164 protein-coding genes, 1 tRNA gene and 2 pseudogenes (2 of these 167 only partly in view) are annotated in these 230,686 nt (G+C 72.5%); 94 read left to right on the plus strand and 73 right to left on the minus strand.

Annotated features, from left to right (window positions below; translation table 11 throughout):
* Positions 1-197, plus strand: partial view of a DNA polymerase III subunit alpha gene (gene dnaE / locus WMF43_RS10885; RefSeq protein ID WP_437679535.1) — the end only. Its footprint begins 3,103 nt before the window's first position; only the last 197 of its 3,300 coding nucleotides appear in the window; the start codon falls outside the window, past its left edge; the stop codon is at positions 195-197.
* Here dnaE and WMF43_RS10890 read toward each other — a convergent pair.
* From WMF43_RS10890 to smc, 3 genes are all read right to left on the minus strand, one after another.
* Entirely contained in the window at positions 175-1,854 is a 1,680-nt protein-coding gene (locus tag WMF43_RS10890; RefSeq protein ID WP_437679537.1) for an ATP-binding protein, read from the minus strand. The two genes, dnaE and WMF43_RS10890, sit on opposite strands and share 23 nt — an antisense overlap.
* 162 nt (positions 1,855-2,016) lie before the next feature.
* On the minus strand, positions 2,017-2,580 hold the full coding sequence (locus WMF43_RS10895) for a hypothetical protein (protein WP_437679539.1): 564 nt from the start codon (positions 2,578-2,580) through the stop codon (positions 2,017-2,019).
* Positions 2,577-6,182 (minus strand): chromosome segregation protein SMC, encoded by a 3,606-nt coding sequence (smc, locus tag WMF43_RS10900; protein WP_437679540.1) that lies wholly within the window; start codon positions 6,180-6,182, stop codon positions 2,577-2,579. Before smc ends, WMF43_RS10895 begins: the two co-directional genes overlap by 4 nt.
* Positions 6,183-6,468: 286 nt before the next feature.
* Between smc and WMF43_RS10905 the strand changes: the two genes are divergently transcribed.
* From WMF43_RS10905 to WMF43_RS10915, 3 genes are all read left to right on the plus strand, one after another.
* On the plus strand, positions 6,469-6,816 hold the full coding sequence (locus tag WMF43_RS10905) for an FmdB family zinc ribbon protein (RefSeq protein ID WP_437679542.1): 348 nt from the start codon (positions 6,469-6,471) through the stop codon (positions 6,814-6,816).
* A 184-nt stretch (positions 6,817-7,000) separates the two neighbouring features.
* Complete coding sequence (locus tag WMF43_RS10910; RefSeq protein ID WP_437679544.1) at positions 7,001-8,095, plus strand: bifunctional chorismate mutase/prephenate dehydratase; 1,095 nt, start codon at positions 7,001-7,003, stop codon at positions 8,093-8,095.
* Complete coding sequence (locus WMF43_RS10915) at positions 8,092-9,135, plus strand: hypothetical protein (RefSeq protein WP_437679546.1); 1,044 nt, start codon at positions 8,092-8,094, stop codon at positions 9,133-9,135. Before WMF43_RS10910 ends, WMF43_RS10915 begins: the two co-directional genes overlap by 4 nt.
* Positions 9,136-9,186: 51 nt before the next feature.
* On the opposite strand, the gene hrpB is transcribed toward WMF43_RS10915, so the two are convergent.
* Positions 9,187-11,895 carry an ATP-dependent helicase HrpB gene (gene hrpB / locus WMF43_RS10920; protein WP_437679548.1) on the minus strand — a complete coding sequence of 903 codons (2,709 nt, stop codon included), beginning with the start codon at positions 11,893-11,895 and terminating at the stop codon, positions 9,187-9,189.
* Between the two features lie 86 nt (positions 11,896-11,981).
* Between hrpB and WMF43_RS10925 the strand changes: the two genes are divergently transcribed.
* Positions 11,982-13,565, plus strand: a complete 1,584-nt coding sequence (locus WMF43_RS10925) for an amidase (protein ID WP_437679550.1) — start codon at positions 11,982-11,984, stop codon at positions 13,563-13,565.
* A gap of 158 nt (positions 13,566-13,723) precedes the next feature.
* Here the strand turns inward: WMF43_RS10925 and WMF43_RS10930 are convergent.
* From WMF43_RS10930 to rpsU, 3 genes are all read right to left on the minus strand, one after another.
* A tRNA-Pro gene (locus WMF43_RS10930) sits at positions 13,724-13,798 on the minus strand.
* Positions 13,799-13,986: 188 nt separating this feature from the next.
* Complete coding sequence (locus WMF43_RS10935; RefSeq protein WP_437679551.1) at positions 13,987-15,117, minus strand: glycosyltransferase family 4 protein; 1,131 nt, start codon at positions 15,115-15,117, stop codon at positions 13,987-13,989.
* Positions 15,118-15,325: 208 nt separating this feature from the next.
* A complete protein-coding gene (gene rpsU / locus WMF43_RS10940) occupies positions 15,326-15,550 on the minus strand; it encodes a 30S ribosomal protein S21 (protein ID WP_012234386.1) in 225 nt (74 codons plus the stop codon).
* Between the two features lie 411 nt (positions 15,551-15,961).
* Between rpsU and WMF43_RS10945 the strand changes: the two genes are divergently transcribed.
* From WMF43_RS10945 to rpiA, 7 genes are all read left to right on the plus strand, one after another.
* Positions 15,962-16,489 (plus strand): Fur family transcriptional regulator, encoded by a 528-nt coding sequence (locus tag WMF43_RS10945; protein ID WP_437679552.1) that lies wholly within the window; start codon positions 15,962-15,964, stop codon positions 16,487-16,489.
* An 80-nt stretch (positions 16,490-16,569) separates the two neighbouring features.
* On the plus strand, positions 16,570-16,998 hold the full coding sequence (locus WMF43_RS10950; protein WP_437679554.1) for a rubrerythrin family protein: 429 nt from the start codon (positions 16,570-16,572) through the stop codon (positions 16,996-16,998).
* A gap of 167 nt (positions 16,999-17,165) precedes the next feature.
* Positions 17,166-18,563: a hypothetical protein gene (locus WMF43_RS10955; protein ID WP_437679556.1), complete on the plus strand. Its 1,398-nt coding sequence runs from the start codon at positions 17,166-17,168 to the stop codon at positions 18,561-18,563.
* 20 nt (positions 18,564-18,583) lie between these two features.
* Positions 18,584-19,159, plus strand: coding sequence for a DUF3501 family protein (locus tag WMF43_RS10960; protein WP_437679558.1), 576 nt, complete (start codon positions 18,584-18,586; stop codon positions 19,157-19,159).
* 5 nt (positions 19,160-19,164) lie between these two features.
* Positions 19,165-19,608 (plus strand): acyl-CoA thioesterase, encoded by a 444-nt coding sequence (locus tag WMF43_RS10965; protein ID WP_437679560.1) that lies wholly within the window; start codon positions 19,165-19,167, stop codon positions 19,606-19,608.
* A complete protein-coding gene (locus WMF43_RS10970) occupies positions 19,605-20,369 on the plus strand; it encodes a phospholipase D-like domain-containing protein (protein WP_437679562.1) in 765 nt (254 codons plus the stop codon). Before WMF43_RS10965 ends, WMF43_RS10970 begins: the two co-directional genes overlap by 4 nt.
* A 26-nt stretch (positions 20,370-20,395) precedes the next feature.
* Positions 20,396-21,094, plus strand: coding sequence for a ribose-5-phosphate isomerase RpiA (gene rpiA / locus WMF43_RS10975; RefSeq protein WP_437679564.1), 699 nt, complete (start codon positions 20,396-20,398; stop codon positions 21,092-21,094).
* 34 nt (positions 21,095-21,128) lie between these two features.
* On the opposite strand, the gene argH is transcribed toward rpiA, so the two are convergent.
* Both argH and WMF43_RS10985 read right to left on the minus strand, forming a co-directional pair.
* Entirely contained in the window at positions 21,129-22,421 is a 1,293-nt protein-coding gene (argH, locus tag WMF43_RS10980) for an argininosuccinate lyase (RefSeq protein ID WP_437679566.1), read from the minus strand.
* Positions 22,422-23,387: a hypothetical protein gene (locus WMF43_RS10985; protein ID WP_437679567.1), complete on the minus strand. Its 966-nt coding sequence runs from the start codon at positions 23,385-23,387 to the stop codon at positions 22,422-22,424.
* Between the two features lie 206 nt (positions 23,388-23,593).
* On the opposite strand from WMF43_RS10985, the gene fni reads away from it, so the two are divergent.
* From fni to WMF43_RS11000, 3 genes are all read left to right on the plus strand, one after another.
* Positions 23,594-24,673, plus strand: a complete 1,080-nt coding sequence (gene fni / locus WMF43_RS10990; RefSeq protein ID WP_437679569.1) for a type 2 isopentenyl-diphosphate Delta-isomerase — start codon at positions 23,594-23,596, stop codon at positions 24,671-24,673.
* A gap of 261 nt (positions 24,674-24,934) precedes the next feature.
* Positions 24,935-25,780 (plus strand): GAF domain-containing protein, encoded by an 846-nt coding sequence (locus WMF43_RS10995; protein ID WP_437679570.1) that lies wholly within the window; start codon positions 24,935-24,937, stop codon positions 25,778-25,780.
* Positions 25,781-25,782: 2 nt separating this feature from the next.
* Positions 25,783-26,160 (plus strand): response regulator, encoded by a 378-nt coding sequence (locus WMF43_RS11000; RefSeq protein ID WP_012234398.1) that lies wholly within the window; start codon positions 25,783-25,785, stop codon positions 26,158-26,160.
* 148 nt (positions 26,161-26,308) lie between these two features.
* Here the strand turns inward: WMF43_RS11000 and WMF43_RS11005 are convergent, their stop codons facing one another.
* Positions 26,309-27,241 carry a diguanylate cyclase gene (locus WMF43_RS11005; RefSeq protein WP_437679572.1) on the minus strand — a complete coding sequence of 311 codons (933 nt, stop codon included), beginning with the start codon at positions 27,239-27,241 and terminating at the stop codon, positions 26,309-26,311.
* A gap of 199 nt (positions 27,242-27,440) precedes the next feature.
* Complete coding sequence (locus tag WMF43_RS11010; protein ID WP_437679574.1) at positions 27,441-28,181, minus strand: metallophosphoesterase family protein; 741 nt, start codon at positions 28,179-28,181, stop codon at positions 27,441-27,443.
* 125 nt (positions 28,182-28,306) lie between these two features.
* Here WMF43_RS11010 and WMF43_RS11015 point away from each other — a divergent pair, with 125 nt between their 5' ends.
* From WMF43_RS11015 to WMF43_RS11025, 3 genes are all read left to right on the plus strand, one after another.
* Positions 28,307-31,495 (plus strand): bifunctional [glutamate--ammonia ligase]-adenylyl-L-tyrosine phosphorylase/[glutamate--ammonia-ligase] adenylyltransferase, encoded by a 3,189-nt coding sequence (locus WMF43_RS11015; RefSeq protein ID WP_437679575.1) that lies wholly within the window; start codon positions 28,307-28,309, stop codon positions 31,493-31,495.
* 143 nt (positions 31,496-31,638) lie between these two features.
* Complete coding sequence (locus WMF43_RS11020; RefSeq protein WP_437679576.1) at positions 31,639-32,205, plus strand: hypothetical protein; 567 nt, start codon at positions 31,639-31,641, stop codon at positions 32,203-32,205.
* A 395-nt stretch (positions 32,206-32,600) separates the two neighbouring features.
* Entirely contained in the window at positions 32,601-34,040 is a 1,440-nt protein-coding gene (locus WMF43_RS11025) for a carboxypeptidase-like regulatory domain-containing protein (RefSeq protein ID WP_437683986.1), read from the plus strand.
* Between the two features lie 974 nt (positions 34,041-35,014).
* Here the strand turns inward: WMF43_RS11025 and WMF43_RS11030 are convergent.
* The 3 genes from WMF43_RS11030 to WMF43_RS11040 all read right to left on the minus strand — a co-directional run bounded on the left by WMF43_RS11030 (position 35,015) and on the right by WMF43_RS11040 (position 37,531).
* Positions 35,015-35,728 carry a hypothetical protein gene (locus WMF43_RS11030; protein WP_437679578.1) on the minus strand — a complete coding sequence of 238 codons (714 nt, stop codon included), beginning with the start codon at positions 35,726-35,728 and terminating at the stop codon, positions 35,015-35,017.
* A gap of 158 nt (positions 35,729-35,886) precedes the next feature.
* The gene (locus WMF43_RS11035) at positions 35,887-36,063 is read right to left on the minus strand and encodes a hypothetical protein (protein WP_437679580.1); all 177 of its coding nucleotides are present in this window, start codon (positions 36,061-36,063) and stop codon (positions 35,887-35,889) included.
* Between the two features lie 40 nt (positions 36,064-36,103).
* Positions 36,104-37,531, minus strand: a complete 1,428-nt coding sequence (locus WMF43_RS11040) for a hypothetical protein (RefSeq protein WP_437679581.1) — start codon at positions 37,529-37,531, stop codon at positions 36,104-36,106.
* A 185-nt stretch (positions 37,532-37,716) separates the two neighbouring features.
* On the opposite strand from WMF43_RS11040, the gene WMF43_RS11045 reads away from it, so the two are divergent.
* The 15 genes from WMF43_RS11045 (at position 37,717) to WMF43_RS11115 (ending at position 55,394) form a co-directional block, all read left to right on the plus strand.
* Positions 37,717-38,826 (plus strand): DUF444 family protein, encoded by a 1,110-nt coding sequence (locus WMF43_RS11045; protein ID WP_437679583.1) that lies wholly within the window; start codon positions 37,717-37,719, stop codon positions 38,824-38,826.
* 6 nt (positions 38,827-38,832) lie between these two features.
* Positions 38,833-40,395: a SpoVR family protein gene (locus WMF43_RS11050; protein ID WP_437679585.1), complete on the plus strand. Its 1,563-nt coding sequence runs from the start codon at positions 38,833-38,835 to the stop codon at positions 40,393-40,395.
* Between the two features lie 14 nt (positions 40,396-40,409).
* Positions 40,410-41,627, plus strand: coding sequence for a tetratricopeptide repeat protein (locus tag WMF43_RS11055; protein ID WP_437679587.1), 1,218 nt, complete (start codon positions 40,410-40,412; stop codon positions 41,625-41,627).
* 943 nt (positions 41,628-42,570) lie between these two features.
* Positions 42,571-43,128, plus strand: coding sequence for a hypothetical protein (locus WMF43_RS11060; protein ID WP_437679588.1), 558 nt, complete (start codon positions 42,571-42,573; stop codon positions 43,126-43,128).
* Entirely contained in the window at positions 43,125-44,366 is a 1,242-nt protein-coding gene (locus WMF43_RS11065; protein WP_104978609.1) for a class I SAM-dependent methyltransferase, read from the plus strand. The genes WMF43_RS11060 and WMF43_RS11065 overlap by 4 nt, the downstream gene beginning before the upstream one ends.
* 72 nt (positions 44,367-44,438) lie before the next feature.
* Positions 44,439-46,820: a SpoIIE family protein phosphatase gene (locus tag WMF43_RS11070; protein WP_437679590.1), complete on the plus strand. Its 2,382-nt coding sequence runs from the start codon at positions 44,439-44,441 to the stop codon at positions 46,818-46,820.
* A 75-nt stretch (positions 46,821-46,895) separates the two neighbouring features.
* Positions 46,896-47,762 (plus strand): slr1658 superfamily regulator, encoded by an 867-nt coding sequence (locus WMF43_RS11075; RefSeq protein ID WP_437679591.1) that lies wholly within the window; start codon positions 46,896-46,898, stop codon positions 47,760-47,762.
* 48 nt (positions 47,763-47,810) lie between these two features.
* Positions 47,811-48,800 (plus strand): PP2C family protein-serine/threonine phosphatase, encoded by a 990-nt coding sequence (locus WMF43_RS11080; protein ID WP_437679592.1) that lies wholly within the window; start codon positions 47,811-47,813, stop codon positions 48,798-48,800.
* Positions 48,800-49,291 (plus strand): ATP-binding protein, encoded by a 492-nt coding sequence (locus tag WMF43_RS11085; protein ID WP_233561296.1) that lies wholly within the window; start codon positions 48,800-48,802, stop codon positions 49,289-49,291. The genes WMF43_RS11080 and WMF43_RS11085 overlap by 1 nt, the downstream gene beginning before the upstream one ends.
* Before the next feature lie 34 nt (positions 49,292-49,325).
* The gene (locus WMF43_RS11090) at positions 49,326-49,736 is read left to right on the plus strand and encodes a hypothetical protein (protein ID WP_020734190.1); all 411 of its coding nucleotides are present in this window, start codon (positions 49,326-49,328) and stop codon (positions 49,734-49,736) included.
* Positions 49,737-49,769: 33 nt separating this feature from the next.
* Complete coding sequence (locus WMF43_RS11095) at positions 49,770-51,179, plus strand: STAS domain-containing protein (RefSeq protein ID WP_437679593.1); 1,410 nt, start codon at positions 49,770-49,772, stop codon at positions 51,177-51,179.
* Between the two features lie 367 nt (positions 51,180-51,546).
* On the plus strand, positions 51,547-52,053 hold the full coding sequence (locus WMF43_RS11100; RefSeq protein ID WP_437679594.1) for a MarR family winged helix-turn-helix transcriptional regulator: 507 nt from the start codon (positions 51,547-51,549) through the stop codon (positions 52,051-52,053).
* A gap of 16 nt (positions 52,054-52,069) precedes the next feature.
* Positions 52,070-53,002 carry a 3-keto-5-aminohexanoate cleavage protein gene (locus WMF43_RS11105; RefSeq protein ID WP_437679595.1) on the plus strand — a complete coding sequence of 311 codons (933 nt, stop codon included), beginning with the start codon at positions 52,070-52,072 and terminating at the stop codon, positions 53,000-53,002.
* Positions 53,002-53,781, plus strand: coding sequence for an enoyl-CoA hydratase/isomerase family protein (locus WMF43_RS11110; RefSeq protein ID WP_437683987.1), 780 nt, complete (start codon positions 53,002-53,004; stop codon positions 53,779-53,781). The genes WMF43_RS11105 and WMF43_RS11110 overlap by 1 nt, the downstream gene beginning before the upstream one ends.
* A gap of 50 nt (positions 53,782-53,831) precedes the next feature.
* On the plus strand, positions 53,832-55,394 hold the full coding sequence (locus WMF43_RS11115) for an acyl-CoA carboxylase subunit beta (protein ID WP_437683989.1): 1,563 nt from the start codon (positions 53,832-53,834) through the stop codon (positions 55,392-55,394).
* Positions 55,395-55,459: 65 nt separating this feature from the next.
* Here the strand turns inward: WMF43_RS11115 and WMF43_RS11120 are convergent, their stop codons facing one another.
* Complete coding sequence (locus WMF43_RS11120; protein ID WP_437679597.1) at positions 55,460-56,965, minus strand: hypothetical protein; 1,506 nt, start codon at positions 56,963-56,965, stop codon at positions 55,460-55,462.
* Positions 56,966-57,087: 122 nt separating this feature from the next.
* Here WMF43_RS11120 and WMF43_RS11125 point away from each other — a divergent pair, with 122 nt between their 5' ends.
* Both WMF43_RS11125 and WMF43_RS11130 read left to right on the plus strand, forming a co-directional pair.
* Complete coding sequence (locus WMF43_RS11125; protein WP_437679599.1) at positions 57,088-57,786, plus strand: thiamine phosphate synthase; 699 nt, start codon at positions 57,088-57,090, stop codon at positions 57,784-57,786.
* The gene (locus WMF43_RS11130; protein WP_437679600.1) at positions 57,786-58,391 is read left to right on the plus strand and encodes a hypothetical protein; all 606 of its coding nucleotides are present in this window, start codon (positions 57,786-57,788) and stop codon (positions 58,389-58,391) included. The genes WMF43_RS11125 and WMF43_RS11130 overlap by 1 nt, the downstream gene beginning before the upstream one ends.
* Positions 58,392-58,433: 42 nt before the next feature.
* Here the strand turns inward: WMF43_RS11130 and WMF43_RS11135 are convergent, their stop codons facing one another.
* Positions 58,434-59,447 carry an ATP-binding protein gene (locus WMF43_RS11135; RefSeq protein ID WP_437679602.1) on the minus strand — a complete coding sequence of 338 codons (1,014 nt, stop codon included), beginning with the start codon at positions 59,445-59,447 and terminating at the stop codon, positions 58,434-58,436.
* Between the two features lie 161 nt (positions 59,448-59,608).
* Positions 59,609-60,562, minus strand: a complete 954-nt coding sequence (locus WMF43_RS11140) for a DUF4351 domain-containing protein (protein ID WP_437679604.1) — start codon at positions 60,560-60,562, stop codon at positions 59,609-59,611.
* Between the two features lie 119 nt (positions 60,563-60,681).
* On the opposite strand from WMF43_RS11140, the gene WMF43_RS11145 reads away from it, so the two are divergent.
* Both WMF43_RS11145 and WMF43_RS11150 read left to right on the plus strand, forming a co-directional pair.
* Entirely contained in the window at positions 60,682-61,710 is a 1,029-nt protein-coding gene (locus tag WMF43_RS11145; protein ID WP_437679605.1) for an NAD-dependent epimerase/dehydratase family protein, read from the plus strand.
* A gap of 60 nt (positions 61,711-61,770) precedes the next feature.
* Entirely contained in the window at positions 61,771-63,279 is a 1,509-nt protein-coding gene (locus tag WMF43_RS11150; protein WP_437679607.1) for a phenylacetate--CoA ligase family protein, read from the plus strand.
* A gap of 19 nt (positions 63,280-63,298) precedes the next feature.
* Here WMF43_RS11150 and WMF43_RS11155 read toward each other — a convergent pair whose 3' ends face one another.
* Positions 63,299-65,890: an SUMF1/EgtB/PvdO family nonheme iron enzyme gene (locus tag WMF43_RS11155; protein WP_437679610.1), complete on the minus strand. Its 2,592-nt coding sequence runs from the start codon at positions 65,888-65,890 to the stop codon at positions 63,299-63,301.
* Positions 65,891-66,011: 121 nt separating this feature from the next.
* Positions 66,012-67,403: a YecA family protein gene (locus WMF43_RS11160; RefSeq protein WP_437679612.1), complete on the minus strand. Its 1,392-nt coding sequence runs from the start codon at positions 67,401-67,403 to the stop codon at positions 66,012-66,014.
* A gap of 359 nt (positions 67,404-67,762) precedes the next feature.
* Here WMF43_RS11160 and WMF43_RS11165 point away from each other — a divergent pair, with 359 nt between their 5' ends.
* Positions 67,763-68,644, plus strand: coding sequence for an NAD-dependent epimerase/dehydratase family protein (locus tag WMF43_RS11165; RefSeq protein ID WP_437679614.1), 882 nt, complete (start codon positions 67,763-67,765; stop codon positions 68,642-68,644).
* Positions 68,645-68,754: 110 nt separating this feature from the next.
* Positions 68,755-70,845, plus strand: coding sequence for a CotH kinase family protein (locus tag WMF43_RS11170; protein ID WP_437679616.1), 2,091 nt, complete (start codon positions 68,755-68,757; stop codon positions 70,843-70,845).
* 6 nt (positions 70,846-70,851) lie between these two features.
* Here WMF43_RS11170 and WMF43_RS11175 read toward each other — a convergent pair whose 3' ends face one another.
* The 3 genes from WMF43_RS11175 to obgE all read right to left on the minus strand — a co-directional run bounded on the left by WMF43_RS11175 (position 70,852) and on the right by obgE (position 75,853).
* Complete coding sequence (locus WMF43_RS11175) at positions 70,852-72,588, minus strand: hypothetical protein (RefSeq protein WP_437679618.1); 1,737 nt, start codon at positions 72,586-72,588, stop codon at positions 70,852-70,854.
* 275 nt (positions 72,589-72,863) lie between these two features.
* On the minus strand, positions 72,864-74,639 hold the full coding sequence (locus tag WMF43_RS11180) for a glycosyl hydrolase family 28-related protein (RefSeq protein WP_437679620.1): 1,776 nt from the start codon (positions 74,637-74,639) through the stop codon (positions 72,864-72,866).
* Between the two features lie 191 nt (positions 74,640-74,830).
* Entirely contained in the window at positions 74,831-75,853 is a 1,023-nt protein-coding gene (obgE, locus tag WMF43_RS11185; protein WP_437679622.1) for a GTPase ObgE, read from the minus strand.
* Positions 75,854-75,957: 104 nt separating this feature from the next.
* On the opposite strand from obgE, the gene WMF43_RS11190 reads away from it, so the two are divergent.
* Positions 75,958-77,469: an ATP-binding protein gene (locus WMF43_RS11190; protein ID WP_437679624.1), complete on the plus strand. Its 1,512-nt coding sequence runs from the start codon at positions 75,958-75,960 to the stop codon at positions 77,467-77,469.
* Positions 77,470-77,739: 270 nt separating this feature from the next.
* Here the strand turns inward: WMF43_RS11190 and WMF43_RS11195 are convergent, their stop codons facing one another.
* The gene (locus WMF43_RS11195; RefSeq protein ID WP_437679626.1) at positions 77,740-78,144 is read right to left on the minus strand and encodes a hypothetical protein; all 405 of its coding nucleotides are present in this window, start codon (positions 78,142-78,144) and stop codon (positions 77,740-77,742) included.
* A 956-nt stretch (positions 78,145-79,100) separates the two neighbouring features.
* Between WMF43_RS11195 and WMF43_RS11200 the strand changes: the two genes are divergently transcribed.
* Entirely contained in the window at positions 79,101-80,099 is a 999-nt protein-coding gene (locus WMF43_RS11200) for a diacylglycerol/lipid kinase family protein (protein WP_437679628.1), read from the plus strand.
* A 295-nt stretch (positions 80,100-80,394) separates the two neighbouring features.
* Here the strand turns inward: WMF43_RS11200 and WMF43_RS11205 are convergent, their stop codons facing one another.
* Both WMF43_RS11205 and WMF43_RS11210 read right to left on the minus strand, forming a co-directional pair.
* Positions 80,395-81,708, minus strand: coding sequence for an inositol-3-phosphate synthase (locus WMF43_RS11205; RefSeq protein WP_437679629.1), 1,314 nt, complete (start codon positions 81,706-81,708; stop codon positions 80,395-80,397).
* A gap of 228 nt (positions 81,709-81,936) precedes the next feature.
* On the minus strand, positions 81,937-83,226 hold the full coding sequence (locus WMF43_RS11210) for a hypothetical protein (protein WP_437679631.1): 1,290 nt from the start codon (positions 83,224-83,226) through the stop codon (positions 81,937-81,939).
* A 107-nt stretch (positions 83,227-83,333) separates the two neighbouring features.
* On the opposite strand from WMF43_RS11210, the gene WMF43_RS11215 reads away from it, so the two are divergent.
* Positions 83,334-84,632 carry a PQQ-dependent sugar dehydrogenase gene (locus tag WMF43_RS11215; protein WP_437679633.1) on the plus strand — a complete coding sequence of 433 codons (1,299 nt, stop codon included), beginning with the start codon at positions 83,334-83,336 and terminating at the stop codon, positions 84,630-84,632.
* 846 nt (positions 84,633-85,478) lie between these two features.
* Here the strand turns inward: WMF43_RS11215 and WMF43_RS11220 are convergent.
* The gene (locus tag WMF43_RS11220) at positions 85,479-86,480 is read right to left on the minus strand and encodes an LLM class flavin-dependent oxidoreductase (RefSeq protein ID WP_437679635.1); all 1,002 of its coding nucleotides are present in this window, start codon (positions 86,478-86,480) and stop codon (positions 85,479-85,481) included.
* Between the two features lie 113 nt (positions 86,481-86,593).
* Between WMF43_RS11220 and WMF43_RS11225 the strand changes: the two genes are divergently transcribed.
* From WMF43_RS11225 to WMF43_RS11275, 11 genes are all read left to right on the plus strand, one after another.
* Entirely contained in the window at positions 86,594-87,235 is a 642-nt protein-coding gene (locus WMF43_RS11225; RefSeq protein ID WP_437679637.1) for a Uma2 family endonuclease, read from the plus strand.
* A gap of 32 nt (positions 87,236-87,267) precedes the next feature.
* Positions 87,268-89,997 carry a HEAT repeat domain-containing protein gene (locus WMF43_RS11230; RefSeq protein WP_437679639.1) on the plus strand — a complete coding sequence of 910 codons (2,730 nt, stop codon included), beginning with the start codon at positions 87,268-87,270 and terminating at the stop codon, positions 89,995-89,997.
* A 138-nt stretch (positions 89,998-90,135) separates the two neighbouring features.
* A complete protein-coding gene (locus WMF43_RS11235; RefSeq protein WP_437679640.1) occupies positions 90,136-90,357 on the plus strand; it encodes a hypothetical protein in 222 nt (73 codons plus the stop codon).
* Positions 90,354-90,962 (plus strand): nucleotidyl transferase AbiEii/AbiGii toxin family protein, encoded by a 609-nt coding sequence (locus WMF43_RS11240; RefSeq protein ID WP_437683990.1) that lies wholly within the window; start codon positions 90,354-90,356, stop codon positions 90,960-90,962. The genes WMF43_RS11235 and WMF43_RS11240 overlap by 4 nt, the downstream gene beginning before the upstream one ends.
* A 132-nt stretch (positions 90,963-91,094) precedes the next feature.
* A complete protein-coding gene (locus tag WMF43_RS11245; protein WP_437679642.1) occupies positions 91,095-92,852 on the plus strand; it encodes a hypothetical protein in 1,758 nt (585 codons plus the stop codon).
* 149 nt (positions 92,853-93,001) lie between these two features.
* The gene (locus tag WMF43_RS11250; protein WP_437679643.1) at positions 93,002-93,289 is read left to right on the plus strand and encodes a TerB family tellurite resistance protein; all 288 of its coding nucleotides are present in this window, start codon (positions 93,002-93,004) and stop codon (positions 93,287-93,289) included.
* Positions 93,290-93,440: 151 nt separating this feature from the next.
* A complete protein-coding gene (gene purE, locus WMF43_RS11255; RefSeq protein WP_437683992.1) occupies positions 93,441-93,902 on the plus strand; it encodes a 5-(carboxyamino)imidazole ribonucleotide mutase in 462 nt (153 codons plus the stop codon).
* Positions 93,903-93,912: 10 nt separating this feature from the next.
* Complete coding sequence (purK, locus tag WMF43_RS11260) at positions 93,913-95,112, plus strand: 5-(carboxyamino)imidazole ribonucleotide synthase (protein WP_437679645.1); 1,200 nt, start codon at positions 93,913-93,915, stop codon at positions 95,110-95,112.
* A gap of 124 nt (positions 95,113-95,236) precedes the next feature.
* The gene (locus tag WMF43_RS11265; protein ID WP_437679647.1) at positions 95,237-95,950 is read left to right on the plus strand and encodes a hypothetical protein; all 714 of its coding nucleotides are present in this window, start codon (positions 95,237-95,239) and stop codon (positions 95,948-95,950) included.
* The gene (locus WMF43_RS11270; protein ID WP_437679648.1) at positions 95,947-97,014 is read left to right on the plus strand and encodes a hypothetical protein; all 1,068 of its coding nucleotides are present in this window, start codon (positions 95,947-95,949) and stop codon (positions 97,012-97,014) included. Before WMF43_RS11265 ends, WMF43_RS11270 begins: the two co-directional genes overlap by 4 nt.
* Positions 97,015-97,070: 56 nt before the next feature.
* Positions 97,071-98,048 (plus strand): hypothetical protein, encoded by a 978-nt coding sequence (locus tag WMF43_RS11275; protein ID WP_437679650.1) that lies wholly within the window; start codon positions 97,071-97,073, stop codon positions 98,046-98,048.
* Between the two features lie 38 nt (positions 98,049-98,086).
* On the opposite strand, the gene WMF43_RS11280 is transcribed toward WMF43_RS11275, so the two are convergent.
* The 3 genes from WMF43_RS11280 to WMF43_RS11290 all read right to left on the minus strand — a co-directional run bounded on the left by WMF43_RS11280 (position 98,087) and on the right by WMF43_RS11290 (position 101,686).
* Positions 98,087-99,466 carry a cytochrome P450 gene (locus WMF43_RS11280; RefSeq protein WP_437679651.1) on the minus strand — a complete coding sequence of 460 codons (1,380 nt, stop codon included), beginning with the start codon at positions 99,464-99,466 and terminating at the stop codon, positions 98,087-98,089.
* A 151-nt stretch (positions 99,467-99,617) separates the two neighbouring features.
* The gene (locus WMF43_RS11285; RefSeq protein ID WP_437679653.1) at positions 99,618-100,889 is read right to left on the minus strand and encodes a glycosyltransferase; all 1,272 of its coding nucleotides are present in this window, start codon (positions 100,887-100,889) and stop codon (positions 99,618-99,620) included.
* An 8-nt stretch (positions 100,890-100,897) separates the two neighbouring features.
* A complete protein-coding gene (locus WMF43_RS11290; RefSeq protein ID WP_437679655.1) occupies positions 100,898-101,686 on the minus strand; it encodes an OmpA family protein in 789 nt (262 codons plus the stop codon).
* A 173-nt stretch (positions 101,687-101,859) separates the two neighbouring features.
* On the opposite strand from WMF43_RS11290, the gene WMF43_RS11295 reads away from it, so the two are divergent.
* The 4 genes from WMF43_RS11295 to WMF43_RS11310 all read left to right on the plus strand — a co-directional run bounded on the left by WMF43_RS11295 (position 101,860) and on the right by WMF43_RS11310 (position 110,600).
* Entirely contained in the window at positions 101,860-103,272 is a 1,413-nt protein-coding gene (locus WMF43_RS11295) for an L-serine ammonia-lyase (RefSeq protein WP_437679656.1), read from the plus strand.
* 696 nt (positions 103,273-103,968) lie between these two features.
* Positions 103,969-104,958 carry an alpha/beta fold hydrolase gene (locus tag WMF43_RS11300; RefSeq protein WP_437679658.1) on the plus strand — a complete coding sequence of 330 codons (990 nt, stop codon included), beginning with the start codon at positions 103,969-103,971 and terminating at the stop codon, positions 104,956-104,958.
* Between the two features lie 168 nt (positions 104,959-105,126).
* Entirely contained in the window at positions 105,127-109,221 is a 4,095-nt protein-coding gene (locus WMF43_RS11305; RefSeq protein WP_437679660.1) for a TOMM system kinase/cyclase fusion protein, read from the plus strand.
* A gap of 527 nt (positions 109,222-109,748) precedes the next feature.
* Positions 109,749-110,600 (plus strand): SAM-dependent methyltransferase, encoded by an 852-nt coding sequence (locus tag WMF43_RS11310; protein ID WP_437679662.1) that lies wholly within the window; start codon positions 109,749-109,751, stop codon positions 110,598-110,600.
* A gap of 22 nt (positions 110,601-110,622) precedes the next feature.
* Here the strand turns inward: WMF43_RS11310 and WMF43_RS11315 are convergent, their stop codons facing one another.
* Both WMF43_RS11315 and WMF43_RS11320 read right to left on the minus strand, forming a co-directional pair.
* Positions 110,623-111,783: an amidohydrolase family protein gene (locus WMF43_RS11315; RefSeq protein WP_437679664.1), complete on the minus strand. Its 1,161-nt coding sequence runs from the start codon at positions 111,781-111,783 to the stop codon at positions 110,623-110,625.
* A gap of 34 nt (positions 111,784-111,817) precedes the next feature.
* Entirely contained in the window at positions 111,818-114,067 is a 2,250-nt protein-coding gene (locus tag WMF43_RS11320) for a TOMM precursor leader peptide-binding protein (protein ID WP_437679665.1), read from the minus strand.
* Between the two features lie 272 nt (positions 114,068-114,339).
* On the opposite strand from WMF43_RS11320, the gene WMF43_RS11325 reads away from it, so the two are divergent.
* From WMF43_RS11325 to WMF43_RS11380, 12 genes are all read left to right on the plus strand, one after another.
* The gene (locus WMF43_RS11325; RefSeq protein WP_437679666.1) at positions 114,340-115,800 is read left to right on the plus strand and encodes a hypothetical protein; all 1,461 of its coding nucleotides are present in this window, start codon (positions 114,340-114,342) and stop codon (positions 115,798-115,800) included.
* Positions 115,801-117,201, plus strand: coding sequence for a hypothetical protein (locus WMF43_RS11330; protein WP_437679668.1), 1,401 nt, complete (start codon positions 115,801-115,803; stop codon positions 117,199-117,201). It begins immediately after the preceding gene.
* The gene (locus WMF43_RS11335; protein ID WP_437679670.1) at positions 117,198-118,940 is read left to right on the plus strand and encodes a CHAT domain-containing protein; all 1,743 of its coding nucleotides are present in this window, start codon (positions 117,198-117,200) and stop codon (positions 118,938-118,940) included. The genes WMF43_RS11330 and WMF43_RS11335 overlap by 4 nt, the downstream gene beginning before the upstream one ends.
* Positions 118,941-118,958: 18 nt before the next feature.
* On the plus strand, positions 118,959-119,759 hold the full coding sequence (locus WMF43_RS11340) for a hypothetical protein (RefSeq protein ID WP_437679672.1): 801 nt from the start codon (positions 118,959-118,961) through the stop codon (positions 119,757-119,759).
* Positions 119,760-119,834: 75 nt separating this feature from the next.
* Positions 119,835-123,950 carry a TOMM system kinase/cyclase fusion protein gene (locus WMF43_RS11345; RefSeq protein WP_437679673.1) on the plus strand — a complete coding sequence of 1,372 codons (4,116 nt, stop codon included), beginning with the start codon at positions 119,835-119,837 and terminating at the stop codon, positions 123,948-123,950.
* A 200-nt stretch (positions 123,951-124,150) separates the two neighbouring features.
* Positions 124,151-125,074, plus strand: coding sequence for a Rieske 2Fe-2S domain-containing protein (locus WMF43_RS11350; protein WP_437679675.1), 924 nt, complete (start codon positions 124,151-124,153; stop codon positions 125,072-125,074).
* Between the two features lie 249 nt (positions 125,075-125,323).
* Positions 125,324-125,890, plus strand: a complete 567-nt coding sequence (locus tag WMF43_RS11355) for a hypothetical protein (protein WP_437679677.1) — start codon at positions 125,324-125,326, stop codon at positions 125,888-125,890.
* Between the two features lie 74 nt (positions 125,891-125,964).
* The gene (locus WMF43_RS11360) at positions 125,965-127,395 is read left to right on the plus strand and encodes a DUF692 domain-containing protein (protein WP_437679679.1); all 1,431 of its coding nucleotides are present in this window, start codon (positions 125,965-125,967) and stop codon (positions 127,393-127,395) included.
* Positions 127,396-127,398: 3 nt separating this feature from the next.
* Positions 127,399-128,145: a nucleotidyltransferase domain-containing protein gene (locus WMF43_RS11365; RefSeq protein WP_437679681.1), complete on the plus strand. Its 747-nt coding sequence runs from the start codon at positions 127,399-127,401 to the stop codon at positions 128,143-128,145.
* On the plus strand, positions 128,142-129,209 hold the full coding sequence (locus WMF43_RS11370; RefSeq protein ID WP_437679683.1) for a hypothetical protein: 1,068 nt from the start codon (positions 128,142-128,144) through the stop codon (positions 129,207-129,209). The genes WMF43_RS11365 and WMF43_RS11370 overlap by 4 nt, the downstream gene beginning before the upstream one ends.
* Complete coding sequence (locus WMF43_RS11375) at positions 129,193-130,677, plus strand: hypothetical protein (RefSeq protein WP_437679685.1); 1,485 nt, start codon at positions 129,193-129,195, stop codon at positions 130,675-130,677. The genes WMF43_RS11370 and WMF43_RS11375 overlap by 17 nt, the downstream gene beginning before the upstream one ends.
* A gap of 108 nt (positions 130,678-130,785) precedes the next feature.
* On the plus strand, positions 130,786-131,811 hold the full coding sequence (locus tag WMF43_RS11380; RefSeq protein ID WP_437679687.1) for a TauD/TfdA family dioxygenase: 1,026 nt from the start codon (positions 130,786-130,788) through the stop codon (positions 131,809-131,811).
* On the opposite strand, the gene WMF43_RS11385 is transcribed toward WMF43_RS11380, so the two are convergent.
* On the minus strand, positions 131,697-132,689 hold the full coding sequence (locus WMF43_RS11385; protein ID WP_437679689.1) for a LysR family transcriptional regulator: 993 nt from the start codon (positions 132,687-132,689) through the stop codon (positions 131,697-131,699). The genes WMF43_RS11380 and WMF43_RS11385 overlap by 115 nt on opposite strands.
* 107 nt (positions 132,690-132,796) lie before the next feature.
* On the opposite strand from WMF43_RS11385, the gene WMF43_RS11390 reads away from it, so the two are divergent.
* Both WMF43_RS11390 and WMF43_RS11395 read left to right on the plus strand, forming a co-directional pair.
* Entirely contained in the window at positions 132,797-133,528 is a 732-nt protein-coding gene (locus tag WMF43_RS11390) for an SDR family NAD(P)-dependent oxidoreductase (protein WP_437679691.1), read from the plus strand.
* The gene (locus WMF43_RS11395; protein ID WP_437679693.1) at positions 133,518-133,835 is read left to right on the plus strand and encodes a DUF1330 domain-containing protein; all 318 of its coding nucleotides are present in this window, start codon (positions 133,518-133,520) and stop codon (positions 133,833-133,835) included. Before WMF43_RS11390 ends, WMF43_RS11395 begins: the two co-directional genes overlap by 11 nt.
* A 133-nt stretch (positions 133,836-133,968) precedes the next feature.
* Here the strand turns inward: WMF43_RS11395 and WMF43_RS11400 are convergent, their stop codons facing one another.
* Positions 133,969-134,445, minus strand: coding sequence for a hypothetical protein (locus WMF43_RS11400; protein ID WP_437679695.1), 477 nt, complete (start codon positions 134,443-134,445; stop codon positions 133,969-133,971).
* Between the two features lie 339 nt (positions 134,446-134,784).
* Here WMF43_RS11400 and WMF43_RS11405 point away from each other — a divergent pair, with 339 nt between their 5' ends.
* The 3 genes and pseudogenes from WMF43_RS11405 (at position 134,785) to WMF43_RS11415 (ending at position 136,965) form a co-directional block, all read left to right on the plus strand.
* Positions 134,785-135,396, plus strand: coding sequence for a hypothetical protein (locus WMF43_RS11405; protein WP_437679696.1), 612 nt, complete (start codon positions 134,785-134,787; stop codon positions 135,394-135,396).
* A 390-nt stretch (positions 135,397-135,786) separates the two neighbouring features.
* Positions 135,787-135,879, plus strand: a pseudogene (locus WMF43_RS11410) (hypothetical protein); the annotation flags it as partial.
* 12 nt (positions 135,880-135,891) lie between these two features.
* Positions 135,892-136,965, plus strand: coding sequence for a PAS domain-containing protein (locus tag WMF43_RS11415; RefSeq protein WP_437683994.1), 1,074 nt, complete (start codon positions 135,892-135,894; stop codon positions 136,963-136,965).
* Between the two features lie 86 nt (positions 136,966-137,051).
* Here WMF43_RS11415 and WMF43_RS11420 read toward each other — a convergent pair whose 3' ends face one another.
* From WMF43_RS11420 to WMF43_RS11460, 9 genes are all read right to left on the minus strand, one after another.
* Positions 137,052-137,786 carry a hypothetical protein gene (locus WMF43_RS11420; protein ID WP_437679698.1) on the minus strand — a complete coding sequence of 245 codons (735 nt, stop codon included), beginning with the start codon at positions 137,784-137,786 and terminating at the stop codon, positions 137,052-137,054.
* A gap of 421 nt (positions 137,787-138,207) precedes the next feature.
* A complete protein-coding gene (locus tag WMF43_RS11425; protein WP_437679700.1) occupies positions 138,208-139,713 on the minus strand; it encodes a reverse transcriptase family protein in 1,506 nt (501 codons plus the stop codon).
* Between the two features lie 422 nt (positions 139,714-140,135).
* A complete protein-coding gene (locus WMF43_RS11430) occupies positions 140,136-142,031 on the minus strand; it encodes an SWIM zinc finger family protein (RefSeq protein WP_437679702.1) in 1,896 nt (631 codons plus the stop codon).
* Positions 142,028-148,768, minus strand: coding sequence for a HEAT repeat domain-containing protein (locus WMF43_RS11435; protein ID WP_437679704.1), 6,741 nt, complete (start codon positions 148,766-148,768; stop codon positions 142,028-142,030). Before WMF43_RS11435 ends, WMF43_RS11430 begins: the two co-directional genes overlap by 4 nt.
* Positions 148,765-151,593: a hypothetical protein gene (locus tag WMF43_RS11440; RefSeq protein ID WP_437679706.1), complete on the minus strand. Its 2,829-nt coding sequence runs from the start codon at positions 151,591-151,593 to the stop codon at positions 148,765-148,767. The genes WMF43_RS11435 and WMF43_RS11440 overlap by 4 nt, the downstream gene beginning before the upstream one ends.
* A 154-nt stretch (positions 151,594-151,747) precedes the next feature.
* Positions 151,748-152,662 (minus strand): WGR domain-containing protein, encoded by a 915-nt coding sequence (locus tag WMF43_RS11445; protein ID WP_437679708.1) that lies wholly within the window; start codon positions 152,660-152,662, stop codon positions 151,748-151,750.
* Between the two features lie 110 nt (positions 152,663-152,772).
* Positions 152,773-153,069 (minus strand): DUF2288 domain-containing protein, encoded by a 297-nt coding sequence (locus WMF43_RS11450; RefSeq protein ID WP_437679710.1) that lies wholly within the window; start codon positions 153,067-153,069, stop codon positions 152,773-152,775.
* 251 nt (positions 153,070-153,320) lie between these two features.
* On the minus strand, positions 153,321-154,319 hold the full coding sequence (locus tag WMF43_RS11455) for an alpha/beta hydrolase (protein ID WP_437679712.1): 999 nt from the start codon (positions 154,317-154,319) through the stop codon (positions 153,321-153,323).
* Between the two features lie 692 nt (positions 154,320-155,011).
* Positions 155,012-157,654 carry a TonB family protein gene (locus tag WMF43_RS11460; RefSeq protein WP_437679713.1) on the minus strand — a complete coding sequence of 881 codons (2,643 nt, stop codon included), beginning with the start codon at positions 157,652-157,654 and terminating at the stop codon, positions 155,012-155,014.
* Positions 157,655-157,801: 147 nt separating this feature from the next.
* Between WMF43_RS11460 and WMF43_RS11465 the strand changes: the two genes are divergently transcribed.
* Positions 157,802-158,854, plus strand: a complete 1,053-nt coding sequence (locus WMF43_RS11465; RefSeq protein ID WP_437679714.1) for a DNA/RNA non-specific endonuclease — start codon at positions 157,802-157,804, stop codon at positions 158,852-158,854.
* 7 nt (positions 158,855-158,861) lie between these two features.
* On the opposite strand, the gene WMF43_RS11470 is transcribed toward WMF43_RS11465, so the two are convergent.
* Both WMF43_RS11470 and WMF43_RS11475 read right to left on the minus strand, forming a co-directional pair.
* Positions 158,862-159,272, minus strand: a complete 411-nt coding sequence (locus WMF43_RS11470; protein WP_437679716.1) for a nuclease A inhibitor family protein — start codon at positions 159,270-159,272, stop codon at positions 158,862-158,864.
* Positions 159,273-159,334: 62 nt separating this feature from the next.
* The gene (locus WMF43_RS11475; protein WP_437679718.1) at positions 159,335-162,958 is read right to left on the minus strand and encodes a glycoside hydrolase family 97 catalytic domain-containing protein; all 3,624 of its coding nucleotides are present in this window, start codon (positions 162,956-162,958) and stop codon (positions 159,335-159,337) included.
* A 424-nt stretch (positions 162,959-163,382) separates the two neighbouring features.
* Between WMF43_RS11475 and fbaA the strand changes: the two genes are divergently transcribed.
* Both fbaA and WMF43_RS11485 read left to right on the plus strand, forming a co-directional pair.
* On the plus strand, positions 163,383-164,456 hold the full coding sequence (fbaA, locus tag WMF43_RS11480; RefSeq protein WP_437679720.1) for a class II fructose-bisphosphate aldolase: 1,074 nt from the start codon (positions 163,383-163,385) through the stop codon (positions 164,454-164,456).
* Positions 164,457-164,927: 471 nt separating this feature from the next.
* Positions 164,928-165,149, plus strand: coding sequence for a hypothetical protein (locus tag WMF43_RS11485; RefSeq protein ID WP_437679722.1), 222 nt, complete (start codon positions 164,928-164,930; stop codon positions 165,147-165,149).
* Positions 165,150-165,183: 34 nt separating this feature from the next.
* On the opposite strand, the gene WMF43_RS11490 is transcribed toward WMF43_RS11485, so the two are convergent.
* The 9 genes and pseudogenes from WMF43_RS11490 to WMF43_RS11530 all read right to left on the minus strand — a co-directional run bounded on the left by WMF43_RS11490 (position 165,184) and on the right by WMF43_RS11530 (position 179,143).
* A complete protein-coding gene (locus WMF43_RS11490) occupies positions 165,184-167,787 on the minus strand; it encodes a hypothetical protein (RefSeq protein WP_437679723.1) in 2,604 nt (867 codons plus the stop codon).
* A 248-nt stretch (positions 167,788-168,035) separates the two neighbouring features.
* Positions 168,036-171,059 carry a caspase family protein gene (locus tag WMF43_RS11495; protein ID WP_437683995.1) on the minus strand — a complete coding sequence of 1,008 codons (3,024 nt, stop codon included), beginning with the start codon at positions 171,057-171,059 and terminating at the stop codon, positions 168,036-168,038.
* Positions 171,060-171,281: 222 nt separating this feature from the next.
* Positions 171,282-171,482: pseudogene (locus tag WMF43_RS11500) on the minus strand (hypothetical protein); the annotation flags it as partial.
* On the minus strand, positions 171,479-172,105 hold the full coding sequence (locus WMF43_RS11505) for a hypothetical protein (RefSeq protein WP_437679724.1): 627 nt from the start codon (positions 172,103-172,105) through the stop codon (positions 171,479-171,481). The gene WMF43_RS11505 and the pseudogene WMF43_RS11500, both read right to left, overlap by 4 nt.
* Positions 172,102-174,291 carry an SUMF1/EgtB/PvdO family nonheme iron enzyme gene (locus WMF43_RS11510; RefSeq protein WP_437679726.1) on the minus strand — a complete coding sequence of 730 codons (2,190 nt, stop codon included), beginning with the start codon at positions 174,289-174,291 and terminating at the stop codon, positions 172,102-172,104. Before WMF43_RS11510 ends, WMF43_RS11505 begins: the two co-directional genes overlap by 4 nt.
* Before the next feature lie 302 nt (positions 174,292-174,593).
* A complete protein-coding gene (locus WMF43_RS11515) occupies positions 174,594-175,538 on the minus strand; it encodes an HTTM domain-containing protein (protein ID WP_437679728.1) in 945 nt (314 codons plus the stop codon).
* Entirely contained in the window at positions 175,535-176,095 is a 561-nt protein-coding gene (locus tag WMF43_RS11520) for a hypothetical protein (protein ID WP_437679729.1), read from the minus strand. Before WMF43_RS11520 ends, WMF43_RS11515 begins: the two co-directional genes overlap by 4 nt.
* The gene (locus tag WMF43_RS11525) at positions 176,092-178,533 is read right to left on the minus strand and encodes a hypothetical protein (RefSeq protein ID WP_437679731.1); all 2,442 of its coding nucleotides are present in this window, start codon (positions 178,531-178,533) and stop codon (positions 176,092-176,094) included. Before WMF43_RS11525 ends, WMF43_RS11520 begins: the two co-directional genes overlap by 4 nt.
* 223 nt (positions 178,534-178,756) lie before the next feature.
* Positions 178,757-179,143, minus strand: a complete 387-nt coding sequence (locus tag WMF43_RS11530) for a GxxExxY protein (protein WP_437679733.1) — start codon at positions 179,141-179,143, stop codon at positions 178,757-178,759.
* A 512-nt stretch (positions 179,144-179,655) separates the two neighbouring features.
* On the opposite strand from WMF43_RS11530, the gene WMF43_RS11535 reads away from it, so the two are divergent.
* Entirely contained in the window at positions 179,656-181,236 is a 1,581-nt protein-coding gene (locus WMF43_RS11535; RefSeq protein ID WP_437679735.1) for a hypothetical protein, read from the plus strand.
* 12 nt (positions 181,237-181,248) lie between these two features.
* Here the strand turns inward: WMF43_RS11535 and WMF43_RS11540 are convergent, their stop codons facing one another.
* The 3 genes from WMF43_RS11540 to WMF43_RS11550 all read right to left on the minus strand — a co-directional run bounded on the left by WMF43_RS11540 (position 181,249) and on the right by WMF43_RS11550 (position 186,906).
* Entirely contained in the window at positions 181,249-182,877 is a 1,629-nt protein-coding gene (locus tag WMF43_RS11540) for a response regulator (RefSeq protein WP_437679737.1), read from the minus strand.
* Positions 182,878-182,955: 78 nt separating this feature from the next.
* On the minus strand, positions 182,956-185,775 hold the full coding sequence (locus WMF43_RS11545) for an ATP-binding protein (protein ID WP_437679739.1): 2,820 nt from the start codon (positions 185,773-185,775) through the stop codon (positions 182,956-182,958).
* 108 nt (positions 185,776-185,883) lie between these two features.
* Positions 185,884-186,906, minus strand: coding sequence for an ABC transporter substrate-binding protein (locus tag WMF43_RS11550; RefSeq protein ID WP_437679741.1), 1,023 nt, complete (start codon positions 186,904-186,906; stop codon positions 185,884-185,886).
* Between the two features lie 557 nt (positions 186,907-187,463).
* On the opposite strand from WMF43_RS11550, the gene WMF43_RS11555 reads away from it, so the two are divergent.
* A complete protein-coding gene (locus WMF43_RS11555; RefSeq protein ID WP_437679743.1) occupies positions 187,464-190,265 on the plus strand; it encodes a hypothetical protein in 2,802 nt (933 codons plus the stop codon).
* Positions 190,266-190,391: 126 nt separating this feature from the next.
* Positions 190,392-192,218, plus strand: coding sequence for a hypothetical protein (locus WMF43_RS11560; RefSeq protein ID WP_437679744.1), 1,827 nt, complete (start codon positions 190,392-190,394; stop codon positions 192,216-192,218).
* A gap of 60 nt (positions 192,219-192,278) precedes the next feature.
* Here the strand turns inward: WMF43_RS11560 and WMF43_RS11565 are convergent, their stop codons facing one another.
* The 3 genes from WMF43_RS11565 to WMF43_RS11575 form a co-directional block, all read right to left on the minus strand.
* Positions 192,279-194,090 carry a sialidase family protein gene (locus WMF43_RS11565; protein ID WP_437679746.1) on the minus strand — a complete coding sequence of 604 codons (1,812 nt, stop codon included), beginning with the start codon at positions 194,088-194,090 and terminating at the stop codon, positions 192,279-192,281.
* A 469-nt stretch (positions 194,091-194,559) separates the two neighbouring features.
* A complete protein-coding gene (locus WMF43_RS11570; RefSeq protein ID WP_437679748.1) occupies positions 194,560-195,126 on the minus strand; it encodes a hypothetical protein in 567 nt (188 codons plus the stop codon).
* 86 nt (positions 195,127-195,212) lie between these two features.
* The gene (locus tag WMF43_RS11575) at positions 195,213-195,836 is read right to left on the minus strand and encodes an RNA 2'-phosphotransferase (RefSeq protein ID WP_437679750.1); all 624 of its coding nucleotides are present in this window, start codon (positions 195,834-195,836) and stop codon (positions 195,213-195,215) included.
* 218 nt (positions 195,837-196,054) lie between these two features.
* Here WMF43_RS11575 and WMF43_RS11580 point away from each other — a divergent pair, with 218 nt between their 5' ends.
* Positions 196,055-196,933: a LysR family transcriptional regulator gene (locus WMF43_RS11580; RefSeq protein WP_437679752.1), complete on the plus strand. Its 879-nt coding sequence runs from the start codon at positions 196,055-196,057 to the stop codon at positions 196,931-196,933.
* A 28-nt stretch (positions 196,934-196,961) separates the two neighbouring features.
* On the opposite strand, the gene WMF43_RS11585 is transcribed toward WMF43_RS11580, so the two are convergent.
* Positions 196,962-197,927, minus strand: a complete 966-nt coding sequence (locus WMF43_RS11585; RefSeq protein ID WP_437679754.1) for a hypothetical protein — start codon at positions 197,925-197,927, stop codon at positions 196,962-196,964.
* Positions 197,928-198,425: 498 nt separating this feature from the next.
* Between WMF43_RS11585 and WMF43_RS11590 the strand changes: the two genes are divergently transcribed.
* The 3 genes from WMF43_RS11590 to WMF43_RS11600 all read left to right on the plus strand — a co-directional run bounded on the left by WMF43_RS11590 (position 198,426) and on the right by WMF43_RS11600 (position 201,660).
* Positions 198,426-199,157 (plus strand): hypothetical protein, encoded by a 732-nt coding sequence (locus tag WMF43_RS11590; RefSeq protein ID WP_437679756.1) that lies wholly within the window; start codon positions 198,426-198,428, stop codon positions 199,155-199,157.
* Between the two features lie 72 nt (positions 199,158-199,229).
* The gene (locus WMF43_RS11595; protein ID WP_437679758.1) at positions 199,230-200,651 is read left to right on the plus strand and encodes a hypothetical protein; all 1,422 of its coding nucleotides are present in this window, start codon (positions 199,230-199,232) and stop codon (positions 200,649-200,651) included.
* Positions 200,652-200,964: 313 nt separating this feature from the next.
* Complete coding sequence (locus WMF43_RS11600) at positions 200,965-201,660, plus strand: response regulator transcription factor (RefSeq protein ID WP_437679760.1); 696 nt, start codon at positions 200,965-200,967, stop codon at positions 201,658-201,660.
* 68 nt (positions 201,661-201,728) lie between these two features.
* Here WMF43_RS11600 and WMF43_RS11605 read toward each other — a convergent pair whose 3' ends face one another.
* On the minus strand, positions 201,729-203,018 hold the full coding sequence (locus tag WMF43_RS11605) for a serine hydrolase domain-containing protein (RefSeq protein ID WP_437679762.1): 1,290 nt from the start codon (positions 203,016-203,018) through the stop codon (positions 201,729-201,731).
* 59 nt (positions 203,019-203,077) lie between these two features.
* On the opposite strand from WMF43_RS11605, the gene WMF43_RS11610 reads away from it, so the two are divergent.
* Together WMF43_RS11610 and WMF43_RS11615 are read left to right on the plus strand one after the other, a co-directional pair.
* Positions 203,078-203,704: a TetR/AcrR family transcriptional regulator gene (locus WMF43_RS11610; RefSeq protein ID WP_437679764.1), complete on the plus strand. Its 627-nt coding sequence runs from the start codon at positions 203,078-203,080 to the stop codon at positions 203,702-203,704.
* A gap of 278 nt (positions 203,705-203,982) precedes the next feature.
* The gene (locus tag WMF43_RS11615; RefSeq protein WP_437679766.1) at positions 203,983-204,783 is read left to right on the plus strand and encodes a class I SAM-dependent methyltransferase; all 801 of its coding nucleotides are present in this window, start codon (positions 203,983-203,985) and stop codon (positions 204,781-204,783) included.
* A 79-nt stretch (positions 204,784-204,862) separates the two neighbouring features.
* On the opposite strand, the gene WMF43_RS11620 is transcribed toward WMF43_RS11615, so the two are convergent.
* On the minus strand, positions 204,863-205,831 hold the full coding sequence (locus tag WMF43_RS11620) for a D-2-hydroxyacid dehydrogenase (RefSeq protein WP_437679767.1): 969 nt from the start codon (positions 205,829-205,831) through the stop codon (positions 204,863-204,865).
* 286 nt (positions 205,832-206,117) lie between these two features.
* Between WMF43_RS11620 and WMF43_RS11625 the strand changes: the two genes are divergently transcribed.
* Together WMF43_RS11625 and WMF43_RS11630 are read left to right on the plus strand one after the other, a co-directional pair.
* Positions 206,118-208,067: a GNAT family N-acetyltransferase gene (locus tag WMF43_RS11625; protein ID WP_437679769.1), complete on the plus strand. Its 1,950-nt coding sequence runs from the start codon at positions 206,118-206,120 to the stop codon at positions 208,065-208,067.
* Positions 208,068-208,245: 178 nt separating this feature from the next.
* On the plus strand, positions 208,246-208,638 hold the full coding sequence (locus WMF43_RS11630; protein WP_437679770.1) for a DUF4156 domain-containing protein: 393 nt from the start codon (positions 208,246-208,248) through the stop codon (positions 208,636-208,638).
* A gap of 39 nt (positions 208,639-208,677) precedes the next feature.
* Here the strand turns inward: WMF43_RS11630 and WMF43_RS11635 are convergent, their stop codons facing one another.
* A complete protein-coding gene (locus tag WMF43_RS11635; RefSeq protein WP_437679772.1) occupies positions 208,678-209,478 on the minus strand; it encodes a sulfite exporter TauE/SafE family protein in 801 nt (266 codons plus the stop codon).
* Between the two features lie 192 nt (positions 209,479-209,670).
* Here WMF43_RS11635 and WMF43_RS11640 point away from each other — a divergent pair, with 192 nt between their 5' ends.
* Both WMF43_RS11640 and WMF43_RS11645 read left to right on the plus strand, forming a co-directional pair.
* A complete protein-coding gene (locus WMF43_RS11640) occupies positions 209,671-211,791 on the plus strand; it encodes a hypothetical protein (RefSeq protein ID WP_437679774.1) in 2,121 nt (706 codons plus the stop codon).
* Positions 211,792-211,897: 106 nt separating this feature from the next.
* The gene (locus tag WMF43_RS11645; RefSeq protein ID WP_437679776.1) at positions 211,898-213,682 is read left to right on the plus strand and encodes an ABC transporter ATP-binding protein; all 1,785 of its coding nucleotides are present in this window, start codon (positions 211,898-211,900) and stop codon (positions 213,680-213,682) included.
* Here the strand turns inward: WMF43_RS11645 and WMF43_RS11650 are convergent.
* From WMF43_RS11650 to WMF43_RS11680, 7 genes are all read right to left on the minus strand, one after another.
* The gene (locus WMF43_RS11650) at positions 213,663-214,679 is read right to left on the minus strand and encodes a S41 family peptidase (RefSeq protein WP_437679777.1); all 1,017 of its coding nucleotides are present in this window, start codon (positions 214,677-214,679) and stop codon (positions 213,663-213,665) included. The genes WMF43_RS11645 and WMF43_RS11650 overlap by 20 nt on opposite strands.
* Before the next feature lie 12 nt (positions 214,680-214,691).
* On the minus strand, positions 214,692-215,372 hold the full coding sequence (locus tag WMF43_RS11655) for a DUF3540 domain-containing protein (protein ID WP_437679779.1): 681 nt from the start codon (positions 215,370-215,372) through the stop codon (positions 214,692-214,694).
* A gap of 10 nt (positions 215,373-215,382) precedes the next feature.
* Positions 215,383-217,119, minus strand: a complete 1,737-nt coding sequence (locus tag WMF43_RS11660; RefSeq protein ID WP_437679781.1) for a pentapeptide repeat-containing protein — start codon at positions 217,117-217,119, stop codon at positions 215,383-215,385.
* On the minus strand, positions 217,116-219,548 hold the full coding sequence (locus tag WMF43_RS11665) for a DUF2169 family type VI secretion system accessory protein (RefSeq protein ID WP_437679783.1): 2,433 nt from the start codon (positions 219,546-219,548) through the stop codon (positions 217,116-217,118). The genes WMF43_RS11660 and WMF43_RS11665 overlap by 4 nt, the downstream gene beginning before the upstream one ends.
* Positions 219,549-219,572: 24 nt before the next feature.
* Positions 219,573-220,709 carry a hypothetical protein gene (locus tag WMF43_RS11670; protein WP_437679785.1) on the minus strand — a complete coding sequence of 379 codons (1,137 nt, stop codon included), beginning with the start codon at positions 220,707-220,709 and terminating at the stop codon, positions 219,573-219,575.
* 41 nt (positions 220,710-220,750) lie between these two features.
* Positions 220,751-222,004, minus strand: coding sequence for a hypothetical protein (locus WMF43_RS11675; protein WP_437679786.1), 1,254 nt, complete (start codon positions 222,002-222,004; stop codon positions 220,751-220,753).
* 185 nt (positions 222,005-222,189) lie between these two features.
* Positions 222,190-223,302, minus strand: coding sequence for a DUF4419 domain-containing protein (locus WMF43_RS11680; protein WP_437679788.1), 1,113 nt, complete (start codon positions 223,300-223,302; stop codon positions 222,190-222,192).
* 311 nt (positions 223,303-223,613) lie between these two features.
* Between WMF43_RS11680 and WMF43_RS11685 the strand changes: the two genes are divergently transcribed.
* Both WMF43_RS11685 and WMF43_RS11690 read left to right on the plus strand, forming a co-directional pair.
* Entirely contained in the window at positions 223,614-224,354 is a 741-nt protein-coding gene (locus WMF43_RS11685) for a Bax inhibitor-1/YccA family protein (protein ID WP_437679790.1), read from the plus strand.
* A 166-nt stretch (positions 224,355-224,520) separates the two neighbouring features.
* Positions 224,521-224,925 (plus strand): cupredoxin domain-containing protein, encoded by a 405-nt coding sequence (locus WMF43_RS11690; protein ID WP_437679792.1) that lies wholly within the window; start codon positions 224,521-224,523, stop codon positions 224,923-224,925.
* Between the two features lie 27 nt (positions 224,926-224,952).
* On the opposite strand, the gene WMF43_RS11695 is transcribed toward WMF43_RS11690, so the two are convergent.
* The gene (locus tag WMF43_RS11695; RefSeq protein ID WP_437679794.1) at positions 224,953-225,435 is read right to left on the minus strand and encodes a hypothetical protein; all 483 of its coding nucleotides are present in this window, start codon (positions 225,433-225,435) and stop codon (positions 224,953-224,955) included.
* A 460-nt stretch (positions 225,436-225,895) separates the two neighbouring features.
* Here WMF43_RS11695 and rplC point away from each other — a divergent pair, with 460 nt between their 5' ends.
* Positions 225,896-226,594 (plus strand): 50S ribosomal protein L3, encoded by a 699-nt coding sequence (gene rplC, locus WMF43_RS11700; protein ID WP_437679796.1) that lies wholly within the window; start codon positions 225,896-225,898, stop codon positions 226,592-226,594.
* 82 nt (positions 226,595-226,676) lie between these two features.
* Entirely contained in the window at positions 226,677-227,294 is a 618-nt protein-coding gene (locus WMF43_RS11705) for an SAM-dependent methyltransferase (RefSeq protein ID WP_437679798.1), read from the plus strand.
* Positions 227,295-227,343: 49 nt separating this feature from the next.
* On the opposite strand, the gene WMF43_RS11710 is transcribed toward WMF43_RS11705, so the two are convergent.
* Complete coding sequence (locus WMF43_RS11710) at positions 227,344-228,276, minus strand: type II toxin-antitoxin system HipA family toxin (protein WP_437679799.1); 933 nt, start codon at positions 228,274-228,276, stop codon at positions 227,344-227,346.
* A 4-nt stretch (positions 228,277-228,280) separates the two neighbouring features.
* On the minus strand, positions 228,281-230,686 hold the 3' portion of the coding sequence (locus WMF43_RS11715) for a HipA N-terminal domain-containing protein (protein WP_437679801.1). 2,109 nt of this gene lie beyond the right edge of the window; the window shows 2,406 of its 4,515 coding nt (coding positions 2,110-4,515); its start codon lies beyond the right edge, outside the window — the gene reads right to left on this strand; its stop codon occupies positions 228,281-228,283.

The raw sequence follows: 230,686 nt of genomic DNA on the forward strand, positions 1-230,686 counted from the left end.
CCGGCGTGGTCAACGTGATCGTCCAGAAGCAGGTGTTCGCGGACCACTACCAGGTGGCGCGGCACGCTGCGCTCATGCTCGTCACGGGGCGGGTGGAGCGGCAGGGCGAGGTGGTCCACGTCCTCGCGCGCGAGCTCGAGCGGCTGGAGCTCCCGAGCGGGGAAGAGGTGTCGCTCAAGTCGCGCGACTATCACTGAGCGGCGAGGCGACGACCTCGTCGATCAGCGAGAGCAGCGTGCCCGCGTCGAACGGCTTGAGGAGCAGCCGGGCGCTGACCTGAGCGAGGAACGCCTTGCTGCGCTCGGTGAAGGCGCCGCCGGTCAGGAACACGATCCGGCGCTGCTGGTCGGGCGCGTGCTCGCCGAGCGACGCGTAGAAGTCCATCCCCGTCATGTCGGGCATCATCAGGTCGCACAGGATGGCGTCGTAGCGCTCCCCGGCGCGGATGCGGGCGAGCGCGTCGCGCGCGCTCGCCGTCGCGATCGTCTCGTGCCGCGGCTCGAGCGTCCCGGCGATGGCCCGCGCGAGCAGCGGCTCATCGTCGATGACGAGGATCCGCCGCCGCGGCGCCGCCGGCTCGGCCGCGGCGGGCTTGCTGCTCGCGTGGAGCCAGCGCGGCGCGCCCTCCGCCGCGGCCGGCGTGCGCCGGTCGCCGGCGCTCGCCGCGGGCAGGACGACGCGGAAGGTGCTCCCCGCGCCGGGGCGGCTCTCCACCTCGATCCGGCCGCCCAGCGCCGCGACGATGGACTGGCTGATCGAGAGGCCCAGCCCGAGCCCTTCGCCCTCCTCCTTGCTCGTGTAGAACGGGTCGAAGATCCGACCGAGCGCCTCCTTCGCGATCCCCGTCCCGGTGTCGCGCACCTCGACCACGACCCAGCCCGCGGCGTCGCAGCGCGCCCTCAGCTCGATCTCGTTCTGCTCGGCGCGCCCCTCGGGGATAGCCTGCGCGGCGTTCACGATGAGGTTCAGGAAGACCTGCGCGAGCCGCGGCTCGTTCGCCTCGACGGGCGGCACCTCCTGGAAGCTCCGGGCGACGCGCGCGCGGTGCCGGATCTCGTTCATCGCCATGTGGACGCACGAGTCGAGCACCCGCCTGACGTCGACCGGGCCGCGGTGGTCGTCCCCGGCGCGCGAGAACGTGTGGAGGTCGCGCACGATGAGCCGCACCCGCTCCGCGCCCTCGCGGGCGTCTTCCAGGAGCGCCAGCACCTCGGAGAGCTCGCTCGATGACCCCCGGCCGTCGCCGTGGGAGCGCGGCCACGGGCCGCCGCTCCGCCGGTCGCTCGCGCCGCTCCGCCGGTCGATCGCGCCGACGCGCCGCATGGCCGCGTCGATGTTCGTGATGACGAAGGCGAGCGGGTTGTTGATCTCGTGGGCGACGCCGGCCGCGAGCGTGCCGACGCTCGCCATGCGGCCGGCGAGCACGAGCCGGGCCTGCGCCTGCGCGAGCGCCTGCCGCGAGGCGGCGTCGCGCGCGGCGCGCTGTCGGATCACCGCGAGCCGCGCCGCCGCGGCCGCGGCCGCGCCGTCGCCGCGCACGAGCAGGAAGTCGCCCGCGCCCGCCGCGAGGATGCCCTCGACGTCCTCCTCGCGCTCCGTGATCGCGAGGAGGAGCACCACGTCCCCGCCGGGCTGCGCCCGCGCCCGCATGCAGAACGCCGCCGCGCCGGCCGGGTCGCTCCAGTCCACGGCGAGCGCCGGCGGCGGCTCGCGCCGGCAGCGATCGAGCGCGCGCTCGGGATCGCGGACGACCTCGACGTCCGGCACATGGCGCCGAAGCAGCGCTTCGAATCGATCGCTCGCCGCGGCGCGCCCGCGGAGAAGCAGGATGGCGGCCGGCTCCGCGCAGCCCATCGACGTCCTCTCAACGTGTCGTTCGCGGACCTCTTACCGCATCTCCTCCCCGGCGTGCAGGCATGGTGATCCTCTGGCCCGGCCTGCCCCGCGGGCGCCGCTGCGCCGCCGGCCTCTTCAGGTCCGGTCGCCCTCGTCGGGGCTCGCCGCCGCGCCGGTCGCTCAGCGAGGGCTCGCGGTCGCGTCGTCGTCCGGATCGCCGTCGTCGGCGACCCGCGACGCGCCCGCCGTGAGCGGCGGGTACAGGCTCTCGACGAACGCCGCGGAGAGCCGCTCGGCGACGCGCGCGTCCAGGTGCGCCATCACCTCGCGCAGCCGGTCGATCTCGGCCGAGAGCGCCTCCTTGAGCGGCCGGCGCTGGGTCGCTTCCATCGCGGCGAGCTCCGAGAGGGCCGCCTCGAGGTGGGCGCGCGCGGCCCCCTCCGCGCCGGACGTCAGGACCAGGTGCTCCGCCACGCGCACGCGCCCGCGGTAGCGTACCCGCGTCCGCTCGAGGAAGTCCCGGTAGGGCTTCACGGCCCCGCTGAGCGCCTGCACCGCCGCCGCGAGCGCGCGCGCCTCCGCGCGGAGCGCCTCGCGATCGGCGTCGGCGAGCGCCGGGTTGTGCTCGACGTGCGCCTCGAGCGTGGCCAGCACCTCGCGGGCCCAGCGGAGGTGCCGCAGCCCCGAGGCCTCGCGGGCCAGGAGCCGGTCGGGCGCCGCCCCCGTGGCCGCCCGGGCGCTCACGCCACCGCCGCCGCCGGCGCGGCCTCGCGCTCGGAGCGCTTCGCCGTCTCGTTGATCCGCACGCTCACGAGCTTCGAGACGCCCGGCTCCTGCATCGTGACGCCGTAGAGCACGTCGACCGACTGCATCGTGCGCTTGATGTGCGTGATCAGGATGAACTGCGAGTGGCTCGTCATGCTCCGGATGGCCTCGTTGTAGCGGGCCACGTTCGCCTCATCGAGCGGCGCGTCGACCTCGTCGAGGATGCAGAACGGCGACGGCTTGAATTGGAAGATCGCGAAGATCAGCGACACGGCGGTGAGCGCCTTCTCGCCGCCGCTCATGAGCTCGATGTTCCCGAGCTTCTTGCCCGGCGGCTGCGCCAGGATCTCGATCCCCGTCTCGAGCATGTCGTCGGGGTTCGTCAGCCTGAGCTCCGCCTGGCCGCCGCGGAACATCTTGGGGAACAGCGTCTTGAAGCGCGCGTTGATGCCGTCGTACGTCGTCTTGAAGAGCCGCTTCGACTCGCGGTTCATCTGGGCGATCGCCTTCTCGAGGTCGTCGAGCGCCTTCTCGAGGTCGGCCTTCTGGCCCGAGTAGTACGTGTACCGCTCCTCGGCCTCGGCGTGCTCGCGCACGGCGTCGAGGTTGACCGGGCCCATGCGGTCGAGCAGCTCGGTGAGCTCCTGGATCCGCGCGCGGTGCGACGCGTCGACCGGCGGCCGCTTGTGGTAGTCGCCGACCACGCGGGCGAGCTCCAGCCCCCGGAAGCGCTCGCGCACCCCCTCGATGAGGTGGTCGTGCTCGACCCGGAGTCGCTCCAGCGCGAGCTCGTGCTTGCGGAGCCGCTCCGAGACGTCGGCGAGCTCCTGGCGCAGCCCGCGCAGGTCGGCCTCGCGCGCCGCGTGCGCCTGCCGCGCCTCGTCGAGCGCGCGCCGCGCCTCGGTCAGCGCGGCCTGCGCCGCGTGCGCCTCGGCGACGGCGCGCACCAGCGCCTCGCGCCCGAGGACGATCGTCGCCGCCGCCTTCCCCGCGGCCGCCGCGCTCTCCGTCCGCTCCTGGTCGAGCCGGGCGATGCGCCCGCCGAGCTCGGTGCACGACCGCGTGAGCCGCTCGACCGTGCCCCGCGCCGCCGCGGCGCGCTCCCGCACGCGCGCGAGCTTCACCTTGCGCTCGGTCACCACCGACTGCTGCCCGAGCACCCGCTCGCGCCACTCCGCCGCGACCTGCTCGGCGTGCTCGAGGCCGGCCGACGCCGCGTCGCGCGCGGCGCGCCCGGCCTCGAGCTTGTCCCGCGCGGCCTGCTGCTCGCTGCCGCCGGCGTCGAGGTTGTCGGCGAGGTCCTCGAGCTCGCCGCGCACCACGCCCTCGCGCTTCTGCGCCGCGGCGAGCTGCTCCTCCGCGCGGCGCAGGTCCTTCTCGGCCGTCACGAGCGCGAGCTCGCCCTCGTGCGCCTCGCTGCGCGCCCGCTCCAGCGCCGTCCCGACCTCGGTGATCCGCAGGCGGAGCTTCTGCTGCGCCTCGAGCAGCGCGGTCACCTCCTCCGATTTCGTCGCGACGAACTCGTGCAGCGCGCGCATCTCGCGCTTCTGCTCGATCATGCCGGCCGCGACCGCGTCGCCCGAGCCGCCGCTCACCACGCCGTCCTCGCGGACGACGGTGCCGTCGAGCGCCACGAGGGCGCAGCCCGCGCCCTCCGCCGCGAGCCGCGCCGCGACCGCCGCGGACTCGACGACCACCGCGTCCCCGACGAGCGCCCGCGCGAGCGCCTCGTCCTCTGGCGCGAACACGAGCCGGTCGACGAGCGGCCCGAGCACCCCCTCGCCGCGCGGCGGCCGCCGCGCCGCGCCGGCCACGAACGGCGGCCGCGCCGCGATCACGCTCGCCCGCCCGCGGTTGTTCTTGGACAGGTCCGCGAGCAGCGCGATCCCGCGCTCGACGTCGCTCACGACCGCGCATTGCAGCCGGTCGCCGAGCAGCCCCGCGAACGCCGCGGTCAGCTCCGCCGGCGCCTCGATCCGGTCGGCGACGAGCCCGAGCAGCGCCGGGTCCTTCGTCTTGAGGAGGTTCTTCACCCCGGCGCCGACGCCCTCCAGCCGCGCGTGCAGCTCCTCGAGGGCGCGGAGCCGGTTGCGCCGCTGCCCGAGCTCGTTCTTCGCGTGCTCGACGGCGCGGTCGCTCGCGACGGCCTGCTCCCGGAGCGCCTTCATCTCGACGTCGAGCCGCGACCGCTCCTCCGCCGAGAGCCGCTTGCCCTCCGCGAGCTCCGCCACGTTCCGCTGCAGCGACGAGCGCCGCCGGTCGAGGTCCTCCGCCTCGTACATCAGCCGCCCGAGCTCGTCCTCGTGCTTCGCCCGCCGCTGGCTCATCTCCGCCATGCGCCGGTCGAACCCGGCGAGCGACGCCTCGGCGGCCGCGACGGCCGCGGTGGCCTCGGCGGCGCGCCGGCGCAGCGCGGCGACCTCGTGCTCGGCGGTGCGCTCGCCGTGCCGCAGCTCCTCGAGCCGCTCGTGCTGCTCGAGGGCGAGCTCGCTCTCGCGCGCCTCCTCTTCCTCGACGCCGGCGAGCTGCGCCTCGAGCTGCGCCTTCTCGGTCGTGAGCTCCTCGACCGTCTTCTCGAGCTCGCCCTGCTCCTTGGCCGCGGTGACGAGCCGCTCGTCGAGGTGCCGCAGCCGGTCGCGCGCCCGCGCGATCTCGGCCTCGTGGGTGCGCACCTGGTTGTCGGCCGCGAACGCCTCGTTCTGCGCCTTCTCGGCCCGCTCCTCGCACGCGAGGGCCTCGAGCCGGGTGACCTCGATCTCGGCCTCGCGCGCCGCGAGCGCCGCCCGCGCCGCCTGCTCCCTCTCGGCGAGCTCGGCCCGCCCGATCGACTCGTGCTGCGTGAGCACCGTGATCTCGAGGAGCTTGTGCGAGGCCTCGTGCAGCACGAGGTCCTCGAGCTCCTTGCGGTAGCTCACGTACCGCTCGGCCTTCGCCGCCTGGCGCTTCAGGGACGCGAGGTTGCGCTGGATCTCGGAGACGATGTCCCCCACGCGGAGCAGGTTCTGCCGCGTCTGGTCCATCTTCTGCTCGGCCTGCTTCTTCCTCGCCTTGTACTTCGTGATGCCGGCGGCCTCCTCGATGAGCATCCTCCGGTCCTCGGGGCGCGCCGAGACGATGAGCCCGATCTTGCCCTGCTCGACGATGGAGTAGGCCTTCGTGCCGACGCCGGTGCCGAGGAAGAGATCGGTCACGTCCTTGAGCCGGACCTGGGTCTTGTTGATGAGGTACTCGCTCGTCCCGTCGCGGAAGAGCCGGCGCGTCACCGCGATCTCGGCGTAATCCCGGTACTCGAGCGGGAGCTGCGACGCCGCCGTCGGGTCGCTGTTCTCGAAGGTGAGCGTCACCTCGGCCATCCCGTGCTGGGCGCGGGTCTCGGAGCCGTTGAAGATGACGTCCGACATCGACTTACCGCGCAGGTGCTTCGCGCTCTGCTCGCCGATGGCCCACCGGATCGCGTCGACGATGTTCGACTTGCCACAGCCGTTCGGCCCGACGATGCCCACCACGTCCGTATCGAAATGGACCACCGTCCGATCGACGAACGACTTGAACCCGCTGATCTCGAGCTTCCGAATGCGCATGACGTCCTCGGACCGGCCAGACGGACTAAACGTAGCGTCACAGCACGCCACGTACCGTCACACCTGGTATCCCCCGGGGTCTACGTGCGCTGTCACCGCGCGGCAAGACAGGAAACCGGTGTCTTGTCCGAGCATTACGGACCGGGTCTTGCGTCGTCTGCACCACCGAAGACGACGTCGCGGGCTGCGGGGGCGACGTCGCGAACACATCGTGCGCGTCTGGCAGCCGCCTTGACAGGTGGCTAACGTGGCCATATCCCTCGCGTTGTTCGAGGAGTAGAACGCCATGCCCACGTACGAGTACGCTTGCACATCCTGCGCGCATGAATGGGAAGCCGAGCAGTCCATCAAGGAGGCACCGCTTTCGGAGTGCCCGTCGTGCAGGAACGCGACGGCGCGGCGGCAGATCTCGCGCGGGACGGGGTTCATCCTGAAGGGCGGTGGCTGGTACTCCGACCTGTACGCCTCGGGCTCGAACAAGCCGCCCGCGAAGTCGGACAGCGGCTCGGGCAGCGGCGGATCCGAGGGCAAGGGCTCGGCGGACAGCGGCTCGACCAGCTCGGGTAGCTCCTCGCCGGCCGGGGGCAGCACCAAGAGCGACGGCGGCGCGTCGTCTGCGACCGCGGCGGCCTGACTGAAGCCCGCGCCGCCCGGCGGCTTGCCCGAGGGAGAGCTCGGCGCTGCCCGGCGCGATCCGCGCACATCGACGGGGGCGTCCGGCGGCGCAGCGCCGCGGAGCCCCGGTCGCGGCGGGCTTGCCCGTGCGCCGGCCGTGCTGCGTGTCCACCTGTGCCAGGGGCGGTGCTAGGGTGGCCGGGATGGATGAGAGAAAGCGACTTGAGGAGCTCCGCCGGCAGCTCATGGAGCTGGATCAAGAACTCCTGCGAAGCATCGAGCGCCGGGCCCGCATCGCGCATGATCTGGCCAAGCTGAGGACGGGGACGGCGCGGTTCGCGCCGACGGCCGACGCGGTCCACATGCAAGCGCTCGAGCGCGCCGCGACGCCGCCGTTCCCGCAGCGCGCCGTTCGACCGATCTTCGTCGCCATCGACGCCGCCTCGCGCGCCTACGAGGTCGCGCCCCGGGTCGCGTTCCTGGGCGCCGAGGGCGACTTCTGCTGGACCGCGGCGCACGATCACTTCGGCGTCGGCGGCGAGTTCGTCCGCGTCGAGAGCCCGTCCGCGGCCATCGAGGAGGTGGCGCGCTCGCGCGTGGACTTCGCCGTGGTCCCGTACGAGTCGCTCAAGGAGGGGCCGATCTTCCCGACGATCCAGGCGATCGCCGGCGCCGATCTCAAGGTGGTCGGCGAGCGGCAGCTGGTGCAGGCGCTCGACCTCGTGAACCGGACCGGCAACGTCGCGGACGTCGAGCGGGTCTACACCTCGCCGCAAGATCACGTTGCGTGCGTGAGTTACCTCGAGATCCAGCACCCGCGCGCGCTGGTGCTCGACGTGCGCAGCCCGCAGGCCGCCTGGGATCTCGCGGCCGAGGGCGACGGCAGCGCCGCCATCGTTCCCCGCGGCTTCCGCGGCGCCGAGGAGCTCCGCGTCGCCCGCGAGAACGTCGGCGACGAGGGGGAGATCCGGATCCGCTACGCGGTCCTGTCGCGCCTGCCCGCGCCGCGCTCGGGCCACGACGCCACGGCGCTCCTCTTCAGCGTCCACGATCGGCCCGGCGCGCTCCACGACATCCTCCAGCACTTCAAGGAGCGCAGCTGCAACCTCCGACGGGTCCACTCCCGCCCCATCCCCGGCGAGGGCTGGGACTACGTGTTCTACGTGGAGGTCAGCGGCCACACGACCGATCGCGCGCTCGTCGCGGCGCTCGAGGGCGTAAAGCGCGAGATCAAGATGCTGAAGATCATCGGCTCCTTCCCCCTGGAGCGCCCCGACCCGCAGCACGAGCGCGCTTGAGACTGAGGACGACGATGCGCACGCCGCAGCACCCCCGGAGCGCCGCCGCGCTGCGCCGCGCGGCGGCCGTGGTCGCGCTCGCCGCGCTCGCCGTGCCCCCGCTCGCCGGCTGCGGCGGCGCGGACGACAGCCTCGCGCTGGTCGGCGGAGGGAAGATCGACGCGACGGCGGTCGACCGGGATCCCCTGGCCGTGCTGCCGAGCGGGGTGGTGATGCTCGGCTACCTCGACGCGGCGGCGCTGTTCGCGTCGAACCTGGGCGGCGAGGTCAACCAGCTCGTCACGGGCCTGCTCCCGCTGGGGCCCGAGTCGAACTTCGTGCCGGCGCGCGACGTCGTGAAGGTCTACGGCGGCGTGTACGCGATGCAGGGCGCGGACTTCTTCGCGGTCGTGCAGGGCAACTTCGACGTCGAGGCGATCCGCCGCGCCGCCGACGCGCGGACCGCCACCGCCTCGGGCGCGCCGCTCGTGAAGACGCCCTACGCGGGCGCCGACATCTTCACGGCCGGCAACGTCGGCTTCGTCGTGCTCACGCCCCACACGATCCTCACCGGCAACGAGACCGGCCTCCGTCGGGCCCTCGACCGGCTCCGCTCCGCCGACAAGCTGGAGCGCGCCGTGCCCTCGTGGATGATCGATCTCATCAGCACTAAGAACGCTTCGTTCGCCATGGCCGGCGACCTCTCGAGCCAGCCCGCCGTCGCGTCCGCGGCCGGACAGGTGCCGTTCCTCTCGGGCCTCCGCTACGTGCGCGTGATCGGCAACTTCCAGGCGCCGGGCGTGAACTTCGCCGGCGCGCTCACATACACGGATCCGCAGAGCGCGGCGAACGGCGCCGTCGCGCTCCGCGACTTCGAGCGGATCGCCAAGATCGCGACCCTGCTCTCGTCGTGGGGCTTCGGCTACGGCTCGGTCCCGCCGATGCAGGTCGCGCAGCGCGAGAACGACGTCGCGTTCACGGTGCCCCTCGGCGAGGGCATCGTGCGCATGCTCCTCCGTTCCGCCGCGGAGACGGCGCGGACCCTGACGTACGGGCGCTGATCCACGCGCGCGCCGATCCGGGCGCGCGCACATGGATCCGCGCGCGCGGCGTCACGCGTTACGGGGCGGCGGGCGCGCGGGCGGCGCGGCGTGGGCGGGGTCGTCCGGCCACGCGTGCTTCGGGTATCGGCGGCGGAGCTCCTTGGCGAGCGCGGGGTAGTGGCGCGCCCAGAACCCCGACAGGTCGGTCGTGACCTGCACCGGGCGCTGGTTCGGCGCGCACAGGTGCAGCACCACGGGCACCCGCCCGCCGGCGACCCGCGGCCCCTCCGCCATGCCGAAGAAGTCCTGCAGGCGCGACGCGAGCGACGGCGGCGCGCCGGCCGTGTACTCGAGGCGCGCCCGCCGGCCGCCGGGCAGCACGATCGACTCGGGGGCGAGCTCGGCGAGCGCCCGCGCCTTCGCGGGGCTCAGCGAGGCCTGCACGGCGCCCGCCAGGTCCGCGTCGCGGAGCTCGGCGAAGCTCCTCCGCCCCTCGCAGAGCGCCTCGAGCGCGGCGAGCACCGCGTCCTCCCCCACGTCGGGCAGCTCGGCGTCAGGGCAGTGCGCGCGCACGAACGCGACCCGCGCGAGCCAGCGATCGAGCGCGTCGCCCTTCGCGAACGCCCGCCACCCCTTCGCCTTCGCCTGCGCGGCGAGCTCCCGCGCCGCCGCGCTGGAGAGCGGCCCGCCCGCGTCGAGGGGCGGCCGCGCCTCGTCCAGCACGAGCGCGTCGTACGAGAGGCGGCGCACGACCTCGACGCGCTCCGCGGCGGCGTTCCACGTCGCCTCCGTCGTGTCTCGGATCGCATCGGTGAAGAGATCGAGCAGCCAGTCGGCCTCGATCGCGCTCGCCGACCGGACGACCGTGCGCGCCGCGCGCCCCTCGCTGCGCTCCTCGATGTCGACCGCGACCACGAGGTCGACCTCGTCGACCGTGCTCGCCTCGGAGAGCGCGGCCGTGCCGCCCGCGGCGAGCACGACCTCCCGCCCGCTCCGCCCCGACGCGTTCGCAGGGCGGCGGAGCCGCCCCACGCGGTCGGGGTACCCGGTGAGGATCGCGATGCGCTGCGCGACCTCGCGCGCCTCCGCCGTCTCCGGCGGCGCCGCGAGCCGGTGGTCGGCGAGCCGCGCGAGCTGCTTGCGCGTGCGCTCCACGGAGAGCGCGCGCGCCGGGTCGACGCCCAGCCACCGCAGCCGATCCGCCGCGAAGCGCGCGCGATCCGCCTCCTCGAAGGTCTGGAGCGCGGCGAGCAGGTCGGCGCTGTGCCGCGCGTCGCCCCGCCGGCCGTGCGCCTCCCGGGGGCCCGCGGGCGCGCCGAGATCGCGCTCGGCGGCGAGCGCGGCGAGGGTGCACCCGTCGTCGGCGATCCCGCGCCGCTCGGCCTCCACGATCATCCGCGCCTGCCGCGGGTGCGCCGGGAAGCGCAGCATCCGCCGCCCCGTCTTCGTCACGCGCCGCCCCTCGTCGAGCGCGCCGAGCCGCACGAGCAGCGCCTCGGCCGCGGCGAGCGCGGCGGGCGGCGGCGCCTCGATCCACCCGAACCCCTCGAGATCCGCGACGCCCGCGGCGCAGAGCTCGAGCACCGTCTCCGCGAGATCGAGCCGCCGGATCTCGGGGGCCTCGTGCTCCGGCCGCGCGGCGAGGTCCCCGCGCGTGTAGAGCCGGAGGCAGCGGCCGGGCCGCGTCCGGCCGGCGCGCCCCGCGCGTTGCGCGGCGGAGGCGCGGGCGATCGGCGCGACGCGGAGCGTCGGCAGCCCCGACCAGGGCGCGTGCGCGGCCACGCGCGCGAGCCCGCTGTCGACGACCGCCACGACGCCGTCGATGGTCACCGAGGTCTCGGCGACGTTGGTCGAGAGGATGATCTTGCGGCGGTCCGCGGGGCGCACCGCGCGATCCTGCTCCGCGGCCGAGAGCGATCCGTGGAGGGGCAGGAGCAGGAGGTCCGCGCTCTTCGCGAGGGCCGCGCACGCGTCCGTTGACCGCCTGATCTCCGCGGATCCCGGCAGGAACACGAGCACGTCGCCGTCGAGGCCCTCGTCGAGGAGCTGCCGCACCGACGAGGCGACCAGGCTCTCGAGCGTGCGGTCGCCCCAGTGCGCGGGCGCGCGGCGATCGCCGGCGTGGGCCGGCGCGCTCACCCGGGCGCTCGGCAGGTGCTCGATCGCGACGTCGAACATCCGCCCCTCGGCGCGCACGATCGGCGCCGCAGCGGCCTCGGCCTCCGGCGCGCCGCCGCCCGGCGCGGGGGCGGTCGGCGCGCCCGCCCCGCCGAGGAACGCCGCGATCGGCCCGGCGTCGAGCGTCGCGGACATCACGACGATCCGGAGATCGGGCCGCGCGCCGCGCTGGAGACGGCGGAGCAGCGCGAGCGCGACGTCGCCGGCGAGGTGCCGCTCGTGGAACTCGTCGAGCACGACGGCGCTGACGCCGCGGAGCTCGCGATCGACGAGGAGCCGCCGCGTGAGCACGCCCTCGGTCACGAAGCGGATCCGCGTCGCCGGGCCGGCGGCCTCCTCGAAGCGCATCGTGTAGCCCACGGTCTCGCCGACGCGCTCGCCGAGCTCCTCGGCCACGCGCCGCGCCGACAGGCGCGCGGCGAGCCGCCGCGGCTCTAGCACCAGGATCTCGCCGCGCTCGGCGAACCCCGCGTCGAGCAGCGCGCGCGGCACGCGCGTCGTCTTGCCCGCCCCTGGCGGCGCCTCGAGCACCACGCTCGGGCGCGCGCGCAGGGCGGCGCAGAGGTCGGGGAGGATCGGATCGATCGGGAGCGGCTGCATGGCGTGTGACCTCGGCGCTCGCGGGCGCGGGGCGCCTCAGCCTAGCAACGCTTCCGGCGCGGCGGCCTGTGGTACTCGTCGGATCCATGAGCGCCTCGACCGATCCCACCCGGCTCTCCGCGACCGTGCTCTCCTCGCTGCTGGCCGCGCGCGCGATCAGCGCCGAGGAGGCCGCGCGGGCGCACCTCGCGCGCATCGACGCGCTCGACCCGAAGATCCGCGCCTTTACCCAGGTATTCCGCGACGAGGCGCTCGCGACCGCCCGCGGCCTCGACGACGAGCGCCGCCGCGGGGAGGTCCGCGGTCCGCTCCACGGTCTCCCGGTCACCGTCAAGGAGTCGCTCGACATGGCCGGCATGGCCTCCACGCTCGGGGTCGCGTCCCGCCGGGGCCACCGGGCGGCCAGCGACGCGGGCGTGACGGCGCTGCTCCGGCGCGCAGGCGCCGTGATCCTGGGGCGCACGAACGTGTCGCAGCTGCTCCTCTACCACGAGGCGCGCAACCCCCTCTTCGGCCAGACGGCGAGCCCGTGGAGCCTCGAGCACAGCCCGGGCGGCTCGTCCGGCGGCGAGGCCGCCGCGATCGCCGCGGGCATGTCGCCGCTCGGGATCGGCACGGACATCGGCGGCAGCATCCGCATCCCCGCGCATTTCAGCGGCATCGCCGGCTTCAAGCCCACGCTGGATCGGTGGACCAACCAGGGGAGCAACTCGGCGCTGCTCGGACAGGAAGCGATCCGCGCGCAGGTCGGTCCGATGGCGAGGAGCGCCCGCGACCTCGCGCTCGTCATGGCCGAGCTCGATCCCGCGGCCATGGCCGAGCTCGACGTGCGCGTGCCGCCGTTCCCCCTCACCGAGCCGGCGGGCGTCGAGGTGGCGCGGCTGCGCGTGGGGTTCTACTGCGACGACGGCGTCGTCCCCTCGTCCACCGCCGTGGCCCGCGCGGTCGTGAAGGCGGCGTCGGCCCTGCGCGCGCGGGGCGCCACGGTCGTGCCGTTCACGCCGCCCGGGATCCCCGACGCGATCTACGGGTACTTCGCGGCGCTCTCCGCGGACGGCGGCGCGACGGCGCTGTCGATCACGGGGAGCGGCGGCGGCGCGGAGCTCGACGTCGCGCTCCGGTCGCTCCGCACGCTGGCGACGCTCCCGCCGATCGCGCGCCGCGCCGCCGCGCGCGTCGCCGGGCTCGCGGGCGAGCGGAGGCTCCAGCGCCTGATCGAGGTCACCGGGCCGAAGTCCGTCGCCGAGCTCTGGGGCATCACGCACGCCCTCCGCAGCGCGCGCGCCGCGATCGCGTCCGCCATGCGCGCCGCGTCGCTCGACGTGCTGCTCTGCCCTCCGTACGCGACGCCCGCGCTGCCGCACGCCGCGTCGCGCGACTTCGCCCTCGCGGGCAGCGCGGCGATGCTCTGGAACCTCGCCCAGTTCCCGGCGGGCGTCGTGCCGGTGACCCGCGTGCGCGCCGAGGAGGCGCGCCGCGCGCGGCCGCGCGACCGCCTGGAGCGGCGCGCCGCGGAGGTCGACGCGATGAGCGAAGGGCTGCCCGTCGGCGTGCAGGTGGTCGGCTACCCGTTCACCGATCACGTGGTGCTGGCCGCGATGATCGCCATCGAGGACGAGCTCGCCAGCGAGCCGGATCGGCCGGTCACGCCGGTCGATCCGCCCGCGTGACGCGCGACGCGACGAGCGCCTGAAGCGCGGCGACACCCGGACCGATCTGCGCATCTGCGCCGTCGTCGCCCGGCGCTCGCGCCGTCGGCGCGCGGCGACGCGTGATCAGACCCCACAAAGCCGAAAGGTCCGCCGGAGAACCTTCTCCGCCGGACCAGTCGGGGCGAGTGGATTCGAACCACCGACCCCTTGACCCCCAGTCAAGTGCGCTAACCAGGCTGCGCTACGCCCCGAGCCACTCCGCCGCCACGTTTCGGTGCGGAGCGAGGGCGCACCGTAGTCGAAGCCTCGGGAATTGCAAGGGCATCGCGACATGCATCGCGGATGTCGTTCCTGACCTGCATCTGCGGAGCAGCAAGCCCGGGGTGGGCGCCCCGTCCGGAGCACCCGGCGAGGAGGCCGCGATCTCAGGGCAGCGGCGTCAGGGCAGCGGCGGGCCGGCGTGCTCCAGGCTGCGCGACGGGATCGTCTGGAGCGCAGCGGCGAGGCTCTCGACCGTGCCGGCCGCGACGAGGATCCCGCGATCGTCCCTGGCCCACGCGCCGACGTCGCCCGCGTCGCACGCGACGACGGGCACGCCGAGCGCGCGCGCCTCGCGGATCACCGTGGGGGCGGCCTCGTGCGAGGAGGGGTGCAGCAGCACGTCCGCCGCGCCGATCCAGGCGAGCGCCTCGCGCCGCGGGAGCGCGCCGGTGAAGCGCACCGCCGCGGCGACCCCGCCGCCCGCGCCCGGCGAGGCGCCCGCGGCGAGGTCGCCGCGGCGCGCGAGGCGCTCGAGCGCGCCGCGCTCCGGGCCGTCGCCGATCACGACGAGACGCAGCCCGACGCCCGCCGCGCGCGCCGCCTCGATCGCGAGCGCGACGCGCTTCGTCGGGACGAGCCGGCACGCCACGACGACGAGGCGATCGCCGGGGCCCTCCACGAGCTCGCGCCGGAGCGAGGCCGCGCGCTCCGCGACGGGAGGCAGCTCGATCGCGGGCGGCTCGACGTGAGACGCGCCGGCGAGCGCGCGCGCCTGCTCGGGCGCGAGCGAGCGCGCGAGGGCGTCGCGGAGCGCGCTCGCGGCGAAGACGAACCGCGCGCCGCGCCGGAGGAGCGCGCCCACGACGGCCGCGCGCGCCGCGTGCGGCGCGCGGAGCAAGAGCCGCACGTCGGCGCCGTGCGCGCGGACCTCGAGCGGCGTGCGCGTGCCGGCGAGCAGGAGCGGCCACGCGCACGGGAGGATCCAGTGCGCCACCGCGCGGTCGACGGGGCCCACCTCGCGCAGGCGCGCGAGCACGGAGGCCGCGAACGGGAGCGCGGAGAGCAGGCGATGGGGAGCCTCCCGCGCGCGCGACGCCGCGCCCGGCCACGCGAACAGCGCCCCCCCGCCCGCCCGGTGGACGACGAGGCCGCCGTCCCGCGACGGCGGATCGACGATCGAGCCGCCGGCTGCGATGACGTGGACCTCCGCCCCGCCGCGCGCGAGCGCCCGCGCCGACGACCGCACGAAGTGGCCGGAAGGATCCTCGTCATCGGCGGGATAGGACGTCGTGACCACGACGACGCGCATGGGGACCTCGGGGATCAAACACGCGCCGCGCGCGCTGCGGTCGGGCCGCACGGAGGCGCAGCCAGGGTCACGCCGCGCCGTCGAGGTGTCTGTGATAGCAAAAAGGCCAAGGCGCAAAGCACACCGCGGATGCCTCGCCGAGCATCCGCCGTGTTCTCTGTGTCTTGGCCGTTGCGCTCGTGAAGAGCGATGTCGCGTCGGACAGCGTCTAGGCGACCATGTCCATCTTCGACCGCTTCCGGCGGCGGCGCGCGGCCTCCGAGGCCTTCTTCCGCCGCTTCACGGACGGCTTCATGTAGTGCCGACGCCGCTTCAGCTCGCGGAGGATCCCCTCGGCGGCCATCTTCCTCTTGAGGTGTTTGATGGCGCGCTCGATACCCTTGTCGCCCACGGCGACCTCGAGCGGTTTGCACTGGATGGCGTCGGTCGGCATGTCTGGAAGCGTCCTCTTGATCGGATGAAATCTGGCCCAGTCGGAGGGCGGGAAATGCACGCCAGCGGGGGGCCGGCAGCGCGGGGCGCGCACTATGGCAGAGCCCCTCGGGCCTCGCAAGAGCCATCCGGGGTGGGGTCGGGGCGGCCCCTCGGGGGCTGCGGGCTGCGTTCCGTCTGCACGCTCGCCGCGATCTCCACGCTGCCCGACGCTCGTCGCCACACGTCGCCGCGCCGCCTCGCTCGTCTCGATTGTTAGGACTTGCAATTGAGAAACTTTCTAATTATGCATCCACCCATGGTCGCCGCCTCGCGAACGCCTCCTGCGAAGAGGTCCTCGCCCCGCGGGGCGAGGGGGCGTGCGGCCGGCCTCGAGCGGGGAGGGGTCGGGGAGGACGCCCGGATCGCGTCGATGCTGGCGTGCGTGAGGGCCTCGGGGCTCAAGCTGACGCCGCAGCGCATGGCGATCGTGCGCGAGCTCGCGGCCGATCCGACGCACCCGACGGCGCAGGAGCTGTTCGAGCGGCTGCGGCCGGCGCTGCCGACGATGAGCTTCGCCACGGTCTACAACACGCTGGACGCGCTCGCGTCGGCGGGCCTCTGCGCCGCGCTGTCGCTGTCGCCGGGCGCGGCCCGCTTCGATCCGAACATGGCGGCGCACCACCACGCGGTGTGCGACCGCTGCGGGCTCGTGCGCGACGTGCCGTGCGAGCCGAGCGAGTCGCCCGGCGGGCCGTCCACGGAGCCGATCCGCGCGCCGCTCGCGGCCGCGCCCGGCTTCGAGGTCCGCGCCGTCGAGCGCATTTACCGGGGGATCTGCGCCGCCTGCGCGAAGGGCGGCCAGGGCGAAGGGCGCGCGCCCGCGCGGGCTCGAGAGGCCGGCCGCGCCGCGGAAGGGCGCGCGGGGGCCCGCGCCGCGCGGCGCCCCGAACGTGTCTAGCGGAGCCCCCGCGCAGCGGAGCTGACCTGCGCGGGGCACCAGGGTCTCATCCCAGCCGTTCAACGAAGGAGAACGAAACGATGGCAAACAAGCAGCTGACGGGCACGAAGACGCACCAGAACCTGAAGGACGCCTTCGCCGGGGAGTCGCAGGCAAACCGCCGCTACCTGTACTTCGCCAAGGTCGCGGACGTCGAAGGCCGCCCGGACGTCGCGGGCCTCTTCAAGGACACGGCCGACGGCGAGACGGGCCACGCGCACGGCCACCTCGACTACCTCAAGGCGGCGGGCGACCCGGCCACCGGGCTGCCGATCGGCAACACGGAGAAGAACCTGAAGGCCGCCGTCGCCGGCGAGACCCACGAGTACGAGACGATGTACCCGGGGTTCGCCAAGGAGGCCCGCGAGGAGGGCTTCGACGACATCGCGGAGTGGTTCGAGACGCTCGCGAAGGCCGAGAAGTCGCACGCGGGCCGCTTCCAGAAGGCGCTCCAGTCGCTCGACTTCTGATCTCGCGCGATGACCGCGCGCGCGGGCGCCCCTGGATCGACCGAGCCGCCGGCGGCTCGACCCGGGGCGCTGGCGCGGCGGCAGCGCGCGCTGCCGGCTGGCAGAGGCCCCGCGGCGAGCCGCCCTTTCGCCCCGAATCCCATGACGATGTGGAGAGGAACCGACCAGTGAGCGTCATCCGGCGTGCACCAGACCGTCCACCGGCGACATCGCCGCACGACGAGCGATACTTCAACCCCCGCGATCTCGAGGCGGAGCTCAAGCGGACGTTCCAGATCTGCCACGAGTGCCGCATGTGCGTGGGCTACTGCGGGTCGTTCCCCGAGCTCTTCGCCCGCGTCGACAGGGACATCGAGTCCGGCGTCGCCGAGGGCGCCGAGGCCCTCACGTACGAGGACTTCAAGGCGGTCGGCGACGAGTGCTGGCAGTGCAAGCTCTGCTACATCAAGTGCCCTTACACCGCGGACGAGAACGCTTACGAGCTGCTCGATTACCCGCGGGTGCTCGCGCGCGAGCGCGCCGTGCGCGCGCAGCGGGAGGGCATCCCGCTGGTGGACAGGATCCTCGGCGAGCCGCAGCTCGTCGGTCAGCTCGGGTCCGGCCCCGCCGCGCCGCTCGCGAACCTGGTGCAGGCGAACCGGCTTTTGCGCAAGGTGCAGGAGAAGGTGACCGGGATCTCGTCGGAGTTCCCGCTGCCCGAGATGGCCCGCAAGCCGTTCTCGTCCTGGTTCTCGGAGCACGGCCCCGCGGCGGACGCCGGCAAGCAGGGCTCCGTGGTGCTCTTCGCGACCTGCTACGGCGAGTACAACACCCCCGGGGTCCCCGAGGCCGCGGTGCGCGTGCTCGAGCACAACGGCTACGCGGTGCACGTCCCCGGCTGCGCGACGCCGGACGCGGCGCCCGACGCGCCCGAGGGCGCGCTGACGTGCTGCGGGATGCCGAACCTCGACGGCGGCGACGTCGACGCCGTCATCGCGAAGGTGAAGCACAACGTCGCGCTGCTGATCCCGCACGTCCGCAAGGGGCGGAAGATCGTCGTGGTCGGCCCGACGTGCGGCTACACGATGAAGAAGGAGTGGCCGGAGTACGTGCCGACGCCGGAGGCGCGCGAGGTCGCGGCCGCGACGCTCGACATGATGGAGTTCCTCGTCCAGCTCGGGCGTGAGAAGCGGCTGAACCGCGAGTTCAAGAAGGGGCTCGGCACCATCGCGTACCACGCCGCGTGCCACCTGCGCGCGCAGAAGATCGGCTTCCCCGGCGCCCGCGTGCTCGGCGTCGTCCCCGACACCGAGGTGCGCGTCGTCGAGCAGTGCTCGGCGGTGGACGGCACGTGGGGCATGAAGGCGGCCCACTACGAGACCGGCCGCAAGTACGCGTCGAAGCTCGTGCGCGGCGTCGCGGACGTGGACGTGATCGTCAGCGACTGCACGCTCGCCGGCCTCAGGATGGTCAAGGAGAACGGCGCGAAGGTGCTGCACCCGGTCGAGGCGCTCGCCTACGCGTACGGGATCGGCCCGGCGTCGTACCTGGCGCCGAGCCGTGAAGGCACCGTGAAGGAGCCGTAAGCAGCCCCAGAGGAGGATCCATGCGTCCCATCGATCGCAACGAGGTGCTCGGGATCGGCGAGTACGAGACGATCCGAGAGCGGTTCCGCAGCCGCGTCATCGAGGAGAAGCGGCCCCGCCGCGTGCGGATCGGCGACCACCTGACCGCGGTGTTCGAGAACCGCGACTCGGTGCTGTTCCAGATCCAGGAGATGCTCCGCACCGAGCGGATCACGAGCGAGAGCGGCGTCCTCCACGAGATCGAGACGTACAACGAGCTCATCCCGGGCGAGGGGCAGCTCAGCCTGACGCTCTTCGTGGAGATCCCGGACCGCTCGCTGCGCGACAAGATGCTCGTCGAGCTCGCCGGGCTCGAGGACGCGGTGTCGATCGAGGTCGACGGCGTCGCCGCGCGGGCCGCTGGCAAGCGCGAGGGCGCCGTGGAGGGGCGCACGACGGCGGTGCACTACCTCAAGGTGGACCTCGCGGGGGCCGCGCAGGCGGCGATCAAGGCGAGGCGGGCGGCGGCGTCGATCGTCGTCGCGCACCCGCGTTACAGCGTGAAGGCGCCGCTCGGGAAGGCGACGCTGGACAAGCTCGCGCAGGATCTCGCCTAACCGCGATGGTTTCCCTCGATCGGCCGATCAAGTTCGAGGAGGTCGACGCCGCGAACCTCGTGTTCTTCGCGCGCTACCTCGCGTACGCGCACGAGGCGATGGAGCGGTTCTTCGCGCCGCTCGAGGGGGGCTACGCGGGGCTCATCCTCGCGCGGCGGATCGGGCTGCCGGCGGTGCGGGTCGAGGCCGACTACGCGGCGCCGGTGCGCTACGGCGAGACGCTCCGGATCGAGACGTCGGTGGCCCGCATCGGCCGGAGGAGCGCCACGCTGCGGTACCGGATGTTCCGCGCGCACGACGGCGTGCTGGCCGCGGAGCTCCGGCACACGGTGGTGACCACCGATCTCGTGAAGACCGCCTCGGTCCCGATGCCGGAGGACGTGCGCGCCCTGCTCACCGCCCACCTCGATCCCGATCCCGCGCCGGCCGGCGCCGGTCCGCAGGGGTGAGCTCCGCGAAGCGGCCGCCGCGGGCGCGGGCGCCCAGCCGCGCCGGCGAGGCGGCGCCGCAGCGCGCCGGCGAGGCGGCGCCGCAGCGCGCCGGCGAGGCGGCGCCGCAGCGCGCCGGCGGGGCGGCGCCGCAGCGCGCCGGCGGGGCGGCGCCGCAGCGCGCCGGCGGGGCGGCGCCGCAGGCCGCGCTCAAGCGGCGGGTCGACCTGACGCTCCTCCGCGACCGGGCGCACTACGACGCGCTCGTGATGGGCGCCGTCGCGAAGGCGCGCGTCTCCGTGTGGATCGCGACGGCCAACGTGAAGGAGCTGCGCGTCGAGGCGCCGATCGGGTCGCGGGCGCGGGCGCGCGGCCGGTACATGTCGTTCCTCGATCTGCTCGACGGCCTCGCCGCGCGCGGGGTCGAGCTGCGCCTGCTGCACGCCGGCGTGCCGTCGCGGGCCTTCCGCGCCGAGCTCCGCCGCCGGCCGCGGCCGCCCCTCGAGATGCGGCGCTGCCCGCGGGTCCACCTGAAGATGATCGCCGTGGACGGCGCGCTCCTCTACCTCGGCTCGGCGAACCTCACCGGCGCCGGGCTCGGGGCGAAAGGCGAGGGGCGGCGCAACTTCGAGGCGGGCGTGCTCACCGACGACGATCTCCTGCTCGACGAGATGCAGGCGACGTTCGAGGCGATCTGGACCGGCGCCGAGTGCAAGCGGTGCCGGCTCCGGCCGCTGTGCCCGGGGCCGCTCGACCAGCTCGACAAAATCCCGTTGCGCTGACGGCCCCGATGGCCGATGAGCAGCGCATGAGCACCGCGGGACCGGACCCCTCCGACCTCGACCGAATCGCCGTCGCCGCGCTCGCGCGCGTGGAGGACGGCATGTTGCTCGGGCTCGGCACCGGGCGCGCGGCCGAGGCCTTCATCCGCCGCCTCGGGGAGCGCGTCCGCCGCGGCCTCCAGATCCGGGGCGTCGCCACCTCGGAGCGCTCGGCGGCGCTCGCCCGTCGCGAGAACATCCCGGTGGTGGCGTTCGAGGAGGTCGAGCGCCTCGACATCGCCGTCGACGGCGCCGACGAGGTCACCCCCGATCTCGACCTGATCAAGGGGCTCGGCGGCGCGCTCCTCCGCGAGCGCGTGGTGGCCTACGAGGCTGCGCAGTTCATCATCCTCGTGACCCCGGAGAAGCTCGTCGAGAAGCTCTGCTCCCGCGCGCCGATCCCGGTCGAGGTGGTCCCCTTCGCGAGCACGTCGGCCGCGCGCCACCTGACCGCGCTCGGGGGCAGACCCGCCGTCCGCAAGAACACGGACGGCTTCCCCTTCCAGACCGACAACCACAACTGGATCCTCGACACCGCGTTCGACCCGATCGACGCGCCCGCCGCGCTCGACGCGCGCATCCGCAAGATCCCCGGCGTCGTCGACACGGGCGTGTTCCTCGGCATGGCCACCCTCGTCCTGGTGGCGGATCCCGGCGCGGTCCGGGAGCTCCACCGGCAACGCTAACGACGACCGCCGCCCGGCGAGCTCCCGCCCCGTACTACCGTGCGTTCCGCTCCAGCCTGCGCGCGAGCTCGTCCAGCGCGAGGTTGCCCGGCGCGCCGAGCGACACGCGCGCGCGCAAGCTCGCCGCCGCGTCTCCCGCCGGCAGCACCGCGATCTCCGCCGCGACCTTGCGGTAAGCCTCCCGGAACGGGACGCCCTGCACCGCGAGCTCGACGGCGCGATCCGTCGCGAAGCACTCCGGCGTGATCGCCTGGGCCATGCGCTCGCGGTCGAACGCGAGCCCCTCGACGAGCCGCGGCAAGAGGCGCGAGGTCGCGAGCGCCTCGTCGAGGCCGCGCATCGTGGGCCCCTTCGTGAGCTGCAGATCGCGGTGGTAGCCGGACGGGAGCGCCACGAGCGCCTGCACCTCGGCGAGCGCGCCCTGCACGACGGAGCACGACGCGCGCATGAGCTCGACGACGTCGGGGTTGCGCTTCTGCGGCATGATCGACGAGCCGGTGGTGAACGCCTCCGGGAGGCGGATGAACCCGAGCTCGCTCATCGCGAACAGGCTGAGATCCCACGCCAGCCGGCGGCTCACGGCGACGACCTGCCACGCGGCGGCGAGGATCTGCGCCTCGATGATGCCCCGCGACGTCTGCGAGGCGAGCGGGTTCAAGGCCACGCCGGAGAACCCGAGCTCGCGCGCCACGCCGACGCGATCGAGCGGCAGGTTCACGCCGAAGCCGGCGGCGCCGCCGAGCGGGCAGCGGTCGACGAGCGCGCGCGTCGCGCGGACGACGTCGACCGCGTCCGCCAGCCCCTCGACGAACGAGGCGGCCCAGTAGCCGACCGAGGACGGCACCGCCCGCTGGAGGTGCGTGTAGCCGGGCATCGGCGTGTCCGCCTCGCGCCGGGCGAGATCGAGCATCGCGCGGGCGCCCGCCGTCGCGCGCTCGGCGAGCTCGTCCAGGGCGTCGCGCTCGTAGAGGCGCGTCGCGACGAGCACCTGATCGTTGCGGCTCCGGCCGGTGTGCACCTTCTTGCCCGCGTCGCCGATGCGCGCGACCAGCGCGGCCTCGATCGCGCTGTGACCGTCCTCGTCGTCCTCGGTGAGCCGCAGCTCGCCGGCCTCGTTCTGCGCCGAGAGCACCTCGAGCTCGCGGACGAGCGCGTCCCGCTCCGCCTCGCTGAGCACGCCGATCCGCGCGAGCCCGCGGACGTGCGCGATCGTCGCCCGCAGATCGTAGGCGAGCAGGCGCTGGTCGAGCTGCCAGTCGTCGCGCGAGGTGTACCGCAGCATCTGGGCGTCCGTCGCGCCCCCTTTGTCCCACAGTCGTGTGCTCATTCAGGTCTCCAGGCTCTCGTCCACGAGGGCGCGGATCTCGGCGAGCTTCTTCGCCTTGCCCTCATCCATCGCCCGCGCCTTCGCCGCGCCGGCGCCGAGCGCGATCGAGCGCTCGAGCTCCCGCAGATCGTCGTCCGCGGTCCGCGCCGGCCGGCTCTTGCCCAGGCCGAGCGCGCGGGCGAGCCAGCTCCTCGACGCGCCGATCGCGTAGTCGTCCGCGGCGATCCGCTCGGGCGCGGCGCGCAGCATGCGGACGAGCGCCAGGTTGGAGCTCGCCCAGACGGTCGACTCGTCGAAGTGGGCGCGCGGCGTCACGTCGAGGTGCCGCGCGGCGGTCCGGTCGGGCACGCCGTGCAGCCGGCAGTAGATCGCGAGCGCGAGCGCGAGCTCGTCGACCGGCATCTTCGTCGCCGAGTGGACCTGCACGCCGCCGCAGCCCTTCGCGTACAGGTACGAGCCGTTCGTCACGAGGACGCCGAAGCCGAGCAGCACGGCGGCGAGATCCACGGCGGGCTCGCGATCCCGGGGCAAGAGCGCGTCGAAGGCGCAGGACTCGGCGAGGAACATGAACGAGACGGCGCGCACGAACGCGGTCGTGAGCACCGTCGGGTTGCGGACCTCGCCCGCGGAGACGGCGACCCGGTAGCCGCCGTCGCCGAGCCGCGCGACCCGCTCGAGCTTCGCGTCGAGGGCCACCCCGCCGCACGCGCCGCTCGAGCAGCTCACGGTGCGGGCCTCGCCCTCCGGGGTGACCACCGCGAGCTCCACCTGGAGGTCCTGGAGCCCGGCGTGCTCCTGGACCCGCGTCATCAGGGCGGCCACCGTGTTCGCCGAGCCGTCGAACGGATCGGGGAAGAACTCGGCCGTCGGCTGCACCAGCCCGTGGACAGGCTCGGCGCTGTGCTGGAGCAGCGCGGCCGTCGTGCGCAGGATCCAGCGGATCTGAGGTTCGTCCGGGAGGTCCATGGGCCTACTTTACGCCACGGCGCCGCGCCGGTCGCGCAGGAGCTTCGCGCCGGCGGCGCGCTCCGCCACAGCCGAGGGGTCCCGAACGCCGTCCGGTCGGCGCCCGGGCGGTGGGCGGGTCGGCGTCGGGTGGCGATTTTGGCGATTTTTTGTCCATGCCACTTCCTTTTCGACGCCGGTCGACGACCGCGTAAAGTTGTGCCCCCATGACAGAAGAAGCGAAGGACATCGCCGAGAGGAAAGCCGACCACATCGAGCTCTGCGCGACAGGTGACGTCGGATTCCGGACCAAGACGACGCTTCTTGAACAGGTCGAGCTGATTCACGACGCGCTGCCGGAGCTCTCCCTCGACGCGGTGGACACGTCGGTGCTGGTGCTCGGGAAGCGGCTCCGCGCGCCCCTGCTCATCGCGGCGATGACCGGGGGCACGGAGCGGGCGCAGTCGATCAACCGGGAGCTGTCGCGCATCGCGGAGGAGCGCGGGTACGGCTTCGGCCTCGGGAGCCAGCGGGCGATGCTGAACGGCGACGCCTCGGCCACCTACGAGGTCCGCGAGCACGCCCCGACGACCCTGCTGCTCGGGAACATCGGCGCGGTGCAGGCGCGATCGCTGTCCACCGAGGCCGTCGCCGAGCTCGTGGCCCAGGTCGGCGCGGACGCGCTGTGCGTGCACATGAACCCCGCGATGGAGCTGGTCCAGCCGGGCGGCGATCGCGACTTCACCGGCGCGCTCGACGCGATCAGCCGCCTGGCGAACGGCCTCAGCGTGCCGGTCGTCGCCAAGGAGACGGGCTGCGGGATCGGCCCGGGCACGGCCTACCGCCTGATCCGGGCGGGCGTGCGCAACCTGGATGTCTCCGGCTCTGGCGGCACGTCCTGGGTCGCCGTCGAGACGGAGCGCGCCAACGGCGCGGCCCGCTCCCTCGGCGAGTCGCTGCGCGACTGGGGTGTCCCGACGGCCGCCTCGGTGCTCATCGCGCGCACCATCCGTCCTCGCTTCAAGACGATCATCGCGACCGGCGGCATCACGAGTGGTCTTGACATCGCCCGGGCGCTCGCGCTCGGCGCGCACGCGGCCGGGATCGCACGCCCGGTGCTGCAGGCGTTCATCTCGGGGGGGAGGGACGCCGCGGTGCGGTACCTCGAGAACGTCGAGGCGGAGCTCCGGGCCGTGATGCTGCTCGTCGGGGCCCGCGACGTCGCCTCGCTCCGGAAGACGCCTGTGCTGCTCGGGCGGGACCTGCGCCGGTGGACCAAGCTGATGAAGCAGATGGAGAAGGCGTAACCGTGGAGCGGGGGGCATGCGGGTCGGGGAGGCGGGCTTTCGGCCTCCGAGGTAGGGCGTTCGGATCCAGTCCGGCGTCCTCGGCGGCGCGGGCGGGGGTCGATGGGGGGGCCAGTGCGGGGGCCGGTGGGGGCGGCGGCGCGCGCTCCTCGCGGGAAGCCTCGGGGGTCGGTCGACGCGCGGCGCTGGCCCGCGCTCGACGCTTCCGTCCGGTCAGCCCCGCATGATACGGTCCGAAGCTCTGGAGAACCCCGGGATAAAATGACGGAGAAAAAAGGGCGTCCGAGCGATCGTCCCCCCGAGGACCTGAAGAAGGAGCGCGATGCCTTCATTCAGCAGTTCTTCCGCAAGGGGGCGCAGCTGACCGAGGAGCTCCTCCGGGAGAACGAGCGCCTTCGCGACAAGATCACCGAGCTCGAGGCGGAGAACGGCAAGCTCCGGGCGCACCTCGCGAGCGACTCGGCGATCCGCGACCTGCTCCGCAAGATCGAGGAGCTCGAGCAGGAGAAGCGCGATCTCGTGACCCAGTCGGTGCGGATGGTGGCGGCCTCGGACCGCTTCAACAGCCGCTACTCGGAGGCGGAGGGGGAGCTCGCGAACCTCGCGAACCTGTACGTCGCGCTGTCCCAGCTGCACGCGGCGCGCAACGTGCGCAGCGTCCTCCGCAACCTGAAGGAGCTCCTGGCGCAGTTCCTCGGGGCGGGCGCCTTCTCCGTGTACCTGGCGTCTCCTGATGGTAAGGAGCTCGTCTCGATCGCGAGCGAAGGTGTGGCCGTCGACGAGATCGCGCGGATGCCGGTGACCGAAGGGGTCATCGGCCAGGCATTCTCGAAGGGGGAAATCTTCTTCGATGAGACCAAGGACGTCTCCAAAGGGAGCATCGAGGATCCGGCGGCCGTGATCCCGCTCGACTTCAACGGGCGCACGATCGGTGTGATCGCGATCTTCAGCACGCTCCCGCAAAAGACGGAGTTCGTGAACGTGGACACCGAGCTGTTCAAGCTCCTCGGGGCCCAGGCCGCCCCCGCCCTCATCAACGCGCGGCTCTTCACCGACGCCGGCCGGAAGGTGCCCGGCGTCCAGGCATTCCTGGACCTGGAGGACTGATCATGGCCGAGTACTCGTGTCTGATCGTGGAAGACTCGCCCATGATGCGGCAGCTCTTGGTCTTCGCGCTCGCGCGCGTGAAGAACCTCCGCGTCACCGAGGCGGACGACGGCGTCGACGGCCTCCGCAAGCTCGCCTCGACGAAGTACGACGTCATCATCACCGACATCAACATGCCGATCATGGACGGGCTCAAGCTCGTCAAGCGCGTGCGCACGGATCCGGTCCACAAGGACACCCCGATCATCATCATCACCACCGAGGGGTCCCAGGAAGACCGCCAGCGCGCGCTGCAGCTCGGCGCGAACGCGTACATCACGAAGCCCATCCAGGCGCCGCAGGTCATCGCCAAGGTCAAGGAGCTCCTCAAGATCGACTGAGGCGGCGGGCGGCGCGCGGGCCCCGCGGCTCGCGCGCCCCGCTCGGGCGAGCCGCGCTCGAGCGCCGCAGCTCGTCCGCACGCGCGCGCCGCGCCCGGCGGGGAGCCTGGAGGCGCGTCTGCCGCCGCGCGCGCGACGCCGCGCGCAGCTACCGCTTCGGCCCGTACTTCAGGAGCACGCGGTTCCTGCCGGTGCGCTTCGCCTCGTACAGCGCCTCGTCCGCCGCGGCGATGAGCTGCAGCCCGTTCTCCACGGGGATCTCGGGGTGCGCCGCGACGCCGACGCTGACCGTGGTCGGCACGCGGACGCCCTCGTGCTCGAAGACCGACCCCTCGATGAGGAGCCGCAGCCGCTCGCCGAGGATGCCCGCGTTCTCGAGCCCCACCCCGCGGCACAGGATGCCGAACTCCTCGCCGCCGTAACGGGCGAACACGTCCTCCGTGCGCACCGTGTTGCTCGCGATCTTGGCGATCCGCGCGAGGACGTAGTCGCCGGCGAGGTGCCCGAAGGTGTCGTTGATCTTCTTGAAGTGATCGACATCGAACATGAGGAGCGACAGGGGCGCGTTGTGCCGCCGCGCATAGGAGACCTCGGTCTCGATCCGATCCAGGAAGTACTTCTTGTTGAACGCCTTCGTGAGCGCGTCGCGCAGCGCCGCGTCGTACATCTGCTGCTGGAACGACTCGTCCAGGTGATCGTGGTAGGTGAACTTGAGGATCGTCGTCGAGCCGAGGCGGATCTTGTCGCCGTCGTGCAGCGGGACGCGCTTCACGTGCTCGCCGTTCACCATCGTGCCGTTCGAGCTGTCGAGATCCTCGATCAGCACCTGGCTGTCCATCTGGAGCAGCCGCGCGTGGCGCCGCGAGATGCCGTCGTCGTTCAGCCGGATCGTCGCCCCGGACGCCCGGCCGATCACGATCTCCGCGCCGTCGACGCGGTACATCTCGCCGACGTTGGAGCCGGCGAGCACGATGAGGTAGGCGCGATCCTTCGGCGAACGCGCCGGGAGCTCCTTCTGCAGTTCCCCCACGTTGGCCACCCGCGTGGCCTCGAAGTCATCGTCGGGGAGGCGGCTTCCCATGCTCCCTGACGATGATCCTAAATCCTTGAAATAGGTTCAAGCGCGAGGGCACCGGGTCGAGGAGGTTCCTGCGCTGGTAGGGGGCGTGACAAGCGTTGTGCGCGTCGCGGGCGGTTTGGCTTGCGTCGCGCGTCGTGTTCACGTCACGCAGCCCTCGCCAGGCCGGCCTCGCCAGGCCGGCCTCGCCGGGCCGGGCTCGTCAGGCCGCCCTGCCGAGCGGCACCACGAGCTGCTCGACCTGGAGCTCGCCCGCCCGGAGCTCGATGAACGTCGCGTCGGCGTGCCCGGCCCCGTACGACGCCGCGATCGACCCGCCCCGCGAGAGCTCGCCCGGCGCGCGCCCGGCGACGCGCACCCGATCGGCGGCCGCCCCGCTGAGGACCGAGCAGGGCGCCTCGCCCACCGAGCCGACGTTGATGATGCGCACGCCGCCCACCATGCGATCGAACGGGACGTGAGAGCCGCCACAGATCACGACGTCCGCCGGATCGTCGCCGAGCAGCGAGAGCACCTCCTCGTCGGTCATGTCGTGGGAGATCGGCTCCATCGGATCCGCGGGGGAGCCGTGGACCAGGACGAGCTCGCCGCCGTCCTCGAGCGGGAGGCGGAACGTGGGGGCGAGCCGCGCCAGCCGGGCAAGGATCAGCTCGCCGAGCTCGGTGCGCGTCTCGGCCAGACGATCGAGCCGCGCCCGCTCGTGCTGGCTCCGCGGCCTGACCTTGTCGATGTCCAGCGTCGCCAGGGCGCGATCCGATACGCCCTGTACACACACCGCCTTGGCCTGCGTCAGCCGGCGCCAGGTCTCGAGCGGCTTCGGGCCGGGAAAGCAGAGATCTCCGGCGACGAGGAGCTGGGTGTAGCCTCGACGCTCGGCGGTGGCCAGGACCGCCGCGAGCGCGTCGGCGTGGCCGTGGATATCCGAAACGCAGAGGAGTCGCACCCGGCGAGCATAGGATCGGGGAGCGGCTCCGCCAAGGCGCGAGGTGAGCCTCCGTCACGATAAACCGGCGGTCGGACGCTGCGGAACCGTCGTTCGTGGTCCCGGGGTCTTGCTAGCCTCCCGCCATGCAACAGGTCACGAGGCTCCTGGACATCGCGCGCGCGATCGACCCGCAACGCGTGGAGGACCGCGCCGAGCGGCTCTCGGCTCGCCTGCGCCCCGGGACGATGGCCTTCGCCGTCGCGGCGCTCCTCACGGCCGCCTACCCCGCGATCGGCGCGGCGATCGAGGCGAACCCGGACATCGCGGAGCGGCTGGCGGCGGAGGGCCACCAGACGGCGCGCGACCGCGCCACGTACCTCGCGCGGATCCGGGGCCGCGCCGGCGACCTCTCGGACGCGGACCGCGTGCGCCGGGAGCTCCGGCGCGTGGCGCGCGAGGAGCGGATCCGCATCGCGCTGCGCGAGCTGCTCCCGCCCTCGGCGGGCGGCGCGGACGTCGACGTCACCTCGCGCGAGCTCACCGAGCTCGCCGAGGCGACGATCGAGGTCGCGCTCGCGGAGGCCGTCGCCGCGGTGACCGCGCGGTTCGGGGAGCCGCGCACGGCGACGGGCGCGCGGTCGAAGTTCGTCGTCCTCGGGATGGGGAAGCTCGGCGGCGAGGAGCTCAACGCGGGCTCCGACGTGGACCTCATCTACCTCTACGACACCGACGACGGGCACGTCGGCCCCCTCGGCGACCGCGCCGTCTCGGTCACCCTGCACGATTTCTGGGCCCGCGTCGCGCGCCGGCTCACCTCGACGCTCGAGGAGGTCACCGAGGACGGCTTCGTCTGGCGCGTGGACCTCCGCCTCCGCCCCGAGGGGCGGAGCGGCCCGCTCGTCAACTCGCTCGCCGCGGCCGAGCGTTACTACGAGTCGTTCGGCCGCCTCTGGGAGCGCGCCGCCCTGCTCCGCGCCCGCGAGATCGCCGGCGATCTCGATTTCGGCGCGGAGGCGCTCTCCGTGCTCGGCCCGTTCGTGTGGCGGCGCCAGGTGGATCCGCAGCTCGCGGCCGACATGATCGACCTCGTCGAGCGCGCCCGCACGGAGCTCTCCCACGACGCCTCGCGCGATCTGAAGCTCGGGCCGGGGGGCATCCGCGAGGCCGAGTTCTTCGTGCAATCGCTGCAGCTCATCTGGGGAGGGCGCGAGCCGCGGGCGCGCGCGAAGGGCATGCTCGACGGCCTGCGGCGGCTGCGCGCGCTCGGGTACGTGACGGACCGGGAGGGGCGGGAGCTCGTGGGCGGCTACCTCGCGCTGCGCCGCGCGGAGCACGCGGTCCAGTCGGCCTCCGGGGTGCAGACGCACCTGCTGCCCGACGGCGGGGCCGAGCTCGATCGCCTCGCCCGCGCGCTGCGCTTCGACGACGCCGCCGCGTTCCTCGCCGACCTCGAGCAGCACCGGAGCCGGATCAAGGCCCGGCTGGCGTCGCTCCTGCCGAAGGGGAGCGCCCGCCCGTCGCGGTGGACCGAGGCGATGGCCGCGCTCGATCACGGCGATCGCGAGGCCTTCGCCGAGGCGCTCGCGAAGCAGGCCGTGCTGCTGCTCTGCGGCGCCGGCGCCGCGGAGGACGCGCTCGCCGGCGGCGCCGCGGCGGACGAGGGCGCCGCGGCCGAGCTCGCCGCGTCGCCCGGCGCGCCGCCCCAGCCGGGCGCGCAGGCCGCGCTGGCCGCGCGCTTCCGCGACGTCGCCGACGATCTGTTCGAGCTCTCGCGCCACCCGGACGGGCTGCTCGGCGCGCGCAGCCGCGAGGCGTCCTCGACGCTCGCCGAGACGCTGCTCGCGGCGGTCGTCGACGCCGCCGATCCGGAGCAGGCCGCGCGCTTCCTCCGGCGGTGCTTCACCCGCATCCGGCACTCGTCCGTCTACGCGCGCATGCTCGGCGAAGATCCGCGCGCGCTCCGCCGGCTCATCGAGGCGCTCGGGTCGAGCGCGTTCATCGGCGACGCCATGGTCCGGTACCCCGAGCTCGTCGACGTGGTGCTGTTCGCGCGCGGCGCGCCGGGCGCCGACGTGATCAGGCGCGCCATCCAGGAGAGCCTCAGCGAGGCCGCGCCGGACGAGGATCCCGAGGAGGCGCTCATGTCGGCGCTCCGGCGCGCGAAGGCGCGCGTCACCATCGAGGTCGGCCTCGCCGATCTGAGCGGCGAGGTCGGCACGCGCGAGGCGACGAACGCGCTCTCGGATCTGGCCGACGCGTCGCTCGAGGCGGCGACGCGCTTCGCGCTGGGGACGCCGGCGGGGGAGCCCGTGCGGGGGCTCGCCGTGATCGCGATGGGCAAGCTCGGCGGCCGCGAGATCGGCTACGGCTCGGATCTCGACGTGTTCTTCCTGTTCGATCCGGCGCGCGCGCCGTCCGGCGACGTCGGGCCGGGCTCGGATCCCGCCACGTACTACGCGCGGCGCGCCCGGCAGATCATCCGGCTCATCTCGATGTCGCACGCGTCCGGCCCCGGCTACGAGCTCGACACGCGCCTGCGCCCGTCGGGCAGCCAGGGGCTGCTCGTGACCTCCATCGACGGGTTCGCCCGGTACCACGGCGTCCGCCGGGCGGGCGGGGCGTCGCCGGCGTCCGCGGAGCCGGAGACGCCGCCCGGGGCGCGGCACCCGCACGCCGCGATCTGGGAGCGGCTCGCGCTGATCCGCGCCCGCGCGGCGGCGGGGGATCCGGAGCTCGGGGCGGAGGCGATCGCGATCGCGCACGAGGCCGCGTACCTCCAGGCGGACGACTTCGATCGCGTCGGCGACGAGATCCACCGCCTCCGGCTGCGCATGGAGCGCGAGCTCTCGCACGAGCGCCGCGGGCGGCGCGACTTCAAGCTCGGGCGGGGCGGCCTCGCGGACATCGAGTTCTCGGTGCAGTTCCTCCAGATGCGTCACGGCGTCGATCCGCGCGTGCGGACCACCGAGACGCTCGCGGCGATCGACGCGCTCGCCGCGGCCGGGTACCTGTCGGCCGAGCACGCCGAGGCGTTCCGGGACGGCCACGCGTTTCTGCGCAAGATCGAGCAGCGGATCCGCATCGTGCACGCGGACGCGTCGCAGCTGCTCGAGGAGAACGCGCCCGGCGTCCCGCTCCTGGCGCGGCGGACGGGCATCCGCGCCCGCACCGCGGCCGAGGCCGCGCGGGAGCTGCTCGCGCGCTACGGCGAGATCACCGGGCGCGTCCGCAAGGCGTACGACGCCATCGTCGGGCGCGGGAAGGAGGAAGGCGCGAGCGCGGACCCGGGCGGCGAGGCGAGGCCGGCGAGCGCGCCGGGAGACAACCGCTGATCGGAGGGCGCTCGGACGGCGATGGGACGGCGATCCAAGGGCAACCCGACGGGTGACCGGACGCCGACGCCGCGCCGGCGGCGGCATCGACATGCGCGCTGACGGTTGGCCGTTGACCCTCGCCGGGCGCGATGGAAAGCCTTGTGCGACTCGCGATGACGACGATCACGACCACCCCGAGCGAGCAGCGCGCCGAGGCGCCTGCCGCGCGCCGTTGCCTCCCCCAGGCGCTCTCCCTCGACAGCCTCATCGGCGCGCACCCCGACGCGCTGAGGCAGATGTACCAGGCCGGGAAACCGGCGGATCCCGCGGAGCTCGGCGACGCGCCGCGCGGGCGGCTCCTCGCCCTGCAGCCGACGGCCGGGGTTCACCTCGCGACGCGCCCGCTGATCCGGGCGCTCGCGGCGGGCTGGATGCCCTGGAAGGGCAACGAGTTCGACCACGGGGGGAACTCCGGCACGAACCTGGTCCTGGGAAGCAAGGTGTGCCGCTTCAAGGCGCAGCGCCTGCCCTCGGAGATCGACGGCGCGCCGACGCTGGCGCTGACCTACGGGGAGAAGGCGTTCGGCAATCCCTGGCCCGTCAGCGCCCTCAAGGACGAGCTGCGCGCCGTGGGGCCCGGGTTCGCCATCGGACCGATGCTCATGAAGTGGCAGGAACGGTGGCACCTCGTGCTCTGGTTCGGGCTGGCGCGCGTGCACCCCGGCTGAGCCCCGGGGAACCGCCAAGCCCCGCCGAACCCGGCGCCCAGATCCCTCGCGGCGCGGCGGCCCAGAGCGCCGCTCCGGAGCGGCGCGTCCATGATGGATCGTCCACGCGCCGGACATCGTGGCCCCGTGTCGCACACCCCGAGCGCATGACATGAAGGGCGGCTGTCGAGAGGGTTGATACCGTCGCGCCTGCCCTGCGCGCAGTCGTTAGATCCGGGGATCAGGACATACCCGAATCTACCATCGCTTCATCCCTGGTCTTCACGGGACGTGCTTTCCGATTTCCACGCCCTCGCCTACGATAGAGATTGGGTGGCGGCAGGATTCCTTCGCCCGCGCCCGGGAGGCTCGGAATGTTGACTTGGTCGGGCAAGGCGGGAGTCTTGGTGGCTGTGATGGCCATGGTGCCGGGCGTCATGGCCGGCTGCTCCTGCGGGGACACGGGAGGTACGGGCGGCAGCGGGGGCGCGGCGTCCGGCGGCGCGGGGCCTGTCGGCGGGGGGTCCACCACGGGCGACGGCCTCGGCGGCGGTGATCTGCTGCCGCCTGGCGACGGCGGCGGCGGGGCGGGCGGCGAGGGGGGGTGCAAGGGCCTCGAGTGCCAGCAGGTCGCGTGCGAGGGCGACGCGAAGACCACGGTGAGCGGCACGGTCTACGACCCCTCGGGGAAGCTGCCCCTCTACAACGTGATCGTCTACGTCCCCAATGCGCCGCTCGATCCCATCACCGACGGCGCGACCTGCGAGCAGTGCAGCGCGACGCTCTCGGGATCGCCGCTCGTGACGGCGCTGACCGACACCCACGGGCGGTTCGTCCTGGAGAACGTGCCGGTCGGCGACGACATCCCGGTCGTCGTCCAGGTGGGCAAATGGCGGCGCGAGATCACCCTCCCCGCCGTGGAGGCGTGCAAGGACAACGAGACGGACGCCGGGACCATCCGGCTGCCGAAGAACCAGCAGGAGGGGCACATCCCGAAGATCGCCCTGACGACGGGCGGCGCCGATCCGCTCGAGTGCCTGTTGCGCAAGCTCGGGATCGAGGACAGCGAGTTCACCCCGGAGACCGGGGCAGGGCGGATCAACCTGTTCGCCGGCCGCGGCGACCCGGGTCACCCCGTGACGACGAACTATACGGGCACCCTGAACGGGGGTGTCGACTTCACGCCCGCCACGAACCTCTGGGGGACCGTCGAGAGCCTGCAGAAATACGATATGGTGATCCTGGCCTGCGAGGGCGACCCCCACGCCGAGGACAAGCCCGAGACCGCGCGCCAGGCCCTGTTCGACTACACGTCGCTCGGCGGGCGCGTGTTCGCGTCCCACTGGCACAACTACTGGCTGAAGCGAGGGCCCGATCCGTTCCCGGATACCGCCATCTGGGACAACATCCAGGAGGACCCGGAGAGCCCGCTCACGGCGAGCGTGGACATGAGGTTCCCGAAGGGCCAGGCGCTCGCGGACTGGCTGTTCAACGTCGGGGCGTCGACCACGCACGGGGAGATCGTGATCAACGGCGCTCAGCACACGGTCAACGGGGTGAACGAGGCGATCGCGACCCAGTGGATCTACTACCAGCAGCCCGAGCCCGCCGGGGTCCAGTACTTCACGTTCAACACGCCGATCGGCGTCGAGGAGGAGGCGCAGTGCGGCCGCCTCGTGTTCACGGATATCCATGTCTCCGCGGGGGACGTCACGGGGCAGCCGTTCCCGCTGGGCTGCACCACCGCCGACCTGACGCCGCAGGAAAAGGCGCTCCTCTTCATGCTGTTCGACCTCTCCGCCTGCATCGTTCCGGACGACGAGGTGCCGCCGGTCCCCGATCCTGTCATCAACTGAGGCGCCTCGAACACGCCCGCGCGGCCGGCGCCGCCGCGCGGGCGCCGGCGCCCTTTCGCCTCGCGCCGGGCGTCGTCAGGACAGCCCTTAGCAGGTCTCCAGAACATCCTGTTCCTGGTCGTCGCAGGCCGACCTCGCTGCGCGCGGGGCACGCGCCGCGCGCGCAGCGGGGCTCCGGCGCCTGGCCCGCGAAGAGCGACGATGGAGCGCAGGCTGCGCCGCGCTCGGCGCAATGCCACCTCCTGGCGCTGCGCGAACGCGATCGCGCAGAGGAGACAACAATGACAAGAGGCTGTCGCGGTGGGAAGCAGCACGCAGATACGGAATGTCATCCATGCGTGGTCCGGCGATCCTGCTAGGATGAAGCTCGACCGCAGTGCGGCGCCACATCCCCGAGCCTGGGTCGTTGGCTCTGGCCTCGTCCGAAGGAGCGTGCCTACGATGGTCCAGCATCGCCCTACGCCAGAGGCCGCACGCCGGGCCGTCGAGCGCCGGTCTGGCGACGGTGGCGTCGCGCTCCGGTCGATCGGGGGATCGCAGGACACGCGGCGCGTGGCTGCGTCTCCGCGGCAGAGCAGGATGGGGGAGGCGTGCGGCGTGGCGGAGGGCGACGGAGCTCAGATCGGCATCGTCCCGCCGTCGTCGCGCCGCCACTTCACGGGCCGGCGCGGCGACGCTGGCTGCCCCGTCTGCGCGCGGCGAGCGCGGTCGAGGCGGTACGGCCTCGCTGCGATGTCGTGCCACTGTCTGACCGCCACGTGGGTGGTGCTCACGGTCGGTGAGCCCTTGCGCCCGGCGCTCTGATCGCGCCCCGCCGCGCCGCGCCGCGCGCGGCGCGGCGTGCTGGACGGCGCGGGGCGCTGCGGGGCGGACGCCGCGCCGCGGCGGCGCTTCGCCGCGGGCCATCGCCCTCAGGAAAGGATCGGGAGAAGGGATGGGCAGGGCGCGCAGCGCGGCGCGCCCTTCGCGACGGCTCAGCTGGCGGCCGCACGCCTTCCGGCGGTCGCGCGCTTCTGGCCTGCTCTCTGGGCGCGGGGCCGCGCCGCCCTCGTCGTCCGCGCCGGCGCGCGCCCGGCGGTCGCGCGCTGCTTCGGTGCGCGCCCGGCGGTCGCGCGCTGCTTCGGCGCGCGCCCGGCCGCCGCGCGCTGCGGCGCCGCTCCCTTCGCGCCCGCCGCCTTCTTCCGCGCGGCTGCCGGTCCGGCCTTGCCCCGCGCGCGCCCCGCCGCCCCGCCCGTGGCAGCCCTCTTCCGCGCGACCGCCGGCTTCCTCGCCGTGGCGGCTCGCCGCCGGCTCGTCGGACCGGCGGCCGTCTTCCTCGTGCCGCTGCCCGTCTTCTTCGCGTTCGTGCTCGTGGCGCCCGCGCCCGCCTTGGCGCGCCGCGGGGTGCCCGGCCGCGCCGCGGAGCCCGCGGTTGCCTTGCGTGTGCCCTTCTTGCCCTGGGTCGCCCGCTGCCGCTGGCCCGCGGCCTTCTTCGCGCCGCCGGCTGCGCCGGCTGCAGCCCTGGTCTTCCTGACCGAGGCCGCCTTGCCCCGCTCCGACTCGCCCGTCGACCCTGCGGACGCGGCCTGTCCGCGCGCGACTGGCGCTCTCGGCCTCGACGTAATCCCGACCCGCTTTCTCTGCCCGGACGTATCCTTTGCTGTCTCGCCTCTCGGCATGGCGCCCTCCCCTTCGAGCTCTCTCGACATGAGCTCGCTCGTGGCCTCATGGTGCCACAGCCTTTCCTCTTTCCCGGTCGGAAAGTCGGCGGGAGAGACCGGAATCGAAATCAGGCTCTTCTGTAGTCCACCCCGGCGCGAGCGCCTATTGCGCGTCGGGTCCGCGGCACATCCACCGGCAAATCGCCTCAAAAACCCCAGTCGAAGCCGACGCGGGCGCCGCCCTCGAGGTGCCGCTGGCGGGGCTGCCGCGAGGTCTCGAGCACGTGCTCCAGCGCGACCCCGAGGCCGGCCCACGGCAGGATGTTCCGCACCCGCAGGGCGGAGGCGCCGACGAGCGCTCCGCTGCGCAGCCCCGGGCTCACGCGGAGGTCGACCCTCCCCAGGGCGCGATCGCCTCGCCCGTCAGAAGCAGGTGCCGCCGCCGCAGCTCCTGCCCACGCAGAGCAGCAGCTGGAACGTCTCGGGGCTGCCGATGCAGCGGAACCCGCAGACGGCGGGGCCGCTGCCCTCGTCGAGGCAGCCGAAGAAGCACGCCACGTCCTCGGCGCAGGAGGGGTTGATGAAGCACTGGTTGAGCTGCGCGCAGCACGTCTCGGCCACGCAGCCCCCGCACGCCGTGCCGTCGGAGGGGCACGCCGTGCCGCCGCAGAGGCCGTTCGTGCAGCTCTCGTTGCAGCATTCGCCGGAGTCCGCGCACGGCGCGCCCTCGGGCCTGCACTCGGTCGTGCAGCCCGCGCTCGGGTCGCACGCGCCGCTGCAGCAGCTCTCCGCCGACGAGCAGCTCGATCCGTTCGGCAGGCAGTCGACGCAGGCGCCCTCGAAGCAGAGCCCGCTGCAGCACGACGCGCCCGACGCGCAGCCGCCGCCGACCGGCGTGCACGGCGTCCGGCAGACGCCGTCCTCGCACGCGTCGCTGCAGCACGCGTCGTCGCCCGCGCAGGCGGCGCCGTCGCGCGCGCACTCGCCGCAGGTCAGCCCGCAGATCGCGGTGACCTCGCCGACGCAGATCTCGTCCCAGCTGGAGGTGCAGCAGAACGGATCGGCGCGGCAGATCTCCGCCGCGCAGCCGCCGCAGATCTCGCCGAGCGGCGGGCCGATCTCGCACGGCTCGTGCGAGCAGGCCGCGCCCCCGCAGATGCCGCCCTCGCACACGCCGGAGCAGCACGCGTCGGCCGTGGCGCACGCGGCCCCGTCCGGGCTGCACCCGCCGCACACGCCCGCGTTGCAGCGCCCGCTGCAGCACTCGCCGCCGGCGTCGCAGGAGAACCCGTCCGGCGCGCACGCCTCGGCGCAGGCGCCCGCGACGCACGCGCCGCTGCAGCACCGCGCGCCCTCGTCGCAGAGCGAGCCGTTCGGGATGCAGGGCGTCTCGCACACGCCGCCCACGCACTGCAGCGAACAGCACTGCTCCGAGAAGGTGCACGGGGTCCCGGCGGCGAAGCAGCGCTCGCCGCAGGAGCCCGCCGTGCAGACGCCCGTGCAGCACTGGTCCGCCCGCTGGCACGGCGCCCCGTCGAGGAAGCAGCCCTGCCCGCAGACGCCGTCGCTGCAGAGCCCCGAGCAGCAGCCGCGCGGGGCGGCGCACGGCGCGCCGTCCAGCGCGCAGCTGCCGCCGCCGCAGATCCCCTGCGCGCACGCCGCGCTGCAGCAGTCGGCCCCGCTCTCGCAGGGGAACCCGTCCGCGCGGCACACCGGCGCGTCCGGCGGGGCGTCGGGGGCGCCCCCCGCGCCCGCGAGCTCGGGCAGGCCGAGGAGCTGCTCGCGGGAGCCGCAACCGAGCGCGTGGAGGCCGAGGGCGGCGAAGAGGACGGCGGCGGCTCGGACAAGCACGGCGCGCAGGGTATCACGGGCGCAGTCCCAGACGGGCGGGCCTGACGGCCGCGAGGGCGCCGGGGACGAGCCGGGGAGACGGCCGGGAGCCCGCGGCGCGGCGGACGGCGCGCGCCGGCACCGTCCGCCGCGCCGGCTCGCCGAACGTGCGGACCGGAGGCCGCTTCCGATGCTACACTTGCCCGGTGTCGTTGAAGATCGACCAGGATCACGGGCGCTTCCGTCAGATCGTTCGCGGCCGCATCCGCGAGAACCTGCGCAAGTACATCTCGCAGGGCGAGCTCATCGGGCGAAAGGGGAAGGATCTCGTCTCGATTCCGATTCCGCAGATCGACATCCCGCGCTTCCGCTTCGGGGACAAGCAGCGCGGCGGCGTCGGCCAGGGCGACGGCAACCCCGGCGACCCGGTGGGGGGCTCGGACGACAAGCAGCCCGGCGAGGGGAAGGCCGGCAGCGGCGAGGGGGATCACCTCCTCGAGGTCGACGTCACGCTCGAGGAGCTCGCCGGCATCCTCGGCGAGGAGCTCGAGCTTCCCGACATCCAGGACAAGGGCAAGAGCAAGATCTCGAACGCCCACGACCGCTACTCCGGCATCCGCCGGGTCGGCCCGGAGTCGCTGCGCCACTTCAAGCGCACCTACCGCGAGGCGCTGAAGCGGATGATCTCGAGCGGGACGTTCCGCCCGACCGCGCCCGTCGTCGTCCCCATCCCGGACGACAAGCGCTACCGCTCGTGGAAGACGATCACCGAGCCCGTCGCGAACGCGGTCATCATCTACATGATGGACGTCTCCGGCTCGATGGGCGACGAGCAGAAGGAGATCGTGCGCATCGAGTCGTTCTGGATCGACGCGTGGCTGACCCGCCAGTACAAGGGCCTCGAGTCGCGCTTCATCATCCACGACGCGATCGCCCGCGAGGTCGACCGGGACACGTTCTTCCACACGCGCGAGTCCGGCGGCACGATGATCTCGAGCGCCTACAAGCTCTGCTCGCAGATCATCGACAACGACTACCCGCCGGACGAGTGGAACATCTACCCGTTCCACTTCTCCGACGGCGACAACTGGTCGATGGACGACACGCTCTCGTGCGTGGACGTGCTGAAGACCCAGATCCTGCCGCGGGTCAACATGTTCGCCTACGGGCAGGTGGAGAGCCCGTACGGCTCGGGCCAGTTCATCAAGGACCTGAAGGAGCACTTCTCCCAGGACGAACGGGTCGTGGTGAGCGAGATCAGGGACAAGGACGCCATCGTGGGCAGCATCAAGGATTTCCTGGGGAAGGGGAAGTAGAGCGGCATGAGCAAGTTCGCGCTGAACACCGCGCTGCCCCGTTACCTCCGCACCGAGAAGGATCGCATCGAGAAGATCGCCCGGGACTACGGGCTCGACTTCTTCCCGGTCATCTTCGAGATGCTGACGTACGACCAGATGAACGAGATCGCCGCGTACGGCGGCTTCCCGAGCCGCTACCCGCACTGGCGGTTCGGCATGGAGTACGAGCAGCTCTCGAAGAGCTACGAGTATGGCCTCTCGAAGATCTACGAGATGGTCATCAACAACAACCCCTCGTACGCCTACCTGCTCGAGGGCAACTCGCTCACGGACCAGAAGCTCGTGATGGCGCACGTGTACGCGCACGTCGACTTCTTCAAGAACAACTTCTGCTTCCGGTCCACCGACCTCGACCAGCGCGGCCCGATCGTCGACCCCGTCCGGCGGAGCGAGGGGTACGACCCGGACCGCAAGTGGATCGACAAGATGGCGAACCACGGCGCGCGCGTGTCGCGCCACATCGAGCGCCACGGGATCAACAAGGTCGAGGCGTTCGTCGACCACTGCCTCTCGCTCGAGAACCTGATCGACCCGTGGGCCCCGTTCACCGGCCGCCCCGCGCCCAAGGAGGAAGAGGAGCCCACGGAGGAGCCGATGGACACCTACAAGCTCCGGGCCAAGGAGTACATGGACTCCTTCATCAACCCGGAGGAGATCCTCGAGGCGCAGCGGAAGAAGCGGCAGGAGCAGAAGAAGCCCGAGCGCAAGGTCCCGGAGCGGCCCGAGCGCGACGTGCTCAAGTTCCTGCTCGACCACGCGCCGCTCGACCGGTGGGAGCGCGACGTGCTCGACGTCATCCGCGAGGAGGCCTACTACTTCGTGCCCCAGCGCCAGACGAAGATCATGAACGAGGGGTGGGCCTCGTACTGGCACTCCAAGATGATGACCGAGAAGGTCCTCGATGCCTCGGAGATCATCGACTACGCCGAGAACAACGCCGGCGTCATGGCGACGGCGCCGGGGCGCTTCAACCCGTACAAGGTGGGCGTCGAGCTTTACCGGTACATCGAGGATCGGTGGAACAAGGGCCGCTTCGGCCGCGAGTGGGAGGAGTGCACCGACCTCGACGCGAAGCGCACCTGGGACATGCGCCTCGGCCTGGGCAGGGAGAAGATCTTCCAGGTGCGCGCGCTCTACAACGACGTCACGTTCATCGACGAGTTCCTGACGCCGGAGTTCGTGATCGACCAGAAGATGTACACGTTCGGCTTCTCCGGCCGGAACGACCGGTTCGAGATCGAGAGCCGCGAGTTCAAGGAGGTGAAGGAGAAGCTCCTCTTCCAGCTCACGAACTTCGGCGATCCGTACATCCGCGTCGTCGACGCCAACTACGGCAACCGCGGCGAGCTCCTGCTCGAGCACGTGCACGGGGGCTTCGACCTGCGCGCCGACTACGCGCGCGAGACGCTCGTGGCCCTCGTCCGGTGCTGGAAGCGGCCGGTCGGCGTGGCGACGAAGATGGATAACAAGCCGGTGCTGCTCCGCTACGACGGCAAGGAGCACGCGATGACCCCGTACAAGCTGTGAGCGGCGGCGCGCCGATGCGCCGGATCGCGGGCCTGCTCGCGCTGGCCGGCTGCGCGGCCGCGCCGGCGCCGCCGGGCACGCCCGCGGACGTGCCCGCGCCCGCGCGGTCCGCCACCGCTGCCACAGCAGCGCCGCCCGCGTCGGCGCCGCCGGCGCCGGCGCCGGCCGGAGCGAACGCGGCGCCGGCCCTGTCGGCGTCGGCCGCGCCGGGCGCGCCGGCCGGATCGGGCGTCCCGCTCGACGCGCCGTCCACCAGCGAGGCGGCCGCGGCGAGCCCTCCGCCGAAGGTCGCGCGCGGCACCGGCACGCCCGCGGACCGGAAGCTCGAGGAGGGCGACGCCGCGTACGCGCAAGGCGACTTCGCCGCCGCGGAGAAGGCCTATCGCGCGGCCGCGCAGCTCGACCGGAAGGACGCGGCGGCGATCGTCGGCGCCCAGCGCGCCGCGATCGCGAGGGCGGGAGTCTCGTCCGAGTATGGCGGCGCCCCGAACGACAGGACGCTGCTCGCCGCGATTCCGGAGCTCCGGCGCGCCGTGAAGCTCGATCCGGGCTACGCGCCAGCGCACCTGGAGCTCGGGCGCGCGCTGCTCGTGCTCGGCCGCGCGGACGCGGCGCTCGGCGAGATCGCGCGGGCCGCCGAGCTCGCGCCCGCGGACGCCGAGGCCCGATCCGCGCTCGGCGTCGCGCACCTCGCGCTCGGCAACTTGCAGGACGCCGTCCGCGAGCTCACCCGGTCCGCCGAGCTCGCCCCGGGCGACGCCGAGCGGCAGGCGAACCTCGGGACAGCGCTCCTCGCGGCGGGCAAGACGGCGGACGCGATCCGCGCCTACGAGCGCGCGGCGAGGCTCTCGCCGGCCGACGCGCGCCTGCAAAACGATCTCGGGACGGCCCTGCTCGCCGCGAACGATCCGGCGCGGGCAGTCCCGCACCTCGAGGCCGCCGTCGCCCGCGATCCCGCGCGCGCCACCTACCGATCCAACCTCGGGTATGCGCACCACCTCCGCGGCGACCTGCAGAGGGCGATCGCCCTCTACCGCGAGGCGCTGAAGCTCGACGACCGGCTCGGCAGCGCCTGGATCAACCTGGGCAATGCGCTGGCGCAGTCGGGGCAGCTCAAGGAGGCGCGCGCCGCGTACGAGAAGGCGCGCGCCGTGGATCCCACGGATCCGCGCGTGAAGGCCGTGATGGACGAGCTCGACGCCATCGAGCGGCGCGGCGCCGCGCCGCGGTGAACAGCCGCGCACGCGCGCGCCGGGGCGGCGCGTGTCAAGCGCAATCGTTGCCGGCGCGGCGCAGAGGCCCCGCGCGCACCCGCGCCCTGGCCGCACGGCGGAAGAGGGCGAGTTGGCGAGCCAAGCGAGATCACGAAGCGCGGGGCGAACGCGGCGTCTTGGCGTGCGGGGGCTCGGCGCGCAGGGGCTCGGCGCGCGGCGTCTCCGACGCACGCGCTCGCTCGACGCCGCGACGCCGCGACGCCGCGACGCCGCGACGCATCGCGCCCGCGTTACCGCCGTTACGTCGCCGTGAAAACCACGCGCGCGAGAGGGCCACTCGTCCCGGCCCTCGCCGGCGCCGCGTGGGTAGCCCCACCGACCTCCGCACAGTTCCGTAGCGACTCGCGACCACACTCCATGCGTCGCCGCGCGGGGCGCGGGGGCCGCGGGCAAGAAAGTGTTGACAGGAGCGACGCGCTTTCGATTACCTCTCTCTGAGACTCCTCTCGACGCTTCGCTGGCTGCACTCACCACCTGCCAAGGTCCGTGGTCGATGCGGGAAGCAACAAATTCACGTCGCGGCCGCCGGACCGATGTGCGCCCTTCGGGGGGCGAGTGGATCAGCAGGCGTCGTCAGGGTGGATCTCCGACACGAGGAGAAAGACCGGCGAACGCGCCGCACTCGGGCCGATCCGCCGGGCCCCGGCCGCCCGAGCGTGTGAGGAGAGCACCTTTCTCCACCTACACAAACTACCAGCAGAGGTGTAATTGTAACCTGAGTCACAATTTTGGCGCGAATTTGTAGCAATCCGGGTGCCTTCAAGGCAGTCCTGGCTACCGGCGGTGCGCGGTCGAGTTTACAGCGGCGACGGCGAACAGGGGCGCGACGCCCTCGACGCGGCACCCACACTCCAGGTAATCTGCGTCGTGCCTCCTCTCGCAAACCAACCCCGAGGCCTTGATGTCCGTTTCGAAGCCGACCGATGTAGCCCCGACGCTGCGACCACCGCCGGTCATGGCGCCGATCGGCATGATCATCTCAGCCAACTTCTCGGTCACCGGCTTCAGCAGACGCTGGAGCCACTGCCACCAGATGGCAAACTTCCTCGCGAGGTATGCCAGCGCCAACGAGGACGACCCTGAGCGCTACGCGACGCTCCTCTCGACCTTCTTCAACGAGCTGCTCGAAGCTATCTATCGCAATCACGCCCCGTCGGGCAACATCAACATCACCTTTCAGAGAAACAACGGGCGCATCAGCGTGACAGCTGAGGTCCCCGCCAACGACGAGAGCGTTCAGTTCTACAAGCACGCGGTCCAGCTGCTGAATCAGCCCGATCCCATGACCTGGTACCGGGAGCAGCTCGAGCACGACGTGCCCGACAACGACATCACCACGCTAGGCCTGCTAGAGCTCGCCGTAGTCTACGGCTCAACGCTGAGTTTCACTGAACCCAAGAACGGGAACTCGCTGACCCTGAACATCGAGTTGCCGTTTACTGAGGTAGATGAACAATGAGCGCTTCAATCTACCCTGAGACCGTCGTCCCGCCTTCGTCCTCGTCGGGGAGCCTCCCGTCGTGGCGATCCTCGGTGACGTTCAACATGCGGGTCGACCAGAACGACCAGGAGGTCGCCCTCGCGGGGATGCTGCGGCCCTTCGTGGGCGACCAGATGCGGGCGATCCGGGGCACGCTGGAGACGGCGGCGAAGAACGCGACAGGCGAGCTTTGCCTCGATTTCAAGCGCCTCAAGTACATGAACAACGTCGCCTTCCTCGAGATCAACCGGTTCGTCCGGTGGGCCGTGGAGGCGCGCCCGAACCTCAAGATCCGGCTGATCATCTCGAGCGTCATCCCGTGGGCGATCCGCAAGTTCCAGGTGATCGCCGAGCTGTACCCGAACGTCTCCGTCGTCATCTACGACAAGGCGTTCTATCCGCTCCAGCAGGTCATCGAGGACGACGACTTCATCGTCGTCCTGCTCACCCAGGCGAAGATCATCTGGGAGCACGAGCGGCTGATCCTCGAGCGCCACGGGCTCCAGCCGGGGATGCGGATCGCGGACATCGGGTGCGGCCTCGGGGAGTTCGCGCTCAAGCTGCAGGCTGACTTCAAGCCCGAGTACATCGTGGGCGTCGACCACTCCAGGCCGATGCTCCGGTACGCCCAGAAGGTGGTGAAGAGCCTCGGCCTCGACAACGTGGAGTACCAGTACGGGGACGCCGCGGCGCTCCTCCTGCCCGACAACTCCTACGATTTCGTGTCCTGCCGGCTGTCGCTCCAGGTCTTCGATCAGCCGAAGCGCATCCTCCACGAGCTGTTCCGCATCTGCAAGCCGGGCGGGCGGATCTACGTGACCAACGAGATGATGTCCTGCATCGCCGGGTACCCCCAGCAGGAGGCCATCCGCTGGACGTACGACGAGATCATCACGATGGGCCGCAAGCTGGGGATGGACATGGACATCGGCTTCAAGACCCGGGAGATGCTCGTCGACAGCGACCTCGAGGACATCAAGGTCGATCTCGTCAACATCAGCAACATGAACACCGACCGCCACGATTTCGCCAAGGTGGTCGAGAGCTGGTCGTACGTCATCAACCAGATGGCTCAGAGGACGGAGGCCGACGCCGAGACGCAGGAGCGGCTCAGGCTCGGCCACGCGGCGCACGTCGAGGCGATCCTCAGCGAGCGCGGCTACGCGTCGTGGCCCATCTACGCGGGCTCCGGGCGCAAGCCGCTCCGATGCATGTGACGAGAGATCCGTGGCGAGTGAAGCCAGGCGAGCGGGCGAGGCCGGCAGTACTGGTTGAAGGAGATGCGTGACGTGGCATCCTCTGATAAAGAACGAACACCGGCGGGCCCGCGGGGCATCTTCGCGAGGCTGACCAAGTTCAATACCAAGTTCCTCCTGGTGACCGGCCTCAGCGTGCTCATCGGCGCGCTGCTGAACATGATCGTCGCCCGCCAGGGCATCCATCGCCTGAGCGAGAAGTCGACGCGCGAGATCGAGTCCGGCCTGAACGTGGCCACGCGCGAGTACCTCACCAACCACATCGAGGACAAGGCTCAGCACACGAACTTCCAGCTGAACCACGCGTACTCGGATCTCGAGATCTTCGCCGACATCGTCCAGCAGGCGTCCGACATGGGGCAGAGCATCGAGCCGATGCTCGACGTCGCCGGCGGGCTGCCCGCCCTGCACGACAAGCTCATCTACAACCCGAAGGGCAACTGGTTCCAGAACGGCCCCGACGAGCCCGCCGCGGTCACGGTCTGGGGGTACATGGGCGACCGCGGGGCGGTCCTGCCCGACGTGCAGCGCTCGGTCGACCGGTCGGCGTGGCTCGACCTGCTCATGCCGTCGTTCGCGAAGTACGGCGCGTCGAAGCTGCAGCTCTACTACGTGGGGCCGCGCGAGCAGCCGTTCGCGAGGATGGTGCCTTACACGGACACCGGCGGCGCCTGCGACAAGAAGTACCCGGGGCACAACGAGAAGATCTGGTACGACTTCTTCTTCCCTGGCCTCGTGGACAGCTGGCTCGAGTGGATCAAGACGCCGGACGGCCTGAAGCAGCTCAAGACCCAGATCACCGTCCTCCCGCCGTACGAGGACGCGGCGGGCGGCGGCATGGTCATGACCGTCTTCCACCCGATCTGGAGCAAGGACCGGAAGGCCTTCGCCGGCTCGGTGGGCATCGACCTGACCCTCGCGCAGCTCATCGAGTCGATCAAGGACGTGAAGCTCGCGCAGACCGGCTTCGCCTTCCTCGCGCAGTCGGACGGCAACGTGCTGGCGGTCAACGATCCCGGCGCGGTGACCCTCGGCCTCCAGGCGAGCTCCGACAAGGCCGAGGCGGGCGTCGGCCTGCTGACGCGGCGCCTCAAGGACAGCAAGGAGCCCCAGATCGCGGGCCTCACGCCGCCCACGGCCGACCAGATCGACTACCACGAGGTCACGATCAACGGCCAGCAGCACATCGTCGTGCTGGAGCGCCTCTCGGCGCTGAACAGCTGGGCCGGCTCCACGATCGCGACGGAGCACTGGACCCTCGGCTTCGTCGTTCCGAAGGCCGAGATGTACGCCTCGCTCATCGCGGCGCAGGAGGCCATCGAGCAGAGCCGGACGAGCATCGTGACGACGCAGATCCTGATCACGATGGCCTCGTTCCTCGTGCTCATGCTCGGCGTCTACCTGGTCTCCCGCAAGATGACGGGCGAGCTCGTCGCGCTCTCGACGGGCGCGACGCGGATGCGGGAGGGCGACTACGGCGTCCGGATCCAGGTGAACTCCGCCGACGAGATCGGCCAGCTTGGCGTCGCCTTCAACGAGATGGCGAGCGAGATCCAGGCCTACACGAACAACCTCGAGGAGCTCGTCGGCGAGCGGACGCGCGCGCTCGAGAAGGCGAACGAGGAGATCAGCGAGCTGAACGCGAAGCTCGCGCAGGAGAACATCCGCCTCGGCGCCGAGCTGAACGTCGCGCGCCAGCTCCAGCTCATGGTGCTCCCCGCGCCGGCCGAGCTCCAGGAGATCCCGGGCCTCGACATCGCGGGCTACATGGCCCCCGCCGACGAGGTCGGCGGCGACTACTACGACGTGCTGCGGAGCGACGGCATGGTCAAGATCGGCATCGGCGACGTGACGGGCCACGGGCTCGAGAGCGGCGTCTTGATGCTGATGGTCCAGACCGCCGTGCGGACCCTGCTCGCCGCCAACGAGCGCGATCCCAAGAAGTTCCTGAACATCGTCAACAAGGTCATCTACCAGAACATCCAGCGCATCCGCTCGGACAAGAACCTGTCCCTGACCCTCCTCGACTACAGCGACGGCGACGGCAAGCTGCACCTCACGGGCCAGCACGAGGACCTGATCATCGTCCGCAAGGACGGGACCCTCGACCGCGTGGAGACCATGGGGCTCGGGCTGCCGATCGGCATCGACCTCGACATCAGCGACTTCATCGGCAGCATCGAGGTGCAGCTGGAGCCGGGGGACGTCGTGACGCTGTTCAGCGACGGCATCACGGAGGCGGAGGACTCGTCAGAGGAACAATACGGCATCGACCGGCTCTGTCAGGTGATTTCGCGGAGTCATGAGAAGACCTCGAAGGAGATAAAAGACGCTATCATCGAGGATGTCTTGGCGCACGTTGGCTACAACAAGATCCATGATGACATTACAGTGCTTGTCATTAAGAGGGTGTGAGCAAGGGGGAGACTGGGCATTACCATGAGCGAAATCATCGGCGTCTACTCTTTAGACGATTCGTTCAGCGAGCACATGTCGCTGACGTTGTACCCCGACTCGTTCGCGGTGAGATGGAGCCTGTGCAACCTGACGGCGAATTTCATGGCCGAGTACTTCGGCGAGCTCTTTCCGGAGATAGACGGCGAGGACAGGCTCATCAGTCGAGATGAGGTCTCTGGTGCCATCGGATACGTCCTGAACGAGCTCGTCGAGAACGCCGTGAAGTTCAACCAGCACGGCGATATCACGGTGACCGTCGGTATCGGGCGTGAGGACCTGGTGTGCCTCGTCAGCAACCAGATCACGAACGCCGCCGTCCCCTCGCTGCGCGAGAAGCTCCTGGAGCTCACGCAGGAGGACCCCGGGGAGCTCCTGCGCAGGCAGGCCGAGGCGAACGCCGAGGACGCAGAGAACGCCGGGTCGGGGCTCGGGTACCTGATCATCATGAACGATTACGGTGTCAGTCTTGGGTGGAAGCTGGATCCGATCTCGGTCAACAGCTTCAGCATCAAGACGATGGCCAGAATTCCTATTTTGAATGAAAGGTCGAGAATGGAAATCAAAGGCGGCAACTACCGGGTTTGGTACGATCCTTCCGAGGTGGTGGTGTACCTGGAGGGGATCCTTCGTCTTGGCGGCACGACCGAGTACGCCCCCATCGAGGAGCTGCTCGACAAGGTCCTCGCCACGAACCCGCCGACGATCACGCTCGACGTACGCGCGCTGAACTTCCTGAACAGCTCGGGGATCAACGTCCTCTACAAGTTCGCGATCGCCACCCGGAAGAAGGGCGAGCTCCAGCTCATCGTCCGCGGGTCGAAGTCCATCCCGTGGCAGGGGAAGTCGCTGCCCAACCTCAAGAAGTTCAATCAGAACTTCGAGATGATACTCTGTGATTGAGCTCGGATGGGATCCTCCGTCCAACCCGATTCGCGTCCAGGTCGATCCATGACTTCACCCAAGGACATCAGCTCGATGCACTCCAGAGGCTTCATACAGAAGCAGAGTAATCTGGATGCCATCAGGGCGATCGTGAAGGATCGGCAGGCGTGGAACACGCTGCTGCGCGAGGAGGGGAACTTCACCGACTTCATGGAACGCTGCAGCGCGCTTTTGGAGTACGTCGACAAGCTGAAGCTGGATTTCGACGATCTCTCCCTGGTGCACGAGGCGATCCTGGAGCACGCGACCAGCATTGAAAACGAGCTCGAAGGGTACAACCGGGCCATCGACGACGACCTCGCGGTGGCGCGGCAGGTGCAGCGCGCGCTGCTTCCGGAGGCGAGCGGAGCCATCGCCTCGGCGTTCGACATGGCCATCTTCCACAAGCAGCTGGCGCAGGTGGGAGGGGACTATTACGACTTCTTCTATCTCCCCGGGGAGCGCCACGCGATCGGGGTTTACGATATCTCGGGTCACGGAGTATCGTCGGCGCTCATCATGGCGTTCCTGAAGGCCCAGTTCGCCCACGCCACCAAGCGGCTCGACAGCCCGGGCGCGATCGTGGACTGGGTGAACCGGAGCGCCTACTCGTTCCTGCGAGAGGTCCGCCGGTACGCGACGGTGAACTTCGTCATGTTCACGGACCGGTTCCTTCGCTACGTCTCGGGCGGAGGCTACGGGCTCCTGGTTCGCCGCGGGACGCCTCGCTCGTTCAACCGGGTGAGCAACTTCATCGGTCTGCGCATCAAGCCGTTTCACGAGTTCGAGCTGCCGTTCGAGGAGGATGACGTCCTCGCCTTGTACACAGACGGGATGTTCGAGGCGCAGGACGCGAGCGGGGAGATATATTCCGTGCAACGTCTCAACGAAATCGTCGTCAAGCACAGCGAGGAGCCGGTGCAGGTAATCCTCGATCGATGCATCGAGGACTACACGCGGTTCCGAGTGGCGGACGCCGACGACATCACACTGATCATCCTGCGAAGGTGCGCCTGATGAAGCCCGAGAAGAATCATTCGCAGACGTCGGTCGGTGCATCGATATACATATCTCCGATCGATCACATCACGGGCGACGTGGCCGGCCTGCTTGCGAACTTTTTGGACGCGCTGCTGGTAAGGTTCTATCCGAGGCGGATCTGCCAGAAGGTCAACGTGGTCGTCACGGAGCTGGTCACCAACGTGATCCAGCACGGGACCGAGCGCGAGAGCGAGGTGCGGCTGGATCTGAGCATCGATCCGGACCGGCTGCTCATCAAGGTCTCGAACCGCGTTACCCCGGAGGAGTACCGAACCGTCAAGGCCGTATTCGACGAGATCTTCGCCGCGGAGGACCCGAGGGAGCTCTTCGCCAGGACAGTGCGCGAGCGGCGCAACGACCGGCGCAGAGGAGGCCTCGGCCTCATCCGGCTGACCGCCGAGAACAAGTTCCATCTCTCGACGCAGTACGTCGATGGAATCCTCGTCGTCCAGGCAACTTTCCCTTGAAAAGGCTGCGTATGTTTTCCACGAAAGGTCGCGTATGAAGGCTCTCAGCTATGGAGAAATCACGGATGGCGGGCTGAGCGTCTTTCAGTCGGTCGCCCGGCTCGATGACGACAACCGCCTCGTCCTGACCTTCGAGGGCGCTATCCGGATCGACAACCCGTACCGGTACCTGTCCAGCTACCTCGACGAGCTGGCGCGGGTCCTGCCGCAGCACCCCATCACGTCCACGGTGATGGATTTCGTGAAGATGCGGTTCTGCAACTCGAACGGCTTCTACGTCATCATGGACATCGTGGACGCGGTGTACAACCTCGTGCCCGGTCGGGTGACCGTGAGGCGGATCCTCGACGACGACTGGCAGCACGAGACCCTGCCGATCCTCCTCAACCTGAACGAGGAGCACGTGGCCGCGAGGACGACGTTCGAGGATGTCAAAGAACCTTAGCCGTGGGGTGGGGGCGCGGTAGGGCGAGCGGCGATGGAGGCACCTGCGAACGAAGCGGACCTGCTGCGGTTCTTCGCTGTCTGTCCCGATCCGCTGTGCGTGTTGCGGATCGACGGATCGTTCCTCCGGGTGAGCGACGCGTGGGAGCGCACGCTCGGGCTGGGGGCGGGGGATCTGATCGGGCGGAACCTCCTCGATCTGGTTCATCAGGACGACGTGGCGTCGACGCGGGAGCAGCTGGAGCGGCTCCGGCAGGGGTCGGTCACCCTCGGGCTGGAGAACCGGTGCAGGAGCAGGAGCGGCCTCTACGTCTGGCTGTCCTGGTCGCTGCTCTCGGTGCCGGACGAGGGGCTCGTCTACGCGTGGGCGCGCAACGTGGGCAAGCAGAAGCGCCTGGAGCGGGCGCTGATGCAGCGGATCGAGACGAAGATGCTCGTCGCGTCGATCTCGGCCCATTTCGTCAACGTGAAGCTCGTGGACATCGACCGGGGCTTCCAGGCGGCGCTGGCGGAGCTCGGGAGGGCGCTGCGCGCCGACAGGACGACGCTGTTCCTGCTCTCGGAGGACGGGCAGCGGTTTTTGAACACGCACGAGTGGTGCGCGGAGGGCGTCCCGTCGCTGCGCGCGGAGCGGGCGACCGTCACGCGGGACGCGTATCCGTGGCTCGTCGAGCGGCTGTTCCGGCTGGAGCTCGTGGACGTGCCGCGCGTCGCCGATCTGCCGGATGAGGCCGAGAGCGAGCGGCGGGCGTTCACGGAGCTCGGGATCACGTCGCTCATCAGGATGCCGGCGGCGTACGCGGGGCGGCTGATCGGGGTCGTGGGGCTCGACGCGGTGCGGGCGCACCGCGCGTGGGACAAGAGCGTCCGGGCGCTCTTGCAGGTGGTGGGCGAGATGTTCGCGATCACGCTGGAGCGCATGCGCGCCGAGGAGTCGCTGCGCGACGTGATCGATCAGAAAGAGTCGCTGCGCGAGGTGGTCGAGCGGCAGGAGAGCGCGATCGAGACGCTGTCGACGCCGATCATCCAGGTCTGGGACAGCGTGCTCGTGCTGCCGCTCGTGGGCAGCATCGACCGCCGCCGGGCCTCCGAGATCACCGAGAAGCTGCTGCACACGATCGTCGAGACGAAGTCGCACTACGCGATCGTCGAGGTGACGGGGGTCGAAGAGGTCGACTCGGCGACGGCGCAGCACCTCATCAGCATGCTGCAGACGATCGAGCTGCTCGGGGCGCAAGGGGTCGTGGCCGGGGTGCAGCCGCAGGTGGCGCAGACGGCGTCGTCGCTCGGGATCGATCTCTCGTCGGTGCAGGTGCACCGGGACCTGCAGGAGGCGCTCCGGTGGTGCATCCGGGAGCTGCGGGCGAAGAGCGGGCGGGGGGCGCGGCGGCGCGGACAGGGGAGCGGGCGCGGGCGCGGACGTGGACGCGGGCGGGGGGAGTAGGCAGGGCGGAGATCCGAGGGGGCGGCCCCCGGAGGGTGTGCTCGTCGCGGGGCGCGGGCAGGGCTGAACTCGCCTGGGACGTTGTGTCCCCTCCGTGCTGCGCACTCCGGAGACACAACGTCAATTGGGGCTCAAACAACAGCCCTGCCCGCGCCCCGCGACGAGCACACCCTCCGGGGGCCTGCGGTCCGCCCGGGGCTTGGACGACGCACGACGAGCACAACGTTGAGGGGCGGTCCGCCCGGGGCTTGGACGACGCACGACGAGCACAACGTTGAGGGGCGGTTCGTCCGGGGCGCAGACGGGCCTTATCACGAAGGGACCGGTGCGGCGGCCTTGACGCCTGCTTCGGGAGCGAATATTTCGTATGCGAAGCATCGTGAGCGTGAACCCGCCGCCGGAGAGACCGGAGATCGACGCGATCGTGGAGATGATCATCTATCTCTACACGGAGTCCCGGCGGCTCACGAAAGGGATGGCGAGCGGGTTCGGGCTCACCGGGCCGCAGCTCACGATCCTCAAGCTGCTGGAGTCGTTTCAGGATCTGTCGCTGTCCACGCTGTCGGAGCGGATCCGGGCGCAGAACAGCACGGTGACCGGGATCGTCGACCGGATGGAAAGGGAAGGGCTCGTCCGGCGCGAACGGTCGAAGAGCGACCGGCGGGTCGTGCACATCCGGCTCAGCGACAAAGGGGCGCGGCTCGCGCGCGAGATCCAGGTGGAGCCGATGGAGATCTTCAGGAGCGCGCTGCTCAGCTTGAGCCCGACCGACCTGCGCGACCTGCTCCGGATCCTCACGAAGCTGCAGAAGCAAGTGCTGCTGCGGGTCGGGCAGGGCGGGGCGAAGAAGGGCGAGGGCTGCGACGGCGCGTAACAGGGAGGCAGGGGGCATGAGAGACAAGCCGACGTTCACCGGGGAACCGAGGAATCCGAACGAGCGCGATCCCGACGTCTGCGTCGTGACCTGCGCGCTCTCCGGCGTGCTCGCCGGGCGCAAGCAGTGCCCCGCGATCCCCTACTCGCCCGTCGAGATCGCCGAGGAGGCGAGGCGGGCGTACGAGGCAGGGGCCGCGGCGGTGCACATCCACGCGCGCAACGACGACGGGTCGCCGACGTTCTCGCCGGCGGTGTTCGCCAGGATCAAAGAAGAGGTGCAGAAGCGCTGCCCGGTGCTCCTCAACTTCTCGACGGGGACCATCCTCGAGGACGTAAACGAGCAGTGCACGTACATCCGCGAGAGCCGGCCGGACATCGCCGCCCTCAACATGGGCACCATGAACTACTCGAAGTACTCGCGCGCCAGGAAGAGCTTCGACTTCGATATGGTGTTTCCCAACACCTACGCGAAGATTGGCAAGCTGCTGGGCGCGATGAACGAGGCCGGCGTGAAGCCCGAGCTCGAGTGCTTCGACACCGGGCACACCCAGGGGGTGTGGCCGCTCATCGACATGGGGCTACTCAAGCCGCCGCTCCAGTTCTCGTTCATCGTCAACGTGCTCGGCGGCATCCCGGCGCACGTTGAGTCGCTCCAGCTCCAGACCAGGATCATGCCGCCAGGATCGGAGTGGGAGGTGATCGGGATCAGCCACGGGCAGTGGAGGATGCTGGCGGCGGCGCTCGTGCTCGGCGGCAACGTGCGGTGCGGGCTCGAGGACCACTTCTACCTGCCGAGCGGGGAGATGGCGCGCAGCAACGGCGAGCTCTGCGAGGTCGCGGTGCGCATGGTGCGCGACGTGGGGCGGCGGCCGGCGACGGTCGAGGAGGCGCGGCAGATCCTCGGGCTGCGGAAGGAAGACGCGACGGCGGCAGGGGCGGCGCCGTGATGGAGCGCGCGTACACCGTCATCCAGGCGGCGGCCGAGGGGGGGATCCTCCGGCTCACGCTGAACAACCCCTGGCGCAAGAACGCGATCGGGCCGGCGATGGTGAACGAGCTGCTCCACGCCCTCGAGGCGGGGATGGCCGACGAGGCGGTGCGGTGCGTGGTGCTGACCGGCGCGGGGGACGCGTTCTGCGCGGGCGGGGACTTCGCGCAGATGTCGGGCGACGGGGCGCCGCAGGCCGAGGGGAAGGGCGACTACGCGGACCTCCTGCTCGCCCTCGCGAACGCGAGGAAGCCGATCGTGGCGCGGGTGAACGGGCACGCGCTGGGCGGCGGGCTCGGGCTCGTCGCGGCGTCGCACTTCGCGATCGGGGCGCGCGGCGCGAAGCTCGGGACGCCCGAGATCAACGTGGGCCTGTTCCCGATGATGATCATGGCGGTGCTGCAGCGGCACGTGAGCCGCCGCAAGCTCCTGGAGATGATGCTCTTCGGGCAGCGCCTCGACGCGGACGAGGCGGCGCAGTGCGGGCTCTTGAGCAGGGCGGTCGAGCCGGACGCCCTCGACGCCGCCGTCGGGGAGGTGACGTCCACCGTGCTGTCCAAGAGCCCGATCGCGATCCGGCTCGGGCTGGAGGCGTTCGCGGCGCAGGACGATCTCGACCTCGAGGCGGCGCTGCCGCTCCTGCGCGAGCGGCTCGCGGGGTGCCTCGCGACGGACGACGCGCGCGAGGGGCTCATGGCCTTCCTGGAGAAGCGGCCGCCGCGCTGGTCGGGCAAGTAGAGGGCCGCGCGGCCGAGGGGTCTTGTCGCAGGATGAGGTGACCCGTGAACATGCGAGAGCTCGTGAAGGATCTCGAGGCGCGCCGGGAGCAGGCGCGGCGGATGGGCGGCGAGGAGCGGGTGGCGAAGCAGCACGCCCGCGGGAAGATGACGGCGCGGGAGCGGCTCGCCGCGTTCTTCGACGACGGCGTCCACCTCGAGGTCGGCATGCACGGCACGCAGATGGGGCTCGCGGCCGGGCCGGACGGGAAGGACCGGCCGCCCGCCGACGCGGTGGTGTGCGCGTTCGGCAAGGTCGACGGGCGGATGGTGTGCGCGGCGGCGTACGACTTCACGGTGAAGGGCGGGAGCATCGGGCAGACGGGCGAGGAGAAGGTGACGCGGCTGCGGCAGATGGCGCTGCGCGGCCGGTGGCCGATGGTGTGGTTCATCGACTCGGGCGGGGCGCGCATCGATCCCGGCTCCATGCACCCGGACAGCATCTCGCTGTTCGCGGGCTCGGGGCACCTGTTCCGCGAGCAGGTGCACATGAGCGGCGTCGTGCCGCAGGTCGCCGCGATGGTGGGGCCGGGCGCCGCGGGCACGGCGTACATCCCGGGGCTCGCGGACTTCGTGCCGATGGTGAAGGACATCGGCTCGATGGCGCTCGGCGGGCCGCCGCTCGTGCGCGCGATGACGGGCGAGGACATCTCGGAGCAGGAGCTCGGCGGGAGCAAGGTGCACACCGCGAAGAGCGGCGTCGGCGACCTGGAGTGCGCGGACGACGCCGCGTGCATCGCCGCGGTGAAGCGGTACCTGTCGTTCTTCCCGTCGAGCTGCGACGACGACCCGCCGCGGCGCGAGGTCACGGATCCGATCGAGCGGCGGGAGGAGTCGCTGCTCGATCTGCTGCCGGAGAACCCGCGGCGCGCGTACGACATGTACAAGCTGATCGGCGCGATCGTCGATCACGGCGAGTGGCTCGATCTGAAGCCGCGGTGGGCGCGCTCGATCATCACCTGCCTCGCGCGCGTCGGCGGGGCGCCCGTCGGCATCGTGGCGAACCAGCCGAGCCACATGGGCGGCATCCTCGACGTGGACGCGTCGGACAAGGCCGCGCGCTTCATGCAGATCTGCGACGCGTTCAACATCCCGCTCGTGTTCCTGCAGGACGTGCCAGGGTTCATGATCGGCTCGAAGGTGGAGCACGAGGGGATCATCCGCCACGGGGCGAAGATGCTGCACGTGATGGCCGCGGCCACGGTGCCCAAGATCACGGTGGTCGTGCGCAAGGCGTACGGCGCGGGCTACTACGTGATGTGCGGGCGCGCGTACGAGCCGGACCTCATCGTCGGGTGGCCGACCGCGGAGATCAGCGTGATGGGCCCGGAGGGGATGCTCGGGATCGCGGCGAAGAAGATGTTCGGGGACACCCCGCCGCCGCCCGAGGTGAAGCAGGGGATCGTCGAGGCGCTCCAGAAGAACATCGACGTGATGAAGGTGGCCGGGTGGGGGCTCATCGACGACGTGATCGATCCGCGGGATACGCGGAAGGTGATCGCGTGGGGGCTGGAGCTCGCGCGGAAGAAGCGGGTGGAGCGGCCGGAGAAGAAGCGGGGGATCATCCCCGTCTAGTTTCGTGCCTCATAAGGCTGGCCAGGGATCCCGAGAGATTTCAACGCAAAGGCGCAAACCAGAATTTACTCGTCGCCGCCGTGCTCCTCCGGCTTCGCCTCCTCCGGCTTCGGCGTCGGCACCGCCCGCGGCGCGGCGGCATAGAACGGCTCCGGGGCGCTCTTCACGCGGAGGAGCGTGGGGTTCTTGGCGGTGACGATGGCGGTGTAGGCGTCCACGTTGGCCGAGGCGCCCGTCTCGTTCGCGTGCAGCGTGGCCGTCACCTCGTAGAGGCCCTCCCGGGTGAACGCGTTGTCCGGGCAAACCTCGTTCAGGAGGACCGCCATGTCGGACGTCGCGCCGGCCTTCAGCGTCCTGTACATGTCGCGCGGGATCGCGTCGGTCGGCGGGGACGCATCACAGACGGTCGTGCCGTTCGGGCCGGCGACGTGGAACTCGAGCATCCGCGGGCGGAGGGCGACCGTCATCGGCCGCTTGCCGGCGTTCCTCGCGGTCACCCGCACGAGGACAGAGCGATGGCTCGCCGCGTCGGACCAGGGACCCGCCGTCAGCTCCAAGCGAGGGGCGTTGGCGTCCACGATCGGCTCGCTCGACGAGCCCGTGGCGCGGCTGTCGCCAGAAGGCGCAGGGGACGCGGCAGCCGAGGGAGCCGGCGTGCCCGCGGAGGCCGGAGGAGCCTTGTCGGCCGCCGTCGCAGGCGGCTTGTCGGCCGTGGGCGGGGGCGCCTTGTCGGCCGCCGCCTGAGATCCCTTGTCGGCCGCAGGCGACGGCTCCGCGCCGCCTCCCGGATTGCTGTCGCTCGCCGAATCGTCGCTCTTCGGCGGCAGGCCGTAACTCAGCACGATGGTCGGCGCCGAGAGCCCGGGCGCCGGGGCGAACGCGAGCGGATCGTCGGTCGACTCCGCGGCGAACGGCCCGGTGGGCGGCTTTCTCGACCACTTGGGCGGCGGCTCCCAGCCGTACCAGGTCTTCACCACGGCGCCGCCGGTGAGCGCGGCCTCGTCCTTGCCAAAGCAGAGCAGGCGCGGGTCGAAATGCTCCATGAACGACTGCCCCGGCGCCAGCAGGAGCGCGCGCCGCTCGGGGAAGCCGCTCGGCTTGAGCCCGGCGGGCACGGCGCAGCGGGTCTTCTTCTTCGTGCGTTTGCTCCCCGTCTCGATCTCGAAGCGCAGCAGCCGGATGTCCGCGGGGATGCGCATCGGGCGCTGCCCTTCGTTGTCGATCCGCAACGTCCAGGGACCCAGCGGAGACGGCGCGATGATCCAGACGCGCGCCGGCGCGGGCGGCAGGGGCGGAGGCTCGGGCGCCTTCGCCTTCTTCGCACCCGCCCGGGGCGCGGCGACCTGGGCCCCCGTGCGCGAGGAGGCAGCGCCGGCCGTGGGCTTCTCGGCCGCAGGCGCGGAGCCCGACTTCTCGGTCGCCGGCGCGGAGCCCGACCTCTCGACCGCCGCCGCAGGCGTCGGCTGCGCGAGCGCGGGGCGCGGCGCGAGCCCCAGAGCGGTCAACACGGCCGGCGCGGCCGACGTGGCCGACGTGAACAGACAGGCGATCCGGACGAGACGTGTGCGCATGGAGGATCCGTTCGGGAGCGAACGCTTCCGCTTTCTTTCTGGGGGCGTCAACCTTAGCGTAGCCAGCGAGCCTGGGCGCCCTTGGAGCGCCGAGGCGCTTCCCCATCGCTTGCAGCGTGGTCATGCGCGGTCTGTACGCCATCGTCGACACCGACTCGCTCGCGCGCCGCGGGCTCGATCCGACAGCCTTCGCCGAGGCGATCCTCGACGCGCGCCCCGCCGCCATCCAGCTGCGCGACAAGCGGGGCGGGGCGGCGCGGACGCTCTCGCTCCTCCGCGCCATCCAGCCGCTCGCGGCGCGCGCGGGCGTGCCGCTGTTCGCGAACGACCGGGCCGATCTCGCCGTGCTCGCGCGCTGCGACGGCGTGCACGTCGGCCAGGACGATCTCCCCGTGCGGGCGGTGCGCAGGCTGGCGGAGGCCGCCGGCGCCTCGCTGCGCGTCGGGCTCTCCACCCACACGCGCGCGCAGCTGGAGGCCGCGCTGCAGGAGCCGCTCGATTACGTCGCCATCGGGCCGATCTTCGCGACCTCCAGCAAGGAGCGCCCGGACGCCGTCGTCGGCCTCGACGCGCTCGCGTCCCTGAGCGCCCTGGTCGAGCAGACCCGGCCGGGCCTGCCGGTCGTGGCGATCGGCGGCATCTCGCTGGAGCGGGCGAGGGAGGTGGGCGCGCGCTGCTCCGCCGCGGCGATCATCGCCGCGCTGCTGCCGGAGCAGGGCGGCCCGCGCGCCCTCGACGAGGTGAACGCGCGGGCGCGGGCGCTGAAGGAGGCCCTCGCGCCGGCCGCCGCGCCCGCGGCGCCGCCCGGAGGGGGCGGGTGATGAGCCTGACGCTGCTCGCGGCGGCGGCCGCGGCGCTGGCCGCCACCGCGGGGTACATCGCGGCGCGCCGCGAGAAGGAGGCCCTCGACGGGGACGGCGGCGCAGAGGCGCGGGACCCGGCCGGAGGGCCGCCGCAGGAGTCGTTGTGGGACGAGCTGCCGCTCGCGCTCGGCGACGTCGTCATGGCCGGGATCGAGGAGCGATGGCTCTCGGGCGCGATCGTCGCGCGCGAGCGCGGCGAGATCGTCGCCGTGGTGTTCCTCGCGCCCGAGGCGGCCGCGCAGGGCGCCGTCGTGGCCTTCCCCGCGCCGCGGCGCGAGATCCTGTGGCTCGCGCCGGCGGCGATCGACTCGCCGGAGGAGCCCCCGGCGACGCTGGAGATCGCCGGCATGACCCTGCGGCGGCGGGCGCGGCTGCCGGCGGCGCTCGAGCGCCTCGGGAAGGGCGCGCCGCCGCTCGGCGACGCCGGGATCTTCGCCCTCTACGACGGAGGCGGGAGCGACGCGGCCGTGGTGATCGCGAGCGAGGGGCGCGTCCACGCCTGGGCCGGCCGGCGCGTCGAGGACGGGGCCTACGATCGGCTCGGCGGCGGCGGGGAAGGCTGACCCGGGCGGGCGCCGCCTCGCGGGGGCGCCCGCGGGCGCGCGTCAGCCGGTGATGCCGCGCAGCTCGGCGATGAGCGAGGCCATCGCGAGGCTCGGCGAGGCGTTGCGCTCGAGGTGCGCCACGGCGCGGGACACCGCGGCGTAGCGCTTCGCCGAGACGCTGGCGCGCCGCAGATCCGCCGCGCCCGCCGCGCCGGAGGAGACCGCGGCGCGGGCCTCGCGGGCGAGCGCGGCGTTCAGGGCGCGGAGGTCGTCCTTGAGGGCGCCCTTGTCGCGGTCCACCGACTCCGCGAACGCGACGGCGGGCCCGAGATCCCGGGCGGCCGCGGCCGCGAGGACGCTCTTCACGAAGGCGTCGCGCGAGGCGGTCTGCTCCTCGTCGGCGAGCTCGAGCGCCGCGGAGGCGCTGCCGGCGGCGAGCTCCACCGCGAGGTCGTGCCGCTCCTCCGGCACGCCGCGCGCGCGGAGGACGCCGCGGACGATCGGCTCCGAGAGCGGGGCGAAGCGCACGGGCAGCGTGCGCGATCGGATCGTGTTGAGCAGGCGATCGCCGCGCGAGGTGAGCAGGATGAAGTGGGTGCCCGGGCGCGGCTCCTCGAGCGTCTTGAGGAACGCGTTCGCGGCGCCGACGCTGAGGTCCTCGGCGTCGCGGACGATGAACACCCGCGCGCGCCCCTCGTGGGGCGGGTAGGCGGCGTGGGCGAGCACGATGGCGCGGACCTGGTCGACCGAGATCTCGGTGAGCTCGTCGCGGTTCCTGCCGATGACCGCGGCGGGGTAGAAGTTCTTCGCGACGATCGCGACGTCGGGGTGGAGCGGCGACGCCGGGCGCCCGGCGGAGCGCGCGGCCGCGCGCCGGCAGGCGTCGCAGCGGCCGCAGCCGAGCGGGTCGCCCGCGGTGCACACGAGCGCCTGCGAGAGCGCGACCGCCGCGAGCTCCTTGCCGACGCCCGGCGGGCCCTCGAAGCGGTAGGCGTGGTGCACGCGGCCCGTCTGGAGCGCGCGCACGAGCGTGCCGACCGCGGTGTCCTGGCCGAGGATGTGGGAGAACGGCACGGGCCGATCTCTAGCACGACCGGGGCGCGACCTGAGCGGGCGCGTGGCCCCTCCCAGGCCGCCGGGCGACGGCGCCTTCGAGCCCGGGCGGTGCCGGGGCGGCGTCTCCTTCTGATTGCCGTGCGCGTGAGGACGTCCGCCGGCGCGGCGCAGTCGCCCTCTCAGCTGGCCTCGTCGAGCACCTCGGCGAGCGTCTTCGCGGAGAGCACCCGCTCGCCCCAGCGCTCGAGCTCCGCTACGTCGGCTGCCTCGACGCGGGCGACGACGGCCGCCGGAAGCTCGCCGAAGCGGGCGCGAAGCTGCCGCAGCAGCAGGGTTCGCTCCCCCTCCTTGAGCCCTGCCTTGCGCCCTTCCTGGAGCCCTTCCTGGAGCCCTTCCTTGATCGCGTCATTGCGCAGCTTCTGCTGGTACTCCTGAAACCACGCCTGGATCTCCGCGCTCACGTCGTCTTCCTCTTCCTCGCTCTTCGCCGGCCCACCGGTCCCGAGCCGGAAGTGTACCAGGAGCGGCGTCGCCACGCTCCTCTCCCACGCGTCGTCCGGCAGGGCCGACAGGTCGGCCAGCGCCTCGCGCATGAGGCGGCCTGAGCCAAGGAGGCGCAGCAGCAGCGTCTCGCGCGTCCGGGGCAGCTCGGCCAGCACGACGATGCGCATCGCGAGCTCCGGCACCGCTTGGTAGACGCCCGGGCGAACGGGCTTGCACCCGTAGCCTTCGAGCGCCGTCTCGGGCCGGCCCGGACTGATAATGACGAGCGCGGGGAAGGGGACGGGCTGCGGGGGCGGTGCCTCAGGATCGGCATCCGACGACGGGACGCCCGCCGCGGCGCGGGCGCGGCGCTCGAGCTCATGGTGCCAGGTGAGCTGCTTGCGCAGGCAGTGCCGGATCTCCCGGCGGCCCGGCGTCTTGTGGAAGGGCTCGAAGAGGCTGGGCTCTGCGGAGAGCTCCCCGAGCAGGCCCATCTGGGCGCGCTCGGCGTCGCGCGCCGGGTCCGGGACGCTGTACACGTCGATCTTCTGCGTCGCGGCCAGGACCTCGACCTCGGTCTCCGAGGTTGAGGCGCGGCTCAGCGCGTCGCGCAGGACGTTCTTCGCGAACTGATCGGAGCGGTTGTACATCCGTGCGCCACCCCTACCCCGCCGAGGCGACGTGGTCCACTGGTGAGCATGGAGCCTGTCCGCCCCGCGCGGCGCGATCCGGCGTCATCGCCGCCGCCGGCGGTGGTAGGTTGCCCCGCATGCGCGTCCTCGTGCTCGGCGGCTCCCGCTTCATGGGGCACTTCCTGGTCTATCGCCTGCTCGCGGCAGGGCACCACGTCACCCTCCTGAACCGCGGCGTGACGCCCGACTCGTTCGGCGATCGCGTGGCGCGGGTCCGCTGCGACCGCGCGGCCGGCGACGTCGCGCAGGCGCTCGGCAGCCAGGAGTTCGACGCCGCGGTGGACTTCACCGCGTACACGGCCGAGGACGGCCGCGCGGCCGTCCGGGCGCTCGGCGGCGGGCGCGTCGGCCATTACGTCATGATCAGCACCGGGTCGGTGTACCTCGTGCGCGAGGGGTGCCCGCGGCCGTCGCGCGAGCGCGACTACGACGGCCCGCTGCTGCCGGAGCCCGCGGGAGACGAGGACCGCGCGGCGTGGGCCTACGGCATGAACAAACGCCGCTGCGAGGAGGTGCTCGCGGCCGCGTGGCGGGAAGCGCGATTCCCCGCGACCGTGCTGCGCATCCCGATGGTGAACGGGGAACGCGACCCCCACCGCCGGCTCGAGCGGTACGTCGCGCGTGTGCTCGATGGCGGCCCGCTGCTCGTCCCGGACGGCGGGAAGCATCCGGTGCGGCACGTGTACAGCGGCGATGTCGTGAGGGCGATCGTGAAGCTGTTCCTCGTTCCGTCGACCTTCGGCGAGGCGTACAACCTCTGCATGGAGGAGACGCCGACGCTCTCCGAGCTCCTTGCGCTCGTCGCCGAGCTGCTCGGCGCGCCGGCGCGCCTCGAGCCGATCTCCTCGGCCGCGCTCCGGGTCCGTGACATCGACCCCGCGGTGATGTCGCCGTTCAGCGACACTTGGATGTCGATGCTCGATCCCGCGAAGGCTTCGGCGGAGCTCGGCTTCCGGCACACGCCGCTCCGGCGCTGGCTCGAGACGGTGATCACGTCGCTGGTCGCCCACCCGCCTTCGGAGCCTCCGCCGGGCTACGAGCGCCGCGCCGAGGAGCTCGCCCTGGCGGCGGCGCTCTCCGGGGAGCCGGGGGTGGGCAGCATCTGAGCAGCGTGCGAGCAGCGTGCGAGCAGCGTACGAATATTTCCGAGGAGGGGAGATCTCGCGATGCAGGATATGCAACCCGGGCGGGTCTTGGCGGCCATCGACGCCTTCCTGAACACGCCGCTCGACGCGGCGCTGTCGCAGCACCTTGAGGCCGATCCGGCCGAGCGGGCGCGCTCGTTGTTCCACGAGGTCGCCGCGACGGTCCCGGCGTACCGCCGTTTCCTCGCGGAGCACGGCGTCGATCCGGCGGCCGTCCGGACGCCCGCCGACTTCGCGGCGCTCCCGGCGATCACGAAGCAGAACTACGTGCTCCGGCACCCGATCGCCGACCTCTGCCGCGGCGGGCGCGTCGCGCCCTGCGACATGATCGCGGTCTCCTCGGGCTCGACCGGGAAGCCGACGTTCTGGCCGCGCTCCGTCACCGACGAGCTCCCGGTGGCCCGGCGGTTCGAGCAGGTGTTCCACGACAGCTTCCGGGCCGACGAGCGCCGCACGCTCGCGGTCGTGTGCTTCGCGCTCGGCTCGTGGGTCGGCGGGATGTACACCGCCGCGTGCTGCCGCCACCTGGCGGCCAAGGGGTATCCGATCACGGTGGTCACCCCGGGCAACAACAAGGACGAGATCTTCCGCGTCGTCCTCGACCTGGGCCCCGCGTTCGATCAGGTCGTCCTGCTGGGATACCCGCCCTTCCTGAAAGACGTCATCGACACGGGGCGGACCCGGGGCGTCGACTGGGAGCCGCTCCGGATCAAGCTCGTGATGGCCGGAGAGGTGTTCAGCGAGGAGTGGCGCAGCCTGGTCGGCGAGCGCGTCGGGTCGACGTCGCCCTGCTACGACTCGGCCTCGCTCTACGGGACGGCCGACGCCGGCGTGCTGGGCAATGAGACGCCGCTCAGCATCGCGATCCGCAGGTTCCTCGCGGGGAGGCCGGACGCCGCGCGCGCCCTCTTCGGGCAGGACCGGCTCCCCACGCTCGTGCAGTACGACCCGGCCGTGCGGTTCTTCGAGCAGCGCGACGGGATGCTCCTCTTCACGGGGGAGAACGGCGTCCCGCTGATCCGGTATGCGATCCTCGACAGCGGCGGCGTGTACACCCACGCGGACATGATGGCGGCGCTCGCCGGCTTCGGGTTCGATCCGCGGCGGGAACTCGATGGCGAGCGAGGCGACCGGGAGCTGCCGTTCGTTTATGTGTTCGGGCGCTCGGATTTCACGGTGTCGTATTTCGGGGCGAACATCTATCCGGAGAACGTGGTCGTCGGCATCGAGCAGCCCGGCGTGAAGGAGTGGGTGACGGGCAAGTTCGTGCTGGAGGTCCGCGAGGGCGCGGACAGGGATGTGTTCCTTTCGGTGGTGGTCGAGCTCGCGCCAGGGGAGGCGGAGAGCGAGGCGCGGCGCGAGGCGGCGGCGCGGTCGATCGAGGAGCACCTCGTCCGGCTGAACAGCGAGTTCAGGAACTACGTGCCGGCGGGGAAGCGCGCGCCGCGGGTGACATTGAGGGCGGCGGGGGATCCGGAGTACTTCCCGCTCGGGGTGAAGCACCGGTATACGCGGAAGCCGGCGGGGTGAGGGCGGCCGACGTCGAGGATTATCTCTGGCGGCGAGCCGGACCCGCGCAGCGGAAGCCGATCTGTTCGTTTTGGTACATCGGCCTGTTGCCGATCCGGCTGGCCGCGCGCAGCCACTTGGGCCTGTCGACAAACGCGCCGCCGCGCACCACCCGAGCGCCGTCGTCCGCATGCCGAGCCACTCTCTCCTGAGACGCCTCGGGAGATGTTATCTTATCAAGGCCGCGGTACTCGTCCCACACCCACTCGTAGACATTCCCGTGCATATCGTAAAGATTCCACGGGTTGGGCTTCTTCCGGCCGACCGAGGCCGCCCGGCCTCCACTGTTCTCTGCATACCAAGCGAAATCCCCTAGATGGTGCTCGTCGTCGCCGAAGAAGTAACGGGTGGTTGTCCCAGCGCGACACGCATATTCCCATTCCGTTTCCTGTGGCAGCCGGAAGCCGTTTGCTTCGTGTATCCGGACCACATTGTCGCGGTTCAGCGTGTAGTAGGGCTGCCTGCCCGCCAGCCTGGAGAACGCATTGCAAAACTCTATCGCGTCTACCCACGTGACGTTGGTGACCGGTCGATCCGCCCATCCCTCCGGGACGGCTCTCCCTAGCACCGCCGCGTACTGGCCCACGGTGACGGGCGTGGCGGCTAGAACGAACGCCGCAACTTCCACGTGGTGCTGGGGCCGTTCCTTCTCGTGGGAGTCCGGATCCTCGTTCGAACTGCCCATCAAGAACTCCCCGCCGGGGATGTCCACCCACGGCAAGAGCGCCTCGAAGAAGTCGCTTCGGTACATCACCTCGCGGGGGTGGAACCCGTCGGAATCCTCTACGACGATGCAGTGAAAGCTGCCACGCTCTTCCAGGAGCTCCTCGGCCGCCCCGGGGACTGGGTGTTGAGGCCACATCAGCCCCCAGATTCCAGTCACGAGTGCCTGCTTGTCGCGTTTTGCGTCATTCGGGATCTCCATAACGGTCCACTGCGCGAGCATCACCGGGCCTTGGGTGCGCCTCGCACGCGGCTCCAAAATAGCTTGTTCAATCGCGTGGCGAACCGGGCCGCCCCTCTCCAGGTCGATTTGCACTGCCCGATCGAGCACGCTATCGGGCTGTTCAATTACGCTGACTGACCGCACGACCCGTAGCGTCTCGTGCCGCGTCCTCCCTTCACCCGCCGCGGCGATCCTTAGCGCCTCGCAAAATGCCGCCACATCCGGGAATCGCTCCGAGGCCTCGAACTCAATCGCTCGCTCAAGCACCTTCCGCACCGCGTCGCTGCACGGCAGCCGCTCGATCACCCGCCCCGGATATCGCATCATGATCGGCGGCAGCTCCGCCCCGTGCAGGCAGAACACCGCCGTCATCCCGAGCCCGTACACGTCCGCGCGCGCGTCGGCGTCCTGCGGGCGGTGCATGAGCTCCGGCGCCGCATAGAGGAACGTCCCCAGCGCGCCGCTCTTCGTGCCGCCCGTCGTGTCGCGCGCCCACACCAGATCGAAATCCGTGAGCCGAGGGGTACCCTCCCCATCGAGCAGGATGTTCGCCGGCTTCACGTCCCGGTGCACGAGGCCTCGCTCATGCGCGAACGAGAGCGCCTCTCCAGCGCGGAGGAGCGTCGGGACGACCCGCTCCGCCGGCAGCCGCTTCCCAATCACCGCGCTGTAGACGTCCTCGCCCTCGACGAGCTCCATCACGAAGTAGTGCCAGCCGCTGTCCTCGCCCTTCGGCTCCAGGATGCGCACCACGCCAGGGTGATCGAGCGCCGCCATCGCGCGCGCGCCCCGGAAAAACCGCTCCCGCCGACCCTCGTCGCCCGCGAGGTTCGGGTGCAGCACCTTGATCGCCACTGGCTGGTCCGCCTGCGCCGCGTCGAGCGCGCGCCACACGGTCGCGAACCCCCCGCGGCCGATCCGCTCCAGCAAGAGGTACCGGCCGTCGCTGAGCTCCTCGCCGACGTGCAGCTGACCGCCCTCCCGGCGCCTGCGCCGGAGGTCGAGGATCTCCCCGTCCACCTCCGCGGTGCTCGCGCCGGCGGCCTTCAGCTTGATCCGCCGCTTCTGCGCTGCAGCGATCTGCTTGTCGATCGCGCGGATCGCCTCCTCCGCCTCGCGCAGCGTCGCGGCGAGCGCGTCGGCTGGCGCCGCGTCGGCCGGCGCCGCGCCTGGCCTCACGCTCGCGGCGACCTCCTCCACCGCGGCGCGGATGCCCTGGACGACGTCCCTCCAGGCTTCATCCGGATTGGCCCAGCTCGTCACCGCGTTGCCGTCGCGTGGCAGCGATTCGAGCCCCGCGAGGGCGGTGCCCTCCCGGTCGCACGCGCGCACCAGGATAGGCACGACGCGCGCCGCCCCGCTGAGGTGCCGCTCCAGCGCCCGCCCGAGCTCGCGATCGTAGCAGCTGTCCGAGGCGAGGAACGCCTCGCTCACCAGGAGGAGCACCACCTCGGCGGCGGATAAAGCCGCCGCGGTCGACTCCTCTCGCGCCGCGCCCGCGCCGATGCGGCCGCGATGCCAGGTGCTCACGAGGCCCTGCCGCTTGAGGGCAGCGAGGTGCGCCTCGAGCGCGTCGAGGTGCGACCGATCCGCGGGGGCGTAGGAGATGAAGACGTTGACGGCCATGCGCTGAGAGCGTCGCTGCGGCGGCGAGCACGCTGCGTCTCGGCCGCCCGCTCCGCGCCGACCAGGCTACCAGACGCGGCGCTGAGGCTCGACCCCGCAGCCGGTCCACGGAGGGCTCACCTCAGCGCAGCGCGTTCTTCCCGCAGCACCGCTTGTACTTCTCGCCGCTCCCGCACGGGCAAGGGCCCTTGCGGGACGGTCCTTCCCGGCGGGGCGCCTGGATCTTCGGGTGATAGTGCTCGCGGAGCGGCGCGAGCAGCCGCATCGTGTCCTCCGGCGACCAGCGGGCATGGACGAGGCGGATGAACTCGCGCGGAAGGAAGAGCTGCTCCGGCTCGGCGCGCGCCGTCCAGGGGATGAAGAGCATCATCAGGGCCATCACCTCCGCATCGTCGACGAACGACTGCCGGGTGTTCACCGGAAGGGCCATCGCGAGCGCCTCGGGCACATCTTCCTCGCGCTCGAAGCGCAGCGGGTCGCCCGCGGCGAGCCCGCGCGTGAGCGAGACGGCCATCCGCGCCCCGAGGCTCCGCTGCGCGGTGGCCGCTGATTCGGGCTCGTCGAGCGCCGCCTCGGCGGTGCTCTGGAAGAGGGTGAGGAGCGACTCCGGGAAATGGACCCCGGAGAGATCCCGCGGTGCCGACAGCACCTTCCGCACCTCGGCGCGGAGCCTGGCATGACCCGCGCCGAGCGCGATCAGGCTCCCGACGCTGGTTGCGAGCCGGAGCTGCGACGCGGCCTCCTCGAACGCCGTCTTGCAGGCGCGCAGCTGCGCCTTGCCGACCTTCGCGACGCCCCAGAAGCCGCGCAGGGCGAGGGCGACGCTCCCCTGGCGCGAGGCGCCCCACGCGAGGCAGGAGCTCGAGAGATCGAGCTGCTCCGGGAGCGACCCGAGGAGCGCGCGGCCGTCCATGAACGCGAGGACCGCGAGGTGCCCGATGGCCCAGAACAGGTCCCAGTAGCGGCGGAGCACGGGCGCCAGCGCTCGCTTCGGGTGCTCGATGCGGAGGAGCGCGCCGCGCAGCTCGTCGAGCTCGGTCACCGAACCGAAGAAGGCGCGCAGGAACTCGAAGCCGAAGAGCGGCTGGAAGGCCGAGATGCCCACGAACTCCTCGCGCGACAGCGCCGGGCCGGCGTGGAAGATGCGGTCGACGAGCTGCCCCGTGTGCCCCTTGGGCCCGGCGAGCGCGCTCGCCGCGGCCATGCGCGCGCGCAGATCCGCGACCTTCTCGGTGAGCCCGTCGAGCTGCCCGCGGGTGATGACCGGAAGGTCGCCCGCGCGCATCCCGGCGCCCAGGCAGGTCACGAAGCGACCTTCGCGCGTGACGACGAGGAACGGCCCGAGCGTGGGATCGTCGAGCGAGATCGCGGCCCGCTCCGCGCCGTCGGGGAGCCTGGCGCAGCGGAGGAGGTACTGGACAAGGCCGTGATCGCGGTAGAGCGTGAGCGCGAGCTCGACGTGCGGGAGCGAGACGCGATCGAGCCTGGACAGGAAGTGGTGCTGATGTCCCACGGTCGTGGGCGGATCCTAGCGGACGATCGTCCGCGGCGGCGCCGGCGCTCACCGACCAGCGGCCAGGTCGTTGCAACGCTTGCTGCAAGCGTTGCGACGGCGACTCGGAGGCCGGGTCGGCGATTTCAACGCTTGAACGCTCCGACTCGGCGCGCGAGCGGCCGCTTTCAACGAGTGATAGCGCTCGCTGGGATCCCCGGAACCCCGTTGCATGTCTTGAAAGTGCCCGCTCGGCTCTCGAGCGGCCGCTTTCAAGGCTTGAGAGCTCCCCCTCGGACGCGAGCACCGAGCTTCCATGGGCGGGACCCGCGCGCGAGGCTGCGTGGCGGCTGCTCTTGCTGGTAGAAGGCGCAGAGACCATGAACGACCTTCCTCCCCCGCTCGTCGTCCTCGGCTGCGGCTTCACCGGCGCGGTGGTCGCCGGCCTGCGCAAGGCCTCCGGCGGCCGCGTCATCGCCACCACGCGCTCCCCCGAGCGCGCGGCCGAGCTCGCGCAGGCCGGCGTCGAGGCGCACGTCCTCCCCGCGCTCACCGCGGAGGCCGTCGAGCGGCTCGGGCCGGACGGCGCCGACGTGCTCGTCGCCTTCCCGCCGGACGGCGCCACCGACGCCGCCGTTGCGCCGTCGCTCCGCCGCGCGCGCGCGATCACCTACGTCTCGTCGACCGCCGTGTACGGCGACGCGACCGGGCGCATCGACGAGGCGACGCCCACCTCCGCCGCGAACCCCCGCGCCGCGGCGCGCCTCGCGGCCGAGGCGGTGTACCGCGAGCGCGGCGCCGTGACGCTGCGCGCGGCGGGCATCTACGGCCCCGGCCGCGGGCTGCACCTGCGGCTGCTCCGCGGCGACTTCCGCATGACCGGCGAGGGCGATCAGCAGGGCAGGAACGTCGTCTCGCGCATCCACGTCGAGGACCTCGCGCGCCTCGCGCTCGCCGCGCTGGATCGCGCGGCGCCCGGCGAGGACTTCGTGGTCGCGGACGACGCGCCCGTGCCGCAGATCGAGGTCGTCCGCTGGCTGTGCGCGCGGCTCGGCCTGGCGCTGCCGGCGGGCGCGCCGCGGGAGGCGCTGCACGAGACGCTCCGCCACGACCGCGCCGTGGACAACGCGAAGATCAAGCGCGCCCTCGGCATGGCGCTGCTCTACCCGAGCTACCGCGAGGGGTTCGAGGCGTGCCTCGCGGTCGAGGCCGCGACGCCGGCGCTCGCCAGCGCCGCGCGACCGCCGCACGGCGGCGGCTGAGGGAGCTCCTCGCCCTCGCGCCCGGGCACGATCTGCACGCCCGCGGCGACGCGACCGCCGTCGACGCATGGGATGACCACGATTAGCCTCGCGGTCGTAAAGGAGCGGTCATGAAACTGAACCTTAAATCTTGGACATGGCTCGCGCTGACGGCGGCGGCGCTGGGCGCGGGCTGCGGGGATGACGCGGGCGCGGGCGGCGGCGCCGGCTCGGGCGGCTCGGGTGGCGCTGGCGGCGTCGGCGGGGCCGGCGGAGAAGGCGGCGCGAGCGACGGCGGGGGCGGCGCGAGCGACGGCGGCGGCGGCACGAGCGACGGCGGCGGCGGCGGGCAGGTCGCGACGCCGCCGTGCGAGCCGCCCGACCCCGCGCTCGCCGATCGCGACGCGGACGAGCTGTACGCGGCGGACGAGGTCCCGCGCTTCGACTTCCACCTTCCGGAAGAGCGCTGGGCCGACCTCAAGAAGAACGCCCGCGACGAGGAGTACGTGGAGGCCGAGGCCTGTTACAAGGGCAAGAGCCTGGGGGTGGTGGGCCTGCGCTTCAAGGGCGGCTACGGCACGCTGCAGTTGTGCTTCGACGCGCAGGGGAACCTCACCTGCCCGAAGCTCAGCATGAAGGTGAAATTCGACGAGTACGTCGACGGGCAGCGCTTCTACACGCAGCGACGCCTGAACTTCCACTCCATGGTCTGGGACCCCACGAGGCTCCACGAGCGGATCGCTTATGGCCTCTACCGGGAGATGGGCGTGGCCGCCCCGAGGAGCGCGTGGGCCACGCTGCACGTGAACGGCGAGTCGCAGGGGCTCTTCTCGATGGTCGAGGAGGTCGACGGCCGCTTCCTCGAAGACCACTTTCCCGACGGGCCGGACGGGGACCTCTACAAGGAAGCGTGGCCGCGCTCGAGCGACGCCAGCACCTACGCGGACCACATCGAGACGAACGAACAGGAGGCCACCCACGAGCGCATCGCCGCGTTCGCGGCGGACCTCGCGTCCGCCGAGGGCGCCGAGGGCGCCGAGGGCCTCGCCGCGCTGTCGACGTGGGCCGACGTCGGGCACCTGCAGCGCTACATGGCCGTCGACGAGGCGATCGCGAACTGGGACGGCGTCACGACCTTCTACGTCAGCCCCGAGGGCGACGCCTACAACCACAACTTCTACCTCTACGACGAGCCCTCCTCGGGCAAGTTCCACCTCATCCCGTGGGACATGGACCAGACCCTCGGCCCGAGCACCTACTTCGGCCAGGTGCCGCGCTGGAACGAGGCGCCGGCGGCCTGCCCCGTCGAGGTCCCGGTGTTCATGGGCGCCGAGCGGGTGATGGTGCCGGGCTGCGACCCGCTGTTCCGCGCCTTGAGCCAGGATCCGGAGGGCTACCTGGCCGCGCTCCAGGAGCTGCTCGACGGCCCGTTCAGCGAAGGGCGGATCGAGGCGCAGGTGGACGAGCACGCCGCGCTGATCCGCGCCGCCGTCGCGGAGGACCCGGCCGGGCCCGGGCTCGACGCGTGGGAGTCCTCGGTCGAGCGCCTCCGGAACGAGCTGCCGATCCTGCGCGAGCGGCTGGGGCGCTTCGCCAGCAACACGCCCCTCGTGCCCTTCTCGTTCACCGCCGCGGGGATCAACGACTTCGAGGCCGCGGACACGCTCGAGCTGTACGTCGGGACGCTGCTCGCCACCAACAACGCGTCCGGCGCCGTGCAGGGCCTGGACCAGGAAGATCCGCTGAGCGGCGCGCAGAGCCTGCTGCTCCGCTTCGACTTCCGCGACGAGGCGTACGCCTGGGGGCATTACGTGTACTTCACGGTGCCCCTCGCCGAGGGCCAGGTCGACGCGACGCCGCTCGAAGGCGTCCGCTTCCGGGCGCGCGCCGACGGGGCGCGCACGTTGCGCTTCGACGTCGAGAGCCCCGCGCAGAGCGAGGGGATCTCGGGCATCCGCTACGGGTGGGACGTGCGCCTCGGCGCCGAGCCGCAGCTCGTCGAGCTCAGGTTCGCGGACATCGCGCTCCCCGACTGGGCCATCGACGAGGGGCGTGACCCCGGCGACGACGTGAACGACGTGCTGCGGTCGATCATCGGCCTCGCCTTCGGCCCGCAGGTCAAGGGCGTCGACGGGAGGGGCTTCCTCCGCGGCGCCGTCGACTCGGGCTTCGTCGAGATCGACGACGTCGAGCTCTTCGGCCCGACGTCCGACACCCCCTGAGCGCCCTCACCACCGGGCGCGGGCCGCGGCCCGCGATCCCGACCGGCGGCCGACCTTGCGGCGCAGCCACAGGCCGGCGGCGAGGAGGAAGGTCGCGAAGCCGCCCGCGGAGGGGGCGTCGGCGCCGAGCCGGCAGCCGCAGCCCGAGGACTCCCCGGCGCCGCCGTCGCCCGAGCCGGAGGGGGGCGCCCCGCCCGCGCCCGCCCCGCCCGCCCCGCCCGCGCCCGTCGCGGGCGCGCCGGCGCCGGACGACGCGACGCTGTCGAGCGTCGGACCCTCGCCGCCCGTGCCGCCGACGGGCGGGGGCGCCGCGACGCACATGCCGGCCTCGCACAGCTCGCCCTCGGGGCACACGACGCCATCACACGCGTCGACGCACGTTCCGGCCCGGCACACCGTGCCTTCAGCGCACGTGACCTCGGCGCACTCGGCCTCGACGCACCGGCCGCTGTCCTCCATGCAGCGATCGCCTGACGGGCACCCGCGGCAGTTGCACTGGATCACGCAGGCGCCGCCCTCGCAGACCTCGCCGGCGTCACACGTGACGTTCTGGCACGGGTCGAGACAGCGCCCGTTCCGGCAGACCTGATCCTGCGGGCACACCACGCCGTCGCAGGCCGCGCTGCACTCGCCGCCGTGGCACACCTCGCCGGCGTCGCACACCACGCCCACGCAGGCCGCCTCGACGCACAGGCCGTCGTCGCAGACGAGCCCCTCCTGGCACAGGAACTCCCCGGAGCCGCAGCGGTCGACGCAGAGGCCCCGGCTGCACACCTGGTTGTCCGGGCACGGGGCGCCCTCGTCGACCTCGCCGTTGCAGTCGTTGTCGACGCCGTCGCACTGCTCCGGCTGGCTGCCCGGCTCGACGAACGGCTTGCAGATGGTCTCGCCGTGCGCGTCGCAGTCGGTCATGCCGAGCAGGCACGCGCCGATGTTCCCGTCGACCTCGCACGGCTGGCCGGCCTCGGGGCAGGTGATGCCGGAGAAGCGGAACAGGAAGTCCTCGTAGTCGAGATCGTTGCCGTTGATCCCCGCGGCGCCGGCCGCGTTCCGGAAGTCGAGGTCCTCGAACCCCAGGTAGAACGTGTTGGAGAGCTCGTTCGAGCGATAGATGAGGTCCGAGTACCAGGGCCCCGGGGTCTCGCACGCCGAGCACTGCACGTTGAACCGGTGCTCGGTGTAGTGGTACTGCGTCGCATTTCCGGTGCCGGTGCCGTTCGGGTTGGGGATCAGCACGAAGCCGATCAGGCCGCCCGCGTACGCGGGGTTCTCCCGGATCGAGACGGCCGACAGCTCGCGCATCGCGGCGGACGGCAGAGAGCTCGAGAACGGAAAGAGGATCTGGATGTCGCTCTCCGGCGTCGGCGTGTTGAGGTTGGCGCCGCGGTCGACGGAGACGTACTTCGGCGGGTCGTCGCTGGCGCGGCTGTCATCGACGTTGTACCAGCCGACGGCGAAGTTGGCGGTGCCCCCCTTGGTGATGTACTTGCCGCTGAACTCGCAGAGCGGCGAGAACTGCTGGGGCTCCACCGCGGCGTCGTCCACGACGTCGATCATCTCGTTGATGCCGTCGTTGTCCGCGGAGCCGTTGAGCAGGGCGCTGAGCCGCTCGATGACCACGGGGACGACGGTGCCGTTCGGTTGCACGATGTCGGCGCGCGCGGCCCCGCTCGCCCCGAGCGCCACGAGAGCGGCCAGACACCCGGCCAGAGCAGACGGTTTGCTGAAAGTCGACCAGCGCATCGGGCTTCCTCTCCTCGCAAGACGGTGTCGAGCCAAAGGGAAGATTGGATGCGAACCGGGCATTCTTGTCCAGGCAAAGCGGGCGCTCCTCCGGCGTCGCGCGCGCCGCCTGGGGGCGGACAGCGCACGTGAGAACACCCAGTGACCTGGGTGCGGCGATGACTCGTGAGGACAGTGTGCGAAATGCGAGGCGACGCCCCACCCCGGGAGCGCCAGGCGACGCCCGCCGTCGAGCGGGCGATCGCGTCAGGCGAGCGCGACCACGCGGCCGCTCACTAGGGGGCAGCGCACGCCGCCACGGTCGGCGCGCTCGTGCCGTGCGTCTGGACGCCCGAGATGCAGTTGTCCTCCGGCGAGAAGGACACCTGCGATCCGGCCGGACCCGTCAGCCAGGAGCGCTCCTCGATCGACTTCGATTGACCGCCGCGCGAGGGGTCGCACCGCGCGATCGTGCCGCCGTGGATCTGGACGTCGGTGGCCTCGATCAGGACGGCGGGGTTCTGGCTGGCGGGGAGGCGCAGATGGTTGTTGAAGACGATCGGGTCCTCCACCGTCAGGTCGTCGACCCGGAGCGAGGTCGCGGGCAGCGTCGTCTTCGAGGTCAGGTACATGCCGTAGTACCCGTTGCCCCAGGACCAGATATCCTGAAGATGGATGTCGGTGCCGGCCTGGACGTTCACACCGTAGCTCCCGTTGTATGCGGTCCTGATCCGCTCGAGCTGGATCGCCGACGGGCGAAGGTCCTCGACGGGGCTCCCCAGCACGATGCCGGCGCCGCCGTTGTGGTGGAAGTAGCTGTCCTGGACCAGCACGTTCGAAGGCACCGGGCTCGGGATCCCGGCAGCCGGGGGCGGCTGGGTGAAGATGTACAGGCCGTGTCCGCCGTTGCCCGTGCCCCCGCTGGCGGGGTGGATCAGGCTGTGGTGGACCTCGCAATTCCGCACCGTCACGTTGGCGGTGACGATCTTGATCGCGCCGGCCCCGACCGGGCCGTTGATGTTCTTGATCTCGCAGTTCTCGACGAGGATCGGGGGCGTGTCGTGGTACCCGGCGACGCTGGACAGGTAAATGCCCCCCTTCGGCACGCCGTCCACGATCACGTTCCGGATCACCCCGCCGGATCCCAAGGAGAAGCCGATGCCGTCGAGGTTGGACGGCTTGCAGGAGGCGGGCTGAGGGCTCAGGGGCGTGTACCGCATGATGATGTTCTCCACCTCGCAGTCCGAGCAGGCGTTGAGGTGGATGCCGGAGTTGGCGCGGACGCGCGGCCCTTCCGTGAGCTGGATCTGGAAGTTTCGGATCCAGAGGCCCCACGTCGCGCTGCCGACGACGCTCCCGTTGGGCCTCGTGGTCTCGCTGACCTGGATTGCTCCGGGGAACTGCTCCGGGTTGCAGGGGATGGCGACCAGCGTCGCGGTGTCGGGGTCGCCGGGCGCGGCGCTCGGAGAGAGCTCCGGGCCCTCCAGGGTGATGGCGTCGTAGTGGGGCCGCAGCGGGCTGCGCAGCACGTAACGCCCGGCGGGGAAGAACACGGTGCGCCGGGTGTCCGCGAGCGACGCTGCGCACTCGATGGCCTGCGCGATGCCCGGGCTGTCGTCGACGTTGCTCTGGTCGACAGAGGGATCGGCCGAGAAGGGCGATCCCGTCGGCCTCGCCAGGTACGGCAGGACGTTGACCACGCCGCCCGGCTCGAGGGACTCCGGCTTGCAGCAAGAGGCCCCGTCGCATGCATTCAGGTCCTCATGCAGCACCTTGGTGCCCGGGCACTTGTTGTTGACGCAGCTCGGTCCCGTGCAGAGCGGCGAGGCCGCGGGGTAGGGGAGGCAGCTGACGCCGGTGTCCTCGTCCTGCCAGTAGGGAGACTCGCCGGGCGCGTCGAGGCTGCAGAGATCCGGGTACTCGGCGCTCTCCCCTGCGGGAGGGTGATAACCCCACACCGCGCCGGCGCCGGGCGGGTCGGCCGCGGCGAGCGCGGGGGCGAGCGTGATCGCGGGGGCGAGGGCGCACAGGAGCCCGCGCCTCGCCGTCCGAAGCAAGCGTTTCGATACCATCGAGTCCACCCTTCCTCCAGGACGCCCTGTCGACGGCGTCTCCGTGAGGAGGAAGCAATATTCCCCGGGCGGGCGGGGGCACGTTAGATCCTTGTTAGATCTGCGCTGGATCCGCGGCAGAGCCGGTGCGCCGCGCGGGCTCTCGGCTCGCGCGCGCGAGCGCGTGGACCAGCGTCAGGCCGCGCGCGGGCTCACGGCGCCGGCTTGCGCGCGAGCGCGGCGAGCTCGCGGACGAGCTCGGGCACGCCCTCGCCCGTCGCGGCGCTGACGAGGTGGAGCTTCACCTTCGCCTTCGCGAACCGCGCCTTGAGCTTCGGGTACGCCTCGCGCACCTCGGTCAGATCGGCCTTGGTCAGGGCGACGATCTCGGGGCGCTCCGCGATCTCCGGGCTGAACTTCTTGAGCTCCTTGCGGAGCGCCCGGTAGTCGGCGAGCGGCTCGCGGCCCTCGCCGGGGTCGAGCGTCACGAGGTGGAGCAGCGCCCGCGTGCGCTCCACGTGCTTCAGGAACTGGATGCCGAGCCCGACCCCCTCGCTCGCGCCCGGGATCAGCCCCGGGATGTCGGCGATGACGAAGCTCGACCCGCCGGAGCGCGTCCCGCCCCCGATCTCGACCATGCCGAGGATCGGGGTGAGCGTGGTGAACGGGTAGTCGCCGATCTTCGGGCGGGCCGCCGAGACCGCGGCGACGAACGTGCTCTTGCCGGCGTTCGGGAAGCCGAGCAGGCCGACGTCGGCGAGCACCTTCAGCTCGAGGCGGAGCTCGCGGGCCTCGCCGGGCTCCCCCGGCTCGGCGCGCCGGGGCGCCCGGTCGTGCGGCGACTTGAAGTGCAGGTTGCCGCGGCCCCCTTTGCCGCCGCGCGCGACCACGACCCGCTGGCCGTGCTCGGTCACGTCGGCGAGCAGCTCCCCGCTCTCGGCGTCGAAGATCTGCGTGCCCACCGGGATCTTCTCGACCCGGTCGGCGCCGGCGCGCCCGTGGCAGTCGCTCCCCATGCCGTGCTCGCCCCGGTCCGCCTCGAGCGTGCGCGCGTAGGTGAAGTCGAGTAGCGTGGACAGGCCTTCGTCGCCGACGAAGACGACGTCCCCGCCGCGGCCGCCGTCGCCGCCCGCGGGGCCGCCGAACGGGATGTACTTCTCGCGCCGGAATGCGATCGCCCCGTTGCCGCCATCCCCGGCGATGACCTTCAGACGGCACTGATCGACGAATCGCATGGTGCCCGCTCTTAGCATAAAACTCGGGAAAGACCCCTACGCGGTAGGCCGCTGCGCGCTCCGGGCCGCCCCTGCCTGACCGCTCCCCCCCAGGAGGAACCCAGGTGCGCGCGCGAATCCTCATCGTGGACGACAACACGAGCCTGGCCGGCAACCTCCGCGACGTCCTGGAGGGGGCGCGCGAGCTCGACGTGGAGGTCGCCCTCGCGCCGACCGGCAAGCAGGGCCTCGCGGCGGCCCGCCGCGACGGCTTCGACGTGGCGGTCGTCGACGTCAAGCTCCCGGACGCGAGCGGCCTCGAGCTGATCGCCCCGCTCCGCGCGGCCGCCCCTCACGGCGAGATCGTCCTCGTGACCGGCTTCGCCACGGTCGACACCGCGATGGCCGCGCTCCGCGCCGGCGCGTTCGCCTTCATCCTGAAGTCCTTCCGCCCCGAGGAGCTCATCTCCACGGTGGCGCAGGCGATCGAGAAGATCTCGCTGAAGCGGGAGCGGGAGGAGCTCGAGCGCCGGTACCGGGCGATCATCGACGCGGCGGACGTGCTCATCCTCGGCCTGAACGCCGAGGGTCGGGTGGCCCTCTTCAACCCGCGCCTGTCCGCGCTCACCGGCGTGGGCTGCGACGCCGCGGTCGGCATGCCGTTCTGCGAGTCGCTGGTCGACGAGTCCGAGCAGCGCCGTTTCAACCAGTCGTTCCAGGGGGTCGTCGAGGGCGACGCCGCCGCCGAGGTCGAGGTCGGGGTGCGGGATGCCGTCGGCGCGATCCGCCGGGTGCGCTGGCACCTGTCCGGCGTCCGCAGCCGCGGCCGCTCCGGCCGCACCGACCTCGTCTACGGCATCGGCATCGACGTGACCGAGCGCCGCGCCCTCGAGCGCCGCGCCGCCGACGCCGAGGCCCTGAACGCCATGGCCCCCCTCGCCCTCGGCCTCGCCCACGAGATCAGGAACCCCCTGAACGCCGCCGTGCTCGAGCTCCACCTGCTCAGCCGCAGCATCGACCGTCTCTCCGACGAGGCGATCCGCGAGCCGATGAAGCGCCGCGTCGGCATCGTCGAGGCCGAGATCGCCCGTCTGGGCCGTCTCCTCGGCGAGTTCCTGGAGCTCGCCCGCCCCCGCGCCCCGCACCGCGAGCCCGTCGACCTGGCCCGGGTTGTCCGCGACGTGCTCGATCTGGAGGAGGAGGCGCTCGCGAGCCACCGCGTCGAGGTCGTCCGCGATCTCTCCGACGACTGCTTCGCCCTCGGCGACGTCGAGAAGCTCAAGCAGGTCGTCCTGAACCTGGTGGTAAACGCCCTGGACGTAATGCCCGAAGGTGGTGTTTTGCGCGCCAGCGCTTCCGGCGACGCGCAGGAGGTCTGGCTTTCGATCGGCGACACCGGCCCGGGCATCGCCCCCACCATCCTCGCCGAGATTTTCGACCCCTTCTTCACCACGAAGGCCGCCGGCACCGGCTTAGGCCTCGCGATCGTCCGCAAGATCGTCGATCAACATGCTGGCCGGGTCGAGGTGAACACCCGTGCCGGCGAGGGCACGACCGTCCGCGTCCGTCTCCCCCGTTTCACCGCCGAGCCCGTCTCCCGCCCGGTCTCTTCCCCCCCGCGCTCCGCCACCCACTAGATCGCTCGCCGCCCGCGAGGTCCTCCTCACCGCAGCCGCCGCGAGGTCCTCCTCACCGCAGCCGCCGCGAGGTCCTCCCCGCCGCAGCCGCCGCGAGGTCCTCCTCACCGCAGCCGCCGCGAGGTCCTCCCCGCCGCTGCCGTAGCGGCGGTCACCCGCACAGGAGACGGGCCCAGATCGGCGTTTTCGGCGCGCAGGCGTACTCCAGTACGCCGAGCACCGAAAACGCCGAGGTGGGCCCGTATCCGCAGCGGGTGACCGTCGCTACCGTTAGCCGACGATGCGCATGGGGGGTTTTAGCGGCAGCGGCGGCTTGGAGCCGGGGGCCGACGGGACCGAGGGCGCGGGCTTCGGCATCGTCTCCCCCTCGAGGGCGGCGAGCGCCAGGAACAGCCGGTCCATGCCGTAGTCGAGCGCCACCTCGCGCTGGAAGACGTGCGCGATCTTGATGAGCCGCAGCGACGTCTGCTTGCCGAGGTCGATCTCGCGCTCGAGGAACGCCTCGAACGAGCCGTACCCCTTCGCCTGATACAGCTCCTGCTGCTGGATCTCGGCGAGCACCACCCCGATATCGAAGAACCCCTTGTCGAGCCGCTTGCGGAGCGTGCGGATCTTCTGGGTCTGGTTGTGGAGCTCGGCGATCTTGGCCTTGATCTCCTCCGCGCCCGTCGGCACGCGGATGGTCGCCCGCGCGCTCCCGGGCGGCGCCGGCTCGGCGGCCCGTGCCCGCGCCTCGGCCGCGTGCTTCGCCGCGTGCCGCGCAGCCCAGGGCGCGGCGCCGCGGAGACCGAGCTTACGCTTCGAAGCGCTTGACGAGGATTTCGATTCTTCCTTGATTACCGGATTCACGGGTTTCGCAAGCTGAGCTTCTGCGCCCCCTTTGGCGCTCGAAGAGGCCTTCTTCTTCGTGCCCGTCGCCTTTTCGGAGCTGCCCTGCTTCGTGATCTTCGGCATGTCGCTGCGTCCCCCGCTGGGTACGAGATCGTCGCGGCCCCTCGCCACAAGCGCGCGCCGCGCGCGCAGGAAAAGCTCCCGCGCGGCTGTCAAGACCTATTGGTTAGACAGGTCGTCGCCTTACCAAAAAATCGCCCGCCCCGTCCACTAAGTTTCGGGGAGGCTCCTCGCTTTCCCGGTGTGAGCATGACCCAAGATCGACCGGAGAGCCAAAACCGGAGAGCATCACACGCTGTCGTGCTGCTCGAAAAGTGGCTCGCCGGCCGCGCGGCGCGTGGTTTTTTCCCGCGCTGCGGTGCGGCGCGTCCCCTCGCCGCAGCGCCACCGCGTGGGTGCGCCGCCGCGCCGCCGCGCCGCCGCGCTGCCGCGCCCGGCGCGGAGCACGGTCCCGGCGCGGGTCGTGGCGGCGCGGGGCGGCGCTGGCGTGCCGCCGGCGTCGTGTGTTCGTCGCGGCGTCGTCCCGCCGCGGTGACCTGCCTGTGAGCCGCCGCCCATCACGTGCGCGCCCCGCGCGCGGCCCTCCAAGAGCCAGGGCCGGTCGTGGTAGATCGCGGTCCATGACCTCCCCCCCCGCCGGTCGCGACCCGGGCGATGGTTCCCGCCAGGCCGGCTCCGCTGATGCGCCGCGTCGTCCCAGTGAGTTTCCGCGCGGCTCGGCGAGCAGCCGGATTGCCGTGGTGGTGAACGGCAACGCCAAGAGCGTGACGGCGGAGGTGATCGAGACGCTCGATCAGATCCTGGACACCGGGGATCTGTTCGTCTCGCGGCGGGTCGAGGAGAGCGAGGGCATCGCGCGCATCCTGGTGGATCGGGGCTACGGCACGATCCTCACGGGCGGCGGGGACGGGACGTTCACGGTGGTGGTGACGTCGGTGGTGAACGAGGCGAAGCGGCGGGGGGTGCCGCCGCCGCGGTTCGGGCTGCTCCGCCTGGGGACGGGCAACTCGCTGGCGTGGGTGCTCGGCGCGTCCGGGGGCGCGGGCGCGAAGCCGGGGCTGGCGGCGGACCTCCAGCGCCTGCGCGCCGACGCCGGGAGCCGGAACCTGCGGCTGGTGGAGGCGGAGGACATCCTGTCGCCGTTCTGCGGCTTCGGGATCGATGCGGTGATGCTCCGCGACTACAACGCGGTGAAGGCGGCGCTCGGGCGCGGCCCGCTGAAGCGGCTCGCGCCGGGGCCGGTGGCGTACGCGGTCGCCGCGACGACGCGGACGATCCCGAGCTACCTCGTGCGGCGCACGCCGCACTGCCGGATCATCAACGAGGGCAACGACGCGATCCGCGTCGGCGAGAAGGGGGCGATCCTCGGGGCGCCCATCAAGAAGGGCGGCGTGATCTACGAGGGGCCGGCGAAGATCGCGGCGCTGTCGACGATCCCCTACTACGGCTTCGGCTTCCGGATGTTTCCCTACGCGGACGACCGCCAGGACCGGATGCAGCTGCGCGTGTCGATGATCTCGCCGCTCACGTTCGTGCGGCACTTCTCGAGCATCTGGAGCGGCGATTTCGGCGACCTGGAGACGGTGTTCGACTACTTCGTCGACGAGGTCACGATCGAGATGGACCCGGCGACGAGCTTCCAGATCGGCGGCGACGTGCGCGGGGATCGCTCGCGGGTGCGGGTGCGGCTGACGGAGCCGATCAAGATCGTGGATTTCTACGCGCCGCCGCGGGGGTAGGCGGCGAGGCCCGAGGGCGGTCGACGGGAGGGGCCGCGGCGGGTGTTGAACATCGCCGCGGTCCGGCTCAGCCGACCCGCACGTACGCCCGCTTGCCGTCGAACGCCGCGGCCACGAGGTGGATCGGCAGCGCCCCGCGCTCGCACAGCTCGGTCGCGTACTCCCGCTCCTGGATCTGCTGCAGGGCGGCGGCGAGCGCCGCGTCGGGGGTCTCTCCCTCCTCGGCGTCGACGGTCTTCAGCTCCAGCGCCTACGAGGCATCCTCCCTGCTTCCGAGGGCGGACTGCCCGCTGGATCAATCGTAATACTCGCTCCCCAGGTGGGTGATGAGGTCCTCTCCCATCAGCCACCGCATCGTGTTCTTGAGCTTCATCGACTGGATGAAGAGATCGTGCTCCGGGTACAGCCCGGGCGCGGTCATCGGGCTCTTCCAGTAGAAGCTCAGCCACTCCTGCGTCCCGCGCAGCCCGGCGCGCTGCGCGAGATCGAGCAGGAGCGCGAGGTCGAGCACGATCGGCGCTGCGAGGATGGAGTCGCGGCACAGGAAGTTGACCTTCAGCTGCATGGGATAGCCGAGCCACCCGACGAGATCGATGTTGTCCCAGCCCTCCTTGGCGTCGCCGCGAGGGGGGTAGTACTCGATCCGCACCTTGTGGAAGAGCTTGCCATAGAGCTCTCCGTAGGCGTGCGGCTCCAGGATGTGCTCGAGCACCCCGAGCTTCGAGACCTCCTTCGACCGGAACGACCCCGGGTCGTCGAGCACCTCGCCGTCGCGGTTGCCGAGGATGTTCGTCGAGAACCACCCCGCGACGCCGAGCATCCTCGCCTTGAGGCCCGGCGCGATCACGGTCTTCATCAGCGTCTGGCCGGTCTTGGAGTCCTTGCCGGCGATCGGCACCTCCTGCCTCCTGGCGAGCTCCTGCGCGGCCGGGAAATCGACCGTCAGGTTCGGCGCGCCGTTCGCGAACGGGATCCGCTCCTTGAGGCAGGCCCACGCGTAGATCTGGGAGCTCGAGATCGCCGGGTGGTCCTCGGCGAGGCCCGCCTCGAAGCGCGCGATCGAGCCGTGGACCTCCGCGGGCTCGACGTAGGCCTCCGTCGAGCCGCACCAGACGGCGACGCCGCGGGCCGCGCCGCTGTCGCGGAGGAAGGCGCGGACGTCGGCGCGGACCTGCTCGACCATGTCGGCCTTGCTCGCGCCCTTCTTCACGTGCGTGCCGTGCAGCCGCCGCACGTACTCCGGGTAGAACACCGCGGTCATCGGCCGGATCCGCTCGAGCTCCTCGCGGACGGCGTCGAGGTGCCGGCGCTCGAGCACGTCCGCGTGCCGCGCCGACTCGTACGCGCTGTCGGGGAAGATGTCCCACGCGCCGAACGCCAGCTGATCGAGCGGCGCGAGCGGCAGGAAATCCTTGATCCGGGGCGTGCGGCCCTCGGTCCGCTTGCCGAGCCGGATCGTGCCGAGCTGCGTGAGTGATCCGATCGGCGCCGCGAGCCCGCGCCTCGCGAGCAGGGTGCCCGCGATCGTGGTCGTGGCGACGGCGCCCAGGCCCGGCAGCAAGATCGCGAGCTTCCCGTCTGCCTTCTTGATCTCCTTCGGCTGCTTCACGTGACGTCCCCCCCGGGTCGTGGACGCTCGCCGGGCAAGGCGGAGCATCCGCCCGGTGCCGTGGCCCGGCGCGCGCGATCCGGCCGCGGTCGCGCGGCGACGCGGCTGCCCGGAGCATGGAGCCGGGCGTGCGCGTGCACCACGGCCCGGCGAGCGCGCGAGGGCGATTCCTGCGCGGTCCCTTCGCCGGCGTCCGGCGCGCCCGCCCGCACGGCGCCTGGGACGGCGTCAGGGCGCGGCGCGCGGGTAGCCGGCGGCGGGGGTCATCCCCTCGATCCAGGCGCGGATCACGGCGACGGCCTCCTCGTCGACGCGGCGGGTCGCGAGCGGCGGCATCTGCTCGGGCGGCGCGCCGGGCGGGTCGCGCCGCGACATGGCGTAGAGCACGGCGCTGCGGTCGGGATCGAGGGGCCTTATCCGGTAATAACGCGCCTCGGGCGGCGCGCCGGAGGGGCGGAGCTTCGCGGGCTGGTTGATCGCGGTCTGGTAGACGCGCGCGCCGCGCACGCCGGCGACCTGGCCCGGAGGATCGACGTTGAGGCGCATCTCGAAGTGCGTCGCGACGCCGAGCGGGTGATGGCATGAGACGCCGCAGTTGACGTGGAGCAGCCCGAGCGCGCGCCGCTCCGTCGCCGTTCCGGGCACGTCGAGCGCGGCCGCGCCGGGGAGCGGGCCGCCGGCGCCGGCCGCGAGCAGGCCGAGATCGGCGAGCGCGGCGTAGGTCAGGCCGCTGGCCTCCGGGGCGGCGAGCAGGATCGCCTCGAAGCCGAGCGGGTTGTCGGTCTTGCCCGCGTGGCAGCGGATGCAGTCGACCTGCGCGGGGATCGCGTAGCCGGGCACGCCCGGCACCTCTGGGACGCCGGCCTTCACCTGCAGCGCGCGCGCGCCGTCCTCGGACCAGGCGTAGGTGGCGCGCGTCCAGCGATCCTCCGCGGTCTTCCACAGGAGCCTCGTCTCGATCCGCCGGCTCTCCCCGGCGACGGGCATCCGGAACTCCTTCCACAGCTTGGTGCCGACGGGGAAGATCCAGTCGTTCATCCGGGAGACATCGATGGTCGAGCCCGGAGGGAGGTAGATCCAGCGCGTCTTCTCGGCGCCGTCGCTCCAGAGCTCGAAGGCCGGCTTGAACTCGCGGACGCCCGCCGCGAGCGAGCGCGCGCCGGTGTCGCTGTAAAGGCCAGTGCAGCGGAGGTCGAGCGGGTCCTCGTCGCCGTCCTTGCAGGGCGGCCCGTCCTGCGGCGCCGGCGCCACGCCGGCGTGGCCGTCCGTCGCGGCGCCGGCGCGGCCGTCCGTCGCGGCGCCGGCGCGGCCGTCCGTCGCGGCGCCGCGCGCGGTCGCGTCGGCCGCACCGGCGGGGCCGAGCCGGTCGGGAGAGGGGAGGGGATCGACCCCGGGCGCGCCGCCGGGGCCGCAGCCGCCGCAGCCCGCGAACAGCAGCGACGCGAGGACGGCTTGCCAGGTGCGGCCGCTCATGATGGAGAGGAGGAGAAAGAGGTGCCCGCTTGTTCGAGAGACCATGGCCTCGGCGTGTTGTGGGGCGCGCTGCCGGCGCGACGACGAGAGCGTGCCATTGGACCGCCTGCTGCCTCCTGCTCGCGGGCAGTGTAGCGGCTTGCGAGAAGCGCGTGCAGGTCGCGGGGCCGCCCGAGGGGCCTCGCGAGGGCGGCCCCGGCCAGGCCGCGGCCGCGAGCGCGGCGCCGCCGGTCCAGGCCGGCGCGGCGAGCCCTGGGCCGGCGCCCGCTGCACCGGAGGGCGCGCCCGCGGCACAGGCTGCGCCCGCGCCGGAGGCCGCGCCCGCGGCGGGGGGCGCCCGTGCGACGGGGGGCGCGACGCGGGCGGATCTCGCTCGCCCCGCGCAATGCAGCGGCGTTCCGCCGCTGAAGCTCACGCTCGTCGCGAGCGGGTTCGACCAGCCGACGTTCGTCGCGTCGCCGCCCGGCGACCCGGCGCGCCTCGTGGTGGTGGAGAAGACAGGCACCCTCCGGCTCATCAAGGAGGGCACCATCCAGCCGGCGCCGTTCCTCGACGTGCGATCGCGCGTGTTCCAGCCGACGCCCAACTCGGAAGGCGGCTTGCTCGGGCTCGCGTTCCACCCCGATTACGCGAAGAACGGGCGGTTCTGGATCCATTACTCGTCGGTTCCGCGCGGCAACGTCGTGATCGAGGAGTGGAGGCGCGGAGCGCAGGGCGGCGACGCCGCGCATCCCGAGCCGGTCCGCACCCTCGTCGACGTGAAGCACGGCGCCTGGAACCACGTGGGCGGGATGCTCGCGTTCGGAAGGGACGGCTATCTTTACGCCGCGATCGGCGACTCCGCGCGCTCGCCGAGCCCCGCGGCCGATCTCACCTCGAAGCTCGGCAAGATCCTCCGCATCGACGTCGATGATCCGAGGAAGGCGCCGGCGGGCAACATGGGCGGCGTCGAGCCGCTCATCTGGGATTACGGGCTCCGGAACCCGTGGCGGTTCAGCTTCGACCGGCTCACCGGGGATCTCTATATCGGCGATGTCGGCCAGAAGGCCTGGGAGGAGATCCTGGTGGAGCCCCCTGGCCAGGGCAGGAACGATTACGGCTGGGAGGCGATGGAGGGCTCCCACTGTTATCCTCCGGGCGCGGCGTGCAAGCCGCGCGGCGTCCTCCCCGCGGTCGAGCACCCGCGGAGCGAGGCGGGCTCGATCATCGGCGGCTACGTGTACCGCGGCGCGAAGATCCCGTGTCTGCGCGGCCGTTATGTGTACGGCGATTATGTGACGGGCCGCTTCTTTTCGTTTGTGTGGGACGGCAAGGCCGCAACCGACCGCGTCGAGCTGACGTCCGCGCTGCGCCCGAACGGGCTGCCGTCCTCGTTCGGAGAGGACGCCGCGGGGGAGATCTATGTGGTGATGTTCAACACGGGGCGCATCTACCGGATCGATCCGGGGTGAGGCGTCGCGTCGCCCTTCCCGGTTGTCGTACATTTTGCGGCGAGAGCAGGCGCGCGAACTCCACGGCTGGGTTCGGTGAGGGGCGGCGGGGTATCCTCGGCGACTCCGTGTCACCTCGCTGAAGCGCTGCGATGGAGGTACGATCGGCCATGAGCTCTGCGTTGCGCGGGTGATCTCGCTACGATTTCGGCGTCTACGATGGCCAGGGGCGTCTCTCGGCGCTGCTGGAAGCCGAGCGACGGTTCGGGACGGACTCGTCTTGGGCTCGTGCGTGGCATGTGATGGCCGTCGAACGCATGGCTCAACCGACCGACGCTCCGCGGGCTCTGCCGGACGTGGTGAGCCGCTTCCGGGCAACGTTCAGGAGTTGGCCGGAGGTTGGCGGGCACCCTCCCGGAAGCTGGGCGGACTTCCCTGGAGGGGGTCGAGCACCTCGCGGAAGCTGGGCGGACTTCCCTGGAGGGGGTCGAGCACCTCGCGGAAGCTCGGCGGACTTCCCTGGAGGGGGTCGAACCCCCTCGCGGAAGCTGGGCGGACTTCCCTGGAGGGGGTCGAGCACCTCGCGGAAGCTCGGCGGACTTCCCTGGAGGGGGTCGAGCCCCCTCGCGGAAGCTGGGCGGACTTCCCTGGAGGGGGTCGAGCACCTCGCGGAAGCTCGGCGGACTTCCCTGGAGGGGGTCGAGCCCCTCGCGGAAGCTGGGCGGACTTCCCTGGAGGGGTCGAGCACCTTCGCGGAAGTCCGAAGAGCTGCGACGAGGTGGTGACCCGCCTCCAGGTTGCGTTTCCAGGCTGCGCTGAAGGGCGGCGGCGAGCCCGCCAGGAAGCTGCGCCGCCGGGCGGGACGCCTCAGCCGGCGCCAGCGAGCGCGTCGCGCGCCGCCGCCGTGATCTCGAACGAGCGCCGGCGCGCGTCGTGGTCGAAGATCTGGGAGGTCACCATGAGCTCGTCGGCGCGCGTGCGGGTGATGAAGTCCAGCAGCCCGCGCCGCACCGTCTCGGCGGACCCGACGACCGAGCAGACCAGCGCCTGCTCGAGGCCGGCGCGCTCCATCGGCGTCAGCTCGCGCTCGAAGCCGATGGCCGGCGGCGGCAAGGGGCCCGGCCGACCGCGGCGCAGGTTGACGAACGCTTGCTGCAGCGAGGTCCAGAGGAGGCGGGCCTCGTCGTCGGTGTCCGCGGCGAACACGTTGACCCCCAGCATGACGTACGGGCTCGCGAGCTGCGCCGACGGGCGGAACTCGCGGCGGTACAGCGCGATCGCCTGCATCATCTGGGCCGGCGCGAAGTGCGAGGCGAAGGCGTAGGGCAGGCCGAGCGCCGCGGCGAGCTGGGCGCCGAAGAGGCTGGAGCCCAGGATCCAGATCGGCACGTTCAGGCCCGCGCCCGGCACGGCGCGGACCAGCTGGCCAGGCTCCGCCGGGCGGAAGTAGCCCATCAGCTCGAGCACGTCCTGCGGGAAGCCGTCGACGTCGCCGGCGAGGTTCCGCCTCAGCGCGCGCGCGGTGACCTGGTCGCTGCCGGGGGCGCGGCCGAGGCCGAGATCGATGCGCCCGGGAAAGAGCGACGCCAGGGTGCCGAACTGCTCGGCGATCACCAGCGGCGCATGGTTCGGGAGCATGATGCCGCCCGCGCCGACCCGGATCGTCGAGGTGCCGCCGGCCACGTGCGCGATCACCACCGCGGTCGCGGCGCTGGCCACGCCGCCCATGTTGTGGTGCTCGGCAAGCCAGTAGCGGCGGTAGCCGAGCCGCTCGGCGTGGCGGGCGAGGTCGAGCGTGTTGCGGAACGCCTGGGCGGCGTCGCCACCCTGGACGATCGGCGAGAGGTCGAGGACGGAGAAGGGGATCATGGCCGGCACCTCGCTCGACTGTTACACGGCGATGCCGGTTGCGGGAGCTACGCCGGCTCGGCTCCCGCGTCCGCCTCCGCCGCCCGTGGGCGACCTGGGGTATGCTTCGCGCCATGCATGCGGCACCTCCGGTCGCTCCGCCCCGCGCGCCGCGAAGGCCCACGATCGAGGACTGGCTCGCCATTCCCGAGGAGAAGCGCGCCGAGCTCATCGACGGGCGGATCGTGTACCAGGGCATGCCGGGACCGGTGCACGGCAGGACCCAGGCCGGGGTCATCGCGCTCGTTCGCGGCGCCTACGACCGGCGTCCGGGCGGCGCTGAGCGGCCCGGCGGCTGGTGGGTTTCGATGGAGGTGGACATGGAGATCGCGGGCCTGGGCTGCCGACCCGATGTGCTCGGCTGGCGCCGCGACAAACACGCCACCCTGCCCGAGCCCGACCGGCGCGGCATCGTGACCGCCGCGCCGGACTGGATCTGCGAGGTCCTGTCGCCGACGACCGCGCACGTCGACATGGGCGACAAGCGGCTCGGGTACCACCGCGCGGGCGTCGCGCACTACTGGCTCGCGGACCCGCACAACGGCACGCTCACGGTGCTGCGGTGGACCCCGGAGGGGTACCTGATCGCGCTCGTCGCCGGCCGGGGGGACAAGGTCCGCGCGGCGCCCTTCGATGCGGTCGAGATCGACGTCGGCGGCCTCTTCGGCGACGACGCGGACGAGCCGCCGCCCTCCGGGGAGCCGACGGCGCCATGACGCGGCCGCGCCCGCTGTACTACGCTCCTCCCGTGCGCCGCTCCTCCCTGTCGCTGTGCCGCCGGGTCCCGGCGGTCCTCCTCGCCCTCGCCGCCGCGCTCGGGGCGCCCGCGGACGCGGCCGCGTTCCTCTGGCCGAACGTGCCGGAGCAGATCGCGCGCGCGCTCGCCTCGGGGGACGTCTCGGAGCGCCGGCTCGCCGCGACCCGCGTCGGCGAGCTCGCCCCGGAGACGGCGCTCGGGCTGATCCAGAAGGGCATGAGCGATCCCGACGTCGAGGTGCGGCTGCACCTCGCCAGGGCGGCGGTGAGCTTCCGGATGCCGCGCGCGGGAGACCTCGTGATCGAGTGGCTCGGCGAGGGGGACGCGCGCCTCAGGCTCGCGGCCTGCGACGTCATCCGCGCGGCGCCGACCGACCGGTCCGTCGTCGCGCTCGGGCGCGTGCTCGGCGATCCGGATCCGCACGTGCGCATCGCCGCCGCGGCCGCGATGGGCGCGGCGGGGCTCCCGGACGCGGTCTCGCCGCTGCTCGGCCACCTCGACGACGGCGCGCCCGAGGTGCGCGCGGAGGTCGCGCGCGCGCTCGGCCGGATCGGCGACGGCCGCGCCGTCGTGCCGCTCATCGGCAAGGTGCAGGACGCGGTGCCGGAGGTCCGCAAGGCCACGGCGCGGGCCCTCGGAGAGCTCGGCGACGCGCGGGCCGTCAGCGCGCTCATCCTCGCGCTGCAGGACCAGGCGCAGGACGTCCGCGTCGAGGCGGTCACCGCGCTCGGCCGGCTGCGCTTGGACGAGGCGACGCCGGCGATCGCGGAGCTCGTCTCGGCCTCGCCCGGGGCGCTCGGGGGCTCGGGGGCGTTCCCCGGGGCGCGCGCGGCCGACGGCGGCACCTCGAGCAACGACGTGCGCGAGGCCGCGTTCCGGGCGCTCGGCCGGATCGGCTCCGACGCCGCGGTGCGGGTGCTGCTCGCGGCGCTCGCGAAGGACGACCCCGCGGCCCCGCGCTCCGCGGTCCGCGACGCCCTCGTCAGCGCCGGGAGGGCTCCGGCGGCGCCCGCCGCCGCTGCGACCGGCGCGCCCGGCGCAAGCGCAGCCGGCGCGACCGGCGCGCCCGCCCAGAAGAACGTGGCCGTGCCCGCGCTGATCGCCGCGCTCGCTGCGGCGCCGTCGGGCAACACCGCGGCGGGCGCGGCCCTCGTGCTCGGCGAGCTCAAGGCGAGGGAAGGGCTGCCCGCGCTCGTCCGCGGGATGCAGCGGGGCGTCGTCCCGCTCCGGCACGGGCTCCGCGCCCTCTCCGCGCTCGGCGACCCCGCGGCGCTGCCCAGCGTGCTCGAGCTGCTCGGCGACGCCGACCCCTCCGTGCGCCGCGAGGCGATCCGCGCCGCGAGCGCGCTGCTCGATCCCGCGCGCCCCGACGGGCGCGCCGTGGATCCCGCGCGCGCCCTGCTGAACGACCCCGCGACCCCGCCGGACGAGAAGCTCGCGCTCGTGCGGCTCCTCGGGCGCACCGGCTCGCCCCGCGCCCAGGAGGTGCTCCTGCCCCTCGCGAAGGCCCGGTCCGGGCCGCTCCGGCTCGCCGTGATCGAGGCGCTCGGGGCGGCGCGCGCCGCCGGCAAGCTCGGCGCGGCCGTCGACGCCGCGCTGCTCGAGGCCCTCGACGACGAGTCGGGCGACGTGCGCCTCCGCGCCGCGGTCGCGCTCTCCCGCGTCGCCGGCCCGGGGATCGCGCGCGACCTCCTGAAGCGGCTCACCGTCGCCGCCGAGCAGGACCGCGGCGCGCTCGGCATCGCCCTGTCCGGCGCCCTCTCCCGCGCGGGCGACGCCGGCGGCGCGAAGGACGCCGCGGCGGACGACCTCGCCCGCGACGTCGCCGCGGCCGTCGCCAGCGCCCCGGACGCCGCGCGCGACGCGCTCCTCGAGGGCCTCGGCCGCATGCGCGGGCAGGCCGCGGGCGCCGCGCTCGCGCGCATGGCCTCGGCGGCGCCCATCGACGACCGCCGCAAGATCGCCGAGGCGCTCGCCGGGCACCCCGGCCACGCCGGCGACCCTGGCGCCGCCGCCGCGCTCCGCAAGCTCGCGGGCGATCCGGACCCGGGCGTCCGCGCCAACGCCGTCTGGTCTCTGGGCGCGGTGGGCGGCGCGATCGGCGACAAGGACACGCTGCCGCTGCTCCTGCCGCTGCTCAAGGATCCCGACGCCGCCGTGGCCGGCAACGCGGCGGGCGCGCTCGGGCGGCTCGCGGGCCGCGCCCCCGCGAGCGCCCCGCGCGCGGCCGCGGCCCTGTGCGCGGCGTTCTCCGACGCCCGGCCCTACGTGCGCGCCAACGCGCTCGCCGGCCTCACCGTCTCCGGGGCGCGCTGCGACGGCGCCGCCGCCCGCGACCTGCTCGCGCGCGACCCCGCCGAGGCGGTCCGCCTCGCCGCGGCCGACCACCTCGCGCTGGTCGGCGGCGACGAGGGCCGCCGCGCGCTCGCCCGCTGCGCCAGCGAGGACCGGAACGCGACCGTCGCGGCGCGCTGCGCCCACGCCGCCCCGCCCCGCGCGCCCTCGCCCGGCGCCGAGGACGTCGTCGTCTTTGTGGTCCCCTTCGACGCCGGCCGCGGCGACGCGGGCCGCGACGCGCCGGTCCCGCGCGCCCCCTTCGCGCTCGTGCGCGCCGACGGCCTGATGCGCCTCGGCGTCGCGGATCGCCGCGGGGAGCTCTTCGAGCGCGCCGCCCCGCGGGGGCCGCTCCGGCTCGCCGTCCCGGCACCGCTCGTGAAGTGAGCCCGCGCCCGCCGCGCTGAGCCGGACGCCATGCGGAGTTGACGGCTCCTGTCAGGCTGCCGAGGAACAAAGAGCACGGCGACAGGGACATGGGCCCGTGTCCTTGGAGAGGAACGACGGGTAGGGTAAAATGTTCTTGTGAAGCTGATCGACGCACAGCAGGTTGCCGAGCGATTCCGTGTCGCGATGGCGCTGTACGAGCTCGGTGAGCAGATGCTGCGCCAGAAGGTACGCCGGCAGCACCCCGAGGCTGGCGACGACGAGGTCGACGCGCGGGTGGCGGAGTGGCTTCATCGTCGACCCGGGGCTGAGCTCGGCGACGCCGAAGGGTGTCCTGTGCCATGGCCTCGCCGAGGCTGAACCCCGTAGAAGCTGCTCTGCGCCGGATCGCGGAGGATCTCGGCGCGGCCGGCGGCAGGTGGGCGCTGATCGGGGGGCTCGCGGTGAGCGTGCGCGCCGAGCCCCGGACGACACGCGACGTCGACGTGTGCGTCCAAGTCCGGGACGACACCGAGGCCGAGGCGATCGTGTACGCCCTCCAGGCGCGTGGTTACCGGATCCTGTCCGTCCTCGAGCAGTCATCGGCAGGGCGGCTCGCGACGGTGCGGCTGGAGCCACCCTCGGAGGCAGGTCGCGGCGCGCTCGTCGATCTCTTGTTCGCCTCGTCAGGGATAGAGACGGAGATCGTCGACGCAGCAGAGCCGCTCGCGATCCTCGCCGACCTCGAGGCGCCGGTCGCGCGCGTCGGGCACCTGATCGCCCTCAAGGTGCTGGCCCGGGATGATCGGCGTCGCCCTCAGGACTGGGACGACATCCAGGCGCTCCTCAAGGAGTCAACTCCGACGGATCTGGAAGAGGCCCGGTCCGCGCTGCAGCTGATCGAGGAGCGTGGCTATCATCGCAGCAAGAACCTCGTGCAACACCTCGATGAAATCCTCGGCGACGGCGCTCCTGGGCGACCGTGACGGGCGTGGCAGCCGTAGCTGACCTGCTGATGCGCGGCGAGCTCGCGCCCTGCCCCGCGGGGGCCGCTCCGGCTCGCCGTCCCGGCGCCGCTCGTGAAGTGAGCCCGCGCCCGCCACGCTGAGCCGGACGCCATGCGCAGCCGACCCGACGTCGAGCTCCGGATGTCCAGGACCGCCCACCCGGGCGACGTCATCCTGGTCGAGCTCGTGCTCCGGAGCCGCGCGAGGACGCCCGTCGACGCGATCGAGCTGCACCTGGAGGGCATGCAGGTCGCCCGGGTGGACGAGCGCGTCCTCGTGCCGCCCCACTTCCTCTCGCTCATCGCGCGCGTCGCGGGGCAGACCACGCTGCCCGAAGGAGAGCAGCGCTACCGCGCGAGCTTCCCGCTCCCGGCCGACGCGCCCTGCTCGTACCTCGGCACGCGCGCCGAGATCCGCTACGGGATCACCCTCTCCATCGCGATCCCGTGGTGGCTCGACGTCCAGGAGTCGTACGAGGTGCTCGTCACCCCGCGCCCCGCCGCCCGCCCGCCGCGGGCGCCGGTCGCGGGCACCACGGCGCGCGGCGACAGCCCCTTCGTCGAGGTCTCGCTCGACGACCAGGTCTTCGCCCCGGGCGACGAGATCTCCGGGGCGGTGGCCCTCGGCAACGTGGTCGGCCGCAACGTGCGCGGCGTCGAGATCTCGCTGGTCGGCGTCGAGCGCCTCCTCGGCGGGGACCTCTCCGCGCCGGGCCGCGCCACCGAGGCCCACCGCTTCACCGCCTTCCGCCGCGCGGACAGCCGCGACGAGGGGCGGGAGCTGCCCTTCCGGTTCCGCATCCCCCGCAGCGTCGCGCCGTCGTTCGACGCCGGGTGGATCGCCCTGGTCTGGGGGCTCGAGGTGCGCGTCGAGCTCGCGCGCTCCGACGGCATCGTCCACACGACGCCGCTCGTCCTCGGCGTCTTCGATCGGCCGCCCGTGCCCGCCGCCATGCGCCGGCAGATCGGCTCGGGCAGGTGGCGCGCGGTCTGGAGCGCGGTCGGCGCGCGCCATGGCCTGTCGCTCGACCCGCTCGAGCTGCGCCTCTCGGGCGCGATCGCCGGCTGCTCCGCGGCCGTGTGGATCGACGCGGGCTCCTCGTCGAGCGGCGCGCTCGTCGGCGAGCTGCGCTGGCCGTCGTGGGGGCTCGGCCTCGAGGTCGGCCTCAAGCGCTTCCTGCTCGCGCTCTCCTCCGAGGACGACGGCGGCTTCGGCCGCCGCTACCGCGTGCGCGGGCGCGACCCCGGCCAGGTCCGCGCCGTGATCGCCGGGCCCCTGCGCCGGGCGCTGCTCGCCTTCGACGACGTCCGGCTCGACGACGAGCACGTCGTGGTCCGAGCCCGCACGCCGGGCCACGACCAGCCGTGGCTCGGCGCGTTCATCGAGCACCTCGCCGCGCTCGCGGCCGAGATCCACGCCGCGAGCGCGCGCATCCCGCCGCCCACGCCGATGACCGGGATGCGCCCGGCGTGGGAGCGGTTCGCCGAGGAGCTCCACGGCCGCCTCGAGGTGGGCCGCATGCGCATCCGCGACGCGCAGCTCGACGGCGCCACCTTCCACATCGACACCTGCTTCGAGCGCGGCCCCCACCCCGAGCGCTCCGAGCTCACGCTGGTGCTCGAGCCGCCGCTCCAGGCCTCGCTCGATCCCGACGACCCCGAGCAGCTGCGCGCCGCCTCGCCCGGGGCGCGCGAGGTGATCCGGGACCTGCGCGCCCGCACGCGCGCGCTCCGCATCGCCCCGCACGCCATCGTGGTCACGGTGCCCGCCCCGCTCGAGGACCCCGCGACCGTGCGCGCCCTGCTCGGGGCGCAGCTGCACCTCGCGGCGCTCCTGCGCGGCGCGCGGGCCGCCGGCCCCTACCGCTGAGCGCCGCGCGCCGCGCGCCACGCCGACCCGCGCTCGGGAAACCCCTTACGCCGGCGTAACCACCAATTTCCACACAAAACGCGCGCTGATCCGGGCTAGAGTCCCCGCCCATGCTCAAAGACCTCTCCCGCCAAGAACGCCTTCAGCTGATGCGGTTCATCTGTTCGTTCGCCTGGGCCGACCTCGAGGTGCGCGAGCAGGAGCGCGAGTTCGTCCGCAAGATGATCCGGCGGCTCGAGCTCGACGCGGACGAGGCCAAGGAGGTGAGCAGCTGGCTCGACGTACCGCCCGCGGCCGACGACCTCGATCCGATGAAGATCCCCCGCGCGCACCGGCAGCTCTTCCTGGCCGCCGCGCGCGAGATGATCTCGTCCGACGGCGAGATCGGCGACGAGGAGCGCGAGAGCCTGAGCCTGCTCGAGCAGCTCACCCGCTGACCCGGGCCGGAGACGTTGCGCAGGGGTGTGCGTGGGTGGATGAGCTGGTGAAACGATGAGCACGATGGCGCAGGGCGGGGCCGGCGAGGACCGGGCCCTGGAGGAGCTGAGCGCGGGCGGCGCGGCCGAGCGGCCGTGGGTCGGCGTGATCATGGGGGGCAAGAGCGACTACGAGCACCTCGCGGTGACGAGCGAGCTCCTCAAGGAGCTCGGCATCCCGCACGAGGTGCGCGTCGTCTCGGCGCACCGCACGCCGGACCGGATGTTCGAGTACGCGACCACCGCGGCCGAGCGCGGGATCGAGGTGATCATCGCCGCCGCGGGCGGCGCCGCGCACCTGCCCGGCATGGTCGCCGCGAAGACGGTGCTGCCGGTCATCGGCGTGCCCATCCCCGCGACGGCGCTGAACGGCCTGGACGCGCTGCTCTCGATCGTCCAGATGCCGAAGGGCGTCCCGGTCGCCACGATGGCGATCGGCAAGCCCGGCGCGGCGAACGCCGCCCTCTTCGCGGCCGCGGTCCTCTCGGGCAAGCACCCCGAGCTGCGCGAGCGCCTCGCGGCGTTCCGCAGCGCCCAGGAGGCCGCCGTGCTCCGCGATGCCAACCTCGGATAGGTCCCCGCACATGCCCATCTACCCCGGCTCCACGCTCGCGATCCTCGGCGGCGGCCAGCTCGGCCGCATGACGGCGCTCGCCGCCCGCACCCTCGGCTACAAGGTCCACGCCCTCGATCCCGACCCCGACTGCCCGGCCAGGTCGGTGCTCGACCGCTGCGTCGTCGCGCCGTTCGACGACGCCTCCCAGGCCGCCGATCTCGCGTCGCAGAGCGACGTCGTGACCCTCGAGATCGAGAAGGTGTCGCTCGACAGCCTCGCGGCCGCGGGCCGGTTCGCGCCGGTGCGCCCGTCGGCCGACGTGCTGGGCATGGTGCAGGACCGCGGCGTGCAGAAGACCTGGCTGTCGCGGAACGGCTTCCCGGTGGGCCCCTTCCGCGAGATCGCGACGAGCGCGCAGCTGCTCGAGGCGACGCGCGCCATGGGCGGGGCGTGCTTCGTGAAGTCGTGCGTCGGCGGCTACGACGGCCGCGGCCAGCTGCGGCTCTCGCCCGGCGCCTCCCCGGGCGACGGCGGCGCGAGCGACGCCGACGCCGCCGCGCTCTTCCTCTCGCTGGGCGGCCAGCGCTGCGTCGTCGAGCAGGCGCTCGATCTGGAGGCCGAGCTGTCGGTGCTCGTCGCGCGCAGCCCGAGCGGCAAGCTGGCGGTGTACCCGCCGGCCCTGAACCACCACCGCGATCAGATCCTCGACTGGTCGCTGCTGCCGGGCCCCCTGTCGGCCGCGGTGACGGGCCAGGCGGTGCAGATCGCGCTCGAGCTCGCGGTCGGCCTGCGCGTGGAGGGCCTGCTCGTGGTCGAGCTCTTCCTGCTGAAGGACGGCCGCCTGCTCATCAACGAGCTCGCCCCGCGCCCTCACAACAGCTACCACGCGTCCGAGGTCGCCTGCGCGACGAGCCAGTTCGAGCAGGCCGTCCGCGCCGTCTGCGATCTCCCGCTCGGCTCGGTCGAGATCGTCCGCCCCGCCGCGATCCTCAACCTGCTCGGCGACGTGTGGCTCGGCAGCACGCCCCCGGCCTTCGAGGCCGCGCTCGAGGTCCCCGGCGTCCGGCTCCACCTCTACGGCAAGCGCGTCGCCCGCCCCGGGCGCAAGATGGGCCACCTCTCGGCCACGGGCCGCACGCCGGAGGAGGCGCTCGTCGCCGCGAAGCTCGCGATGGCCCGGCTCTCCGCGCAATCCGGCCAGCTCGAGCTGCCGCTGCCCGGGCGCTGACGCCGGCGCGCCGCGGCGCGACTGCATCCCACGACAACCCACCTGCGTTGACATGCGCGCACCGGCGACGACGCCCGGCGCGTTGACCCAGACTCTCGTCCTCGCGTATGGGTCTCCATCGTCAATGCAGATCACCATCCCGAGGGCCAGGCTGCGCGCCGCGCTGTTCGCCGTGATGGCGATCGTCGCGAGCGCCGGGCTCGCGGTCGAGGTGCTGAGGCCGATCGTGGGGCTCAAGCGCCGCAGCGGCGTCGTCCCGCTGCTCTCGCTGAGCTACGAGCAGAACGTGCCGACGTGGTACACATCGTCTCTGCTCCTCACCTGTTCGCTCTGCCTGGCCGTCATCGCGGCCGGCGCCCGCCGCGCGGGCGGATTCGTGAAGCACTGGTGGATCCTCTCCGCGGCGTTTCTCTACATCTCGCTCGACGAGGTCGTCGAGCTCCACGAGGGGGCGAGCTCCTGGATCGAGCTCGGCGGCGCGTTCTACTATAGCTGGGTGATCCCGGCCGCCGCCGTGGTGGCGGTGTTCGCCGTCGCGTACCTCAGGTTCCTCGGGCACCTCCCGCGGCACACGAGGAATCGATTCCTGCTCTCGGGCGGCATCTACGTCGCGGGCGCCCTCGCCATGGAGCTGCCGCTCGGGTACTGGGCCGAGCACGCCGGGAGCGACAACCTCGGTTATGCGCTCATCGATTTCGTGGAAGAGTCGATGGAGATGCTCGGCGTGAATCTCTTCCTGCTCGCGCTCGTCGATCACCTCGCCGTGCAAGGCTGGACGATCGGCTTCTCGCAGGGGGCTCCGGAGCCGCAGGCCGCCGCGGCCGAGCGCGCGGCATGATCGCGCGGGCCGAGGCCACGCCGCGGCCGCTGCTCGCCGGCGCTGGGCGGAGCGCCTACATCGTCAGCCCCTGGTACGACTGGGCGTTCTTCCTGCTCCCGCCGCTGCTCGCGCTCGCCGCCGGGGCGCTGATCGCCGGCACGCCGTTCAGCGACGAGCGGTTCCGGCTGCACGGGCAGAAGGTCACGTGGGCGGGGCTCTTCATCGGTACGCTCATCCACGGACACCTCGCCGCGGTGCTCCTCCGGAGCCACGGCAACGCGGCCGTGTTCCGGCGGCACCGGCTCCGCTTCCTCGCGGCGCCCGTCGCCCTGTTCGCGGCGATGATGCTGTCGATGTGGGCCGTCGTCTGCGTGACGGTGCTCGTCGTGTTCTGGGACGTCTACCACTCGGCGCTCCAGACCTTCGGCCTCGGGCGCATCTACGATGCGCGCGCGGGGAACGCGCCGGCGCTCGGCCGCCAGCTCGACCTCTGGCTCAACCTCGTCCTCTACGCCGGCCCGATCCTGGCCGGCGCGACGATGCTCCTCCACTTCCAGAGCTTCGACGCGTTCGAGGACGTCAGCGCGGCCTTCTTCACCGCGGTCCCGGCGCTGATGGAGACCCACCACCGGTACATCAGCTGGGCCGTCATCACCGCCGGCGCGTCCTTCCTGCTTTATTACGTGCTGGCTTATCGCGCCATGTGGCGGCGCGGTTACAGGGTGTCTTTCCCCAAGGTGTGGCTGTACGCGAGCACGGGTTTCTGCTCCATTTACGCGTGGGGCTTCAACCCGTGGGGACAGGCGTTCTTCATCATGAACCTGTTCCACGCGGTGCAGTACCTCGCGCTGATCTGGTGGTCCGAGGGCGGCCACCTCCGCCGCCGGCTGCGCCTCGACGCGCTGCGCGCCGGCAAGCTGATCGCGCCGGCGGTGTTCCTCGGGTGCGTGCTCGCGTACGGGGCCTGGGCCGAGCTCGCGCCGTCGGACGACCGCGCGCTCTGGTCGATCACGCAGACCGTCGCGCTGATGCACTTCTGGTACGACGGCTTCATCTGGTCGGTGAGCCGCAAGCAAGTCTGAGGCGCAGGGCAGCACGCCTGCGCGCACGTCACGAGAGATCCACGGAAGAGGGGACTATGCGAATCCAGGGTTGTCTGAGGTCCATGCTCGTCGCGCTCGCGGTCGCCACGTCGGCGCTCGCCGCGCCCGCCTGCAGCAAATCGCCGGAGATCACGGCCGAGAGCATCGACGACAACTGGGCGCTGACGGAGCAGCACGAGCCCGGCTCGGTGGTCATGACCGTCGCCCCGGACGGGCAGGTGAAGGTGCTCGTCAAGGATCGCGACGGCAAGCCCCTCGAGGAGGGGGTGTCGGGCGCCGTGACCGTCAAGGCGCCCGGCAATGGCGGGGCCCCGACGACCGTGGAGCTCGTGCCGGAGCCCAAATCGGGCGGGGTCCTGACCGCGAAGCTCCCGCCGCTCGAGGACGATCTCACGGAGGTGGGTTACACGTTCAAGGCCAAGGGCTCGGAGCTCAAGGGCGTGCTGCACGTGCCGCGCGGCGGGACGCGGGAGCTCGAGGAGAACGCCAAGAATGGCCAGGACACCACGCTCGACGGGAAGAAGGGGCCGAACGGGGGCGTGCTCCAGCTCGTCGGGGACGATGTCATCGAGATCGTCGCGGACAAGGACACGGGCGATCTGCGGGTGTACGTGCTGGATCTGAACCTCAAGCCGGTGCCGATCGGCGAGCGCGAGATCAAGCTCGGCATCACCACGGGCGGGGGCTCCGAGGTCATCGTGCTCGCGCCGGGCCCCGACCGGCTCTATTTCACGGGCAAGCTCACCGTGAAGGTCAACCCGACCAAGATCACGGTGGTGGTGAAGGACGGCGGGCACACGGACGTGGTCCTCTGCGGCCACCGCCCGCGCTCGGTGATCGTGGTCGGGCCGAGCGCGCCCGTGCTCGGCATCCTGGTGGCCACGACGTGGACCGTGAAGGTCGTCGCCAACCCGACCGTGATCGTGCACGACGATGACGACGACGACGGCAGGGTCATCGTCATCCACAAGGGCAAGGGCAAGGGCAAGTGGCGCCACAAGCACAAGCACTGAGCGCGCCGGCCGGGAGCGCGTCGCCTCCGGCCATCACGTCAGCCCGATCGGCGCGGCGCGAGGTTCATCCACACGCCGCCCGACGTGCGCAGCGCGGTCGCGACGCGCAGCCGCGTCGTGCGCCCCGGGACCCCGCTCACCCGGTACTGCTGGAGGAGCCGCGCGAGGATCAGCTGCCCTTCCATGAGCGCGAACTCCTTTCCGACACACTGCCGCTGCCCGGTCCCGAACGGGAGGAACGCGAGGGGGGGCCGGCCGCGCGAGCGCTCGGGGGTGAACCGGCCGGGGTCGAAGCGATCGGGGCTCTCCCAGAAGTCCGGGTGCCGGTGGAGGACGTAGCTCATCACGCCCACCGTGGTGCCGGCGGGGATGTGGAACCCGTCGATCTCGTCGTCGTCGATCGCGGTGCGAGGGATCCAGTAGGCCGGCGGGTAAATCCGGAGCGCCTCCTGGAGCACCGCGAGCGCGAGCGGGAGCCTCGGGAGGTCGGCGAAGCTGGGCCGCCTGTCGCCGAGCGCCGCGTCGACCTCGGCCTCGAGCTCGCGCAGGACGTCGGGGTTCTCGATCAGGAAGTGGAGCGTCCACGCGAGGGTGACGGCCGTGGTCTCGTACCCGGCGAGGAACATGGTGACGGTCTCGTCCCGGAGCTGCTGGTCGGTCATGCGCTCCCCGGTCTCGGCGTCCACCATGTTGAGCAGGATGGCGAGCAGGGCGCCGCCTTTGCCGCGCTGTGAGCGGTTGCGCTCGATGAAGCGGAGGACGTGCTCGTCGATCCGCTTCACCGATCGCTCGAAGCGGCGCCGCCCCGGGGCCGGCACCCAGCGCGGCAGCGCCCGGAACGCGGCCCCGAGCAGCATGTAATCGTTCGCGTACCGGAACGCCTGGGCGACGTCGTCCGCCTCCTCCGGCGCGATCCCCGTACCGAACACGGTGTTGACGATGACCTTCATCGCGAGGTGCGGGAACTCCCGCTCGCCGTCGACCGGCCGCCCCGCCGCGGCGGCGGCGCGGAAGCTCGCCATGCCGTCGTCGATCGCCTGGACCATGAGGTCGCACATCGCGGCAAGCCGATCCCGGTGGAACTCCGGCTGGATCATCCGCCGCTGCCGCAGCCAGAGATCACCCTCGCTCGTGGGCAGCCCGTTGCCGATGAGCTCGCGGATGTTGTCCCACAGCGCGCCTCCTTTGCGGTAGTTGCGCGCGTTGTCGCGCAGCACGTGCTGGGCGTGCCTCGGGTGATTGAGCGCGATGACGTGGGTTATCCCGAGATCGAGCTTGTAGACGTCCCCGAGCTCCGCTCTGGCCGAGATGAGGTAATCGAGGCGATCCACGAGGAGGCGCGGGAGCGCGCCGACGTAGGGGAGGCCGCGCGTCGACGGCGGCGCGGTCGTGCGCGGGGCGGCGAGATCTGGCTGCATCCTTGGCCTTGTCCGGACAGTGGGCCCCCCTCCCGCCCCTCGGCGGCCGGAGCGACCGGTTGATACGAACTGCCCATGTTACAAGAGCCGTGGCCTCCGGCGCGGGGAATCCTCGGCGCGACGCGCGACAGGCCCACAGTGTGGTGGAGGCTCAGCGGGCGCGCGCCTCGAGGTGCCGCTCGACGAGCGCGATCGCGGCGCCCACGCCGTCCTCGCCGCGGATCTTCCGGCCGAGCTCCTCGGCGCGCCGCCGCATGCCGGCGTCGGTCGTGGCGGCCTCGATCGCGGCCGTGAGCGCCTCGGTGGTGAGGCGCGGCCGCGGGATGGCGCGCGGGCCGACGCCGAGCTCCTCGACGCGGCGCCCCCAGAAGAGCTGGTCGGCCAGGTGCGGGACGACCACGGCGGGCCGGCCGGCGCGCAGGCACGCGGCCACGGTGCCGGCGCCGCCGTGGATCACCGCCGCGGCGACCCGCGGGTAGAGCCAGTCGTGCGGCGCGGCGTCGATCCGGAGGATCGTGTCCGGCAGCGCCGTGTCGCCGAGCGCCGCCCAGCCCGAGAGCAGCACCGCGCGCCGGCCGCTCCGCGCGACCGCGTCGACGAGGATCCGGGTGGTGGCCGCGGGGTCGTGCGACGTCATGCTGCCGAAGCCGAGGGCGATCGGCGGCTCGCCCGCCGCGAGGAACCGCTCGAGGGCCTCGGGCGGCCGGTATCCCTTTCCCTCGTCGAGGAACCAGTAGCCCGTCGTGTGGAAGGTGGGCGGCCAGTCCGGCGGGTGCGGGACGACGTGCGCGCTGTAGCCGTGCACGACCAGCGTGCGCCGCAGCGCCGCCATGTACGCGCGCCGGCCCTGCGGCGCGAGGCCGAGCCGCCGCCGGACGTCGTTCGTCACGCCGCCGTACCAGCGCCACACCGTCGGCTCGACGAAGAGCTTGCCGAAGAGGAGGTTGAGCGCGCTGTCGCGCCGCGGGACCGGGGCGGCGAGCGCGGTCGGGCCGTGGCGCGTGGCCAGGATCGAGGGCTGGAGCGGCATGCTGACCTGCGCCGCCCCGGAGGCCTCGGCGATGGACGCCGCGTACGTGTCCGAGGTGAAGCTGCTCAGGATGAGCTCGGCGCCCTCGCACGCGCGCAGCGCGTCGTCGACCATCGCGGCGCCGAAGCGCTCGATGAGCCGCTGCAGAACCCGCGACTGGGCGAGCGGGTTCGTGCCGCGCGACACCCACTCCTTGCCGAGGTCGCTCTCCATGATGTCGACCGAGTCGACGCTCGCCGGGATGGCGGTGAGCCCGTGCTCCGCGATCCACGGGGCGAAGCTCTTGCCGGCGAGGACGCGCACGTCGTGCCCGCGCCCCGCGAGCGCCTTGCCGAGCGCGACGGCGGGCTGGACGTCCCCCCGGCTGCCGAGGGCGAGCACGGTCGTCTTCATGGGCCGGCTCAGAGCGCCTTCCAGGACGCCGCGCCCGACGCGAGCTTGGGCGGCTCCACCGAGAGGATGTAGTCGACGCGGCGGTTGCGCGGCTCGTCGACCTCGTCCGCGGTGTTCACGATCGGCGCCGACTCGCCGAGGCCCTCGTAGGCGACCGGCAGCGTGAGCCCGCGCCCCTTGAACCACGCGGCGATCGCGCGGGCGCGCCGGCGCGACAGGCCGAGGTTGTGCTCGACGCTGCCGACCGTGTCCGTGTGGCCGACGATGAACAGCGTGATCTTGCCGAGCTCCGCGCTCTTCGCGGCCACCTCGGAGATCCGCCGGAGGCTCGCCTCCAGCTTGGGCACCTCGGAGGGCCGGATCACATCGGAGTTGGTCTCGAACTGCACTTCCTCGTGGGGGATGGTGACGTTCCACGGGATGAGCGCGATCCCGGCCCAGTAGCCCTTGGTGTCGTGCCCGTACACCTCGATGCGCGCGACGGGCTCCTCGCCCGTGGGCGGCCAGGTCACGACGAGCGGCGTGCCGGCGGCGGCCCCGTTGAACGGCTTCTCGTCCTCGGCCAGGACGGCGCCCGACTGGCCGAGGACCTTGATGTGGACCTTGGCGGCGGCGCGCGACAGCTTGACCTCGAGCGTCCGGCCCTTGAGGTCGACCTTGGATCGGTCGATGGTCACCTCGAGCGCGGGCGGCTTGGCCTGGCCGTCCTGCGCTGGCGCCGGCGCCTGGCTTTGGCCGCGCGCGGCGGCGGGGACGAGCAGGGAAGCGGCGAGCAGCAGGGCCGGGGCGTGGCGCATGGGAGTCCTCATCTCGGCAGAGGGTGAGGGAAGTGAGGAAAGGCGTGGCCGAGTATACCACCGGAATGCCGGCGCCGCGGAGCCGGCGCGGCGGTGGCGGTCGCCGGCGCGATCTCGTAGTGTCCACGGGCGTCGAGAGGCCACCCGGCGAGAGTCCCGGCGTCCCAGGGTACATGGCTGTCACCATTTTCGACCTCTTCAAGATCGGCATCGGACCGAGCAGCTCACACACGGTCGGCCCCATGCGTGCGGCGCGTCTGTTCGCGGTGGACCTCGAGGGGGCGGGTTTGCTCGACCGCACCGCGGTGGTGAACGTGGAGCTGTTCGGCTCGCTCGGGGCGACCGGCCGCGGCCACGGGAGCGACAAGGCGGTGATCCTGGGCCTGATGGGCGAGACGCCGGACGGCGTCGACGTCGAGCGCGCGGCGGAGGTGGTGGAGGGCGTGCGGCGGAGCGGCCGGCTCTCCTTGCTTGCCCGGCACGAGATCCGCTTCGAGGTGAAAGGCCACCTGGCGTTCCTGCACCGGAGCCTTCCGTATCACCCGAACGGCATGCGCTTCACGGCGCTCGACCAGGACGGCGCGCCGCTGCGCGTGCGTGTGTATTATTCGGTGGGCGGCGGCTTCGTGGTGAACGAGGCGGCGGCGAAGGGTGAGAGTCCTGTCGCGGAGGATGCGACGCCGCTCCCGTATCCGTTCCACAGCGCGGCGGAGCTGCTCGCGGCGTGCGCGGCGAACGGCCTGTCGATCAGCCAGGTCATGCTGGAGAACGAGAAGGTCTTCCGCCCGGAGGCGGAGACCCGTGCGGGCCTGCTCCGGATCTGGGACGTGATGCAGGAGTGTGTGCGGCGCGGCTGCCGGGGAGAGGGTGTCTTGCCGGGGGGTCTCAAGGTGACGCGCCGCGCCCCCGCGCTGCACCGCAAGCTGCTGGAGAGCCCCGAGGCGGGCCTGCGGGATCCGCTCACGGCGATGGACTGGGTGAGCCTGTATGCGCTCGCGGTGAGCGAGGAGAACGCCGCCGGCGGCCGTGTGGTGACCGCGCCGACCAACGGCGCGGCGGGCATCATTCCCGCGGTCTTGCATTATTACCGGCGGTTCGTGCCGACGTCGACGGACGAGGGGGTGATCCGGTTCCTGCTCACGGCGGGCGCGATCGGCTTGCTGTACAAGGAGAACGCGTCGATCAGCGGCGCGGAGGTGGGGTGTCAGGGCGAGGTGGGCTCCGCGTGCTCGATGGCGGCGGGCGCGCTGGCCGAGGGGCTAGGCGGAACGCCGGCGCAGGTGGAGAACGCCGCGGAGATCGCGATGGAGCACAACCTCGGGCTGACGTGTGATCCGGTGGGAGGGCTCGTGCAGGTGCCGTGTATCGAGCGCAATGCGATGGCGGCGATCAAGGCGATCAGCGCGGCGCGGATGGCGTTGCACGGGGATGGCGCGCATTTCGTGAGCCTTGATAAGGTGATCAAGACGATGCGGGATACGGGGGCGGATATGGAGTCGAAGTACAAGGAGACGGCGAGGGGCGGGTTGGCGGTGAATGTGATCGAGGTTCCGGTGGAGGTGGGCGTTCACTTGCCGGAATGTTGAGGCGAGGGGGCAACCGCCGGCGCAGGAGGGAACGCCCGTCGTTCGTCCCCCGTCTTTCGTCCCTCGTCTCTCGTCCCTCGTCTTTCGTCCCTCGTCTTTCGTCTCTCGTCCCTCGTCTCTCGTCCCTCGTCTCTCGTCTTTCGTGCTCGTCTTTCGTGATCGTGATCGTGCTCGCTCATCCCGTCTCTCGCTCTCCAGCGACGCTCTCACGAGGCAGCTGATCTCCAGCCACCTCCCGCCCCTCCACTGCGTCCGCTTCATGGCCTGACCCCGCCCACCCCCGGCTCCCGCGGCCCCCGCCCCGCCCTGCCGGCCAACGCCCCGTGTTGCAGCGCCATCGAAATTTTCCCGTACTCCAGCTCTTCGCGCACCGGTTTCCGCGGTCGCTCAGCGGAAGTACAGAAAAGGTGCGCCGCGTAACATCGAGTTGCGCGTTGCCGCGTTGCCGCGCGCTCAGGACGCGACGCGGTGATGCCGATGTCGGAGATCTGGTTACTTATCCAATGTAAATCATATTTACCCTCTTGCGACCGAGGGGCGATCATGCGCAATCTACGCGGTGGCGCGCTCGCCGCAGTCGTCACTTCCGACCTGCAGCGGTCACGCCTAGATGCTTCCTTTTTCAGCCGTCGCCGCGCCTTGCGTTCCGGGGAATCGCCCCCGTGTGCGCGCGGCCAGCCGTGGAGATCGATTGCCATGAACGATAAGAAGACAGCTGCCTCGCCGTCCACCACGCCTCCCACGCGCCGTCAGGTGCTGAAGCACGCGGTGGGCGTCGGCGCGGGGCTCGCGACCGCGCACCTGCTCGGGGGCGAGGCGTCTGCGGCGCCGCGCGCGCCGCGCGCGCCGCGCGTCCGTTCCAGGTCGTTCACGACGAGCGACGGGGTTGCGCTCAACTACCTGGAGGCCGGGCGCGGCAAGCCCCTGCTCCTCCTGCCGGGGTGGTCGCAGTCGGCGGCCCTCTACGAGTCCCAGATCCTCGCCTTCGCGAGGCGTTACCACGTCTTCGTGCTCGACTGGCGCGGGCACGGCGAGTCGGACAAGCCCGCTCACGGCTACCGCATGGCGCGGTTCAGCAAGGATCTCTACGAGTTCCTCCGCGGCCTGAGGCTCAAGAACGTCACCGCCCTCGGCCACTCGATGGGGTGCGGCGCGCTCTACAGCTACTGGAGCAACTACGGCGGCCGCTTCCTGGATCGCTTGATCCTCGTCGACGTCGGGCCGGCGATGACGGTCTGGCCCGACTGGTCCGAGGAAGAGCGGATCGAGGCGGGGGCCCTGTTCACCCCGGAGGCGCTTTACAGCACGGCCGCCTCGCTGCGCGGGCCCGACGGGATCGCCGCGACGCAGGGACTCGTGGCCAGCCTCTTCAGCCCCGATTACCCGGCGGATCGGCTCGCCGCGGTCGTCGAGGAGAACCTGAAGCTCCCCCGCGAGCACGCCGCCAAGCTGCTCGTGGACCAGGCCGCGCAGGACTGGAGGGACACGATCCCGCTCATCGACGTGCCGACGCTCGTCATCGGCGGGGAGGCGAGCATCTTCAGCCCCATCTCCCAGGAGTGGGTCGCCGATCAGATCCCCGGGGCCGAGCTCATCGTCTTCGCAGCCTCGGAGGGGGGCAGCCATTTCATGTTCCTGGAGAACCCCGAGAAGTTCAACGAGGATGTCCTCAGCTGGCTCGGCTGAGCGCCGCTCCCCTCACCACTCACCACGTGAGCGCCTGCCCGGTCGACCACGAGCAGGCGCTCGATCCGCGAGCCCCAGCGCCCGCTCGGCGCTCGCCGCTCCGCACGCCCCCTATTCCGGTGACGACCCGGCGCCGGGAGGGCGGCGGGACATTATACGATCGTCACGATGGGCGCCGAGCAAGCCGCCGCGAACGCCGCGTTCCTGAGCCGGTATGAGCTCGTCTCCCTGCTGGTGAAGGATCGCTCCGCCGAGCTCTACAAGGCGCGTCAGCTCGCCACCGGGCAGCTGGTCGCCGTCCGGGTGATGCTCGGGGGCGGCGCCGAGCGCCGCGCGGACCTCGCGCGGCGGTACGCGGCGCGCCTCCGGCGCTCGGTGCGCCTCTGCGCGCGGCTCCACCACCCCAACATCGTCCGGCTCATCGACGCCGGGCAGACGGACGAGGGCCAGCCCTACACGGTCTTCGAGCTGGTGCCCGGGCAGAACCTGGCCGAGATCCTGGCGCACGAGGGGGCCCTCGCGCCGCAGGAGGCGCGCCACCTCATGCTGCAGGTGCTCGACGCGCTCGGCTGCGCGCACGGCCTGGGCGTGGTCCACGGGGAGATCAGCCCCGCCGCCGTCGTGGTCGCGCCGACGGGGGCGCGGCGGAACGCGCTGGTGCTCGGCTTCGGCAGCGGCGCGGTCGCCGCGGACGCGCGGGAGGACGACGACGCGGCGCCCGCCTCCGGCGACGGGCCCCGCGACGCGCCCGTGTACGCGGCGCCGGAGCAGCTCCGCGGGTTCCCGCCGACGGCGCGCTCGGACCTGTATTCCTGGGCGCTCGTGTTCCTCGAGTGCCTCACGGGCAGGCCCCCCGTCACCCGCAGGTCGCTCTCGTCCGGCGCGCTCGAGCAGGCGAGCGCCGGGGAGATCCAGATCCCCGCCGCGCTCCGCGAGCACCCGCTCGGCGCGATCCTCAGGCGGTCGATCCAGGCGGACGTCGCGGCGCGCTCCGTCACGGCCGACGAGCTGCTGCGCGAGCTCGACGTATGCAGCGTCGACGGCCTGAGCCGCGGCGCGCTGACGAGCCCGGACGACGCGCCGGCGGACCCCTCGGGGACGAGGACCGGGGCCGCGCCGCGCGGCGCGGCGGCGGTGGCGGCGGCGGCGGCGGCGGGCGCCATCCAGGCGGAGCGGCGGCCGCTGACCGCGGTCTGCTGCGCGCTCACGCTCGCGGGCCCGGGGCTCGCGGCCGCGGACGTCGACGAGATCGACGAGCTCTTCGGCGAGCTGCAGGAGCTCTGCGCCGAGGTCGCGCGGCGGCACGGCGGGCGGTTCGAGTGCGCGCTCGGCGATCAGGTGCTGCTGCACTTCGGCTACCCGGCGGCGCAGGAGGACGACGCCCGGCGCGGCGCGCGCGCGGCGCTCGAGATCGCGGCCGAGATCCGCGCGCGGAGCGCCCGCCTGGAGGCGGAGCGCGGGATCGCGATCGCGCTCCGCGCGGGCATCCACACCGGCCTCGTGGTCGTCCGCGAGGGCCAGCAGCACGTGCAGCACCTCGGGGTGACGCTGCAGACGGCGGCGCGCCTCGGCGCGGCCGCGGCGCCGGGCACGCTCGTCGTCAGCGGGGAGACCCGCAAGATCCTCCGCGGCGCGTTCGATTGCGAGGAGGCAGGGGCGTGCGCCGGCCCGGAAGGCGCCGGCGCGATCGCGATCTACCGGCTGAAAGAGGAGACGAGCGCGCCGGACCGGACCGGCTCCGGCGAGGACGTGGCGCCGCTGTTCGGGCGGGAGCAGGAGCTCGACCTGCTGCTCCAGCGCTGGGGTCAGGCGCGGCACGGGGCAGGGCAGAGCGTGCTCGTGACGGGCGGGCCGGGGATCGGCAAATCCCGGCTCGCGCTGGAGCTCGCGCGGAGGCTGCGGCGCGAGGCGTACGCCTGCCTGGAGTGCCGCTGCTCGAGCGACCGCCGGAAGAGCGCGCTCCACCCGATCGTGGATCTGCTCGAGCGGCTCGTGGGCATCGGCCCGGACGAGCGCCCGAGGGACGCCCTCGACGGGCTCGAGGCGCTGCTCTCGCGGTACCACTTCCGCCTGGAGGAGGCGGTGCCGCCGCTCGCGGCGCTGCTCTCCATCCCGCTGCCCGATCGGTACGCGCCGGCCGCGGATCCGCCGCAGCGGCAGCGGCGGCGGACGTTCGATGCGCTGCTCTCCCTCGTGTTCGAGATGGCGGAGGAGCGGCCGGTCCTGCTCCTCGTCGAGGACCTGCACTGGGCGGACGCCGCCACCCTCGAGTGGCTCGGCGCGCTCGTGGGGGAGGTGCCTTCGGCGCGGGTGCTGGCGCTCCTGGTCGCCCGGACCGAGTTCGTCCCACCGTGGGCGACCTCGGGCCTGCTGCAGATCCAGCTCGGCCGCCTGGACCGCGCGCACGTCCAGCGGATGGTCGAGGAGATCGCCGGCGGCCGGGCGCTGCCCGCGGCCGTGCTGGAGCAGATCGTGCGCCGGGCCGACGGCGTGCCGCTCCACGTCGAGGAGCTCACCCGGATGGTGCTCGAGTCGGGGGCCCTGCGGGAGGAAGGGGGGCGCTACGTGCTGTCGGCGCCGCTCTCGGAGGTCGCGATCCCCACGTCGCTGCGGGCGCTCCTGGCGGCCCGCCTCGATCGGCTGGGCAGGGCCAAGGAGACGGCGCAGGTCGCGGCGGTGCTCGACCGGGAGTTCACGTGCGAGCTGCTCGGCGCGGTGAGCCAGCGCGGCGAGATCGCGGTGAGGGAGGATCTGGACGTGCTGGTCGCCGCGGATCTCATCCACGGCAAGCCCCGGGCGAGCGGCACCGTCTACACGTTCAAACACGTGCTGCTCCGGGACGTGGCCTACGAGTCGCTCCCGCGGCGGGCGCAGCGATGGGTGCACGCCCGCGTCGCCAGGGCGCTCGAGGAGGGCTTCCCGGAGATCGTCGAGGCGCGGCCGGAGCTGCTGGCGCGCCACTGCGCGGCCGCGGGGCAGATGCCGAAGGCGATCGGCTACGCCGAGCGCGCGGCCGGTCGGGCGCTGAGCCGGCCGGGCGGCGTCGCCGAAGAGGCCGAGGCGGTCGCGCACATCAAGGACGCGCTGGGGTGGCTCGCGGCCATGACGGACGAGCGGGAGCGCGCGTGCGCGGAGCTGCGGCTCAACAACCTCATGATCCAGGCGCTGCTCGACAGCCGGGGACACATGGATCCGGAGCTCATGGCGGCCGTGGGCCGCTGCGAAGAGCTGAACCAGCAGCTGGGGGACACGCCGCTCACCGCGCCCACGCTGTGGGCGGTGTTCATGTACCACCACCAGCTGAACCACCGCGCCAAGGCGCGACAGCTCGCGGAGCGGCTCGTGACCATGGCCGAGCGGTCGGACGACACCGCCCAGCTGGTATGGTCGCTGCCGCTCCTGGGACACTGCGCGTGGATCGAGGGCAACCTGCCGGAAGCCCGCCAGCACCTCGAGCGCGCGCTGGCGTCGTACGACGTCAAGGCGCACGGCAGGCTGGCGTTTCTCTACGGCGTGGACCCGAGGACGCTGGCCGAGGCCACCCTCATGCCGGTGCTTTACCTGATGGGACACCCCGAGGAGGCGCTCGCGCTGGGAGAGCGCGCCGTGGCGCGGGCGAAGGACCTCGAGCACCCCCCCAGCCTCTGGGTGGCGTCGTTTTACCTGCTCATGATGCGCCACTTCGGCCGGGACCGGGAGAAGGTCGCCGAGGAGAGCCGTCGCCTGGGAGAGCAGACGGAGCGGCACAGGTTCCTGTACAAGGAGCTCTGTGTGATCTTCAACCGATGGGCGGAGGCGGATCTCGATCGGCTGATCGACATGGAGCTGCGCCGGCGCTCCCATACCCTCCAGCTCGGCGCGACGTACTACACGTCGCTGCCCGCCGAGCTGGAGGCCGAGCGCGGGCAGCACGAGGCGGCGATCGAGCGGCTCGACCGCTGCCTGAGGATCGCGGAAGACACAGGGGAGATGTACTATGCCCCCGAGCTCTGGCGCCTCAAGGCCGCCTCGCTGCTGGCCTGCGCCCCTCGCGCGCCCGAGGGCGAGGTGTGCCTGCGGAGGGCGATCGCGCTCGCGCGCGCCCAGGGCGCGCGGCTGCCCGAGATCCGCGCGGCGCTCGCGCTCTGCCGCGCGCTGCTCGCGCAGGGACGGCGGGACGAGGGGCAAACCCTGCTGGGCGAGATCTGCGGCTCGCCTGACGAGCACGCGTCCATGCCCGAGCGCGCGGAGGCCCGGAGGCTCCTTGGAGAGCTCTCCGGCTGAGCGCGCCGGCGCCGGTGACCCGCGGGCCTCCCGGCGCCGCGCGCTCGGCTCTAGGGATCTCTTCGCGGGGCGGCGTGCTCAGCGCCCAACCACAGGAGGAGCCATGTTGAACCACGGATCTGCAGCCGGTCCGGCTGATGTAGTGGACTATCGGACGGCGGACCCTCGGCTGGAGGGCGATGGGATGGATGGTGAGCGCGCGGACGGCTCACCCTGTCCGAGCGGCGCTCAGCCGGCGCCCGCGCCCGAGCGGGATCTCCGGGCGGACAGGCCCGAGGACACGCGGCGCGGCGCATCGCGCCCCTCCGGCGAGGAGCGGAGCCTCGATGCCCCGCCGTCCCCAGCGCTGGCCGAGCAGGAGGTCGCGCTGGCCGATCTCGCGGGCTGCAGCGGAGCGCTCGCCTTGGCTTGCTGAGATCGCCCGCGATCGCAGGGTGATCGGAGCCGGCGTGTCCGGACGAGCAGCCGAGTCCGAGGATGTCGCGTGAGCGACGCGGGGATCGTCTCATCGAGGGGAGCATGACGACATGGAAGGTGGGCTCAGCTCGCGCGACGTCGGGTCATTCTACGATCAACTGGGCGTGTTCTGGGAGCTCGTCTGGGGCAACGGCATCCACGTCGGTTGCTGGCGCGATCCCTCCGACGACGCGCCCCTCGCGGCAGCGCAGGATCGGCTCACCGTCAGGATGATCGATGCGATTGCGGTCGGCGCTGGCCGCCGCGTCCTCGACGTGGGGGCGGGCAACGGCAAGCCGGCGATCCGGCTGGCGAAGGCGACCGGCTGCGAGGTCGTGGGGATCACGAACAGCCGTGTCCAGGTCGAGGTGGCCACGCGGCACGCCGCGTCGGAGGGGCTCGATGGCCAGGTGAGGTTCCTCCACGCCGACGGCATGCAGCTGCCCTTCGAGGCAGACTCCTTCGATGCCGTCTGGGCCGTCGAGTCGCTGTCTCACATGCCGGATCGCTCCCAGGCTCTCCGCGAGATCGCCCGCGTGCTCCGCCCCGGCGGCGCGCTGGCCATCGCGGACATGGTCGCGCTCGCTCCGGTGAGCGACGAGCAATGGGCGTTCCTCGTCGCCGAGCTGCAGATGAACTCCCTCGTGACCCTCGATCGTTATCGCGAGGTCGTGCGCGCCGCCGGCCTGGAGGTGGCGCAGGCCGCCGAGATCAGCGCGAGCACGCGGAAGACGGGCGATAAGGTGCGGGAGAGGATGGACGCCAACGCCGAGGCGCTCTCGGCCCATTACGGCACGGAGTTCCTGGCGGCGATGAGGGAGAGCTGGTCCAGGGCCTGGGCGATCTACGAGGACAGGATGGGCTATGTGCTGCTGACCGCGCGCAAGCCGCCCGCCGGAGCCGGCCTCGCCGCGCGCTCGTGACGCCGCCCGAACGCCCGGGGATTCACCCCTCGACGCCGTAAAAGCGGGCCGCGTTGTCCCAGAGGATCTTGCGGACGCTCTCGTCCGGCAGCGCGCGGCGGAGCGCGAGCGCCCGGCCGGCGAGGTCCGCGTCGTGATCCAGGTGGGGATAGTCCGTGCCGAAGAGCAGGTTGTCCTCTCCGATGCGGGGGACGACCTCCGCGAGGTAGGGCTCGTCGGGCTCGAGCGCGACGAAGCACTGGCGGCGGAAATAGGCCGAAGGCTCGCGCAGGACGTGCGGGGCGACCTCGCCGGCCAGGTGGCGGTACTCGACCTCGTCGAGGCGAAAGAGCCAGTACGGCACCCACCCGCAGCCGGCCTCGAGGAACGCCACGCGCAGGCCCGGGTGGCGCTCGAGCACGCCGCCCTCGATCAGGGCGAGCAGCGCCATCATCTGCTCCATCGGGTGCGAGCACGCGTGCAGCGCGAAGCGGGTGTGGAACCGATCGGCGCCGGCGGCCGGCAGGTGGGCGTGCGCGCCCTCGTGCACCGCGACCGCGATCGAGCGCCGCTCGCACTCGGCCCAGAAGGGCTCGTACGCCGGATCCCCGAGCGTCCGCCCCCCGACCGGGTTCGGCCGGAGCACGACGGCGCGGAACCCGAGCGCGGCCGCGCGCGCGAGCTCGACCACCATCCGCGCCGGGTCCTGGGGGCTCATCAGGGCCACGCCGCGGAGGCGCTCGGGGGCGCGATCGCAGAAGCCCCTCAGCCAGGTGTTGTAGGCCCGCGCGTAGGCGGCGGCGAGCGCCGGATCCAGCGGGTCCAGGCCGAGCAGGAGCAGGCCGAGCGTGGGGTAGAGAAAGGCGACGTCGATCCCCTCCGCGTCCATCTCGGCGAGGTGCGTCTCGGGCTGCTCGATCGGGCCGGGCGGCGCGGCCCGGCGGCTCACGGCCGTCGCGAGCTCCCGGGCCGCCCGCGCGCTCAGCCGGCGGTAGAGCGGCCTCCCGTCCACCATCGGCTGCGGCGGGAGCGGCGAGCGCGCGTCGGGGCCCGCGGACGCCGCGCGGTCGACGAGCTCGCCGTCGGCGAACGCCGCGTAGTAGGGCGCGTGCGCCCGGAGCTCCGGCTCGAGGTAGGTCCTCCAGAGATCGATGGGCTCGATGACGTGGCGATCCGCGTCGAGGATCCGCTGTCCGTCGCGCATGGGTTTTCCCCCCTTGGTCCGCCGCCCTCTCCCGTCACACGACGAGGGGCGCCGGGTTGAGCTCCTCTTCCCGCGGCGGCCGGGCCACCCATCCCAGCCGGACCGGGACGTCGTACAGGCGCCCTGGCCCGAAGCGAGGCCAGAAGTGCCGCAGCCCGGGCACGACCACCTTCACGGCCGAGAGCCCGGTGTCCGGCCGCGTCTGATCGAGCACCACGACCTCCAGGCCGGCGCGGGCGGCGCGCGCGACGCACTCGGCGATGTCGTCGAGGAGATCGCCCGCCTTCGCGCCCTCGAAGTCGTCGCGCCGCCGCGGCGGAGCCCCCGCGGCGGGCAGCAGGTACTCCGCGCCTTCGGCGAGGGCGTCCTGCGGGCTCGCCGGCCCGGAAGGCTGCGGGTCGAAGAGCTGGTTGAGCTCCGTGAGCGCCCGCTGCACCCCGAGCCGCGCCTCGAGGTGACAGCCGAAGCCGAGGGTGAGCCGGCCGGCGCCGGTCGGCCGCGCCACGGCGACGAACGCCGGGACGCCGAGGTCGGTCGTGACGTCGAGCACCCAGAGGCGCTGGCCGAGGGCGCGATAATGGCCCTCGAGCGCCTCGAAATAGGGCTCCTCGAAGCTCCGCAGATCGACGGCGGGCCGCGCCGCGCGGTTGTACCACCAGAGCGCGACCGCATCCCGCTCCACGAGCTCCAGGAACCCGTGGAGGATCGCCTCCTCGAGGCAGTTGCCCGCCGCGTGCCCGCTCGGGCTCCAGCTGGCAAACCGCTCTCCGGGGGGCACCGGCAGGTGCTGGTAACAATACGCGGCCGGGAGGTAGCGGCGCTCCTCGCGCGTGAGCGACCACGAAGGAGCCCAGTCGATGACCACCTCCTCGCGGAAGGGGAGGGGGACGTGTTTGCGTGGATCCTGCGTCCGGGCGTTGATCGCCAGCCGATCGCGGTACTGCGCCTCGCTGAAGCGCTGGAGGTCGTGCGGATGGAAGGCGGCGCCCCCGAGCTCGGCGCGGCGCGCGCGGATCAGCGGCTCGTCGCCCTGGAAGGCGGCGCTGCAGCGCTCGATCGCCTCGCACAGCGCGCCCGCGCGCGCCTCCGCGGCGGTCTTGCCCTTGCCGCCGCTCGCGCCGTGGAAGTCGTCGAACGACGGCGCGTCCGTCGCGGGACAGACGCGGTAGACGGCCCCGTAGACCGGCCGGAGCGGGTGATCGCGCCCCTCGACCGGCCCGAGGCTGGCGACGATCCCGCTGATCGGGCTGACGAGGTGCCGGGCGCGCGCGACCGTCTGCTCGGGAGAGGTGGCGCGGTAACCGCCGTCGTCCGTGACGGGCCTCGGGCGCCGCTCGAGCCGCACGGGCGCGGCCGCGCGCGCGCCGGTGGCCGCCGGGTCGCCGCAGGCGGGGCACTGGGGGCGCCGCGTCACCGCGTGCTCTCCGGTCTGCGCGCGGGAGAGGTCGAGCGAGACGAGGTGATCGTCGAGCAGGCCGGCGCCGCCGGCCGCGATCCACCGGGCCACGAGCACGGCGGCGAGGCCGAGCGCCGCGCTGCGGCCGGCGGGCAGGCCGACGAGGGGCGGCAGCGGCGAGCCGGGGGCGCCGCGGCGCCGCTCCAGGTACGTCTCCACGGGGCGGTTGTGGCGCAGCCGGTGCGCCAGGCAGGCCCAGCACGGCCCCGAGCCAGGCCGGAACACGGGCCCGATCCAGGGCTCCACCCCACCTGGCTTGACCGGCACCCAGCAGACGGCCTCCCGGAGCGCCCGTCGATCCCAGGCGTCGAGCTCGGGGTCGAGGTAATCGCCCGTCGCGACGACCACGAGCGCGGCGCGCGGAGCGTCGCTGCGCGGAGCGTCGCTGCGCGGAGCGTCGCTGCGCGGAGCGTCGGTGTGCGCTGCAACGCCCGCCTCCGAGAGGGCGCCGGCGACCGGCCTCGGATCCTCGGCCCCCACCGCGATCACCGCGACCGGCGCGGCGGCGAGCCGCTCGGCCGCGCGCCGCGCGTCCTCCCCGATCGCCTGCCAGAACCCGGCGACGCCGGGCGCGTCCATGGCCTCGGCGAGGTACCCGCGCGCCTCCAGCCGGCGCAGGGCTTCATGGATCTCCGCGGAAGGCACCTCGCCCGCGAGCGCCGCGACGAGATCGGCCGTCGTGTGGCGCCCGTCGAGCAACGGCCCGAGGAGCCGGTATGTCCGCCCGCGGAGCATGAACCGCTCGCGCTCGCCGAGCAGATAAAGCGTCTCCTCGCCAGAAGGCTCGGCCCGGAGGTGATGCTTCAGCGCAGGGCGCCTGTCTGCCATTCACCAATTACCCCCCTGGGCGGGAGCTCTAGCACGACGCCCGCCGCCTGGAGGCCCTCAGCGCGCGCCGCCGCGCCGCCGCGCCTCCCCGCGCGTCCGGGGCGCTGTCCTCTCGCGCCCCGCGCGATCGGCCCGCAACGCTCGTCGTGCGGCGGGCGCCCCTCGCGATCCGCGCGCGCCGCGCGGCCGGGCTGGTGCAACTGGCGATCAGGCGGCGAGACACACTTTACATTGCCGAGGGCGCCGTTAAGCACACGGAGGAGGAGGGCTCCTTGTCCAGTCTGCGAGCCAGGACGATTGCCGAGCTGGCGCGTCGGGCCTCGGTGCTCCCGCGCGACGTCGAGCGGTTCGAGGCGGCCGCCGCGGCCAACACGGGCGGCTTCGGGATCCACGCGAGCCAGCTGCACGCGCTGAAGATCCTCATGGACGAGCTGGTCCAGCGCCAGCAAGGCATCCTGAGCGGGCTCGGAGCGGATCTGTCCGACGCCGAGTTCGCGGACGGCGTGGGGGCGCTCCTCGTCGAAATCGCGAGCGCGCACGGGGTGTGGAGCATCTTCTCTCAGGCGCTCGCGCTGCGGGCGCAGCCGGCGCTCGCCCCCCCGCTCGACGCGGCGGATCTCGTGGCCGCCGACTGCTACGAGGCCTGCATGCGCAGGGCGCGCAACTGGGAGCTCGTCCCCAGGGAGGGGCTGCGCGAGCCGCCGCTGGTCTGCTTCGAGGCACACTACACGCCCGCCACCGTGAGCCGCAGGAACCCCCTCCACGCCGTCCGCAGCTCGCTCCGGCGCTACCGCGACCTCCGCCTGCCGATACCGATCTTGCTCCTCCCGTCCGATCACACCGAGTGCGCCTGGCTGCTCCCGCTGCTCTGCCACGAGGTCGGCCACAACGTCGATCAGGATCTCGGCATCTCGAGCGAGCTGGCCCGGGTGATGCTCCTCGGCATGGACGGGAAGATCCCGTCCGAGCGACAGGACGTCTGGTACGGATGGACAAGGGAGATCCTCGCCGACGCGATCGGCGTGCTGCTCGGCAACGCCGGCTTCGCGATGGCGCTCGCCTCGCTGCTGCTCGTGGTCGCGTCGGGGAAGCAGCAGGCGGAGCTCGACAAGTACGATCCGCACCCGCACCCCATGGTCCGCGTGCCGCTCCTCGGCGCAATGCTGCGCAGGCTCGGCGTGGCGCCGCTCGCGGAGGAGGCCGATCGGATGGATGAGCGCTTTCGAGCGCTGCGCGCGCCGCCGTGGCTCCCGCCGTTCCTCGGCGACCTCGACGCGATCGCCGGCGCGGCGCTCGGGAGCAAGCTGAAGGCGCTCGGCGGCCGCGCGGTCGCCGAGCTCCACCCGGACGCCGCGAGCGACGTGAAGCGCGTGGGCCCGCTCGCGAGCTTCCTCGAGCGCGGCGAGCTCCGGCCGTCGCCCGACAAGCCCTCCTATTTCCCGTACCGCCTCGTGCCGGTCGCGGCGCAGCTCGCGATCGGCGCGGGCGCGTCGCCCGAGCGGCTCGCCGCCGTCCAGCAGCGCGCGATGGAGTTCTTCGCGGCCATTCCTCGGCCCCCGCTGCTGGCGGGCAAGACGTCCCTGCCGCCGCAGCGCGCCGCGTTTTACGCCCAGCTGGCGCGGTCGGTGGATTTCACGAGCGAGCCCACGAGGGATCCCCCGCGCGACGTCGCGCCCGACGCCGCGCACCACTTCACCGGAGCGCCACCGCCGCCCTTCGCCGGAGAGGGTTGAATGACCAAGGACCCAGCCGCGCAGCTCCACCGGTACCATGAGATCGTCGTCCGCATCGCCCCCTCGGAGCGCCAGGCCGGGCCCGTGACAGGCGCGCTCGCGACCTCCGGCGGGGGGGCGCCCCGGCGCTACGACGCGTGGATCTACACGAGGCTCCCCCTGCCCGTGGAGCTCGGCAAGGTCGAGCCGGTCGCCGGCGGCGCCGCGCCGCCCCCGGAGGTCGGGGGCTTGCCGCTCATCGGCCATGAAGAGATCTCCGTCACCTGGCTCAGTTATGGCGAGTACCTGAGCCTCTTTTATGGAGGAGAGGAGTCCGTCCGCGAGCTGCGGCGCCGCGTCGGGGGCTCGATCTCCGGCGGCCTCCGCGGCCTCTGGCAGCTGAAGCCGCGGCCGGAGCGCCGCCTGCGCCTCTGGTGGTCGAGCCAGACGCCCGAGCTCGAGGATCTCCCCTGGGAGATCCTCGAGCTCGGGGGGCGCCGGCCGCCCCGCTTCTCCATCGTCCGGGGGAGCCCGGGCAAGGCCGCGCCGCCGCTGCCGGTGCTCGAAGGAGAGCCGCTGCGCGTGGCGGTGATCGACCCGGCCGGCGGCGCGCCGGTCGCCCTGTCGGACGCGCTGAGCAGCCTCGGGCCCGGCGTCGAGGTCGTCTGGATCGAGCAGGAAGATCCGTGCAAGGCGATCGCCGAGGCCGCCTCCGCGGGGTGCCAGGTGCTCCACCTGGTCGCCGACGGGGCCGTGCCCTTCGGGCTGGAGGGGCTGCTCGAGCTCTCCTGCGACGAGGACGAGACGATCTCGCCGCGCGAGCTCGCCGCCATGCTGCGCGGCTCGAGGGTCGCGGTCCTCGCGCTCACCCCGCCGGAGAGCCCTCGCATCGGCCACCTCGGCATGCCCACCGTGTTCCACGCCTTCGCCCGCTTCGGCCACGACAGCGGCGAGGGGCCGACGATCGTCGCGCAGCTCGGCCCGATGCCCCCGCCCGCGATCCGCGACTTCTGGAGCGCCTTCTACGAGCGCCTCGCGGCGTCGTTCGACGTGGAGGACGCGATGTCGAGCGCCGCGCAGCGCCCGCTCGTGACGCCGGTGGTCGTGTTCCTCCGCCACCGCCTCGGCCGCCAGTTCTGCCGGCCCGACGATCCGGCGCTGCGCTGCCCGGCCTGGACGACGGTCGGGACCGGGCAGACCCCGTCCGACCAGGTGCTGCTCACCGTGGCGCAGGTGACCGCCGATCTCTCGATCACCCGCGAGCTGCTCGACGCCGCCCGGCGGCTCGAGACCCGGTACACGTCGCTCGGCCTCGATTTCCCGGGCGCGAGGGCCGTCGCGGAGGAGCACAAGCGGCAGTGCCGCCTCGACGAGGCGATCGACGAGTCGAGCGAGTGCCTGCTCAAGGACGTGAAATCATGAGGGATCCCGAGTTCGTGGTCGACATCGAGCCCGGCGGGGCGGCGCGCCTCAGGCTGAGCGTCCACGCCCCCGATCTCGCCCCCATCGACGACGAGGTCGAGCGGCCTTTGCCGAGCCTCCTGCCCGCCGATCTCGACGAGCTGCGGAGCGGCTACGGCTCGGAGCGGATGACCGAGACCGTGGCCGCGCAGGTCACCGACTGGCTCCTCCAGAACGATCTCCGCGGCCACCTCGGCACGGCGCTCCGCGCGGCGACGCAGCCCTTCCGGATCGTCATCCGGTCGCACCCCGAGGTGGCCCCCTACCTCGCCGACATCCCCTTCGAGCTGCTCAAGTTCGGCTCGGATCCGCTGGCGCTCCAGCCCTGGGTGCGCGCCATCGTCCACATGCTGAAGCGGCGCGGCGCCTCCCCGTGGCCGGCGCAGCGCCGCAGCTGGCCCTTCCGCGTCCTCCTCGTCCGCACGAACCCCGGAGACCTCGGCGGGATGGTGCCGCCCGTGCTGCCGGTGCGCGAGCGCATCCTCGACATCGCGCGCGAGCGCGGCCTCGCCGACGTGGTGGAGGTGACGGTGCTGAGCAGCGAGGCGGGCGATCGGCGGCCGGTCACCTACGACGCCTTCCGCGCCGAGCTGCGCGACACGAGCTACAGCCTGCTCGTCTACCTCGGCCACGGCGACCTCCAGGACGTCGGGTTCGAGGGCTTCCCCCCGATCGGCGTCCTGCAGTTCGAGGTCGCCGGCAGCTCCTACGCGAACCCGATCCGCGCCGATCAGATCCGGAGCGAGCTGCAGAACCGGCCGATCCCGGTCGTGGTGCTCGCGGGCTGCACGACGGCCGCGAGCGACGCGCTGAAGCAGCGGCTCCCGCAGTGGATGCGCGGCTGCCAGAGCGTGGCGCAGTCGCTGATCCACGGCGCGTCCGGCGTGGAGTGCGCGATCGGGATGCGGCACCGGCTCGAGACCACCGACGCCGAGCGCTTCCTCCAGGCGTTCATCCGCAGCCTGCTCCAGCAGAGCCCGGGGGACGTCGAGCGGGCGGTCCGCGCGGGCCGCGAGGAGATGTTCGCGCAGAAGCCCTACCCGCCGAGCTGGGCGGCGCCCGTCCTCTTCCGCGCGGCCAGCCCGGAGCCGCTCTTCGAGTTCCTGCACGCCGCGCCTTCCGCGTTCGACCCGCTGGACGATCACGACGAGGAGCTGCGGCAGAAGGCCTGGAAGGCGCTCAGCGAGCTGCCCGCGTCGCTGCCCCCGGAGGGCCGGTCCTTCGCGAACGTGCTGCTCGACGGCCTGGAGTCCGCGTTCCTGAAGCGCAAGCTGCAGACCGGCGCCTGCCTGATGTGGCCGGAGCGGCTCGAGGCGCGGCCGGGCGGCACCGTGACCGTGCGCGTCCATCACCAGGCCTCGCTGCCCGTGTCTCGCCTGGAGGGCCGGCTGACGTTCCCGGAGGGTATCTCGGCGCAGGCGGCCCGGCGGGCGTCGGCGCTCAAGGCCGCGGGGATGAACGCGCGCTTCGGGCTCGATCAGCCGGGCGAGGTGCAGTTCGAGATCGTCGCGAGCGGCGCCGACCGGAGGCCGTCGCGGGAGCCGGTGACGCTCGCCGCGGGCCCCGTCTTCGAGGTCGACCTGTCGCTCCCGAACAGCACGTTGCCCGCGGTTTACCCGCTGCGGGTTGACAGCCTCGATTGCGAGCCGAAGTCGCTGCTCTGCGGCTGGACGAACGCGATCGTGGTGTCGCCGCCCTGAAATCGGAGAGGAGGAGCCATGAAGATCACCGATCCCGTGATCGCCCGGAAGGTCCAGGACCTCGAGGCGCAGCTGTCCACGATCGAGCTCGGCGGGAAGCTGTATTATATCGCCGAGGGAGACCTCTTGCTGGAAGCGGCGCAGCTCGCGGACTACGTGGGTCACGCCGCCGACGTGGAGCCGCCCAGCGTGCCGACCGGCCCCGGCGGCGAGGGGCTCGTCGGGATCCTGGAGGACGGCAAGATCGTGCGCTGGCCTCCCGGGTTCGTGATCACGTATTGCGTGCTCAGGGCGAGCTTCCCCGACGACGACGCGTACGCGATGGTGCGCGCCGGCATGATGGCGGCCACGCGCGACTGGGAGGAGACGTGCGGCGTGATGTTCCGCCACGTCTCCGAGCTCGACGGCAGCACCCGGCGCCCCGATGACGTCGTGTTCCCGGTGATCCACCACGACGCGTGCGGGCGGTTCGTCGCGGTGGCGTTCTTCCCGAGCGATCCGGTCGAGAAGCGGTGGCTCCTGGTCGACCCCTGCTTCTTCTCGCCGTCGCTCCGGTTCGATCCGGTCGGCGTGCTCCGGCACGAGCTCGGCCATGTGCTCGGCTTCCGCCACGAGCACATCCGGACCGGCGCGCCGCCGGTGTGCCCGAAGGAGGACCGGTCCCGGACGATCGACCTCACGGCCTACGATCCTCGGTCGGTGATGCACTATTTCTGCGGCGGCGTGGGGAGCCCGGACCTGAAGATCACCGAGGTCGACGTCGAGGGGGCGCAGCGGGTCTACGGGATGCCCCTCTCGCGTTTTCGCATGGCGGCCTGAGCGCCGGCGGGCGCCGGCCGGCCGGCCGAGAGAGAGGAGACGCGCGGCCCGGCACGCCGGGCGGGGATCGGAGCGATGACCATCTATTACGAGGAGGATCTACCGATAAAGGCCGCATTCCAGGGGCATTATGAGGTCCTGTCCAGGATCGGCTCAGGGGGCTTCGGGACGGTCTACAAGGCGCGGCAGCTCGCGACGGGCCAGCTGGTCGCCGTCAAGGTCCTCCGGCTCGCCGGCCGGGGCGGGACGGCGGCCGCGCGCCGCATCGCGCGCTTCCAGCGGGAGATGCGGCTGTGCGCGCGCCTGCACCACACGAACATCGTCGGCCTCATCGACTCGGGGCAGATGGATGATGGGCAGATGTACCTGGTGTTCGAGTTCGTCCCAGGCCGGAACCTGAGGGAGGTCCTGGACGAGGAGGGCGCGCTGGATCCGCGGGAGGCGCGCCATCTCCTGCTCCAGGTCCTGGACGCGCTCGCCTGCGCGCACGCCCAGGGGATCATCCACCGGGATCTCAAGCCCTCCAACATCATGGTGTTGCCCACCGGCGCGCGCCGGAACGCGCTCGTGCTCGATTTCGGGATCGGCGCGGCGGTCGAGGGCCTGGGCGGCGAGCGCGACGAGAGCCTCACCGGCGACGACGAGATGGTGGGGACACCGGCCTACGCGGCGCCCGAGCAGCTCCGGGGGATGACCGCGACGCCGCGCGCCGATCTCTTCTCCTGGGGGCTCGTCTTCTCGGAGTGTGTCGCGGGGCGCCCGGTCTTCCCCGGCCATCGGGTGGCGGAGGTCATCGCGCAGCAGCTCAGCCCGGAGCCGGTCCGCCTGCCGGCCGCGCTCCGGAGCCACCCTGTCGGCCGCCTCCTGTCGCGTGTGCTCGTGAAGGACGTCGAGGCGCGCGAGGTCACGGCCGAAGGGCTGCTGAGGGAGCTGGAGGCGTGCGACATGAGCGATCTGCCCCGGCGGCTCTCGGCCGGCGCCGAGCCCGACGCCCGCGCGGCGGCGCGCCGGGAGCCGGCGCCGGAGCGGGACGGGGGCGCGAGCGCCAGGGAGGTCTCCCGCGACCGGCCGCTTTCGGGGCTCGACGCGGCGGGGGAGCGCCGCCTGCTCACGGCCGTGTGCTGCTTCTTGCAGGCGCGCTCGCCCGGCTCGACGGGCGCGGGCGTCGAGGACCGGGACGAGCTGCTCCACCTGGCGCAGGAGATCTGCGTCGAGGTCGCCGGGCGCTTCCAGGGGACCGTCGCGGGTGTCCTCGGCGAGCAGGTGCTCCTCCACTTCGGTTATCCCCTCGCGGGCGAGGACGACGCCGGGCGCGCGGCGCGGTGCGCGCTGGAGATCGCGGCGAGGATCCGCGAGCGGAGCGCGCGCGCCGAGGCGGAGTCCCGGCTCGCCCTGGAGGTCCGGATCGGCGTGCACACGGGGCTCGTGACCACCCCAGAGCTCGGTGGGGCCGGCGCGCGGTCCGTCGTCGGGACGACCGCGAGCGTCGCCGCGCACCTGAGCGCGCAGGCGCCGCCGGGCGCGGTCGTGATCAGCGGAGACACCTATCCTCTGCTCCGCGCCCGCTTCGCGACGCGAGCGCTCGGCGCCTGGAAGCTCGGGCTCTGCGACCTCCCGGTCGAGGTCCACCGCGTCGAGGCCGAGCGCCCGGCGGCCTCCTCGAGCGAGCTCGACCTCGCGGCGCCGATGGCCGGGAGGTCCCACGAGCTCGCGCTGCTGAAGCAGCGCTGGAGCCTCGCCCGGGAGGGCTTCGGCCAGAGCGCGCTCGTCACCGGGGAGGCGGGGATCGGCAAGTCCCGCCTCGCGCTGGAGCTGCACCGCGCCCTCCAGGCGGAGGCGCACTCCTGGGTCGAGTGCCGCTGCGCGCCGGAGCACCAGAACAGCGCGCTGCGCCCGGTCTGCGAGGCGCTGGAGCAGATGCTCGACCTCGGCGGGGGAGAGGCGGCCGACGAGAAGGCGGGCAAGCTCCGGGCCCTGCTCGCGGACCACGGGTTCGACGTGGGGGCGACGATGCCGCTCTTCGCGGCCCTGCTCTCGCTCCCGCCCGCCGGGGGCTCTGCCCCGCGCGACGTGTCCCCGCAGCGCCGGAAGGAGCTGACGCTCGACGCGATCGTCTCGTTGTGGATCGAGGTGGCGGAGCGGAAGCCGACGCTGCTGCTCGTCGAAGATCTGCAATGGGCGGACCCGACCACACTCGAGTTGATCCCGCTGCTCCTCCACGGGGCGTCGTCGGCGCGCCTCTGCGTGCTGCTCACCGCGCGCCCGGAGTTCGCGCCGCCCTGGCCGCTCTCCGACACGCTCAAGATCCAGCTCGGCCACCTGGAGAGCCGGGAGGTGAGGGACATGATCGCCGGCATCACCCGCGGAAAGCAGCTCCCCGGCGAGGTGATCGAGCGGGTGCTGGACCAGACCGACGGGGTGCCGCTCTTCGTCGAGGAGCTGACCCGGGCGGTGATGGAGTCGGGCGCGCTCGTCGACCGCGGCGATCGGTACACGCTCGCGAGCGGGCCGTCGGACCTGTCGATCCCGACCACCTTGCGCGGCTCGCTGACGGCCCGCCTCGATCGGCTCGGCCGCGCGAAGAAGACGGCGCAGATCGCGGCGGCGCTGGGGCGCGAGTTCAGCGCGGAGGTGCTGGCCGCGGTCAACCCGCGCGCGGCGCCGGAGGTCGAGGAGGACCTGCGCCGTCTGGTCGCGGCCGACCTCGTGCTGCTGCGCCGCCGGGCGCGGCAGTCGACCTACGTCTTCAAGCACGCCCTGGTCCGCGACGCCGCCTACGAGTCGATGGCCCGGAGCGCGCGGCGGGAGCTGCACGCCCGCATCGCGCGGACGCTGGAGGAGCGCTTCCCGCGGATCGCCGCGGAGCAGCCGGGCCTGCTCGCGCTGCACTTCGCGGCGGCGGAGCAGAAGCGCGAGGCGCTCAGGTACGCCCGGGCGGCGGCGCAGGGCGTGCTGCTCCGGTCGCTGAACGCGGAGGCGATCGCGTACGCCCGTCAGGCGATCTCCTGGCTCGACACGCTGGAAGACCCGCGCGAACGCGCGGAGGTGGAGCTCGATCTGAACGGCATGCTGGTCCCTGCCTTGATGGCCACGCGCGGTGGCGGGTGTGATGAGATCGAGGCGACGGTCCAGCGCTCTCAGCAGCTCATCTCCAGCGTGGGCGACGCGTCGCACGTCCTCGCGACGATGTGGGGCCTGCTCGGCTACCATACCGAGCGGGGCCACGCCGAGCAGGCGCTTGCGCTGGCCGAGCGCTACCTGGCGCTGAGCGAGCGACTCCGGGATGTACAGCACACGATCGCCGCGCACGTGGCCCTCGGGACCCAGCTCTTCATAGGAGGGCGCTTCGCCGAGGCACAAGCGGCCGTGGAGCGCGCCATCTCGCTCTATGACCCTGAACGGCATCGCCAGACCGCGCTGGTGTTCGGGCAAGACCTCGGCGTCCAGGCGCGGATGAAGCTCGGGTTGATCCTGTGGTGCAGGGGTTTCCTGGAGCAGGCGATGTCGCAGGTCGAGAGCGCGCTGGCCCTCGCCGAGGAGCTGCGCCACACGAACAGCATCGGTTATGCGCTCCTCTACAAGGCTATCTTGCATCATTGCTGGAAGGACCGTGACGCGGTCCGGAGCACGGCGCGCAAGGCGGTCGCCCTTGCCGAGGAGAACCGTAGCCCCCTCTTGCTGGCCGCGTCCGGCATCCTGCTCGCGTGGGCTGACAGGGACGTGGAAGGTGGGGAGCGGCACCTCGCGAACATGGCGGAAGGGACCGGGTGGGCCACGGCTTACTGGACCTCCACCATCGCGGAGTCGGAGGCGGCGCTCGGGCGCGTCGACGAGGCGCTGGCGCGGCTCGACTACTGCCTCCGCGCTGCGAACGAAAATCGAGAGCGCTACTACTGCGCGGAGCTCCACCAATTCAAGGGGGACTGCTTCTTCCGTCGCGGGGACGAGCCTGCGGCGGAGCGCAGCTTCCGGGAGGCCCTCGCGCTCTCGGCGAGGCTGGGCGTGCCCGTGGTCACGCTGCGCGCCTCGCTCCGCCTCGCCGAGCTGCTCCGGCTGCAGGGGCGCGACGACGACGCCCGCGACGTGCTCGGCGCCGCGCCGAGCGGGCTCCCCGAGAGGTTCCGGAGGAGCGAGCTCGCCGCGGCGCAGGCCCTCTGCGCGGAGGCGGCGTCGAGGCGCACCGCGGCGTGAGCGCGCCCGGGGCGGCGAGCGCGGCACCGGTCAGTACCTCGGCGCGCCCGGATCTCGTAGGATGAGATCATGCCGCGAGAACTGACCGAGCAGGGCCTTCGGGCCCAGCGTCGCCGAAGCGGGCGAACGCTCCCGACCTCGTCTGCAGCACCGGACGCCTCGGTTTCCCCTGGCGACGTCGCGCGCGTGAGGAGACCTACGTGAGCGCTCGAATTCCCCTTCCGCCGTTCCCCCGAGGGTGGTTTCAGGTCGCCTCGGCAGACGAGCTGCCCGCGGGCGGCCCCCTGCCGCTCCGCTGCTTCGGGCGGGATCTCGTGCTGTTCCGGACGCAGGACGGCGAGCCTCGTGTGCTCGACGCCCACTGTCCCCACATGGGCGCCCACCTCGGGATCGGGGGCCGGGTCGAGCAGGACGGGATCCGGTGTCCCTTCCATGGATGGGTGATCTCCGGCAACGGGGTTTGTGTGAGGATCCCTTACTCGGACACGATTCCTCCCAAGGCGAGGACCCGCTCCTGGGACGTGCGTGAGCTCGACGGGATGATCCTGGTCCACCACACGTCCGGGGAAGAGCCGCCTTCCTTCGACATCCCACCGCTCCCGGAGGCCCGGTTGCCGGGGTGGTCGGCCGGTATGACCAGGCGCTGGAGGATCCGGACGCACGTCCAGGAGGCGCTCGAGAACATCGTGGATCCCGCGCATTTCGTCGCGGTGCACGGCATGCCGGAGCGGCCCCGGACCGAGATCGAGATCGAGGGCCACGTCATCCGGTCGCGATCGGCGGTGAAGCAGCGGGGCCCCGGCGGCCGGGTGGTCGACGGCACGATCACGTGGGAGGGCCACGGCATGGGGTACGGGACGATCCGCTTCACCGGCATCGTCGAGCTCCTGTTCGTGAACACGGTCACCCCGGTGGATGACGAGCTCATCGACGTCCGCTTCGCCTTCTGGCACCCGAGCGACAGCGCCCGTCGCCTGGGCGAGGCCCTGGCCGCGGAGGTCTGCCGCCAGCTCGATGAGGACATCCCGATCTGGGAGAACAAGATCTACCGCCCTCAGCCGGTCCTGTGTCCGGGGGAGAAGGGCATCATGACGTTCCGCAAGTGGAGCAGCCAGTTCCTCTGAGGCGCGCCGAGCGAGCGCGATCTAGGTCCGCCTGTCAGAAGTCTTGGCAGGGATCACGGCGAGAGAGGAGAGATTTAACGCCACGGCGCGCGGCGAACGTCGCCCTGACACGCCGGTCATGCGCCGGTCGGCCGGCGCCTCGCGAAAACCTCCGGACGGCCGCACGTTCGCGTCCACGGCGGGCTGGCCCGCCCGTTGCTATGCCCGGGAGGCCATCCACGGCGGCTTCCGCCAGAGAAAGGATGTCTCATGATTGGCTTCCTTCATTCCGTCGCTCGACTCGGCTCCTGCACGCGCAACACCGCTGCGCTCCTCGCCGGGCTCGCCATGATCGCTGCGACGTCCGGCTGCATCAACGGCAAGGAATGCACGGAGATGGGCTGTGTAAACGGCTTCCACATCACCACGGCGACGGCGGACAAGGGCTGGGCACCAGGAGACTACGAGCTCGAGATCACGGTGGACGGCGACGTGGTCGCGTGCGCTTACAGCTGGACAGGGACGTCGCCGTCGGGCCAGCTCGTGTCCGCCCAGTGCGGCAGCTCGGCCATCTCTGTCGAGGTTCATCCGGTGACCACATGCACCGAGACGAGGCGCGGCGACGCCGTCTCGCAGAGCTGCGTCCCCGTCGCCGGGCAGTTCACGCAGGGGATCTCGATCCCCGGCACGCCTGCGCGCGTCGACGTCACGGAGCGGCGGGGCGGCGTCCTCCTCGGCGAGCGGAGCTTCACGCCCCGATACAAGACCTGGTACCCGAACGGTGAGGGCTGCGAGCCCGGGTGTCGCGTGGACGAGCAGGAATGGGAGCTCCCCTAGCGGCTCGCCGGGCAGGCCGCCGCGTCGACCCTTCCGCGGGCCGGTCCACCGGGTAAGCTAAGGCAGGTACCTGCTTGTCGGATCCCGCTCCCAGCCTGCGCGTCTCCGTTCCCGGCGCCAGCGTCGGTGGCGTCGTCGGCGTCGGCGTTGGATTCCGCCCCGAGCTCGCCGCCGATCTGCTCGCGGCCCCTCGCACCGTCGACTTCGTCGAGGTCGTCGCGGAGACGTGCTTTGCCAGCCCGGCCGCCCGGCGCGAGGCCGCGGCGATCGCCCGCATCTGGCCGGTGGTGCCCCACGGCGTGAAGCTCTCGCTCGGCAGCGCCGCGGGCATCGACCTCGATCGCGCCCGCCGCCTCGGGGCGCTCTGCCGGGAGCTCGCGGCGCCGGTCGTGAGCGAGCACGTCGCGTTCGTGCGCGGCGGCGGCCGGGAGATCGGGCACCTCACGGCCCTGCCGTACACGCTCGAGGCGGTCCGCGTCGTCGCGCGGAACGTCGCCGCCGCCCGGCGGGCGCTGCCGGACATCCCCCTGCTGCTCGAGAACGCGGCGTGGACGCTGCGCTTCCCCGGCGACGCCCTCGACGAGGGGACCTTCTACGCCGAGATCGCCGCCCTCACCGGCTGCGACCTCCTGCTCGACATCGGCAACGTCTACGCCAACGCCGTGAACGCCGGCGTCGATCCGGGAGCGCTCGCCCGCTCTTACCCGCTCGAGCGCGTGGCGATGATCCACCTCGCCGGCGGCGTCCGCGAGCACGGCTTCTACTTCGACACGCACGCGCACCCCGTCCCCGAGCCGGTCTTCGCCCTGCTCGCGGCGGTCCTCTCCCGCACCGGCCCGGTCCCGATCCTGCTCGAGCGCGACGCTGCCTTCCCGCCCTTCGCCGCGCTCGCGGCCGAGCTCGCGGCCGCCAGGGCGCTCGCCGAGGCCGCGCCGCGCGACCCGACCTCGGACGCCGCGCGGCCCGCCGCCCGCGCGCTGCCGCCGCGCTCCTCCGGGCCGCCGGGCTCCTCCGAGCCGTCGGCGGCGCTCGCCCTCGCGCAGGCGCACGTCGCGGAGCTGCTCACCGCCCCGCGCGACCCGGCCCCGGACGCCGCGCGGCCGTTCGACCCCGGGGAGATCGCCCGCTCGCGCGCGATCCTCCAGCGCAAGCGCGTGGACGACGCGCTCCCACTCCTGCCGCGGCTCGCGCCCCACCGCGGCGTCGTCGAGCGCCTCGCGGCCCGCTGCGTCGACGCGTCGCCGCGCGCCCCGCGCCTGACCGCGGTCGCCGACGCGATCCGCATCGCCGGCGCCGCGCAGGCCGACGCCCGGCTCGCGCCGGACGCGATCGTCGACCGGCTGCTCCTCCGCGCCCGCTTCGTCGGCCCCGCGGCCGACGGCAGCGTCAGGCCGAGGCTCCTGCCGTTCGTTCGCCGGGAACGATTGCCCGGAGGTCGGGTAATCTGGGTCGTGAAGGGGATGGGCTCGAGCGCCGAGGTCCGGCTCGTCGAGACGCGCAGGTGACGCATGAACCAGGGATCCATCGCGGAGGGGAGCGCCGTCTCCCGGCTGCCGGCGCCGGTGCAGGCGCGGCTCGTCGAGCTCAAGGAGAGCCTCGCGCGGACGCTCGGGGACGATCTCGAGTGCCTGCTCATCTACGGGAGCGCCGCGCGCGGCGGCTACCGCGACGGGCAGAGCGACGTGGACCTCATGCTGGTGCTCCGGGAGGCCTCGCGCGCGCAGCTCGACGCGATCGCCAACGCGCTCCAGCTCGCGCGGTACGCGGCCCGCATCGAGGCGATGATCCTCACCGCCGCCGAGATCCCGCGGGCCGCGGACGTGTTCCCGCTGCTCTACGACGACATCCGCCGCTGCCACGTGCTCCTCTCCGGCCGCGACCCGTTCTCGGCGCTCGTGATCGACGGCAAGAACCGCCGCCTCCGCGTCGAGCAGGAGCTCCGCGAGGCGCAGATCCGGCTCCGCCGCGCGGTCGTGGACGGGATGGGCTCCGAGGACGCCCTGAGGGGCGCCGTGCTCCGCAAGGTGAAGCAGATCCGCGGCCCGCTGCACGCGCTGCTCGGCCTGCATGGCGTCGAGCGGGGCGACGATCTCGCCACGGTGCTCGTCGAGTCGGGCAAGCTGCTCGGCGTCGACGTCGCCCCGCTCCAGCGGGCCCACGAGGCGCCGGGCGCGGCGTACGAGGCGCTGACCGACCTGCTCGCGCGGGCGGTGGACGACGTCGATCGGCTCGACGACCACGAGGGGGCGCGATGATCCACGAGACCTTCGATTTCTTCCCGTTCGACATGGAGTCGGGGCCGGCGTTCCTCGTGTTCTACGCCCTGCTCTCGTGCTTCGGCCTCGTCTTCGCCGCGCTCGCGCGCCGCGTCGTCGGCGCCGTGCTCGATCCGCCGGCGCGGCCGGCGGGCGGCGCGGCGGCGTTCGCGACGACGGCGGGCGCGCCCTACCGCATGGCGCCGCCGGCGCCGCCCGCGCGGCAGCGGCTCTCGGTCGGCTGGATCCCCCAGCCGGACGAGTACTGGGCGATCGCGTACCTCCGCGACGAGCGCCGCGGCGTCGCCTCCACGCTGATCGCGGTCGCGATGGCCGCGGGCTGGCTGGTCGCCACGGACGGCGCGCAGAGCGCGCCGCAGGTGTTCCAGCTCGTGGCCAGCGCGCCCCCGCGGGACAAGGTGCTCGGGGCGTTCTTCAACACGCTCGTCGCGACGGGCGCGAGCGGCGCGGCGCCGGCGACGTTCTCGGTGGAGCAGGTGCACGCGGCCGCCGATCAGACCGCGAAGCTCTTCGAGCAGGAGCTCCGCGACGAGCTCGCCGCCGCCGGGATGATCCGCCCGCAGGGGACGATCGCGGCGCTGTCCGCCGTGGTCTGGGCCGTCGGCGTGGCGCTCCTCGGCGTGGGGGTGATCCGCGCGGCGCGCGCGGAGGAGCTCGGGCGGCCGTACACGTTCCTGGTGCTGGAGATGATCGGGCTGTTCATCGCCACGTGGCTCCTTGCGCGCCGCACCAGCGCCTACGGCGCCGCGAAGGCGGCGTACCTCGAGTGGCTCGACGACGCGACCGTGTCGCTCCGCAACGACGTGTCCAGCGGGCGCCGCCGCGAGGCGGTGGACATCGGCCTGACGGTGGCCGCGGCCGGGACGGCGGCGCTCGCGATGTCGCCGCTCTTCGGGCCGATGGTGTACGCGATGACCCCGCCCGTCGTCGTCTCGACGTCGAGCGGCTCGTCCGGATCGAGCTGCAGCTCGTCGAGCTGCGGCGGCGGCGGCGGCTGCGGCGGCGGCGGCGGCTGCGGCGGTGGCGGTGGCTGCGGCGGGTGACGCCTGCTTCGAGGTGCTCGACGCCCTCGGCCTCTGTCGGCTCACCCGGCGCGCCGGCGATCTCGACGGCGCGGTGCCGCTCCGGGTGGCGAGGGCGTGCACGCCGCTGCTCGAGGGCAACGCGTTCGGGCTCCAGATCTCGCTCACCCGCCCGATCGAGGTGACGCGGGGCCTCGGGTCGCTGCGCGCCGAGCCCGCGGGCGAGCACCGCGAGGCGTTGCTCCGCGCGCACCGGGCCGCGTTGCCCCGGCTGGTCTCGCAGGGCTTCCTGGCGCCGGACGGCGCGTGGCACCGGGCGCTGCGCGGCGGCCTCGCCTGGACGTGCCGGACGGGGCTCGGGCGGCCGCGCCTGCGGCTGTGGACCGGGCTCCTGGTGCGCCCGGACCCTGGCCTGTGGCTGCGGGTCGCGGGCGCGGCCAACCGCCGCAACGTGCTGATCGAGGTGAGCGAGGTGTACCTCGCCGACGACAGCGCCTTCGTGCCGCTGGTGGTCGAGCTGCGCCTCCGCGACGAGGCGCCCGGGCGCCTGCGGCTCGAGGGCGAGATCGCCTGCCTCGCGCCGGTGCGCCCTGACGTAAGGATCGAGGCCTGCGCGCTGGCGGACGCGCCCGAGGTGGGGCGGGCGCACGCGGAGTTCTACGACGCGAGGTACTTCGCGGTGAAGAAGGGCGAGGTGACCCGCAAGTACCGGCGCCTCGTGGGAGGCAAGGCGGGCGAGGGGAAGGGGAGCGCAGGTGAAGGGGGCGCGGGTGAGGGGCATGCGGGCGAGGGGAGCGCAGACGAGGAGAACGCGGGCGAGGGAAGCGCGGACGAGGAGAACGCGGGCGAGGGAAGCGCGGACGAGGAGAACGCGGGCGAGGGAAGCGCGGGGCCGGCGCGCGTGCGGCTGGTGGTCGCCGGGCCGGCGGCGCCAGAGATCGCCGAGGTGACCGAGGTCACGACCGCGGCCGGGCCGGATCCGGTCCCGTGGCGCGGGGGGGCGCGGCGCCTCGCGTCGCTCGTGGTGAGGAACGCCGTGCCGTTCCGCGCGACGTTCGACGGACACACGCTCTCCGTCGCGCCGGAGGCGCCGCGCCTGGCCGAGGGGGCGGCCGCGGTGGAGCGCACCTTCGCCCGGGTCTTCGGCGAAGATTTCATCGCCGCGAACCGCGGGGCCCTCTGGTACCTGACGAAGTACTTCACGCCCCACCCGCCGGGCGAGCCGCACTTCTTCGTGAAGCCGTGGGCCTTCACCCGGACCCCGCCGGGCTGGTCGAGCCTGCTCGACGGCGTCCACGGCGACGGCTACGACGTGATGCGCGGGGTGGTCGCGACCGACGTCTTCTCCGCGACCCCGGCCGTGTTCCACGTGCGCCGGATCGGCGCGCCGATCGAGGTGCCCGAGGGCGCGCCGCTGCTCCGGGTCCTGCCCATCCCGCGCGACCTGCTCCGGGCCGGCTTCCGGGAAGCCCGCTTCCTCGATGCATGAGCGGCGTGGACGGCGCTGTCATCGGGCCTGTATGTGCTGGATAACTATGAATATTTTGCCCTTCGAGCGCCCGCGCACGGCGCGCCCATCGCTGCGCGCACCGCGCCCATGAGCGAGCGATGGATCTGGCCCGGCGCGGAGCGCGGTCCGGCGAGGCTGCTCGACGAGCTCGCGGCGCGCGGCTTCTCGGTCCTCCGCGGCGACGCCGCGCTGGCCGCCGAAGAGGCCGCGCGAGCGCCGTGGAGCTTCGCCGAGCGGCTGCTCGGGGCGAGGCCGCGCCTGGTCGAGCGGCAGCCGATCAAGGCCGTGCCGGGGGGCAGGTCGTTCGCCGCGAGCTCCGCGGCGGCGCCGCTCCACACGGACAGCCAGAGCTTCGCGGGCGCGCCGCCGGCCGTGCAGATCATGGCCTGCGTCCGGCCCGCGGAGCGCGGCGGCGCCTGCCTCCTGCTCGACAGCTGGGCGCTGCTCGCGGCGATCGAGCGCGCCGATCCCGAGCTCTTCCGCGCGCTCTTCACGGTGCACCGGCGCATCCCCTTCGTCTTCGGCGACTTCTACGGGCCCACGGCGTCGCTCCGCGACGGCGCCCTCGCGTTCACGCACGCGCCGATCGTGCCGCCGGGGGACGCGATCGCCGCGCGCCTCGCGCGGTTCGTCGAGGCGTCGCGGCGCGAGGTGATCGAGCTCGCGCTCGGCCCGGCGGACATCCTGGTGGTCGACAACCGGCGCATGCTCCACGGGCGACGGGCGTTCGAGGGCGGGGCGCGCGAGTTCGTGCGGCTGCTCGTCTGGACGGAGGCGCGGCTCCCGTCGCCGCCCGCGTACCACGCGCTGGCCGCCCAGGCCGCCGAGGCGGCCTCGCGCCGCCTCGCCGCCGCGCCGGAGGCCACGCGGCGGCGGCTCGGCCTCGGCGCGCCGGCGCCGCCCGAGGCCCGCCGCCGCCTCGGGGTGATCCTGGAGATGCTGCGCGGCGTCCCGCCGGGGGTGCTCGCCGCGCGCGAGCGCATCCCCGAGCCGGAGCTCTACCGCCTGCGCGACGCGGCCCTCGCGGCCGCCGAGGCGGCGCTCGCGGGCGAGGCGGAGGGCGCGGACGACGGCGCGCTGGCCGAGGCGATCGCGCGCATGGGCCGGGGGTGAGCGGCGCAGCGCCGCAGCTCCTCCCAGAGCGCCTGCGCGACGACGCCGTGCGGGCGGTCGCGGCGGCGGATCACGAACAGCTCCATGATGTCGGCCTCGAACTCGGGGACCTGCAGCGCTACGAGCTCGCCCGTCGCCAGCGCGCCGGCGGCCACGTGCTCGGGCAGCCCGCCCCAGCCCATGCCCGCGAGGATGATCTCCTTTTTCGCGGCGACGTCGGTGACCGTCCAGCGCAGGCCGCTCTCCAGCACGTTCAGGGACGGCGAGGCGCTCCCCCGCGCGCTGTCGCGCAGGACGATCTGCGCGTGCGCCCGCAGCAGCGCGGGCGGGATCGGCGCGCCGCAGCTGGCCACGGGGTGATCGAAGCGCGCCACGGGGATCACCCGCACGTCGCAGAAGCGCGCGATCTCCACCGCGGACGTGTCGATCCCCAGCTTCGTGGCGACGGCGAGATCGGCGCGGTCCTCGCGCAGCGCGTCGGCGGTGCCCGCCAGCCGCTCGGTGCCGAGCTCGATGCGCACCAGGGGATAACGCGCCTGCGCCCTCCGGAAGATGTCCATGATGGGGCCGAGCGGCGTCACCGCGTCGACGGCGAGCCGCACGATCGGCTCCACCTTGCCCGAGAGGCGCATGCCGAAGCTGCGCAGCGCTTCGGTGCCCTCGATGACGGCCGCGGCGCGCTCGTGGAACAGGCGGCCGGCGTCGGTGAGCGTGGCGCGGTACTCCCGGCGATCGAACAGCTCGACCCCCAGCTCGCGCTCGAGGTTGCGCACCAGCTTGCTCACGGCCGGCTGGGACTTGTGCAGCCGCGCGGAGGCGGCGCTGAACGTGCCCTCGCCCGCGACGGCGAGGAAGGCGACGAGCTGATCGTAGGTCATGGCGGCCCCGCAGGATCAGAACCTGGAGTTATGGAGTCCATAGGAACATACCACTTTCTTGGTTCGAGGGGCGAGCTAGGTTGTCGACGCGGAAGGAGCGACACTTCATGTCCACCAGAATCGATCGCGTCATCATCACAGGCGCCAGCAGCGGTATCGGCCTCGACCTCGCGAGGCGCTTCCTGGCCGAGGGATCGAGCGTCGTCCTGAACGGGCGCGACCCGGAGAAGCTCGAGCGGGCGCGGCGGAGCCTCGACGGCGGCGCGCGCGTCGTGGCCGTGCCGGGCCACGTGGGCGATCGGGCCACGGCGCGGGCCGTCGCCGCCGCCGCGCGCGAGCGCTTCGGCGGCGTCGACGTGCTGATCAACAACGCCGGGATCTTCGGCGTGAAGCCGTTCCTCGAGAGCACGGAGGAGGACCTGGAGCGGTTCTTCGCCACCAACGTGAAGGGGACGTTCCTGATGACGCAGGCGGCGGTGCCGATGATGATCGAGGGCGGCGGGGGCTCGATCATCAATGTCGGCACGGTGCTCGTCCAGCAGGCCATGGCGCGGATGCCGGCCTCGGCCGCCATGGCCAGCAAGGGCGGCGTCCACGCGCTCACCGTCTCGCTGGCCGCCGAGCTCGCCGGCCACAACATCCGCGTGAACACGCTGGCGCCTGGCATCATCCGCACGCCGCTCATCGGCGAAGGCGCGGATTCGCTGGCCTCGATCCACCCGCTGCAGCGCGTCGGCGAGGTGCAGGACACGACGGAGGCGGCGCTGTTCCTGGCCAGGGCCGGCTTCGTGACAGGCACGACGCTCGACGTCGATGGAGGCTACTCCCATGGGCGCTGAGGGCCGACAGCACGTGCTCCTTGTGGGGCTCCAGGTGGAGGACGAGACGTCCTACGCCCGCTACCGCGCCGGCATGACGCCGATCCTCCTGTCCTACGGCGGCGCCTTCGGCCACGATTTCGTCGTGGCGCGCGTGCTGAAGGGGGAGGCGGGCATCAACCGCGTCTTCACCCTCCTGTTCCCCGATCGCGCGGCGCGGGAGCGGTTCTTCGCCGACGCGCAGTACCGCGCCGTGCGCGCCGAGCTCTTCGAGCAGGCGGTCGCGGCGGTGTTCATCCTCGGCGAGTTCGAAGCGGCGGCGGCGTGAGCCGCCTGCTTCGAGGCGGGGGCGCCGAGCGTCGCGCCCCCAGCGCCGGGCTCGGGGCTATACCGGGCGCCCGACCGACCGGGCGGCACGAGCGCCAGCGCAGCCCGACACACCCGCTGGATCGCGGCTGGCCTCAAGGCGTGTAGACGATGTCGCCGTCATCGAAGAAGCCGCCGGGGATCGAGACGCCGACCGGGCCGTAGTAGTTCACGTCGACGGCGTCGACGCCCGCGCCTGGGCTGCCCAGGTCAGAGAAGGCGAAGTGGTTCGCCGCAGCGAACGTGCCGCCCGAGCTCCAGCACGTGCCATGGCCATCGAAGCTCCAGCTCCCGCCGCTCACGGTACGGGGACGAAAGCGCAGGTAGCGGCAGGTGACGGGGGCTTCGCCGGGATTGTGGATGATGATCGTGAAATGCCCACGGAGCGAGCCGTCGGCCTGCTGGCTCACCGAGCCCATGAAGCTGGCATGGCCGCGCACGCCCCATCCGGAGAGCGTCGGCAGCGGCCCGGCCGCCGCAGGAGGTGTGAATGCGGTGACGGCCAGGCCGGCGGCCATCGTGAGCGACAGGACGAGGGAGCGGGTCTTGTGGGTCGTATTCGTGGGCAGCATCGTCTCTCCTTGGTCGTTGCGTCGTTGCAGCGAGCCTCGCGGGCGGCTTCCTTCGTGCGGAGACCAGGCGGGCATTGGCATGAGGCGTACCAGGGCCCGCGAGCAGAGCGGGTCGAGCGGGGAAGGCTGGTTCAGCCGAGATCCTGGCAGCGGCGCGGCGCGAGGGACGCGGGGCTGGAGGGGCGCGCCTCCATGTCTGGTGGTGGCTCGCGGCACCACCGGGGGGCGCGAGCCACCTGCCCACCAGCCGGACGGGGATCGCCGAGCGCGTACGGTGCAGGAGCGATGCAATGGCGACAGATTGCACTCCCTGCGCCCGCCGGGATACGCTTTCGAGGCATGGCGTCACGTCCCCTCGGAGCGGGCTTGCTGTGCGGGATCGCCCTCGGCTGCGCGGCGTGCAAGCCGGCGGCGGAGCCGCTGCCGGCCCATGTGCGCGTCTCCATCGACGGCGCCGTCATCAGCCCGGCCAAGGCGGACGGGCGCCAGTGGGACGGCATGGGCACGGTCCCGGCGGGGGCGCTCACCACCCTCGGCGACCTGCTCCGCACGGCGCACCCGGCCGCGGCGGCTGCCAGCGTGGCCGGGTTCGCCGCAGAGGCGGCGGGGGCAGGCACCGAGCCGCCGGAGCCGTTCGGCTCGGCGGAGCTGTTCGTGGGTGGTCGATCGCTCGGGAGGCTCGCGCTCGATCGCCCGGGGCAGCGCGACACCTGCACGCCGGGATGGAAAGGCCCGCCGACGTGGCGCCGCGTGCCGCTCGCGCCGGACGTCCACGTGAGCGGTGAGCTGATTGACAGAGACCTCGTGAACGACGACTTCATCGGAAGGTTCGCGATCAACTACGGTCACCTCGTCGAGGCGCTCAGGGCGCGCACGGTGTATCCGGTGGCCGTCGACAACCAGGCTGCCGGACAGGTGCTGTTCGTCTGGATCGAGGTCTGGCCGGAGTAGGCGCGGGCCGGCGGCGCCGACGCGCGCTTCGGCGCCTGGCCGGCGCGGCTGCGCGCGGCGGTGCAGCAAACCTGCTCCGCCGTTCTGCGAGGCGCGCGCACCAGCTGATTCGTGATCCGTTCGTTCACGTTCGTTCACGTTCGAGACAGACATGATACGACCGGCGCCCCTCTCGGGTCCTCTCGCGAGCGTGCGAGTTCATGGCACCAGCGGGCGAATGATGTCGGCGACGTAAACACGCGAGTTGTATGGATCGCGCGAGCTGTGTGAAGGGCGGCGACTCGTGGGTGGCCGCCGGCAGCGCCGTAGACAGCGGGCGGCGGCACGGGCATTGTGGTGGAATGCTGGGCTGTGCGTCCGCTGCGTCGGACGGCCTTGCGGGAGGTTTGGATGCTCGCAAACTTGGAAGCTTTTCCTGAACCGCTCGCCGTGCTCGACGCGGACCTCCGATTGCGCGATGCCAACGGGGCGTGGCGCGATATATTCGGAGAGGCCGTGCTCCTCACCCCGCCGGCCGAGGAGGCTGCGCGGTCGGTGCTCGTCGGCGCGAGGGCCCGGGTGGAGATCGACGCCGCGGAGGGCGACGGATCGAGCCCGCGGCGCTGGACCTTCCTGCGGCTGGCGAAGGCTGAGGGCGAGCCGCTCGTGTTCGCGCACGCGCGCGAGCCCGCCGGCACCGCGCTCCGCAGCCACGAGGACGACCTCGCCGAGGAGGTGGAGCTCCTGCGGAGCTTCCTCGATCTCGCGCCCGCGCTCCTGTTCATCAAGGATCGGCGCAGCCGCTACGTCCTCGCGAACAGCGCGCTCGCGGACTGTTACGGTATGACCCCTGAGCAGGTCGTCCACTGGTCCCAGCACGAGCTCACCGCGAGGGCGGAAGAGGCCGAGGGGTTCGCCAGCATGGACCGGCGGGTGATCGACACGCGGCAGGAGACGGTCATCGAGGAGAAGGAGACGCGGCCGAACGGCGAGGTGCACTGGTACCAGACGTTCAAGAAGCCGATCGTGCGCAGGAGCGGCGAGGTGCAGGTCGCCTGCTTCTCGCTGGACATCACCGAGCGCAAGCGCGCCCAGGAGGAGCTCGAGAGCTCGGCGCGCGAGCTCCAGCTGATGGCCGCCTCCGCCCGGCGAGAGGCGGACGAGAAGTCGGGCCTCGCCGCGGAGCTCGATCGGAGGCTCGCCGTCATCCAGGCGCAGCACCAGCAGATCCTGGCGCTCTCGGCGCCCATCCTGGAGGTCGCCGATGGGATCGTCGGCGTGCCGCTCATCGGCGCCATGGATGAGGAGCGGACGGCCATGCTGACCGAGCGCCTGCTCGAGCGCATCGCGTCGCGTCAGGTGCGGAGCGTCGTGCTCGATCTCTCGGCGCTCGAGGTGATGGACACGCGCACCGCCGACCGGCTGGTCAGCATCGTCCGGGCGATCGGGCTGCTCGGCGCGCGGGCCGCGATCACCGGGATCCAGCCGGCGGTCGCCCAGACGATGACCTCGCTCGGCATCGATCTCTCAAGCATCCTCACGACGCGCACCCCGAAGGACGCGATCCGCCTGTTCTCGGTAAGCCGCTGAGCGCCTCTGCGTCGCCCGGCGCTCGCCGGGCCGCCGAGCGCCGGGACACCCGCGCGCGCCGGCCCCGAGCCGCCGCCGACTCCACGTCACTGCGTCGGCTCTTGCAGATCCTTGAAGCTCGGCAGCGCGCCGAAGTTGAACCCGAGGCCGAAGTTGTACACGAGCCCCGGCCCATCGACGCTCTTCATCATCGTGATCTCGGGGTGGATCGCGAACCCGTCGGCGATCCGGAACTGGAAGCCGAGGCCGCCGCGGAGGAGCAGGCCGCCCGCGGTCGCCGCGCTGTCTTCCTCGTCCACGAAGCTGCCCGAGACGAGGCCGTAGGTGACGCCGGGGGTCACCACGACCGAGAACCAGTCCGTGGGGTTCACGCCCAGCATCACCGGCGCGTGCAGGTAGAGGATGTGCACGGAGGCCCCGCCGCCCGCCACGTACGCGTATTGCAGCCCGGGATCGACGGCGAGGTCGAAGACGCCTCGGACCGGGTTCACCTTCAGGTCGGCGCCGAACGAGCTGAGGTTGTGGACGTGAGCGCCGATATCGATGTTGTCCGTCAGACCGGCCCTGAGCTGGTAGGAAGGGAACGTCGGCAGGAAGCCGCTGACCGTCTCGGTCTCCGTCTCTGCCGCGCCCGTGTCCGGGTCGTCCACCGTCGTCTCTCCGATGTATCCGTAGCTCTCGAGCGACACCGTGTGCGCGACCTTGCCTGGCGCCACCGTGCGCGGAGTTCCGTAGGAGTTCGGGTTGGGGCACCCGCAGAGCAGGGAGCCGAAGAGCAGGACAGCCGGTATCGACAGGAAGTGCGCTGATGGTTTTCGCATGGCCACCTATCCTATTCAGACGGATCGGGGGGTGTCCAGTCGGCTCTTCGCAAAGCAGCATTGCAACAGCGCTGCTCATCATTGGCTTACTGGCCGGCCAGCGGCCGGTGAACTCTGGCCGGCCAGCCCCCGTTGTCAGCGCGCGTGTACGTCGTTTCGCGGCGTCGGAGAGCTCCGGGTGTCAGCGCGCGTGTACGCCGTTTCGCAGCGTCGGTTTTTCGGCGGTGGGACGTGGCGTGTTCTGGCATCGTGATGACCGCCGGGACCATCGAAGGTGGGGTGAGCGGCGGCGGGGCCGAGAGCGCCAGCGCCCCATGGCGGCGGTGCGGCATCGGGAACGGCGGCCTCGCGGCGAGCGGCCTCGTCGGGGCGGGTCTCGATGGGGGCGTGGCCGGCCGACGGCGCCGGGGAGCTGCGAGCGCTACTCGCCCGCTCCGCCCGCCGGCGCCGCCCCGCTCCGCTCGAGCGCCTCGATGCGCCCGAGGAACGCGCGCCCCCTCGCCGGATCCGTCATGTACACGAACGCCGCGAGCCCCTTGAGCTGCGCCAGCGTCTCGCCCTTGCCGGGCCTGCCGAGCTCGCGGTTGCGGATCGCCGCGCGCAGCTCGCGCACCCGTTCGCGCGGGACGCGCGCCGCCGGGACAGCCTCGCTCGCGCCGTTGACGATCAGGCCTGTCACCTTCTGCCGGCTGCCCTTGCGCATCACCACCGTCTTGCTCGGGTGGAGCCGGAACCCCTCGGCGTTCAGGATCTCGCGGACGCCCCGGAGCAGCGCGCCCACCGGGGCGCGCGGGCGCGGGGCGGCGCCGCCCGGAGCGACGGTCGCGCCGGTCACGTGCGCCGCGCGCCACGAGAGCGTCAGATCGTCCGCGTAACGCGTGTAGCGAAAGCCCAGCTTGCGCGCGAGCCCGGAGACGCGCCGGTCGAGGCGCAGGCAGATCGCGTTCGTGATCGCCGGCGAGGTGGGCGCGCCCTGCGGGAGCACGCGCGGGCCGGCGGCGACGTAGAGCGTCTGCCCGCGGAACTGCACGACCTCGCGCGGCGCCTCGGTCGAGAGGAGCGCCACGAGCGTCGCCGGCCCCTCGGCCACACCCGCCTTCCGGAGCAGCCCGCGCACGCGCCGCCACGTGATCGTCGGGAAGAAGTCCTTGATATCCACCTTGACGATCGTGTCGGCGCCCGCGTGCGCGCTGGCGTTCGTCACGATGGACCGGCTCGCCAGGAACCCGTGCGCCGCGGCGTGGACCGGGAGCCTCTCGAACAGGTTGCGGAGCGCCCAGCGCTGCGCGCGCTTGAGCTCCCGCTTCGGGGACGTGATCGTGCGCGCGCTCCCGTCGCGCTTCGGGATGAGCCAGCGCCGGTAATGAGTGCCCGTGTCGACCTCGCGGTGGTACGCGAGCCAGCGGAGGCGCGGGATCGTCAGCCCGAGCGCGCTCGCGAGCTCGGCCGCGCCGGGCAGGTCGGGGAGGCCATGCGACCGCGCCCGCTCGCTCAGGCCGGGGACGTCGAGCCTGTCCGCGCCGGCGCGATCCTGCCAGTGCACGCCCGCGCCGAGGTGGTTGATGTGCGTGGCGACATAGGCCTCCCAGGCGAGGCGGCGCAGGGCGCGTCGCTCCTTCGCCTCGACCTTCTTGCGCTCCTTGTACTGGGCGCGCTCCCGGTCCGACATCGCCTTGGGATCGCCCGCGGCGACGGCGCCGCGGGCCGTGAGCTCGGCGCGCACCCACGCGTCGATCCCGCCTGCCTCGGCGATCGCCTTCCAGCGCGCTGCGCGCTCCTCGTGGGCGGCGCGGCGCGCTTCGGCGTTCCCGCCGCGAGCGCTGACGTCCCCGCCACGGGCGCCGGCGCCGCCGGCGCTCGGCGCCGGCGCGACGGGGAGGACGACGGGGGCCCGGGCCTGGACGGCCTTGTCGATCTTCGCGGTCATGTCTCGGTGGAAGCGGGGTGATGGATCACGACGGGAGCGGCCGCGAAGCCGGCCGCGGGCTCGCCGATCGCCGGTTCATGTCGGCGGGTGCATGTCGGCGGGTTCATGCTGCCAAGAGAGGCCCCGAGCGCATCACCTTCTTCCCTGGGGCACGGTAGCCTCACCGGTTCTCCGGCTAGACCGGCTCTACGGCGCCGGGAGAAACGGCGGTTGCGAGGTTGTCTCAGCTCTCCCGGCGCCGTAGAGCCGGTCTAGCCGAAGAGAACCAAGAACAGGCTACCTTGCGGAGAGTGACTGGCGGTTCCTCCAGAGCGGCGCGACGCCGCTCCTACGCTCAAGGCGTGGAGGCTGGTGCGTTCAGGTCCTCTCCTGGCAACACGAGTCGACTGTGTCCCTTGACCTCCCTCTCTCCTTTCCTCGCGTCACGCCGAGGACGCGCCCTCGTCCACGAACCCAGACGATGTTAACGCATCCAGGCGCCTGAAATACGCGTCGCGCGCTTCGCCGTCCGTGTCAAACCAAATGCGCTGATGGCGCGGCGGCTCGGTGCGCGCTCCCCACGAAAGGTGCACCACCCGGTCGTCCAGCGAGACGCGATAGACCACCTCCGCGCCCGAGGCCTCGCGGCGAACGTAGGTGCGCGTCTCGGCGCGGATCAGCGACCGCCCCTCGGCGGTCTGCCGCAGGGCGTCCTTCTCGGCGCGGTCGCGGGCGTAGGCGACGCGGAGCGCGATCATGTGCTCGCACGGGCCCTCTCGGAGGCCGCTCCGGCGGAACGTCGGGCAGCTGCACCACGCGTCGGACACGCGGCCCTCGAGGTCCATCGTGAAGCGGGGCGAGAAGTCGCGGTGCGCCTCGCGATCCGCGACCTCACCGTGGATCTCGGTCCCCTCGCCGGCGATCTCGTGCACCTTCGTCGGCCTCACCGCGCCGGGCGCGCCGAGCAGGCGGTGGGCCGCGGCCTCCCGGGGCGAGCTGTAGCGGATCTCGCGCTCGTCGACCGGCTCGGCGAACAGCTCGCGCGGGCGGTAGACGCGGCGCGCGACGTCGTAGAGCACCCGGCCGCGCAGGCACTCGAGCTGGAGCGCCGCGCGGGCGTCCTCGGTGCTGCCGCCGGCCCCGAGCGCGGAGAGCGGGAGCGGCCCGCGCTCGCGCAGGAGGGCGCGCTGCTCGCCGGCGATCGCGTCGAGCGCCGCGCGCGCGCTCCCAGCGTCGCGCGCGCCGCGCCCGTCGGCGGGGGCGCGCGGCATCAGCGCGTCGAACGAGGCGGCGCTGGCCCAGCTGCTGTCGGTCCAGCCCGTGAGCGCGACGGTCAACGTGGCGCGGCCGAGATCGAGCACCCAGAACACCGGCAGCCCGGGGCCCCGGAGCTCGGCGCGCGCGCTCTGCACGTGCGGCAGGAGGCGCGACAGCGCGAGCAGCCGCTGCCGGCCGAAGGTCCGGACCACGCGCGGCGGGCCCTCGTACGGCGGACCGTGGCCCTCGAGCAGGATCTCCCAGGGCTCCAGGATGAGGCGCGGCGGCTGGCCGGGGACGAGCTCGAAGCGCAGGCCGCGGGGCGGCTTCTTCGCCTTGCGGGTGCGGAGGACGAAGAGCGCGTTGTAGAGATCGATCGGGGCGAGCTCGCACGAGACGGCCGGCAGCGTCGCCGCCGACTGCACCTGGAGGAAGCCGCGGAGCCACGTCGCCGGGACCTCGAGCGAGCGCTCGACCGGCGCCGCCGCGCCGCCGCGGGCCGCGACCGCCGTGCCCGCGTCGAGCTCCACCTGGGTGTAGACGCGCAGCCGGTCGATCTGCTCGACGACGCGCGGCGAGAGGTCGACGAAGGCGGTGCCGTGGGCCGCCTCGCGGCCCGCGAAGAGGTCGCTGGAGAACGCGAGCCGGGCGTAGGCGCTCTCGTCCCGGGAGAAGACCTCGATCGAGACCTCGTCCGGGTGCACCGTGAGCACCGGATCGAGCGCGCCGGGCGCCTTCGGCTTCGCTCCCGCGCCCTGCCGCGCGTCGTCGGGGAAGGCGCCCTCGAGGAACGCCTTCTGCGCCTCCCAGATCGCCGCCGTCGCCTTCTTGCCCTGCTTCATCAGGTAGGCGAGGTACGCGGTGCGGTCCCGGCCCCGGTACCGGAGGTCGCTCTCCAGGATGGTGGCCAGCGCGGCCATGGCGTCGCGGAAGAGCGCCGCGTCGCGGACGACGCCGCGCACGCCCACCGGGCCGCGGGCGCTGTCCAGGGAGAGGCGCACGCTCGAGTGGAGCGGCGCGGCGGCGAGCTCGCTCGGCGCGGCGTACCGGAGGTGGATCGGGCGTGCGAGGGCCGCCGTCATGGGGTGACTCCGTCGGGGTTCTCGGGCGGCGGGGCGGGCGCGTTCGCCCGCTGCCGCGCGTGATCGTTCGCCGCCCTGCGCTTCGCGCGGCGGTAGGCGCGGTACGCGGCCTTGCGGACCGCGACGTCGGCCGCCTTCTTGTCGAACGCGAGCGCGGCCAGCGCCTCGAGCGCGCGCTCGCCGCCGGCGCGGCCGAGCGCCGCGATGGCGTCGAGGCGCGCCGCGGCGTCGCCGCCGCCCTGCGCGAGCGCGATCAGCGGGGCGACCGCGCCGCGGGCGAGCAGCGACGGCAGCGCGAGGCGCCGGCCCGGCTCGCTCGCGGCGAGCGCCGAGAGCGCCTCGGGCGAGGCGGCGCGCGCGGTCGCCTCGAAGGCCGCGGGGTCGAACGGCCGCACCGCGGCCGCGCGCGCCGCCGAGGCGTCCGGCGCGAGCGCGGCGAGCGCGGAGGACGCCGCGGACCGGACGCCGGCGTCCATGTCCGTGAGCGCGCCGGTGAGCGCCTCCGCGACGCTCGGGGGCGGCGCGCCGCCGCCGGCGGAGAGCGCGCCGAGCGCGCGCGCGGCCTCGCGGCGGATCTCGCCGGGCGCGCCGCCGTCCGAGAGCAGCGCGGCGAGCGCGGGCGCCGCCGCGGTCGCCCCGGCGCGCGCCGCCGCCCAGAGGATCTCGCGGAAGGCCGCGGCTTCGCCGTCGCGCGCGTCGCCGTGCGCGGCCGACCAGCGCTCCCTGGCGCGCTGCACCGCGGCGGCGAGCGCCTGCGCGAGGGCCTCGCGCGACCCCTCCGCGGCGGCCCCGGCCCCGATGAGGCGCGCGGCCTCTTGCCGCGCCGCCGCGCGATCGTCCTCGAGCATGCGCAGGAGCGCGTCCGCCGGCAGCGCCCCGCGGCGGAGCAGGCCCATCGCGAGGCGCCGGCGCAGCGCCTCGTCCTTGAGCGAGGCGAGCCGCGGCAGGAGCTCCGCGGGCGCGGCCTCCGCGGCGAGGTAGCTCGCCGCCGGGCTGGCGATGTCGTCGTGCTCGCTCCCCACCGCGAGGAGCTCGACGCGCGTCCGCTCGCCCGGGAACAGCTTCTCCAGCGCCTTGCGCGCGCCCTTGCGGACCTCGGCGCTCCGCGCGTCGAGCGCGCGGGCGAGCGCGGGCTCTGCCGCCGGATCCCCGAGCAACCCGAGCTCGTTCACCGCGACGACGCGCAGCCGATCGGGCGTGTCGCCGGCGCGCACGAGCTCCTCGAGCAGCACGCGGGCGCGCTCCCCGCCGATCCAGCGCACCCCCCTCGCCGCCGACTCGCGGAGGTCGATCGCGTCCGCGTGCAGCGCCTGCTCGACGCGCTCCGAGACGCGCCGGCGGAGGCCCTCGCCCTCGAGCTTCGGCGCGATGCGGCCGAGCGCCTCGATCGCGGCGGCCTGCATGGTCGCCTCGACGGGCGCTTCTTTGTCGCCGCCGCCGGCGACCGCCTCGAGCTCGTCCAGGGCGCGGGCGTCGCCGAGCGTGCCGAGCGCGAGCAGCGCCCGCTCCCGCTCCCCGGCCTCGCCCGCGCGCACGAAGAGCAGCAGCGGCCGCAGCGCCCCCGCGAGGCCCCGCGCGGCCAGCCCCTCCGCGGCCGGCAAGAGGAGCTCGCGCGTGCCCGCCCGCACCACCGCCTCGAGCGGGCCCGTGGGCGCGGGCTGCTGTCGATCGCCCTTCACGCGCTTCGCGTACGACGTCACCGCCGCGACGCGCGTGGGGAGATCCCGGTCCGAGAACAGCGCGGCGAGCAGATCGTCCTGCGCGGGATCGTCGCCGAGGTCGAGCTCGCGCGCGGCGGCGAGGCGGAGCGCCGGATCCTTGGCGCGCGCCGCGGCGGCGAGGAACCCGAGCGCGCGCGCCGCGTCGCGCTTGTCGCGCTCGCGCCCCTGGTCGACGATCTCGAGGCAGGCCTTGAGCGCCGCGCCCCGGACCTCGGCGGCCTCGTCCTCGAAGCGCGCCGCGAGGGGGCCCGTGGCCTCGGCGTTCCGCGTGCTCCCGAGGGCGCGCGCCAGCGCGGCGCGATCCGCCGGCGCGGCGGCCTCCTCCATGCGCGCGGCGAGCGCCCGCACCGCCGCGCCGCTCGCGAGCGCGACGAGCGCCTCGCGGGCGCGCGCCGCCGCCGCGGGCGCGCCCTCGCGCAGGAAGGCCGCGAGCACGTCGACCGCGCGATCGTCGCGGCGGCGGGCGAGCAGCTCCGCCGCGCGGAGGCGCAGGTCCTCGTGGTCGCTCTCCATCGCCCGGCAGAGCGCCGGCACGATGCGGGGGTCGCTCGACGACGCGAGGCGCTCGAGCACGCCGATGCGCACGTCGGCGTGGTCGCTGCCGAGCGCCGCGAGCAGCGGCTCGAGGCTGCCCTTCGGGCAGAGCCGCTCCAGGAGCTCGAAGGCGTAACGGCGCACGTCCGGGAGCGGCGAGCTGAGCGCCCGGGCGATCTCGGGGCGGGCCTCGTCGCCGCGGGCGGCGATCTCGTCGAGCGCCGCCCGCGCCACGTCGGCCGAGGCCGACGCGAGGCCGAGCGCGAGCGGCTCGCTCGCGCCCGGGGGGAAGAGCGCTTTGAGCCCCGCGAACGCCGCCTTGCGGACGAGGTGGTGCGGGTCGTCGAGCGCGCGGACGAGCGGCGGGATCGCCGCCGTCGCGCTGACGTGGCCCTTCGCGCAGAGGTCGACGATCCGGTCGATGGAGTCGCGGCGCGTGCGGTGCCCCTCGTCGTCGCCCGGCGCGACCTGCCTGAGCAGGCCCATGTACGCGCCGAACGCGAGCCACCTGAGCCGGCGCTGCTCGCCCTCCGGCACCACGTCGGCGCTCGCCTTCCCGCCAGCTCTCGGCTCGGTCTGGGCGAAGAGGGCGAAGAGGCGGCGGAGCCACCCCTTCGCGGGCGTCGTGTCGGTCTCCGCCGCGGCGCGCGGCGTCGTGTCGGCTGCGACGGGCGCCCCCGCGGGGCGCAGCGCGGTCACCCGCTTGACCTCGCGGAAGTACTCGATCGGCTTGCGCCGGAGGCGGAGCACCTGCGCGGCCGCGTACCGCTGCTCCGCGCTGTCGCTCGCGAGCGCCTCGGCGAGGCCGACGAGCAGCCGGCCGCGCGCGACCTCGGGCGGCCACTCCTTCATGCTGGCCGCCTTGTCCCCGTCGGCCGCGCGCTCGCCGCTCCCGTCCGGCGCCGCTGCGGTGATGTCGGGGCGCGGGGGCATCAGCACCTCGATGAGGTGGGCCAGGTACGCCTCCGGGTCGGTGCGCAGCTCCAGCGCGCGCGCCGCGGCGAAGCGCACGTCGGGGCGCTGCGACGAGAGCGCGCTCGTCAAGAGATCCGGCGGGTCGCCGCGGCGGAACGCCCTGAGGTCGCGCGCGAGCACGATCGCGAAGACGATCTCCTGGACCTCGCGCGCGCTGTCCTCGAGGCCCTGCAGCATGCCCCCGTAGCCCTCGGGGCCGAGCGCCGCGAACGACATGATCGTCGCGACGCGGATGGGCGGGTGCTCGTGGCGCAGCGTGCCCGTGAGCACCGGCAGCGCCCGCACGTCGCCGAGCCGCGCGAGCCCGTCGGCGGCCCACGACCGCACCGCGACGTCGGCGTGCCCCATCGCGTCGAGCAGGTAGCCCTCCTCGCCGCGGCGAGCGGCCATCGCGAGCCCGCGCGCCGCCTGCTCGCGCACGTCGGGGTAGTCGTCCTTGAGCAGCTCGGTGGCGAAGTACTTGACGAGGCGCGGCGAGCCCAGCGTCGCCAGCGCGGTCGACGCGCGGGCGCGGAGCGGGCCGACGATCTGGATCGGCAGCTCCTTCAGCAGCTGCTTGTCGGCGAGCAGCGCCCGCATCGGGTTGATGAGCTGCTCGTCGCGCCGCGCCGCGCAGAGCTCGGCCGCGCGCACCCGGAGGTCGAGGTGGCTCGACTGGAGGCCGATGTGGAGCGGCCCCGCCTCGCCCGGCAGGAGCTTGTCGAGCGCCTCGATCGCCGCGGTGCGCGGCCCCGCGTGGTCGTCCTCGAGCAGCCGGACGAGCGCGCTGCGCGCGGCCTCGCTCACGGGGGCCCGCGCGGCCCCGCGCGCGCCGCTCTCCCGGACCGACGGGTGGATCGACGCCATCGCGGCGAGGTGCGGCTCCGCGGCGGCCTTGCCGCGCAGCTTCACCACGGCGTCGTACGCGGCCTGGGCCACGCCGGCGTCGCGATCGCCGATCGCCGCGTGCAGCCGCTCCGCGGCCCAGGCCGCTTCGCCGTGCGCCTTGAGCTCCTCGACCGCGCGCAGGCGCAGGTCGGGGAAGCGCGCGAGCAGGGCGCGGTCGAGCGCCTTCTGCGGGTCCGCGGCGTGCCACGACCAGAGCGTCCGGAACGCCTCGCCGCGGACCTTGGGCGACTCGTCCTCGATCGCGTCGGCGAGCAGCGACTCGGCCTCGGGCGGGCGGCCGCCCTCGCCGGCGACCTTCACCAGCCGGTCGAGCCCGCGGACGCGGATGTCCTCCTGCGAGGAGCGCAGCGACGCCTCGGCCACGGCGAGCGGGGCGGAGGGCTCGAGCCGCGCGTACGCGTCGAGCGCCGCGGCGCGCACCGACCCGTCGGCGTCGTCGAGCATCCAGATGAGCCGCTTCTCGGCCCGGGTGTCGCGGAGCTCGGCGAGCGCGGCCGCCGCCTGCCGCCGCAGCGACGGATCCTCCTCGCGCGTGAGCTGCAGCAGCGCGCCGAGGGCGCGCGTGTCGCCGAGCTGCGCGAGCCCGCGCGCGCCGCGCACCGCCGTGTCCGGCGTGCGGCACGCCATCGCGGTGAGCAGCGGCTCGAGGTCGGCCTCGGCGGGCTCGCCCCCCGGGCTCCCCACGCCGGGGATCATCGCGCGCGCGGCCTGGATCCGCGCCTCGTCGGCCTCCTTGCCCTTCCCCTTGGCCTCGGGGGCGGGCGGCTCGTCGCCTGCTTTGCGGGCGCGCCGCCGCAGCACCTCGACCGCGCGCCGCGCGATGTCGAGCGCCGCGCGGCCGAGGTCCTCGTCGCGGGCCTCGAGCGCGTGCGCGAGCGGCCGGCGCTCCAGCACCTTCGCCGCGAACGCGATGCGGCGCACCTCGGCGTCCGCGTCGTCGAGCGCGCGCGCCGCGATCGGCGCGAACGCCGGCGCCGAGAGCCAGCCCGCGAGCGCGGCCCGGACGAGCGCCTCGACCCGGAGGTCGGCCGGGCCGCGCTCGAAGGCGGCGCGCAGCGGCTCCGGGCTGCCCGGGTGGATCCTCTCCAGCTCGTCGAGCGCCGTCAGCCGCACCGACGCGTCGCGGGCGGCGAGCTTGTCGGCGATGAGCCCCGGGATGAGCGGCGAGCTGCCGTAGAGCTTGCCGATCTCGACGAGCGCCCGGCGCTGCACGTCCGCGGCGCGGGCCTCGAGCCCCGCCCGCAGCGGGACGAGCGGCGCGTCGCGGTCGAGCGCGCGGAGCGCCTCGAGCGCGGCGGAGCGGACGGCCGCGTGCTCGTCGTCGAGCGCCTCCCGGAGCTTCGGGCGCGCGCCGCGGCGCCCGTTCGCCCCGAGCTCGCGGGCGGCGAGCGCGCGCACCTCGGCGTCCCGGTCCGACCTCAGCGCCCGCAGCGCGGCTTCGAGCGCCTCGGGCTCGTCGAGCGCCGCGAGGGTCCTGACCGCGCCCTCGCGGGCGGGCCGCGCGCCGGAGAGCGCCTGGGCGAGCGCGTCGAAGCCGTGCGCGAGCTCGGCGGCGCCCTCCGCCGGCGCGCCCGACGCGTCGATCGGGAAGCGCCACACCGTGCGCCTGTCACCCGCGGCGAAGAGGGCCCCGAGCCCGTCGCCCGCGTCCCCCGACCCGCGGCCGCCCTGCGGCCTCGCCCCCTTGCGCGCGCTGCTCGGGGGCGGCGCGAGCGCGAGCGCGTGGAGCGGCTCCGCGCTCGTCTCGAGCGTGCGCGGCTTGCGCCGGTCCTCGAGCCGATGGATGCGGATCGCGCCGTCGGCGCCGGCGGACAGCAGGCGGTCGCCGAGCTCCTTGCCGTCTTCCTGGGGCGGCGGGGCGGGCAGGCACAGGAGCGCGCGCACGCCGCCCGCGTGCCCGCTCCCGTCCGCGCCGCGGACCTCGCATTCGACGTCGCCGACGAGGTACCAGAGGCGCACGGTGCCGTCGTCGCCGCCCGACGCGAGCCGCCCGTCGCGCGGCGTGAACGCGAGCGCCGTGACCGGGCCCTCGTGGCCGGGCATGTCGCGCCGGGCGCCGGTCGCGAGCGTGATCACGCGGACGACGCCGTCGTCGCCCGCGGCCGCGACCAGCTCGCCGGCCGCGTCGAACGCCACGGCGCGGAGCGGCGCCCCAGAGAGCGCGAACGACCCGATCTCGACCGCGGTCCCGGGCGGAGGGGCGGGGGCCCCGGCCTCCGCGGCGACGCGCCACAGGCGCAGCGCGCCGTCGGCGCCCACGGTCGCGAGGCGCGCGCCGCCCGGCGCCGCCGCGACCGCCGTGGCGCCGCCCGCGTGCGCGTCGATCGCACGCGCCTCACCCCCGCCGGTCGACGCGAGGCGCAGCGCCCCATCCGAGCACGCCGCCGCGAGCAGGTCGCCCGCGAACGCGAGCCCCAGCACGTGCGCCGGCACGGCGATCGCGCGCGCCGGCTTGTTCGCCACGTGATCGAACAGCGTCACCTGGCTCGCGCCGCCGGGCGATCTGCTCGCCGCGGCGGACGTCGCGGGCGCCGGCGCGCGCACGCCGCCGACCGCGAGCAGCCTCGGGCCGATCGCGAGCGCGCGGACCTTCTCGTAGTGGCCGATCGTGTGGCTCATGCGCCGCCCGCTCCCGCGCTGGGCGGGGATCGGCGCTCGCCGTCCCCGTCGATGCCCTCGAGGTGGATCCCCGGGTGCGCGCGCCTGAGCCGCATCAGCGCCGCCAGGCAGGCCTGCCACTCGCCCTTCGCGATCGACCCGGTGAACTCGGCGATCACGGGCGCGACGAGCTGCGCGAACGCCGCGTCCTCGACCGCGAGATCGCGCACGATCTCGATCACGCACCGCTTCGCCTCGCTCGCCGACAGGCGCCGCCGCGGGACGGCGTCGTCCCCCGGCTCCGGCGATCTCCCCGCGGGGATGCCGGAGAGCACGTAGCGGAGGAAGCTCCGGAGCGCCTCGACGTCCGCGAACCGCCCCGCGTCCTCGATCGGCGCCGTCGGCTCCGCCTCCCCGCGCGCCGCGCGCGGCCGCCAGCCGGGCGGCAGATCGCGCGGCCGGTGCTTCTCCCAGAGCAGCCGCACCGCGAACAGCCGCACCTCGCGGTCGGCGCTCTGCATCAGCCAGCCGAGGCGCTCCGGGCCGCCGAGCCGCGCGTAGTGCTTGAGGATGAGCGACAGGCCGAGCTCGCGCGCGCTCTTCTTCAGGCTCTCCGTGAGCGCGAAGACCTGCGCCGGGTCGAGCTCCTCCGGCGTGAGCGCGAGCGCCGGGTCGGCCGACGGATCGCCCGCCTTGCGGAGCGCGTCGAACGCGATGTTGCGCACCTCCTTCGCGTCGCTGTGGGCGAGCTCGTAGACGCGGGTCTGGTAGCCCCAGGCCCGGAGCTCCGCCCGCGTGATGAGCGCGGCGAAGCGCCGGACGTCCTCCCGCTTGTCGAAGAGCGCGGGCCAGATCCGCTCGGCGGTGAACGCCGCGCGCTTGAGCGACGGCTTCAGCTCGAGCTCCTTCGCCTCGCCCTGCTCGGGCCCGAGCGTCGGGTGGTGGCAGCGCAGGTACGTCTGCGCGAAGGCGCGCATCGGCTCGGGCTCCTTCTCGCCGAGCGCCAGCGCGAACAGCCGCGCGGTGCCCGCCTCGCGGTCTCCGCGGACGTTCGCGGCGCTCGCGCCCTGGCCCGCGTCGAAGTCCTGCGGCTTCATGTGGGCGAGCAGGTACCGGCGGGCGAAGCCGTTCAGCGTCGGATCGGCGCGCCGCGCGAGCGCGAGCAGCCACGGCAGGGTGAGCTGCCTGGGCGTCACGATCTTCGGGTTGCCGAGCACCTCGAGGGCGACGGCGCGCGTGTCCGCGCTGAAGACGAGCCCCTTCAGGCGCTCGACGCCCTCGTCGGTGAGGTCGGGCAGGGCGTCGGCCTTCTTCAGCCAGGCGGCGACCTCGTGCCCGATGCTCTTCCGCGTGAGCGCGCCGAGCAGCCACGGCGTGCCGATCGCGGCGACCGGGTGCTTGCCGAGCGCGTCGAGCGCGTGCGCGGTCGCCTCGTCGTCGTCCTCGTGGCGCGGGTCGTCGAGCACGCGCACCCAGAAGCCGGCCCCGAGCTCGCCGGGCCGGTACTTGCCCTTGAGGTACGCGGCGGCCCACCGCTTCTGCGCGCGCTCGCCGTAGAGCATGTCGATCAGGAAGCCCTCGGGCAGCTCCGCGCGATCGAAGCTCTCGCTCAGCGCCTTCGCGGCGAAGGCCTCGGTCTCGCCGCGCTCGAGCAGCCGTCCGAGGAACACGTGCCCGAGCGCGCGCGGGCTCCTGCCCTGAAGCGCCGCGGCCGCGAACGCGCGCGTCTCCTTGTAAGAGGAGGCGAGCAGCGCGTCGAGCCGCTCCGGATCGAGGTCCGCGGCGTGCGCGCGGCCGTACTCGATCGCGAACGCGCGCGCCTTCGCGCTCGGCGAGCCGAGCAGCGCGAGCGCGGCGTCGTGCAGCCCGAGGCTCCGCAGCTTGCTCTGGTGGAGCTCCGGCGATCCGAGCAGCGCCTCGACGAGGAACTCGTGCGCGCTCGCGAGCGGCCGGTGCGCGAGGCGCGCGAGCCACGCCGGCGCGACGTTGCGCAGCGCCTCCGGGAAGTCCTTCCGGAGCCCCTGGATCGCGAACTTGGCCGGCGGGTCGGCCTCGCACGTCGAGAGCAGGAGCATCAGCGGATCGGGCGACCGCTTCCACGCCTCGTCGAAGGCGCGGTGCTTCAGCATGTCGTTCGGGGGGACCCCGCCGTGGAACGAGCGCCCGTCGTACTTGCGGGAGCGGTGCGCCCAGACGTGGTTCGCGACCCAGAGCGCGCCGAACCGCGTGTCCGGCGTGTACTGGCGGAGGACCTCCACCGCGAACTGCGGGTAGAGCTCCGGCACGCTCCGGCCGAGCTCGCGCAGGAAGCGCCACGCGCGGCGGCGCATGTAGATCAAGGTCCCTCGCGAGACCTCGCGGCGCCCGCCGGCCGCCACCTCGCTGTCGAAGCGGGCGGCGAGCGCGCCGAAGACCTGGGCGTCGAGGCGCGCCTCGGCGAGCTTGTAGATGCGCTTGAGCCCGCCCCAGACGCCGAACACGAGCGGCGCGCTCCGGGCCACCTCGCACACCGCGCTGCGCCCCGCGTCCGTCCCGCCCTCGTAGACGCGCACGAGCAGATCCGCGAGGTCGAGCCGCGGCGGCGGCGCGGGATCGGGCTGCGCGAGCAGCCGCTTCCACGCGTCGGTCGACCGCTCGCGGCGCTCCTCGGGGGTGCGCATGCCCTGCGCGATGGACAGCAGCCGCAGGAACGCGGGGAACGTGAGCGCGCCCTCGCGGGGGGGCGCCTCCGGCGCGGGATCCGGCTGCTCCAGGTAGGCGCCCAGGACCTCGGCCAGGCCGGGCGAGCCGGTCTCGGCGAGCTGCTTGACGTTCGCGATGTCGATCGGGTTCGGTGAGCTCGCCACGGCGCCCTCTCGCGGAAGGATGGCTCCGGAGAATCGCGAGCTCTGCAGATCCGGTCAAGCCTTCGCGGATCCGACGACGAGAGAAGAGCGCCGCCGTGTCGCGAATCCGCCTACGTCGGCGCCTCGCGCCGCGCGCGTCCGCGGGAGGCGCCGCTCACGCCGCGCGCATCCGCGCGATGCGCTGGGCGAGGTGCACGTCACCGCCTGCCTCGAGGCCCGCGAGGTAGTCCTTGAGCGATCGCCCGCGCGGGCCGAGGTGCGCCTCGAGGTAGGGCGCGAGCGCCTTCCAGCGCGCCGCCCACCCGGCCTCGTCGCTCATCGAGCCGTGGTGCGGCCTGTCGAGCAGCAGCGCGCCGAGCCGCAGGCCGATCTCCGGGTCGCCGAGCTCCTCGAGCTGCCGCCGGAGGAGGGCGAGCGCGCCGGCCGCCGGCGAGCCCGCGGGCGGAGCCTTCCAGGTCTCGCGCACCGCCCGGGCGAACGCCGCGGCGTCGAGCTCGGAGAGCAGCTCGAGCGCGCGCACGAGCGGCAGCCGGTCGGAGGCGTCCTCCGCGACGACGCGGGCCATGAGCGCGTCGAGCGCCGCCGACAGCGCCGGGTCGGTCGCGGGATCGAGCCCGCCGAGCCCCTCGAGCGCGCGGCGGGCGCGGCGGACGGCCCGCCCGAGGGCCCAGCTCCTCCGGCCGCGCGCCGCCGCGAGCGCCGCGAGCGCGTGCGCGGCCGCCCGCCGCTGCGCCTCGGTGGCCTCGCCGGCCCGCACGCGCGGCGGCAGATCGAGCTTGGCGGGCGGGGCGGCCGGCGGGGCCGCTTGCGCGCCGGGCGCGGGCGCCGGCGCGGCGGGCGCGGCGACCTCCTGGTAGCCCTCTCGGAGCTTCTCCGCGATCTTCTTCTCGCACTCGCGCGCCGCGGCCTCCGCGGTGGGGAACGCCTTGTCCTTGCGCTGCCCGGCGGTGCCCAGCCGGCCGTAGACGACGATGAACGTCTTGTCCTCGACGTCGGCCATCCAGAACTTGGCGCTCGTCCCCTGCACGAACTCGAAGCGGCGCATGCGCGCGAGGATACCACGGTCCAAAGCGTTCTTTTCAAGCCAGGTCGCGGCGGCCCGGAGCTCCGCCGGAGCCCGCGATTGCGCAGCATCACGAGCCGAGTCGACGCCGCGATCCCCGCGCGGCGCCGCGCGCCTCAGGACGGCGGCGGCGAGGCCGGCCGGCGCACGAGCACGAAGGGCGCGACCACGAGCGAAAGGAACCGCAGATCGAGCTGGAGCGGCCAGCGGGAGAGCTCCTCGGCCGTGGGTTTGGTCAGCTTGCCGGCCGTGATCCACGCCTCCACCGTGGCGGTGTCGTTCGAGGCGACGGCCTGGCCGACGTCCAGGAGGTCGAGATCCGCGGCGACGAGGATGACGGCATCTCGCGCCACGTGGGTGCGGAGATCGGTCCAGAGGACCTCTCCGAGCGTCTTGGCGAGCTGTTCGCGCATGCGCGCAGCATAGAGGCGGACGGCGCCTCCGTCCCGCGGTGCTCGCGCCGATGCGCATCGAGCGCTCACCGGGACCACCCCGCAGAGGCCCGCTGCTTGCTTGAGCCGGCAGCGACTCGCGAGCGCCGAGCAGATCTTGTCGTCGCCGGGCGGATGACGCGGCGCCTCGAGGCGCCGGCGTCGCTGGAGCGCGCCGCCGGCCCGGGTCCGGCAGCGCGGCTGCGGTGGGTGGGGGAGGGGGCGCCCGGGCGCTACCAGCCCATGTTGTGGTGGATCCAGCAGTCGATCTGCTCCCAGCCGACGGGCGCGTCGAAGTGGCCATTCAGGATATGGCCCGTGTCGGGGACGATCGCGGTCGTGACGCTCTCGGCGCTCGTGTAGAGCGCGGCGTCGGAGTCGACGTACGCGGCGGGCTGCAGCTCGTCCGTCTCCCCGAACTGGATGAGCACCGGGCTGGTCACGCCGCCGATCCCGGACAGCGAGGGATCGCTCGAGATCGCGAGGAGGTCGAGGAACTGCCCGCGCGAGTAGGTGCTGGCGATCTCGGTGTTGTCGAAGGCGATCAGCGCGGGGTCCGCGTTCTCGGCGTCGTAGAAGACCTCGGTGCGGATCTCCGGGGGGATCGCGATATAGGGTGTCTGGAGCAGCGCGGTGATCGCCTCGGGCGTGACCGGGATCGGGTGCGGCGTGAACGCGAGGCCGGTGTTCACGAGGACGTCCGCGTCGTTGTAGGTGCTCTGCACGTACGTGCTGATGATCGCGCCGTTCGAGTGGCCGACGAGCGCGATCTTGCTGAACGGCTTCCTGACGACCCCGCCGGGGGTCCGCAGGTCGCCGATGATCTGGTGAACGCTCTCCGCCGTCTCGGCGAGGTTCAGGAAGTCGCCGTCCGGCCGGTCGCTCTCCCCGGCCCCGAGCATGTCGAGCGCGAGGACGGCATAACCCTCCTTGGCCATGTACCGCGCGTAGGAGTAGTCCTGCCCGCCGAACGACGGGATGTCCCAGTACTGGCTCGTGTACGTGAGGCCGTGCACGAGCACCTGGAGGGGACGGTACACGTAGTGTTTGTTGTAGTAGAGGTGGCCGACGACGTTGTAGGTGTTGCCGTCGGAGAGGGTCACCGGGAACTCGAGGCGCTCGACGATGATGTTGGGCTTCGACGACGCCTCCGCCTGATTCGCAGGGAGCGCTGTCGCAGCGAGCGCGGCCGAGAAGAGGAACGTGCTGAGCGTGCGGGAATACAAATTCATCGCTTGACCCTCATGATTGCCAAAGGTGCTTGGAGGTGAGGCTGCGGGGCTCGTGGTGCGACATCCGTATCTCTTAGCTCCAGCGCCGCCTCCGGTACTCGCAAACACTGGACCAGAAGACATCTCAACCATTCAGCGGAGCACGCGCCGGGCGCGCGTGCCGCCGAGGAGCAACATTTCGCGGCGTTTTCTGGCCTGGGCGCGGCCTTTGCTATGGACATTCGGGCCACAGTTGGACCCACGGTTGGGCCCGCACGGGCCACCGCGCGAGGGCGAACTGGCCAAAATCATTGCGTTACTCCGCAATGGTTTGCATAGCCGGATGCCGCGTTCCCTGTGACTTTCTGCCCCATGCCCGGAACGAACACGGCGTGGGTGCAGCTCAGGGCATAAAATTATTATTGTGCTTCACGCCCTCTCGCCGGCCCTGGCGCGCGGAGCCTGACCCTGTGCCAGACCTGGCCAGCCTGTGCGTTGACCACGCGTTGACCATGCGCTGACCACGCGCCGAAAATGTGTTGGATGGGCACGGAAAGGGGGTTGCGAGGATGCCTGATCTGTGCGAAGTTTATACATTTTACGAGCCGGAAGCGGGGGCCGCGCGCCGGCGGATCACCCTGAGACCCTCGGGTCGACACGGGCTCTCCGCCGCGCGGGCGACGGCCGCGTGGGGCCGTCGACGGGGCTGCCGTTCAGAAGCTCGCTTCGCCGCCGATGCTGGGGATCACGATCGGGCCGAGCTCCTCCGGCTCGCAGCCGCGCACGATCGAGCACTCGTATTGGATCGTCTCCTTGCCGGCGGTGGCGTTGAGCACCTCGATCGTGAGCGCGATCCAGCGGCCCTCCTTGAAGACCCACCGCTTCTCCAGCCGCAGGTCCACGCGGAAGAACGCCGGCAGCCGCTCCGGGAGGTCGAGCCCGCGCACGTACGCGGCGATCCGGGCGCGCAGCTGCTCGCGGCGCCGGATGTCCTCCTCCGTGTCGGGGCGGTCCTCGTCGTCGTTATCGGGCCGCTGCTCGTTCCTGTCGCGACCTCCCCAGATGTCGTAATCGAGGGTCATCGGGACTCCGCTGTAGAACACCGCCCGGCCGCCGAGCTTCCAGCCGCGGCCGAGATCGTAGGCCGCGGCCATGTTGAGCACGTGGCGGCGATCGAAGGCCGAGTCGAAGGTCTCCCGGCCGACGTGGCGGATCGAGCGAGAGAGTGTGTACGACACGAAGCCTCCGAGCCGCTTCGAGAGGCTGCGGTGGGCGTAGATCTCGAGGCCATACGTGCTGCCCGTGCCGCGCAGCTCCGCCAGCTGGCCGAGGCCGACGTCGGTGCCCGGGAGCCGGTTGCCGAGCGCGTCGCTCAGGTCGAAGAACCCGCTGCGAAAGCCGGTGACGGTCGCCTTGATCCCCTCCGGGAGGCGCAGCTCGACGCCGGCGCTCGCGAGCAGCCCGGTCTGCACGCCGCCGCGCAGGCCGCCCACCTGCAGGCCGGGCACGGCGCCGAGGAAGCTCGGCGGCTGGTGGGTCACGCCGAAGGCGCTCAGCAGGGCGACGGCCGGCGTCGCCTGCAGCCGCGTCGAGAGCCGCGGATCCGCCGTGACCGCGGTCGCGCCGTCGGACGCGAAGAAGTCGCCGCGCAGGCCCGGGACGATCTCGAGCGCGGGCGCGGGGCGCACGACGACGTCGGCCCAGATCCCCGCGGCGAGGTCCTCCCGGCTCGTGAACAGGCTCGCGTAGGCCAGGTCGTTGCGGCTCGGGAAATCTCCGTCCCGCTCCTCGACGTCGATGTCGAAGCGCTCGACCTGGGCGTCGGCGCCGGCGCGCACGGTCAGCCGCTTGGAGGCGGGCGCGGTGAGCTCCACGCGCGTGCCGAGGAGGCGCGTGCGCCCGGCGCGCTCGCCGTCCTGGTTCGAGCTCTCCTCGTAGCCGAGCGTGACCGCGTGCCGCAGCCGGCCGCCGCGCGCGAAGAACCGGTCGTAACGGAGGTCGAGCCGGTGGAAGTCGCCGGCGAGGAGAACGTCGATGTCGCCGTCGTCCTCGACCTCGGCGAGGTAGTCGTGCGACCCGAAGGCGAAGAGCCCGACCCGGTCGTACGGCGAGAGATCGTAGGTGGCGCGCGCCTGGTAGTCCCAGTATCCGAGCTCCACGCCGGGCGAGAACAGCGAGAGGATCGCGCCCGGGTACGCGTAGCGCCCGCCCACGAGCGCGGTGCCGCGGCCGCCGTCCCAGGGCGCCTCGACGAGCGCGCCCGCGTCGTAGAGCCGGAGGTTCGCCTCGCCGTGGAACAGCCGCTCCGGCTCCCTCGTCTCGCCGGAGACGATGCCGCCCGTGTACCGGCCGAAGCGCGCCGGGAAGCCGCCGGGGTAGAGATCGACGCGCTCGACGAGCGCCGGGTGGATGACGCTGGGGCCGAGCGCGACGTGGTAGAGCAGCGGGACGCGCACCCCGTCGACGAAGTAGCCGATGTTGCCCGGCGGCGCGCCGCGCACGAAGAAGTACGGGACGCCCGAGGCGATCGGCGTCACGCCGGGCATCGCCTCGATCGCGCGGAAGGGATCGCCGAACGCGCCGGGCATCTGGCGCACCTCCTCGCGCGTCATCGAGCTGGTCATCGGCGCGGCGCGCTCGCCCAGCACCATGACGTCGAGGGCCGGCGCGGGCGCCGGCTGCGCCCGCGGGGCCAGCGCCGCGCTCTCCCCGGGCGGCGGTGGCGCCGCGGTCGCGAGGCCGGGCGGCAGGCCGGGCGGCGCGGCCAGCGCCGTGAGGGGCGCAGCGGTTGGGGCGGCGGGCGTCGGGGCAGCCGGCGTCGCGGCGGGCGTCGGGGCAGCCGGCGTCGCGGCGGGCGGGGCGCGGAACGCCACGCGAAACAGGATGCGCGCGGCGATGGGCCGCCCGTCGCGACGGGCAGGCTCGAAGCGCCACGACGGCGCCGCCGCCACCGCGGCGCTCGCGAACGGCTCGTCGCCCTCCACCACCGCGGCATCCGCCACCGTGCCGTCGGTGCGCACCGTGATGCGGAGCACCACGGCGGCGTCGCCCGCGCCGCCGGCCGGGTAAGGCGGCTCGGTGGGGCCGAGCGGCGACGGCATCGTGAGCGCAGGGGCTGCCGCGGCGGGTGCCGGGGACCGCCCCGCGGCGGGCTCTGCGCCGGCCTCCGGACCGCCCGCGAGGGCGCCGAGCACCGCGGCCGCGGCGCCGGCGCGGCGCCGGCCAGGCGAGGCGCCGGCGCGGCGCCGGCCGGGCGAGGCGCGGAGGCCTGACGCGGGCAGGGCGGGCGGCGCGGCGCGGGCGATGCGAGGGCATGCGCTGCGGCGTGGCAGATCCCGGTCCGTCGGCTCGTCCATGGCTCTCCCGAGACCATGGTGAGCGACGGCGACACGCTCAAGCAGAACCTCTCGAGCGGGCTCCTCCCGCGCGTGCCGCGCTGCGCCGGAGCGAGGTCGCGCTGGACGACGGCGCCGTGGCTGCCGTAGATAACTCACGGCGCAGACGTGGGCTCAACCAGAAGGCGAAAGAAGAGCTCGTGGGGCGCGCGGGCGCTGATCGCGCTCGCTGCGACCGGGCTCAGCGCGGCGACGGTGAAGTGCGGCGTCGAACGCGGGCTCAGGGAGCTGGGCCTCGACGGCGAGGACCGCCCTGCGCAGCCATCGCCGGCGCCGGGCCGATCCGGCAGCCCCGCTGCGCCGAAGGGCTCCTCGGCGAAGGGCGCTCCGCCGAGAGGCGCTCCCGCGGCCAGCGCGGCCGCGCCGCGCCCGCCGAAGGCCGGCGATCCTCTCGAGCTGGGCACCCCGGTCCGCACCGCCCCCGGGGCCGTCCAGACCGCGGCGGCGTCGTCCGACGATCACTTGATGATGAAGCCCCAGTACGCCCTGTCGTACAACCGCTCCAGGAACGTGGCGAACTGGGTCGCCTGGCGGCTCGACGCCGCGTCGTTCGGCGACGCGCCCCGCCATCGCGGCAAGTTCCTCGCGGACAGCGCGCTGCCGGACGGGTGGTACCGCGTGCAGCACGACGACTACACGGGATCGGGCTTCGATCGCGGCCACATGGTCCGCTCCGAGGAGCGCACCCGGACGCCCGAGGACAACAAGGCGACGTTCCTGCTCACCAACATCCTGCCGCAGCGGCACGACCTCAACGCCGGCCCGTGGCTCGCCCTCGAGGAGGCGTGCCAGGAGCTCGCGCAGAAGCAGCGCCGCGCGCTGTTCCTCGTGGCCGGCGGCCTCTTCGACGGCCGCGGGCGCGTCGCCACCCTCGGCGACGGCGTCGCGGGCAAGGGCGTCGCCGTGCCGGAGGCGTTCTTCAAGATCGTGGTGGTCCTGGAGCCGGGGCAAGGGGCGGCGGACGTCGGGCCGTCGACCCGGGTCATCGCCGTGATCATGCCGAACCGGACAGGGATCCTCGACGAGGGCTGGGGGCAGTACCGGACGACCGTGGACGACATCGAGCGGCGCGCCGGCTACGACTTCCTGACCGCCGTCCCCGAGGCGGTGCAGCGGGTGATCGAGGCGCGCGCCGACAGCGAGCCGGTCGTCGAGCGCTGAACGGCGCTCAGGTCTCGACGACCTTCGTCCTGAGGCCGAGCCACGCGCCCGACGCGTGGCGGCCGAGGAGGATCACGTCGATGTCGACGCGCCCCGCGCGGTAGACCCGCAGGTCGGTCAGGTGGCGCTCCAGCAGGTCCACGAGCCGCCGGTACCGCGCGGCGTCGGCGAGCGCCGCGTCGCCGGCGCCGTCGGGGGGCTCGAGCACGGGCGCGAAGAGATCGCCCGCGGTCGTGACCTCGACCGGCGTCTCCGCGGCCAGGCCTTGCGCCGCGAGCAGCGCGGCCGGCGACGGCGCGTCGCCGGCCCAGCGGAACGGGCGCAGCGGATGATCGGACTCGCTGGGGAACAGCAACCCTTGCGCGGCCTCCTCCAGGGAGGCGAGGAGATCTTCAGGGGACGTGTCGCTGGCCTGCATGGATGGCTCCGTCGCTCTACAACCGGTGTCGCTCCGCGTTCCTTGCCGCGCGGCCGCGCGCGTCATTCCACCGTGAAGCCGAAGGTATACGGCGCTTGCATGGATACGCTGTCCAGGCCGAGCGCGCTCCTCACGGAGGAGACCGTCACCTCGTAGGCGCCGGGCGCGAGCGGCTCCGCCGGCGTGAAGATCAGGATCCCCGGCGCGGTCTCGGCGACGGACCCCGCGACGGCCTCACCCGCGCGCGCGACCTCCACCGCGGCGTCGTAGCCGCCCGCGTCCGGCGGATCGACGTCGCGCGAGAAGCCGATCTCGATCGCGGACACCCCCGCGACCACCGACCCCTCCGCGGGCGTGGTGCCGGCGACCAGCGGGTCGCGCCACGCGCGGATCCCCTTCTCCGTGTCGGGGAGCGCGCCGTCGTCCCACGCCGTGGAGGTGTTGTCGACGACCTGGGCGCTGCCGCTCGCGATCGCGACGGCGCGGTTCCTCGTGCCCGTGATGCTCCCCCACCACTCCACGCGATCCCAGCTGCCGCGCGCGTACTTGTACTGGAGCTCGGTGCCCTCGGGGATGTCGACCGTGGTCTGCCAGATCCCGCCGCCGGCGCGGGTCATGGGGACCAGGCCCGGGTTCCACGGGCCGAGCGCGTCGATGCTACCGGGCACGTAGATCGTGGACATGGCGGGCGTCTCCGGCGGGGCCCACACGCGGAACGTGACCGCCACCGACCGGGGCGTCGCCGCCTGGACGATCTCGTTCGACGCCGGCGACACCGCGCCGTCCGCGTACACGGCGCGGACGATGTACGCGTAGCTCTGGCGCGCGGTCAGCCCGGTGTCCGTGAACGTCGTCAGCGCGCCGTCCACCTCCGCGTGCGCGGCGGCGCCGTACAGCCCGCCCGGGAGGTGCCGGTAGATGCGGTAGGCGACGGCCCCCGGCGCGGCCTCCCAGGCGAGATCGATCGTGCTGGCGCTCGTGACCGCGGCGCGCAGGCCGGTCGGCGCGGCGGGCGCCTCCTCCGGCGAGACGACCGTCACGACGACCGGCGCCGCGTCGCCGACCGCCACGCTGACCGGGCCGGGCGCCTCGAGCTGGATCTCGAAGGCGACCGTCGCCGTCTCACCCGCGTTGATGCGGAGCAGGCGCGACGCGACCGGGGCGCCGTCCACGGTGACGGCCACGCTCTCGCCGCCGACGAGGTTGCCGTCGTTGGCCACCTCGGCGGTCACCAGGATGAAGTCGCCGGCGACCGCCTCGGCCGGCGCCGCGACGTCGTGCGCGACGAAGCTCGGCGCCCGGTACACCTCGAGGCTCGCCGTGTCCTCGGGCGTCGCCGGGCGGATGCGGACGGCCTGGCCGCCGCCCGACTCCATGGCGGCGACGAGCGTGTCCGCGGACGTGACGAGGAACCGGCTCACGGCGACCAGCGTGGGGCGCGCGTCGTAGTCGGCCTCGGCGTCGTCCGTGTAGGTCTCGGCGACGAACGTCCCGTCGCCGAGGAAGTCGAGCGGGATCGAGAGCACCCGCGCGGCGCTGTCCGTGCCGCTGCCGAGGTACCAGGCGTCGCCGCGCCGGCGCGCGACGGTGACGTGCTCGCCGATCGCGGCGTTCAGCACGCGGGTCTCGTCCCACGTGACCGGGACCTGCTCGATGAAGGCGAGCTCGGGGCGACCCGCGTAGTGATCCGGGATGTCGGTCACCATCTGGAGCCCGCTGAGCAGGATGACGTAGAGCGCGAGCTGGTGCGCGCGGGTCGTGTGCACCCGCGCGGGCGGGCTCCCGGCGAAGGGGCTCTCGGGGATCTTGTCGGGCGCCCAGAGCACCTCGAAGATGCCAGGGTTGTAGTCGACCGGGCCCCCGAGCATGCGGGTGAAGGGCACGGTCAGCGTGTGCGAGGCGGGGTTGCCGTCGCTCCAGGCCTCGTATTCCATGCCGCGCACCCCCTCGCGCGTCATGAAGTTCGGATACGTGCGCTCCTCCCCGGTGGGCTTGATCGGCTCGTGCGCGTCGACCATGATCCGGTGGTCCGCGGCCTTCCTCACCACCTCCGCGTAATGGTTGACCATGCGCTGGCTGTAATGGTGGTGCCCCGGGATGTCGCCGACGTACCCTGTCTTGACGGCGTGGACGCCGAGCGACTCGTAGAGCGCGAAGGCCTCGTCGAGCTGCGCCTCGAACCCCTCGATGTTGGCGCCGGTCTCCATGTGGGCGACGAAGCCGACGCCGCGCGTTTGCCCGTACGCGACGACCTCCTCCAGGTCGAAGCGCTCGTTCGCCGCGGTGTAGTCCATGTCGGTCCAGCTGCCGTCCCAGCCCTGGTTCCAGCCCTCGGCGAGGACGAACGGGATGCCGTGCGCGCCGGCGAAGTCCATGTAGCGCTTCGTGTTCTCGGTCGTCGCGCCCACGTGCTCGCCGGGCTCCCAGGTGGACAGGCCTTTGTGGATCTCCCACCAGACACCCATGTACTTGCCCGGCGTCAGCCAGGAGAGATCGCCGTCGCAGATGGCGCAGGGGTCGTTGAGGTTGAGGACGAGGTGGGACTCGATGAGGCGGCCCGCGCCCGTGCCGATGGTCAACGTGCGCCACGGCGTCTCGAACGGCGGCGTCACCCGCGCCTTGACCGCGGCGCTCCCGGCGCCGCGCTGCGCGGGAACGAGCGCGCTCCGGAACGCGCGCGGCGCGCCCGGCAGCGCCTGGAGGGTCATCGCGGCGTAGTCGTCGAGATCGGCCTCGTGCAGGGCCACGTAGAGGTCGTCGGCCAGCTTGACCGTCATGGGCGTGTTGGCGCGCTCGACCGCGCTGAGGCCGCCGCGGTTGTAGAGGTGCTCGTCGCCCTCGAAATCGGCGGGTGTCCACCAGGCGGTGCCGTCCGAGGCGAAGCGAAACTCGGTGTCCTCGGAGGTGATGGAGAGCTCGCCCAGGCCCTCCTGCTCGGGGATGACGTAGCGGAGCCCGAGGCCGTCGTCGAAAACGCGGAAGACGACGTCGAGGCGCCTCGCGGGAGCGCTCGACGCGAGGTGGACCGTGAGCTCGTTGTAGTGCTCGCGGATCTCGGAGGCTGCGCCCCAGACCGGGTTCCAGGTCGTGTCCACGGTCTGCCGGTCGACGTCGGCGATGCGCACGCCGCGGCCGAGCCAGCCGAGGTCGCCGAGCTCGAGGCCGAGCGCGGAGTCGGCGAGGATCGCCGTCCCCGCCCGCGCGACGGCGTAGGAGGGGACCCCGTCCCGCACCGCGAAGGTGACGACGACCTCGCCGTCGGGCGACGTCACCCGCTGCGCTTCGGCCGGGATCCCGCCGCCGGCGCCGCCGCCGCCAAGCTCGCCGCCGCCGCCTGATCCCCCGAAGCCGCCGCCGAAGCCGCCGCCTGACCCTCCGAAGCCGCCGCCGAAGCCGCCGCCTGATCCTCCGAAGCCGCCGCCTGACCCTCCGTCACCGCCGAAGCCGCCGCCAGCGCCGCCGAGCCCCCCGGCGCCGCCGAGCCCTCCGGCGCCGCCAAGCCCTCCGGCGCCGCCGAGCCCCCCGGCGCCGCCAGGCCCGCCTCCAGCGCCGCCAAGCCCCCCGGCGCCGCCAGGCCCGCCTCCAGCGCCGCCGCCGCCAGCAGCCTGCCCGCCCCCGGTCCCGACAGGATGGACGAGCTCATCGTCTCCACAGGCGGTCGCCAGGGAGACGAGCGACGCAACCAAGCCGAACCACGCGATCCGAGAGCGAGCCAGCTTCGCGATCGTTACGCATTCGAGGGTCATAGGTCGTCTCGGCCACATGGCCTACCTCCCGGGCGGCGTCAACCCACGGCCGTCCGCTTGTCTTGCGCTAAGTTGCCGAAATTAAAAATGTTTTCGGTGCCGGCCCCGGCCGCTTCGTTTGCGCTTGACTTGCGCTTGTCATCTCAAAAACGTTTCGGTTCCGCTTCGTTCGTCCGCGCGCGTCCTCGTCAGTGGCGCGACCCTTCAGCGCGCCGCGGCGGCGCGGGAAAATCCGCTTGCTCCCGGGGCTTTGGCGATGGTACCGGGACCGCTCGCCCCCCCGGCGTCTGTCCCCCCTTCCGCTTTCCTTTGCTGCGCCGCATGCTCGGCGGAGACCCGAACAAGGAACAAGGATTCAAGTGCCATGTCCAAGATGAAGCTCAAGCCCGGCGTGATCACTGGTTCCGCTCTTCAGGAGCTGTTCGAGTACATGAAGAGCGTCGAGTGTGCGCTCCCGGCCGTGAACGTGATTGGCTCGCACAGCACGGTCGCCGCCCTCCAGGCGGCCCGAGAGGCCAAGAGCCCCATCATCATCCAGTTCTCGAACGGCGGCGCCCACTTCTTCGCCGGTAAGTTCCTGGACAACAAGGGTGAGAAGGCCGCTGTCGCGGGCGCGGTCGCGGGCGCGCATTACGTGCGGAACCTGGCCGAGGCCTACGGCGTGCCGGTCGTCCTGCACACCGACCACGCCGCGAAGAAGCTCCTGCCGTGGGTCGACGGCATGCTCGAGCACGGCAAGCGGTTCTTCGAGAAGAACGGAGAGCCCCTGTTCTCGTCGCACATGCTCGACCTGTCCGAGGAGCCGCTGCACGAGAACCTCGAGATCTGCCAGAAGTACCTGCGGCAGATGGCGGCGCTCAAGATGACGCTCGAGATCGAGCTCGGCGTCACCGGCGGCGAGGAGGACGGCGTCGACAACAGCGACGTCGACAACTCCAAGCTGTACACGCAACCCGCGGAGGTCCTTGCGGCCTACGACGCGCTCAAGCCGATCGGCAATTTCACGATCGCGGCCTCCTTCGGCAACACGCACGGCGTCTACAAGCCGGGCAACGTGAAGCTCCGCCCGCCCATCCTGAAGAACTCCCAGGACGCGATCCAGAAGGAGCGCAAGACGGGCGCGAAGCCGGTCGACTTCGTGTTCCACGGCGGCTCCGGCTCCTCGCCCGAGGAGATCCGCGAGGCGGTGTCCTACGGCGTCATCAAGATGAACATCGACACGGACACGCAGTGGGCGTTCACGCAGCCCATCAAGAAGTACATGGACGACAAGGGCGCCTACCTGAAGTCGCAGCTCGGCAACCCCGAGGGCGAGGACAAGCCCAACAAGAAGTACATCGACCCGCGCGGCTGGCTCCACCTCGGCGAGAAGGGCGTGGCCGCGCGCCTCGTCGAGGCGTGCAAGGACCTGAACTCGTTCGAGAAGTTCGACTTCTGAGCGCCTGACGACGACGGGCGCCCCCGCGCCCGCCGCCGCGGCCCTGCCCGCCCGGGCGGGGCCGGAGCGGCCGTCCCGGACGCGGCGAAAGGCCGCGCGTAGACGGGGCAGGGGCGAGCGCCCGACGCGCGAGCACCTGCGCGCGCGCGTGCACGAGCGTCGACGTCCTCTCCTGGAAGCGCGGTCCCCGTTCCGAACACATCGATGTACAAGGGCAGCTCCCCCGCGAGCTCGGGCTCGCGCGGCGCAGCGGCTGCGCGACGGCGCACGGCTTGCGCGGCGCGCAGTATGCTCTCCGGCTGCGGCGCCGCGTCGCCCGGGAAACGCGCCTCGCCCGCGCCGAACCTTCGGTAGAGCGGGTTCACCGCGCGATCAGGCGGGTCGATGGGCCGATGCTGCGGGGCGCTCTCCCCCGGCGCGGCCCTTGCAAGACGCCCGCTGTCGGCCGGTGGCCGCTGGGAGGAGGGCACGATGATCTGTCATCCGCATGCACCCGAGGAGTTGGCGTGGCTGGAGATCGAGGGCAGCGGCCTGAGCCCACGTCAGGTGCACTGCCCCCGGCGGGGCGAGACGAAGGAAGTGCGGGAGTGCTGCGGCTGCACGCGTTTCGCGACGCTCGCGATCCACCCGAGCGGCAAACACATCTACGTCGTGTGCGAGCCGTTCGCCGACCGACCGGAAGGCGGGAAGTAGGCTGCGCTTGCGCGGGGGGCGCTGATAGCGCTGTTCACAGCACCGGCGGCCATGTCAGCGATACGGCACGCCCTTGAACCACTGGGATCCACCCGGTGAGCGCGGCGGTGAGCAGCTCCTGCGCCGAGGGCTGGTCGAGCCATGTGTTGATCTGCTGCTCGGCCGAGCTGAGGTCATCATGACCGAGCTTTTGCAGCGCCGGCGCCGCTAGCAAAGCTAGGAAATGGACGTACGCCGACCGGTTGCGCAGCTTCGTCGCGATGTGCACGCCCACGCGGAAGATGCCCGGGCGATCGCGTGCAAGATCTGGGTCCCGCTGCGCCGCCAGAGCCGCGCGCTCGATGTGCAGCATCGCCGTAGGTAGCTCGCCATCGATCAACGCCTGCAGAGCCCGGAGGATCCCGGTGAGCATCGCTCCGCGCATGTTCAGCACTCCGGCCGGGATCGTTTCGAGACGGCGGAGCACGGCACGGTTGCGGCCGGCGCTCGGGTCGGCGTAGGCAAGCGGTGCGACAGCCGCCAAGATGATCGTGGCGGAATCGAACCAAGGGGATGCGGCCATGGCGCCCTCGCGCTCGAGGACCCGCTTCCCGTCCGCGATGATTGCATCCGCGCCTTCGAGGGCCAGCGCGAACGCCTGCGCGTGGTGGGGAGGGCCTGCGAGCGTAAGACCCGTCACGGCGTTGAGCAGCGTGCCCCCTGCCATAACTTTGTCGTGGGCGAGCTCGATGAGGGCGGTCTTCGCCGCCACCTCGGCCGCCCCCACGGGCACGCCGCGCGTCTCGAGCAGGCGGGCCAGCGTCGTTCCGGCATGTATCCCGACCTTGAGGCGCTTCGGCCAGGCCGCCCCCAGCGCCGCTCGATAATGATGCTCGGCTCGCCGCGGGTCTTCCGCCAGGTAGAGCTCCCCGAGGCCGAGCTCCGCGCGAGCGTAGAACTCCTCGTCTTGCACCCGGCGGGCCCCGTCTGAGCAGCCCTGGAATGCATCCGCTGCCTCCCGCCAGCGGTCGTCGCCGCCGAGCTTGGCCAAGCGTTCGCCCAGCAGGCAGCGCAGGCGGCTGCGCGGGCCGAGCTCCGTGTCAGAAAGGTAGTCCACGCCGTGCCGGAGCACCTCGATCGGGGTCGGCAGCGACGGATCCTCTCTGGCGCTGCTTCGCGTCCATCGCGCGACATACTCTTCCGCAGCGGCGGCGAGCTCCGCAGGTTGTCCCAGCACCGCGTGGATCTGGACGAGCTGATGGAGCGCGCTCAACTGGAAACGGTCTCTTTTGGCGTTCTTGGTGAGGACCTGCCGGAGCAGCCGGATGGCTTCGTTCAACGCCGCACGCTCGGGGTTGGAAGGTCGCCCTCGGCCCGGCAGCATGTTGTCTGGCAGCTTGCCCGCGCGCGCGTGGAGCCCGGCAGCGCTGACAAGTGCGAACGAGCGGACCTCGGAGAGATCGTCCGACGCAGGCGCCATACGGGCGAGCTCCTCGAGTGCCGCTGCTGCCTCGGAGAGGCGGCTCAGCCGTTCCAGCGCAACGGCGCGGAGCTCCAGCACCTCCGGCAGCAGCTGCTGTCCGGGCGGGTTGCCGCGCAGCGAATCGTTCAACCCCTCGGTCACCGAGAGGGCCTCGCCTGCGCGATCCACCGCGAGGAGCAGCCTCGCCCGCTGGAGCTGCGCGGCCCCTAGCCATACCCCGCTCGGCGCGAGGAGCATCACTTCATCCAGGAGCCCGATCGCCAGAGTGACCCTCGCGCGCTCGCTCGGGTCAAGGCGCGACGGGTAGAACAGCCTCGGTGCTGGTCCTTGCTCCAGCTGCCGCATCCCCGCCGTCCGCTCCAGCGTGCGCGAGAGGAATGTGGCGTACGAGATCTCCGCATCATGGAGGAGCTGAAAGCGCGCTCTTGGATCCGCGACCGCCCGGGCGCTCTCGATACATCCCAAGAACGCGTCCAGCGTCGCCAGGCTCCAGCCCTCCGTGACGCGGGTGGCCAGGAGGCACGTATGGGCCTCCCAGTCGCGGCGCTCGATGGACGCAAATGCCGCCCGCGCGCTTGCGAGATGCCGCGCCGCCTCCTCGGGGAGCGCGGTGCTGTACAGCTCGCCGAGGTGGCGCAGCGCGAGGGCGTGCAGGAAGGGCGCCCGCCCGGCGCGCAGGTGCAGAAGCGCCTTCTCCATCGCTTCCCCGCCGCCCTCGATGTCGTGTTGCACCAGCCGGCAGAGCGCGGCGCCCACCTCCGCTCGCCCCGACCAGCGGGGCTCGCCGGCCGCGGCAAACTCGACGATCGCGCCCTCGTAAGCAACGCGGGCGGCGGGCAGGTCCCCGCGAAGGCGCGCGTTGTTGCCCAGCTCGAAGGCCGCGAGCCCTCGCGTCATCGGGGAGGTCGAGCGACCGCGCAGCGCGGCGAGCAGCGCGTCGCTCCGCGCGAGCGCCGCCCGAGCCGCCTCGGGTCCGGCCGCCGGCGATGCTGCGCCGGCGGCGAGCGCCACGGCGAGGGGAGGCTTCGTGACGAGCCCCTCAATCTCCGCATGGAGAGGCTGCAGCGGCTGCTGGAGCCACGCGGCGGCCGCCAGCGCGACGGCGTAGGCCCGCCCGGCGCCATCGAGATCGCCTGCCTGCGCGAGCGCACGGCCAGCCGCCGCGCCCTCGCGCAAGGCCTTCTCCAAGGCCCCGCCGAACAGGTGGTCCTCGGCGAGCGCGAGCTGCCGATGGGAGCCGGTCGACGTCGCCGCCGTGGGCGCGGGGGGGGCCATGGAGGACGCCGACGAGGGCGCGCAGGCGGCCCCGCCGAGCGCGAGCGCGGCTCCCAGCGCGCACAGGGCGCGCGCGCCGCTCGCGCGGACCCAGGGCTCGGGCAGGGCAGGGGAGAGCGCCCCGTGGCTCCAAGGTCTCCGCATGGCCCTCATTCCTCATCGTCCGGCGGATACTGCGGCGCCCGGACGATCTCGAAATCGCTGAATGTCTCCCGCCGCGGCACCCAGGGCGTCTGTTTCCCCCGCGACACCCGATCGACGTCCAGGGTCACGGCAGCCACCAGCTCGGAGACCCGGATCGCCCCGTCGCCGTCAAGGTCCGTCTTCGGGCTTTCCAGGCTCCTGACGAGCGCCTCACGGAACAAGCCCGCGCTGCGAACGTTGCCCAGCGCGTCGGTGTAGGTGCGCTCCTGGCTCCGCTGGCGCCCCTTCGACGAGGCGAAGACGATGACGCCCGCCCGTTGATCGCGCACCAGGTTGCGGGCGAGCTCGGTGCTGGGTACGACCACGCCGCGCGCGAACGCGCCGGAGTGGCACGCGTCGAGGAGCAGGAGGACGCGGCCACGGAGGCGCCGGAGGGCCTCGCCCACCTGCGTCCAGGGGACGCTTGCGTGCTTCACACTCTCCGCGTCGAGCACGCCGCCCCGCGCCGCGGCCTTGCCGGTCAGGAACGTCATCTCGCCGCCGTCGCCCATGCGCGCGCCGTGCCCGCTGAGATAGATAATCGCGACATCGTCCTCGCCCATGCCGGCGAGCTTCTCGAGGCCCTCGAGGATCGAGGTGGGCGTGGCCTCCTGATCGACCAGCGTGATCGGCTGGATGTCGGGGAACTCCCTGCCCGGGCCGGTGTGCGCGCGGAGCGCCTCGATCACGGCGAGCGCGTCCGCGTCAGCCGCCTGGAGCGGCTCGAAGCCCTCCAGCAGCGGGTAGCTCTTGACGCCCACCGCGAGGACCCAGAGCCGCGCTGCCCCCGCCGGCGCCCCGGTGATGTCGACGCGCGCCGGATTGGAGGCGAGGCCCGCCTCATCGAACGCCACGATTTCGATGCGGCTCGTCCCTGGCGGAGGCTGGACACGGAGCTCGACGGAGTCGCTGCAGGCCTCGATCCGCACGGGCGTGCCGAGCGGTCTGCCCTCGCGGAACGCCTGGACCCTCGCGAGGGGCCGGCTCCCCTGGACGCGCACGCGGAGAAGCAGATCGGCACCTGCCGCCTGAGGGGCGCCGAGCACCTCGACGCGCGGCGGGCGGGTGAGCGGCAGTGGCGCCGTGGCGGCCTCGCCGCGGAGGCTCCGGGCGACGGCCTGCGGATCGTGGAGCTTCTCGAAGAACCGCTCGAAGCGGAACAGCTCGCTGGGGCCGTCGAACGCCACGCCGATCCGCTCGGCCGCCTCGCTCGTCCCGGCGAAGCTCCCCGCGGGCGTGAAGGCGAGGTACTCGTCGTCATGGAAATCGACGAGGGTGCCGCGGAGCCGTCCATCGGGGAGGCTCCAGATCCGGATCGCGCCGTCGTCGCTGAGCGTCGCCGCCGTGGCGGCACTGGGGCTCAGCGCAGCTCCGATGAGCGATCCGCCGCCGCCCTCGGTTCGGCCCACGAGGCGATCGGCGTCGTAGACCAGCAACTCCCCGCGCTCCGTTCCGAGCACCCAGCGCGGCGTCGCGCCGGACGCGACAGCAATGGCCGAGATGTCTGCCGGACCGTTGCCCGCCGGGAGCTCGACCTCGGCGAGGGGCCGGAGCGAAGGCGCCTCGACCACGACAGCGCGGCGGCCGACAGAGAATCCGAGCCGCGAGCCGTCGGCCGAGCTCGTGACCTGGACCCGAAGCATGTCGGGCAACCCGAACGGGCTCGCCGGAGGGCTCGCGGCGAGGGGTACGTCCCCGAGCTTCCGCCCGTCGTCCACGCTCCACACCCGGAACACCTTCCTGGCCGCGAACGGACTGTTTCTGAGCTCCCCGACGAGCAACCGCCCGTCCCGGGAGAACCCCACCAGGCTCGTATCGCGCGACTCCGCGAGCCGTCGCCGACGGCCCCCGTCGAGATCCGAGATAGAGAGCTCCGTCTGCCCGCGCTCGTCCACGATGACGGCGTACGCGACGAGGCGTCGGGGCGCATCGACCACCCAGTCGTGATCCCCATCGCGTTCGCCGGTGTGGAGACAGGTGGCCGCCGCCTCCGCCTCGACGCTTGGCCCCTCGGCCGCCTGGGCAGGCGCAGGATCCGGGCAGGTCGCGGGCGCGGAGGCGCCGAGCTCAAGGCCGAACCACTGTTGGATGGAGAGCGCGAGCTCGCCGCTCTTGCAGACGTCGTGCCGCTCGTAGAGATCCCGTACGAGCAGCAGGCTCTCGCCATCGGCGGGCGCCGCCACTTGCGACGCGGGGAGCCAGTCGTGTCGCAGCACGCAGCCGTCCGTCAGCGACCACTTCGTGATGCGCCCGGGCGAAACGGCCGCGAGCCGCGTCTCGTCGAGGAACCAGAACCACGAGGGGATACGGACCTGCGCGCTGTCGCCGAGCCCGCCGCGGTAACGCTGCGAGGCCGCCTCGAAGAGGTGGACGTCGCTGTCCGCCGCGGCGGCGATCCACGTGCCGTCCGGTGAGAAGGCCACCCGAGAGAAGGTCTTGCCCTCGGCGGGGGAGCGATCGAGCTCCGCGAGCTCGCGCCGGAAGGTGCGCCCGCGCGCGCGATCCCACACCACGAGCTGCGTCCCCGCGGCTGCCACCAGCCGGCCGTCGGGCGAGATGGCCACGCTCTGGAGCTCGGCGGCGCCGCCCGCGAGCTCCTCGAACCGCGGCGGGTCGGCATTCAGGTGGACGAGGTAGACGGGCGCGGGATCCCCGAGGTAGGAGGTCGGATCTGCACCGACCACGGCGAGCTCGCCGCGGGCCGAGAGGGCGACCGACGAGATCCAGCTCGGTAGCTCGAGCGCGCGCGGCGTCGCGCCGCGACGAATCGGCGCCCAGAACAGCTCCGTCGCGAACCGGAACTCCGCGATCCAGGCGGCGGTGCTTCCATCGGCCGAGGCCGCCATGCGGCGGATGAACGCCGACGAAGCCTTGTTCGGATCCCCATCAGGAAAGAAAGGGATGCGGCGGCGGTTCCGACCGTCGAACCAGAAGACGTCCTGTGCATTGCCGGTCGTGCCGAACCATCCCGGCTCTCCTTTCCAGGTCACGCCAAAGAATTCGGAAGCGCCTCCGTCGAAGCTGCCCACCGCGTCTCCGCGCGCATCGAGGAGCAGCCCGGTGCTCTGGTCCTTGAATGTGATCCCACCTACGGCGAGGACCTCGCGCGTCGGGTGCCACGCCAGCGCGGTAGGGCCGACCGGCCTCCCGACGCTGAGCTGGACATCTCGGACCGCCCGCAACAGGCCGCGCGTCCGCGGGTCCCAGAATTGCACGCTACGGTCGCTCGACGCCACCGCGAGCTGGCCGGAAGGCCCGAAGGCGAGGGCGGTGATGTGCCCGTGCGACGCGCTCTGGAGCACCTGGCGCGGTGCCCCGGAAGGGAGGCAGAGCGCAGGTGCGCTCGGAGCGGGCGATGCAGGCTGGGGCGCGCCGCACCCGGCGGTGAGCGCGAGGATGGGCCACCACCTCATGACGGGGACAGCGCGCACGTGTCGTTGTCCAGGCTGCGAGTGAACAGGAACCGGTAGACGGCGACCCCCTCGACCTTGCCGATCCTGACCTTGACCTCCTTCTTCGTGTTCTTTTCGCGGTCATTGCCTTTATCGATGATGGTGAGCGGCCTGGGCACCGGCTGGCCTGGCGACGGCGAGAGCTTCATCCCCGCGGCCTCCGCTAGGCCGTCGAGCGACGCCGGTTCCAGCTTCTTCGAGCTCACGATGACGTAGATCGCCTCCGTCCCCTCGGCGTCGTCGAGCAGGATCCACTCCGCGGCGCCGAGGCGGACCTGCTCGCCGGCCTTCCGTTCATCCTTGTCCTCGTGGACCATGACCCGGACGCGCTTCCCTTCGACGCGATGGTACTTCACGGCGTATACCCATCCACGCCGCTCGAGGCGGGTATACATCGCGTACTCCTCTCCCGGGCACATCACCTCCATCGGGTCATCGGCCGCGACATACCGGAGCTTGGTGCTCGACCTAGCCTCGACGCGGAACTTAAACGCCACCGGGCTTTCGCCGCCCGCCCCGGGCGCGACGAGGCATACTGCCGCCGCTACGCCCACAATCCTCATCGATCGCTGGAGGCGCTTCATCGCTGATCCCCTTGGTTCTGCATGGTAGGAGCGGGCGTCGACGGGACGTCGGCCGCGCACCGGAAGCCTATGTTGGTGTTCGCCGCGGTCTCGATTTGATAGGAGCGCATCGCGCCGCGGGTCTCGAAGCCGTACGCTGCCCAGTCGCCTCCCCGGAGGACCCGGGTGGCGGTGCTCGCGCTCTTCTTCACCGGATCCCTGCACACTTCCGAGCACCCGAGGACGCGGGCGAGCGCCGACACCGGGAGGCAATCCTCCGGCGAGCTCTCGCCGGCGGCGTCGGCGACCCACTCGGCGACGTTGCCGCTGAGGTGGAGGATGCCGGTCTCGGGCCGTCGATCGCTCCCCTGGTCGACCGGATCGGTCGGGGGGATCATCGCGCCCCCGGCGGTTTCCTTGCGGAAGCATGGCAGGCCCTGCCTGCGTCCGAAGGCCGCCTGAGCGCAGCTGGGACGCTGGCTCCCCCATGGATAGAGGGCCCGCTCCGTCCCCCGAGCGGCGAACTCCCACTCGGCAGCCGTGGGGAGCCGGCCGTCGCGCGCCCTGCAGTATGCCTGGGCACCCCTCCAGGTGACCCCGACCACTGGGTGATTCTCGTGTCCCTCCTCGAGGAGAAATCGACGCTGGTCCTCGTAGATTCCGGCCAGCTGGTCGGGCACGAGATATGCTGCGCGCTCCGCTGGGTTCAACCGCTCAAGCCAGGCCGCGAAGTCGGCGCGCCGCACCTCGGCGCGGTCCAGGAAGAACGGCGAGACCTCGACGTCGCGGGCAGCAGCGCTCTCGCGCTTCATGAGCTCGTCGCATTTGGATTTCGGGACGCCCGCGTCCTCGCACAGGGTCCTCGCATTGGCGACCTCCTCGGGGGTGCTACCGATCCGGAAGGTGCCCCCGCGGAGATAGACCATGCCGTCCGGCGCAACCGGCTGCTGCGCCGTCTCGACCCGACGTGCAGCACACACCCTCGCTTCCACGCGCTGCCGGAGGAGCAGGGCCACCCCGGCCATCAAGCCGGCCATGGCGCCGACCATGAGCAGCACGCGGAGGGCGAGGCCCGGCCAGGGAGAGGGCTTCGGCTGCGGCGGTGGTTTCTCCGTGGGTCGGAAGAGCGCCGGCGTGTTGCCGCGCAGGTACAGTACCGGCGAGAAGGCCCCGGCCCCGCCCTCCAGATCGGTGGTGCCGCGCAGTAGATCCCGCCGCGCGCCATGCAGGCTCGCCGCCACGTCGCCCCAGGTGGGACCGGGGGAGGTGAGCGCTGCATAGAGGCTCCCCGCTCCGGCGGCCGCGACGTCTGCGCGCACCTTCCACAGGTGGGCGATCACGGCGCACGTGGCCTGCCTCGCGAGAATCTCGGCAGCGCTTCCAGTGGCGCCGGGGCTCGCAGACCGGCAGGAGTCGAGCACCACCAAGCGCAGCGTCGGGTAGAGCTCCTTCAGGTCCTGTGCGAGGCCCTCGATCGAGATGATGACCGGCATCCCGTCGCCCGGCAGCTCCAGCGACGGTTTACGGTCCACCTGCGATATGGTCCCGTGCCCGACGATGTGCACGACGTGCGGGCTCCGATCGGGCTCGCCATGCTGCTGTAGCGACGCGCGCAGCCTCTCGGCGCTGAGCTGGTCGCCGATGATGGGATCGAGCCACTCGACCTGGCCGCGGGAGATCGCGCCTCTCAAGGACCTGTGGACGGTCTCCACTACTCCGCCGCCCGTCGCGGCGAGCATCAGAATGCGGATCCGGTCTGTCTCCAGGGGGCCTTCGACGTCTTCGCCGCCGAGCACTGCCCGGACCGGGCGCACCTCCGTCGATACGGCGAGGAATCCCTCCTGCGAGCCCGGCGCACACATCACCTCCCACGGGACCGCCTTGAGCGCCGGATCATCGATGACGAGCCGGAGCAGCACCGGCCGGCCCTTGGCCCTTAAGCGCGCCTCAGCGACGAGGTTCGTGACCGTGACCCGAAACACGTCGTCATGAAGCGCGTGCGCTTCGTGCGCGGTCTGCGCGTCGAGCGGCCTGTGGTTATGCGCGGCGCGGCCCACGTTCGCCTCAAGCTCACGAAGCCCCTGGACGGAGCGAGCGAGATCATGGGACTGCCCATACCTACCGTCTCCAAGAGACGGCTTGATGGACACCACATCGCCGTGGCGATCGACATGCAGGTCGACGCAGAGCGGAGATTCGTTGGGCATGGGGCGATCCAGCTCAGGATCGCATGACCTCGCCCGCCGGAGCAAGGCGGCATGCGTCCGGCGGCAGGCGGGCTTGCAGGCCGCTGCGTATCACGCCTCCCCGGGGCTGGTAACGGGGCGGCCGCCTGGGACCGGGCCCGCTCCGGCGGGGGCGCGCCAGGCGAGCAGAGTGCCACCACGCGCAGCCCAAGATCCACGTCGGACGCGCCGCGCAGCTCGTCGGACGCACCGCGGAGCGTGGGCCCAGCTGCCGGAGCTCGAGCGGCCCACAGGTTTCTCGCTCGATCCGCGTGAGCGGTAGTTTAGGAGATCCTCTCGAGACCTCCCGCCCTCGAGGCCGGCCCGGCGCGGCGCGGGCGCCTCAGATCGCGCAGCTTCTCCAGCTCGAAAAACCCCGCGAACGCGACGCCGAGCAGCGGGTAGGGGAACAGGATCGCCATCGTCAGGAGCACGCCGAGGTGGAAGAGCCACGCAGCGCCGCAGAAGACGACCGCGATGCGCCGGCTGAACAGGGCGAGCGGCGCGCCGAGCTCCATGGCCAGGCTCGCGACCGCGAGCGGCGGGAACAGGGAGCGGTAGCGGACCAGCGCGCCGCCGAGCGGGGAGTGCGTGTCGCCGAGCGCGATCTTCCGCACGTTGTCGTAAGCGACGTAGTTGCGGAGGATATCGCTCGTCGCCCAGTCGAGCCCACTGTTGCGGAGCTTGGTGGTCCCCGCGATGAAATACGAGGTCACCGTGATCGCGCAGAAGAGCCGGATCGGCCAGCCGTAGCGGCCGTCCGGCTCTGGCGGCGCGGCGCCCGCGCGGCGCGCGGCGCGCGAGTCCAGCGAGTGCGCGTCGGCCGCGGCCCCGAGGCTGAGCGCGATGACGTGGAGCACGAGGAGGTTCTCGGTGTGGAACACCATGCCCCAGGAGTTCCTGTAGGTCAGGACCCAGAGCAGGAGCGCGCTGAAGAGCGGGCCGGCGATGCGGAACCGGTAGCCGGCCACGAAGGCCGCGCCGGCCGCGATCGCCCCGCCGACGAGGCCCCTCACCGCCCAGAGAGGGAGCGGCGCGGACAGCGCCGAGGCCACGCCGATCGGCCTGAAGCTCCCCGGAGGCAGGTGGCCCACCCGCTGGAGGTGCACCGCGCGGACGCACAGGTAGACGAGGGCGAAGCCGCCGACGAGGAGCCGCAGGAGCGCGAGCCGCTCGGCGGGCGCCTCCGCGAAGAAGGCGCGGTCGAGTCGATCGGGGAGCCGCCTCATCGCGCGCCCACCTTGCAGGTCGCGTGGAGCTTCGAGTCGACCGGGGCCTCCTGGCCGTCGAAGAACGCCACCGCGTCGAAGGTGTCGGTCCGGATCTCGATCGCGACGACGTCCGCGTAGCTGTCCTGCTCCGCGACGCGCGCCGCGATGCCGCGGCAGAGCGCGCGCGCCGCGCGGGCGCCCTGCCGGATGCTCTGCGCCAGCGTGGCCTTGGCCTGCAGCACCTCCTCGCTGCCCACGAGGCGCGGCGGGATCGGCCGCCGCTCTCCCCGGGAGCTCACGCCGACCGCGCGCTCCACCGTGGTGCGCGCGTCGTGCCGGCCCCACGAGAACATCGGGTAGGTGGACAGCGGGAAGCTGTCCACGGGAGGCCGGCGGAACAGCGGGGTCAGCATGAGGAGCACGAGCCCCGCGCTCACGCCGTACGCGTAGGCCTTGCGCTCGCCCAGGCGAGCGCCCCCGCCCGGGCGCGTCCCGCCGCCCGCGGCGGCGCCCACCGCGGCCCCGCCGCCCGCGGCGGCGCCCCCGGCCGCCTCACCGCCTGTGCCCGCGCTCACAGCGGCCCCGCGGGCGGGGCGCTCCGCCCCGGCACGAGCCCGAGCATCCTGCCGCCGTGGCCGAGCGCGGCCCAGGCGTGCTGCACGTAATCGATGCGGATCCGGGGCGACGCCATGCTCTCGCCGAAGCCGCCCTCGATCACCACGTCGCGGCTGCACGCGAAGCAGGTCGCGGGCGACCACTGCTGCCGCACGAGGAACCCGAGCACCCGCTCCATGAGCGCCCGGTCGGCCGCGAGGTCCATCCCGCGCGCCTCCTTGACGGCCATCGCCGCCGCCAGCGCCTCGCCGAAGCCCGCCGTCGCCGTGTTGTGCGGCGGCAGCACGTTGCCGAACCCGTAGCCGCCCACGAGATCGGGCGCGACCCCGCTCTCCTCGTCGAGCACGAGGCGCGACTTGAACGCCACGTAGTCGAGGCAGAACCGCTCGTAGTCGTCGCGGCGGTGGCGCCCGAGCGCCGCGCGCGCCGCGAGGCAGTGCCAGTTCTCCTCCATGTACACGAAATCGCTCGCGAAATGGTCCCAGTAGCGGTTCGCGTAGTAGTCCATCGCGCGGTCGACGGCGGCCCGCACGGCGGCGGCGGGCGGGAGCTCGGGCCGCGGATCGCGGGCGGCGAGCTCCTCGAGCAGCACGAGCGCGAGCACGGACTGGCCCCCTTCGTAGAGCTGCGTCGGGCCGAGGACGGGCGCCGCGCGCGCGAGGTCGAGCTGCGGCGCGAAGCCGCCGTCGTCCCGCTGCGTCGCGAGCACCATCCGGGCGAGCCGGCCGAGGAGCGCGTCGTGCGCCTCGCGCGCCTCGTCCACGACGCCGCGGCACGAGAGGAACGCGACGAGGCTGAGCGCCGTCGGGTTGAGGCCCGCGACGGTCGCCCGGCTGTCCGCGGGGTACACGAGCGCGCCGATGGCGTCGCCCCCGTCCGCCTTGCGCTCCAGCGTCGCGAGCAGCCCGAGCGAGCGCTGCACCACCTTCCTGAGCGCCGCCGGCGCCGCCTCCGGGCCGCCCGCTCCGCCCCCGAGCTCGCAGAGCGCGAGCGTGGTGCCGGCCTGCCGCGCGATCGAGAACCCGTCGAACGAGGCGCGCCCGGTGAACGGATCGACGATGTACCGGAACATCCCGTCCTTGCGCTGCGCGCCGAGGATGTAGCGCTCGGCCGCGGCCGCGGCGCCTTGTGCGGTCGCCTCGGTGAGCGGGACGCCGGGCTCGCCGATCCGGGAGAGGAGGTGGAGCTCGCCCTCGCGATCGACGGCGTAGCTCAGCGTCTCGATCCGGAGGAGCCCGCTGCGCAGCGCGCCCTCGTCCACGGGATCGCGGTCTCCGCCCGGCGGCGCCGGCTCGCCGAGGGCGCGGCGGAGGACGGCGAGATCCACCCCGAAGCGGAAGTCGGGGACCCCGGCGAGCGGCGCGTTCGTGTTGAAGGCGTCGAGCGCGACGAGCTGCCACGGCATGAGGCAGCGCTCCGCGAGGCAGAGGCCGTCGAGCCCGGGGCGCAGCGAGAGCCCCACGAGCCCCGGCCCGGGCGAGCCGAGCGGCTGAACGGCCGAGATCACGTCGATCTTGAGGGGCGCGCGCAGCGCCTCCGCGGCCGCGCCGCGCAGGGCGGCGACCTGGTCTTCGCCGGGCGCGGGCTGGAGGCAACGCGTGGCCGCGGCGGGGCGGGCGGAGCCCTCCGCGCGGGCGAGGTAGGTGAGCACGAGGGTGGAGCGCCCGGGCGCCGGGGGCGCGGCGCACGCGGCCGGCGCCGTGGTCATGAGCGACGGCGCCTTGGCCGGCGGCTCGGGGAGCGCCTCGAACGAGGAGAGCGCCTCGCGCAGGGCGGTCCCGGTCCCCGCCGGCGCGCCGCCGAGGATGGGCAGGACGTCGGCCTTGGCGACGTGGTGCCGGTAGCCGAGCGAGAGCGCGACGAACACGGCGAACACGGCGAGCGCGGCGAGCGCGGGCGCAGGTCGCCGGCGCGGGCGCAGGCCGCCGGTCGAGGCGAGGCCCCAGCAGGCGAATGGCAGCGTGAAGAGCGCGACGACCGCCCAGATCGCGAGCAGCGCGGCGGCGATGCCGGTGCCGAGGCCGCGGTTGAGCGAGGCGACGTAGACGGCCGAGGAGAGGAGGCCGCAGGTGAGGTAGGCGAGCGCCGCGAGCGAGAAGAAGGAGGTCAGCCGGAAGGCGCGCGGCGCGAGGGGGTGGGGGGCGAGGGAGAGCGCGGCGGTCGCGGCGTGGAGCAGCGCGAGGGCGGAGGTGACGAGGGCGAAGAGGGTCCACGACCGGAAGGGGAGGGTGAGGGCTGCCCAGGCGAAGACGGGCGCGTGGAGGAGGCTGAGCAGGCCGACGGACCAGCGGCGGGGGGAGGGGGGGGCGGGGGAGGGAGAGGGAGAGGGTGCTGGGTGGAGGGCGGGGGCCTGAAGAGGCTCCGGGGGCGCGGGGGGCTCGGGCGTGGGCGCCTGCATGGTGCGGCGACGATTACCACGACGGCGGGCGGGTCGGGGGTAGGCCCGCGGAGAGGCGAGCGGGGCTGCACGCTGGAGGGCCACCGAGGGGCAGCCTGAGCTGCCGGGGCGCAGCGCTCCGTCGCTATCGGCGGCGGAGCCTGTCGATTCGCAGCGGGAAGAAGAATTTAACGCAAAGGCGCAAAGGCGCAAAGGCGCAAAAAGGCAAGAGTGGGGGAGGAAGTCATTCCTGCAATCCGTTGACCACGCGATGGATACCCTGCCTCACGCTCACCTCGCCGAAGTTGATGACGATCGCGAGCTTGAGATCCGAGAGACGCAGGTAGGTGAGGGCCTGCGTTTCGAATACTCTGTTGTAGGCGCTCGTGGCCTTGCATTCGACGATAACTTGATCGCCCACGAGCAAATCTAGACGCAGGCCCGACGCAAGGCGCTTGCCCTTGTATACGAGCGGCACCATCTTCTGGCGCACCACGGTGAGCCCTCGCGACTCGATCTCGAAGGCAAGCGCCTCTTCGTAGACCGTCTCGAGCAGGCCCGGGCCTCCAAGGCTACGATGCACCTCGATCGCCGCGTCGATGACGATCTTCGCTATCTCATTCTCCTTCATGCCCTCTCCGCCTTTTTGCGTCTTTGCGCCTTTGCGCCTTTGCGTTAAATTCTGGCTGCTCCGCAGGATCTCCGCTGTGGTACGGAGAGCGTCTCGGTCAACCAGCGCCGGGTCCGGATGTCGCGTCCAGGTGTTCGTGATCAGTCGGAGCCATGCTCTCAACGTCGACGGAAGACGGGACCTGGTTGCGTGGAAAGGAGCGACTCCCCGGGGGAACGGCATCGGAGCGATGCACGCGCACGAAAGATGGGACGGAAGACGAAAAGAGGATGGGAGGGGCGGCGGCGCTCACTGCCAGCGCTCCGCTGCGCTAGGACACGCCCATGCCCCGCGCGAAACGAACCCCCCTCTCCCGCTCGCGTCCTCCGCTCGCGATCCCGCTCGCCGCAGCGCCGCTCTTGTGGACGGCCTGCGTCAGCGCGCCGACCGCGCACCGGCTGGAACCGGGGGTTCGCCCTACCGTGGAGGTGCACGCCCCCCACCGCCGCCCCTCCCCTCCGCGCGAAGGCGCAGTGCCGCTCCTGCTCGTCGCCGACGCCCCCGAACGCGCCTTCCCACCCGAAAAGCAACCTCCCCCGGAAAGCCCTCCTCCTCCCCCGCCCGAGGTCGTCGTATCCGCGGGCGTCCCGTTTCCCCCGGACACGCTGCGCGACATCCAACTTCTCCGCCTGCGCGACGCCCGCGGCACGACGATCCCCCTCCGCGCAAAGGCGCTCGCCGTCTGGCCGCAGGACGGCTCGATCCGCAGCGCGCTCATCGCGTTCCGCGCCTCGCTCCCGCCAAGGGAGCTCGCGTTCTACACGCTGGACTACGGCGCTCCTCCACACCCTCCAGAGAACCCTCCGCGGGGCGGCCCCTCGAAGCGCCCTCCGGCTCGCTCACCCGCCCCGACGGCCGACGCGCCGCAGGCGCAGCACGCCGCGATCGACGACGCGCTCCTGCCGAATCCCGACGGGCCGATCGCGGCGCTGCTGCCGCCCGCGTGGCTCGCGGCGAGCCAGGTGATCGGGCCGCAGGTGCCCGCCATCGACGACCTCCGCTTCCCCGGGTTCGAGAGCGGCATCGAGCGCGGGCTCTACCGCATGACGCCGGCCTACCACACGTACGGCGTGAGCTGCGCGGGCGGACACCGCACGTACTACGACGGTCCGCACGCGCTCTATCAGCGCTTCCTCCGGAACGGCGACGCCCTGCGCTACCGGCGCGCGCGGGCAGAGGCCGTCTGGTTTCGAGAGCACGAGCTCAGGTTCTCGCCGGACCGACGGATCGCAGTCCACGTGTGCGAGGAGAAGAGCTGGTCGCCGGCGAAGCCGCTGTCCTGGAGCGTCCTCCGGCGCATGACCGGCCAGGGGATGCTCGACGACTACCTGCTCACCGGCGACCCGGCGGCCAAGGAGGCGGTGATCGCGATGGGCGAGGCGATCCGGCAGAACCTGCCCGCGCTCACGGGGGGCAAGGAAGACGTGCTGCGCGCGACCGAGCGCAACATGGCGTGGACCCTCATGGCGCTGTCGAGCTACTACGCGCTCGACCCACGGCCGGAGCTCCTCGCCACCCTGCGCGGGCTCATGGACCGCACGCTCGCGTGGCAGCAGGAAGGCACCTCCGGCGCGTTCGAGCACGACCTCAACCGCGCCGATCCTTCGGAGTGCGCGCGCGGACCGCGCGGCGGCTCGCCGTTCATGACCGCGCTGCTCGTCGACGCCCTCATGGACTACCACGCGCTCACCGGCGATCCGCGCGTCCGCGAGGTGGTCGCGCGCGCGGCGGAATGGCTCGCGGAGCGCGCGATCACCTCGGACCGGCGCGCCTTCCGCTACCTCTGGGGCTGCGAGACGGACGCGTACGACGACAGCGGGACCGCCGACCTCAACCTGCTGATCGTGCCCGTGTTCGGCGCCGCCTACGCGCTCACGCGCGATCCGCGGTGGCTCGCCGTGGGCGACGCGCTGGCCGACGTCGGCGTGGAGCAGATGAGGGTCAAGCAGCCCAAACAATGGAACCAGGCGATGCGCGCCTTCGGGCGGTACCTCGGGTACCGGGCGCTGCCCGGCGCCGCCGCCATGGCAGGGAAGCAGCCCGCAGGGCGCTGAGCGAGGCGCGACTCACCCGCCGCGCCGCCGGCCGTCCCAGAGGTCGGCCGCGACGCCGCCGGCCTGCTTCAGCGCATAGCTGATTCCGCTCTTCAGCGTGCCCTTGGTCACGACCGCGCCGAGGTCGATGCCGAGATCGATCAACGTCTGCGCCAGCTCGGCGCGGATGCCGGTGATCACCGCCTTCGCCCCGAGCAGCCGCAGCGCCGCCGCCGTGCTCATCAGCGTGCTCGCGACCTCCGAGTCGATCACCGTCACCCCGGTGACGTCGAGGATCACCACCTGCGCGTTGTTCGCCTGCACCCCGTTGAGCGCCGCGACGAGCGCCTGCTGCGCCCGGCCAGCGTCGATCGTCCCGATGAGCGGCATCACCATGATGTGATCCGTGATCGGGATCAGCGGCGTGGAGAGCTCCGCCAAACGGGCGTCCTGCGCCCGGATCACCTCCGCCTGGAGCGCCGCGCGCGCCTCCTCGGCCCGCGCCCGCTCCGTCAGCTCCAGCATCAGGCGCTCGTTCGCCCGGCGGAGCTCCTCGGTCTGGCGCGCGACCTCCGTCTCCAGCCGATCGTTCGACTCGCGGAGCGCGGACGTCATCTCCGCGAGGTGCCCGTAAAGAAGCGCGTTCTTCACGGCGACCGCCGCCTGCGAGGCCAAGAGCCCGAGCGTCTCCAGCTGCGCCGGGAGCGGCGGCCCAGGCGTCGCGTCGCCCTCGATGTACAGTACGCCGATCAGCTCGCCCTGGTACATCATCGCGAGGCACAGGATCGACTTCGGCGCCGACCCCGCGAGGTGCCGATCGCCCGCGAGGCGCGCCTCCCGGCTCGTGTCCCAGAGGAACACGGACTCGCTCGTCCGCGCGACCTCCTCCACCACCGTCACGACGACGTCGGCGCCCGGCCGGACCGGCGTCGAGAGCCCGACCTGCGCCGCGCCCTGGCCCTCCGCGATCGACGCCTCGATGAACAGCCCGGACTCGCGCGCGAGGACGAGCACACACCTCCGCGCGCCCGCATGCTCGAGCGTGAGCCGCATCAGCCGGTCGAGCAGATCGTCGAGGATGATCTCGCCCGAGACCGCCTGCGCGGCGCGGATGACCGTCGCCATCTGCGCCTGCGCCTGCGTGAGCCCCGAGAGGGCGCGCTCCAGCTCCGCCGTGCGCTCGCCGACGCGCCGCTCCAGCTCGTGCGTGAGCTTCTGCAGCGCCGCCTCCGCGGCGACGCGCTCCTCCACCTGCGACGCGAGGCGCTTCGTCAGCTTGCGGAGCTTCGTGTGCACCCGGACCCGCGCGAGCAGCTCCTCGTCCAGGAACGGCTTGGCGAGGTAGTCGACCGCGCCGAGGTTCAAGCCCTTCACCCGGTCCGCCGAGAGCTCCGTGCTCGCCGTCATGAAAATGACGGGGATCCCGCTCGTCGTCGGGTCGGACTTCAGGCGGCGGCACGTCTCGAACCCGTCGATGCCGTCCATCTTCACGTCGAGCAGGATCAGGTCCGGATCCCCCTCCTTCGCCAGCCGGATCGCACGCACGCCGTCCACCGCGACCGCGACCTCGAAGCCCGAGCCGGACAGGGTGTCCGACAGCATCCCCAGGTTCCTCGGGTTGTCGTCAACGATCAAGATCGTCCCGACGTCACTGACATCCATCGTCCCATCCTCCACGGCCAATCAAGACCCGGCGCGCGCGCCACGGCTCGACGATCTCGGCGAGCCCACCCACCCCGCTCAACTCTGTACGTGCTTCATGATGAACTCCTCCACCGCATCCATCTTGAAGTCCTTCATCAGATGACGAAGCTGCTTGCCGAACGGCGCGAGCTTCGGATCGGACTGCTCGAGCCTGTCGAGGTGCCTCTGGAGCTGGTTGAACAGCCCCTTGTGCGCGAGCTCGGACAACGCGCGGAGATCCTCGGGCGAGGGGGGGACGACCACGGGCGCGGCGCCCTGGTCCGCGGCCTGGAACGAGCGCGAGCGCGGCGCCTCGTCCGCCTCGTCCGCCTTGCCCGCCTCGCCCGCGGCGCCGGAGGCGTCCTCTCCCTCGTAGACCCACTCCAGCCCGAGGTGCTGCTCCATCCTCCGGAGGAGCTCCTCGAACTGCACCGGCTTCGGGAGGAACTCGTCCGCGCCCGCGGACAGGCTCTTGTGCTGATCGGACACGAAGACGCTCGCGGACGACGCGAAGATCTTCAGATCTCCGCGATCGGGCAGCTGCCGGACCCGCCGCATCATCTCCCAGCCGTCGAGCTCCGGCATCATCAGATCCGTGATGATCAGGTCGACCTCGCGCGCCGACGCCGCCGCGAGCCCCTCCTCCCCGTTCGTGGCCTCCTCCACCTCGAAGCCTACGGACGCGAGCATCTCCGAGAGCACCGCGCGGTTCTCCCGCTGGTCGTCGACCACGAGGACCCTCCGGCGCCGGCCCTTGTAATTGACGATCTCCCCCGGCGGCGGGAGCGACGTGCGCTGCTTTCGCCTCGGCGACTCGGCGAGCGTCAGGTCCATCCAGAAGACGCTGCCCTTTCCGGGCTCGCTCCTCACCTGGATCGCGCTGCCGAAGAGCGCCACGATCTTCTGGCTGATCGACAGGCCGAGCCCCGTGCCCTCGACGCGGCGCTCGCCGTCGCCGGCCTGCTTGAACGGCAAGAAGATCTGGCCCAGCTGATCGGGGCGGATCCCGCAGCCGGTGTCCTCGATCTCGAAGCGCACCAGGTGGCGCTTGACCGCCGCCTCCCGGCGACCGCGGGAGTCCGGCCCTCCCCCCTGCGAGGGCGGCTGGCCGTCGCCCAGCCTCGTCACCGTGAACGTGACGCTGCCTTTCTCGGTGAACTTCACGGCGTTGCCGAGCAGGTTGATCAGCACCTGCCGCAGCCGCCGCTCGTCGCCCTGCACGTCCTCGGGCAGCTCGGGATCCGGCCGGAAGACGAGCGCGATGCCCTTCTGCTCGGCCCGGATGCGGCAGATCTCGGCCGTCGACCGCAGGAACGAGGGGAGATGGATGTCGCCCGTGTGGAGCTCCATCGTCTGCGCCTCGATCTTCGCCAGATCGAGCACGTCGTTGATCAACGTGAGCAGGTGCGCGCCGGATTGACGGATGACGTCGACCCCGCGGAGGTCTTGCTCGCTCAGCCCCCGCGAGCGCTGGAGGATCTGCGCGTAGCCCAGGATCCCGTTGAGCGGCGTCCTGAGCTCGTGGCTCATGTTGGCGAGGAACTCGCTCTTCGCCTTGTTGGCGGCGTCCGCGGCGACCTTCGCCTCCTTCAGCTCCGCGGTGCGCTGCTCGACGCGCTCCTCGAGCTCCTCGAACGAGCCCCGGAGCTGGCGCGCCATCTGGTTGAAGGACGCCGCGAGCGCGCCCATCTCGTCGGTCGACCGCACCTCGACGGCGGTGTCCAGCTTGCCGGCCGCGAGATCGGACGCGGCCTTCGCGAGGCGGGTGATCGGCCGCGTCAAGAGCTCGGCCATGACCACGGCGGCCGCCGTCACGATCGCGGCGATCAGCGAGGCGAGCACGAGCGCGTCGCGCGTCGTCTTCGCCTCGATCGGGCCGAGGAACGCCCCCTCCGGCCGGACGAACGCCACGGTCCACGGCGGCTTCTTCATCCCCTCGAACGCGCGCACGCGCGCGAGCGCCACCGCGCTCGTCGCGTCCTTCTCGACCACGCGCGTCCGCAGGAAGCGGCTCTCGGTCGAGCGCGGATCCAGCGCGCGCTCGAAGCGGCGCAGGCCTTCGTCGAGCTCCGGCAAGGCCGTCGACAGCTCCGCTGCGGGCCCCGCCGGCAGCCGCCCCTCGGCCTTCAGCCGCTCGACCAGCGCCGGGGCGAGCGGCACGAGCGGCTTGAAGACGAGCTCCGGCGAGCGGCCGTGCGCCAGGCGGACGTGGTTCTCGTCGAAGAGGATCGCGAACGCGTCGGACTCCTCCAGGAGGCGCGTCTGCTCCAGGACGATCCGCTGGACCGCGGACAGGTTGTAGATGCAGCGCAGCACGCCGATCGTCTTCTTCTTGTTCGTCGCGTCGCGGACAGGGCTGGTGAAGATGAGCTGCGGCACCTCGCCGGCGAACACGACCGATGAGACGTAAGGCAGGCCGGTCTCGATGGCGCGGGTGAAATGCTCGCCCCCGGACTCGTCTCGGCCGATGTTCGCCTGCAGCGTGTCGAGGACGTTCCTCCCGCCGTGATCGAGCAGCGCGTAGGAGAGGATGTTGATGGTGTCCTTCCGGATCAGCCCCTGCAGCGTCTTCGCCGCCGTCGCCTGCTCCTCGGACCCGCCCTTCCGGGCCTCGTCGGGGAGGCTCAGGTAGTGCCCCAGCCCGGGCAGGCGGGCCTCGACCCGGACGGCGTCCAGGTTGGCCTCGAGGAAGGCGTCGATGCTGGTCGCGGCCTGCGACGCGGCCGCGGCGAGCGCCTGGCTGGCGTTCTCGGTCAGCACCGCCTCGTTCGTCTGTTTGTTGAGGAACGTGAGGATCACGAGCGGGGTGAGCGCGACCGTCAAGAGCGCGACGACCAGCTTCAGGCGAAGGGTGATCAGCGGTGTCTGCTGCTGCATAACGCGCCTCGTCGGGCTCCTGGGTAGGTCAACGTTCGGTCAACGTCTGTGGGGGCCGCGCGCGCGGCGTCGAGGCGGCGCGCGCGCGCAGCGTCGCGGCGTTCGTCATCAGGGGCTCACGGCGGGAGGCAGGAACGACGAGTCGAAGACCTCCTTGATGTCCGGGCGGCGGCCCAGCTGGCCGTCCTGGACGAGGAAATCGATGTGCTTCGTCACGAGCGGCATGAGCCACGTGGGGTCGTTGCCCGGCGCGAACCGCTGCCGGACCTCCTCCAGCGTGAAGAGCTCGTAGCCCTCGGTGCTGATGTCCTCGACCGGTATCTTGAGCGCCCGCGCGATGATCTCGTTGCCTTCCTTCGGGTGGGCCTTCCAGTAGTCCACCGCCTGGAACCAGGCCCGGAGGAAGGCGCGGACGTCGTCCGGCCGCTCCCGCACGACCGCGCCGCGGAAGAGCGTGAAGTCGGCGAACAGGCCGGGGGTCTCCTTGCTCGAGAAGAGCGCCTTGGCGCCGGCCTTCGCCACCTGGGTCACATAGGGCTCCCAGGTGTGGCCAGCCTGGACCGTGTCGTTCAAGAGGTGCGACGCGACGTCCGTCTCGTTCGTGTTGACCAGCGTCACGTCGTCGAGGGCGAGGCCGTGCCGCTCCAGCATCTCGCCGACCAGCATCTCGCCCATCGCCCCGGTCTTGGCGGCGATCTTCTTCCCCTTCAGATCCGCCACCGTCTCGATCCCCGGCCGCGCCATGATGACGTCGGCGCCCGCCGTCTGACCCGAGTAGAGGACGACCCGCACGTCGGGCTCCTTGGCGAGGACGCGCACGACGACGTCCATGGTCCACGGCAGGCCGTCGACCTTCCCCGCGGTGAAGTCGGAGATCATGCCGTAGAGATCCGTGTTGAACACGAGCTCGACGTCGACGCCCTGCTGGTCGAAGAACCCCTTCTCCTCGGCGATCGACAGCGGGAAGTATCCGACCCAGTAACCGTGGCTGAAGCGCAGCGGCCGGCGCTGCGCGCCTCCATCGTGATCGCCCGGCCGGTCGGGCTGGCAGGCCGAGGAGAGGACGACGAGCGCGGCGGCCGCGAGCAAGCGGATGAGCCTCCCGAGCCCCGATGGTCGATGAACGGTCATGAGTCCTTCGTGAGGTCGTGAGGCACGCCGCTCGCCCGCGGCGCCGCCCACGGGAGCTCGCCGCGCTCCGCGCCGCATGCTTCCTCCGGCGCGATGCTCACCTGACTGCGCACCACGCGGCCCTGTCAGCACCCTACCATGAACCGCGATCCCATCGCGAGCTGTACGTCCCGTGACCATCGCTATCTGCGGGCGATGTAATCAAACGTCGCAATCAAACGTCCAATCGCCGTCCACCAGGCGTCGAGTAGATGTCGAGGAGAGTCGACCCGTCTCGCGTCCATCAGAGTCGATCGGGGTCGAGCCGACGTCGTTTAGGCCTTGATGCCTACAGTGTGGTTGCGCGGGGTTGAAGGTGCCTCGATGAACGACGCCGCATCACGACGAAGCGCCGAGATGTGCGTGGTTCGTGAAGGCATGTTTCACGATTGCAATGCGGACATAGCGTGGGTTAGCCTGTACAGCCTACGTTCCTGCCTGCGCTTCGCCGCTCAGGCTCGTTCTCCCACCCAAGTCCTTCCCAGATCAACGGAGACCACCACTCCGGGAGGTGGCCTATGGCCCAGCCGTCCATCGCACGCCACGGTTTATCGCGCCTCGTCACAGCCTCTGCCCTGCTCGCGTGCCTCGCGGCGGGCAGGTCCGCCGAGGCGTCGTCGTTCACGCTCTTCGAGAGCGGCCATGTGCGCCCGCTCGCGTTCTCCTCCGACGGCAAGCTGCTCTTCGCCGTCAATACGCCGGACAACCACCTCGAGGTGTTCCGCGTCAAGAACAATGGCCTCGAGCGCCGCGCCTCCATCCCGGTCGGCCTCGAGCCGGTGGCCGTCGCGGTGCGCAACGACAACGAGGTCTGGGTCGTCAACCACCTGTCCGACAGCGTGAGCGTCGTCGAGCTGACCCAGGGGGCGCACACGGGCCGCGTCGTGCGGACCCTGCTCGTGGGCGACGAGCCGCGGGACATCGTCTTCGCCGGTCCGGGGCGGGACCGCGCCTTCATCACGACGGCCCACCGGGGCCAGAACGTCCCCTACGACCCCCAGCTCACCACGCCCGGCGTGGGCCGCGCGGACGTCTGGGTCTTCGACGCCGACAACCTCGGCGCGACGCTTGGCGGCACGCCGCTCACGATCGTCAAGCTGTTCAGCGACACCCCGCGCGCCCTCGCCGTGACCCCGGACGGCAGCAAGGTCTACGCGGCGGCCTTCCACTCCGGCAACCGCACCACGTCGATCCACGAGGCCCTGGTCCCGAACGGCGGGGAGGCGGCCGGGGGCTTGCCCGGGCCGGACACCAACGTCGAGGGGATCCCGCGCCCCGAGACGGCGATCATCCTCAAGCACAACGGCGTTCACTGGACCGACGAGCTGAACCGGAACTGGGACAGCAAGGTCCGGCTCTCGCTGCCCGACAAGGACGTGTTCGTCATCGACGCGAACGCGAGCCCGCCGGCGCAGCTCCCCGGCAGCGGCGGGTTCTACGCCGGCGTCGGCACGATCCTCTTCAACATGGTCGTGAACCCGGTGAGCGGGAAGGTGTACGTATCGAACACCGAGGCGGGCAACGACAAGCGCTTCGAAGGGCCCGGGATCTTCGCCGGCCACAGCCTCCGAGGCCACCTCCACGAGAGCAGGATCACCGTCCTCGACCCGTCCGGCGGCGTCGCCCCGCGGCACCTCAACAAACACATCGACTACGACGCCTGCTGCGCGCCGCTCCCGAACGCCGAGAACCAGAAGAGCCTCGCGATCCCTCAGCAGATGGCCGTGACGAGCGACGGCGGCACGCTCTACGTCGCGGCGATCGGGTCATCGAAGATCGGGGTCTACAGCACCGCCGCCCTCGAGAACGACACGTTCACGCCGAGCGCCGCCAACCATATCGTCGTGCCCGGCGGCGGCCCGACCGGGCTCGTGCTCGACGAGGGGAAGCAGCGCCTCTACACGCTGACGCGCTTCGACAACGCGATCTCGGTCATCAGCACGGTCACCAGGGCGGAGGTCGCCCACGTCCCGCTGCACAACCCCGAGCCGCCGAGCGTGATCGCCGGCCGCAGGTTCCTCTACGACGCGTCCTTCGCCTCGAGCCACGGGGACTCGTCGTGCGCGAGCTGCCACGTCTACGGCGATTTCGACAGCCTCGCCTGGGACCTCGGCAACCCGGACGCGCTGGTGGTGGACATCCCCGGGCCCTTCGAGGCCCACCCGCTGGACTTCGGCATCTCCGACACGCACCACCCGATGAAGGGGCCGATGACCACGCAGAGCCTGCGCGGGATGGCGAACCACGGGCCGATGCACTGGCGCGGCGACCGCACCGACGGCGACGCGAACGCGAGCGCGCACCCGGACAGCGGGACGTTCAACGAGGTCGCGGCGTTCAAGGAGTTCAATCCAGCGTTCGTGGACCTCCTCGGGAGGAGCGCGACCATCCCCGACGCCGACATGCAGGCGTTCGCGGACTTCATCCTCCAGGTGACCTACCCGCCCAACCCGATCCGGGCGCTGGACAACTCGCTCACCCCGGATCAGCAGGCCGGGCGCGATTTCTTCTTCAACAACAAGTCGGATTTCAGCGAGGAGGGCACCTGCGTCTCCTGCCACGTGCTCGATCCGCACGCGAACGAGGAGTTCGGCGTCGCCGCCCCCGGCTTCTTCGGCACGGACGGCCGGTACACGTTCGACCTCGAGACGGAGGCGTTCAAGACGCCCCATTTCCGCAACATGTACCAGAAGGTCGGCATGTTCGGGATGGCGGACAACGGCTTCTTCCTCGGCCCCGACGATCACCTGGGCGACCAGGTCCGCGGCTTCGGCTTCAACAACGAAGGGGGCGTCCCCACGATCGTCCGCTTCCTCAGCTCGGTCACCGGCGGCCTGGGCTTCGATCAACATCCGATGACCCCCGGCGGGTTCCCGCCCGGGCCGGCGGGCGAGGCGATGATGCGGCAGGTGGAGAGCTTCGTGCTCGCCTTCGACAGCAACCTGGCGCCGATCGTGGGTCAGCAGGTGACGCTCACCGCGTGGAACGGGCCCGTGGTCGGGCCGCGCATCGACCTCATGATCGCGCGCGCCGGCGAGGGCGAGTGCGATCTCGTGGCGAAGGGGCTGCGAGGCCACGACGCGGCGGGCTTCCTCTACGTCGGCGCGGGCCTGTTCGTGAGCAACCGGCTGGCCGAGGCGCCGATCTCCGACAGCGCCCTGCGGCAGCGGGTCGAGGACGAGGGCGACGAGCTCACCTTCACGTGCGCCCCGCCCGGCTCCGGGCAGCGCATCGGCCTCGATCGCGACGGCGACGGCCACCGCGACGGCGACGAGGAGGACGAGGGCAGCGATCCGGCGGACGCGTCGAGCACGCCGTGACGAACGCCGCGGCCCGCGCGGCGGCGTGAGAGGGCCCCCGTCGCCGCGCGGCGGCGGGGCGCGCGTCTCCGCCCCGGCCCGAGCCCGGCGCACCTGCCGGCGGGCGGAGCGGGTAGAGTGCCGCGCATGCGTGTTCCCGCATGGCTCGCCGGCCGGCCCGCCCGCGTCGCCCTCGCCGCGATCGCCTGGGCCATCGTGCTCGGGATGATCGTGTACGTCGTGCGCCCCGCGTTCGATCACCTCGATCGGTGGGGCGGCCACGACTGGGACATGGTGACGTCCTTTCGTTACCTCACCGTGAAGAGCCTGCGCGACTACGGCCAGTTCCCCGGCTGGAACCCGTACGCGTGCGGCGGCTACACCGCCTGGGGGTACGTCGAGAGCGACACCAACGTGGTCTCGCCGTGGCTGCCCGTGTACCTCCTCTCCGACCTCCGGCTCGCGCTCCGCGTCGAGGTGCTCGGCGCGGCCGTGATCTCCGCGCTGGGCGCGTGGTTCTTCGCGGGGCGCTTCACCCGGAGCCCGGCGGCGCGCGCGTTCGCGTGCGTCGTGTTCGTGGTCAACTCCCGCTGGGCGATGCAGGCCGCCACGGGCCACGCGATGCACCTCTATTATGCATGGACCCCGTGGGCGCTCGCGTTCTTCGATCGCGCGCTCGGCGACCCCGCGGCGGGCGCGCCGCGGCTGCGCTGGCAGGACGCCGCGTGCGCCGGGGCGTTCCTCGCGATGATGGTGTATTCCGGGGCGATCTACCCGCTGCCCCAGACGCTGGTCGCGCTCGGCCTCTACGCCGCCTTGCTCGCGGCGGCGCGGCGCGACCTCCGGCCGCTCGCCGCCGCGGCGCTCGCCGCCTCGGTCGGCCTCGGGCTCGCGGCGCCCAAGCTGCTCCCGATCGCGTCGGCGTTCGGGCGCCACCCGCGCCTCACCGAGTCGAAGGAGGCCATGGGCCTCGATCTCCTCCTCGACGTGCTCACGTCGCGCGCGCCCGTGCGCGTGCCGCAGTGGGGCTGGCACGAGTGGGGCATGTACATCGGCTGGCTGCCGCTGCTCGCGATCGCGGCGGCGGCGCTCCTCGTGCGCGGCGCGCGGGAGACGCCGCTCAAGTGCGCGGGGCTCGCCCTGGCCGCGCTCGGCCAGGGCGCGTTCCACCCCGCCGCGCCCTGGACCCTGCTCCACAAACTGCCGGTGTTCCAGTCGCAGCATGTCCCCTCGCGGTGGCTCTACCCGGCGGTGCTCGTGCTGGGCGTCGTCGCGGCGGCCGGGATCGGCCGCGCCCTCGAGCGCCTCGGGCGTTATCAGCCGCTTGGCGAGCTCTGCGCCCTCGGGCTCGTGGCGTGGATGGCCGCGGATATCGGCCGCGCGGCGCGCCCGCCGCTGGAGCGCGCCTTCTGGATGCAGCTCTCTCCCAAGCTCACGCCGCGAACGTCCGAGTTCCATCAGGAGGCCAAGGTGCCGCCCCACCTCCGTTATGTGCGCCCCGACTGGGCGCCTCCGTCGCTCCCCGGCATGATCGCCAACACCGGGATCCTCGAGTGCTGGTCGGTCGTGCCGATGTCGATCTTCGCCAAGGACGAGAGCGGCAAGGTCCCTGGGCAGGGCGCGCGGGGCCGGGGCGACCCGGATTACCGCGGCGAGGTCTACACGCTGAGCGGGGAGGGGGAGGCAAAGATCGTCTCGTGGTCGCCCAACGTGGTCGTGGTCGACGTCGAGGGCGGCAAGGCGGGAGATCTGCTGGTGCTCAACCAGAATTACGATCCCGGCTGGCAGGCGAACGGGAGGGGCGCGGAGAGCCACGCGGAAGCGCCGGCGATCCGGCTCGACGGCGGCGCCCAGACGGTCACGTTCCGGTACCGGCCTGCTTACCTGCCGCTCGGCGTGGCGATCTTCGCGGCGACGGCCGCCGCGCTCGCCGGCGCGGCGTGGCGCGGCCGCGCGGGCCAGCGCGGTGGATGAGCGGCGGATGAGCGGTGGAGGAGGGAGCGCGCGGACGCCGCGGCGGGGCGGCGCTCGCGCTCAGCGCGCCCGGAAGGCCTGGAAGAAGACGTCGGCCTGCGAGTGCGTTTCCCCCGAGATCGGGTCCGCGGGGTGGACGGGCTCGGTGATGGGGTTGCGCAGGTCGCCCCAGGCCGCGTAGACGTTGCTCCGCGCCGACGTGACGTCGAGGTACTCGCCGAGGTTGTAGCAGGGCGCGACCAGCCGATCGAAGTTCGTCGTCGGGTAGTGCTCGTCGAACGGCACGTCGAGCGGGATGTTCGTCGGAGAGAGGCGGAACGAGGTGTCCGTGACCCGCCGCCGGTCTTCGGCCCCGAAGGACTCGCCGGTGTCGAACGAGCTCGCCATGTCCACGTCGATGGATCCGTCGCGGTGCTGCGTGTAGTAGACGACGTGCACCTCGCTCGAGTCCCTGCCGATGGTGAGCGCGGGGAGGACGTGCTCGATGTCCTCCTCGGACGCGGCCGCGACGACGAGGGGCCGTGTCCACGTCTCGCCTCCGTCGAGCGAGCGGATGAGGAGGATGTTCGAGCCGGCGTCCCGTTCTCCTCGCATCTCGCTGGTGGAGGCCGACCACGCCAGATAGAGGACGCCGCCCCGCGCCGCGAACGTCGGCTGGGTGATCACACGGGAGGCATGGATGTACGTCGGCAGGCCGAACCGCCCTGTGCGGGGGGGACCGTCGGTGATGGACAGGCGCGTGCCCCCTGTGTCGCCGCAGTCGATGAGCTCGCCCGGCTGGACGGCGGGCAGGAGCGTCGGGTCCGGCGCGCCCGGGTTGATCTCCAGGAAACGAAAGGTCTCTCCCGCGTCGTCGGAGACCAGCACGCGGACGAAATCGGCGTCTGCGAAGCTCCAGTGGAGAAACGGCACGTAGAGCCGGCCGTCTGCCGGATCGACATAGGGGTTCGAGAACTGGAGCGCCTGCTGCGGGCGCGCGGGATCCGGGTCGGGCTCGGGGGCGAAGATGACGCTGGACGTCCACGTCTCGCCGCCGTCGGTGGAGCGCGCCAAGCGGAGCTCGATGCGCTCGGGCGCCTCGGGCGGCTGGTAGCTGCTCCACGTCACGTAGAGGTTGTCGCGGCGGCGGTCCGCGGGGTCGGGGCCCACCGCGAGCCAGGGCTTGTCGGCGCCCTGGTCCTGCGCCACGGGGACGGTCTCGCCCCAGGTCCTGCCGGCGTCGAGGGATCGGTTGAACTGGATGTTGGTCTGTCCCAGCGCGTCCGCGCCGAGCTGCACGAAGTTGAAGATCCCGCGGCGATCCACGCGCACGACCGGATCGCCGAAGGTGGAGACGCTGCCGGGCAGCGGTGGAAAGAAGCCGCTGACCCAGGTCCTGCCGCCGTCGTGCGAGCTCGAGAAGCCGCCGAAGAGCCAGCGTTCGGTCTCGAGGGTGTCGTCGGCCTGCACGACCTCGATGCCCGCGGAGCTGTTGTAGGCGACGACGATGTCCATCCCTCGCGCCGCGATGGAGGTCTCGCTCTGGGTGACGTTGAGGAACGGCCGTGTCGGCGGATCCGTGAAGAACACCTCGATGTCGTCGAGCGCGGGGTCGTTGACCTGAACGTTCCTCCCGAGCGGCTGGAGCCGCTGCGGTCGATCTGGCCAGGTGGGGGGCAGGAGCGTTCGTTCGGAGTCGCCGGCGCGCGCGCCGGCGGTCGCGGCGCGGTGAGGCGCGCTTCGTGACCAGAGCGCGTTGCCGCCCGGAGCGAGCGCGATCTTCCCGGCGCGATCAGCGATGTCGCTCTCCGATTCCGACCCACACGCCGAGAGCGCGGTCAGGCCGAGGAGCGGCGCCGCGTAAAGAATGCTCGCTTGTGAGGAACGCATCATGCCTCCTTGCGTCGGGCGCGCGCCGCCCCGCGGCTCGCGCTCATCGTTCATGTCGGAGCCGAAGCCCGAGCCACCGGCCCGCGGCCGGAGCCCGCGACGGATCGCCGGCGCCCCCCTTGGTGCCGTGGCGATCGCGCCAAATTCGATATTGAAGAAAAGCGCTGCTCTCTACCCTGCGCCGGGTGGTCTGGCAACCCACATACTGCGCGCGGGCGGGTTCCATGGCGGACGCTGGTGAAAGTACGGACGCTCGAGGGAAGTGAACGCCGATGCTGCGGGCCGCGGCGGCCAGGTCCGCCTGTCAGACGTCATGGCAGGGATCACGTCGAGGGAAGAGAGAGATTTAACGCAAAGGCGCAAAGGCGCGAAGGCGCAAAAATACAGAGAAAATTATCGTTTCGCCGCTGCGTCTCGGTGCGCTTGCACCAAGATGTCTCGGGATCGCTGGCCAGGCTTGTGACGCTCGGGGCTAGCCGGCGGGCCGCAGCCGGAACGCGCCGCACTCCGGGTGCTCGATGCGCCCGGCGAAGAGCGATCCGTCGAAGGCGAGGTCGCCGCTCATGCCAGTGCTGACGTAGTTGGGCGGGCGCTCGATCCAGGCGCCGGGCGAGAACCTTGCGGTCCGTGTCCTTGCGTCGTAGCGGCCGTGCATCAGGTATTTGCCGGAAGCACCCGAGTCGACATGGTGAAAGCCGAACACGGCCTTCACCCGGTCGCCCTGGACATTGAGGATCCTGAACGTCATCTCGGTCGTGCCCTGGGGGCAGTCGTAATCGCCGATCCAGGTCCGGGTCCGCTCGAACGGGCTGTCGCCGCGGGCCTCGTCCGGCACCCAGGCGTCCTCCGCGGGCGCCGCCGCCACCGCCGGGGGCGGGTCGCCGAGGACGATGTAGACGGTCTGCGCGGGCGCTGGCTCCGGCGCCTGGGGCTCTCCCAGGTAGGGCGCGGGGCCGCAGGCGGCGAGCATCAGGGCGGCCGAGGGCGCGCAGGCCAGGGCAGCGCGCCGGCGGAAGGCGGGGGCGTTCGCAGGTCCCATGCGCGCGAGCCTACCACGGCGCCGCGGCGCCCGTGCCGGCCCCGGCGCGCCGCTCGCCGGTGGTCGCGGCGGCGCGCTGGCCGCGCTCACGCTGCCCCGCGCGAGCCCTCGCCGAAGAGCAGCGCCCGGAGCGCGGCCTCGTCGCGCTTCGCCCGCGCCGCCACGGGCAGGAGCCCGATCAGGCACCCCACCGGCACCTCCCGCACGAGCACCACGCCGTTCGGGCTCCGGTACACGCGGAGGCCTCGCGCCCTGAGCCGCGCGGGGCTGATCTCGAGCATCACGTCGACGCTCGAGCGTTTGCCCACCGCGCTGCCCGGCGCGTCGGTGCAGTGGACGTGGGTGCGCGCCGCCGGCCGGATCCCCTCCCGCGCGATGCCCCGGACCGCGTCCACGCTGGTGCCGTGCCAGATCGGCGCGTCGCCGTGGACCTCCTCCCACGACGCCTCGAGGCCGGCGAGCGTCACCGGCATCCCCTCGCGCGAGTGCCCTTGCGAGGCGCGCACCCGGTCGCCCCGGATCTCGAGGCGGTTCTTCGTGTTGTTCTCCACCACCTCGTCGAGCAGCGCGCGCGAGATCCGGAGCGCCTTGAGCACGTCGTCGACGGCCACCCAGCCGGCGTCGTCCATGGCAATCCCCTGCGAAGGCGCCGCGTGGCGGAGCAGCCAGGAGATCTTCTTGCTCGTGTCGGTCAAACGGTCGCGGCCCATCGTCTCGCCTCGTTCCTTTCCATCCGGAGCCGCGGTCCACGCGGGCGGGCCCCGGGAGATCACCTCTCCGGCGCGGCGACCCCGCGGAGATCGCGGGCGTCGTCGCCGAGCGCCGGGAGCGCTGAAAGCACCGAATCACGGGAGAGCATAACCGCGCCACTATCACGCGGAAGCGGTATTTCTGGATAGGCTATCGCGTTTCGCGATAGCTTGCCGGCATGGTAAACCTCGACTGGCTCGGCGCCTTCGTGGTCTTCTCCGAGCACCTCAACTTCACGCGCGCGGCGCGGGCGCTCCACGTCTCGCAGCCGGCGCTCCACGGCCAGATCGGCAAGCTCGGCGAGGCGCTCGGCGTCACGCTGTACCAGCGGCGCGGGCAGCGGCTCGAGCTCACGCCCGACGGCAAGCGCGTCGCGGCGTTCGGGCGCGAGGTGGGCGAGCGGACGCGGTCGTTCCTCGACGTGCTCCGCCACGGCGAGAGCCGCGCGCCGGTGGTGCTCTGCGCGGGCGAGGGCTCGTACCTGTACCTGCTCGGCGAGGGGATCCGCGCCTTCGCCGCGCGCGCGGCCGCCCCGCTGCGCCTGCTCACGCGCGACCGCGAGGCGACGCTCGACGCGGTCGCCACGGGCGAGGCGCACCTCGGCGTCGCGCCGCTCGAGGGGACGCCGGACGGGATCGCCGCCGACCGCCTGACCGAGGTGGAGCAGATCCTGGTCGTGCCCGAGGCGCACCCGCTCGCCCGGAAGCGCCGGATCAAGCTCTGTGACCTCGAGGGGGCCCGGCTGGTGGTCCCCGGCCCCGGGCGGCCGCACCGGGCGATGCTCGCGCAGGCGTTGCTCTCGGCGGGGGTGCGGTGGGAGCCGGCGGTCGAGGCCAGCGGCTGGGAGCTGATGCTCCACTTCGTCCGGCTCGGCGTCGGCGTCGCGGTGGTCAACGCCTGCTGTCGCGTGCCGCGCGGCCTCGTCGCGCGCCCGCTGCCCGAGCTGCCGCGCCGGACCTTCTATGTCGTCCGGCGGCGCGACGGCGAGCTCCCGGGCGCGGCGACGGCGCTCCGCGAGGTGTTGCTCGCGCACGGCGCGGCGTGGCAGCGCAGGTGACGGCGCCCCTGCCGGCGCGCGCGGGGGCTCAGGCCGCCTTCTTGGACTTCGCCTTGCTCTGCGTGGCCTTCTTGCCGCCCAGGTCCTCCGGCCGGCTCACCAGCTTCGAGAAGTAGCTCGGCTCGCCGCTCGCCTTGGCCTGCTGGTACACGAAGGCGAGGTTCGACTCCTCGAACTTGGCGAAGAAGTCGTCCCACGAGATCTCCTCCAGGGTGTCTTCCCCGCTGAACCCCGGGAAGTCGATCCGGAGGACGCCGGGCTCGCCGTTCTTCTCGGTGCGGATCACCGTCGCGGGGCGGCCGCCGCGCGCCTCCACCCATTCGCGGATCTCGTCGTGATCGATGGTCATGTGGGAGGAGTGGTCCTCCGAGGCGTCCTGCCCCTGGGGCTGCTTCCCGCGGGCCTGCTTCGCGGCCCCCTTGGCCGGCGCCTCCTCGTCCTCGTCGAGGTCGATCTGGGCCTCGACCTCGACCTCCAGCTCGCCCTTGCCGCTCGCCTCGCCGCCCTTCTCGCGGGCTTGCTTGCCGCGAGGCTGCTTCTCGGCCTGGCCGGGCTCCTCCTCGTCGAGATCGATCGTGGGCTCGATCTCGACCTCCAGCTCGCCCTCGTCGCGGCTCGCCTTCGCGCGGCTCGACTTGCCGCCTCCGTTCTTCGCCTCGCCGGACTTCTTGGCCTCGCCCGACGTCGACTTGCCCTTCTGGACCATGTCGGCCGGACGGCTCACCAGCTTGTTGAAGTTGCTCGGCTTCCCGTCCGCGGTCTTCTCCTGGTACACGAGGGCGAGGTTCGACTCCTCGAACTTGGCGAAGAAGTCGTCCCACGAGATCTCCTCGAGGCTGCCTTCCCCGCTGTAGCCCGGAAAATCAATGCGGAGGATGCCGGGCTCGCCGTTCTTCTCGGTGCGGATCACCGTCGCCGGGCGGCCTCCGCGCGACTCTGCCCACTGCCGGATCTCGTCGTGATCGATGGTCGTCTTTGATGAATTGGCCGACATGGTCGCTTCTCCTGTGCTTGTGCGTCGAGGCCAAGACGAAACGGCAACGTGTGTGCCAGGGTGACGGCGCGGCGACTCGGCACACCGCGCGCCGAGCTCAGCCACGGTGTGCCTTGCGCGGCGGCGTGCAGGGTCGAGCGTGATGCTGTGACTCCGTCAAGCGTTCGCGAGCGGATCTCGTGCGCGGCTTGAACCCGTGCAACAGCCGTCTGAAGGTCAGAACGTGGAAGGGAGCTCTGCTGTAGTCGGGGACGAGCCCGATGAGACAAAGTGCCTCGCCTGCGGCGAGAACGCGAACGCTCGCAACACCAGGCTTGTTTTCCGTCCTTTTTGTAGTCCTCGTGCAGGTGTCGAGCGCGCGTGGCGGCTTGACCGGCTCATCCGTGGGGTTTTAGCTATTGGACCGGACGCTGGCGCGCGCGTGCGAGCGTGCGGGTATGCCTGGAGGGCAATGCCATGCGGTCAAAGAGGTTACCGGGGTCACCCTCGCCGAGGTACGTGCACCTGCGGCGTTGCGGGCGTGGGGGTATCGGCGCGGTCGCGCTGGCCGAGGCGGCCGGCGGCCCCCGCGCCATCGCGCTGGACGCGACCCACGTTTACTGGACCCACCTCGACACGGACGAGATCATGAAAGCGCCCATCGCAGGGGGCGCGGCGGTCACGATCGCCCACGGCTGCCCGTCGTACGGAATCGCGGTGAACGCGGCGAACGTCTACTGGACCTGCACCGATCCGGTCGGCGTCTTCAGCGCGCCCCTTGGCGGGGGAACCCCGACGCTGCTCTCCACGGGGCTGGAAGAGCCGCTGGGGATCGCGCTGGATGCCACGAGCATCTATGTGGGCGACAGCTACGCGGTAAGGAAGCTCCCGATCGGAGGAGGAGAGGCGGAGTGGCTCGCCCTCGGGACCGGCGCCCGCCGGGTCCAGGTCGACGCGACCCACGTCTACTGGACCAACGCAGACGCGAGCTCCGTCCGGAAGGTGCCCATCGCGGGGGGCGACGACGTGGTCCTCGCCTCCGGGTACTTCGAGTCGCACGAGGTCGTGCTCGACGCGACCCACGTGTACTGGGCCAACCTGGGCGACGCCCCCGAGATCAGGAGGGTGCCTGTCGACGGCGGCGAGCCGGTCGTGGTGATCGCGGGCGTCGCGCCGCGCGACCTGGCGGTCGACGGCACGAGCATCTACTGGACCGATGAGAGCGGCTTCGTGATGAAGCTGGCCAAGTAGCGCGCTGCTCCGGCGTCGCGCGGGTGCTACCTAGGATCGTGCGCCGCGCCGCGCGTGGCCGAGGCTGACGAAGTGACCGCGTACCGCCTGCTCTTCCGGACCGCTGTGCTCGCCCTCGCCACGGCGACCGCCACGGTCGCGTCCGCACGCCTTCCTCGGCCGGAGTACGCCCCGCCGGACGTGTCAGCTCCCTCGGCCGCGCCGCCTCCCGCGCCCGAGCCCGCCGCGTGGCGCGCGCTGGTCGTGGGCGGCGGCCCGAGGCCACCCATGAACCAGGTGGCCATCGAGGCCCACATCCGGTACTTCACCACGTTGCTGCCGTCCTGGGTGGAACGGAGGGTCCTGTTCGCGGACGGGCGCCGGGGCACGCAGAGCGTCCAGTACCTCGACGGGCGCCGCATGCGGTACCGCGCGCCCCGGCTGCCGCGCATCGACGGCGCGACGACCCGCCCGGGGTTCGACGCGATCTGGCGCCGGTTCGTCGCGGCGCGCCCGGCGGATCCGCTGCTGCTCTACTTCGCCGGCCACGGGAGCCGCAACCCGCGGAACGACCTCGACAACAATGGGTTCGACCTCTGGGGCGGCGGGGGGCTGTCGGTGCGCGAGCTCGCCGCCCGCGTCGAGGAGCTGCCCGAAGGCACGCCCGTCGTCGTGGTCATGGCCCAGTGTTTCTCCGGCGCGTTCGCGAACCTGCTCTTCGAGGGCGGCAGGCCTGACGGCGCGCTGGTCGAGCGCGACGTCGTGGGCTTCTTCGCGGCGACCAAGGAGCGCCCCGCCTCGGGCTGCACGCCCGAGATCAACGAGGCGACCTACAACGATTTCAGCAGCGTCTTCTTCGCCGCCCTCTCCGGCGTCGACCGCCTCGGCCGGCGCGTCACCGGCGCCGATTTCGACGGCAACCGGTTCGTGGGGATGAACGAGGCGTACGCGTACGCCCTCCTGCACCAGGCGACCAGCGACGTGCCGGTCGCCACCTCCGACGTGTTCCTGCGCCGCTTCGTCCACAAACCGGATCACGAGACCATGGCGACGCCGTACTCCCGGATCCTCGCATGGGCGACCCCGGCCGAGCGGGCCGCCCTGGAGGGCCTCTCCGGCGCGCTGGGCCTCCGCGGCGAGGACCGGCTGCGCACGACCTACGACCTCGAGCTCGGGCCCGGCGCCGGCCCGCAGGACGTGGAGGACGTCACGTCGGCGCACCGGCTGCGGTTCATCCGGCTCGCGAAGAGCGTGGTCCTGGCGAGGGCGCTGCGGCAGGGCGGCGACCGCGCCCGGATCGAGCGGTTCGAGCGGCTGCGCGCCGCGGAGGCCCGCAACCCCCTCCTCGAGGCGAAGGCCGCAAAGCCATCGCGGGAGAAAGCAAGCGGGCCGACCCCAGGCGGATCGACGGTCAGGGCCGGGGCCGCGGGAACGTCGCCGCAGGCTGCGACGCAACGGCGCGAACCGCGCCCGGATCGCCAAAAGGTGGAGCGTCGTCGGCAGGGCCGACCGTGATCCGGAGCCGCTGCTGGCGCGTCGCGCCCCCATCGAGCGGCGCAGCCGTCCGAGTGGCGGAAAGGTGCGAGGAGGTGGCACGGTGGCACGCTGGCACGTGGCACGTCGGCCTGCGCTCGCCGCAGCGAGCCATTTCTGGGCTTAAAAAGATGCTCTGACCGGGGTCGGCGCGCCGAAAAGCGGTCGGCCCGACCTTTGTATTGGACCCGCGGCGAGGGCCCGGGGGCGTCGAGCTTCCCGCGCTCAGCTGGCGAGAGGGGGGCCACGCACGCGCGTCGGTCCAGCCTCGCATGGCGACGAAAGGGGTCGGGTCTTGGTAGATTCAGCAACATTTCGCGGCGCGCCCTGGGGCGAGCCGCTTGTCCGGTGGTGCCAGCAGGTCGGGTTCGTCTGCGAGGAGATCGACGGCGGCATCGTCGAGCTGCTCGATCGCTCGGGGCGGGGCACGCCGCGCATCCTCGTGGCCGATTTCGATGCGCTCGCCGCGGCGTCCGCGCTGCGCGTGCGCGGCGGGTCGGCGGAGGCGCCGCTCTTCATCATCGCCTCGAGCGCCCAGGAGGCCGCCGAGGCGCTCTGGGCAGGCGCCGACGAGGTGCTCCGCGGGCCGCTCGACGAGGTCGAGCTCCACGCGCGCCTCTCGCGCATCTGCCGGCCGCGCGGCCCGTCGCAGCTCTCGTTCGGGCCGCTCTTCATCGACAGGTCGCGGTGCGAGGTCCTGGCGCGCGGGCAGCGCGTCCAGCTCAGGAAGGCGGAGTACTCGCTGCTCGTGTACCTGATCGAGCAGCACCCGCGCGCCGTGGATCCGCACGAGATCATGCGGGTCGTGTTCCAGGCGCGAGGCGACGGCGGGACGGTCCGCTACCACGTCTGCATGCTGCGGAAGAAGCTCGCCGCGGTCGACGCCGACGTCCTCCGGAACATCCGCGGCGTCGGCTACTGCGCCAGCTGCGGCTGCGCGAGCTGCGAGCCGGCCGAGGGCGAGGCCGAGGCCATCGGCCCCGCGGCGTAGCGCGGCGCGGGGCTCCGGCGCGGCGCCGCGTGGGGCGCGCGGCGTGGCCCGGCAGGGGCGGGCCCGCGTTACGGCTGCGCCGCCCCGTAGACCGCGCGGCGGATGGCGTCGGGGTACTCCCCCTGCATCCCGGCCAGGGCGGTGTTGGTCAGGATGACGACCGTGAGCCGCGCGCTCGGGTCGACCCAGAAGGAGCTGCCGTAGGCGCCGCCCCACTGCCAGGTGCCCGGGGCCGAGGGCATCGTGGCATCCGGCTGCTGCAGGACCGCGAACCCGAAGCCGAAGCCCCACGTGCCGCCGGGCTGCTGCACCTTCAGGTTGCCGATCTGGTTCGAGGTCATGGCCGCCGTGGTCTCCGGCCGCAGGATCTTGCCGCCGCCCGTGCGCACCGCCTCGAGGAACTTCACATAGCCGCCGGCGGTCCCGACCATCCCGGCGCCGCCCGACGGGTAGGAGCGCGGATCGAAGATGCGGGCGGGCGAGTAGGTGACCTCGGTCGGCCCGAACTTCACGGGCTGCGTATCCTTCATGCGCACGGGCGCAGGGCTCGCGTCCCCGTACGGGATGGCCAGCCGGCCCGCGTCCTCGACGGAGAACGAGGCGTCGATCCCCAGCGGCCCCGTGACCAGCCGGCGGACCACCTCCGGGAGCGGCGCGCCGCCCGCCTTCTCCACGACGCCGCCGAGCACGTCGGTCGCCATCGAGTAGTTCCACGACGAGCCCGGCTCGAAGAGCAGCGGCGCCTGGGCGATGCGCTCGAGGTTCTCGGCGAGGGAGAGGCCCGGCTGATCGAGCCCGTTCGAGACACGCGCGCGGTGGTACGGCCCGTCCGGGGGCTCCATGAACCCGTAGTTGAGGCCCGCGGTGTGTGTGAGCAGGTGCCGCACCGTGATCGCCGGCGCCTTGCCGTCCGGGAGCTTCGGCTGGAACGTCGGGAGCCACTTCGCGACCGGGTCGTCGAGCTTGAGCGCGCCCGCGTCCACGAGCGCCAGGGCGGCCGCGGACACGATCGGCTTGGTCATGGAGGCGAGGCGGAACACGGTGTCCTCGCGCGCCGGCTTCTGCGCCTCCCGGTCCGCGAAGCCGGCGGCGCGCCGGTACACCACGTTCCCGTCGCGGGCGACGACGACGACCGTGCCGACGATGCGCCCCTCGGCGGTCGCCGCGTCGACCACCGCGTCGAGCCGGCGCTTGAGCGCGTCGTCGACCGGCGGCGGCAGGGGCGAGCTGGCGGCCGGCGCAGGAGCGGCGGCAACGGCCGCGGGGGGCGCCGGGGACGCGCACCCGATCAGGGCGGAGGGCGCCAGGGCGAGCAGCAACGTCGAGACGGTCAGGGCAGAAGCAGCGCGTAATTTCATAGTGACCGATACATAAAGTGGCGAACTGCACCGGTCAAGGACATTATGTAGTGATCGCTATGAAGACCGGCCCCACCCCTCCGTCCCGAGGCCGCCCTCGCGCCTTCGACCGTGACGCCGCGCTCGACGCGGCCCTCCAGGTGTTCTGGCGGCATGGCTACGACGCGACGTCGCTCTCGGAGCTGACGGCGGCGATGAAGATCTCGCCGCCCAGCCTGTATGCCGCGTTCGGCAGCAAGAAGGGGCTGTTCCTGGAGGCCGTGGACCTCTACTCCCGCAGGTACGGCGACGGCGCGAGGCGAGCGCTGGAGGAGGCGCCCACGGCGAAGGCCGCGATCACCCGCCTCCTGATGGACTCCGCGGCGATCTTCAGCGCGCCGGCGCACCCGTCCGGGTGCTTCATCGTGCTCAGCGCCGTGAACTGCACGCCGGGCTCCGCGGAGATCGCGGCCGCCCTGCGCGAGCGCCGGACGGCGAACGAGGCGGCGCTGCGCGAGCGCATCGCGCGCGGGATCGAGGACGGCGAGCTGCCCCCCGGGACCGACGCGGCTGCCCTCGCCAAGTTTTACGGGGCGGTGCTCCAGGGCATGTCGGTGCAGGCGCGCGACGGCGCGCGCCGGGAGGAGCTGGAGAGCGTGGCGCGCGCCGCCCTCCTGGCCTGGCCGGCGCCGCCGGAGGATCGATGACGGCGCTCGAACCCGCCGGCGATCGACGATCGCGCGCGCCCCCGCGACATGACCGAGGGGCGCTCAGGCCGGCGTTCGTCCGGCGTTCGTCCGGCGTCGTCGACACACGTCCTCGGATGAGGCAGCTCCTCACTCGAGAACACACTTGCCTGTTCCGTTATGGCAGATTAATGTCCTTTATGGCGGACGCTGCGTCGGACATCGGGTGAGCCGAGGAGATCTCCCGGTTCGGGTCCGCCTTCCTCGATAGTCGACCTCCTCGGGAACAAGGGATCACGATGGTCAGCCTCGCGCTCGATTCAGCTGCTCTGGCAGAGACGTACGATCGGGTCAGCGATCGTCAGTTCAACCATGGGAAGCTGCTCGTCCAGGATCTGCAGATCGCTCCGGGCGAGCGCGTGCTCGACGTCGGGTGCGGGACCGGCCGCCTCGGGGCGTATGTCGCGGATCTCGTCGGCCCTTCCGGGGAGGTGGTCGGCCTCGATCCGCTGCCGCTCCGCGTGGAGCTGGCGAACAAGAAGCGCAGGCCGAACTTCCGGGCGAGCGTCGGGCGGGCCGAGGATCTCTCGCAGTTCCCGGACGGGAGCTTCGATGTCGTCTTCCTGAACAGCGTGCTGCACTGGCTGCCCGAGAAGCTCGGCCCGCTGCGCGAGGCGCGCCGGGTGCTCGCGCGGGGCGGCCGCCTCGGCGTCAGCTCGGCCTCCAAGGAGCGCCCGCACGACTTCGAGGTCGTGCTGAAAGGCGTGCTCTCCTCGCTCGGGATCGCCGCCACGGCAGAGACGTCCGGCAGCACGACCTACAAGGTGACCTCCGAGGAGCTCGGCAGCACGCTCTCGCTCGCCGGCTTCGCGGATCTCCACCTGGAGATCCGCACCTTCACGGATCACTTCGCCGACACGGACGACGTGGTCGCGTTCAACCTCGCGAGCTCGTTCGGCAACTTCCTGTCCAACTTCGCCCCGGCGGACGCCGCGCGGGTGAAGGCGGCGCTAGCGGCCGAGCTCGAGCGCCGGCGCGCGCCCGAAGGGATCCGGCTGCAGCGAAACCTGATCTTCGCCGTCGCGCGCGCGGGCGGCTGACCTGCGGCTCGCCCGGGACCGAGCGGCGCGGCGCCGCCTCGCCCCGAGGCGGGCCGCGCCGCTCGGCCGAGCGCCCAGCTCAGTAGCCCGCCTGCTTGTCCACCACGTTGACGAGCGGCCGGCCATCCAGATACCGGGCCAGGTTATCCAGGAAGATCTCCGAGGCGCGCTCCACGTAGCCCGGGTGCGCGCCGGAGTAATGCGGCGTGAGGAGGACGTTCTCGAGGCGCCAGAGCGGGTGATCGCGCGGCAGCGGCTCGGGGTCCGTGACGTCGAGGCCCGCCCCGGCGATCCGGCGCGATCGGAGCGCGTCGACGAGCGCGTCGGTGTCGATGGTCCCGCCGCGCCCGATGTTGACGAGGATCGCGCTCGGCTTCATCGCGGCGAGCTCGTCGCGGCCGATGAGCCCGCGCGTCGCCGGCGTGAGCGGCAGCGTGTTCACCACGTAGTCCGACTCGGCGAGGAAGGTCAGGAGATCGGCGTTCCCGTAGATCCGCTCGAACCCCTCGACCGGCGCGGCATTGCGCTTGAGCCCGATCACCCGCATGCCGAACGCGGCGCCGATCTGGCCTGTCCTCTCCCCGATGGCGCCGACGCCCAGCACACCCAGCGTGCTGCCGGAGAGCATCCTGAGGCCCTCGCGGAGATCGTCGCTCTTCCACTCGCCCTGGTGCTGCCGCAGGGCTGCGTGGTGCAGGTTGCGGCCGAACATCAGGATCAGGCCGAAGATGTGCTCGGCGATGGGCTGCGCGTGGATGCCGCTCGCGTTCGTGAGGACGAGATCCTCGCGCGCGGCCAGCTCGGGCGTCAGCACCCGGTCGACCCCCGCGCCGATCGTCTGCACCCACCTGAGCGCCCGCGCCTGCTCGAGCACGCGGCCGTCGATGACCGACGTGAGCAGCACCTCCGCCTCGGCGAGCCACTCGGGTCGCGCGCGGTGCTGCGCGGCCGTGATCACCCGCACCCTCGGCGAGACATCGCGGATGCGCGAGACGATGGCCGCTGGAATGTCGGTGTTCAGGAGCAGGATGACGGGGGTCTCGGCCATGGCGTGAGCGTCCTCGCCGCCGGGGTATCCAAATGCCAGACCACGGCCGCGGAGGCGGCGCCCGGAGCGCGCGGGGCCCGCGGTGCCCCCCTGGCAGCACCGCGGCAGCAAGCGCTGCGCGCGCGGCAGCACCCGGCGCGGCCCCGGTCCGGGCGCGCCGGCGGCGCGGGCGGTTGCGCCGCCGCTCCCCTCTGCGACCTTACGCCGCCGTGAGGAGCCGGGGGCCCGCGTCGGGCGCCGGACGCAGGTGCCCGGGCGGGGAGCGCCCGGCCCTCTCGGAGGCCAGGTGAGCGAACGACTCGACGTCAAGGTGCTGTACCGCCGCGGGGAGCTCGAGGCGCTGCGGGAGCCGTGGAACGCGCTGTGGAACCGCTGTCCGGACGCGACGACGTTCCAGCGGCCGGAGTGGCTGATCCCGTGGTGCCGCGAGCTCGGGCCCGAGCAGGTGCTCACCCTCGCCTTCTGGTCGGAGCAGGGGCTCGTCGGCCTCGCCCCCCTCGCGATCCACCACTACAACGGCGAGCGCCTCGTCGCGCTGCTCGGCGCCGGGATCACCGACTACCTCGACGTCCTGGCCGCGCCCGGGTACGAGCGCGCGGTCGCGGAGGCGGTGTTCACCTGCCTCTGCGAGCGGGTCGACGCGTGGGACCTCGTGGAGCTCGGCGACCTGCGCCCCTCGTCGCCCCTGCTCGCGATCGAGGCGCCCCCGGGCTGGTCGGACGAGGTCGAGAAGCACGAGGCGTGTCCGAGGTTCACGATCCCGGAGGGCGCCGGGCCGGACGCCCTGCTCTGGCCGGCCATCCGCGCGCGCGTCGGCCGGGCGCGGAAGCGGCTCGCGAAGGCCGGGGAGGTGCGCGTCGACATGGCCGAGGCGGCGACCGTGGACGAGCTGCTCGACGCGCTGTTCGCGACCCACCGGGCGCGCTGGACCTCGCGCGGCGAGGGCGGCGTGCTCGGCGAGGCGCTCTGGCCGTTCCACCGCGCGGTCGCGAAGGGGATGTGCGAGCGGGGCGCGCTGCGGCTGTTCGGGCTGCGGCTCGACGGGCGGATCATCGCCTCGTTCTACGGGTTCGCCGAGCGGGACCGGCTCGCGTGGTACCTCAGCGGCTTCGATCCGGAGTTCGCCGTCCTGAGCCCGGGGCTCGCGATGTTCGCCAGCGCGATCGAGCACGCGGCGCGCGAGGGCGTGCGGACCATCGACTTTCTCCGCGGCCGCGAGCCGTACAAGTACGAGTGGGGCGCCGTCGATCGGTTCACGTACCGGAGGCGGCTGCGGCACCGGGGCGCACGCGTGGAGGTCGGCCGGGGTGGCGGGCAGGAGGCCGGGCAGGGCGAGCTCGAGGGCGCGGTGAGGGCCGTGTTGTCCGGCGAGGTGTCGCCGGAGGTCGGCCTCGTGCGGCTGCTCGGCGCGGCCGGGGACCTCGCGGCGGCGGAGCGCGCGATCGAGGCCGCGGGGGCGGCGGCGGGGCGGGGAGGGGGAGAGGGCGCGGGGGAGCCGGCGGCGCGCCTCGCGGCGCTGCGCCGTTGCCTGGAGGAGCGGCGCGCCGCGTGCGCGACCGTGGTGGAGATCCTGGGCGCGCACCGGGAGGCGGACGGCGGCGCGGGGGCGGACGCTCCGGCGCGCGCCGCGCGGCTGTTCGACGAGCTCTGCGCCCGCTCGGAGGAGGCGAGCGTCGCCGCGTACTCGCTCGGCGATCCGGCGATCCTCGAGCGGGCGACGCGGGAGGTGGTCGAGCTGCTCGAGCGGTGGGGATCGATCGGAGAGGACCGCGCCATCCTGCAGATCGGCTGCGGGATCGGCCGCTTCGAGGCGGCGCTCGCGCCGCGGGTGCGCGAGGCCTGGGGGCTCGACGTCGCGCCGCGCATGATCGAGGCGGCGCGGCGCCGCTGCGCGGGGCTCTCGAACGTCGTGCTCGCGGTCTCGTCCGGCGTCGATCTCGGCGACGTGCCGCCTGCCCGCTTCGACCTCGTGTACGCGGTCGACTCGTTCCCCTACCTCGTCGCCGCGGGCGCGGCGGCCGTCGACCGGCACGTCGCCGAGGCGCGCCGGGTGCTTCGGCCGGGCGGGGAGCTCGTCATCCTGAACTACTCGTACCGCGGCGACCTCGCGCGCGACGCGGCCGACGTCGCGCGGCTCGCCGCCCGCCACGGCTTCGACGTCCTCGTGAACGGCGAGCGGCCGTTCTCGCTGTGGGACGGGCGGGCCTACCGGCTGCGGCGGGTCGAGCACCTGTGAGCCGCCCGCGGGGGGCGGCCGGGCGTGAGCGCTCGACCGCCGTCTGCGGGCTGCGCCCCACCGAGGCGCGATGAGAGCGCGCGAGAGGCGGCCCGGGTGAGACGCGCTCCTCGGTCCGTCCACGGGTCGAGGAAGAAGCGCGGCGGAGCGCCGTATACGAGAGCAGAAGGTACTTGCCATGAAAACCCAGATCTCTCGCGCGTTTGCCCTCGTCCTCCTGTCGTTCTCTGTCCTCCCTGCCTGCGCCGCCGTGGAGCTCAACCCGGGCGCGGAGAAGATCATCGTCACCAAGCAGCCCGCGCCCCAGGGCTGCCGATTCCTCGGGACCGTCGTCGGGGAGCAGGGCGGGTCGCTCTCCGGGCCGTTCACCAGCAACGCCAACCTCCAGCAGGGCGCGGTGAACGATATGAAGAACAAGGCCCATGACCTGGGCGGCAACTACGTGGTCCTGGAGAACACCAACGCCGGAACGACGATCTCCGGCGACAGGGACTCCATCTCCGGCCAGCAGACCGACGTCACCCACATGGGCAACACGTACAGCTGCCCGCCCCAGCTCGTCGGCCTGTGAGCGGCCGCCACGCCGCGCTGGCGCTCCCGCGGTAGCGGCCTACCCGGGGGCGCCGGCGCTCGCGCCGAACCGGTCCCACGCGAGCTTGGCCGTGAGCACGAGGCCGAGCGCGACCACGAACCAGCGCACCTTCCTCGGCTCGATCCGCCGGGCCACCACCGCGCCGGCGAGCGCGCCGACGATCGCTGCCACCATCATGATCGGCGTGGCGACCGCGTCGACCGCGCCCGCGGCCACGAACGCGAGCGCCGCGACGCCGTTGATCAGGCTCGCGAGCACGGTCTTGATCGCGTTCATCCGGTGGATGTCCGCGCCGCCCGCGAACGAGGCGAGGAGCGCCAGCATCATGATGCCGATGCCCGCGCCGAAGTAGCCGCCGTAGACGCTCACGAGGAACTGGAGCAGGAACACGAGCCACGGCCGCGAGGGCAGGGCGAAGCCCTCCGGCGCGCCGCCCTGGGGGGCGGGCCGCGGCGGGCGCAGGTTCTGCCAGAGGAGCAGCAGCGTCGCGAGGAGCACGAGCGCGGGCACGACGGCGTCGAACACGCGCTGCGGCGTGGCGAGCAGCAGCCCCGAGCCGACGACGCCGCCGAGCAGCGACGGCAGGAGCAGGACGCGGAGGACGTGCGCGTCGCGGGCCAGCTCGCGGCGGTAGGCCCACGCCGACGCGAGCGACGCGGGCGTGAGCGCCACGGCGTTCGTCGCGTTCGCGGCGAGCGGCAAGAGCCCGGCCGCGATCGCCGCGGGGAACGACACCAGCGTGCCGCCGCCGGCCACCGCGTTGATGGCGCCCGCCACGGCGGCGCCGCCCGCGAGCAGTGCGGCCTCGGTCAGATCCACGGCGCGAAATGGCCCGAGGCCCGCGTCGCTGTCAACCGTGGCTTCCGCGCGCGAGGCGCGGCGTCGTCTCGCGGGAGAGCACGGCCCCGGCGGCGCGCACCGCGGCGGCGCCTGCAACGTCGGATCTGGTTCGAGGAAACCCTGGAGCATCGCCGTGGACCTCCGCGCGACTTGGGGGGTAGAACCAGGGAGATGCCCCGCCCGCTCGCCCTCTTGCCCGCGGCGCTCCTCCTCGCGGCCAGCTCCTCCCTGCGGGCGGCCGACGACTTGCCGGCGGCCGCCGAGGAGCGTGGCGCCGGGCGCCCGCAGGTCTGGGCGGTCGACGACGGCACACGCGTCCGCAGGGAGGACGCCGGCCTGCCGCTCTCGCGCGGCGAAGGAAACCCGCTCTGGTGGCCCGGCGAGCCGATCCGGCTCGGCGCGTTGCGCGGGGAGGTGGTGGCGTTCCAGGTGATCGTCGAGGCAGGCGTGGAGCCTGCGCGCGGGGTCAAGGTCGAGCTCTCGGAGCTCCGTCCCGCACGAGACGAGGCGGCGCCGGCGACGGCGCCGGGGGCGCCGCAGCAGCAGGCCGGGGCCCCGGGCGCGCCGGGGGCGCCGCAGCAGCAGGCCGGGGCCCCGGGAGCAGCGGCCGCGCCGGCCTTCGTGATCGAACGCTTCGTCGAGCACTACGTCGAGATCACGCAGCGGTCGCGGAACGACCGCAGGGCAGGGGAGTCGCTCGGGTGGACCCCGGCCGCGAGGCCGCCCGACGACAGGCACCTCGGCTTCCTCCCGGATGCGCTCATCCCGGTCGATCTCGCGCCGCCGTGGGCGCCGTACCCGCTCGATGTGGGCGCCCGCGAGACCCGGGCGGTCTGGATCGACCTCCACGTCCCCGAGCGCGCCGTCCCCGGCGCCTACGAGGGCAAGGTCGTGGTCCGCTCGGCCTCGCACGGCGAGATCACGACGCTCGATCTGAGGCTCGAGGTCGCCTCGGCGACGCTGCCGTACAGCCCGGTCGACTTCATCGCCTTCTACGAGGCCGACGAGGTCGCGAAGCGGGTCGGCGACGGGCCCGCCGTCGAGCAGCAGCTCTGGCAGCTGCTCCACGCGCACCACGTGGACGGCTTCGCGTCGGTCCGGACCCCCGGCGAGGTGGAGCGGCTGCGCGCCGCCCTCGACGGCTCGCTCTTCACGCCGGAGCGCGGCTACCGCGGTCCGGGCGCCGGCGTCGGCCCCGCCGCGGCGGCGCTCGGCGCGTACGGCGGCTTCGGCGATCCCAAGGAGGAGACCCTCCCCCGCGTCGAGGCCGTCGCGGACCTCCTCCCGCCCTCGGTGAACGACGTGATGCTGTATGCGGTCGACGAGCAGTGCGAGAGCCCCCGCGGCCCCGGCTGGCGCCGCCTCGTCCGCGGATCGCGCCTGTCGTCGCGCATCCTCGTGGGGCACTCGTGCGGCGAGATCCACCCCGCGAAGCAGGACGTGGATCTCGTGCTCACGCCGGCCAACCTCTTCGACTCGGAGTGGGCGCGGGCCGCGCGCGAGGCGGGCAAACGGCTCTGGGTGTACAACGGCGCGCTGCCGCGGACCGGCACCTTCATGATCGACGCGCCGCTCACCGGCCTGATGGCCAACGGCTGGATCGCCGCCTCCCACGAGGTGGACCGCTGGTTCCTGTGGGAGACGACGTTCTGGCACGACGGCAACCGCGGCGGCAAAGGGCCAGTCGATCCGTTTATTGTAGCTGAAAATTTCCACAACAAAGACGGCGACGCCTGCCTCGGCGACGGCATGTTGCTCTACCCCGGCACGCAGCGGGGGGAGTTCGCCGCGCGTTCGGCCGGCTTCCCCGGCGTGTTCCCGTCGATGCGCCTGAAGAGCCTGCGCCGCGGGATCCAGGACGCCGGCTACGTCGCGCTGGCGCGGGCGGCGTCGCCCGCGGCGGCGGACGTGATCGTGAAGCAGGTGATCCCGGCCGCGCTCGACGAGGCGCTCGACGCCGCGCCCGCCGCGTGGAGCAGCGAGGGCGCCCCGTTCTTCGAGGGGCGGGCCGCGCTGCGCGCCCTGATCCCGCCGGGCGCCTCGCTCGACGCGGCCGGCGTCCGCCGCGTGCTCGGCGAGGCCGCGGCCGCGCGGCGCGCGCTCGTCCCGCGGGCGCAGGGCGCGAGCCGGCGCGGCGAGGACGGCGCGGCGCCGGGCGTGCCGGGCGCGCTCGGGCGGTGGGGCACGACGGGGCTGCTGCTCGCCGTCGCCGCGCTGGGCGCCGTGGCGCTTGCGCTGGCGATCGCGCTCTACCGACGGGGGTGGCCGCGCCGCGGCGCCGAGGGGCGCTGAGCGCCGCGGCGCCGAGGGGCGCTGAGCGCCGCGGGGCGGAGCAGCGCTGATCTGAGCGCTGACCTGAGGCCGCCCGCCCCGCCGCGCCTGCTACGCTCGCGCCTGCATGCAGAGCCCAGGCAAGGGGCCGCGCCCCAACCCAACACACCTCCGGCGTCTCCTCCGCCTCGCCCGCCCCGAGCTCGGCAAGCTCGCCCTCGGCACGTTGTGCCTGGCCATCGGCAGCGGGATCAGCCTCCTGCTCCCCCAGGTGATCCGCAAGCTCATCGACGACGCGCTCGGGCCCGGCCGGGGCATCGAGGCCGTCGACCAGGCGGGCCTCTGGCTGGCGGGCCTCATCGTGGTCCAGGCTGTCGCCGTCGGGCTGCGGTACGTCCTCTTCTCGACCGCCGGCGAGCGCGTCGTCGCCCGGCTGCGGGCGGACCTCTTCCGGCACCTCCTCCGGCAGGAGGTCGCGTTCTTCGACGACCACCGGACCGGCGAGCTGACGAACCGCCTCGCGTCGGACACGACCGTCCTCCAGAGCTCGGTGAGCGTCAACGTCTCGATGGCGCTGCGGTACGCCGCGTCCGTGATCGGCGGCGTCGCGTTCCTCTTCTACACGTCCCCCCGGCTCACCCTGCTGATGCTCGCGGTGATACCCCCCGTCGCGATCGGCTCGGTGTCGTACGGCCGCAAGGTCCGCAAGCTCTCCCGCGACGTCCAGGACTCGCTCGCCCGCGCCAGCGAGGTCGCCGAGGAGGCGCTCGCGGGCATCCGCACCGTGCGCGCGTTCGCCGCCGAGCCGCACGAGGCCGAGCGTTACGCGGACCGGGTCTCCGCCTCGTTCGCGCTCGCCAAGAAGCGCATCTTCGCCTCGGCGAGGTTCATGGCCCTGGTGACGTTCGCCGGGTACAGCGCCGCGGCGCTCGTGCTCTGGTACGGCGCCCACCTCGTCGTCGCCGGCCGCATGACGCTCGGCGAGCTCACCTCGTTCCTCGTCTACACGCTGGTCGTCGCCTTCGCGCTCGGCGGCCTGAGCGACCTCTGGGCCGACTTCATGCGGGCGACCGGCGCCGCCGAGCGCATCTTCGAGCTCCTCGATCGCGGGCCGGCCATGGCCGACGCCGGCGGCGCCGAGCCCTCCGCCGTGAGCGGGCACCTCGCGCTCGAGGGCGTGCGGTTCAGCTACCCGTCCCGCAGGGACGTGCCCGTGCTCAAGGGCATCGATCTCTCCGTCAAGCCCGGCGAGGTCATCGCGCTGGTCGGGTCGTCCGGAGCGGGCAAATCGACGATCGCGTCGCTGCTCCTGCGGCTCTACGACCCCGACGAGGGGCGCATCTTGCTCGACGGGCGCGACCTGCGCGATCTCTCGCCGGGCTGGCTCCGCCGGCAGATCGGGATCGTCGCGCAGGAGCCGCTCCTCTTCGCGACGAGCATCGCGGACAACATCGGTTACGGGCGCGAGGGCGCGACCCGCGAGGAGATCGAGGCCGCCGCGCGGGCGGCGAACGCGCACGACTTCATCATGAGGTTCCCGGAGGGGTACGCGACGCTCGTGGGCGAGCGCGGGGTACAGCTCTCCGGCGGGCAGAAGCAGCGGGTCGCGATCGCCCGGGCGGTGCTCAAGGACCCTCGGCTGCTCGTGCTCGACGAGGCGACGAGCGCGCTCGACGCCGAGAGCGAGCACCTCGTGAAGGGGGCGCTCGACGCGCTGATGAAGGGGCGCACCACGTTGATCATCGCCCACCGGCTCTCGACGGTGATGGGCGCCGACCGCGTGCTCGTGATGGATGGCGGGGCGATCGTGCAGAGCGGGGCGCACGCGGCGCTGCTCGCCGAGGGCGGCCTCTACCGCCGCCTGGTCGAGCGGCAGGTCGTGAGCGCGGAGCTCATGACGGCGCCGAGGTGACGATCTCGATGTCCGGCGTCACGCCGACCGCGTGGATCGCCTCCCCGCCGGGCAACGTCATCAGCGCCGCCGGCGCGAGCACCGGCTCCGCCGTGGTCGGCTCCGGCACGAGCTTCAGCGCGGTCCCCTTGCCGTAGGTGCGCTCCCCGGCGACCACGGCGCGCCCGTGCCACTGCAGGCACCCGGCGAAGAGCTCCGCCGCCGAGGCCGTGCCGCGATCCACCAGGATGCGCAGCGGCATGCGCCAGGGGTTCTGGTGGCGGGCGCGGTACACGATCTCGTCCCCGTCCGCGTCGACCGCCCGGGCGAGCACGCTGCCGGGCTCCAGGAAGTCGCCCGCGAGCTCGAGGAACGCCGTGAGCTCGCCGCCGGGATTGCCCCGCACGTCCACGACGAGCGACTCCAGCCCTTGTTCCTGGAGCGCGCTCACCGCCGTGTGGACCCGCGCCGGCACGTCCAGGGAGAACGTGCTGATGCGCAGGTACCCGACCCCGGGGGCGAGCCACCCGCTCTCGACCGGGGACGTGCTCCCGCACGCGTGGAGCGCCTTGATCAACGCGTCGACGTCGGCCGCCATCACCCCGCCGGCGGGCCGGGCCTCGCCGTCGACCCCCCCGTTGTAGGTGACGAAGACGTTGGTGACGCTCGGCAGCACCTGCACCCCGATCATGCAGTTGAAGGCGTTGCCCGTCCTCGGACAGATGAACGTCGTCACGTGGAAGAAGTTCACGAGCACACGAGGGTTGCCGACCGTGTGCCGCGCCGGCCCCATGAACGTGTAATGCAGCGAGCCCATCTGGTCGCCCATCGTGATCGGGGACGTCGACACGATGGTCAGGACAGGGAGCCCCGAGACAACCACCGTCGCCGAGAACGGGAAGAACATCGCGTTCGGCGAGAAGTTGGGGAAGGGGAACGGCCCCCCGGGCACCAGCGACAGGCACACGTCCGGGAAGCCGGCGTTGAGCCCGGCGCCCTTGTTGTTCACGGGGAGCATCTCGGCGGCCTCCTATCCCAGCAGGATCTGCTTGCCGTTTACCGTGACCGTCTCCTCGGTCAGGATCGTGGCGTTCTTCGCCTTGGTGAACGCCGTCTTCTCGACGATCGTGTGCGACTCGCTCGCCTGCACGCTGAGGAGCGCGCTCACCCGCTGGTACATCGAGGTGAACTTCTGGACCACGGCGTCCGCCACCATCCGGACCTTGCCCGCCTGGACCTCGAGCTCCGGCCCCCGGATCTCGACGCCCTTGTCCCCGGAGAGCGAGAGCGCCCCCTCCCTCGCGTGGACCGCCACGTCCCCCGGCAGCGACAGGACCGTCCGCCCCGTCCCGTGGAGCACCCCGATCGCGTAGTACTTCTCGTCTCGCCCGATGACGAGCAGCGTGTCCCCCACGGCAGGCTCGTAGGGCAGCGCGAGCGCCATCTCGACGCGCGCCGGCTGGCCGCCCGGCAGCTCCACGGCGATCCGGCCCTCCTCCGCCTCGGTGACCCGCGCGGGGCCCAGGTAGTCGCTCCTCGGCGCCGCCGCCTTGCCCGGGGCCGCCTCGTCGGCCTCCGCGGCGCCGGCCTTCGCCACGCCGATCCTGAGCACGTCCGCGGCGCGGGCCCGCCGGTCGGGCTCGTCGCCCCTCGGCGGATCGAGCCGCACGGCCGCCGCGCGATCACTCTCCTTCATGGCTCCCATCGACATGGCTCCTTCTCTACGAGCGCCGCGCAGGCGGCGTCCAGGCCTCGGCCTCCAGCCGATCGACGTCCGTGCGCCTCACCGTGGCGAGGTTCGCGTCCAGATAACGGGTCTTCTCCTCGCGCACGTGGTGCAGGTTGGCGAGGTGCAGGTCCGCGCCGCTGAAGTCGGCGCCGGAGATGTCCGCGTGGGAGAGATCGGCATACTGCAGCTTCACGCCCACGAAGAGCGCCTCGGTCGCGCGCGCCTCCCTGAAGAAGGTCTCCCTGAGGTCCGCCCCGGCGAGGTTGGCCGCCGAGAGATCGGCCCTCATGAAGATCGCGTTGCGCAGCATGGCCTGCTTCAGCGCGGCGCCGGCGAGCACGCTCTCGCCGAAGAAGGCGGTCTTCGCCATCGCGCCCGACAGCGAGGCGTGCCGCAGGTTCGCCGCCCTGAAGTTCGAGTTGGTCAGGATGGCGCCGTCGAGCCGCGCGCGCTCGAGGTTGCACTGGCTGAAGTCGCAGTTCGACAGGTTGCACCCCGTGAGATCCATCCCCGCGAGGTTCCCGAGCGCGAAGAAGCAGCGCGAGAAGGTCAATCCCGCGATCGCAGTGCGGGTCAGATCCACCCCCGAGAAGTCCACGCAATCGAAGATCGCCTTCTCGAAATTGACCCCCTCCACGACGGCGAACCGCATCGTGAGCTGCGTCAGGAGCGCGCGGGTCAGGTTCGCGCCGGTCAGGTTGGTCTGCTCCAGCGCGCAGCGCACGAGCCTCGCCCCCGAGAGGTTCGCGCCGGAGAGATCGGCCTCGGAGAAGACCATCATCTCGAGGTCCTTCCCCGACAGATCCACGCCGGGCATACGCGCCTGGAACAGCATGCACGACCTCAGCGTCGCGCCGCGGAAGTCCGCGCCCGTGAGGTCGCACCGGGCGAGCATCGTCTGGTCGAGCGTCGCGCCCCGGAAGCTCGCGCCCCGGAGGTTCGTGCCCTGGAGCGACGACTGCGTGAGATCGGCGTTCTCGAAGCTCACCCCGGCGAAGTCCATCCCTTCGAGCGCGGAGCCCGCGAGGTTCACCCCGGCGAGATCCGTCCGGCCGAGGCGCGCGTCGTCGAACACCGTCTTCGTGAGCTTCTTCGGCAGCACGGCGTCGCGCAGGTCGGCCTTGACGAGCACCACCGCGTCGAGCTCGGCGCCGGTGAGGTCGGCGCGCCGCAGGTCCGCCTCCGCGAGCGCCGTGCTCTCGATCCGCGCCCCGGTCAGCGTGGCGCCCGACAGGTTCGCCCTCGTGAGCGAGGCGTGGGAGAGGGCCGCGCCGTCGAGCCGCGCGCCCGACAGGTCCGCGCGATCCAGCCGTGTGCTCGACAGCGTCGCGTTCGCCAGGTCCGCCCCCGCGAGCCTCGCCTCGGACAGGTTGGCCCCCGCGAGCCGCGCGCCCGAGAGGTTCGCGCCGCTCAGCCGGGCCCGGACCATGCTGGTCCCCGTCAGGTTCGCGCCGGCGAGCTTCGCGCCCGAGAGATCGCTCTCGATGAACTTGGCCCCCTCGAGATCGGCGCCCGTGAGGTCGGCGTCGCCGAGCGAGCACCACGCGATCTCCGCGCCCCGCAGGTCGGCCCCCGAGAGATCCGCGCGCCCGAGCTGCACCCGGCCGAGCTTCGCGCCGCGCAGGTTGGCCTTGCTCAGATCGCCGCCGCGCAGGTCCAGATCGCCGAGCGTCATCCCCTCGAGGGATAACCCGGCGCGAACCCGCTCCTTCACCTCGTCCGGCGTCATTGCTTTCGCTCCAGGGTGGACTTCTTCAGGTTCGCTCCCCTGAAATCACAGTCGGATCCCGCGGTGTCGTAGAATTTTGCATCGTAGAGGTTCGCGTCCACGAACTTCACCTCGGGGACGAGCGCCTTGTTCAGGTCGGCGTCGAAGAGGTTCGAGCGCGTGAAGTCGGCCCGCGCGAGGTTCGCCCGATAGAAGCGCGCGCCGCGCAGGTTGGCCCCGAAGAAGATCGCCCCCTCCGCGCTGGCCTCCGAGAAGTGGCTGCCGGTCAGGACGGCAAGGCTGAGATCCGTGCCGGTGAGGGTGGCGCCCATCCACGCGCTCATTTCGCCGCGCGCGCCCGTGAAGACGGCCTTGCTCAGGTCCGAGCCGGCGAAGCTCGTGCCCGTGAGGGTGGCGCCCGCGAACGTGGCGGAGGCCGCGTTGCACTTGGAGATGAAGCAACGTGTCAGCGACGACTGCGAGAGATCGGCGCGCTCGAGCGTGGTGCCCTCCAGGAACGTCGCCTGCCACGCCGCCCCCCTCGCGGTGATCCCGGTCATGTCCGCCCGCGAGAAGATGGTCTGCTCTCCGCGGCTCCCCGAGAGATCGGCCCCCCCGAGGCGCGCGCCGTCGAACGACGCCCTCTCCAGGGCGGCGCCGCGGAAGACGGCGCGCTCTGCCCAGACGTCCTGCAGCGACGCGAGGCTCAGGTCGGCGTCCGTGAGGTCCGCCTCCCTCAGGTCCGCGCCGAAGAGCACGGCCTGCCGGAGCGTCGCCCGCGCCAGCTTGGCGCCCCGGAGGTTCGCCCCCGAGAGGATCGCGCCCGTGAGGTTCGCGCCGGTCAGGTCGCGGCCGCTCAGGTCCTTGTCGCTGAGGTCCTGCCCCGAGAGATCGCCCCCCGGCGTGAGGTTCTCCGGCGCGCTCGGCTCGTCCGGCGAGAGGCCCATCGCGGCGAGCTGCGGATCCCCGGCGACCTTGTCCCACGCCTCCGCGCCGGGCAACGCGACGCCGCGCTTGGCCGCGAGCGCCTTCGCCTCGTCCACCGCCCGCGTGACCCGCCGGAAGGCGGCCCGGAGCTGCCCGTCGCTCACCGGGGGCGCGCCCGGGCTCGCCGCGGGCGCGCTCTCGGCCCACTTCGGCAGGTTGCGCAGCGCCTCGGCGATGACGCCGCCGAGGACCTTCCCTCCGGGCAGCGCCGCCCCAGCGAGCGACGCCATCACGTTCTGGATCTTCTCCTGCTGCGGCCTCGCGAGGTCGCCGAGCCGCGCCTTGAGCAGCGCCGACAGCGGGTCGAGCCCCGTCGTGTCGGGCGGCGGCGCGGCCGCCGCGCCCTTGCGATCCAGCGCTTGCAGCGCCCGCCACTCCTCCACCAGCTCCGGCGTGAGGTTGTCCTCGATCTCGAGCGGATCGGCCTCGAAGCGGCGGAGGATCTCCCGGTAGTGCGCCTCGGGCAGCGGCGGCTCGGCGAGCGGCTCGGAGGCGACGAGCGTCGTGTAGCGGAAGACGTCGTCTTCCTTGTCCTTCACCTCCACGAGGCCGCGCCACGTGAGGAACAAGGCCTCCTTGTCGAGGTCCACGAGCAGCGTGTCGAGGTGCATCGGCGCCTCCCGGAAGCCGCGCTCGTCGTCGTTCACGAACACGCGGATGCGGAGGCCTGGCAGGCGCGACCGGAAGATCTCCGCGTCCGGGTGGAGGTTCTGGAACAGGAGCTCCTCGTCCCCGCGCAGGTACGGGAGCCACTGGTCGGGCCGCGCCGCGTTGAAGTACGTCCAGTCGAAGTCCTCGGCGTAATACGGCGCCTGCTTCTCGTGGTACGATTTGCCGTATTTCTTACCGACCTTCGCGCGCCGCTCCGGCCCGTTCGGCGACAGGGGCCCGAAGCCCGCCGGGGCCGGGCGGTCCGAGCGCGAGAGCAGGAGATCGCCGGCGTTCTCGACGTTCGGGAGCTCGCGTGTCCCGAAGCCCTTGCCCACGGGGTTCTGCGGGTGCTCCGGCCCGCCGAAGCTGTACCGGGCGCCGAGCGGCATGCGGACGAAGGGGACAGGGTCGCTCATCGCGGGCCCGAGCACGCCGTCCATCCACACGCGGTCGCCGACCACGCGCAGGATCTTGGACCAGGACCCGACGCCGAACCGCACCGGACACTCGGTCATCCGCGCCTTGCCCGGCGTATGGCACGTGCCGAGCAAGAGCACGTCCGCGTGCGGCTTATAGTCGGCGAGGTCGCTCGGATACAGGCACTCGCCCGTCTGATCGTGATCGTCGTCGCGGAACACGTCGCCCCGCAGCGTCTCCTGCGCGAGCGCCGGGTGGCCTTCGGGCACCGCGAGCGGCGCGCCGGGCCTGAGCGTGAACTTCGCCCGGACGATCAAGGTCATCTCGGGCTGCGGCGGCCGCCGTGAGGTGATCTTGCTGCCGAAGAGGAACGGGGTGAGGTTCTTGTTCGCCATCCGTGGTGTTCGCCGGCTCGCGCGTCACGTGATCAGGTGGACCGCGGAGATGTGCGTGCGGACGGGTGCGGCCTTGTTGCGGTCCAGGCTGATCTTCGTCTTGCTCGGCCCGAGCTCGATCGAGGGGCCGAGGCTGTGCTGGATGGTCGGGCCGACGTTCACGGAGGACTGGAGCCCGACCGTCACCTCCGCCGTGAGCGGCGCGACGACGGTCGCCTCCACGCCGACCGTCACCTCGACCATGCCCCCGAGCACCACCTCGCTGACCACCCCGAGGTTGACCGTCGTCTCGGCCCCCACGACGGTGGTCATGCTGTTGCCCAGCGTGAAGGAGATCGCGTTCCCGTACTTCTCGTCCTCGGTGTCGGCGTGGGTCACGGAGACGATCTTGTCCGCCGTGGTCGAGGTCTCGATCCTCCCGGCGTCGGTCGTGTCCTTCATGGTCCCTTCGACCTTGGTGGACGAGGTGATCGAGTCGGCCTCCATCTCGGAGGTCGACGGGCCCTTCACGAACGTCTTGTCGGACATCGACTTGGCGTGTGTCTCCGACTCCAGCGTGTCCACCCAGGTCACGTCCTTGATCCTGGGCACCGGCAGCGTCTCCGAGCCCGTATAGGACGCGATGCTCTTCGCCCACGTCTTGTCGGTGATCGCCGGGTTCTCCCCCATGACGGGCCCCTTCGGATCCTTCGGATCGATCTCGTCGAGGTCGCGCGGCGTGTGGTCCCAGCCGGTGACGCTCGTCATCTTGCTGCCGTAATGGTACTCCTTGACGTCGCCGTGGTAGGTGGAGTGGACCTCGCCCTTCACGGCCTTCTCGCGGAGCATCTTCCCCCCGCGGGGGCCCTGCACGACGTCGATCCGCTTCGTCCCCGGCTCGGCGTTGTCGCTCGCGCCCCGGAAGGTGATGCTCTTCTCCTTGAGCCTCGCGTCGTCCTCCACCTCCGAGCCGGACTGGAACTCACGGCGCCCCATGACGTTCAGCTTGTAGTTGCCGCCGATCACCTCGATCTTGTCGCCCCGCGTGGTCGTGACGCGGTTGCCATCGGTGTAGTCGCGCCACGTGAACGGATCGTCCTCGGTGGCGCCGATGCGCAGGTAGGACGACTTGTCGCCGCTCTCGTCGGGCACGTAGAGGATCGCGTACTTGCCTTCGGACATGGGATGCTCCGCAGCTGGGCAGGGCTCGGCCTCGCGCCGTGTCAGAGGTAGATATTCATCCCCGCGAGGACCTTGCGTGTGAGCGAGAGCTCCGTCTTGCTCAGGTGGAGCTCCGCGCTCGTGGTCCCCAGCTCGAGCGTGGGCCCGACGGAGAACTCGACCGTCGGGCCGATGGTGCTCGACAATGTCGCGCCGACCGTCACCTCGACCGTGCCCCCGACCACGAGGGTCACCTCTCCGCCGAGCGTGGCCTCGGCCATCGCCCCCACGACGACCTCCGTGACCACGCCGACGTTGATCGTCGACTCGACCCCCACGACGGTGGTCAGGCTGTTGCCCAGCGTGAAGGAGTTCGCGTTGCCGTACATCTCGTCCTCGGTCTCGGCGTGGGTCACGGAGACGATCTTGTCCGCCGTGGTCGAGCTCTCGATCCTTCCGGCGTCGGTCGTGTCCTTCATGGTCCCCTCGACCTTGGTGGACGAGGTGATCGACTCGGCCTCCGTCTCGGAGGTCGACGCGCCCTTCACGAAGGTCTTGTCGGACATCGACTTGGCGTGTGTCTCCGACTCCATCGTGTCCGCCCAGGTCACGTCCTTGATCGTGGGCACCGGCAGCGTCTCCGAGCCCGTGTAGGACTCGATGCTCTTCGCCCACGTGCGCTCGAGGATCTCGGGGTTCTCGGTGGGGATCGCCTGGGGCTTGGACGGGTTCGTGTCGTCGAGGTAGTCGTCGATGACGTTCAGCGTGGGGAACGTGTCCGTGCCGGTCTGGCTGTACTTGATCTTTCCGTAGTAATAGTCCGTGACGTCGCCGTGGAAGGTGGTTTGCACCTCGCCCTTGACGGTCGTCTCCACGACCTTCCACGTCCCGCCGTAGTCCTGCACCCACTCGATGGTGGTGCCGCCGCCGAAGGTCTCGCTCACCTCGGTGATGTGCCCGCCCGACACGTCCCAGCCGGCCTGGCGCTCGCCGCGGCAGAGGACGAGCATGCGGTAGTTCCCCTGGATCACCTCGATCTTGTCGCCCTGGGTCGTCGAGATGCGGTTGCCGTCGGAGTGGTCGCGCCACCCGCCCTTCGTGTGCAGCTTCGCGGTCTCGGCCTTGCGCTCGGCCACCGGCACGAAGTCCGGGCAGCCGTCCCGCTTGCGCTCGTCGTCGATGAACGTCTGAATCCGCTCGGCGAGGTCGTCGCCCGGGCTCTCGCCCAGCGGCGCGGCGGTGCCGAGGCGGAGGTAGGACGGCTGTCCACCATTCAGATCCGGCACCTCGAGCAGGGCGAACTTGCCTTCGGCCACAAACGCCTCCGTATCGGCTGCAGCAACCGGCGCGCGGCGCGCCTCACCGCCGACCTCGCAATCCTAGGCCACGGTGAGCTGGCCGTCCATGCCGAACTGCGCGCGGGATCTGCGAGTCGCAGGGGTGGCGCGCATGTCCTACCCGCGTCACCTGGTGAGCGCGCGCGCCGCGCCGTTCAGGGTGCCTAGGCCGCGTGTTCGGCCGCGGCGCCGGGCGCGCGGTCCGTGACTGCCCACACGAACTCGGGAATGAGCGCGAGGGAATGCGGGTCCTGCGTGACGCCGATCAAGCCGCTGATGAGCTCCAGGGGGTGCTCGAGGCGGCTCTGATCGACGAGGCACAGCTCGGTGCTCGTCAGCCCGGGCGGCACCTCGGAGAGCCCGGGGCCCTGCGCGTTCCCGAGCCCTCCGAGCGGGGCGCTCCGGGTCTCTGCCACCAGCCATCGATCGTGCCAGGTGGCGACGTAGGGGTTCGGGGCGAAGTAGTCGTTCGGCCAGGCGCGCAGGTAGGGGAACAGCACGTGGATCCAGCCCGTGAGCTCGTCCGCCGGGTCCTCGTACCGGAAGAACGCGCGCCAGAACATCGTATCGGGCCGCCCCTCGGAGGACGCGGCGATCTGGTCGAGCACGGGCAGGAGCGCGGCGATCCACCGCTCCTGCCCGAAGGCGCCGAACGCCGCCGCGCGCTGCCGGACCCAGCGCCAGTCGTCGGACGTGCCGAGCAGGTAGACGCGCGGGATCCCGCGCTCGGGGCGCACCATGTCGCCCGGGAACGGCGGGTCTCCCTCGTAATGGGGGGCGAACGGGGTTGTCACCGTGAGCGCCGACGAGAGCCGCTCGACCGGACCCGTGGTGGAGAAATTGCCTGTCACGAGCCCCCAGAGCCGGTCAATGCGCGCCGAAATCTGGGCGAAAAAGTCCGGAAACACGAGGGGCCACGGGTTCGCGCTGCCGAGCTTGAAGTCCGGCCGGTCGATGTGGAGCTCGAACTCGCGGTCCTCCGCGAGGAAGCGGCGCCGCTGCGCGTCGTTCGTGGCGAGGTGGAGCGTGAAGCCCCGCGCGAGGCAGAACCAGATCACGTCGGGCGACAGCACGAGGGGATAACGCTGGGTGTACGCCGTGTGCGCCGCCTGGACGAGCGGGTGCAGGGCCGTGCGTCCGACGAGCGGCAGGCGGTGCCGGAAGGCGGCCTCGACGCGCGCGACCAGCAGGCCCTGGAGCGCCGCGGCGTTGTCGAACTCCGGCAGGGGCGCTGTCGCCGGCTGGACGTCGGCCACGGCGATCGTCGAAACCTGCATTCGTCCTCGTCCTCCTGGCCCCCTGCGCGGCGCGCTCGCGATCCGGCGCAGCTCTTTGGTACACGAGCGTGCCGCCCGACACAACCTGGCGCGGCGGCGCGGTACGCCGCGCGGATCACATCCCCCGACGAGATCACACGGGCCGGCCATGCCGTCGGGGTGTGATTTTCCGTGGGCGCGCGCGGCGCCGGGGCGGTCGCGGCGCGGCGCCGGGGCGGTCGCGGCGCGATCTTGCGCGTCCCAGGCGAATGGTGCACGACTAGTCCGGCTCGCGGCCGCAGCGGGTCGCCCGGCAAGGAGGGGCGCAGCAGATGAATCTTCCCCAGGCGAAGTCGATGGAGGCGAGCGCGCCGGCGAACCCGAAAGTGGCGCTGCGCATCGACTACCTCAAGAGGGTATACGGGCTCTTCACGGCGAGCCTGGTCGTGTCCGCCATCGGGGCGATGTGCGCGCTCTACGTCGGGGCGCCGGACGCCGAGGAGGCGGCGGCGGACGTGATGCCGCCCGCGGTCGAGCTCTTCGCGCAGCACCCGATCCTCGCCATGCTGATCGCCATCGCGGTGATGTGCGGCGCCCGCGCGGTGCGCCGCGTGCCCGGCGTCAACGTGGTCGCGCTCTTCGGGATGGCGGTGATCCTCGGCGTCACGCTGGCTCCCGCGCTGTACATGGCGCAGGCGGCCGCGGGCCTCGGCGGCACGCTGTCGGCGGCCCCGGCGCGGGACGCCTTCATCCTGGCGGTCCTCACGTTCGGCAGCCTCACCCTGGGTGTCCTGCTCACGAGGGACGATCTCTCGTTCCTCATCAGCGGGCTGGTGATGGGATCCATGGTCGTCCTCGGCGCCATGCTGCTCAACCTCCTGCTCGGGAGCACGGCGCTCGGGCTGGCGATCTCGAGCGTCTCCGTCCTCCTGTTCGGGGGGTACGTCCTATTCAACACGTCGCGGCTGCTGCACTCGGACGAAGAGGACACCGTCGGCGGCGCGCTCGACCTCTACCTCAACTTCTTCAACCTCTTCTCCTCGATTCTACAGATCCTCTCCGGCCGCTTCTGATCGGCCGCCCTCCTGGCGAGCGCGCTCCCTCCGCGGAAGGGGCGTACGAGCCTCGCGCGGGCTGCGCGCGGGCTGCGCGCGGGCTGCGCGCTGGCCCGCGTTTGCCCGGGGCGGCCGCGGTGGGGGCGCTTGACGTCCTTTTCTCGCCGGGTAAGAACGCGCTCCCATGCGCCGCTCGTTCTGCCTCGCCGCTCTGGCCCTCGCCGTCTCGTCCCTCGCTTGCAGCAAGCCCGCCGAGCCCGCCGAGGAGGCGCAGCCTTCGGCGCCGGCCGCCGTGGCCGAGCCTGCCGCGCCGCCGGACGTGAAGCGCGTGGACATCGCGGTGAACGACAGCGGCTTCTCGCCGTCGACCATCGAGCTGAAGAAGGGGGAGCCGGTGGTGCTCCGCTTCACGCGGACCACGAAGAGCGAGTGTCTGAAGGCGATCGCGATTCCCGATCTGAAGATCGAGAAGGATCTGCCGCTCAACGTCCCGGTCGAGGTCGCCGTCACCCCGGAGAAGGAAGGGAAGATGGTGCTTCAGTGCTGGATGGCGATGATCAAGGCGACGATCAACGTGGTCGGCGCGTGAGGCGGCGGCGCCTCGCGGCGCGCGGGCTCAGAGGATGAGCCAGAGCTCGGCGTCATAACGCCGCCCGCCGATCGCCCTGTCCCGCGCCGCGCGGCGCGACGCGGGGGCGGCCGCCTCGACCGCCTCGACGGCGTCGCGCGCCGGGGCGTGGGCCACGTCGATGCCCGCGGCGGCGCAGCGGGCCACGGCGAAGCGGAGCATCTCGCGCACGTCGCTCGAGGTGAGCGAGCCGTGCGTGCGCTGGCGCGCGATAGCCGCCGCGCGATCGACGCACGCGACGCAGGGCGCCGTCTCCGACCTGAACCGGAAGAGCAACGTCCCCTCGGGCCATCCGAGCGCCTTCGCCTCGATGCTCACCACCACGAACTCGCCGTCGCGGACCACCTGTGTTCCGCCCGCGCCCGCGCCGTCCTCGGCGGCGCCAAACCCCCCGCCCCTCAGCAGGAACCAGTAACGATCCATGAGATGCTCCACGTTGCGCGGTTCATCCTGAGCGACGATGTCTGTCATCCATGACCTCCGAGCATGTAATGTGCGGCCGGCGGCGCGTTACGGCGACGGCATGGAGAGTCGGACAATGTCCCAGCAGACGGACAATGTCCGTCGTGGGATGCGGGATGACGCCGCGGGAGGAGGCAGCCGGACGACGCAGCCGGAGGGCGCAGCGAGGCGACGCCGACGAGGTGAAGCGTCGCGGCATACGGCAGAGCTCGGCCCTCTGATGCGGCGCGCGCCCCGGGCGGCTGGTTGATGTGAGCCAACTTACTCGGCGAGCGTCAACTTTCGCTTCCCTTCGGGGGCTCCGTGAGTAAGCTCTGCGCCCCCCAACGCGCCCGGCGGGTTACCGCCCCGGTTCATTCGCTCCGAACCGGCTCGACATGAGGCGCGCCGAGGGGATCGGCGCTCGCGGCGTGCCGCGCGCGCATCCAGGTCCAGCACCCCCCAGGCGGAGCGAGAAAGCGATCGCATCATGAATCAGCATCCCGGCATCATCGGCAAGAAGATCGGCATGACGCAGATCTTCAACGAGACGGGCGAGGTCCTGCGCTGCACGGTCGTGCAGGCGGGCTGCGTCGTCGTCGGCAAGCGCACCCTCGAGAAGGACGGCTACAGCGCCCTGATCCTCGGCCTGGGCGAGCGGGCGGAGCGGCACACGTCGAAGCCGCTCGCCGGCGCCTTCAAGAAGGCGGGGCAGACGCCGAAGCGCGTGGTGCGCGAGCTGCGCTGCAGCCCCGAGTACGCGGCGAAGTACGAGGTGGGGCAGGCGCTCAAGGTCGACGAGGTGTTCGAGGTCGGTCAGCGCGTGGACGCGCAGGGCCGCACGCGCGGCCGCGGCTTCAGCGGCGTCATCCGCCGGTGGAGCTTCGCCGGCGCGGTCAACTCGCACGGCACCCACGAGTACTTCCGCCACGGCGGCTCGATCGGTACGAACATGACCCCGGGCCGCACGCTGCCCGGCCTGAAGATGCCCGGCCACTACGGCGACGAGACGGTGAGCGCGCTGAACCTCAAGATCGCGAAGCTCCTCCCCGAGGACAACCTCATCCTCATCGAGGGCCCGGTGCCCGGCCCGAAGAACCAGGTGGTCACGATCCGCGGCGCCGTGAAGAAGCGCGGCGGCAAGGGGATCGTGCCGGTGCAGCAGCCGACCAAGAAGAAGGGCGGCTGAGCCCGGCCGCTTGCTGGTGGAGCGCGCGCGACGCTGCGCGAGCGCGCGCGCCCCGCCGGCGGAGCCCTCCCGAAGGCGGCCCGTGAGCCAGAAGCCCCGGAACCCGTACAAGCGCCCCGACGCCTTCACGAAGGCGGCGAAGGCGCAGGGCTATCCTGCCCGCAGCATCTTCAAGCTCGAGGAGATCGACCGCCGGGTGCGGCTGCTCCGCCCTGGCCAGCGCGTGCTCGATCTGGGCGCCGCGCCCGGCTCGTGGTCGATGTACGCGGCGCAGCGGATCGGCGCGAAGGGCAAGCTGCTCGCGGTGGATCTGTCGCCGATCACGACGGCGCTCGGTCCGACGGCGACGGTGGTGCAGGGCGACGCGCTGTCGCTCACGAACGAGGCGCTCGCGCAGCTCGCGCCGTATGACGTGGTGCTGTCGGACATGGCGCCCGCGACGAGCGGCAGCAAGATCGCCGACCAGGCGCGCAGCTACGAGCTGTTCATGCGCGCCGTGGCCGTGGCCGAGGCGCTGCTCGCGCCGGGCGGCGCGTTCGTCGGGAAGATCTTCATGAGCGAGGACTTCGTGAAGGCCCGCGAGGCGCTGCGGAAGCTGTTCGAGGAGGTCCGGAGCATCCGTCCGGAGGGGACACGCGCGAACAGCGTGGAGCTGTTCCTGATCGGGCTGCGGCGGAAGGCGCCGGAGAAGGCGGGGTAGGGGCGGGAGCGCGGGAGCGCTGCCGGGCTGGGTCGAGAGAGGGACGGCGTCACGCGAGCGCGCGGCTACGCTTTCTCAAGAGGCGCGCGTAGCTCGCCCGCAGCTCGTCCGGCATCGGCGAGCGGCGCAGCAAGGCCAGCGCTTCGCTCGTGCAGCCGAGCATCGCGTCGAGGATCGCCGCGGCCTCGGCGCGTGAGAGGCGAGCGTGCTGCTCGGCGAAGTCGAGCCAGTGGTGACGGCGCAGATCTCGGTTGCGAATCCCGAGCGGCAGCGCGAGCGTCTTGTCGCCGTAGATCCAGGTGCAGATCAGGTCATAGGCCGGCGCAAGCCGGTAGATGCCGTCCTCGCCGCGCAGAAGCGAGAGGTTCTTGAGGTGCAGGTCGCCGTTGCCGATCCAGTAGGCGACGAGCAGGTGCTGATAGAGACGGCGGAGCTCGACCTCGGGCTCGCCGCAGTACCGCGCTACCAGCGCCGCGCACTCGGCTGCGGTTCCCTGACCGCGCTCGTGAGCAGGGCGACCAGCGAGCTGGCAGAAGTCCTCTTGGTGGAGCTTTCGCCGAGCCTTGCGGCTCGTACGATCGTAGCGCTGGATAACGTAGGCGAGGCTCCCGTCCGCGAGGTGAAACAGGCCGAGGTGGGGCACCTGCATGCCGGTCAGGGCAGCGATGCGCATGCTCGCGTGCTCGTTCTCGGGCACGTGGGTGTACCTCTCGAGCTGCGGCTTGAGGATGTAACGGCTGGTCTTTTCGGCGACCTCGAGGCGGCTCCTGTCCTTTGACAACCGCATCAACGCCTTTCGCTGCATGCCTGAGATCGACATCTTGCCGATCTCGGGCTCGATCCGGGCTGGCAGGTGGAGGAGATCCAGGTCGATCCTCGGCGCCTCCTCGACGCCGAACAGCTGGCGCAGGCAGGCGCGGTGGTAGCGGCCTCCGGCGTCGTCGGGCGGGCTCTCGCCCAGGCAGATCAGGCAGGCGTCCATGCGGCTACGCGGCCACCGGGAGCTTCTCCGGTACGATCTCCACCGCGCCGGCACAGTCGGCGCACGTGGCGAGCATCAGGCCGAAGGCGTCGGTGCGGTCGAGGCCGAGCTTGCGGCAGGTCTGGTCGAGCAGCCAGCCTTCGGGGAGGAGGTTCTCGAAGAACGGGTGAAGGCCGCGGCTCTCGTACGGCTCGGGGCGAAGAGGGAGGGTCGGCGACAGGGGAACGGCGTCGGGGCGGGCGAGGTAGTCGCGGTCGTAGATGAAACGGCTGCCGTCGGGGGTCTCCTCGATGATGCCGGCGCGGGTGCCGTCGAAGGAGACGATACCGCGGCGGGGGCGGCCGACGTGGAGCAGGGCGCGGTAGACGCGAAGCCGCTCCAGTGCGGCGGCGGCGTCCTTGCGGACCTTGGAGCTCTTGGCGCGCGCGGCGAGGCGAGCGATGCGCGCCTCGTCGCGGAGCCCCATCGCGGCGAGAAGGCGGGTAGAACCTCGCTTGGCGGAGCGGGCGAGATGGACGAGTACGGGGCGCCACTCCGGGGTGGGTAGGCCGTTATGATGGAGGTACGCGGCGGCGCGAACGCGGACAGTCTCGTCTTCCGCAGCAGCAGCGAGCTGGTGAATATGACGGAGGGCGTCGGCCCGACCTCCGCTGTCGAGAGAGGCCAACGTTTGACACACCGTCAGCCGGAGATCGTCACGGAGCCCCTCCTCGATGAGACGCCAGAGTCCAGCGCGTGCCTCCGGCAGACTGCTCGCGTGATCGAGCAGATCAAAGAACGCTTGCCGTGCATGGAAGTCTGACCCCGCGCTGACGAGCAGAACCAGCGCGTCGACACCGAGCTGGCGTCCCGAAGGGACATTGAGCAGGGCTCCCGCTGCGAACTGGCGGATCGGGGCGAAGCACGAGTCCGAGAACGCTATCTCGCGCAGCACGTCCACGCCGCGAGGGTCGTTGCGGGCGACCATCCACTGCGCGATGACCACCCTCGCGTTGAGGTTCTTGACCGTGGTGATATCGTCCAGCACGCGCGACAAGGCACGTTGTGCTCCAGCGTGCTCGCTAGCCAGTCTCTGTAGCGTGGCAACGTCAACGCCGCTAAACAGCAATTCGTCTCCCTCATTGAAGAGTGCTCCCACCCAGATCGATAGGGCCGCCTCATCATGCCAACGCAAAGCCATTTCCAGGGCAACGCGCTCCCTCAGGCCAACGCTATCCGCGTGCAGTAAAGAGCGCACCTGCTCGCGAAGGGGCGTCTCCTCCGCAGCCTCAAGCAAGCGTCGGAGATCCTCGCTGTTGACGTCTTCGAACCCAGAGCGGAACACGTTCACCATGGTGCTCACCGCCTCGCTTCGCCACTCGGGGATACGTAGTAGCGCGCGTGCTGCAGAGTAGCGTCTGCGTGGATCCTCGTGGTCACGCATAATCGAGGCAACGGGCCTTGATGCCCAGGCCATGCCGCTGTCGAGGAGCGCGATCCATGCCGTACTCCTTGCGGGCTCCTTGAGTCTCTCCACAATATCATGCAGCGATAAGGCCTCGTCTGCTGTCCACTCTCCTAAGTGTCCTGCTTGTATAATTCCATCGAGAAAACGAGGCTCGTCGGCCTGATTGGCGACGAGCTCTCTGAGTCGGGTGATGCGTTCTTGCTTTGTGCTGACCGCAAGCGCGCATCGATTTAAGAAGCGTAAACGGTGCGTGTCGTCATCAGCGCCTCGGGATCTTGCTTTGGTAGCACCGGCGACGATGCGCGCGGCGTCCGGCCATTCCGGTCCTCGTAGCTGGAGCGCCGAAGGAAGCCTGTGGCTGTCCAAGTACCAGGATCGAAAGTGATATCCGAGGATGCAGTCCGTGAGCTTGCGCGCGAAGGAACGGACAGGCTCCTGATCAAGCAGCCGGATCTCGGCCACGCATCGGATCGCGAACGAAACGAAACTGAACATTCGGTAGTCCTCGAAGGGATCCACGTCCTCGAGCACGGACTGAAGTAGCTCGACCACCTGCTGCGGGCGCTCCTCCTCGATCATCCCGCAGATGAGGGTCAGCGTCTCCTCCCACGCCTGGTCCTGCCAGCTCTTCTTGAAGACCGCCTTGATCTCGTCGAGCCCCCAGTCATGGGTCCGGAATCGCGCATGGATCTCCGTCGCGGTGAGGTACTCCAGGAACGTCTTATGCACGAACCCGAAGGTCTGCCCGCCGACTAAGGCGAGGATATAGTTCCTCTCCCGCAAGTGCTGGATGAGCTGCTCGGCCGTCGCCTTCGCCTCCTCGGCCCTGAGCCCGTACTCCTCGGCGCAGAAGGACGCCGCGAAGGCGCTCAGGTCCTGCTGCCGGACGGCGTTGCCGCTGCCGCCCGTGAGCTCGGTCATCATGAGGAAGGCGAGCTTGCGCAAGAACCGCTTCTTGCTGGG

It is taken from the genome of Sorangium sp. So ce131 (genome assembly GCF_051519095.1).
Taxonomy (GTDB): Bacteria; Myxococcota_A; Polyangia; order Polyangiales; family Polyangiaceae; genus Sorangium.

Excerpts from the sequence above, each read along its gene's own strand:
- WMF43_RS10890 (WP_437679537.1), bottom strand. The coding sequence starts at position 1,854 with ATGGGCTGCGCGGAGCCGGCCGCCATCCTGCTTCTCCGCGGGCGCGCC.
- smc (WP_437679540.1), bottom strand. The coding sequence starts at position 6,182 with ATGCGCATTCGGAAGCTCGAGATCAGCGGGTTCAAGTCGTTCGTCGAT.
- WMF43_RS10905 (WP_437679542.1), top strand. The coding sequence starts at position 6,469 with ATGCCCACGTACGAGTACGCTTGCACATCCTGCGCGCATGAATGGGAA.
- WMF43_RS10910 (WP_437679544.1), top strand. The coding sequence starts at position 7,001 with ATGGATGAGAGAAAGCGACTTGAGGAGCTCCGCCGGCAGCTCATGGAG.
- hrpB (WP_437679548.1), bottom strand. The coding sequence starts at position 11,895 with ATGCAGCCGCTCCCGATCGATCCGATCCTCCCCGACCTCTGCGCCGCC.
- WMF43_RS10925 (WP_437679550.1), top strand. The coding sequence starts at position 11,982 with ATGAGCGCCTCGACCGATCCCACCCGGCTCTCCGCGACCGTGCTCTCC.
- WMF43_RS10935 (WP_437679551.1), bottom strand. The coding sequence starts at position 15,117 with ATGCGCGTCGTCGTGGTCACGACGTCCTATCCCGCCGATGACGAGGAT.
- rpsU (WP_012234386.1), bottom strand. The coding sequence starts at position 15,550 with ATGCCGACCGACGCCATCCAGTGCAAACCGCTCGAGGTCGCCGTGGGC.
- WMF43_RS10945 (WP_437679552.1), top strand. The coding sequence starts at position 15,962 with ATGCTGGCGTGCGTGAGGGCCTCGGGGCTCAAGCTGACGCCGCAGCGC.
- WMF43_RS10950 (WP_437679554.1), top strand. The coding sequence starts at position 16,570 with ATGGCAAACAAGCAGCTGACGGGCACGAAGACGCACCAGAACCTGAAG.
- WMF43_RS10960 (WP_437679558.1), top strand. The coding sequence starts at position 18,584 with ATGCGTCCCATCGATCGCAACGAGGTGCTCGGGATCGGCGAGTACGAG.
- WMF43_RS10965 (WP_437679560.1), top strand. The coding sequence starts at position 19,165 with ATGGTTTCCCTCGATCGGCCGATCAAGTTCGAGGAGGTCGACGCCGCG.
- rpiA (WP_437679564.1), top strand. The coding sequence starts at position 20,396 with ATGAGCACCGCGGGACCGGACCCCTCCGACCTCGACCGAATCGCCGTC.
- argH (WP_437679566.1), bottom strand. The coding sequence starts at position 22,421 with ATGAGCACACGACTGTGGGACAAAGGGGGCGCGACGGACGCCCAGATG.
- WMF43_RS10985 (WP_437679567.1), bottom strand. The coding sequence starts at position 23,387 with ATGGACCTCCCGGACGAACCTCAGATCCGCTGGATCCTGCGCACGACG.
- fni (WP_437679569.1), top strand. The coding sequence starts at position 23,594 with ATGACAGAAGAAGCGAAGGACATCGCCGAGAGGAAAGCCGACCACATC.
- WMF43_RS10995 (WP_437679570.1), top strand. The coding sequence starts at position 24,935 with ATGACGGAGAAAAAAGGGCGTCCGAGCGATCGTCCCCCCGAGGACCTG.
- WMF43_RS11000 (WP_012234398.1), top strand. The coding sequence starts at position 25,783 with ATGGCCGAGTACTCGTGTCTGATCGTGGAAGACTCGCCCATGATGCGG.
- WMF43_RS11005 (WP_437679572.1), bottom strand. The coding sequence starts at position 27,241 with ATGGGAAGCCGCCTCCCCGACGATGACTTCGAGGCCACGCGGGTGGCC.
- WMF43_RS11015 (WP_437679575.1), top strand. The coding sequence starts at position 28,307 with ATGCAACAGGTCACGAGGCTCCTGGACATCGCGCGCGCGATCGACCCG.
- WMF43_RS11025 (WP_437683986.1), top strand. The coding sequence starts at position 32,601 with ATGGCCATGGTGCCGGGCGTCATGGCCGGCTGCTCCTGCGGGGACACG.
- WMF43_RS11030 (WP_437679578.1), bottom strand. The coding sequence starts at position 35,728 with ATGTCGAGAGAGCTCGAAGGGGAGGGCGCCATGCCGAGAGGCGAGACA.
- WMF43_RS11050 (WP_437679585.1), top strand. The coding sequence starts at position 38,833 with ATGAGCAAGTTCGCGCTGAACACCGCGCTGCCCCGTTACCTCCGCACC.
- WMF43_RS11055 (WP_437679587.1), top strand. The coding sequence starts at position 40,410 with ATGCGCCGGATCGCGGGCCTGCTCGCGCTGGCCGGCTGCGCGGCCGCG.
- WMF43_RS11060 (WP_437679588.1), top strand. The coding sequence starts at position 42,571 with ATGTCCGTTTCGAAGCCGACCGATGTAGCCCCGACGCTGCGACCACCG.
- WMF43_RS11065 (WP_104978609.1), top strand. The coding sequence starts at position 43,125 with ATGAGCGCTTCAATCTACCCTGAGACCGTCGTCCCGCCTTCGTCCTCG.
- WMF43_RS11075 (WP_437679591.1), top strand. The coding sequence starts at position 46,896 with ATGTCGCTGACGTTGTACCCCGACTCGTTCGCGGTGAGATGGAGCCTG.
- WMF43_RS11080 (WP_437679592.1), top strand. The coding sequence starts at position 47,811 with ATGACTTCACCCAAGGACATCAGCTCGATGCACTCCAGAGGCTTCATA.
- WMF43_RS11085 (WP_233561296.1), top strand. The coding sequence starts at position 48,800 with ATGAAGCCCGAGAAGAATCATTCGCAGACGTCGGTCGGTGCATCGATA.
- WMF43_RS11090 (WP_020734190.1), top strand. The coding sequence starts at position 49,326 with ATGAAGGCTCTCAGCTATGGAGAAATCACGGATGGCGGGCTGAGCGTC.
- WMF43_RS11095 (WP_437679593.1), top strand. The coding sequence starts at position 49,770 with ATGGAGGCACCTGCGAACGAAGCGGACCTGCTGCGGTTCTTCGCTGTC.
- WMF43_RS11100 (WP_437679594.1), top strand. The coding sequence starts at position 51,547 with ATGCGAAGCATCGTGAGCGTGAACCCGCCGCCGGAGAGACCGGAGATC.
- WMF43_RS11105 (WP_437679595.1), top strand. The coding sequence starts at position 52,070 with ATGAGAGACAAGCCGACGTTCACCGGGGAACCGAGGAATCCGAACGAG.
- WMF43_RS11110 (WP_437683987.1), top strand. The coding sequence starts at position 53,002 with ATGGAGCGCGCGTACACCGTCATCCAGGCGGCGGCCGAGGGGGGGATC.
- WMF43_RS11115 (WP_437683989.1), top strand. The coding sequence starts at position 53,832 with ATGCGAGAGCTCGTGAAGGATCTCGAGGCGCGCCGGGAGCAGGCGCGG.
- WMF43_RS11120 (WP_437679597.1), bottom strand. The coding sequence starts at position 56,965 with ATGCGCACACGTCTCGTCCGGATCGCCTGTCTGTTCACGTCGGCCACG.
- WMF43_RS11125 (WP_437679599.1), top strand. The coding sequence starts at position 57,088 with ATGCGCGGTCTGTACGCCATCGTCGACACCGACTCGCTCGCGCGCCGC.
- WMF43_RS11130 (WP_437679600.1), top strand. The coding sequence starts at position 57,786 with ATGAGCCTGACGCTGCTCGCGGCGGCGGCCGCGGCGCTGGCCGCCACC.
- WMF43_RS11140 (WP_437679604.1), bottom strand. The coding sequence starts at position 60,562 with ATGTACAACCGCTCCGATCAGTTCGCGAAGAACGTCCTGCGCGACGCG.
- WMF43_RS11145 (WP_437679605.1), top strand. The coding sequence starts at position 60,682 with ATGCGCGTCCTCGTGCTCGGCGGCTCCCGCTTCATGGGGCACTTCCTG.
- WMF43_RS11150 (WP_437679607.1), top strand. The coding sequence starts at position 61,771 with ATGCAGGATATGCAACCCGGGCGGGTCTTGGCGGCCATCGACGCCTTC.
- WMF43_RS11155 (WP_437679610.1), bottom strand. The coding sequence starts at position 65,890 with ATGGCCGTCAACGTCTTCATCTCCTACGCCCCCGCGGATCGGTCGCAC.
- WMF43_RS11165 (WP_437679614.1), top strand. The coding sequence starts at position 67,763 with ATGAACGACCTTCCTCCCCCGCTCGTCGTCCTCGGCTGCGGCTTCACC.
- WMF43_RS11170 (WP_437679616.1), top strand. The coding sequence starts at position 68,755 with ATGAAACTGAACCTTAAATCTTGGACATGGCTCGCGCTGACGGCGGCG.
- WMF43_RS11175 (WP_437679618.1), bottom strand. The coding sequence starts at position 72,588 with ATGCGCTGGTCGACTTTCAGCAAACCGTCTGCTCTGGCCGGGTGTCTG.
- WMF43_RS11180 (WP_437679620.1), bottom strand. The coding sequence starts at position 74,639 with ATGGTATCGAAACGCTTGCTTCGGACGGCGAGGCGCGGGCTCCTGTGC.
- obgE (WP_437679622.1), bottom strand. The coding sequence starts at position 75,853 with ATGCGATTCGTCGATCAGTGCCGTCTGAAGGTCATCGCCGGGGATGGC.
- WMF43_RS11210 (WP_437679631.1), bottom strand. The coding sequence starts at position 83,226 with ATGGTCTCTCGAACAAGCGGGCACCTCTTTCTCCTCCTCTCCATCATG.
- WMF43_RS11220 (WP_437679635.1), bottom strand. The coding sequence starts at position 86,480 with ATGATCCCCTTCTCCGTCCTCGACCTCTCGCCGATCGTCCAGGGTGGC.
- WMF43_RS11225 (WP_437679637.1), top strand. The coding sequence starts at position 86,594 with ATGCATGCGGCACCTCCGGTCGCTCCGCCCCGCGCGCCGCGAAGGCCC.
- WMF43_RS11245 (WP_437679642.1), top strand. The coding sequence starts at position 91,095 with ATGCGCAGCCGACCCGACGTCGAGCTCCGGATGTCCAGGACCGCCCAC.
- WMF43_RS11250 (WP_437679643.1), top strand. The coding sequence starts at position 93,002 with ATGCGGTTCATCTGTTCGTTCGCCTGGGCCGACCTCGAGGTGCGCGAG.
- purE (WP_437683992.1), top strand. The coding sequence starts at position 93,441 with ATGGGGGGCAAGAGCGACTACGAGCACCTCGCGGTGACGAGCGAGCTC.
- purK (WP_437679645.1), top strand. The coding sequence starts at position 93,913 with ATGCCCATCTACCCCGGCTCCACGCTCGCGATCCTCGGCGGCGGCCAG.
- WMF43_RS11265 (WP_437679647.1), top strand. The coding sequence starts at position 95,237 with ATGCAGATCACCATCCCGAGGGCCAGGCTGCGCGCCGCGCTGTTCGCC.
- WMF43_RS11270 (WP_437679648.1), top strand. The coding sequence starts at position 95,947 with ATGATCGCGCGGGCCGAGGCCACGCCGCGGCCGCTGCTCGCCGGCGCT.
- WMF43_RS11275 (WP_437679650.1), top strand. The coding sequence starts at position 97,071 with ATGCGAATCCAGGGTTGTCTGAGGTCCATGCTCGTCGCGCTCGCGGTC.
- WMF43_RS11280 (WP_437679651.1), bottom strand. The coding sequence starts at position 99,466 with ATGCAGCCAGATCTCGCCGCCCCGCGCACGACCGCGCCGCCGTCGACG.
- WMF43_RS11285 (WP_437679653.1), bottom strand. The coding sequence starts at position 100,889 with ATGAAGACGACCGTGCTCGCCCTCGGCAGCCGGGGGGACGTCCAGCCC.
- WMF43_RS11290 (WP_437679655.1), bottom strand. The coding sequence starts at position 101,686 with ATGCGCCACGCCCCGGCCCTGCTGCTCGCCGCTTCCCTGCTCGTCCCC.
- WMF43_RS11295 (WP_437679656.1), top strand. The coding sequence starts at position 101,860 with ATGGCTGTCACCATTTTCGACCTCTTCAAGATCGGCATCGGACCGAGC.
- WMF43_RS11300 (WP_437679658.1), top strand. The coding sequence starts at position 103,969 with ATGAACGATAAGAAGACAGCTGCCTCGCCGTCCACCACGCCTCCCACG.
- WMF43_RS11305 (WP_437679660.1), top strand. The coding sequence starts at position 105,127 with ATGGGCGCCGAGCAAGCCGCCGCGAACGCCGCGTTCCTGAGCCGGTAT.
- WMF43_RS11310 (WP_437679662.1), top strand. The coding sequence starts at position 109,749 with ATGGAAGGTGGGCTCAGCTCGCGCGACGTCGGGTCATTCTACGATCAA.
- WMF43_RS11315 (WP_437679664.1), bottom strand. The coding sequence starts at position 111,783 with ATGCGCGACGGACAGCGGATCCTCGACGCGGATCGCCACGTCATCGAG.
- WMF43_RS11320 (WP_437679665.1), bottom strand. The coding sequence starts at position 114,067 with ATGGCAGACAGGCGCCCTGCGCTGAAGCATCACCTCCGGGCCGAGCCT.
- WMF43_RS11330 (WP_437679668.1), top strand. The coding sequence starts at position 115,801 with ATGACCAAGGACCCAGCCGCGCAGCTCCACCGGTACCATGAGATCGTC.
- WMF43_RS11335 (WP_437679670.1), top strand. The coding sequence starts at position 117,198 with ATGAGGGATCCCGAGTTCGTGGTCGACATCGAGCCCGGCGGGGCGGCG.
- WMF43_RS11340 (WP_437679672.1), top strand. The coding sequence starts at position 118,959 with ATGAAGATCACCGATCCCGTGATCGCCCGGAAGGTCCAGGACCTCGAG.
- WMF43_RS11345 (WP_437679673.1), top strand. The coding sequence starts at position 119,835 with ATGACCATCTATTACGAGGAGGATCTACCGATAAAGGCCGCATTCCAG.
- WMF43_RS11355 (WP_437679677.1), top strand. The coding sequence starts at position 125,324 with ATGATTGGCTTCCTTCATTCCGTCGCTCGACTCGGCTCCTGCACGCGC.
- WMF43_RS11365 (WP_437679681.1), top strand. The coding sequence starts at position 127,399 with ATGAACCAGGGATCCATCGCGGAGGGGAGCGCCGTCTCCCGGCTGCCG.
- WMF43_RS11370 (WP_437679683.1), top strand. The coding sequence starts at position 128,142 with ATGATCCACGAGACCTTCGATTTCTTCCCGTTCGACATGGAGTCGGGG.
- WMF43_RS11380 (WP_437679687.1), top strand. The coding sequence starts at position 130,786 with ATGAGCGAGCGATGGATCTGGCCCGGCGCGGAGCGCGGTCCGGCGAGG.
- WMF43_RS11385 (WP_437679689.1), bottom strand. The coding sequence starts at position 132,689 with ATGACCTACGATCAGCTCGTCGCCTTCCTCGCCGTCGCGGGCGAGGGC.
- WMF43_RS11390 (WP_437679691.1), top strand. The coding sequence starts at position 132,797 with ATGTCCACCAGAATCGATCGCGTCATCATCACAGGCGCCAGCAGCGGT.
- WMF43_RS11395 (WP_437679693.1), top strand. The coding sequence starts at position 133,518 with ATGGGCGCTGAGGGCCGACAGCACGTGCTCCTTGTGGGGCTCCAGGTG.
- WMF43_RS11400 (WP_437679695.1), bottom strand. The coding sequence starts at position 134,445 with ATGCTGCCCACGAATACGACCCACAAGACCCGCTCCCTCGTCCTGTCG.
- WMF43_RS11405 (WP_437679696.1), top strand. The coding sequence starts at position 134,785 with ATGGCGTCACGTCCCCTCGGAGCGGGCTTGCTGTGCGGGATCGCCCTC.
- WMF43_RS11420 (WP_437679698.1), bottom strand. The coding sequence starts at position 137,786 with ATGCGAAAACCATCAGCGCACTTCCTGTCGATACCGGCTGTCCTGCTC.
- WMF43_RS11425 (WP_437679700.1), bottom strand. The coding sequence starts at position 139,713 with ATGACCGCGAAGATCGACAAGGCCGTCCAGGCCCGGGCCCCCGTCGTC.
- WMF43_RS11430 (WP_437679702.1), bottom strand. The coding sequence starts at position 142,031 with ATGACGGCGGCCCTCGCACGCCCGATCCACCTCCGGTACGCCGCGCCG.
- WMF43_RS11435 (WP_437679704.1), bottom strand. The coding sequence starts at position 148,768 with ATGAGCCACACGATCGGCCACTACGAGAAGGTCCGCGCGCTCGCGATC.
- WMF43_RS11450 (WP_437679710.1), bottom strand. The coding sequence starts at position 153,069 with ATGCGCGAACAGCTCGCCAAGACGCTCGGAGAGGTCCTCTGGACCGAT.
- WMF43_RS11455 (WP_437679712.1), bottom strand. The coding sequence starts at position 154,319 with ATGAATTTGTATTCCCGCACGCTCAGCACGTTCCTCTTCTCGGCCGCG.
- WMF43_RS11460 (WP_437679713.1), bottom strand. The coding sequence starts at position 157,654 with ATGGACGAGCCGACGGACCGGGATCTGCCACGCCGCAGCGCATGCCCT.
- WMF43_RS11470 (WP_437679716.1), bottom strand. The coding sequence starts at position 159,272 with ATGCAGGCCAGCGACACGTCCCCTGAAGATCTCCTCGCCTCCCTGGAG.
- fbaA (WP_437679720.1), top strand. The coding sequence starts at position 163,383 with ATGTCCAAGATGAAGCTCAAGCCCGGCGTGATCACTGGTTCCGCTCTT.
- WMF43_RS11485 (WP_437679722.1), top strand. The coding sequence starts at position 164,928 with ATGATCTGTCATCCGCATGCACCCGAGGAGTTGGCGTGGCTGGAGATC.
- WMF43_RS11505 (WP_437679724.1), bottom strand. The coding sequence starts at position 172,105 with ATGAAGCGCCTCCAGCGATCGATGAGGATTGTGGGCGTAGCGGCGGCA.
- WMF43_RS11510 (WP_437679726.1), bottom strand. The coding sequence starts at position 174,291 with ATGCCCAACGAATCTCCGCTCTGCGTCGACCTGCATGTCGATCGCCAC.
- WMF43_RS11515 (WP_437679728.1), bottom strand. The coding sequence starts at position 175,538 with ATGAGGCGGCTCCCCGATCGACTCGACCGCGCCTTCTTCGCGGAGGCG.
- WMF43_RS11525 (WP_437679731.1), bottom strand. The coding sequence starts at position 178,533 with ATGCAGGCGCCCACGCCCGAGCCCCCCGCGCCCCCGGAGCCTCTTCAG.
- WMF43_RS11530 (WP_437679733.1), bottom strand. The coding sequence starts at position 179,143 with ATGAAGGAGAATGAGATAGCGAAGATCGTCATCGACGCGGCGATCGAG.
- WMF43_RS11540 (WP_437679737.1), bottom strand. The coding sequence starts at position 182,877 with ATGGATGTCAGTGACGTCGGGACGATCTTGATCGTTGACGACAACCCG.
- WMF43_RS11545 (WP_437679739.1), bottom strand. The coding sequence starts at position 185,775 with ATGCAGCAGCAGACACCGCTGATCACCCTTCGCCTGAAGCTGGTCGTC.
- WMF43_RS11550 (WP_437679741.1), bottom strand. The coding sequence starts at position 186,906 with ATGACCGTTCATCGACCATCGGGGCTCGGGAGGCTCATCCGCTTGCTC.
- WMF43_RS11555 (WP_437679743.1), top strand. The coding sequence starts at position 187,464 with ATGGCCCAGCCGTCCATCGCACGCCACGGTTTATCGCGCCTCGTCACA.
- WMF43_RS11560 (WP_437679744.1), top strand. The coding sequence starts at position 190,392 with ATGCGTGTTCCCGCATGGCTCGCCGGCCGGCCCGCCCGCGTCGCCCTC.
- WMF43_RS11565 (WP_437679746.1), bottom strand. The coding sequence starts at position 194,090 with ATGATGCGTTCCTCACAAGCGAGCATTCTTTACGCGGCGCCGCTCCTC.
- WMF43_RS11570 (WP_437679748.1), bottom strand. The coding sequence starts at position 195,126 with ATGGGACCTGCGAACGCCCCCGCCTTCCGCCGGCGCGCTGCCCTGGCC.
- WMF43_RS11575 (WP_437679750.1), bottom strand. The coding sequence starts at position 195,836 with ATGGGCCGCGACCGTTTGACCGACACGAGCAAGAAGATCTCCTGGCTG.
- WMF43_RS11580 (WP_437679752.1), top strand. The coding sequence starts at position 196,055 with ATGGTAAACCTCGACTGGCTCGGCGCCTTCGTGGTCTTCTCCGAGCAC.
- WMF43_RS11585 (WP_437679754.1), bottom strand. The coding sequence starts at position 197,927 with ATGTCGGCCAATTCATCAAAGACGACCATCGATCACGACGAGATCCGG.
- WMF43_RS11605 (WP_437679762.1), bottom strand. The coding sequence starts at position 203,018 with ATGAAATTACGCGCTGCTTCTGCCCTGACCGTCTCGACGTTGCTGCTC.
- WMF43_RS11610 (WP_437679764.1), top strand. The coding sequence starts at position 203,078 with ATGAAGACCGGCCCCACCCCTCCGTCCCGAGGCCGCCCTCGCGCCTTC.
- WMF43_RS11615 (WP_437679766.1), top strand. The coding sequence starts at position 203,983 with ATGGTCAGCCTCGCGCTCGATTCAGCTGCTCTGGCAGAGACGTACGAT.
- WMF43_RS11620 (WP_437679767.1), bottom strand. The coding sequence starts at position 205,831 with ATGGCCGAGACCCCCGTCATCCTGCTCCTGAACACCGACATTCCAGCG.
- WMF43_RS11630 (WP_437679770.1), top strand. The coding sequence starts at position 208,246 with ATGAAAACCCAGATCTCTCGCGCGTTTGCCCTCGTCCTCCTGTCGTTC.
- WMF43_RS11640 (WP_437679774.1), top strand. The coding sequence starts at position 209,671 with ATGCCCCGCCCGCTCGCCCTCTTGCCCGCGGCGCTCCTCCTCGCGGCC.
- WMF43_RS11645 (WP_437679776.1), top strand. The coding sequence starts at position 211,898 with ATGCAGAGCCCAGGCAAGGGGCCGCGCCCCAACCCAACACACCTCCGG.
- WMF43_RS11650 (WP_437679777.1), bottom strand. The coding sequence starts at position 214,679 with ATGCTCCCCGTGAACAACAAGGGCGCCGGGCTCAACGCCGGCTTCCCG.
- WMF43_RS11655 (WP_437679779.1), bottom strand. The coding sequence starts at position 215,372 with ATGTCGATGGGAGCCATGAAGGAGAGTGATCGCGCGGCGGCCGTGCGG.
- WMF43_RS11660 (WP_437679781.1), bottom strand. The coding sequence starts at position 217,119 with ATGACGCCGGACGAGGTGAAGGAGCGGGTTCGCGCCGGGTTATCCCTC.
- WMF43_RS11665 (WP_437679783.1), bottom strand. The coding sequence starts at position 219,548 with ATGGCGAACAAGAACCTCACCCCGTTCCTCTTCGGCAGCAAGATCACC.
- WMF43_RS11670 (WP_437679785.1), bottom strand. The coding sequence starts at position 220,709 with ATGTCCGAAGGCAAGTACGCGATCCTCTACGTGCCCGACGAGAGCGGC.
- WMF43_RS11680 (WP_437679788.1), bottom strand. The coding sequence starts at position 223,302 with ATGCAGGTTTCGACGATCGCCGTGGCCGACGTCCAGCCGGCGACAGCG.
- WMF43_RS11685 (WP_437679790.1), top strand. The coding sequence starts at position 223,614 with ATGAATCTTCCCCAGGCGAAGTCGATGGAGGCGAGCGCGCCGGCGAAC.
- WMF43_RS11690 (WP_437679792.1), top strand. The coding sequence starts at position 224,521 with ATGCGCCGCTCGTTCTGCCTCGCCGCTCTGGCCCTCGCCGTCTCGTCC.
- WMF43_RS11695 (WP_437679794.1), bottom strand. The coding sequence starts at position 225,435 with ATGACAGACATCGTCGCTCAGGATGAACCGCGCAACGTGGAGCATCTC.
- rplC (WP_437679796.1), top strand. The coding sequence starts at position 225,896 with ATGAATCAGCATCCCGGCATCATCGGCAAGAAGATCGGCATGACGCAG.
- WMF43_RS11710 (WP_437679799.1), bottom strand. The coding sequence starts at position 228,276 with ATGGACGCCTGCCTGATCTGCCTGGGCGAGAGCCCGCCCGACGACGCC.